General features: G+C 68.3%; 212 protein-coding genes, 7 tRNA genes, 3 pseudogenes and 1 riboswitch (2 of these 223 cut by a window edge). Of the genes and pseudogenes, 99 read left to right on the forward strand and 123 right to left on the reverse strand.

Annotated elements, in window-relative coordinates; all coding sequences use genetic code 11:
- From arfA to pdxH, 5 genes are all read right to left on the reverse strand, one after another.
- Window positions 1-33 carry the 5' portion of a channel-forming protein ArfA/OmpATb gene (arfA, locus tag AC5Y31_RS11495; RefSeq protein ID WP_499980458.1) on the reverse strand. 420 nt of this gene lie to the left of the window's left edge, so only the first 33 of its 453 coding nucleotides appear in the window; the start codon lies at window positions 31-33; its stop codon lies off the left edge, out of view.
- A complete protein-coding gene (locus AC5Y31_RS11500) occupies window positions 34-402 on the reverse strand; it encodes an FKBP-type peptidyl-prolyl cis-trans isomerase (protein WP_499980459.1) in 369 nt (122 codons plus the stop codon). It abuts the gene before it with no gap.
- Window positions 403-407: 5 nt separating this feature from the next.
- Window positions 408-1703 carry a citrate synthase gene (locus AC5Y31_RS11505; RefSeq protein ID WP_499980461.1) on the reverse strand — a complete coding sequence of 432 codons (1296 nt, stop codon included), beginning with the start codon at window positions 1701-1703 and terminating at the stop codon, window positions 408-410.
- 108 nt (window positions 1704-1811) lie between these two features.
- Window positions 1812-3083 carry an MFS transporter gene (locus AC5Y31_RS11510; protein ID WP_499980463.1) on the reverse strand — a complete coding sequence of 424 codons (1272 nt, stop codon included), beginning with the start codon at window positions 3081-3083 and terminating at the stop codon, window positions 1812-1814.
- Window positions 3084-3099: 16 nt separating this feature from the next.
- Entirely contained in the window at window positions 3100-3759 is a 660-nt protein-coding gene (gene pdxH / locus AC5Y31_RS11515) for a pyridoxamine 5'-phosphate oxidase (RefSeq protein ID WP_499980465.1), read from the reverse strand.
- 85 nt (window positions 3760-3844) lie between these two features.
- On the opposite strand from pdxH, the gene AC5Y31_RS11520 reads away from it, so the two are divergent.
- Window positions 3845-4966 carry a citrate synthase 2 gene (locus AC5Y31_RS11520; protein ID WP_499980467.1) on the forward strand — a complete coding sequence of 374 codons (1122 nt, stop codon included), beginning with the start codon at window positions 3845-3847 and terminating at the stop codon, window positions 4964-4966.
- A gap of 99 nt (window positions 4967-5065) precedes the next feature.
- On the opposite strand, the gene AC5Y31_RS11525 is transcribed toward AC5Y31_RS11520, so the two are convergent.
- Window positions 5066-6757 carry an FAD-dependent oxidoreductase gene (locus AC5Y31_RS11525; protein WP_499980468.1) on the reverse strand — a complete coding sequence of 564 codons (1692 nt, stop codon included), beginning with the start codon at window positions 6755-6757 and terminating at the stop codon, window positions 5066-5068.
- A 20-nt stretch (window positions 6758-6777) separates the two neighbouring features.
- Window positions 6778-7818 (reverse strand): AurF N-oxygenase family protein, encoded by a 1041-nt coding sequence (locus AC5Y31_RS11530; RefSeq protein ID WP_064856741.1) that lies wholly within the window; start codon window positions 7816-7818, stop codon window positions 6778-6780.
- A gap of 184 nt (window positions 7819-8002) precedes the next feature.
- On the opposite strand from AC5Y31_RS11530, the gene serC reads away from it, so the two are divergent.
- Complete coding sequence (gene serC, locus AC5Y31_RS11535) at window positions 8003-9121, forward strand: phosphoserine transaminase (protein ID WP_499980470.1); 1119 nt, start codon at window positions 8003-8005, stop codon at window positions 9119-9121.
- Between the two features lie 103 nt (window positions 9122-9224).
- Window positions 9225-10010 (forward strand): septation protein SepH, encoded by a 786-nt coding sequence (gene sepH / locus AC5Y31_RS11540; RefSeq protein ID WP_065023004.1) that lies wholly within the window; start codon window positions 9225-9227, stop codon window positions 10008-10010.
- Here sepH and AC5Y31_RS11545 read toward each other — a convergent pair.
- Both AC5Y31_RS11545 and AC5Y31_RS11550 read right to left on the reverse strand, forming a co-directional pair.
- The gene (locus tag AC5Y31_RS11545) at window positions 10001-10276 is read right to left on the reverse strand and encodes a DUF2537 domain-containing protein (protein WP_065023005.1); all 276 of its coding nucleotides are present in this window, start codon (window positions 10274-10276) and stop codon (window positions 10001-10003) included. The genes sepH and AC5Y31_RS11545 overlap by 10 nt on opposite strands.
- Complete coding sequence (locus tag AC5Y31_RS11550; RefSeq protein ID WP_499980472.1) at window positions 10273-11100, reverse strand: TrmH family RNA methyltransferase; 828 nt, start codon at window positions 11098-11100, stop codon at window positions 10273-10275. The genes AC5Y31_RS11545 and AC5Y31_RS11550 overlap by 4 nt, the downstream gene beginning before the upstream one ends.
- 39 nt (window positions 11101-11139) lie before the next feature.
- Between AC5Y31_RS11550 and AC5Y31_RS11555 the strand changes: the two genes are divergently transcribed.
- The 3 genes from AC5Y31_RS11555 to AC5Y31_RS11565 are packed head-to-tail and all read left to right on the forward strand — an operon-like array spanning window position 11140 to window position 12450.
- Entirely contained in the window at window positions 11140-11409 is a 270-nt protein-coding gene (locus AC5Y31_RS11555; RefSeq protein WP_065023007.1) for a DUF2530 domain-containing protein, read from the forward strand.
- Window positions 11410-11435: 26 nt separating this feature from the next.
- A complete protein-coding gene (locus AC5Y31_RS11560) occupies window positions 11436-11891 on the forward strand; it encodes an SRPBCC family protein (protein ID WP_065023008.1) in 456 nt (151 codons plus the stop codon).
- Window positions 11892-11946: 55 nt separating this feature from the next.
- Complete coding sequence (locus AC5Y31_RS11565; RefSeq protein WP_499980474.1) at window positions 11947-12450, forward strand: hypothetical protein; 504 nt, start codon at window positions 11947-11949, stop codon at window positions 12448-12450.
- On the opposite strand, the gene AC5Y31_RS11570 is transcribed toward AC5Y31_RS11565, so the two are convergent.
- On the reverse strand, window positions 12447-13385 hold the full coding sequence (locus AC5Y31_RS11570) for a DUF3027 domain-containing protein (protein ID WP_499980477.1): 939 nt from the start codon (window positions 13383-13385) through the stop codon (window positions 12447-12449). The genes AC5Y31_RS11565 and AC5Y31_RS11570 overlap by 4 nt on opposite strands.
- A 122-nt stretch (window positions 13386-13507) precedes the next feature.
- On the opposite strand from AC5Y31_RS11570, the gene AC5Y31_RS11575 reads away from it, so the two are divergent.
- Both AC5Y31_RS11575 and AC5Y31_RS11580 read left to right on the forward strand, forming a co-directional pair.
- The gene (locus tag AC5Y31_RS11575) at window positions 13508-15175 is read left to right on the forward strand and encodes an MFS transporter (protein ID WP_499980479.1); all 1668 of its coding nucleotides are present in this window, start codon (window positions 13508-13510) and stop codon (window positions 15173-15175) included.
- Window positions 15176-15182: 7 nt separating this feature from the next.
- On the forward strand, window positions 15183-15692 hold the full coding sequence (locus AC5Y31_RS11580; RefSeq protein ID WP_065023012.1) for a DUF2771 domain-containing protein: 510 nt from the start codon (window positions 15183-15185) through the stop codon (window positions 15690-15692).
- Here the strand turns inward: AC5Y31_RS11580 and AC5Y31_RS11585 are convergent.
- From AC5Y31_RS11585 to AC5Y31_RS11595, 3 genes are all read right to left on the reverse strand, one after another.
- Window positions 15677-16693: a glutathione S-transferase family protein gene (locus AC5Y31_RS11585; RefSeq protein WP_065023013.1), complete on the reverse strand. Its 1017-nt coding sequence runs from the start codon at window positions 16691-16693 to the stop codon at window positions 15677-15679. The two genes, AC5Y31_RS11580 and AC5Y31_RS11585, sit on opposite strands and share 16 nt — an antisense overlap.
- A gap of 35 nt (window positions 16694-16728) precedes the next feature.
- Window positions 16729-18669 carry an acyl-CoA dehydrogenase family protein gene (locus AC5Y31_RS11590; RefSeq protein ID WP_499980481.1) on the reverse strand — a complete coding sequence of 647 codons (1941 nt, stop codon included), beginning with the start codon at window positions 18667-18669 and terminating at the stop codon, window positions 16729-16731.
- Window positions 18670-18777: 108 nt separating this feature from the next.
- Entirely contained in the window at window positions 18778-19188 is a 411-nt protein-coding gene (locus AC5Y31_RS11595; protein ID WP_064856730.1) for a cold-shock protein, read from the reverse strand.
- Between the two features lie 215 nt (window positions 19189-19403).
- Here AC5Y31_RS11595 and moaA point away from each other — a divergent pair, with 215 nt between their 5' ends.
- The 3 genes from moaA to AC5Y31_RS11610 all read left to right on the forward strand — a co-directional run bounded on the left by moaA (window position 19404) and on the right by AC5Y31_RS11610 (window position 22414).
- Complete coding sequence (gene moaA, locus AC5Y31_RS11600; RefSeq protein ID WP_499980482.1) at window positions 19404-20540, forward strand: GTP 3',8-cyclase MoaA; 1137 nt, start codon at window positions 19404-19406, stop codon at window positions 20538-20540.
- A gap of 3 nt (window positions 20541-20543) precedes the next feature.
- Window positions 20544-20822, forward strand: coding sequence for a MoaD/ThiS family protein (locus AC5Y31_RS11605; RefSeq protein WP_499980484.1), 279 nt, complete (start codon window positions 20544-20546; stop codon window positions 20820-20822).
- Window positions 20823-21199: 377 nt separating this feature from the next.
- Window positions 21200-21415, forward strand: a riboswitch (cyclic di-AMP (ydaO/yuaA leader).
- Between the two features lie 9 nt (window positions 21416-21424).
- Window positions 21425-22414 (forward strand): transglycosylase family protein, encoded by a 990-nt coding sequence (locus AC5Y31_RS11610; RefSeq protein ID WP_499980485.1) that lies wholly within the window; start codon window positions 21425-21427, stop codon window positions 22412-22414.
- A gap of 54 nt (window positions 22415-22468) precedes the next feature.
- On the opposite strand, the gene AC5Y31_RS11615 is transcribed toward AC5Y31_RS11610, so the two are convergent.
- Genes AC5Y31_RS11615 through AC5Y31_RS11630 form a run of 4 tightly spaced genes read right to left on the reverse strand, consistent with a single transcriptional unit; the run spans window position 22469 to window position 24074 of the window.
- On the reverse strand, window positions 22469-22906 hold the full coding sequence (locus AC5Y31_RS11615) for a molybdenum cofactor biosynthesis protein MoaE (protein ID WP_499980486.1): 438 nt from the start codon (window positions 22904-22906) through the stop codon (window positions 22469-22471).
- A complete protein-coding gene (locus tag AC5Y31_RS11620; RefSeq protein WP_499980788.1) occupies window positions 22903-23361 on the reverse strand; it encodes a MogA/MoaB family molybdenum cofactor biosynthesis protein in 459 nt (152 codons plus the stop codon). The genes AC5Y31_RS11615 and AC5Y31_RS11620 overlap by 4 nt, the downstream gene beginning before the upstream one ends.
- A 29-nt stretch (window positions 23362-23390) precedes the next feature.
- Window positions 23391-23864, reverse strand: a complete 474-nt coding sequence (gene moaC, locus AC5Y31_RS11625; RefSeq protein WP_065023031.1) for a cyclic pyranopterin monophosphate synthase MoaC — start codon at window positions 23862-23864, stop codon at window positions 23391-23393.
- Window positions 23865-23876: 12 nt separating this feature from the next.
- Window positions 23877-24074 carry a hypothetical protein gene (locus AC5Y31_RS11630; RefSeq protein ID WP_301631309.1) on the reverse strand — a complete coding sequence of 66 codons (198 nt, stop codon included), beginning with the start codon at window positions 24072-24074 and terminating at the stop codon, window positions 23877-23879.
- 54 nt (window positions 24075-24128) lie between these two features.
- Here AC5Y31_RS11630 and AC5Y31_RS11635 point away from each other — a divergent pair, with 54 nt between their 5' ends.
- The 5 genes from AC5Y31_RS11635 to AC5Y31_RS11655 all read left to right on the forward strand — a co-directional run bounded on the left by AC5Y31_RS11635 (window position 24129) and on the right by AC5Y31_RS11655 (window position 30133).
- Complete coding sequence (locus AC5Y31_RS11635) at window positions 24129-26435, forward strand: helicase-associated domain-containing protein (protein ID WP_499980488.1); 2307 nt, start codon at window positions 24129-24131, stop codon at window positions 26433-26435.
- A 62-nt stretch (window positions 26436-26497) separates the two neighbouring features.
- Window positions 26498-27379 (forward strand): phytanoyl-CoA dioxygenase family protein, encoded by an 882-nt coding sequence (locus tag AC5Y31_RS11640; protein WP_499980489.1) that lies wholly within the window; start codon window positions 26498-26500, stop codon window positions 27377-27379.
- Between the two features lie 7 nt (window positions 27380-27386).
- On the forward strand, window positions 27387-29039 hold the full coding sequence (locus AC5Y31_RS11645; RefSeq protein ID WP_065023022.1) for a DNA repair helicase XPB: 1653 nt from the start codon (window positions 27387-27389) through the stop codon (window positions 29037-29039).
- Between the two features lie 57 nt (window positions 29040-29096).
- The gene (locus AC5Y31_RS11650) at window positions 29097-29522 is read left to right on the forward strand and encodes a pyridoxamine 5'-phosphate oxidase family protein (RefSeq protein WP_499980491.1); all 426 of its coding nucleotides are present in this window, start codon (window positions 29097-29099) and stop codon (window positions 29520-29522) included.
- Window positions 29523-29527: 5 nt separating this feature from the next.
- Entirely contained in the window at window positions 29528-30133 is a 606-nt protein-coding gene (locus tag AC5Y31_RS11655) for a class I SAM-dependent methyltransferase (RefSeq protein WP_499980493.1), read from the forward strand.
- Window positions 30134-30137: 4 nt separating this feature from the next.
- On the opposite strand, the gene AC5Y31_RS11660 is transcribed toward AC5Y31_RS11655, so the two are convergent.
- Genes AC5Y31_RS11660 through AC5Y31_RS11670 form a run of 3 tightly spaced genes read right to left on the reverse strand, consistent with a single transcriptional unit; the run spans window position 30138 to window position 33811 of the window.
- Window positions 30138-30425, reverse strand: coding sequence for a hypothetical protein (locus AC5Y31_RS11660; protein ID WP_499980494.1), 288 nt, complete (start codon window positions 30423-30425; stop codon window positions 30138-30140).
- A 14-nt stretch (window positions 30426-30439) separates the two neighbouring features.
- Window positions 30440-32584, reverse strand: a complete 2145-nt coding sequence (locus AC5Y31_RS11665) for a 3-hydroxyacyl-CoA dehydrogenase NAD-binding domain-containing protein (protein WP_499980495.1) — start codon at window positions 32582-32584, stop codon at window positions 30440-30442.
- Window positions 32585-32599: 15 nt separating this feature from the next.
- The gene (locus AC5Y31_RS11670; protein WP_065023431.1) at window positions 32600-33811 is read right to left on the reverse strand and encodes an acetyl-CoA C-acetyltransferase; all 1212 of its coding nucleotides are present in this window, start codon (window positions 33809-33811) and stop codon (window positions 32600-32602) included.
- Window positions 33812-34089: 278 nt separating this feature from the next.
- On the opposite strand from AC5Y31_RS11670, the gene AC5Y31_RS11675 reads away from it, so the two are divergent.
- A complete protein-coding gene (locus AC5Y31_RS11675) occupies window positions 34090-35283 on the forward strand; it encodes a pyridoxal phosphate-dependent aminotransferase (protein WP_499980496.1) in 1194 nt (397 codons plus the stop codon).
- On the opposite strand, the gene AC5Y31_RS11680 is transcribed toward AC5Y31_RS11675, so the two are convergent.
- Window positions 35270-35725: an SRPBCC family protein gene (locus tag AC5Y31_RS11680; protein ID WP_065023433.1), complete on the reverse strand. Its 456-nt coding sequence runs from the start codon at window positions 35723-35725 to the stop codon at window positions 35270-35272. The two genes, AC5Y31_RS11675 and AC5Y31_RS11680, sit on opposite strands and share 14 nt — an antisense overlap.
- A 54-nt stretch (window positions 35726-35779) precedes the next feature.
- A complete protein-coding gene (locus tag AC5Y31_RS11685) occupies window positions 35780-36223 on the reverse strand; it encodes an SRPBCC family protein (protein ID WP_499980498.1) in 444 nt (147 codons plus the stop codon).
- Here AC5Y31_RS11685 and AC5Y31_RS11690 point away from each other — a divergent pair.
- Entirely contained in the window at window positions 36222-36656 is a 435-nt protein-coding gene (locus tag AC5Y31_RS11690) for a DUF732 domain-containing protein (RefSeq protein ID WP_234787291.1), read from the forward strand. The two genes, AC5Y31_RS11685 and AC5Y31_RS11690, sit on opposite strands and share 2 nt — an antisense overlap.
- Before the next feature lie 4 nt (window positions 36657-36660).
- Here AC5Y31_RS11690 and AC5Y31_RS11695 read toward each other — a convergent pair whose 3' ends face one another.
- Both AC5Y31_RS11695 and AC5Y31_RS11700 read right to left on the reverse strand, forming a co-directional pair.
- Window positions 36661-37413, reverse strand: a complete 753-nt coding sequence (locus AC5Y31_RS11695) for a chymotrypsin family serine protease (protein ID WP_499980790.1) — start codon at window positions 37411-37413, stop codon at window positions 36661-36663.
- Window positions 37414-37486: 73 nt separating this feature from the next.
- Entirely contained in the window at window positions 37487-38407 is a 921-nt protein-coding gene (locus AC5Y31_RS11700) for an NADP-dependent oxidoreductase (RefSeq protein ID WP_499980501.1), read from the reverse strand.
- Window positions 38408-38514: 107 nt separating this feature from the next.
- Between AC5Y31_RS11700 and AC5Y31_RS11705 the strand changes: the two genes are divergently transcribed.
- Entirely contained in the window at window positions 38515-39402 is an 888-nt protein-coding gene (locus AC5Y31_RS11705; RefSeq protein WP_499980502.1) for a LysR substrate-binding domain-containing protein, read from the forward strand.
- Between the two features lie 42 nt (window positions 39403-39444).
- On the opposite strand, the gene AC5Y31_RS11710 is transcribed toward AC5Y31_RS11705, so the two are convergent.
- The 3 genes from AC5Y31_RS11710 to AC5Y31_RS11720 all read right to left on the reverse strand — a co-directional run bounded on the left by AC5Y31_RS11710 (window position 39445) and on the right by AC5Y31_RS11720 (window position 39727).
- A tRNA-Phe gene (locus AC5Y31_RS11710) sits at window positions 39445-39518 on the reverse strand.
- Between the two features lie 29 nt (window positions 39519-39547).
- Window positions 39548-39621, reverse strand: a tRNA-Asp gene (locus tag AC5Y31_RS11715).
- Window positions 39622-39654: 33 nt separating this feature from the next.
- Window positions 39655-39727, reverse strand: a tRNA-Glu gene (locus AC5Y31_RS11720).
- A 124-nt stretch (window positions 39728-39851) separates the two neighbouring features.
- Here AC5Y31_RS11720 and AC5Y31_RS11725 point away from each other — a divergent pair.
- Window positions 39852-39924 (forward strand) — tRNA-Lys (locus AC5Y31_RS11725).
- Window positions 39925-39993: 69 nt separating this feature from the next.
- On the opposite strand, the gene AC5Y31_RS11730 is transcribed toward AC5Y31_RS11725, so the two are convergent.
- The 4 genes from AC5Y31_RS11730 to AC5Y31_RS11745 are packed head-to-tail and all read right to left on the reverse strand — an operon-like array spanning window position 39994 to window position 44381.
- Entirely contained in the window at window positions 39994-40902 is a 909-nt protein-coding gene (locus AC5Y31_RS11730; RefSeq protein WP_065023437.1) for a class I SAM-dependent methyltransferase, read from the reverse strand.
- A gap of 46 nt (window positions 40903-40948) precedes the next feature.
- On the reverse strand, window positions 40949-42301 hold the full coding sequence (locus AC5Y31_RS11735) for an amidohydrolase family protein (protein ID WP_499980504.1): 1353 nt from the start codon (window positions 42299-42301) through the stop codon (window positions 40949-40951).
- Entirely contained in the window at window positions 42295-43437 is a 1143-nt protein-coding gene (locus tag AC5Y31_RS11740) for a CoA transferase (RefSeq protein WP_499980506.1), read from the reverse strand. The genes AC5Y31_RS11735 and AC5Y31_RS11740 overlap by 7 nt, the downstream gene beginning before the upstream one ends.
- Window positions 43434-44381, reverse strand: a complete 948-nt coding sequence (locus AC5Y31_RS11745) for an enoyl-CoA hydratase/isomerase family protein (RefSeq protein WP_499980508.1) — start codon at window positions 44379-44381, stop codon at window positions 43434-43436. The genes AC5Y31_RS11740 and AC5Y31_RS11745 overlap by 4 nt, the downstream gene beginning before the upstream one ends.
- Window positions 44382-44493: 112 nt before the next feature.
- Between AC5Y31_RS11745 and AC5Y31_RS11750 the strand changes: the two genes are divergently transcribed.
- Together AC5Y31_RS11750 and AC5Y31_RS11755 are read left to right on the forward strand one after the other, a co-directional pair.
- Window positions 44494-46008 carry a class I adenylate-forming enzyme family protein gene (locus AC5Y31_RS11750; RefSeq protein WP_499980509.1) on the forward strand — a complete coding sequence of 505 codons (1515 nt, stop codon included), beginning with the start codon at window positions 44494-44496 and terminating at the stop codon, window positions 46006-46008.
- Window positions 46005-46307: a hypothetical protein gene (locus AC5Y31_RS11755; RefSeq protein WP_065023442.1), complete on the forward strand. Its 303-nt coding sequence runs from the start codon at window positions 46005-46007 to the stop codon at window positions 46305-46307. Before AC5Y31_RS11750 ends, AC5Y31_RS11755 begins: the two co-directional genes overlap by 4 nt.
- Before the next feature lie 18 nt (window positions 46308-46325).
- Here AC5Y31_RS11755 and AC5Y31_RS11760 read toward each other — a convergent pair whose 3' ends face one another.
- The 17 genes from AC5Y31_RS11760 to AC5Y31_RS11840 form a co-directional block, all read right to left on the reverse strand.
- Window positions 46326-46832 carry a DoxX family protein gene (locus AC5Y31_RS11760; protein WP_499980511.1) on the reverse strand — a complete coding sequence of 169 codons (507 nt, stop codon included), beginning with the start codon at window positions 46830-46832 and terminating at the stop codon, window positions 46326-46328.
- Entirely contained in the window at window positions 46829-47512 is a 684-nt protein-coding gene (locus AC5Y31_RS11765; RefSeq protein WP_499980513.1) for a fatty-acid--CoA ligase, read from the reverse strand. Before AC5Y31_RS11765 ends, AC5Y31_RS11760 begins: the two co-directional genes overlap by 4 nt.
- Window positions 47513-47528: 16 nt before the next feature.
- The gene (locus AC5Y31_RS11770; protein WP_109470805.1) at window positions 47529-48056 is read right to left on the reverse strand and encodes a hypothetical protein; all 528 of its coding nucleotides are present in this window, start codon (window positions 48054-48056) and stop codon (window positions 47529-47531) included.
- The gene (locus tag AC5Y31_RS11775; RefSeq protein WP_109470804.1) at window positions 48053-48667 is read right to left on the reverse strand and encodes a TetR/AcrR family transcriptional regulator; all 615 of its coding nucleotides are present in this window, start codon (window positions 48665-48667) and stop codon (window positions 48053-48055) included. The genes AC5Y31_RS11770 and AC5Y31_RS11775 overlap by 4 nt, the downstream gene beginning before the upstream one ends.
- Before the next feature lie 93 nt (window positions 48668-48760).
- Window positions 48761-49909 (reverse strand): acyl-CoA dehydrogenase family protein, encoded by a 1149-nt coding sequence (locus AC5Y31_RS11780; protein WP_065025358.1) that lies wholly within the window; start codon window positions 49907-49909, stop codon window positions 48761-48763.
- Window positions 49910-49920: 11 nt separating this feature from the next.
- A complete protein-coding gene (locus tag AC5Y31_RS11785; protein WP_499980515.1) occupies window positions 49921-51069 on the reverse strand; it encodes a thiolase family protein in 1149 nt (382 codons plus the stop codon).
- 15 nt (window positions 51070-51084) lie between these two features.
- Window positions 51085-51876 (reverse strand): enoyl-CoA hydratase/isomerase family protein, encoded by a 792-nt coding sequence (locus tag AC5Y31_RS11790; protein ID WP_499980792.1) that lies wholly within the window; start codon window positions 51874-51876, stop codon window positions 51085-51087.
- Window positions 51873-53081, reverse strand: coding sequence for a CaiB/BaiF CoA transferase family protein (locus tag AC5Y31_RS11795; RefSeq protein WP_499980516.1), 1209 nt, complete (start codon window positions 53079-53081; stop codon window positions 51873-51875). Before AC5Y31_RS11795 ends, AC5Y31_RS11790 begins: the two co-directional genes overlap by 4 nt.
- Window positions 53081-53839 carry an SDR family NAD(P)-dependent oxidoreductase gene (locus tag AC5Y31_RS11800; RefSeq protein ID WP_499980517.1) on the reverse strand — a complete coding sequence of 253 codons (759 nt, stop codon included), beginning with the start codon at window positions 53837-53839 and terminating at the stop codon, window positions 53081-53083. Before AC5Y31_RS11800 ends, AC5Y31_RS11795 begins: the two co-directional genes overlap by 1 nt.
- Window positions 53839-55017 carry an acyl-CoA dehydrogenase family protein gene (locus AC5Y31_RS11805; RefSeq protein ID WP_499980518.1) on the reverse strand — a complete coding sequence of 393 codons (1179 nt, stop codon included), beginning with the start codon at window positions 55015-55017 and terminating at the stop codon, window positions 53839-53841. The genes AC5Y31_RS11800 and AC5Y31_RS11805 overlap by 1 nt, the downstream gene beginning before the upstream one ends.
- Before the next feature lie 68 nt (window positions 55018-55085).
- Window positions 55086-56792 (reverse strand): thiamine pyrophosphate-binding protein, encoded by a 1707-nt coding sequence (locus tag AC5Y31_RS11810; protein WP_499980519.1) that lies wholly within the window; start codon window positions 56790-56792, stop codon window positions 55086-55088.
- Between the two features lie 24 nt (window positions 56793-56816).
- On the reverse strand, window positions 56817-57827 hold the full coding sequence (locus tag AC5Y31_RS11815) for an acyl-CoA dehydrogenase family protein (protein ID WP_499980520.1): 1011 nt from the start codon (window positions 57825-57827) through the stop codon (window positions 56817-56819).
- A complete protein-coding gene (locus AC5Y31_RS11820; protein WP_499980521.1) occupies window positions 57824-58987 on the reverse strand; it encodes an acyl-CoA dehydrogenase family protein in 1164 nt (387 codons plus the stop codon). Before AC5Y31_RS11820 ends, AC5Y31_RS11815 begins: the two co-directional genes overlap by 4 nt.
- Window positions 58984-59766: an enoyl-CoA hydratase/isomerase family protein gene (locus AC5Y31_RS11825; RefSeq protein ID WP_065025350.1), complete on the reverse strand. Its 783-nt coding sequence runs from the start codon at window positions 59764-59766 to the stop codon at window positions 58984-58986. Before AC5Y31_RS11825 ends, AC5Y31_RS11820 begins: the two co-directional genes overlap by 4 nt.
- Window positions 59763-60680, reverse strand: coding sequence for an acyl-CoA dehydrogenase family protein (locus tag AC5Y31_RS11830; RefSeq protein WP_499980522.1), 918 nt, complete (start codon window positions 60678-60680; stop codon window positions 59763-59765). The genes AC5Y31_RS11825 and AC5Y31_RS11830 overlap by 4 nt, the downstream gene beginning before the upstream one ends.
- Entirely contained in the window at window positions 60677-61846 is a 1170-nt protein-coding gene (locus AC5Y31_RS11835; protein WP_499980523.1) for an acyl-CoA dehydrogenase family protein, read from the reverse strand. Before AC5Y31_RS11835 ends, AC5Y31_RS11830 begins: the two co-directional genes overlap by 4 nt.
- A complete protein-coding gene (locus tag AC5Y31_RS11840; RefSeq protein WP_499980525.1) occupies window positions 61843-63018 on the reverse strand; it encodes a CaiB/BaiF CoA transferase family protein in 1176 nt (391 codons plus the stop codon). Before AC5Y31_RS11840 ends, AC5Y31_RS11835 begins: the two co-directional genes overlap by 4 nt.
- A 136-nt stretch (window positions 63019-63154) precedes the next feature.
- On the opposite strand from AC5Y31_RS11840, the gene AC5Y31_RS11845 reads away from it, so the two are divergent.
- From AC5Y31_RS11845 to AC5Y31_RS11865, 5 genes are read left to right on the forward strand one after another with little or no spacing between them, the layout of a single operon-like run.
- Window positions 63155-64756: an SMP-30/gluconolactonase/LRE family protein gene (locus AC5Y31_RS11845; protein ID WP_499980526.1), complete on the forward strand. Its 1602-nt coding sequence runs from the start codon at window positions 63155-63157 to the stop codon at window positions 64754-64756.
- Window positions 64753-65490, forward strand: coding sequence for a GntR family transcriptional regulator (locus AC5Y31_RS11850; RefSeq protein WP_499980527.1), 738 nt, complete (start codon window positions 64753-64755; stop codon window positions 65488-65490). The genes AC5Y31_RS11845 and AC5Y31_RS11850 overlap by 4 nt, the downstream gene beginning before the upstream one ends.
- Complete coding sequence (locus tag AC5Y31_RS11855) at window positions 65487-67004, forward strand: AMP-binding protein (RefSeq protein WP_499980529.1); 1518 nt, start codon at window positions 65487-65489, stop codon at window positions 67002-67004. The genes AC5Y31_RS11850 and AC5Y31_RS11855 overlap by 4 nt, the downstream gene beginning before the upstream one ends.
- A gap of 2 nt (window positions 67005-67006) precedes the next feature.
- Window positions 67007-67780, forward strand: a complete 774-nt coding sequence (locus tag AC5Y31_RS11860; RefSeq protein ID WP_499980530.1) for an SDR family NAD(P)-dependent oxidoreductase — start codon at window positions 67007-67009, stop codon at window positions 67778-67780.
- Window positions 67777-69255, forward strand: coding sequence for an AMP-binding protein (locus AC5Y31_RS11865; RefSeq protein WP_499980531.1), 1479 nt, complete (start codon window positions 67777-67779; stop codon window positions 69253-69255). Before AC5Y31_RS11860 ends, AC5Y31_RS11865 begins: the two co-directional genes overlap by 4 nt.
- A gap of 6 nt (window positions 69256-69261) precedes the next feature.
- Here AC5Y31_RS11865 and AC5Y31_RS11870 read toward each other — a convergent pair whose 3' ends face one another.
- Window positions 69262-70044, reverse strand: coding sequence for an enoyl-CoA hydratase (locus AC5Y31_RS11870; protein WP_499980533.1), 783 nt, complete (start codon window positions 70042-70044; stop codon window positions 69262-69264).
- Between the two features lie 185 nt (window positions 70045-70229).
- On the opposite strand from AC5Y31_RS11870, the gene AC5Y31_RS11875 reads away from it, so the two are divergent.
- The 3 genes from AC5Y31_RS11875 to AC5Y31_RS11885 all read left to right on the forward strand — a co-directional run bounded on the left by AC5Y31_RS11875 (window position 70230) and on the right by AC5Y31_RS11885 (window position 72665).
- On the forward strand, window positions 70230-70880 hold the full coding sequence (locus AC5Y31_RS11875) for a TetR/AcrR family transcriptional regulator (protein WP_499980534.1): 651 nt from the start codon (window positions 70230-70232) through the stop codon (window positions 70878-70880).
- Between the two features lie 200 nt (window positions 70881-71080).
- Window positions 71081-71497 (forward strand): Zn-ribbon domain-containing OB-fold protein, encoded by a 417-nt coding sequence (locus AC5Y31_RS11880; RefSeq protein WP_065024675.1) that lies wholly within the window; start codon window positions 71081-71083, stop codon window positions 71495-71497.
- 13 nt (window positions 71498-71510) lie between these two features.
- Window positions 71511-72665: a thiolase family protein gene (locus AC5Y31_RS11885; RefSeq protein ID WP_065024676.1), complete on the forward strand. Its 1155-nt coding sequence runs from the start codon at window positions 71511-71513 to the stop codon at window positions 72663-72665.
- Window position 72666: 1 nt separating this feature from the next.
- Here AC5Y31_RS11885 and AC5Y31_RS11890 read toward each other — a convergent pair whose 3' ends face one another.
- The 8 genes from AC5Y31_RS11890 to AC5Y31_RS11925 all read right to left on the reverse strand — a co-directional run bounded on the left by AC5Y31_RS11890 (window position 72667) and on the right by AC5Y31_RS11925 (window position 80397).
- Window positions 72667-73692: a CaiB/BaiF CoA transferase family protein gene (locus tag AC5Y31_RS11890; protein WP_499980536.1), complete on the reverse strand. Its 1026-nt coding sequence runs from the start codon at window positions 73690-73692 to the stop codon at window positions 72667-72669.
- Window positions 73693-74646, reverse strand: coding sequence for an LLM class F420-dependent oxidoreductase (locus tag AC5Y31_RS11895; protein WP_301631374.1), 954 nt, complete (start codon window positions 74644-74646; stop codon window positions 73693-73695).
- 2 nt (window positions 74647-74648) lie between these two features.
- A complete protein-coding gene (locus tag AC5Y31_RS11900; protein ID WP_065024679.1) occupies window positions 74649-75074 on the reverse strand; it encodes a cobalamin B12-binding domain-containing protein in 426 nt (141 codons plus the stop codon).
- The gene (locus tag AC5Y31_RS11905; protein WP_065024680.1) at window positions 75074-76651 is read right to left on the reverse strand and encodes a methylmalonyl-CoA mutase family protein; all 1578 of its coding nucleotides are present in this window, start codon (window positions 76649-76651) and stop codon (window positions 75074-75076) included. Before AC5Y31_RS11905 ends, AC5Y31_RS11900 begins: the two co-directional genes overlap by 1 nt.
- Before the next feature lie 70 nt (window positions 76652-76721).
- Window positions 76722-77576, reverse strand: coding sequence for an MlaE family ABC transporter permease (locus AC5Y31_RS11910; RefSeq protein WP_499980538.1), 855 nt, complete (start codon window positions 77574-77576; stop codon window positions 76722-76724).
- Between the two features lie 3 nt (window positions 77577-77579).
- The gene (locus tag AC5Y31_RS11915; protein ID WP_207511673.1) at window positions 77580-78380 is read right to left on the reverse strand and encodes an MlaE family ABC transporter permease; all 801 of its coding nucleotides are present in this window, start codon (window positions 78378-78380) and stop codon (window positions 77580-77582) included.
- A gap of 132 nt (window positions 78381-78512) precedes the next feature.
- A complete protein-coding gene (locus AC5Y31_RS11920; protein WP_499980539.1) occupies window positions 78513-79331 on the reverse strand; it encodes an enoyl-CoA hydratase/isomerase family protein in 819 nt (272 codons plus the stop codon).
- Window positions 79321-80397, reverse strand: a complete 1077-nt coding sequence (locus AC5Y31_RS11925; RefSeq protein WP_499980540.1) for a phosphotransferase family protein — start codon at window positions 80395-80397, stop codon at window positions 79321-79323. Before AC5Y31_RS11925 ends, AC5Y31_RS11920 begins: the two co-directional genes overlap by 11 nt.
- A 94-nt stretch (window positions 80398-80491) precedes the next feature.
- Between AC5Y31_RS11925 and AC5Y31_RS11930 the strand changes: the two genes are divergently transcribed.
- Together AC5Y31_RS11930 and AC5Y31_RS11935 are read left to right on the forward strand one after the other, a co-directional pair.
- On the forward strand, window positions 80492-81988 hold the full coding sequence (locus AC5Y31_RS11930; RefSeq protein WP_499980541.1) for an acyl-CoA carboxylase subunit beta: 1497 nt from the start codon (window positions 80492-80494) through the stop codon (window positions 81986-81988).
- Window positions 81988-82377 carry a lipocalin-like domain-containing protein gene (locus AC5Y31_RS11935; RefSeq protein ID WP_499980543.1) on the forward strand — a complete coding sequence of 130 codons (390 nt, stop codon included), beginning with the start codon at window positions 81988-81990 and terminating at the stop codon, window positions 82375-82377. Before AC5Y31_RS11930 ends, AC5Y31_RS11935 begins: the two co-directional genes overlap by 1 nt.
- Here the strand turns inward: AC5Y31_RS11935 and AC5Y31_RS11940 are convergent.
- The 12 genes from AC5Y31_RS11940 to AC5Y31_RS11995 form a co-directional block, all read right to left on the reverse strand.
- A complete protein-coding gene (locus AC5Y31_RS11940; RefSeq protein ID WP_499980544.1) occupies window positions 82364-83332 on the reverse strand; it encodes an NADPH:quinone oxidoreductase family protein in 969 nt (322 codons plus the stop codon). The two genes, AC5Y31_RS11935 and AC5Y31_RS11940, sit on opposite strands and share 14 nt — an antisense overlap.
- On the reverse strand, window positions 83332-83925 hold the full coding sequence (locus AC5Y31_RS11945) for a TetR/AcrR family transcriptional regulator (protein ID WP_499980545.1): 594 nt from the start codon (window positions 83923-83925) through the stop codon (window positions 83332-83334). The genes AC5Y31_RS11940 and AC5Y31_RS11945 overlap by 1 nt, the downstream gene beginning before the upstream one ends.
- Window positions 83922-85220 carry an acyl-CoA dehydrogenase family protein gene (locus AC5Y31_RS11950; protein ID WP_499980547.1) on the reverse strand — a complete coding sequence of 433 codons (1299 nt, stop codon included), beginning with the start codon at window positions 85218-85220 and terminating at the stop codon, window positions 83922-83924. Before AC5Y31_RS11950 ends, AC5Y31_RS11945 begins: the two co-directional genes overlap by 4 nt.
- Window positions 85221-85292: 72 nt before the next feature.
- Entirely contained in the window at window positions 85293-86054 is a 762-nt protein-coding gene (locus AC5Y31_RS11955; RefSeq protein WP_065025337.1) for an SDR family NAD(P)-dependent oxidoreductase, read from the reverse strand.
- 1 nt (window position 86055) lies between these two features.
- On the reverse strand, window positions 86056-87108 hold the full coding sequence (locus AC5Y31_RS11960) for a phosphotransferase family protein (RefSeq protein WP_499980548.1): 1053 nt from the start codon (window positions 87106-87108) through the stop codon (window positions 86056-86058).
- A gap of 93 nt (window positions 87109-87201) precedes the next feature.
- Complete coding sequence (locus tag AC5Y31_RS11965) at window positions 87202-88380, reverse strand: NAD(P)/FAD-dependent oxidoreductase (protein WP_499980549.1); 1179 nt, start codon at window positions 88378-88380, stop codon at window positions 87202-87204.
- Between the two features lie 33 nt (window positions 88381-88413).
- Window positions 88414-89244, reverse strand: a complete 831-nt coding sequence (locus tag AC5Y31_RS11970; protein WP_234787440.1) for a mycofactocin-coupled SDR family oxidoreductase — start codon at window positions 89242-89244, stop codon at window positions 88414-88416.
- Window positions 89245-89367: 123 nt separating this feature from the next.
- Window positions 89368-90558: an elongation factor Tu gene (tuf, locus tag AC5Y31_RS11975; RefSeq protein ID WP_065025335.1), complete on the reverse strand. Its 1191-nt coding sequence runs from the start codon at window positions 90556-90558 to the stop codon at window positions 89368-89370.
- Between the two features lie 90 nt (window positions 90559-90648).
- A complete protein-coding gene (gene fusA / locus AC5Y31_RS11980) occupies window positions 90649-92751 on the reverse strand; it encodes an elongation factor G (RefSeq protein ID WP_065025334.1) in 2103 nt (700 codons plus the stop codon).
- A 72-nt stretch (window positions 92752-92823) separates the two neighbouring features.
- Window positions 92824-93294, reverse strand: coding sequence for a 30S ribosomal protein S7 (gene rpsG, locus AC5Y31_RS11985; protein ID WP_024441009.1), 471 nt, complete (start codon window positions 93292-93294; stop codon window positions 92824-92826).
- Window positions 93294-93668: a 30S ribosomal protein S12 gene (gene rpsL / locus AC5Y31_RS11990; protein WP_007767794.1), complete on the reverse strand. Its 375-nt coding sequence runs from the start codon at window positions 93666-93668 to the stop codon at window positions 93294-93296. The genes rpsG and rpsL overlap by 1 nt, the downstream gene beginning before the upstream one ends.
- A 253-nt stretch (window positions 93669-93921) precedes the next feature.
- Window positions 93922-94551, reverse strand: a complete 630-nt coding sequence (locus AC5Y31_RS11995; protein WP_065025333.1) for a TetR/AcrR family transcriptional regulator — start codon at window positions 94549-94551, stop codon at window positions 93922-93924.
- A gap of 142 nt (window positions 94552-94693) precedes the next feature.
- Between AC5Y31_RS11995 and AC5Y31_RS12000 the strand changes: the two genes are divergently transcribed.
- Both AC5Y31_RS12000 and AC5Y31_RS12005 read left to right on the forward strand, forming a co-directional pair.
- Window positions 94694-95059, forward strand: coding sequence for a DUF3060 domain-containing protein (locus tag AC5Y31_RS12000; RefSeq protein WP_065025332.1), 366 nt, complete (start codon window positions 94694-94696; stop codon window positions 95057-95059).
- On the forward strand, window positions 95056-95451 hold the full coding sequence (locus AC5Y31_RS12005; RefSeq protein ID WP_499980550.1) for a DUF3060 domain-containing protein: 396 nt from the start codon (window positions 95056-95058) through the stop codon (window positions 95449-95451). Before AC5Y31_RS12000 ends, AC5Y31_RS12005 begins: the two co-directional genes overlap by 4 nt.
- A 20-nt stretch (window positions 95452-95471) precedes the next feature.
- On the opposite strand, the gene AC5Y31_RS12010 is transcribed toward AC5Y31_RS12005, so the two are convergent.
- From AC5Y31_RS12010 to AC5Y31_RS12075, 14 genes and pseudogenes are all read right to left on the reverse strand, one after another.
- Window positions 95472-96236: a crotonase/enoyl-CoA hydratase family protein gene (locus AC5Y31_RS12010; protein ID WP_499980552.1), complete on the reverse strand. Its 765-nt coding sequence runs from the start codon at window positions 96234-96236 to the stop codon at window positions 95472-95474.
- Entirely contained in the window at window positions 96233-96970 is a 738-nt protein-coding gene (locus AC5Y31_RS12015) for a PaaX family transcriptional regulator C-terminal domain-containing protein (RefSeq protein WP_234787439.1), read from the reverse strand. The genes AC5Y31_RS12010 and AC5Y31_RS12015 overlap by 4 nt, the downstream gene beginning before the upstream one ends.
- 7 nt (window positions 96971-96977) lie before the next feature.
- Complete coding sequence (locus AC5Y31_RS12020; RefSeq protein ID WP_065025328.1) at window positions 96978-97913, reverse strand: crotonase/enoyl-CoA hydratase family protein; 936 nt, start codon at window positions 97911-97913, stop codon at window positions 96978-96980.
- Between the two features lie 41 nt (window positions 97914-97954).
- Window positions 97955-99595 (reverse strand): acyl-CoA dehydrogenase family protein, encoded by a 1641-nt coding sequence (locus AC5Y31_RS12025; protein WP_065025327.1) that lies wholly within the window; start codon window positions 99593-99595, stop codon window positions 97955-97957.
- 341 nt (window positions 99596-99936) lie between these two features.
- A complete protein-coding gene (locus tag AC5Y31_RS12030) occupies window positions 99937-100695 on the reverse strand; it encodes a deoxyribonuclease IV (protein WP_499980554.1) in 759 nt (252 codons plus the stop codon).
- Between the two features lie 67 nt (window positions 100696-100762).
- Window positions 100763-102253 carry a glutamate-cysteine ligase family protein gene (locus tag AC5Y31_RS12035; protein WP_499980556.1) on the reverse strand — a complete coding sequence of 497 codons (1491 nt, stop codon included), beginning with the start codon at window positions 102251-102253 and terminating at the stop codon, window positions 100763-100765.
- Between the two features lie 152 nt (window positions 102254-102405).
- A complete protein-coding gene (locus tag AC5Y31_RS12040; RefSeq protein ID WP_301631447.1) occupies window positions 102406-103284 on the reverse strand; it encodes a type IV toxin-antitoxin system AbiEi family antitoxin domain-containing protein in 879 nt (292 codons plus the stop codon).
- Between the two features lie 136 nt (window positions 103285-103420).
- A complete protein-coding gene (locus AC5Y31_RS12045; protein WP_301631449.1) occupies window positions 103421-107371 on the reverse strand; it encodes a DNA-directed RNA polymerase subunit beta' in 3951 nt (1316 codons plus the stop codon).
- Window positions 107372-107409: 38 nt separating this feature from the next.
- Window positions 107410-110946 carry a DNA-directed RNA polymerase subunit beta gene (gene rpoB, locus AC5Y31_RS12050; RefSeq protein WP_301631450.1) on the reverse strand — a complete coding sequence of 1179 codons (3537 nt, stop codon included), beginning with the start codon at window positions 110944-110946 and terminating at the stop codon, window positions 107410-107412.
- Window positions 110947-111342: 396 nt separating this feature from the next.
- The gene (locus tag AC5Y31_RS12055; RefSeq protein ID WP_065025321.1) at window positions 111343-112389 is read right to left on the reverse strand and encodes an ABC transporter ATP-binding protein; all 1047 of its coding nucleotides are present in this window, start codon (window positions 112387-112389) and stop codon (window positions 111343-111345) included.
- Window positions 112390-112484: 95 nt separating this feature from the next.
- Window positions 112485-112562, reverse strand: a pseudogene (locus tag AC5Y31_RS12060) (carotenoid oxygenase family protein); the annotation flags it as partial.
- 194 nt (window positions 112563-112756) lie between these two features.
- Window positions 112757-113146, reverse strand: coding sequence for a 50S ribosomal protein L7/L12 (rplL, locus tag AC5Y31_RS12065; RefSeq protein ID WP_064855594.1), 390 nt, complete (start codon window positions 113144-113146; stop codon window positions 112757-112759).
- A 52-nt stretch (window positions 113147-113198) separates the two neighbouring features.
- Window positions 113199-113816 (reverse strand): 50S ribosomal protein L10, encoded by a 618-nt coding sequence (rplJ, locus tag AC5Y31_RS12070; RefSeq protein WP_499980558.1) that lies wholly within the window; start codon window positions 113814-113816, stop codon window positions 113199-113201.
- Window positions 113817-114060: 244 nt separating this feature from the next.
- Complete coding sequence (locus AC5Y31_RS12075) at window positions 114061-114489, reverse strand: anthrone oxygenase family protein (protein WP_499980559.1); 429 nt, start codon at window positions 114487-114489, stop codon at window positions 114061-114063.
- A 71-nt stretch (window positions 114490-114560) separates the two neighbouring features.
- On the opposite strand from AC5Y31_RS12075, the gene AC5Y31_RS12080 reads away from it, so the two are divergent.
- The 3 genes from AC5Y31_RS12080 (at window position 114561) to AC5Y31_RS12090 (ending at window position 116534) form a co-directional block, all read left to right on the forward strand.
- The gene (locus AC5Y31_RS12080; protein ID WP_301631457.1) at window positions 114561-114884 is read left to right on the forward strand and encodes a winged helix-turn-helix transcriptional regulator; all 324 of its coding nucleotides are present in this window, start codon (window positions 114561-114563) and stop codon (window positions 114882-114884) included.
- 67 nt (window positions 114885-114951) lie between these two features.
- Window positions 114952-116040, forward strand: coding sequence for an NAD(P)H-dependent amine dehydrogenase family protein (locus tag AC5Y31_RS12085; RefSeq protein WP_499980561.1), 1089 nt, complete (start codon window positions 114952-114954; stop codon window positions 116038-116040).
- Complete coding sequence (locus AC5Y31_RS12090; protein WP_065025316.1) at window positions 116037-116534, forward strand: carboxymuconolactone decarboxylase family protein; 498 nt, start codon at window positions 116037-116039, stop codon at window positions 116532-116534. Before AC5Y31_RS12085 ends, AC5Y31_RS12090 begins: the two co-directional genes overlap by 4 nt.
- Window positions 116535-116540: 6 nt before the next feature.
- On the opposite strand, the gene AC5Y31_RS12095 is transcribed toward AC5Y31_RS12090, so the two are convergent.
- Complete coding sequence (locus AC5Y31_RS12095) at window positions 116541-117458, reverse strand: ROK family protein (RefSeq protein ID WP_499980562.1); 918 nt, start codon at window positions 117456-117458, stop codon at window positions 116541-116543.
- Entirely contained in the window at window positions 117455-121633 is a 4179-nt protein-coding gene (locus tag AC5Y31_RS12100) for a glycoside hydrolase family 38 N-terminal domain-containing protein (RefSeq protein WP_499980564.1), read from the reverse strand. The genes AC5Y31_RS12095 and AC5Y31_RS12100 overlap by 4 nt, the downstream gene beginning before the upstream one ends.
- A 102-nt stretch (window positions 121634-121735) precedes the next feature.
- Here AC5Y31_RS12100 and AC5Y31_RS12105 point away from each other — a divergent pair, with 102 nt between their 5' ends.
- The 7 genes from AC5Y31_RS12105 (at window position 121736) to AC5Y31_RS12135 (ending at window position 128138) form a co-directional block, all read left to right on the forward strand.
- Window positions 121736-122260, forward strand: a complete 525-nt coding sequence (locus AC5Y31_RS12105) for a DinB family protein (protein ID WP_499980565.1) — start codon at window positions 121736-121738, stop codon at window positions 122258-122260.
- Between the two features lie 2 nt (window positions 122261-122262).
- A complete protein-coding gene (locus tag AC5Y31_RS12110) occupies window positions 122263-122865 on the forward strand; it encodes a DinB family protein (protein WP_301631464.1) in 603 nt (200 codons plus the stop codon).
- A 50-nt stretch (window positions 122866-122915) separates the two neighbouring features.
- Complete coding sequence (locus tag AC5Y31_RS12115) at window positions 122916-124262, forward strand: ABC1 kinase family protein (RefSeq protein WP_499980566.1); 1347 nt, start codon at window positions 122916-122918, stop codon at window positions 124260-124262.
- 2 nt (window positions 124263-124264) lie between these two features.
- Window positions 124265-125170 carry an alpha/beta fold hydrolase gene (locus AC5Y31_RS12120; protein ID WP_499980568.1) on the forward strand — a complete coding sequence of 302 codons (906 nt, stop codon included), beginning with the start codon at window positions 124265-124267 and terminating at the stop codon, window positions 125168-125170.
- Between the two features lie 83 nt (window positions 125171-125253).
- On the forward strand, window positions 125254-126117 hold the full coding sequence (locus AC5Y31_RS12125; RefSeq protein WP_065025310.1) for a cyclopropane mycolic acid synthase family methyltransferase: 864 nt from the start codon (window positions 125254-125256) through the stop codon (window positions 126115-126117).
- 140 nt (window positions 126118-126257) lie between these two features.
- The gene (locus AC5Y31_RS12130) at window positions 126258-127121 is read left to right on the forward strand and encodes a cyclopropane mycolic acid synthase family methyltransferase (RefSeq protein ID WP_499980569.1); all 864 of its coding nucleotides are present in this window, start codon (window positions 126258-126260) and stop codon (window positions 127119-127121) included.
- A 129-nt stretch (window positions 127122-127250) separates the two neighbouring features.
- Window positions 127251-128138, forward strand: a complete 888-nt coding sequence (locus AC5Y31_RS12135; RefSeq protein ID WP_301631471.1) for a cyclopropane mycolic acid synthase family methyltransferase — start codon at window positions 127251-127253, stop codon at window positions 128136-128138.
- Window positions 128139-128206: 68 nt separating this feature from the next.
- Here AC5Y31_RS12135 and rplA read toward each other — a convergent pair whose 3' ends face one another.
- The 11 genes from rplA to AC5Y31_RS12190 form a co-directional block, all read right to left on the reverse strand.
- Window positions 128207-128914, reverse strand: a complete 708-nt coding sequence (gene rplA, locus AC5Y31_RS12140) for a 50S ribosomal protein L1 (protein ID WP_065025308.1) — start codon at window positions 128912-128914, stop codon at window positions 128207-128209.
- Between the two features lie 150 nt (window positions 128915-129064).
- Window positions 129065-129493, reverse strand: a complete 429-nt coding sequence (rplK, locus tag AC5Y31_RS12145; protein WP_065025307.1) for a 50S ribosomal protein L11 — start codon at window positions 129491-129493, stop codon at window positions 129065-129067.
- Window positions 129494-129519: 26 nt separating this feature from the next.
- On the reverse strand, window positions 129520-130314 hold the full coding sequence (nusG, locus tag AC5Y31_RS12150) for a transcription termination/antitermination protein NusG (RefSeq protein ID WP_499980571.1): 795 nt from the start codon (window positions 130312-130314) through the stop codon (window positions 129520-129522).
- A gap of 23 nt (window positions 130315-130337) precedes the next feature.
- Window positions 130338-130781: a preprotein translocase subunit SecE gene (gene secE / locus AC5Y31_RS12155; protein WP_301631473.1), complete on the reverse strand. Its 444-nt coding sequence runs from the start codon at window positions 130779-130781 to the stop codon at window positions 130338-130340.
- 87 nt (window positions 130782-130868) lie between these two features.
- Window positions 130869-130941: transfer RNA gene (locus AC5Y31_RS12160), tRNA-Trp, on the reverse strand.
- A gap of 237 nt (window positions 130942-131178) precedes the next feature.
- Window positions 131179-131679 (reverse strand): (3R)-hydroxyacyl-ACP dehydratase subunit HadC, encoded by a 501-nt coding sequence (gene hadC / locus AC5Y31_RS12165; RefSeq protein WP_065025304.1) that lies wholly within the window; start codon window positions 131677-131679, stop codon window positions 131179-131181.
- 11 nt (window positions 131680-131690) lie between these two features.
- Window positions 131691-132119 (reverse strand): (3R)-hydroxyacyl-ACP dehydratase subunit HadB, encoded by a 429-nt coding sequence (hadB, locus tag AC5Y31_RS12170; RefSeq protein WP_064855577.1) that lies wholly within the window; start codon window positions 132117-132119, stop codon window positions 131691-131693.
- Window positions 132106-132582 (reverse strand): (3R)-hydroxyacyl-ACP dehydratase subunit HadA, encoded by a 477-nt coding sequence (gene hadA / locus AC5Y31_RS12175; protein ID WP_499980573.1) that lies wholly within the window; start codon window positions 132580-132582, stop codon window positions 132106-132108. Before hadA ends, hadB begins: the two co-directional genes overlap by 14 nt.
- 12 nt (window positions 132583-132594) lie before the next feature.
- Window positions 132595-132762: a 50S ribosomal protein L33 gene (gene rpmG / locus AC5Y31_RS12180; protein ID WP_013827599.1), complete on the reverse strand. Its 168-nt coding sequence runs from the start codon at window positions 132760-132762 to the stop codon at window positions 132595-132597.
- Between the two features lie 43 nt (window positions 132763-132805).
- Window positions 132806-132879 (reverse strand) — tRNA-Met (locus tag AC5Y31_RS12185).
- 38 nt (window positions 132880-132917) lie between these two features.
- A tRNA-Thr gene (locus AC5Y31_RS12190) sits at window positions 132918-132990 on the reverse strand.
- A gap of 147 nt (window positions 132991-133137) precedes the next feature.
- Here AC5Y31_RS12190 and AC5Y31_RS12195 point away from each other — a divergent pair.
- Both AC5Y31_RS12195 and AC5Y31_RS12200 read left to right on the forward strand, forming a co-directional pair.
- Entirely contained in the window at window positions 133138-133854 is a 717-nt protein-coding gene (locus AC5Y31_RS12195) for an MBL fold metallo-hydrolase (protein ID WP_065025339.1), read from the forward strand.
- An 11-nt stretch (window positions 133855-133865) separates the two neighbouring features.
- Window positions 133866-134696, forward strand: a complete 831-nt coding sequence (locus tag AC5Y31_RS12200) for a DUF8453 domain-containing protein (RefSeq protein ID WP_065025302.1) — start codon at window positions 133866-133868, stop codon at window positions 134694-134696.
- A gap of 7 nt (window positions 134697-134703) precedes the next feature.
- On the opposite strand, the gene AC5Y31_RS12205 is transcribed toward AC5Y31_RS12200, so the two are convergent.
- From AC5Y31_RS12205 to AC5Y31_RS12215, 3 genes are read right to left on the reverse strand one after another with little or no spacing between them, the layout of a single operon-like run.
- Window positions 134704-135747, reverse strand: a complete 1044-nt coding sequence (locus tag AC5Y31_RS12205) for a patatin-like phospholipase family protein (RefSeq protein WP_499980574.1) — start codon at window positions 135745-135747, stop codon at window positions 134704-134706.
- Between the two features lie 10 nt (window positions 135748-135757).
- Entirely contained in the window at window positions 135758-136207 is a 450-nt protein-coding gene (gene cynS / locus AC5Y31_RS12210; protein WP_499980575.1) for a cyanase, read from the reverse strand.
- Between the two features lie 23 nt (window positions 136208-136230).
- A complete protein-coding gene (locus tag AC5Y31_RS12215; protein WP_499980577.1) occupies window positions 136231-136668 on the reverse strand; it encodes an SRPBCC family protein in 438 nt (145 codons plus the stop codon).
- A gap of 45 nt (window positions 136669-136713) precedes the next feature.
- On the opposite strand from AC5Y31_RS12215, the gene AC5Y31_RS12220 reads away from it, so the two are divergent.
- Genes AC5Y31_RS12220 through AC5Y31_RS12235 form a run of 4 tightly spaced genes read left to right on the forward strand, consistent with a single transcriptional unit; the run spans window position 136714 to window position 139191 of the window.
- Window positions 136714-137220 (forward strand): redoxin family protein, encoded by a 507-nt coding sequence (locus AC5Y31_RS12220; protein ID WP_499980578.1) that lies wholly within the window; start codon window positions 136714-136716, stop codon window positions 137218-137220.
- Window positions 137217-138056, forward strand: a complete 840-nt coding sequence (locus tag AC5Y31_RS12225; RefSeq protein WP_499980579.1) for a cytochrome c biogenesis CcdA family protein — start codon at window positions 137217-137219, stop codon at window positions 138054-138056. The genes AC5Y31_RS12220 and AC5Y31_RS12225 overlap by 4 nt, the downstream gene beginning before the upstream one ends.
- A gap of 9 nt (window positions 138057-138065) precedes the next feature.
- Window positions 138066-138581, forward strand: a complete 516-nt coding sequence (locus AC5Y31_RS12230; RefSeq protein ID WP_499980580.1) for a hypothetical protein — start codon at window positions 138066-138068, stop codon at window positions 138579-138581.
- Window positions 138574-139191: an RES family NAD+ phosphorylase gene (locus AC5Y31_RS12235; RefSeq protein ID WP_499980582.1), complete on the forward strand. Its 618-nt coding sequence runs from the start codon at window positions 138574-138576 to the stop codon at window positions 139189-139191. The genes AC5Y31_RS12230 and AC5Y31_RS12235 overlap by 8 nt, the downstream gene beginning before the upstream one ends.
- A gap of 244 nt (window positions 139192-139435) precedes the next feature.
- Here AC5Y31_RS12235 and AC5Y31_RS12240 read toward each other — a convergent pair whose 3' ends face one another.
- The 3 genes from AC5Y31_RS12240 to dsbE form a co-directional block, all read right to left on the reverse strand.
- Window positions 139436-140560, reverse strand: a complete 1125-nt coding sequence (locus tag AC5Y31_RS12240) for a 6-phosphofructokinase (RefSeq protein ID WP_499980583.1) — start codon at window positions 140558-140560, stop codon at window positions 139436-139438.
- Between the two features lie 126 nt (window positions 140561-140686).
- A complete protein-coding gene (locus tag AC5Y31_RS12245) occupies window positions 140687-141553 on the reverse strand; it encodes a cytochrome c biogenesis CcdA family protein (protein WP_499980584.1) in 867 nt (288 codons plus the stop codon).
- The gene (dsbE, locus tag AC5Y31_RS12250; RefSeq protein WP_499980586.1) at window positions 141554-142039 is read right to left on the reverse strand and encodes a disulfide bond-forming protein DsbE; all 486 of its coding nucleotides are present in this window, start codon (window positions 142037-142039) and stop codon (window positions 141554-141556) included.
- Window positions 142040-142111: 72 nt separating this feature from the next.
- On the opposite strand from dsbE, the gene recC reads away from it, so the two are divergent.
- The 7 genes from recC (at window position 142112) to AC5Y31_RS12285 (ending at window position 152449) form a co-directional block, all read left to right on the forward strand.
- Complete coding sequence (gene recC, locus AC5Y31_RS12255; protein WP_499980588.1) at window positions 142112-145381, forward strand: exodeoxyribonuclease V subunit gamma; 3270 nt, start codon at window positions 142112-142114, stop codon at window positions 145379-145381.
- A complete protein-coding gene (recB, locus tag AC5Y31_RS12260) occupies window positions 145378-148680 on the forward strand; it encodes an exodeoxyribonuclease V subunit beta (protein ID WP_499980590.1) in 3303 nt (1100 codons plus the stop codon). The genes recC and recB overlap by 4 nt, the downstream gene beginning before the upstream one ends.
- Window positions 148677-150419: an exodeoxyribonuclease V subunit alpha gene (gene recD / locus AC5Y31_RS12265; protein ID WP_499980591.1), complete on the forward strand. Its 1743-nt coding sequence runs from the start codon at window positions 148677-148679 to the stop codon at window positions 150417-150419. The genes recB and recD overlap by 4 nt, the downstream gene beginning before the upstream one ends.
- Before the next feature lie 39 nt (window positions 150420-150458).
- Complete coding sequence (locus tag AC5Y31_RS12270) at window positions 150459-150731, forward strand: type II toxin-antitoxin system Phd/YefM family antitoxin (RefSeq protein WP_499980593.1); 273 nt, start codon at window positions 150459-150461, stop codon at window positions 150729-150731.
- Window positions 150731-151129, forward strand: coding sequence for a type II toxin-antitoxin system VapC family toxin (locus AC5Y31_RS12275; protein WP_499980594.1), 399 nt, complete (start codon window positions 150731-150733; stop codon window positions 151127-151129). The genes AC5Y31_RS12270 and AC5Y31_RS12275 overlap by 1 nt, the downstream gene beginning before the upstream one ends.
- A gap of 41 nt (window positions 151130-151170) precedes the next feature.
- Window positions 151171-151479: a hypothetical protein gene (locus AC5Y31_RS12280; protein WP_499980595.1), complete on the forward strand. Its 309-nt coding sequence runs from the start codon at window positions 151171-151173 to the stop codon at window positions 151477-151479.
- Between the two features lie 94 nt (window positions 151480-151573).
- A complete protein-coding gene (locus AC5Y31_RS12285; protein WP_499980597.1) occupies window positions 151574-152449 on the forward strand; it encodes an NYN domain-containing protein in 876 nt (291 codons plus the stop codon).
- 6 nt (window positions 152450-152455) lie between these two features.
- Here the strand turns inward: AC5Y31_RS12285 and AC5Y31_RS12290 are convergent, their stop codons facing one another.
- Genes AC5Y31_RS12290 through AC5Y31_RS12300 form a run of 3 tightly spaced genes read right to left on the reverse strand, consistent with a single transcriptional unit; the run spans window position 152456 to window position 155392 of the window.
- Window positions 152456-154054 carry a peptide chain release factor 3 gene (locus tag AC5Y31_RS12290; RefSeq protein WP_499980599.1) on the reverse strand — a complete coding sequence of 533 codons (1599 nt, stop codon included), beginning with the start codon at window positions 154052-154054 and terminating at the stop codon, window positions 152456-152458.
- Window positions 154055-154088: 34 nt separating this feature from the next.
- Window positions 154089-154916, reverse strand: coding sequence for an SDR family NAD(P)-dependent oxidoreductase (locus AC5Y31_RS12295; protein ID WP_499980601.1), 828 nt, complete (start codon window positions 154914-154916; stop codon window positions 154089-154091).
- The gene (locus tag AC5Y31_RS12300; protein WP_499980603.1) at window positions 154913-155392 is read right to left on the reverse strand and encodes a nuclear transport factor 2 family protein; all 480 of its coding nucleotides are present in this window, start codon (window positions 155390-155392) and stop codon (window positions 154913-154915) included. The genes AC5Y31_RS12295 and AC5Y31_RS12300 overlap by 4 nt, the downstream gene beginning before the upstream one ends.
- Before the next feature lie 68 nt (window positions 155393-155460).
- On the opposite strand from AC5Y31_RS12300, the gene AC5Y31_RS12305 reads away from it, so the two are divergent.
- Entirely contained in the window at window positions 155461-155703 is a 243-nt protein-coding gene (locus tag AC5Y31_RS12305; RefSeq protein ID WP_499980604.1) for a hypothetical protein, read from the forward strand.
- 12 nt (window positions 155704-155715) lie between these two features.
- Here AC5Y31_RS12305 and AC5Y31_RS12310 read toward each other — a convergent pair whose 3' ends face one another.
- The 7 genes and pseudogenes from AC5Y31_RS12310 to AC5Y31_RS12340 form a co-directional block, all read right to left on the reverse strand.
- On the reverse strand, window positions 155716-156150 hold the full coding sequence (locus AC5Y31_RS12310) for a type II toxin-antitoxin system VapC family toxin (protein WP_499980606.1): 435 nt from the start codon (window positions 156148-156150) through the stop codon (window positions 155716-155718).
- Window positions 156147-156443: a FitA-like ribbon-helix-helix domain-containing protein gene (locus AC5Y31_RS12315; RefSeq protein WP_499980607.1), complete on the reverse strand. Its 297-nt coding sequence runs from the start codon at window positions 156441-156443 to the stop codon at window positions 156147-156149. The genes AC5Y31_RS12310 and AC5Y31_RS12315 overlap by 4 nt, the downstream gene beginning before the upstream one ends.
- 71 nt (window positions 156444-156514) lie before the next feature.
- On the reverse strand, window positions 156515-158158 hold the full coding sequence (locus AC5Y31_RS12320) for a nuclease-related domain-containing DEAD/DEAH box helicase (protein ID WP_499980609.1): 1644 nt from the start codon (window positions 158156-158158) through the stop codon (window positions 156515-156517).
- Between the two features lie 51 nt (window positions 158159-158209).
- Window positions 158210-158344: a hypothetical protein gene (locus AC5Y31_RS12325; RefSeq protein WP_499980611.1), complete on the reverse strand. Its 135-nt coding sequence runs from the start codon at window positions 158342-158344 to the stop codon at window positions 158210-158212.
- Between the two features lie 93 nt (window positions 158345-158437).
- Entirely contained in the window at window positions 158438-159745 is a 1308-nt protein-coding gene (locus AC5Y31_RS12330) for a cytochrome P450 (RefSeq protein WP_499980613.1), read from the reverse strand.
- Window positions 159746-159837: 92 nt separating this feature from the next.
- A pseudogene (locus tag AC5Y31_RS12335) lies at window positions 159838-160083 on the reverse strand (type II toxin-antitoxin system VapB family antitoxin).
- Window positions 160084-160188: 105 nt separating this feature from the next.
- Complete coding sequence (locus tag AC5Y31_RS12340) at window positions 160189-161166, reverse strand: metallophosphoesterase (RefSeq protein ID WP_499980615.1); 978 nt, start codon at window positions 161164-161166, stop codon at window positions 160189-160191.
- 122 nt (window positions 161167-161288) lie between these two features.
- Here AC5Y31_RS12340 and AC5Y31_RS12345 point away from each other — a divergent pair, with 122 nt between their 5' ends.
- The 3 genes and pseudogenes from AC5Y31_RS12345 to AC5Y31_RS12355 all read left to right on the forward strand — a co-directional run.
- On the forward strand, window positions 161289-161447 hold the full coding sequence (locus AC5Y31_RS12345) for a hypothetical protein (protein ID WP_499980617.1): 159 nt from the start codon (window positions 161289-161291) through the stop codon (window positions 161445-161447).
- A gap of 41 nt (window positions 161448-161488) precedes the next feature.
- A complete protein-coding gene (locus AC5Y31_RS12350) occupies window positions 161489-163498 on the forward strand; it encodes an SEC-C domain-containing protein (protein ID WP_499980619.1) in 2010 nt (669 codons plus the stop codon).
- Between the two features lie 148 nt (window positions 163499-163646).
- A pseudogene (locus AC5Y31_RS12355) lies at window positions 163647-163859 on the forward strand (hypothetical protein); the annotation flags it as partial.
- Between the two features lie 18 nt (window positions 163860-163877).
- Here the strand turns inward: AC5Y31_RS12355 and AC5Y31_RS12360 are convergent.
- From AC5Y31_RS12360 to AC5Y31_RS12375, 4 genes are all read right to left on the reverse strand, one after another.
- Entirely contained in the window at window positions 163878-164858 is a 981-nt protein-coding gene (locus AC5Y31_RS12360; RefSeq protein WP_499980620.1) for a hypothetical protein, read from the reverse strand.
- A 110-nt stretch (window positions 164859-164968) separates the two neighbouring features.
- Window positions 164969-165298: a DUF5615 family PIN-like protein gene (locus AC5Y31_RS12365; RefSeq protein WP_499980622.1), complete on the reverse strand. Its 330-nt coding sequence runs from the start codon at window positions 165296-165298 to the stop codon at window positions 164969-164971.
- Window positions 165299-165301: 3 nt separating this feature from the next.
- Window positions 165302-165526 carry a DUF433 domain-containing protein gene (locus AC5Y31_RS12370; RefSeq protein ID WP_499980624.1) on the reverse strand — a complete coding sequence of 75 codons (225 nt, stop codon included), beginning with the start codon at window positions 165524-165526 and terminating at the stop codon, window positions 165302-165304.
- A 115-nt stretch (window positions 165527-165641) separates the two neighbouring features.
- Window positions 165642-166577, reverse strand: a complete 936-nt coding sequence (locus AC5Y31_RS12375) for an ARPP-1 family domain-containing protein (RefSeq protein WP_499980626.1) — start codon at window positions 166575-166577, stop codon at window positions 165642-165644.
- Window positions 166578-166691: 114 nt separating this feature from the next.
- Between AC5Y31_RS12375 and AC5Y31_RS12380 the strand changes: the two genes are divergently transcribed.
- From AC5Y31_RS12380 to AC5Y31_RS12445, 14 genes are all read left to right on the forward strand, one after another.
- Window positions 166692-167501: an A1S_2505 family phage non-structural protein gene (locus tag AC5Y31_RS12380; RefSeq protein ID WP_499980627.1), complete on the forward strand. Its 810-nt coding sequence runs from the start codon at window positions 166692-166694 to the stop codon at window positions 167499-167501.
- A gap of 283 nt (window positions 167502-167784) precedes the next feature.
- On the forward strand, window positions 167785-168975 hold the full coding sequence (locus AC5Y31_RS12385; protein ID WP_499980628.1) for a hypothetical protein: 1191 nt from the start codon (window positions 167785-167787) through the stop codon (window positions 168973-168975).
- A gap of 74 nt (window positions 168976-169049) precedes the next feature.
- Entirely contained in the window at window positions 169050-170267 is a 1218-nt protein-coding gene (locus AC5Y31_RS12390) for a hypothetical protein (RefSeq protein ID WP_499980629.1), read from the forward strand.
- A 209-nt stretch (window positions 170268-170476) separates the two neighbouring features.
- Window positions 170477-174748, forward strand: a complete 4272-nt coding sequence (gene pglW / locus AC5Y31_RS12395; RefSeq protein ID WP_499980630.1) for a BREX system serine/threonine kinase PglW — start codon at window positions 170477-170479, stop codon at window positions 174746-174748.
- 42 nt (window positions 174749-174790) lie between these two features.
- Entirely contained in the window at window positions 174791-175963 is a 1173-nt protein-coding gene (locus tag AC5Y31_RS12400) for a DUF8462 domain-containing protein (RefSeq protein ID WP_499980632.1), read from the forward strand.
- 211 nt (window positions 175964-176174) lie between these two features.
- Complete coding sequence (pglX, locus tag AC5Y31_RS12405; protein ID WP_499980634.1) at window positions 176175-179756, forward strand: BREX-2 system adenine-specific DNA-methyltransferase PglX; 3582 nt, start codon at window positions 176175-176177, stop codon at window positions 179754-179756.
- Window positions 179753-183436, forward strand: coding sequence for a DUF6079 family protein (locus tag AC5Y31_RS12410; RefSeq protein WP_499980636.1), 3684 nt, complete (start codon window positions 179753-179755; stop codon window positions 183434-183436). Before pglX ends, AC5Y31_RS12410 begins: the two co-directional genes overlap by 4 nt.
- The gene (pglZ, locus tag AC5Y31_RS12415; protein WP_499980639.1) at window positions 183433-186096 is read left to right on the forward strand and encodes a BREX-2 system phosphatase PglZ; all 2664 of its coding nucleotides are present in this window, start codon (window positions 183433-183435) and stop codon (window positions 186094-186096) included. The genes AC5Y31_RS12410 and pglZ overlap by 4 nt, the downstream gene beginning before the upstream one ends.
- Window positions 186093-187370, forward strand: a complete 1278-nt coding sequence (gene brxD / locus AC5Y31_RS12420) for a BREX system ATP-binding protein BrxD (RefSeq protein ID WP_499980640.1) — start codon at window positions 186093-186095, stop codon at window positions 187368-187370. Before pglZ ends, brxD begins: the two co-directional genes overlap by 4 nt.
- Window positions 187370-189460 carry a DEAD/DEAH box helicase gene (locus tag AC5Y31_RS12425; protein ID WP_499980642.1) on the forward strand — a complete coding sequence of 697 codons (2091 nt, stop codon included), beginning with the start codon at window positions 187370-187372 and terminating at the stop codon, window positions 189458-189460. Before brxD ends, AC5Y31_RS12425 begins: the two co-directional genes overlap by 1 nt.
- Window position 189461: 1 nt before the next feature.
- Entirely contained in the window at window positions 189462-191558 is a 2097-nt protein-coding gene (locus AC5Y31_RS12430; protein WP_499980643.1) for an McrB family protein, read from the forward strand.
- A gap of 2 nt (window positions 191559-191560) precedes the next feature.
- Window positions 191561-192922: an McrC family protein gene (locus AC5Y31_RS12435; RefSeq protein ID WP_499980644.1), complete on the forward strand. Its 1362-nt coding sequence runs from the start codon at window positions 191561-191563 to the stop codon at window positions 192920-192922.
- A complete protein-coding gene (locus tag AC5Y31_RS12440) occupies window positions 192919-193371 on the forward strand; it encodes a hypothetical protein (RefSeq protein ID WP_499980645.1) in 453 nt (150 codons plus the stop codon). The genes AC5Y31_RS12435 and AC5Y31_RS12440 overlap by 4 nt, the downstream gene beginning before the upstream one ends.
- Window positions 193372-193517: 146 nt before the next feature.
- Window positions 193518-193721, forward strand: coding sequence for a hypothetical protein (locus AC5Y31_RS12445; protein WP_499980646.1), 204 nt, complete (start codon window positions 193518-193520; stop codon window positions 193719-193721).
- Window positions 193722-193906: 185 nt separating this feature from the next.
- Here AC5Y31_RS12445 and proA read toward each other — a convergent pair whose 3' ends face one another.
- Entirely contained in the window at window positions 193907-199843 is a 5937-nt protein-coding gene (proA, locus tag AC5Y31_RS12450; RefSeq protein ID WP_499980648.1) for an anti-phage protein ProA, read from the reverse strand.
- A 204-nt stretch (window positions 199844-200047) separates the two neighbouring features.
- Here proA and AC5Y31_RS12455 point away from each other — a divergent pair, with 204 nt between their 5' ends.
- From AC5Y31_RS12455 to AC5Y31_RS12535, 17 genes are all read left to right on the forward strand, one after another.
- Complete coding sequence (locus tag AC5Y31_RS12455) at window positions 200048-201319, forward strand: hypothetical protein (RefSeq protein ID WP_499980650.1); 1272 nt, start codon at window positions 200048-200050, stop codon at window positions 201317-201319.
- A 5-nt stretch (window positions 201320-201324) separates the two neighbouring features.
- Window positions 201325-202314 carry a restriction endonuclease gene (locus tag AC5Y31_RS12460; RefSeq protein ID WP_499980794.1) on the forward strand — a complete coding sequence of 330 codons (990 nt, stop codon included), beginning with the start codon at window positions 201325-201327 and terminating at the stop codon, window positions 202312-202314.
- A gap of 355 nt (window positions 202315-202669) precedes the next feature.
- Window positions 202670-202849: a DUF6131 family protein gene (locus tag AC5Y31_RS12465; protein WP_499980652.1), complete on the forward strand. Its 180-nt coding sequence runs from the start codon at window positions 202670-202672 to the stop codon at window positions 202847-202849.
- Between the two features lie 38 nt (window positions 202850-202887).
- A complete protein-coding gene (locus AC5Y31_RS12470) occupies window positions 202888-203265 on the forward strand; it encodes a hypothetical protein (RefSeq protein WP_499980654.1) in 378 nt (125 codons plus the stop codon).
- Window positions 203266-203322: 57 nt separating this feature from the next.
- Window positions 203323-204741, forward strand: coding sequence for an SDR family NAD(P)-dependent oxidoreductase (locus AC5Y31_RS12475; protein ID WP_499980656.1), 1419 nt, complete (start codon window positions 203323-203325; stop codon window positions 204739-204741).
- A 45-nt stretch (window positions 204742-204786) separates the two neighbouring features.
- Window positions 204787-205818 carry a hypothetical protein gene (locus tag AC5Y31_RS12480; protein WP_499980658.1) on the forward strand — a complete coding sequence of 344 codons (1032 nt, stop codon included), beginning with the start codon at window positions 204787-204789 and terminating at the stop codon, window positions 205816-205818.
- Window positions 205819-205900: 82 nt separating this feature from the next.
- On the forward strand, window positions 205901-206428 hold the full coding sequence (locus AC5Y31_RS12485; protein ID WP_499980659.1) for a hypothetical protein: 528 nt from the start codon (window positions 205901-205903) through the stop codon (window positions 206426-206428).
- Complete coding sequence (locus AC5Y31_RS12490) at window positions 206425-207063, forward strand: RES family NAD+ phosphorylase (protein WP_499980660.1); 639 nt, start codon at window positions 206425-206427, stop codon at window positions 207061-207063. Before AC5Y31_RS12485 ends, AC5Y31_RS12490 begins: the two co-directional genes overlap by 4 nt.
- A gap of 31 nt (window positions 207064-207094) precedes the next feature.
- Window positions 207095-207874, forward strand: coding sequence for a S1 family peptidase (locus tag AC5Y31_RS12495; protein ID WP_499980661.1), 780 nt, complete (start codon window positions 207095-207097; stop codon window positions 207872-207874).
- Between the two features lie 145 nt (window positions 207875-208019).
- Window positions 208020-208295: a sigma factor-like helix-turn-helix DNA-binding protein gene (locus AC5Y31_RS12500; protein WP_499980664.1), complete on the forward strand. Its 276-nt coding sequence runs from the start codon at window positions 208020-208022 to the stop codon at window positions 208293-208295.
- Entirely contained in the window at window positions 208292-209890 is a 1599-nt protein-coding gene (locus AC5Y31_RS12505) for a carotenoid oxygenase family protein (RefSeq protein ID WP_499980667.1), read from the forward strand. Before AC5Y31_RS12500 ends, AC5Y31_RS12505 begins: the two co-directional genes overlap by 4 nt.
- A gap of 118 nt (window positions 209891-210008) precedes the next feature.
- A complete protein-coding gene (locus AC5Y31_RS12510; protein WP_499980796.1) occupies window positions 210009-210500 on the forward strand; it encodes a sigma-70 family RNA polymerase sigma factor in 492 nt (163 codons plus the stop codon).
- Window positions 210497-211192, forward strand: coding sequence for an anti-sigma factor family protein (locus AC5Y31_RS12515; protein WP_499980669.1), 696 nt, complete (start codon window positions 210497-210499; stop codon window positions 211190-211192). Before AC5Y31_RS12510 ends, AC5Y31_RS12515 begins: the two co-directional genes overlap by 4 nt.
- Window positions 211193-211196: 4 nt before the next feature.
- A complete protein-coding gene (locus AC5Y31_RS12520; RefSeq protein ID WP_499980671.1) occupies window positions 211197-212939 on the forward strand; it encodes a thiamine pyrophosphate-binding protein in 1743 nt (580 codons plus the stop codon).
- Window positions 212917-213564 (forward strand): SRPBCC family protein, encoded by a 648-nt coding sequence (locus tag AC5Y31_RS12525; protein WP_499980673.1) that lies wholly within the window; start codon window positions 212917-212919, stop codon window positions 213562-213564. The genes AC5Y31_RS12520 and AC5Y31_RS12525 overlap by 23 nt, the downstream gene beginning before the upstream one ends.
- Window positions 213565-213571: 7 nt before the next feature.
- Complete coding sequence (locus AC5Y31_RS12530) at window positions 213572-214594, forward strand: 3-oxoacyl-ACP synthase III family protein (protein WP_499980675.1); 1023 nt, start codon at window positions 213572-213574, stop codon at window positions 214592-214594.
- Complete coding sequence (locus AC5Y31_RS12535; protein ID WP_499980677.1) at window positions 214591-215691, forward strand: pyridoxal phosphate-dependent aminotransferase; 1101 nt, start codon at window positions 214591-214593, stop codon at window positions 215689-215691. The genes AC5Y31_RS12530 and AC5Y31_RS12535 overlap by 4 nt, the downstream gene beginning before the upstream one ends.
- Here AC5Y31_RS12535 and AC5Y31_RS12540 read toward each other — a convergent pair.
- From AC5Y31_RS12540 to AC5Y31_RS12550, 3 genes are read right to left on the reverse strand one after another with little or no spacing between them, the layout of a single operon-like run.
- On the reverse strand, window positions 215576-216592 hold the full coding sequence (locus tag AC5Y31_RS12540) for an NAD(P)/FAD-dependent oxidoreductase (protein ID WP_499980679.1): 1017 nt from the start codon (window positions 216590-216592) through the stop codon (window positions 215576-215578). The genes AC5Y31_RS12535 and AC5Y31_RS12540 overlap by 116 nt on opposite strands.
- Complete coding sequence (locus AC5Y31_RS12545) at window positions 216589-217089, reverse strand: isoprenylcysteine carboxyl methyltransferase family protein (RefSeq protein ID WP_499980681.1); 501 nt, start codon at window positions 217087-217089, stop codon at window positions 216589-216591. The genes AC5Y31_RS12540 and AC5Y31_RS12545 overlap by 4 nt, the downstream gene beginning before the upstream one ends.
- A gap of 2 nt (window positions 217090-217091) precedes the next feature.
- Window positions 217092-218144: a type III polyketide synthase gene (locus AC5Y31_RS12550; protein WP_499980682.1), complete on the reverse strand. Its 1053-nt coding sequence runs from the start codon at window positions 218142-218144 to the stop codon at window positions 217092-217094.
- Window positions 218145-218484: 340 nt separating this feature from the next.
- Between AC5Y31_RS12550 and AC5Y31_RS12555 the strand changes: the two genes are divergently transcribed.
- Both AC5Y31_RS12555 and AC5Y31_RS12560 read left to right on the forward strand, forming a co-directional pair.
- Entirely contained in the window at window positions 218485-220788 is a 2304-nt protein-coding gene (locus AC5Y31_RS12555) for an MMPL family transporter (protein WP_499980684.1), read from the forward strand.
- A 33-nt stretch (window positions 220789-220821) separates the two neighbouring features.
- A complete protein-coding gene (locus AC5Y31_RS12560; protein WP_065025636.1) occupies window positions 220822-221670 on the forward strand; it encodes a class I SAM-dependent methyltransferase in 849 nt (282 codons plus the stop codon).
- Between the two features lie 6 nt (window positions 221671-221676).
- On the opposite strand, the gene AC5Y31_RS12565 is transcribed toward AC5Y31_RS12560, so the two are convergent.
- Complete coding sequence (locus AC5Y31_RS12565; RefSeq protein WP_499980685.1) at window positions 221677-223110, reverse strand: protein adenylyltransferase SelO; 1434 nt, start codon at window positions 223108-223110, stop codon at window positions 221677-221679.
- Between the two features lie 270 nt (window positions 223111-223380).
- On the opposite strand from AC5Y31_RS12565, the gene AC5Y31_RS12570 reads away from it, so the two are divergent.
- From AC5Y31_RS12570 to AC5Y31_RS12590, 5 genes are all read left to right on the forward strand, one after another.
- Window positions 223381-223536, forward strand: coding sequence for a hypothetical protein (locus AC5Y31_RS12570; protein ID WP_499980686.1), 156 nt, complete (start codon window positions 223381-223383; stop codon window positions 223534-223536).
- Window positions 223537-223539: 3 nt separating this feature from the next.
- Window positions 223540-223884 carry a DNA-binding protein gene (locus tag AC5Y31_RS12575; RefSeq protein ID WP_499980687.1) on the forward strand — a complete coding sequence of 115 codons (345 nt, stop codon included), beginning with the start codon at window positions 223540-223542 and terminating at the stop codon, window positions 223882-223884.
- Window positions 223885-224092: 208 nt separating this feature from the next.
- On the forward strand, window positions 224093-225322 hold the full coding sequence (locus AC5Y31_RS12580) for a DUF4226 domain-containing protein (RefSeq protein ID WP_499980688.1): 1230 nt from the start codon (window positions 224093-224095) through the stop codon (window positions 225320-225322).
- A 225-nt stretch (window positions 225323-225547) separates the two neighbouring features.
- A complete protein-coding gene (locus AC5Y31_RS12585; RefSeq protein ID WP_499980690.1) occupies window positions 225548-225805 on the forward strand; it encodes a hypothetical protein in 258 nt (85 codons plus the stop codon).
- Window positions 225802-226101, forward strand: a complete 300-nt coding sequence (locus AC5Y31_RS12590; RefSeq protein ID WP_499980691.1) for a hypothetical protein — start codon at window positions 225802-225804, stop codon at window positions 226099-226101. Before AC5Y31_RS12585 ends, AC5Y31_RS12590 begins: the two co-directional genes overlap by 4 nt.
- Here AC5Y31_RS12590 and AC5Y31_RS12595 read toward each other — a convergent pair.
- Window positions 226076-226849: a hypothetical protein gene (locus AC5Y31_RS12595; RefSeq protein WP_499980693.1), complete on the reverse strand. Its 774-nt coding sequence runs from the start codon at window positions 226847-226849 to the stop codon at window positions 226076-226078. The genes AC5Y31_RS12590 and AC5Y31_RS12595 overlap by 26 nt on opposite strands.
- Window positions 226850-226952: 103 nt before the next feature.
- Window positions 226953-227050, reverse strand: the final stretch of a protein-coding gene (locus tag AC5Y31_RS12600) for a hypothetical protein (protein WP_499980694.1). It continues 196 nt past the right edge of the window; 98 of the gene's 294 nt are visible here — the last part of the coding sequence; the start codon falls outside the window, past its right edge — the gene reads right to left on this strand; its stop codon occupies window positions 226953-226955.

Raw genomic sequence — 227050 nt, forward strand, 5'->3', positions numbered from 1 at the left:
AATCAGCGCCGCCGTGATCAGCCGGGCGCGCACTCAGCGGGTGCCGAGCAGATCGATCACGAAGACCAGGGTCTTGCCGGCCAGTTGATGTCCGGTGCCGGCCGGGCCGTAGGCCAGCTCAGGCGGGATGACCAATTGGCGTCGTCCGCCCACCTTCATCCCGGGGATGCCGTCCTGCCAACCCGCGATGAGCCCGTCGAGCGGAAACTCCAGGGACTCGCCCCGGTTCCACGAGCTGTCGAACTCCGCGCCGGTGTCGTAGTCCACACCCAGGTAGTGCACGTTGACCAGAGCGCCGGGCGCGGCCGCCGGGCCCTCTCCGACGACGATGTCCTCGATGACGAGTTCGGTGGGGGCTGGACCGCTCGGCACGGTGATCTGGGGCTTGCCCGGGTTCGTCACGGCGGTTACCGCCCGCCGATGGTGACGTAGTCGCGCTCGGTGTAGCCGGTGTAGACCTGACGCGGCCGGCCGATCTTGGAGTCGCCCTCGTCGTGCATCTCGCGCCAGTGCGCGATCCAGCCGGGCAACCGGCCCAGCGCGAACAGCACGGTGAACATCCGGGCCGGGAAGCCGATCGCCCGGTAGATCAGACCGGTGTAGAAGTCGACGTTCGGGTAGAGCTTGCGCTCGACGAAGTAGTCGTCGGTCAGGGCGGCCTCTTCGAGGTCCTTGGCGATGCCGAGCAGTTCGTCGTCGCCGCCGAGCTTGCCGAGGATCTTGTCGGCCTGCTCCTTGACGATGCGCGCCCGCGGGTCGTAGTTCTTGTAGACCCGGTGGCCGAAGCCCATCAGCTTGACGCCGTCTTCGCGGTTCTTGACCTTCTTGACGAAGTCGCCGACGTTGCCGTGTTGGTCGCGGATCTGCTCCAGCATCTCCAGCACCGCCTGGTTCGCCCCGCCGTGCAGCGGGCCCCACAGCGCGTTGATGCCACCGGAGATCGAGGTGAACAGGTTGGCGCGCGACGAGCCGACCAGCCGCACCGTCGACGTCGAGCAGTTCTGCTCGTGGTCGGCGTGCAGGATGAACAGCATGTCCAGGGCGCGGACCACCTCGGGGTCGACCTCGTAGGGCTCGGCCGGCAGCCCGAAGGTCATCCGGAGGAAGTTCTCCACCAGGGAAAGCGAGTTGTCCGGGTACAGGAACGGCTGCCCCTCGGACTTCTTGTAGGCGTAGGCGGCGATGGTGGGCAGTTTGCCCAGCAGCCGGATGGTCGAGACCTCGACCTGCTCGTTGTCGGAGGGGTCCAGCGAGTCCTGGTAGTAGGCCGAGAGCGCGTTGACCACGCTGGACAGCACCGGCATCGGGTGGGCGTTGCGCGGGAAGCCGTCGAAGAACCGCTTGAGGTCCTCGTGCAGCATGGTGTGCCGCTGGATCCGGCCGGTGAAGGTCGCCAGCTGTTCGGCGGTGGGCAGTTCGCCGTAGATCAGCAGGTAGCTGACCTCGATGAAGGTGGACTTCTCGGCGAGCTGCTCGATCGGGTAGCCGCGGTAGCGCAGGATTCCCGCGTCGCCGTCGATGTAGGTGATGGCGCTCTTGACGGGCGCGGTGTTGGCGTAGCCGTTGTCGAACGTGGTGTAGCCGGTCTTGGCGAGCAGCGAACCGATGGCCAGGCTGTCGGAGCCCTCGGTGGCCTGGACGATCGGCAGCTCCAGCTCGCCGCCCGGGTACTTCAGGGTGGCGGATTCTTCGGTTGCGGCCACAAGGAACCCCTTTGCGCTATTCGGCTAACCAGTCGATCGGGCGTGTATAGGAAAAGGTAGTCGGTTCGGGGCCGACGCGCCCGCCCGGGGCCGAGTATCGCGGAACCGTCATCGCGGCACTGCCGGTCCCGGCCGGCGGTAGCCGAGGAAAGCCGGCGCCACGAGGGCGGCGAGCAGCACTCCGACGATCACCAGCGCCCCACCGCCGGCCGCCGCGGCGGCCGTTCCCACCACCGCACCGGCCGCCCCGTGCACGGCGTCGGCGAGGCGTGGTCCTCCGGCGACGATCACCGTGAACACTCCCTGCAGCCGGCCCCGCATCTCGTCGGAGGCGACCTGCTGCAGCATCGTCGAACGGAACGCCGCCGACACCATGTCCGCGGCGCCGCCGACCGCCAGGAACGCCAGCGCCGCCCACAGCACTCGTCCGGTATGGCCGTCGGCGCGCGCCACCGCCAGCCCGAAGCCGGCCATCGCCGCACCCCAGACCACGATCGAGATGACGATCGCCAGGCCCTGGCGGTCGATCCGCGGCAGCCATCCGGAGAACACGCCACCGGCCACCGCCCCGACCGCCATCGCCGCGGCCAGCAGCGCCATCGTGGTGCCGCCCTCGACCGGCCCGCCGAAGTCCGCGGCGGCGATCTGCGGGAACAGCGCCCGCGGCATGCCCAGCACCATCGCGATGAGGTCCACCACGAACGACATCAGCACCACGGTGTTGCCGGCCAGATAGCGAAATCCGTCCAGCACCGCCGCCACCCCGAAACGCGAGCCGTCGGTTGATCCGGCGGGCGGCATGGGTGCCAGCCGAAAGGTCGCCCAGATGGGGAAGATGCAGGTCAGCGCATCGATCAGGTAGAGGGTGGACAGGTCTACCCAGCCGAGCAGCAGGCCGGCCAACAGCGGCCCGACGATGGCCCCGAACTGCATCACGGTCATGTTCAGCGAATTGGCCGCGGGCAGGTCACCGCCTGCGACCATGCGCGGAATCGCCGCGGAACGGGTGGGCGAGTTGATCGCGTAGAAGGCCTGCTGCACGGCCAGCAGGCACAGCACCAGCCAGACCCCGCCGCCGAGCACCGCCTGCACCCACAGCAGCAGCGAGGCCAACCCCAACCCGCAGGAGGCGATGATCAGCAGTGTTCGGCGGTCCATCGCGTCGGCCCAGGCGCCGCCGAGCAGCCCGAAGACCACCAGCGGTACCAGCGCGAACAGACCCGCCAACCCGACGTAGGCCGAGCTGCCGGTGAGCGCGTAGATCTGGACCGGGACCGCGAAGATGGTCAGGTTCGCCCCGATGACGGTGGGGATCCCGGCCACCCACAGCCGGCGAAAGTCGGGGCTGCGCAGCGGCGTGGTGTCGGCGAACAGCCTCACCGGAGCCGACCCGGGCTCAGGGCTGTAGGCGCTCGATGCGCCCGCCGCTCACCCGAATCCTGTTGTGCAGCCGGCCTTCCCGGCCCTGCCAGAACTCCACCACCTCCGGCGCGATGACATATCCGGCCCAGGTGGGCGCGACCGGAACCTGTTCGGCGTCGGCGAATCGCGCGGTGACCTCGACGAGCTGCTCGAGCAACGCCGCGCGCGAGGCGATCGGCTGGGACTGCTGCGATGCCCAGTAACCCAGCTGCGACGCCCGGGGCCGGTGCGCCCAGTACTCGGCGGGGATCGCGGCGTCGGTCTTGGCGACCCGGCCGCGGATGTGGACCTGGCGGCCCAACTGATACCAGGGAAACGTCGCCGACGCGTACGGTGTGGCGGCCAGCTGGGCGGCCTTGGCCGAACCGTCGTCGGTGAAGAAGGTGACGCCATTCTGGTCGAGGTTCTTGCACAGCACCGAACGGCTGACCGGTCTGCCGTCCTCGACGGTGGCCAGCACCATGGCGTTGGGCTCGGGGACGCCGGCGCGTTCGGCGTCGCCGATCCAGTTGCGCAGCAAAACCTCCCAGCCGTCCTCGAGCCAGTCCACGTCGAGGTCGCCGCTGTTGTCCTTCTCCCGGTATTCCACTCGCATCGCCGCCAGGTGCTCGTTGTCGGGGCCTGTCTCGTGCACCGCACAACGCTACGCCGTTGCGCATCCCGGCCGTCATTACCGACCGGTAGCAACTGCCGGGTCTGCGAGTGGGAGAATCGGAGGCATGACTGCTGCAGTCCCGGACAACTTCGTCGCCGGCCTGGAAGGCACGGTGGCCTTCACCACCGAGATCGCTGAACCGGACAAGGACGGCGGCGCGCTGCGCTACCGCGGTGTCGACATCGAGGACCTGGCTTCGCGCGTCAGCTTCGGCGACGTGTGGGCCCTGCTGGTCGATGGCGACTTCAATCGCCCGCTGGCCCCCGCCGAGGCGCAGGAACTGTCGGTGCGCACCGGTGATGTGCGAGTCGATGCCCAGGCCGCGGTGGCGATGCTGGCGCCGCAGTGGGGCTTCAAGCCGCTGCTGGACACCGACGACGCCACCGCCCGTGACCAGTTGGCGCGCGCGGCGGTGATGGTGCTGTCCTACGTCGCGCAGTCGGCGCGCGGCTCGCAGGCGCCGGTGCCGCAGTCGGAGATCGACGGCTGCGCCACCATCACCGAGCGGTTCATGACCCGCTGGCGCGGCGAACCCGACCCCCGCCACGTCGAAGCGATCGACGCCTACTGGGTATCGGCGGCCGAGCACGGGATGAACGCCTCCACGTTCACCGCCCGGGTGATCGCCTCCACCGGTGCCGACGTCGGCGCGGCGCTGTCCGGTGCGATCGGCGCGATGAGCGGCCCGCTGCACGGCGGTGCCCCGGCCCGGGTGATCCCGATGATCGCCGAGGTCGAGGACTCCGGCGACGCCCGCGCGGTGGTCAAGGGCATCCTGGATCGCGGCGAGAAGCTGATGGGCTTCGGCCACCGGGTGTACCGCGCCGAGGACCCGCGCGCCCGGGTGCTGCGCGCCACCGCCAAGCGGCTGGCCGCGCCCCGCTACGAGGTGGCCGCGGCCCTGGAGCAGGCGGCACTCGCCGAGCTGCGGGAGCGCCGTCCGGACCGGGCCATCGAGACCAACGTCGAGTTCTGGGCGGCGGTGATCCTGGACTTCGCCGAGGTGCCTCCGGCGATGATGCCGGCGATGTTCACCTGCGGCCGCACCGCGGGCTGGTGCGCCCACATCATGGAGCAGAAGCGGCTGGGCAAGCTGGTGCGCCCGTCGGCGATCTATGTGGGGCCCGGCCCGCGCAGCGCGGATTCGGTTGCCGGCTGGGATCGGCTTTCACACCCCGTGGGCTGATCCGTTGTCGCACTTGCGCCGAACGTGTCACCACCGCGAAATTCTGCGCGTTTTTTCGCAGTGAGTACACGCTCGGCGCGAGGGCCAAGGCATCACTGATCAGCGGCGCCGCAGCGCTCCCAGCAGGTTCTGCAGCAGCGGCACGTCGGAGTAATCCTCCACCTCGTCGAGCATGTCGGGAACCCGGGTGAACTTCACCCGCGGCCGGTCCTGCGCTTCGCCGCGGGCGATCTCGGAGGAGTCGATGGCCTTCCAGCCGGCGGCGTCGATCACCTCGGGCTGACGGGCGTGCACCATCCGCGCCACCGACCGCGGCCCGCCGATCGGCTCGCTGAGCTCCCCGGCGTTGTAGTCGGCGACCAGGGCTTGAATGGTCTTGAGCGAGTCGGATTTGTTGGTGCCGATGAAGCCGTTGGTCCCGCGCTTGATCCACCCGGACACGTACGCTCCTGCAACCGGCTGCCCGGTTGCCGGGTCGACGACGCGACCGCCCTCGTTCGGCACCACACCGGCGGCGTCGTCGAACGGCAGGTCGGCGATCGGGGTGCCGTGGTAGCCGATCGAGGTCAGCAGCAGCCCGGCATCGAGCCGGCGGACTTCGTCGGTACCGGTCACCGTGAATTCCACTGCCGTGGCACGGTTTTCGCCGATCACCCGGGCCGGGGTCAGCTGGTAGGCGAACCGGATGCGCGGTTTGGTGATCGGCGCTGAGGTGTCACCCAGCTTGGTCAGGATCTCCAGTTTCTGCCGGGTGAAATCATCGCGCACGGTCGCCAGGTCGTTGCGCACCCGGGCATGGTCCTCGGCATCGAGCACCACCTCGGCGGTCTGGGTCAGGCCGACCAGTTCGGGCAGGGTGAACGCGGAGTCGATCGGCCCGCGCCGGGCCGCGATCACCACTTCCTGCACGCGGGACTCGCGCAGCACCGCCAGGGCATGATCGGCGATGTCGGTGCCGGCCAGCGTGTCGGGGTCACAGGTCAGGATGCGGGCCACATCGAGTGCCACGTTGCCGTTGCCGACGATCACCACGCGCTCGTGGCTCAGATCGACCGGCAGATCGACGAAGTCGGGGTGCCCGTTGTACCAGCCGACCAGCTCGGTGGCGGTGCCGGTGCCGGCCAAGTCCATGCCGTCGACCTTTAACCGGCGGTCATGCAGCGCGCCGGAGGCGTAGAGCACGGCGTGGTGGTACTGAAGCAGGTCGGCATGGCTCAGGTGCTTGCCGACCTCGACATTGAGGAAGAAGTTGAAGCCCCGCCGCCGGGAGATCTCGTCGAACAAGCGGGTGACCAGCTTGGTGTGCTGGTGGTCCGGGGCCACCCCGGCACGCACCAGCCCGTAGGGGGTGGGCAGCTTCTCGAACACGTTGACCAGCACACCGGGCTGGGTCAGCAGCTCGTCGGCGGCATACATGGCCGCCGGACCCGAGCCGACGATGGCCACCGTCAGCGGATGCCTGCCGCGCTGGTGCACTTCGGCTGCCGGCAGGATCGGCGCCAGCTTGGACGTCGGCGGCAGCTTCACCCCCTCGGGCCGCTTGGGGTAGTAGGACTTGTTGATCTCGATGAACGGCAGCTGCTCGGGCGGCAGCGCGGTGTCCGGGTAGATCGCGCCGACCGGGCAGGCCCGCACGCAGGCGCCGCAGTCCACGCAGGCGTCCGGGTCGATGTAGAGCATCTCCGTGGTGGCGAAGTCCGGTTCATCCGGGCTGGGATGAATGCAGTAGACCGGGCAGGCGAAGACGCAGGACGCGTCGTTACAGCATGCCTGGCTGATGACGTGCGGCATGAGGCGGCGGACTCGCTGGCTTAGGCGACGCGCGACAGGTGCGCGCGCTGCGGCTGGGCCCGGAAGCGCGACGGCGCCCCGTTGATCCGGCACATCCGCCACACCAGCTTGGCGACCGGGTTCATCAGCCCGGTGTCGTGGCAGAGCATCCGCACATCGGCGAACATGTCCGACAGCATCCGGCGGGCGTCGGCGGACCCGAAGAACACGTCCTTGCGCACCGAGCGGGGAATGTCGAACTCCTGCCAGAACGCCTTCGGCGGAACGACGATCGCCGAGCACAGGATCCGCATGGTGACCGGCACGAACAGCGACAGCCAGAACCGCTTGCGGCGCGGCAGGGTCGGCACCCGCTTGTTGAGGTATTCGTGCGCGAACGAGATGTGCCGCGCCTCTTCGGCGACGTGGATCGCCATCACCTTCTCCATGATCGGGTGCAGCGTCTTGCCCTCGCGCAGGATGTCCTTCTGAATGTGGTCGATGGGCTCCTCGCCGGCGAGGATGCCGAACCAGAACGGGATCGGCAACGGGCCGGCAACCAGCGGAATGAACGCCGCCAGCCACTTGAGGAACCGCGGCATACCGGGCACGTCGGCGCCGATGTGGTTCACCATCTCCTGGAACATCAGGGTGTGGTTGCACTCCTCGACCGACTCGTGCAGGCAGTAGCGGTACTCCGGTGAGCCGTTGGGCACCCAGAACGCGTAGTTGAGCAGGCCGCGGATCAGGATGGACTCGAAGTGCAGGCCGACCTTGGCCACGTTGGCCTGGCGCCACATGCCGATCTTGATCTGCAGGTCCTCGGGCTGCGCCTGGTACCAGGCGTGCTTGCCCAGCGGATCGGTGGCCGGCAGGATCCACCTCGGGTCATTCTCGAACACCTTGAATTCCGGGCTGTCCCAGTCGATGTCGAGGTAAGGGTTGAAGTGCCGCCGCACCGAGCCTTCCGACAGGGTGTTGAGCATGTCGACGTAGGCAGTGTCGTCGGACACTTCCATGTTGGCCCGCCACCGCCGCACGATGCCGGTTCGGGCCGGTTTCTGAGCCGTTTTCTGAGCCATCGGAGACACCCCCACTGACGTTTACATTTGGGCTTGTTATGTACAACGGTACCGCAGGTATCGCCTACCCGTCCAGACCTTCAGCCGCCTTGTGGTCGTGACAGGTGTCGAGTGTCTCATGTGATTTCGGTCACGATAAACCTGCCGTGCGGGTGGCCGCCCGGCGCTGTCTACGCTAGAGACCATGGCTGAGCAGCTCACGATCCCGGACAACATCAAGCCCGCCGACGGACGGTTCGGTTGTGGGCCCTCCAAGGTCCGGCCGGAGCAGTTGAACGCGCTGGTCACCACGGCAGCGCCGCTGTTCGGCACCTCACACCGCCAGGCGCCGGTCAAAGACCTCGTCGGCCGGGTCCGCACCGGGGTCCGCGAGCTGTTCTCGGTGCCCGACGGCTACGAGGTGGTGCTGGGCAACGGCGGCTCCACCGCGTTCTGGGACGCCGCGGCGTTCGGCCTGGTCGACAAGCGCTCCCTGCACCTGACCTATGGCGAGTTCAGCGCGAAGTTCGCCTCGGCGGTGGCCAAGAACCCCTTCGTCGGCGACCCGATCATCATCAAGGCCGAGCCCGGCAGCGCCCCGGAGCCGGCCTCCGACCCGTCCGTCGACGTCATCGCGTGGGCGCACAACGAGACCTCGACCGGGGTGGCGGTGCCGGTGCGCCGGCCCGACGGCGCCGGTGACGCCCTGGTGCTGATCGATGCGACGTCGGGCGCCGGGGGCCTGCCGGTCGACATCACCGAGACCGACGCCTATTACTTCGCCCCGCAGAAGAACTTCGCCTCCGACGGTGGGCTGTGGCTGGCGATCATGAGCCCGGCCGCGCTGGCTCGTATCGAGGCGATCGCCGCGTCGGGCCGCTGGGTGCCGGAGTTCCTGTCCCTGCCGATTGCGGTGGACAACAGCTCCAAGAACCAGACCTACAACACCCCGGCGATCGCCACCTTGGCGTTGATGGCCGAGCAGCTGGACTGGATGTTGGGCAACGGCGGGCTGGACTGGGCGGTCAAGCGCACCGCGGATTCGTCGCAGCGGCTGTACTCCTGGGCGCAGGAGCGGCCGTTCACCACACCGTTCGTCGCCGAACCGGCGCTGCGGTCACAGGTGGTGGGCACCATCGACTTCGTCGACGAGGTGGACGCCGCCGCGGTGGCCAAGGTGCTGCGGGCCAACGGCATCGTCGACACCGAGCCCTACCGCAAACTGGGCCGCAATCAGCTGCGGATCGCGATGTTCCCGGCGGTCGAGCCCGACGACGTCAGCGCACTGACGCAGTGCGTGGACTGGGTCGTCGAGCGACTGTAGAGCGCGACTGTAATCAACTCGTTATAAGGCCAGCGTGTCACCGCGGCCGCGGTCGGTTGCTGCACTAGAGTCCGCAGCTAACGGGCCTTCGCGAGGAGAAGTCATGAAGGAATTGACAGTCGTAGGTCTCGACGTCGACGGCAAACACGTCATCTGCGAGAGCGTCTGCGGTGAGGACGAACGCGCCGACATGTTCCGGCTGCGCATCGACGACCGGCTGCGGTCCGCGGTGCGCGGCGAGGGCAATCGTGTCGGGCAGACCCAGATCGATCTGGGAGGAATCATGCTGCGTCCGAAGGACATCCAATCCCGTATCCGTGCCGGCGCGTCGGTCGAGCAGGTGGCCGCCGCGGCCGGCGTGGACGTCTCCCGAGTGGAGCGGTTCGCCCACCCGGTGCTGCTGGAGCGGTCGCGCGCCGCGGAGCTGGCGGCCGCCGCGCACCCGGTGCTGGCCGACGGGCCGGCCGTGGCGACGCTGCTCGAGGTGGTCAGCAGTGCGCTGATGGGGCGCGGCCTCAACCCCGATCACAGCAGTTGGGACGCGTGGCGCAACGACGACGGACGCTGGACGGTGCAGCTGGCCTGGAAGGCGGGCCGCTCCGACAACGTCGCGCACTTCCGGTTCGCCCCGGGCGCGCACGGCGGCACGGTGACAGCCGTCGACGACTCGGCGATGGAGCTGATCGACCCGGACTTCGACCGTCCACTGCGGCCGGTGGCCACGGTCGCCGAATTGGCCTTCGAGGAGCCGGCCGCCCCGCCGGTGGCGGAAGAGGAGCCGGTCCGCCAGCGCTCGACGGCCCGGTCCCGTCGCAGCAAGCCGTCGGTCCCCGGTTGGGAGGACGTACTGCTCGGGGTGCGCTCAACCGGCTCGACCGGTCAGCGCTGAGCGACCAGCACCACCAGCACGAGCCACGCTCCAACCACGCCGATTGCGGCGCCCAGCGCCAACCACCGCAACACCGGGGCACGCCGCCAACCCCAGATCGTGGGCGCCAGCCCGCCCACCGCGATCAGGTTGAGCCCGACCGCCACCGCGGGGTGCACCCGGGTCAATCCCAGGCTCAGCACCGCGATAGCGGTTCCCGAGACTGCCGCGACGAACGCCGCCACGGTCAAACCCGTTGCCCACGGCGTGGTTTGGGTGGAACTCATTCCGGCAGCCTAGTGCGCTCGTAGAACGCCAGCGCGGCCGCCGTCGCGACGTTGAGGGAGTCGGTGCCCCGCGACATCGGGATGCGCACCCGAACATCGCTGGCACGCATGGCCTGCTGCGATAGACCCGGTCCTTCGGCGCCGACCAGCACGGCCACCGGCTCGCCGCGCACCTTCGCCATCGCCGTCGACAGCGTCTCGGCCCGCGGGTCCGGGGTCATGGCCAGCAGGCGAAACCCGCTCTGCCGCAGCATCGCCAGATCGGCCGGCCAGTCCGCCGACCGGGCGAACGGCACCAGCAGGGCGTGCCCCATCGACACGCGCACCGCACGCCGGTACAGCGGGTCGGCGCAGCCACTGCCGAACACCACCGCGTCGACGCCCAGGCCGGCGCCGTTGCGGAAGATCGACCCCAGGTTCTCGTGGTCGTTCACACCCTCGAGCACCGCGATGGTCCGGGCGCCGGCGACCAGATCGGCCACCGTCGGTTCGGCCACTCGTGAGGCCGCGGCCAGCACACCGCGGTTGAGGTGAAAACCCACCACCTCGGCCATCACCTCGGCCGACACCCGGTAGTAGGGCACTCCGGGGACGCCGGCGAGGTCCGGCGCCAACTCCGTGAGCCGGCGATCGGTGCCCAGCAACGCCCGAGGCGCGAAGCGCGAGGCCAGCATCCGCTGCACCACCAGCACCCCTTCGGCGATCACCAGTCCCCTGCCGGTGGGCAGGTCCGGGCGGCGGTCGATGCTGTTCAGGTCGCGGAAATCGTCCAGCCGAGAATCGGCGGGGTCGGTGATATCGACGACGTCGATGACCCTGGCCACTGGCCGAACATTACCGGCGAGGCGCTAACGTCAACGGCGATGACCCCCCAGCTGCCGCCTGAGCCCTCCCCCGAGCCGCCACCGCTGCCGGCCGCGCTGCTGCGCGTCTGGCCGGTGATCGGCGCCGGGGTCGCCGGCTTCGGCTGCGCGACCGTCGCGGCGTTCGCGGTACCGGCCCTCCAGACCTGGCGGCCGGTCAGCGTGGCCGGGTTGGGCGTCGGCGTGCTGGGCACCACGATCTTTCTGTTGCAGCGCGGCGCGGCACGGCGCGGCGCGCGCGGCGCCCAATCCGGGCTGGAACACGAATAAAGTTGCTCGATCCAAGGAGGAATGAGATGGCAGCCCCACTGTTGCAGGCAGAGATCGACATCAAGGCACCGGTCACCGAGGTATGGAACCTGATCTCCGACTTCCGGCGGATGCCGGAGTGGAGCCCGCAGTGCCGGTGGATGAAACCGCTGGGTGCGGTTCGTTCGGGCACCCGCACCCTCAACTTCAACCGGCGCGGCCGGCTCTACTGGCCCACCAGCTCCGTCATCACCGAGTACGTCCCGGATCGCAAGCTGGCCTTCCGGGTCACCGAGAACCACAGCGTGTGGAGCTATGAGCTCGAGCCGACCGCCGAGGGCACCCGGGTCACCGAGAGCCGCCGCGCCGACGACGGAATCACCTCGGTATCCACGTTTTTGACGAACAAGTTCATGGGCGGGGTCGAGAACTTCGAGCAGGAGTTGATCGCGGGCATGAACGCCTCATTGGCGCGAATCAAGGCAGCCGCCGAACACCGCTGACGCGTCCCGCAAGTGCGGTAATGTCCTTCGTCACCGTCGAAAGTGGGAGGGAGCCATGGAGGCAACGCAGTTCGGCCCTCGAATGCTGAGCGGCATCGCAGCGACCGCGGTACTGCTGGCCGCCGGCCTGGCGCCGGTGGCAGCGGCACCGGAGATCGTCACGCATGCGGCCGCCGAGGTGGCCGCGGTCTCCACCGAGGTGGCGTTGACCGGCAGCGCGCTGGTCGACGGCATCGACGGCATCCTCGCCGACGTGGCCGCCTTCGATGCACCGGGCACCGCCGATGCATTCGATATCGCCGGTCTGTTCAATGCGGAATTGGCTGCCGCCCAAGGGTTCTTCAACAGCCTGTTCGGCCTGCCCGGGACGTTGTTCAACGACGTCCAGAACGTCATCACCAGCCTGGCCAACCTCGACTTCGGGATGGCCTTCAGCGAGGCGGTCGACATCCCGCGGGACATCATCAACTATGTGCTTGGCCTGCCGGGGCTGGTGCTCAACACCATCTACACCATGGCCGTGGTGCTCCCGGGCGAGTACCTGTTCAACTTCGGTTAGGGAGTATCCGGCTCTTCCGGTTCGGCGGGGGCTTCGACGGCCGGTGTTTCAGCGGCAGTATCGATTTCGACGGCAGTGTCGGTCTCGGCCGGGGCTTCGGCCACCACTTCAGCCGGTTCGGCCGGGGCTTCGGCCACCTCTTCAGCCGGTTCGGCCGCGGTGATCTCGGCGGGGGCAGCGCTCTCGACGATCTCCAGCACGCCGTCGTCGTAGGGGTCGTGGGCCGGGGAACCGGTACCCGCCGGTGCCGGGGTGTCACTGTGGGCGCCACAGCCGTACTCGGCGTCGACCACCCGGCCGTCGGCGGACATCTCGTTGCCGCAAGCCCCGAACGCCGTGCCGAGCACGCCGGCCAGCGGCAGGTAGAAGCCGCAGTCCCGGCAGACCCGTTTGGTCGAGCGCGCCATCGCCGACTCCGGACCGTAGTCGCCGTCATGCCAGCGCTGGGCCGCCTCGGCGCGGCCCAGCGGGCTCATCAGCCAACGCCGGCTCAGACCGATCTCGCCGGCCACCTCGTCGAGCTCCGGGTCACCGCTGGAGGTGTAGCCCGGGACCAATCGCGGGTCGTCGGCGGGCGGTGCGAGCAGGTCCCCCGGACCCAGGTCACCGGGCCGGACCCGCTGGTCCCACGGCACCCACTCCGGCGCCAACAGGGCCGTGGGCCCGGGGACCAGCACCACCTCGCTGATGGTGGAGTGCGCGGAGCCCGGGATGGCCGCGACCACGACGGCCCACTGCCAGCCCTGATAGCCCGGAAGCAGCGCGGCGAACCGGTGGGTGGCGGCGGTGGCGTCCTCGTAGTCGACGCCCAGGTGCTCACCGACGGTGTCGGCACCGCTGAACTCGGCGACGGCCACACGGGCCTGGTCGACGGCCTCAGCCAGCACCGCGGGTACGGCGATGGTCGCGGTGTCTGATTCTGCGCTGGGTCGCATCACGCGGGTCCTTTTCTCACTCAATGACGTCCCTATACTGCCGCAGCGCGGTCCGCTCAGCCACACGCAGGCACGATCGCGGCCTGCGCGGCGAGGCGATCGGAATAGGGAAGAATCGAACCGTGTCTGCACGGCGGCGTGATCTACCCGACCCGGGCCGGCGCCGTCGTCCTGGCTCCGGACCCGGAAACGGCTCGGCCGCCGAGCATCCCGGCATGGCCAACTACCCCAGTGACCAGCGGCAGCGCACGCCGATGCCCAGCGCCAACCGCTACCTGCCGCCGCTGCGCGACCACAGCGAGGCGCCCCGCCGGCACAGCCCGCCCGAGGACGCCGGCACCGCTGACCGCGTCACGGTGACCCGGGCGGCCGCAGCCCGCAGCCGCGAAATGGGCTACCGGATGTACGGGCTGGTGCAACGGGCCGCCACCGCCGACGGCGCCGACAAGTCCGGGCTGACCGCGCTGACCTGGCCGGTGGTCGCCAACTTCGCGGTGGACGCGGCGATGGCCGTAGCGCTGGCCAACACCTTGTTCTTCGCCGCGGCCACCGGGGAGAGCAAGGGCCGGGTGGCACTGTATCTGCTGGTGACCATCGCCCCGTTCGCGGTGGTCGCGCCCTTGATCGGGCCGGCCCTGGACCGCATCCAGCACGGCCGGCGCGCGGCGCTCGCCTTGTCGTTCGCGCTGCGCACCGTGCTGGCTCTGGTGCTGATCGCCAACTACGACGGCGCCGCCGGCACCTTCGGCTCCTGGGTGCTCTACCCGTGCGCGCTGGCCATGATGGTGTTCTCGAAGTCGTTCACGGTGCTGCGCAGCGCGGTGACGCCGCGGGTGATGCCGCCCTCGATCGACCTGGTGCGGGTCAATTCCCGATTGACGATGTTCGGTCTACTGGGCGGAACGATTGTCGGCGGCGGCATCGCCGCGGGCGCCGAATACATCTTCACCCGGCTGCTTCACCAGCCCGGGGCGCTGTTCGTGGTCGTCGCGGTCTCGGTGGCCGGGGCGGGCCTGGCGATGCGGATCCCGCGGTGGGTCGAGGTGACCACCGGCGAGATCCCGACCACGCTGAGTTACCGCTCGAACGAGCGTCGCCGCAGCTGGCCCGAACACATCAAACGGGCCGGCGGGGCGCTGAGCCAACCGCTGCGTCAACCGCTGGGCCGCAACATCATCGCCGCGGTGTGGGGTAACTGCACGATCAAGGCCATGGTGGGTTTCCTGTTTTTGTACCCGGCGTTCGTGGCCAAGCAGCACGACGCCAACGGCTGGGTGCAGCTGGGCATTCTCGGGCTGATCGGCGCCGCCGCCGGGCTGGGTAACTTCGCCGGCAACTTCACCAGCGCCCGACTGCAACTGGGCCGGCCCGCGGTGCTGGTGGTGCGCTGCACCATGGCGGTGACCGCCGTCGCGCTGGCGGCGGCGGTGGCCGGAACCCTGGTGATGGCCGCCATCGCCGCCCTGGTCACCTCCGGCGCCAGCGCGGTCGCGAAGGCGTCGCTGGACGCCGCGCTGCAGGACGACCTGCCCGAGGAGTCGCGGGCGTCGGCGTTCGGCCGCACCGAATCGACCCTGCAACTGGCCTGGGTGCTCGGCGGTGCGCTGGGGGTGCTGGTATACACCGACCTGTGGGTGGGCTTCACCGCGATCACCGCGCTGCTGATCCCGGGGCTGGCCCAGACCATCCTTTCCTTCCACGGCGACTCGTTGATCCCCGGTTTGGGGGGCAACCGTCCGGTGCTGATCGAGCACGACGGCGCCCGCCACGACCCGGTGAGACAGGGGTGATGAACAGGTGAAACGCTCGACGGCCGTGCTGGTAGCGGTGCTGGTGGTGGCGGCATCGGCGCTCGCCGGGTTCGGCACCTGGTGGTTCACCCGCGGCAGCGAGCCGGCACCGCCGCAGATCAGCGCCTACTCCAACGGGCGCCTCACCCATGCCGGGCCCTACCTGTACTGCGATGTACTCGACCTCGACGAGTGCTTCGTGACCGAGGCGAAGGGCACGCTGGCGGTCGACGAGCGCCATCCGGTCCAGCTCTCGGTGGACAGCGTGATCAGCCGGGCGCCGTGGCGGCTGCTGCGGCTCTACGACGACCCGGGCGACGCCACCGGTGAGATGTATTCGCCGGGCAGCACCCTGGCGGTCACCGTCCCTACCGTCGATCCGCAACGCGGCCCGCTACGCGGTCTGGTGGTGCAGCTGCTCACGCTGGTCGTGGACCGGGACACCGACGAGACCTTCGCGGTGCCGCACGCCGAATGGGCGGTGGGCCTGCAGTGGGCCGCTCATTCGCTCGGCTGAGCTCCGTGGCCGGCGGTCACCCGCTCGGCGTCCGGGACCGGCCCCGGCGGGGTCCCGTCACCGAATGGCCTGCCGCCCAGCGCCTCTCGCCCATGCGGTGAAAGCCAGTTGGCCAGGTCCGGGCCGTCGGGAACGATCCCGGAGGGATTGATGTCGGCGTGCACGATGTAGTAGTGCCGCTTGATCTGGACGAAGTCGATGGTGTCGCCGAACCCGGGTGTCTGGAACAGGTCTCGCGCGTAGGCCCACAGCACCGGCATCTCGGACAGCTTCTGCCGGTTGCATTTGAAGTGCCCGTGATAGACCGGATCGAACCGCGCCAGGGTGGTGAACAGCCGCACGTCGGCCTCGGTGATGGTGTCGCCCACCAGGTAGCGCTGATCCGCCAGTCGTTCGCTGAGCCAGTCGAGTGCGGTGAACAACCGGTCGTAGGCGGCGCTGTAGGCGTCCTGGCTGCCGGCGAAGCCACACCGGTAGACGCCGTTGTTGATCTCGGTGTAGATCCGCCGTGCCACCTCGTCGATCTCGGCGCGTAGCGGTTCGGGATACAGCTGCGGGGCGCCGTCGCGGTGGTAGGCCGTCCACTGCGTGGAGAAGTCCAGGGTGATCTGGGCGAAGTCGTTGGTGACCACCGCACCGGTGGGCACGTCGACGACCGCCGGCACGGTGATGCCCTTGGGGTAGTCGGCAAAGCGCTTGAAGTAGGCGTCCTGCAACCGCGGGATCTTCAGCACCGGGTCGATGCCGCCCGGGTCGAGGTCGAAGGTCCAGCTGCGCTGATCGTGGGTGGGACCGCAAAACCCTATGGAGAGAACGTCTTCCAGACCGAGCAGTCGTCGCACGATGATGGTGCGGTTGGCCCACGGGCAGGCCCGCGCGACGATCAGCCGGTAGCGGCCGGGCTCGACGGGGTACCCGTCGCGGCCGTCGGCGGTGATCCGGGTGGTGATGTAGTCGGTGTCGCGCTTGAAATCGCCACCGGTAGCAACGTAGGAGGCCATGGTTACCAGCGTGCCACGGTCGTGCAGAGCTGAGCTCAGCTTTGCTGCACAGCAGAGTCGGCCCCGAAGCGCCGGGCCAGATTGGGTTCGTCGGAGGCACCCGGCTCCCAGTGCGCGATCCACGGTCCGGTGCCTTCCGACGGATCGAGGATGCCGTCCTCGAGCCAGGTATAGCGGTCCTCGAGCACCGCGTGGGCCAGCGCGACGTCGGTGTCGTCGGTGTTGGTCCACAACGCGGCGAACAGCGCCTCGACCCGCAGGCGCGACTGCTGACAGAACGCGTCGGCCAGCTGGTAGGCCTGCTGCCCTTCGGCGGCATCAGCCACCCGTTGCGCCTCCGCGTGCACGCAGACCGCCGCCATCGCGAACAGCTCCGCCCCGATGTCGACGACGCGGCCCAAAAAGCCCTGCTTCTTCTCCAAGCCGGCCTGCCAGCGCGCCATGCCGTAGAACGTGTTGCGCGCCAGCTTGCGCGAATGCCGTTCGACAAAGCGCAGATGCGCCGCCAACCGGCCGAACTCATGGTAACCGGTGGGACGCTGACCTTCGCCGAAAACCAATTGCGGCAACCACTTTGAGTAGAAGCCGCTGGCTCCGGCGGCCGATTGGGCCTTTTGCCGCAGACCGGCTTTGGGGTTGGCGAGCTCGCCGGCGGCGCTCAGGTGTGGGTCGACGGCCTCGCGTGCGATCAGCAGCCGCATGATCTCGCTGGATCCCTCGAAGATGCGGTTGATCCGCAGGTCGCGCACCAGTTGTTCCACCGGTACCGCACGCTCCCCGCGGGCGGCGAGCGACTCCGCGGACTCATAACCGCGGCCCCCGCGAATCTGCAGCAACTCGTCGGCGATGACACAGGCCATCTCGCTGGACCACAGCTTGGCCAGCGCCGCCTCGATCCGGATGTCATTGCGGCCTTCGTCGGCCATCTGACCGGACAGCTCCAACACCGCCTCCAGCGCGTAACCGGTGGCGGCGATGAACGCGATCTTTTTGGCCACGGCCTCGTGCTCGCCGACCGGCTTGCCCCACTGGACCCGCTCCCGCGACCACTCCCGGGCGATCTTCAGCGACCACTTCGCCGATCCGGTCGCCATCGCAGGGATCGCCAGGCGCCCGGCGTTGAGGGTGGTCAAGGCGATCTTCAGGCCATCGCCCTCGCGCCCGATCAGGTTCTCGGCGGGCACCCGGACCGCATTCAGCCGGGTCAGCCCGTTCTCGATCCCGCGCAACCCCATGAACGCGTTGCGGCGTTCGACGGTGATCCCGGGTGAGTCGGCTTCCACCACGAAGGCGCTGACCCCGCCGCGGTGCCCGTCGGCCTTGGGCACGCGGGCCATCACCACCAACAGGTCGGCGACGACGCCGTTGGTGGTCCAGAGCTTCACACCCTCCAGTTCGTAGGCGGCGCCGTCCTCGATCGGTGTCGCGGTCGAGGCCAGCCGGGCCGGGTCGGATCCGACGTCGGGCTCGGTCAGCAGGAACGCCGACACCGCTCCGGCCGCACACCGCGGCAGGAACTTCTTCTTCTGTTCCTCAGTGCCGGCCAGTTTGAGCGGTTCGGGCACCCCGATCGACTGATGCGCGCTCAGCAGCGCCCCCAGGCTGGCGTGCACGCTGGACACCATCACCAGCGCCCGGTTGTAGGCGACCTGCGTCATCCCCAGACCGCCATACTCGCCCGGGATCTTCAGCCCGAAACAGCCGAGCTCCGCCAGACCCTTGACGTATTCGTCCGGAATCCGGGCGTCGCGTTCGATGACAGCGCCATCGACGGTTTCAAGGAACTCCCGCAGCCTGCCCAGGAATTCCTCGGTGCGCGCGGCATCGTCATCAGACGGCCGGGGAAACGGGTGAATCAGCTCAAGCGGGAAACGCCCCAAAAACAGCCCCTTGGCGAAGGACGGTTTGTCCCAACCACTTTCGCGGGATTCCTCCGCGACAGCCCTGGCTTGCTCCTCGGTGACCTGCTGTGCCATCGGACACCTCCCGGTTTGACAGCGCTCGTCGTCGAGCGATTACCAACCGGTGTTCCCCGATCAGGCCGGCCGCTACACCTCGGCGCGGGCCTTGGCCGCGGGCCTTGGCTAGGCGTCGAGCTCGCGCGCCACGGCCTTGACCACCTCGGAGATCTGCCGGGCGGTCTTGCGGTCGGGGTATTTGCCCTTGCGCAGTTCGGGCTGCACCGTGCCTTCCAGCAGGGTGATCATGTCCTCGACCATGCCGTGCAGCTCGTCGGGGCTGTGCTTGTGTTCGGCCGGCGCCGCCTCCCGGCGGCTGCGGGTCAGGCTCGGCGGCGGATCGATCAGCGTGACGGTCAGCGCCTGCGGTCCGCGACGGCCGGCGGCCACGCCGAACTCCACCCGCTGGCCCGCCTTGAGACCCTCCACGCCGTCCGGCAGGGCCGAGGCGCGGACGTAGACGTCCTCGCCCTCCTCCTGGGACAGGAAGCCGAAGCCCTTCGCGGCGTCGTACCACTTCACCTTGCCGGTCGGCACTGGTCTCACCTGCTTGTCTTGGACGATCACGCACTCGGGGGACATAAAGGAAGCGTCCCGCCTGCGCAGGACGCGTCGGCTGCCGATCTTACTCGGACCACGCCCGCATGAGCACCCCGGTTTACTCGGTAAGCTGGTGGCGCCGCTGGAGAGGACGTGCGTCAGACGCCGAACGGGTTCTGGTCGCCCTCCGGCCAACCGAATCGGATACGCACATGACGTTGAGGCAACGGGATCTGCAGACTCCACCGCCGCAGGTGGACGCCGCCGGCGCGGACGACAAGAACGTCGCCCGGCAAGCCTTCGATGAAGCCGTGCAGCGAGCCATCGCCCAACAGATGCCGACCTCTGGCCCGCTGGTCGATACGTTCGGCCGAGTGCACACCGATCTGCGGATCTCCCTGACCGACCGGTGCAACCTGCGCTGCACCTACTGCATGCCGGCCGAAGGCCTGGACTGGATTCCCAGCCAGCACCTCCTGCAGGACGACGAGCTGATCCGGCTGATGCGGATCGGCGTCACCCGGCTGGGCATCACCGACATCCGGTTCACCGGCGGCGAGCCGTTGCTGGCCCGCCATCTCGAGGACGTGGTGGCCGCCGCGGCGAGCCTGCAGCCGCGTCCCGAGATCGCGCTGACCACCAACGGCCTGGGGCTGGCCCGGCGCGCCGGCGCCCTGGTGGCTGCCGGGCTGGACCGGATCAACGTGTCGCTGGACACCGTCGACCGCGCCCACTTCGCCGAGATCACCCGGCGGGATCGGCTGCCCGACGTGCTCGACGGCCTGGACGCCGCCGCGCAGGCCGGCATGAAGCCGATCAAGGTCAACGCGGTGCTCGCGCCCAAGGTCGCCGGCGAGGACATCGTCAACCTGCTGCGCTTCTGCCTGCAGCACGGCTACCAGCTGCGGGTCATCGAGATGATGCCGCTGGACGCCGACCACAACTGGAACCGCGACGCCGGCCTAGGTGTCGAGCAACTGCTGGAGATGGTGCAGGCCCAGTTCGCGCTGCGACCCGACCCGAAGCCGCGCGGTTCCGCACCGGCCGAGGTGTGGCTGGTGGACGAGGGCCCGGATCACCCGGCCGGCACCTTCGGGATCATCGCCTCGGTGTCCCGCCCGTTCTGCGGTGACTGCGACCGGACCCGGCTGACCGCCGACGGCCAGATCCGCAACTGCCTCTTCGCCGCCGAGGAATCCGATCTACGGGCGCTGTTGCGGGACGGCTCCGACGACGACGCCATCGAGCAGGCATGGCGAGCCGCCATGTGGACCAAGAAGGCCGGCCATGGCATCAACGATCCGGATTTCATTCAGCCGGATCGCCCGATGAGTGCGATAGGTGGTTGACCCATGACGCAGCAGATCGACAGCCTCACCGCCGTTGCGGTGACCGTCCGCTACTTCGCCGCGGCGCGAGCGGCCGCCGGCGTCGAATCGGAGACCATTCAGGTGCCGGCCGGCGCCGGCGTGGCCGCGCTCGCCGAGACGCTCGCGCGCGGAAATGAGCGGCTGGCGACGGTGCTGGGACGCTGCTCCTACCTGCGTGACGGGGTCGCGGTGCGCGACCAGGCGGCGGCGCTTCGGCCCGGCGAGACCATCGACGTACTGCCGCCGTTCGCCGGCGGTTAGCGAGCCTCGACGAAGGAGAGGCGAAGCTGGACCGCCGCAATGAATTCGGCGGTTAGCGAGCCTCGACGAAGGAGAGGCGAAGCTGGACCGCCGCAATGAATTCGGCGGTTAGCGAGCCTCGACGAAGGAGAGGCGAAGCTGGACCGCCGCATCAAACCCGGCGGATGACATGATTTACGTCACATAACGAATTGATCACGGACTGACAACGGCTTGGTAGCGCATGCTCTGACCTGCGCTGATGTGGCCGATTCCTGGTGTTTTGAGAAGAACCAGCAGTGAAAACACCCGGGCGCGCCAAGCGTGACGATGCCAGTAAGACCGGTTACGGTACATCTCCGGGTGCATCGAAAATCTTCCGGTCGATCCACCTTTCCTCTCCCGTAGCGCCGAACTCCATCCAACGGGCGGGGAAACCGACAAATACCTGATGGATGGAGGCGGGGGACCCGACCGGTCCGCCGCGAGCGGACCTGGGGCCACCCTCGGCCCCTTGGGGTGAAGCCGTAGCACGCACCACGGTGCGTTAACGCCGGGCAGTTGTGCTGGCCCGAACCCGACGCTGACCTCGCAGGCGTAGACAGAGAGGAATTCACCACCGTATGAGTGGACGGCATCGCAAGCCCACCCAGTCGAACGTCAACATCGCCAAAATCGCCTTCACCGGTGCCGTGATCGGTGGCGGCAGCCTCGCCCTCGCCGGGCACGCCGCCGCGGCCACCGATGACGAATGGGACCACGTCGCCCGATGCGAATCCGGTAACAACTGGGGCATCAACACCGGCAACGGCTACCAGGGCGGCCTGCAGTTCTCGCCGAGCACCTGGAGCAGCAACGGCGGCGGCAAGTACGCCCCGTCGGCGCACCTGGCCAGCCGCGAGCAGCAGATCGCCATCGCCGAGAACGTACTGGCGCGCCAGGGGCGCGGAGCGTGGCCGGTCTGCGGCCGCGGCCTGTCCGGTGCGTCGCAGCGCGAGGTTCCCCCGGCTCCGGCCGACGCGCCCATCGACAACCCGGAGATCAATGGCCAGACCGTGGCCATGGACAACCCGATGGCCCCGCCGCCTGCTCCCGAGCCGGCACCGTGGTGGGCTCCGCCGGCCCCCGAGGCCCCGGCACCCGTCGAGGAGGGCGCCGCACCGGCGGCCCCGGTCGGCTGGATGCCGCCCGCTCCGGAGGCTCCCGCCCCCGAGGCCCCGGCCCCTGAGGCTCCCCCGATCGCCGAGGACCTGCCGCCGGCTCCCGAAGCACCGGCTCCCGAGGCACCGGCTCCCGAGGCACCGGCCCCCGAGGCACCGGCCCCCGAGGCTCCGGCTCCCGAGGCGCCCGCCCCGGTTGCCGAGGATGTCCCGCCGCCGGCTCCCGAGGCACCCTGGTGGATGCCGCAACCGCCCGATGCTCCCGCTCCCGAGGCACCTGCTCCCGAGGCGCCCGCGTCCGGCGACGAGGCAGCCCCGGCCCCCGAGGGTGAGAAGGCGCAGGCCGTCTCGGTCGGCTTCCATCAGCAGCTGTGGCAGGCCATCCGGTCGGAGAATGTCAGCGGCAACGACGCGCTGGCCGCGTTCGCGCAGCAGCCCGCGCGCGTCGTCTAGGACCACACGAAAAGAGGGGGCCGGTTCGCCGGCCCCCTCTTTCGTTTCTATGTCTTAGGCCGAGCCGACCCATTCCTCGGTGCCGTCGGCGAAGAACTGGTGCTTCCAGACCGGCAGCCGCTCCTTGATGGTGTCGACCAGCAGCGCGCACGCCTCGAAGGCCTCCCGGCGGTGATCGGCGGCCACGGCGGCCACCAGCGCGGCATCACCGATGTGCAGGGCGCCGACCCGGTGGCTGGCCGCCAGCGCGCGGACCCCGGGGGACTGTTGGGCGATCTCTGCCAGCACCTCGGCCAGCACCTGTTCCGCCGTCGGGTGCCCGGAGTACTCCAGTCGGGTCACCTGCCGGCCGTGGTCGTGGTCGCGGATCATGCCGACGAAGCCGACAATCGCACCCGCGGCCCGATGACCGACCAGCTCCTCGTGTTCGGTCAGCAGGATGGGCTCTTCGGTGACCGCCGCCCGCAGCACCAGCGCGCCGGTGGCCGTCATCGTTCGTGGTCTCCGCCGGCGAGCTGATCCAGGGCGTGATCCAAGACGTCAGCGAGCACCCCGAGCCCGTCGCGCACTCCGCCGGTCGAGCCGGGCAGGTTGACGATCAGCGTCCGCCCGGCCACACCGCACATGCCCCGGGACAGCACCGACGTCGGGACCTTCGGTAGGCCGGAGCGGCGGATGGCGTCGGACAGTCCGGGAATCTCGTAGTCGAGCACCGCGGCCGTCTGCGCCGGGGTGTCGTCAGTCGGCGAGATTCCGGTGCCCCCGGAGGTGATGACCAGGTCCACGGGCGCTGCCACCGCGGCCCGCAACGCCGCGCCGACGGCTTCACCGTCGGAGACGACTTCGGGCTGCGCCGGCGCGAAGCCGCGCTGCGCCAGCCAGTCGGCGATGACCGGCCCGGTGCGGTCGTTGTACACCCCGGCCGAGGCGCGGGTGGAGGCGATGATGACGTGGGCGGTGCGGGCGCGTGCGGCGGTCACCGGCGCTCCCAGGCTCCGGTGCGCCCGCCCTCTTTGGCCAACACCCGGATGTCGCCGATGACCGCGGCGCGGTCGACGGCCTTGATCATGTCGTAGAGGGTCAGGGCCGCCACGCTGACCGCGGTGAGCGCCTCCATCTCCACCCCGGTGCGGTCGGTGGTGCGTACCGAGGCGGTGATGTCGATCTGGGATTCGCCGATGGTGAAGTCGACGTCGACGCCGGTGAGCGCCAGCTGGTGGCAGAGCGGGACCAGATCGCTGGTGCGCTTGGCGGCCATGATGCCGGCCACCCGCGCGGTCGCCAGCGCATCGCCCTTGGGCAGCCCGCCGGCCGAGATCAGCTGCACCACTTCCGCGGTGGTGCGCAGCACTCCGGCGGCGACGGCGGTGCGCTTGGTGGCCGCCTTGGCGGTGACGTCGACCATGTGGGCCGCACCGCGTTCGTCGAGGTGGGAGAGCGGCCCGGCCATGGTGGTCACCGCCTACCGGTTGACGACGGTGACCGGATGCAGGTAGGGCAGCTTCTCGGACGCGAGGGGGAAGACCAGGTCCCCGAACGGTGATAGCGCCCCGGCCCGGTCGGTGCGCAGCTCGCTCACTGCCGGTTCGCCGTCGGTCTCGGGCCACCCGTTGTCGACGTACCGGTTCTTGTTGTCCTGTTTCGCAGCCACGGCTCCCATTCTGACAGGTCGCGATCGGCGTCGCTCACCGGTTGGGCCTTACGCTGGTCGTCGATGACCGAACACGCGCGGGGTGTGCCGCTGGGATCGTGGCTGGCCGACCTGCCCGACGAGGGTCTGATCCGGCTACTGGAGCTGCGGCCCGACCTCGCCCAACCGCCGCCGGGCAGCATCGCCGCCCTGGCCGCGCGGGCGCAGGCCCGCCAGTCGGTCCGGGCGGCCACCGACGAGCTGGACTTCCTGCGGCTCGCCGTGATCGACGCCCTGCTGGTGCTGGATGCCGACGCCGCCGCGGTACCGGTGGCCGATCTGCTGACGCTGATCGGTGAGCGCGCACCCGCTGAGGCGGTGCACGAGGCGATAGCCGACCTGATCGAACGGGCGCTGTGCTGGGGTTCGCATCAGCCCCCCGACGGTGTGCTGCGGGTGGCCGCCGAGGCCGGGGCCGGCTTGCCGTGGCACCCGGGCCAGGTCACCCAGGAGGATCCGGCGACCGAACACATCGCCGGGGCCATCGCCGATCTGGACGGCCCGCAGCGCGACCTGCTGGACAAGCTGCTGGCGGGCTCCCCGATCGGCCGCACCCGCGACGCCGGCCCCGGCGCGCCGCCGGAGCATCCGGTGCCGCGGCTGCTGGCGGCGGGGCTGTTGCGCCGCATCGACGACGAAACGGTGATCCTGCCGCGCCTGGTCGGCCAGGTGCTGCGCGGTGAGCAGCCCTGCCCGACCGCCCTGCGCGCCCCCGACCCGGTGGTGTCGCAGACCACGGCCGCCGATGTCGACGCGGCCGCCGCGGGCGCGGTGATCGACCTGCTGCGCGAACTCGACGTGCTGCTCACCAGCCTGGGCGATACGCCGGTGCCGGAGCTGCGCACCGGCGGGCTGGGTGTCCGCGAGGTCAAGCGGCTGGCCAAGACGACCGGCGTCGACGAGACCCGGCTGGGCCTGCTGCTCGAGGTGGCCGCCACCGCCCGGCTGATCGCCTCCGACTATCCCGACCCCACCACCGTCGACCAGCGGGAGTGGCCCGACGCGGACGGGCCGTACTGGGCGCCGACGGTGCTGGCCGACCGGTTCGCCGAGCGACCGACCGCCGAGCGCTGGCAGCTGCTGGCCGCCACCTGGCTGGAGCTGCCGGCCCGGCCGGGACTGATCGGCAGCCGCGGCGCGGACGGCAAACCGCGGGCGGCGCTGTCCACGCCGCTGTTCTCCACCGCCGCCCCACTGGATCGCCGGCTGCTGCTGGGCATGCTCGCTGAACTGCCCGTCGGTGCCGGCGCCGACGCCGTCTCCGCATCCCAGGCTTTGATCTGGCGGCGGCCGCGCTGGGCCAATCGGCTGCAGCCCGGGCCGGTGGGCGAGCTGCTCGACGAGGCGCACGCCCTGGGCGTGCTGGGCCGCGGCGCCATCAGCTCCCCGGGGCGGGCGTTGCTGGCCGGCTTGTCCAATGGCGCAGCCGAGCCCGCCGCCCTCGCGGCCGTGTCGGCCATGACCAAGGCGCTTCCCGAGCCGATCGACCATTTCCTGGTGCAAGCCGACCTGACCGTGGTGGTGCCCGGACCGCTGAAGCGCGAGCTGGCCGAAGAGTTGGGCGTGGTGGCCACCGTGGAATCGGCCGGGGCGGCGATGGTCTACCGGGTCTCCGAACAGACCATCCGGGCCGCTCTGGACGTCGGCCGCACCGGCGCCGGATTGCACGCGTTCTTCGGAAAGCACTCGAAGACCCCGGTGCCGCAAGGGCTCACCTACTTGATCGACGACGTCGCGCGCCGGCACGGGCAGCTGCGGATCGGGATGGCGGCGTCCTTCGTGCGCTGCGAGGATCCGGCCCTGCTGGCTCAGGCGGCCGCGGTTCCGGCCGCCGAGGCGCTCGGTCTGCGGGTGTTGGCCCCGACGGTGGCGGTGGCCCAGGCCCCGATCGCCGACGTGCTGGCGGCGTTGCGCGACGCCGGTTTCGCCCCGGCCGCCGAAGATGCCAGCGGAACGATCGTCGACATCCGCCCCCGCGGGGTGCGGGTGCCGACGCCGGCCGAGCGCCGCGGCCACCGGCCGGTCGCCGGGCCCAGTGGCGAGAGCTTGACCTCGCTGGTGCGGGTGCTGCGCACGGTGACCTCGGCGCCGTTCGACAACATCCGGTTGGAGCCGGTGACCGCGATGATCCTGCTGAAGCGCGCCGCCAGCGAGGGGTCCACGGTGCTGATCGGCTACGTCGACGCCGCCGGGGTGGCCACCCAGCGGGAGGTCTCCCCCGTGCTGGTCCGCGGCGGCCAGTTGGTGGCATTCGACTCGACCTCGGGCCAGATGCGCGAGTTCACCATCCACCGCATCACGACCATCTCGGCCGCCGACGGGAATCAGTAGGCCACGCTTCCCGACGGTGGCTCGTAGCATGGTCTACGGGCTCATCGAAGGGACCACCCATCGTGACCGTCGATCGCGAACAGCCGCTGGGCTACGCCGACCTGCGCGGTGATCTGGCCGGCCGCTACCACCCCACGCCCACCGGCGGCGCCCAGGTCGACGAGGAGCTGGTCGACGCCGACCTCGCCGCCCTCGACCGCGACGGCTACCTCATCTGGGAAGGACTGCTCGACGGCGACGAATGCGCCGCGATCCGCGCCGAGGTAAGCCCGCTGCTGGGCCACACCGGACGGAATTCCTTCGAAGGCAATCGCACTCAGCGCGCCTACGGTCTGCTGAACAAGACCCGGCTGTGCGACCGGCTCGTCGAGCATCCGCGGGTGCTGGCGGTCCTCGACCGGCTGCTGCTGCCCAACTATCTGCTGTCGATCCTGCAGGCCATCAACATCCAGCCAGGCGAATCGGCGCAGCTGCTGCATGTCGACGACGGGTTCTATCCCGTTCCGAGGCCGCACCCGCCGCTGGGAGCGGCAACCATCTGGGCGATCGACGACTTCACCGAAGACAACGGCGCCACCGTCGTGCTGCCGGGCAGCCAGCGCTGGGGCCGCCGCGAACCGGGCGACGCCGACGTGCGCAGGCCGGTGGTGATGCCCGCCGGCTCCTGCGTGTTCTTCGTCTCGACGCTGTGGCACGGCGGCGGCGCCAACCACTCGACCGGGGCACGGCTGGCCGTCACCGCGCAGTACTGCCAACCGTGGCTGCGCCCGATGGAGGCGTTCACCCTATCGGTGCCGCCGGCCACGGCCCGGGGGCTCTCCGACGACATCAAACGGATGCTCGGCTACAGCATCCATCCACCTTTTGTGGGCGCGGTCGACGGTATGCATCCGTTGCGGCTGCTCGAACAGGGCGGCGCGGCCGTGTCGGTGCGCCCCGGATAATGGGCGCATGAGCACCGACGGGCCGTTGATCGTCCAATCCGACAAGACCGTGTTGCTCGAGGTCGACCATGAGCAGGCTGGCGCAGCGCGTGCTGCGATCGCGCCGTTCGCCGAATTGGAACGCGCCCCCGAGCACATCCACACCTACCGCATCACCCCGCTGGCGTTGTGGAACGCCCGCGCGGCCGGTCACGACGCCGAACAGGTGGTCGACGCCCTGGTCACCCACTCCCGCTACGCGGTGCCCCAGCCGCTGCTGGTCGACATCGTCGACACCATGGCCCGCTACGGGCGCCTGCAGCTGGTGAAGAGCCCGGTGCACGGCCTGACCCTGGTCAGCCTGGATCGTGCGGTGCTCGAGGAGGTGCTGCGAAACAAGAAGATCACCCCGATGCTCGGCGCCCGCATCGACGACGACACCGTGGTGGTGCATCCCAGCGAGCGCGGCCGAGTCAAGCAGATGCTGCTCAAAATCGGTTGGCCCGCGGAGGATCTGGCCGGCTACGTCGACGGCGAGGCGCATCCGATCGCGCTGGAGCAGGACGGCTGGGCGCTGCGCGACTACCAGGAGATGGCCGCCGACTCGTTCTGGTCGGGCGGCTCGGGGGTGGTGGTGCTGCCCTGCGGTGCCGGCAAAACGCTGGTGGGCGCCGCGGCGATGGCCAAAGCCGGTGCTACCACGCTGATCCTGGTCACCAACACCGTCGCCGGCCGGCAGTGGAAACGCGAGCTGATCGCGCGCACCTCGCTGACCGAAGAGGAGATCGGCGAATACTCCGGGGAGCGCAAGGAGATCCGGCCGGTCACCATCGCCACCTATCAGGTGATCACCCGGCGCACCAAGGGCGAATACCGGCACCTGGAGTTGTTCGACAGTCGCGACTGGGGGCTGATCATCTACGACGAGGTGCACCTGCTGCCCGCGCCGGTGTTCCGGATGACCGCCGATCTGCAGTCGCGCCGCCGCCTCGGGTTGACCGCCACCCTGATCCGCGAGGACGGCCGCGAAGGCGACGTGTTTTCCCTGATCGGGCCGAAACGCTACGACGCCCCGTGGAAGGACATCGAGGCCCAAGGCTGGATCGCCCCGGCCGAATGCATCGAGGTGCGGGTCACCATGACCGAGAGCGAGCGGATGACCTACGCCGTCGCCGAACCCGAGGAGCGCTACAAGCTGTGCTCGACGGTGCACTCCAAGATCGCGGTGGTGCGCTCGATCCTCAAGCAGCATCCCGGCGAGCAGACCCTGGTGATCGGCGCCTATCTCGACCAGCTGGAGGAACTGGGCGAGCAGCTGGACGCCCCGGTCATCCAGGGCTCGACGCGCACCGCCGAACGGGAGAAGCTGTTCGACGCTTTCCGCCGCGGTGAAATCTCCACGCTGGTGGTGTCCAAGGTCGCCAACTTCTCCATCGACCTGCCGGAGGCCTCGGTGGCCGTGCAGGTCTCGGGCACCTTCGGCTCTCGCCAGGAGGAGGCCCAGCGGCTCGGCCGGCTGCTGCGCCCCAAAGCTGCCGGCGGCGGCGCGATTTTCTATTCGGTGGTGGCCCGCGACAGTCTGGACGCCGAATACGCGGCGCACCGGCAGCGGTTTCTGGCCGAGCAGGGCTACGGCTACATCATCCGCGACGCCGACGACCTGCTCGGCCCGGCGATCTGACGCGACCCGCGCGCAAGCTATCCGCGCGCGGCGGGGCATGGCGGTTAGCCTCGAAACATGGCGTTATCCAAGGACGAACGCGAACAGTTTCTGGCCGAGCCACACATCGCAGCGCTGTCGGTGAGTGCGGGAGACGGCCGTGGCCCACTGACGGTGCCGATCTGGTATCAGTACGAACCGGGCGGCGAGCCCTGGGTCCTCACCGGCGTCGAGTCACGCAAGAGGCGGCTCATCGAGGCCGCCGGCTGTTTTTCGCTCATGGTGGAGCGGACGGAGCCGACCGTCCGCTATGTCGCCGTCGACGGTGCCGTCAGCCGCATCGAGCCCGGCACCGACGACCATCACGCCGAGCTGGCCCACCGCTACCTTCCCCACGACCGGGCCGAGAAGTTCCTCGAGTTCGCACGGACCGAACTGGGCGAGTACGTGGCCATTCATCTGCGCCCCCAGCACTGGCTCTCCGCTGACATGGGAGCCATCTAGACGCTATGGGGGCCAGGAGGCTGCTGTTCCGGGCCATGTACCGGCTGGGGTTCACCCCCTGGGATGGCCACGCCCTGGCCCGCGGACTGCGCAATCTGGTCGAGATCGACGCCAGCGTGGCGTTGTCCCCGGGCACCGCACTGGATCTCGGCTGCGGCACCGGAGACAACTCGATCTACCTGGCGCAGAACGGATGGCAAGTCACCGGCGTCGACTTCGCCCCACGGGCGTTGCGCACCGCGCGGGTCAAAGCCCAGGCCGGCAAGGTGTCGGTGCGGTTCGTCTGCGCCGACATCGGCCAACTCGCCGCAGCCGGTCTCGGCGACGACTTCGACCTGGTGACCGACAGCGGTTGCCTGCACGGGATGAACGACCACGATCGGGAGGTCTACGCCCGGCAGGTCAATGCGGTGACCGGACCCGACTCGCGGCTGCTGATCGTCGCATTCACTCCGGGCGCACTGTTCGGCGTCCGCGGCATCGACCAGGCCGAGATCGTCCGGCTCTTCGCCCCGGAGTGGGAACTGGTCAGCGCCGGCGATGAGCCGAACTATCTGCCCGCCAACGGCGGCCAGCCGGTGCGCCATTACCTGTTGGCGCGCCGGCCCTGACCGGTTAGGCCCCGCAGGCGCTGGGCAGCAACATCATCAGCGGCCACAGCAACACCCCGGCCACCGTCGCCACCTCGTAGATGCTGTTGGGCGGTATGCCGAACTGCTGCTCGGCCCGGGTCTGCAGCAGTTCCACGCCGTCGGGGCGCAGGAACAGGCACACCACCCCGATGATCGCGTACACCAAACCCAGCCACAGCGCCGTTTCCAGCAGTTTGGCGATGCTCACGTTCACCCGGTAGTCCAACAGACGCGAAATCCCCCGAAGCCACTCGGGTTCGGGGGATTGCACGCCTGTGAGCCTAGCTAAAGGAGCGAGGACGGCGGGGTGAACCGGTCGCCGTATTTGGCGGCCAGTTCCTTGGCCCGCGCCACGAAGGCCTCCTTGCCCACGCCGTGCGGGCCTTCGTAGCCGACGATGAACTGGTGGGTGCCGCCGGTCCACGGCGGGAACCCGATGCCCATGATCGCGCCGATGTTGGCGTCGGCGGTCGAGGTCAGCACACCCTCGTCGAGGCACTTCTGGGTCTCCAGCGCCTCGGCGAACAGCATCCGGTCGATCATGTCCTGCAGCGGCGGGGTGGAACTGCCGGAGTTGAACGTCTCCCGCAGCCCCGACCACAGACCGGTGCGCTTACCGTCGACGTACTCGTAGAAGCCGGCGCCCTTGAGACGCGACGGACGGCCGAGCTCGATCATCTTCTCGACGACCGTCTCGTTCATCTGCTTCTCGTAGGTGCCGCCGGCCGCCTCGATGCCCTCGCGGGTGGCGACGGCGATCTTGTGCATCAGCTCCAGGTTCAGCTCGTCGGAGAGCTGCAGCGGTGCCGCCGGGTAGCCGGCCTGCAGTCCGGCCTGCTCGATGCTGGCCGGCTCCACGCCCTCACCGAGCATCATCAGCGCCTCATTGATGAAGGTGCCGATCACGCGGGAGGTGTAGAAGCCGCGGCTGTCGTTGACCACGATCGGGGTCTTCTTGATCGCCAGCACGTAGTCGAACACCCGGGCCAGCGCCTCGTCGGAGGTCTTCTCGCCGCGGATGATCTCCACCAGCGGCATCTTGTCGACCGGCGAGAAGAAGTGGATGCCGATGAAGTCCTCCTGGCGCTTCACGCCGGTCGCCAGACCGGTGATCGGCAACGTGGAGGTGTTCGACCCTAGCAGCGCGTTGGGCTCGACGATGTCCTCGATCTCCTGGAACACCTTGTGCTTGAGGTCCTGGCTCTCGAACACCGCCTCGATCACGAAGTCGACACCCTTGAGGTCAGCCGGGTCGCCGGTCGGAGTGATCTTGTCCAGCAGCGCCTTTGAGCGCTCCTCGGTGGTGCGGCCGCGCTCCAGAGCCTTGGCTTCCAGCTTCTCCGAGTAGCCCTTGCCCTTCTGCGCCGCCTCCAGGCTGACGTCCTTGAGCACCACGTCGTAACCGGCCTTGGCCGACACGTAGGCGATGCCCGCGCCCATCATCCCGGCACCGAGCACACCGATCTTCTTGATCGGGGTCTGGCCGATGCCGTCGGGCCGGCTGCCGCCGCCGTTGATGTGCTGCAGATCCAGGAAGAACGCCTGGATCATGTTCTTGGCGACCTGGCCGGTGACCAGCGAGGTGAAGTACCGGCTCTCGATGCGGCTGGCGGTGTCGAAGTCCACCGCCGCGCCCTCGACCGCGGCCGAGAGGATGGCCCGCGGCGCGGGCATCGGTGCACCCTTGAGCTGCTTGCGCAGCAGGGCCGGGAACGACGGCAGGATCGCCGCCAGCGACGGCGTCGACGGGGTGCCGCCGGGAATCTTGTAGCCCTTGACATCCCACGGCTGGGTGTGGGCGTCGGGGTTGGCCTTGATCCAGGCCTTGGCGGCCGGCACCAGCTCTTCGACGGTCGGCAGCACCTCGTCGACCAGGCCGATCTCCTTGGCCTTGGCCGGCTTGAACCGGGTGCCCTGGGCCAGCACGTTCATGAACGCGTTCTGGATGCCCAGCATGCGCACCGTGCGGGTGACACCGCCACCGCCGGGCAGCAGGCCCAGGGTGACCTCGGGCAGGCCGAGCTGGCTGCCCTTGGCGTCGGCGGCGATCCGGTGGTGGCAGGCCAGCGCGATCTCCAGGCCGCCGCCCAGCGCCGCACCGTTGATGGCGGCGACGACCGGCTTGCCCAGGGTCTCCAGCGCGCGCAGGTCGGCCTTGATGTTCTCCACCTGGTCGAACGCCTGCTGGGCGTTGTCCGGGCCGACGTTGATCATCGCCTTGAGGTCGCCGCCGGCGAAGAAGGTCTTCTTCGCGCTGGTGATGACCACACCGGTGATCGAATCCTTCTCCGCCACAAGGCGTTGCACCGCGTTGTGCATGGATTGGCTGTAGTGCTCGTTCATCACGTTGGCCGACCCGGTCGGGTCGTCCAGGGTCAGCGTGACGATGCCGTCAGCGTCCTTGTCCCAGTTGATGGTGTTCTCTGCCATTTTTGAAAAACCCTCTCAGACGCGCTCGATGATGGTGGCGACGCCCATGCCACCGCCGATGCAGAGTGTGATCAGAGCGCGGCGGGCACCCCGGCGCTCCAGTTCGTCGACCATGGTGCCGGTGATCATCGCGCCGGTGGCGCCCAGCGGGTGGCCCATGGCGATGGCGCCACCGTTGACGTTGAGCTTCTCGTCCGGGATGTTCAGGTCCTTCTGGAACTTCAGCACCACGGAGGCGAAGGCCTCGTTGAGCTCGAACAGGTCGATGTCATCGACGGTCATGCCGGCGCGGTCGAGCACCCGCTGGGTGGCGGGGGTCGGGCCGGTGAGCATGATGACCGGGTCGGCGCCGGACGTGGCCGCGGCCACGATGCGGGCCCGCGGGGTCAGCCCCTGCTCCTTGCCGGCTTTCTCGCTGCCGATCAGCACCAGCGCGGCGCCGTCGACAATCCCGGAGCTGTTGCCGCCGGTGTGGACGTGGTTGATCTTCTCGACGAAGTGGTATTTCTGCAGCGCCACGTCGTCGAAGCCGCCCATCGCGCCGATCCCGTCGAACGCGGTCTTGAGCTTGCCCAGGCCCTCCAGGGTGGTGTCGGGCCGCATGTGCTCGTCGTGGTCAAGCACGACCAGGCCGTTCTGGTCGCGGACCGGGACCACCGACTTGGCGAAGTAGCCGCCCGACCAGGCCGCGGCGGCCTTCTCCTGGCTGCGCAGCGCGTAGCGGTCGACGTCGTCGCGGGAGAAGCCCTCGATGGTGGCGATCAGGTCGGCGCCGATGCCCTGCGGCACGAAGCCGATCTGGTAGTTGGTGTTGGGGTCGCTGGCCCAGGCGCCGCCGTCGGAGCCCATCGGGACCCGGCTCATCGACTCCACGCCACCGGCGAGCACCAGGTCGTCGAACCCGGCCTTGACCTTGGCGGCGGCGGTGTTGATGGCCTCCAGGCCGGAGGCGCAGAACCGGTTGAGCTGGACGCCGCCGGTGGTCTCGGGCATGCCGGCGGCCAGCATCGCGGTGCGGGCGATGTCACCGCCCTGGTCGCCGACCGGCGACACCACGCCGAAGACGGCGTCGCTGATCTGGTTGACGTCCAGATCCGGGTAGCGGGTGCGCAGCTCGTTGACCAGGCCGACCGCCAGGCTGACCGGCTTGATCTCGTTCAGCGCCCCGTTTTTCTGCTTGCCGCGCGGGGTGCGAATGGCCTCGTAGATGAAGGCTTCTTCGGACATGACTGGAGTTCCTCTCCGGTATTGGGTGTTCTTCGATTGCGTCCTGCTGGGCAGCGTAGACCTCTGGTTCTCACCCTAACAGGGCTGCCTATCAACCGGATGGTTGGGCAAAGTCCCTGGCCTTCCCGCGGCCCGAAACCGACGTTTTGCAGACAAAGTGCGAGAACATCCCTGCACAACGTCGGTCTCGGCGCTGGAGCGAGTAACCGGTCCCGATTTCACCCCCGGGACGGGCGGGGCAGGCCGGGGATGCTCGACACGCTTTAGGCTCGATATCCATGACGGTGTCGCGGCTGCAGCCCTATGCCACCACGATCTTCGCCGAGATGTCGGCGTTGGCCGCGCGGATCGGCGCGGTCAACCTCGGGCAGGGGTTTCCCGACGAGGATGGGCCCACGTCGATGCTGGACGCCGCCCGCGCGGCGATCGCCGTCGGCGTCAATCAGTACCCGCCCGGTCTCGGCGTCCCCGCCCTGCGCGAAGCGATCGCTCGTCAGCGCAGCCGGCACTTCGGCATGGATTACGACCCGGAGACCGAAGTGCTGGTGACGGTCGGGGCCACCGAGGCCATCGCCGCCGCGGTGCTCGGGCTGGTCGAGCCGGGCTCCGAGGTGTTGCTGATCGAGCCGTTCTACGACTCCTATTCGCCGGTGGTCGCCATGGCCGGGGCGCGGCGGGTCAGCGTGTCGCTGGTTCCCGACGGCCGCGGCTTCGCCCTTGACACCGACGCGCTGCGGCGCGCCATCACTCCGGCGACCCGCGCGCTGATCGTCAACTCCCCGCACAACCCGACCGGCACGGTGTTCACCGAGTCCGAGCTCGCGGCGATCGCCCGGATCGCGGTGGAGGCCGATCTGCTGGTGATCGCCGACGAGGTCTACGAGCACCTGGTCTTTGCCGGACGCACTCACCTGCCGCTGGCCGGGTTCGAAGGCATGGCGCAGCGCACCGTCACCATCTCCAGTGCGGCGAAGATGTTCAACTGCACCGGCTGGAAGATCGGTTGGGCCTGCGGGCCGGCGGACCTACTGGCCGGGGTACGGGCCGCCAAGCAGTACCTGAGCTATGTCGGCGGGGCGCCGTTCCAACCGGCGGTGGCGTTAGCACTCGACGCCGAGGACGCCTGGGTCTCGGCACTGCGCACCACCATGCAGACCCGCCGGGACCTGTTGAGCGATGGACTCCGCCAGGTCGGTTTCGAGGTGCACGACAGTTTCGGCACCTATTTCCTGTGCGCCGACCCGCGACCGCTGGGCTACGACGACAGCACCGCGTTCTGCGCCGAACTGCCGCATCGGGCCGGGGTGGCGGCGATCCCGCTGTCGGCGTTCTGTGTACCGGCGGCCGAAGCGACCGCCCCTGAGGTGTGGAATCACTTGGTGCGGTTCACGTTTGTCAAACCGGAGAACACCCTCGACGAGGCGATCCGGCGACTGGCGGTGCTGCGGGACGGGCCGGTCACGGCTCGGTAGGCGTCGCGCCGTCGCCCATCACCCGCTCACGCAGCCGCTCGGTGGCGGTGGCCAACACCACCTTGCTGGCGCGCCGGACCAGAAACGCCGGAATCGGCCCCGACGGTTCCACGGTGATGTCGAAGCGCACCCGGGTGCTGTCCGGACCTTCCCGGGTCAAGGTGTACTCGACGTGCTGGGCGCGTTGCTGCGCCGTTGCTTTGGCATCCCAGACCATCCAGTCCGGGCCCCAGTGATACTCCAGAATCTCCTTGTCCACCAAGCCCAGAACCTTGATGGTGGCGCGGACGTGGTGGGGGCGGCCGTCCTCGTAGGTGTCGAGGATTTCCACCCGCTTGTGCACCGGCGACCACGACACCAAGTCAGCGACGTCGGCCAGCGCGTCGAGAATTTTCTCCGGCGGCGCCTCAATCACAATTTCCCGCGATGCTCGAACAGCCACTGCCCCGAGCCTAGTCGGGCGACCAGCGCCCGGCAGCGTTTCCCCGAACCGAAGTCAGCGACCCTTTTTGATCTTGAGCACTTGTGACCGCAGACCGTCGGTGGCGGTTTTCATGCCGCCCTTGAGGGTGCTTTTGAGCAGGAACCCCGGGATCGGAATCGACGGGTCGACGCTTAAGTCGAAGCGGACTTTGGTCTTGTCGCCCTGTGGCGTCAGGGTGTACTTGGCGTCCTGCGCCTTGAGTTGGCCGGCCGACACCAGCGTCCAGCCGACGCTCTCGGCGGTCCAGGTGTATTCGACGACCTGCTCGTCGGTGAGACCGGCGGCCTTGATCCGCAGCCGTACCCGGCGCGGACGGCCGTTGTCGTAGGTGTCGAGTACCTCGGCGCTCTGGTACTGCGGGGACCAGGAGGGCACGTTCTCGATGTCGGCGAGGACATCGAAGATCTCCTCGGGGCCGGCTTCGATGACCACTTCGCGGGAATCCTTGACTGCCATGGCTGGCAACGATAGCCAGCCCTGCGGTGGCGCGCGGGGATTTGCGCCGCACGAAGCGGTCGCGCTCCCGGCCGGCGGTGGCACGATGGAGTTCATGCATGTGACCCCGCGCATCGCCGCACCCCTGCTGGCCGCCGTGGCATCGGCATTGGCCGTCGCGCCCGCCGCGCACGCCGACGACGCCAGCTATCTGGCGCAGGTCAACGCCTCGCCGGTGGCCATCCCGATCGCCGATGACGTCAAGGTCAGCTCGGGCCACTACGTCTGTGCTTTGTTGCGGATGTATGGCCACACCGGGACCTACCGGTCCGGGCTCTCGCCGGGGGACGTGGTGCGCCAGCTGACCAACACCTTCCACTACAGTCCCGAAGCCGCCGACGTCCAGATCGCCGCCGCGCAGTCCGAACTCTGCCCGGAGACGTTGCGGCCGTGAGCTTTTAACCGAGACCGAACCCGACGCCCGGACCACCCTTGGCGTTGACGTCGGCGAGGACCTCCTTGAACATCACGATCCCCGGCCCCGACTGGTCCGGCGGGGCGACCGGGGTGGAGCCGTCGCGGACCATGCCGACGATCAGATTGTCGATGGTGATCGGTGACCCGTCATCCCCGGGTTGCCACCACTCCTCAGCGGTGGTGTTCACGCCATCGGGCCCGGTGTCGTAGCAATTCAGGCCGGTGCCCCGGCCGAGCTTGCATGCCTGCTTGGCGGCGGCCGGTTCCGGCACGGCAGGTTCGGGCGCGGCGGGTTCCGGGCCGGCGGGTTCCGGGCTGGCGGCTTCGGGGGCGGCGGGTTCCGGGCCGGCGGGCTCCGGGTTAGCGGGTTGGGGCTCCGGGGGCCCGATACCGAAGATTCCGAAGCCTTCGTAGTCGGCGATCGGCTTTACCCTGACCGGATCGAACTCGATCACCGCGTAGCCCACCGCATCGTCGGCGGCCACCACCGTGCCCACGATCCCGCGCTCTTCGGCGCCCTCGGCGACGACTTCAGAACCCGGTCCGCCGCAGTGGGCTGAGGTGAAACCGATCAGCCGACCGTCGCTGTCGTGGCCCATGGCGGTCAGCGTGCACAGCGTGTCGTCGTGGAGCACGATCGCAGCACCGCCGCCGAGCAGAATCTGGTCACCGGCCGCGGCGCCGGCCGGCAGTCCGATGGCTGCGATCACGGCGGTAACGACGACCGCCAACATCGACCGGAGATCCACAGCGGCTCAGTCTAGGGTCCGACCGCTAGCGAACCGCGCCCGAAACGCTGTCGGCGGCCTATGGGGCCGCGACGCAGATGATGGTTTGTCCCGGACGCCGATATGCCGGGTCGAACGCCTTGAGCCCGTCCGCGAGCGGAAGCACTGTCCCGACGTTCGGGGTCAGCCGGCCGTCGCGGACCCGGCGCTCCAAGGCGGCCAGCTGGTTGCGGTCGGGTTCGACGACGAAAAAGACCGCCCGCGCTTTGTCCGGATGTACCCGCGGCGGTTCGGCGATGGTGACGAGCGTCCCCCCGGCACGCACCAATGGGGCTGAGCGATCAAGGATCTCGCCGCCGACCACGTCGAACACCACGTCGACTTCACCGACGTCTTCGAGTCGGTCCGCCTGCAGGTCCAGGAAGGCGTCGGCGTTGTTCCCCAACACGGCGTCCCGCTGTCCAGCTCGCCCACTTCCGATCACCCGAGCGCCGGCATCGTGGGCGAGTTGCACCGCGATCGACCCAACGGCCCCGGCAGCGCCATGGATCAGCACCGTCTGCCCGGGCTGGAGGCCGGCGTGGTCGAACAGACCCTGCCACGCCGTCAAACCGGAGATCGGCAGTGCCGCCGCAACCGTATGGTCGATACCGGCCGAGAGCGGGGCCAGGTTGCGGGCCTCTACCGCAACGTATTCCGCCAGCGTCCCGTTGCGGGCCCAGTCGGTGATACCGAAGACGCGTTGACCGACCGTCACACCCGTTGTCCCATAACCTAATTCGGCGACAACACCGGAGACTTCATGGCCGGGAATGGTCGGCGTGCGGTCGCGTCCGGCTCGGTCGGTCCACGTTGCGGGCCAGTCCAGCTCCCCCGGCGTGAACGCGGCCGCATGCACCTGGACGACGACGTCGTTCTCGGCGGCATGCGGATAGGGCATGTCGGCCAGGGACAGACCCGACGTCCCGGCCGAGCGGTCTTGCACGACGATCGCCTGCATCGTTCCTCGTCTCGACTGGATGGGCACCTCCATCACACCCGCTCCGGGTCATCGAGTCCAACGAATGCTTTTGATACTTTCCATCTCCATCATTGATACAAAGAGTTATGGAACTGCGCCAGCTTGAACACTTCGTTGCCGTGGCCGGCGAACTGAGCTTCTCCCGCGCCGCCCACCGCGCTCACGTCGTGCAATCCGCGCTCTCCACGTCGGTCGGCAAGCTGGAGAAGGAACTCGGCGTCGAACTATTCGACCGGTCCCGCCAGAAGATCAAGCTCACCCCCGCCGGCGAACTGTTCCGCGAGCAGGCCAGCCAAGTTCTGCACACCGCCCGGGTCGCCAAAGACTCCGTCAGCGACTTCCGGGGCCAACTCACCGGAACCGTCGACCTCGGCGCGCTCATCACCTCCGGTGCGCTGGACGTCCCCCAGGTGCTCGGACAGTTCCACCGGGACTATCCCTTTGTTCAGATCCGGTTGCGACAGAGCCAAACCGGTTCCAGCGCGTATCTGTCGGAGATCGCCGACGGATCACTCGACCTGGCGCTGGTGTCGGCCCCCGACCGCTTCCCGGAGCGCGTTCAGATGCGCCTGCTGCGCCAGGAGCCCATGGTCTTCGTCTGCCGCGCCGACCATCCACTCGCGGCAAGAAACCGCGTCGCCATCACCGAACTCACCGGCGAGGATCTCATCGGGTTCCCACCGCAGTTCGGACTCCGGCGCATTGTCGACGACACGTTCACTGCCGCAGGCGTCAGCGCGCATACACCGCACGAAGTGGCGCTGGAGTACTCGATCGCCGCCGATTTGGTGCGGCATGGCATCGGCACCATTTTCATGCCCGCCAGCGAGGCGGCGCACTGTCCCGACCTGCGGGCGCTGGCCGTGCGGCCCGCGGTGATCTGGAAGATCTATCTCGCCTCCGCCGCGCAGTCCAAGCTCGGGCCGGCGACGGCCAAGCTGGCCGAGATGCTGCTCACGCTGGCTGCTGACTGACAGAAACGAGAAAACCCGCCGCAATGGGCGGGTGCTCTGAAGTGGCCAGGGCCGGGATCGAACCGGCGACCTTCCGCTTTTCAGGCGGACGCTCGTACCAACTGAGCTACCTGGCCGGAAGGCACGTGTGCCTCGCCGTATAAAGCGACCCTGACGGGACTTGAACCCGCGACCTCCGCCGTGACAGGGCGGCGCGCTAACCAACTGCGCCACAGGGCCTTGCTGTTCGCTCCGTAGTCACTACGGTGCGAGTACCCCCTACGGGATTCGAACCCGCGCTACCGCCTTGAAAGGGCGGCGTCCTAGGCCGCTAGACGAAGGGGGCCAGAACCGAATCTCTCCGGGGGCTCGCAACGTGGTCACGTTGGGAGCTTCGCTAGCTTAGGGCACGGCGGGTCCAATCCTCAAACGCGGGCTCGATCGGGGAGGCAGTATCCTGTTCCGGCACGGCCCCTATAGCTCAGTTGGTAGAGCTACGGACTTTTAATCCGCAGGTCGCAGGTTCGAGCCCTGCTGGGGGCACCTCATCGACGGCGCCGGCGCGGCGTCGCCGCCGCACCACCGGATCCGCCGCTGTGATGCTTTTCATACCTACGAGCCGGGCAGTGCGGCGCTCAGATAGGTCAGATCGCCGAACGCCACCGCCAGCGGATCGTCGCCGTACTCCAGGCCGGCCTCGGCGTAGAGCTCGGTGACCTGCCGGCCCGACACCGTCCAGCCCGCCGCCGTCAGGTAGTCGACGATGTGGTTGCGCTCGCCGTGGTAGATCAGCTCGCCGATCTCGACCTCGCAGCCGATGGATTGCAGCTTCTCCCGGTGCTCGCGCCACTCCGGGCCGGAGAACACCGTGGTGTCCTGAATGAATTCGCAGGCCAGCCGGCTGCCCGGCGCACTGAGCCCGGTGATGGTGTCGAACAGGGCGTCCTGATCGTCCGGCTGCAGGTAGACCAGCAGGCCCTCGGCGCTCCACACGGTGGGAGCCTGCGGGTCGAAGCCAGCGGCCCGCAGCGCGGCCGGCCAGTCGTCGCGCAGGTCGATGGCCACCGTGCGGCGCTCGGTGGTCGGCTCGGCGCCCAGACCGGCCAGGGTGGTGGTCTTGAAGTCGATGACCTGCGGCAGATCGACCTCGTAAACCACGGTGCCGGCCGGCCAGGCCAGCCGGTAGGCGCGGGCGTCGAGCCCGGCGGCCAGGATGACGGCCTGGCGGATGCCGCCCTGGGTGGCGGACTCGAAGTGCTCGTCGAAGAAGCGGGTGCGCACGCCCATGCCGTGGCCCATCCGGACCGGATCGAAGTCGTCGCCTTCGGGGAACGCGATGTCGCCGTCCACCATGCGGGTGAAGAAGTCGATGCCGACCGCACGCACCAGCGGCGCCGCGAACGGGTCGTTGATCAGTTTGTCCGGGCCGGTGGTGGCCAACGCGCGCTGCGCCGCCACCATGGTCGCGGTCGCTCCCACACTGCTGGCCAGATCCCAGCTGTCACTGTCCGAACGCGTCATCAACCGTTCCTTCCGAGTTCTCCATCAACCAAACTATCTAGCCAGGCTACCGACTGTCGCTGTGCTGGGACACTACGCCGCCGGCGACGACGGTCACCGCGACCAGGTCGGCGTCGAGCGCGGCCAGCGCCTCGGCCGGACCGGCGGCCAGCAGGCACAGGTCGCCGGGTTCGTCGGGCGCGATCCGGCGCGGTACCGCGGGCCGGTCGGCGCGGCCGGTGAACATCGCCAGTGCGGCGTGCGCCGATACCCGCTCGGCTGCGCCCAGCACCGCCCCGCTCGGCGTGCTCCGGTGCACCGCCGCGCGCATGGCCGCCCAGGGATCGCCGTCACCGAAGGGGGTGTCGGTCGACAGCGCCACCGCAATTCCGTTGTCCCGCAACGACGCCAACCGCCACAGCTCGTGCTGGCGGTCGGGCTCGATGGCGGCCAGGTAGTCATCGCCGCGTTCGGCGACGAAGTTGGGCTGGGTGATCACGGTGATGCCGAGCGCGGCGAGGTCGGCCAGCCGATCATCGGGCACCACCGCCGCGTGTTCGATGCGATCATCGCGATGTACCCCGGCGGACTGCCAGGCCGCGATCGCCACGGTCAGCTGCGCATCGGTGACGCAGTGCAACGCCACGCCGTGGTCGCGAATGTGGTTGTCGCACAGTGTTTCCGCCAATGCGTCCAGGTCCAGGCGAGCATCGTCGAGGATGACCTTGGTCGGCCCGAGGGTGACCCCGGGCCCGACAGCAGTTCCGGCGGGCGCCAGGCAGTGCAGGCGTTGCAGCAGCTCGCCGTCGCGGCGCGCCGCGGCGAACGCGGCGAGATCGGCCTCGCCGTGGCCGGGGGTGGCCTCGGTGATGCCCGTGACGCCGCGGGCGGCCAGTCGGCGGCTCAATGCCGTCAGCGACGGCTCGCGTTGCGGCAGCCGCGGCGCCGGGTCGCCGTGGGCGCGCAGCAGCCGGCCGTCCGCGTGGTCGGCCATCCCGATCCGGGCCAGGCCGGCGGAGTTGAGCACCCACAGCGCCCCGCTGCGGTGCGCCACCCGCACCGGAGTCTCGGGGCAAAACCGGTCCAGCAGTGCGGCATTGAGCTCTCCGGCGACCGATTCGTGGTAGCCATACCCGCGCACCCAGCCGTCGGGATCAGCGGTCGCGCTCCGCAGGGCGGCGGCCAGGTCATCGACGGTGCGCACCCGCGGGGGCCCCAGACAGACCGAATCCAGCGCCGCGGCCGCCGAGCGCAGATGCAGGTGGTGATCGTGCAGCCCCGGAATCAGCGTGGCGTGGGCCGCGTCGAGCACGTCTTCGCCGCGGCGCGCGTCCAGCCGGGGCGCGACTCCGGCGATGGTGTCGCCGAGGCGGACATCGACCACCGATCCGTCCAGCAGCACCGCGCGCTGGATCAGCACCGTGACACCATCTCGCCGACCCGTGCGTTGTCGGCCCCCAGCCGCGGGCCGGCGGCCTCGAGGCGCGGGCGCCCAGGCGGCGACGCCGGGTGCTCACCGCCGCGATGCAGCGGCAGCGTGGCGTAGCTCGCGGCGACGGCGGCCAGCGAGAAGGTGATGACCTCGCCGCCGCCGCGGGCCAGCGCGTCGAGCACCGCGACGGTCGCCTCGATGCCGGTCAGCGGATCGGCGATGGCGTCGCCGCAGAACACCGGGTCGCCGGCGGCGTCGAAGCCCACCAGCCCGCCGGCGACCGCGGCGTCGTCACCGAAGCCGGGGAACCCGTCATGGCCGGTGATCTGCAGCCACACCCGCCCGGGCCGGCCCGCCACGTCGAGTGGCCCCAGCCCGCGGCGGGCCAGCGCGGCGGGACGCGAGCCTTCCAACACCACATCGGCGGCCGCCAGCAACCGCGTCAGAAACGCCGTGTCGCGATCGAAATCGATGGCGCACGAGAGCTTCCCGGCGTTCATCCAGTCGAAGAACGCGCGGTCCCCGGAACGGGTTCCGTCCGGGCGGGACGGGCTTTCCACCTTGACCACCGTGGCGCCGGCCTGCGCCAGCAGCTGCCCGCACAGCGGCCCGGCCCACAGCGAGGTCAGGTCGACGACCAGGGCACCCCGCGGTTCGCGGCCCGGCCCCGACGGCCCGACCCGGCGGACCAGCGGCGCCGCGGCAGCGGCCTCGCCCAGCACGGCGGCGGGTAGATCGAGCAACCGGGCACGCCCGACGACGTCGGTCACCGGTTTATCGGCCGCCCACGCCGCGATGGCCGCCCACGGCTCGCCGGGGCGCTCGGTTTCGATCAGGGCGGGCACGGCGTCGATGTCGTCGGGACGCGACAACGTGATCGCCCACCAGCCATCTGCCGCCGTCAGCAGCCGGGACGCTCCCCCGGCCGAGCAGCGACCGCCGCGACTCCAGCCCCGCAGCCCGGCACGCCCGGCCAGCAGGGTCGCGGCATCAGCGTCCAGGCCCAGCCGATCAACGGCCTCCCCCGCGCGCTGCAGCACCGCGGCGCGAGAGAAATCCGGCGGGCCGTCGGGCGCACCGGTCAGCCAAGCCAAACCGGATGCGCCCCAAGCCGCCTCCGTCATCGGGGCGTCGCGATCTCGTCCACCAGCCCCCAGCGCAGGGCGGTCGGCGCGTCGATGGTGCGTCCGGACAGCATCAGATAGCTGGTGCGCCACCGTCCGATGCGGCGGGTGATGCTGACGGTGCCGCCGGCGCCCGGTATCAGCCCGAGGTTCAGCTCCGGCAGGCCCAGCACCGTGTCGGGGTGCGCCCGCACCCGACCGCAGAAGGCGGCCATCTCCAGTCCGCTGCCCAGCACCTGGCCGTGGATGTCGGCGCGGCAGCGGTCGCCGAGCCGGGCGGTCAGCGCGTCCAGCGCCAGCGCGGGGCTGTAGCGGGTGCGGGCCAGGTGCGCGCTGGCCACATCGGTGAAGCCGCCGAACTCGGCGAGGTCGCCGCCGCTGCAGAAGGACCGCCCGGCCCCGCACAGCACCACCTCGTCGATCGAGGTGTCCGCGGCGGCTACCGCGAGCCCGTCGAGCAGCGCGGCCCGCATCGCGTTGGTGAAGGCGTTGTGCCGCTGCGGCCGGTTGAACCGCAGCCGCAGGGTGTCGCCGTCCCGATCGATGAGCACCGGGTCGCTGGTGTCGGGCGCGGTGGCCGGCCCCCGCTCGGCCAGCCAGCCGGCGAACTCCGGGCCGGCCTGCAGCACCGAGTAGGCCAGTGATTCGGTGACCACGCCGGCCCGAGCGGGCGCGGCCGGATCCACCGCGCGCAGCACGTCATCGCAGATCGCCGCCGTGTGCGGTCGGCGCCGGCACCGATCGGCGATGTCGGCCAGCGCCTCGGCCACCGATCCGACGGTGATCACCCGGCGATCGGCCACCTCGATCTCCGAGAGGGTGAAGCTGGCGCGCTCGAGCCAGTGCTCGGCGTGCGCGGTGTCGAACCGGACGCCGGTCGCGATGACGATCCCGGCGCCGGGCTCGGCGTCGGGTGTCGCCTCGAGGTCGACCACGCTGATCATGACGCACGTCAGCGTACCGATCGCCGGTGCTCGACCGGCTCCTGGCGGTAGCGGAACTATCAAAAAATGATAATGTCGTTCTCATTCACGACGCATTACGGGGAGCCGAGCGGTGAGCATTTCGTTGTTGCTGGAAATGGCGGTGTCCGCCGACCCGGACCGGGTCGCCGTCGTCTGCGAATCGACGCGCTACACCACCGCGGAGCTCAACGCCCTCGCTGACGCCGGGGCCGGCGTGATCAACGAGACCGGCGCGCGCAGTGTGGCCTACGTCGGGATGGGCGGCGACATGCTGCCGCTGCTGCTGTTCTCCGCGGCACGCGCCGGTCAGCCCTTCGCACCGCTGAACTACCGGCTCAGCGGGCAGGCGCTGCGCGAGCTGATCGCCCGGCTGCCGCAACCGCTGCTCGTGGTCGACAAGGAATACCTCGACCTGATCGGCGAGGCCGGCGACCTCGGTGTCGCCCAAATCGATTCAGCCACCTTCTGCGCCCGGGCCCGCACCACCACCCCGGCGGTGCAGTGGCCGGACCCCGACGACGTGGCGGTCGTGCTGTTCACCTCGGGCACCACCTCGGCGCCCAAAGCCGTTGAGCTAACTCACAACAACCTGACCAGTTACGTGACCGGCACGGTGGAGTTCGGCTCGGCAGAGCCCGAGCACGCCGCGCTGATCTGCGTTCCGCCGTATCACATCGCCGGTGTCGGAGCGGCGCTGAGCAACCTCTACGCCGGACGCAAGTCGGTCTATCTGCGCCGCTTCAGCGCCGCCGAGTGGATCCGGCTGGTCCGCACCGAGGCGGTGACCACCGCGACCGTGGTTCCGACCATGCTCGAGCGCATCGTCTCGGAGCTGGAAGCCCGCCCGACCCCGCTGCCCACCCTGCGCAACCTGGCCTACGGTGGCTCCAAAGTGGCCCTGCCGCTGGTGCGCCGCGCGCTGGACCTGCTGCCCGAGGTCGGCTTCGTCAACGCCTACGGGCTGACCGAGACCAGTTCGACGGTCGCGGTACTCACCCCCGAAGACCACCGCACGGCTTATGAGTCCACCGACGACGCCGTCCGCAAGCGGCTCGGGTCGGTCGGGCGTCCGGTTCCCGGGATCGAGGTCGTCATCCGCGACGACGACGGCCGGCCGGTTGGCACCGGCGTGCCCGGTGAGTTGTTCGTCCGCGGCGAGCAGGTCTCGGGCACCTACACCGGCATCGGGTCGGTGCTCGACGCCGACGGCTGGTTCGCGACCCGCGACCTCGCTGTGCTCGACGACGAGGGCTACCTGTTCATCGGCGGGCGCTCCGACGACACCATCATCCGCGGCGGCGAGAACATCGCGCCCGCCGAGATCGAGGACGTGCTGGTCGAGCACCCCGAGGTCCGCGAGGTCGCGGTGGTCGGCGCGCCGGATCCGGAGTGGGGCCAGATCATCGTCGCGTGCGTGGTTCCGGCGCCGGGTGCGTCACCCGACCCCGACGCGCTGCGCGAGTATGTTCGGGAACAGCTGCGCGGATCCCGCACGCCGGATCGGATCGTCTTCCGGCCGGAGTTGCCGACCACCCCGACCGGCAAGGTGCTGCGCCGGGAGATCGTGAACGAACTGCAAACAGTGAATGCCGAAGGGGCGCAATGATCAAGTCCGGTACCCGTCTGAAGAGTCAGGTGTGCGACACCCAGGTCATCGTGGTGAAGACCGCCGACAGCCTCGATGATCTGCGCGCCGGCGGCGCCCCGATGGTGCCCCTGGAGGACAGCGCCTCCGGCGGCGCGGCCCTGGACCCCGATTTCGCCGACGGCGCGGTGATGGGCAAGCGCTATGTCGACGACGCCGGCGCCGAGGTGCTGGTCACCAAGGCCGGCGCCGGGACGTTGAGCATCGGCACCGCGCCGATGGCCATCAAGGAAGCCAAGCCGCTGCCGGCCAGCGACTGACCGGCAGCGCCGACCCCCTCAGACCTGCTCTGGCACCGGCCGGAAGAACACCGCCAGCTGCGCGATCCCACCGGCCAGGCCCAGCCCGGCCGCGACCAGCAGGCCGGTCCACCCGTCGCACCAGTTCTGCCCGAACAGCAGGTGGTCCAGGCTGAGCGGGCCGGCGCCGAGCATGGCGATGCCGACCGCGACGACGGCCAGCACCAGGTTGTACTCCCAGCCGCTCTTGACGATGAAGAAGCCGTTGCCGCGGTGCACCGTCCAGGCCGCCACCAGCATCAGCGCGACGAAGCCGGCCGCGGGAATCGGCGTGAGCAGACCGGCGGCCAGCCCCAGTCCGGCGGCGATCTCGGTTCCGGCGGCCATGCGGGCGTGGAAGGTACCGGGCCGCATGCCGATGCTGTCGAACCAGCGTGCCGTGCCGGCGATCCGGCCCCCGGAGAAGATCTTGTTGTAGCCGTGCGCGGCCATGGTCAGGCCGAGGCAGAGCCGGACGATCAACAGTCCCACGTCGTAAGCGGTCATCGAATGGGTTCCCCTTCTGCTTGGTCTTCTTGGGTATCGGGCTGATCCGCAACGCGCATCAGGTGCTGAAGCCGGCCGACGAAGACCGGCGGGTAGACGCCGACGCCGGCCCGGGTGATCCAGTCGGCGGCGAATTCGGGTTGGCTGATCCACTGCGCGGCGCCGGCCTCGTCGTCCGCCTCCTGCAGCATGAACACCTCACGGGGATTGTCAAAAGCCTGGAATATCAGGATCTTCCGGATGCCCGCGGCGGCGAAATCCTTCGCGGTGGCGCGCACGTGGGCGATCAGCGCCTCGGCGTCGACGACTTCGGCCACCGCCGCGACCACCACGCCCGGCGCCTCAGGCGCCGGCTGCGGGTCGGCCAGTTCGATGCGCTCGGCGAGCGCCCCGGCGAAAACGGCCGGGATGTCGTCGACGCCGACGGCGTCGAACCAGCCCATGAAGGCCTCGTCGCGCAGCAGGTCGGTCACCGGCTGCGCGGCGCGGATCGACATCAGCGCCAGCACCCGGCCGGCATCGACCGACGAGGTGTAGACGAGGACATGGCGGGCACCCAGGTGTGCCAGGCTGCCGCGGTGGCGCTGCAACAGCGGCCAGACCCGGGCCGGATCGGGGACCCGATAGTCCGTCACCAACACCAGGGAGCGCGACAGCGACTCGGACACGTTCTCGGTCAAGGCGCGGCTGCGCCCGTCAACTGGCCGGGCTCAGGTCCGTCGCGACTGCCGCACACACCGCCGGCCCGCAGCGGAACGTCTCGATGTGTCCCGCTCCGGAGTCGGCCGGGTCGACACCGGCCGCCCGCAACGCCTGAGCCTTGAACGCGCGGGCCGCCGCGCTGAGCCGGTGCTGCCGGGCGTCGACGTCGCTGTGCAGTTCGGCGGGCACGGTTCCCCACAGCGTCACCTCGGTGCTGCTGTGTTCCAGCGCGTCGAGCACGCCCTGGCGCACCTGCGCATGCCCGTCGAACATCTCGGCACAGACGGCGATCGTCTGGGGGTGCGGCCACTGCTCCCACTGCTTGAGCACCGATGCCAGGTTCAGCACCCGGGCCCCGAGGATCTGCAGGGGGCGAGTGTCCTCCTTGTCGAGGATCATCACGGTGACGTCCCACCCCGCCGTCGCGCGGTCATAGAGCCAACCGCCGGCGGCCGTGACGACGTCGAGGACGCTGCGGCCGACGACGTCGAACCGGTAGCGCATGTCCGGGTCCCCGGTCACCGGTGGGCGTCCTTTACCGGCGGAGCGAAGTCGCGGGCCAGTGTTTCCGTGTACGCCGTGAACACCTCGTTCAGAGGTATTGAAGGGTCCAGAAGCCATGACATCTCCATTCCGTTGATAAAGGCGAGAATTTCCGCGGCCTTGATGCCCGCGTCGAAGTCGGAGCGGTAGCGGCCGGCGTCCTGGCCGCGCCGGATCAGGTCGGCGACGATGTCCACCGCGGCGCGGTACCGCTGGAGCATCCGGTCGTGCAGCGGCGCCTCAGGCAGCACGTTCTCGGCGAGCAGCACGGTGAACGTTCCGACCAGTTCGGGCGCCCGGGCGAACCGCTCGGCGACCCGCTGGATCTCCTCGATGAGGTCGCCGCTGCGGTCGGCGTGCGAGTCGTCGTCGGCGTCGCGGGCGTCGAGCACCGCGTGCAGCAGCTGTTCTTTGGAGGAGAAGTGGTGCAGCAGCCCGGCCGCGCTGACCCCGGCATTGCGGGCGATCTGCGCCAGTGAGGTGTTGCGCCAGCCGTTGCGCGCCAGCAGGTGTTCGGCCGCCAGCAGGATCCGCTGCCGGCGGTCCTCGCCCTTGGCGAGCAGTGTGGCGTACGGCCGTGGTGAGGTCACCGGGCTCCTTCGATCAACCAACCAAGTGAACACACAGTAGGTTGGTTAGGGTAGTTGTGACAAGGGTCTCATCGAAGAATTTTTTCGCCTGGCTTACAGGCCCAGCGACTTGGCGATGATCATCTTCATGACCTCGCTGGTACCGGCATAGATCCGGGCCACTCGGGCATCGGTGTAGAGCCGCGCGATCGGATACTCCATCATGTAGCCGTAGCCGCCGAACAGCTGCAGACACCGGTCGATCACCCGGGCCTGCATCTCGGTGCAGAACAGCTTCACCCGCGCGGCGTCGGCCGCCGACAGCTCGCCCTCGACGTGTTCGAGGACCGCTCGGTCCAGCATGCACTGGGCGGCCTCGATCTCGGTGGAGACCGCGGCCAGCTCGAACTTGGTGTTCTGGAACGACGCGACCGGGGAACCGAACACGTTGCGGTTCTTGACGTAGTCGATGGTGGCGGCCAGCGCCGAGCGGGACTGGGCGACCGACCCGACGGCGACGGTGAGCCGTTCCTGGGCCAGGTTGTGGCCCAGGTAGCTGAACGCCTCACCCTCCTCCCCCAGCCGGTTGGTCACCGGGACCCGGACGTCGGCGAAGGACAGCTCAGCGGTGTCTTGGACCTTGCAGCCCATCTTGTCCAGTTCGCGGCCCCGTTCGAATCCGGGCATGCCGTCCTCGACCACCAGCAGGGTCAGCCCGCGGCGACGGTTGTCGGGGTCGGTGGAGGTGCGCGCCACCACGATCACCAAGTCGGCCTGGATGCCTCCGGTGATGAACGTCTTGGCGCCGTTGAGGATGTAGTCGTCGCCGTCACGCACCGCGGTGGTGCGCATCCCGGCCAGATCCGACCCGGTGCCGGGCTCGGTCATCGCGATCGCGGTCAGCAGCGTGCCGGCCGCCAGCCCGGGAAACCAGCGCGCTCGCTGCTCGTCGCCTGCGTAGTGCAGGAAGTACGGCAGGATCACCTCGAGCTGGGTGCGCACCGTGGAGAGCGTCACCAAAGCGCGCGCCGCCTCCTCCTGCAGCACCACGTTGTAGCGGTAGTCGTCCGCGCCCCCGCCGCCGTACTCCTCGGGGATCGCCATGCCGAGCATCCCCAGCGAGCCCAGGTGTTCGAAGACCGCGCGCGGCATCCGGCCGGCCTTCTCCCACTGCGGATATTCGGGCACCACGTGCTTGTCGACGAAGTCGCGGGCCAGGGCCCGAAACGCCTCGTGGTCTTCGGTGAACAGAGTGCGCTGCATGCCCGGCGCCCCTAACCGATCAGCTCGACGATGGTGGCGTTGGCGGTTCCGCCGCCCTCGCACATGGTCTGCAGCCCGTAGCGAATCCCGTTGTCGCGCATGTGGTGAATCATCCGGATCATCAGCACCGCACCGGACGCGCCGAGCGGATGGCCCAGGGCGATTGCCCCGCCGACCGGGTTGAGCAGCTTCTCGTCGGCACCGGTCTCGGCCTGCCAGGCCAGCGGTACCGGCGCGAACGCCTCGTTGACCTCGAACACGCCGATGTCGTCCAGCCGCAGCCCGGCGCGCTTGAGCACCTTCTCGGTGGCCGGGATGGGTCCGGTGAGCATCAGCACCGGGTCGGCTCCGGTCACCGCGCCGGCGGTGTAGCGCACCAGCGGGGTCAGTCCGCGGCGGGCGGCCTCGTCCTCGCTCATCACCAAAAGCGCTGCGGCGCCGTCGGAGATCTGCGAGGAGTTGCCGGCGTGGATGACCCCGTCGTCGGCGAAAGCCGGCTTGAGCCCGGCCAGTCGCTCGACGGTGCTGCCCGGGCGCACGCCCTCATCGGAGTCGACGACGGTGCCGTCGCCGGTGGTCACCGCCACGATCTGCTCGTCGAACACACCGCTGCCGCGGGCGGCGGCCGCCCGCTGGTGCGACTGCACGGAATACTCGTCGAGGCGGGTGCGGGACAGCTCCCACCGCTCTGCGATCAGCTCGGCCGACACGCCCTGGTTGAAGGCGAAACCGTCATAGCGGGCAAGGGCTTTCGGCCCGTAGGGCTCGCCGGTGGCCCGGGCCGCGCCCAGCGGCACCCGGCTCATCACCTCGACGCCGCCGGCGACGACGACATCCTGTTGGCCCGACATCACCGCGTGTACGGCGAAGTCGAGCGCCTGCTGGCTGGAGCCACAGGCCCGGTTGACCGTGGTGCCCGGGATGGTCTCGGGCCAGCCCGCGGCCAGCACGGCGTAACGCCCGATATTGCTGGACTGGTCGCCGACCTGCGACACACAGCCCCACACCACGTCGTCGACGGCGTCGGGGTCGACACCGGTGCGCTGCATCAATTCGTTGAGCACCAGCGCGGACAGGTCCGCGGCGTGCATCCCGGCCAGCCCGCCGTTGCGCTTGCCGACCGGGGTGCGCACTGCCCCGACGATCACCGTTGGTCGCATCTGAACTACTCCGTTCTACTTCGCCGGCCAGCCGCCGGTGAAGCGCGGGGTGCGCTTCTCGGCGAATGCCGCATACGCTTCCGCGGCGTCGGTGCCCGCGAAATTGACTATCTGGGCGCGTGATTCGTTCATCAGGGCGGCCGGCAGGGTGGTGTCGGCCCCCTGGTTGAGCAGCGCCTTGCTCTGCGCCAGCGCCCGCGGCGGGCCGGCCGCCAACCGGTCGGCGAGGTCATCGACGAACCCGTCGATCTCCTCGGCCCCCACCACCCAGGTCACCAGGTTCAGCGCTTGGGCTTCGGCGGCGTCGATGGTCTCGGCCAGCAGCGCCAACCGCTTGGCCTGCTGCAGGCCGGCGATCTTGGGCAGCAACCACGACCCGCCCAGGTCGATCGACAGGCCCCGCTTCGAAAAGATCTGGCAGAACGTCGATTCCGGCGTCGCGACCACCAGGTCGCAGCCCAGGGCCAGGTTCCAGCCCGCCCCGACCGCCACCCCGGCCACTTTCGCGATGGTCGGCACCGACAGCTCGTGCAGGGCCAGCGCGACGTCGGTGAGGCGTTGCAGCTTCTCCACCGGGTGCACCTCGTCGGGGGTGCCGATGTCCGCACCCGAGCAGAACGCGCCGCCGGCGCCGGTGATGACCAGGGCGCGCAGGTCGCGGTCGTCGGCGGCGTCGCGCAGCGCATCGCGCAGCGCCCGCCACAGCTGCGGGCTGATCGCGTTCTTGCGGGCGGGCCGGTTCAGGGTCAGGGTGCGCACGCCGTCGCGATCGCTGCGCAGCAGTACCGGGTCGTCGGGGGACATCAGCTGCCAGCCTGCCCGATCGCCCCCTGACCGCGCAGCGCGGCGATGTCGGCGTCGGTGAAACCCAGCTCCCCCAGCACCGCCTCGGTGTGCTCGCCCAGCCCCGGCACCGCGCCCATCGGCGGTCGGTAGCCGGCGATCACCGGCGGCGGCAGCAACGACGGGATCGGTCCGGCGGGGGTGTCGATTGAGCGCCACCGGTCACGCTCGGCGAGCTGCGGGTGCGCCAATACGTCGCTGGGGGTGTTATAGCGGGCGTTGCCGATTCCGGCGGCATCGGCGGCATCCTGGATCTTGGCCAGGTCGTGGCGGGCGCACCAGTCCGCGATCGCCTCGTCCAGAATCGCCCGGTGCGCAACCCGGTCGGCGTTTCCGGCGAAGCGCGGATCGTCGGCCAGATCGTCGCGGCCCAGCAGTTCGCGGGCCAGCCGCTGCCACTCCCGGTCGTTGGTGGTGCCCAGCACCACGGTGTGCCCGTCGGCCGTCGGGTAGGCGCCGTAGGGCGCCACCGCCGGTGAGCTCATACCGAGCGGTTGCTGGTCGATTCCGGAGTGCCGCGCGTAGGTGAGGTGGTAGCCCATCATCTCGGCCATCGTGTCGAACAGGCTCACGGTGATCGACGGCGCCGGTGCGCTGCGATCTCGGCCGACCAGCAGCGCCATGATCGACAGGGCCGAGTACAGGCCGCTGGTCACGTCGGCCACCGGCGGGCCCGGTTTGGCCGGGGCGCCCGGGTTGCCGGTCACCGAGCACACCCCGGACTCGGCCTGCACCAGCAGGTCGTAGGCGCGCTTGTGCGACAACGGTCCCCCGCTGCCGTAGCCGTCGATCTCGACCGCTATCACGTTCGGGTGCCGGCGCGCCATGTCTTGAGGGGACAGACCCAGCCGAGCGGTGGCACCGGGTGCGAGGTTGGACACCAGCACGTCGGCGCGGTCGAGTAGCCGGTGCAGAATGTCGCGTCCCGCCTCGCTTTTCAGGTCGAGGGTGACCGACTCCTTGCCGCGGTTGACCCAGACGAAGTGGGCGGCCTGCCCATTGACGACGTCGTCGTAGTAGCGGGCGAAATCACCGCCGTCGGGGTTCTCCACCTTGATGACGCGGGCGCCGAAGTCGGCCAGTGCGCGGGTGCACATCGGTGCCGACACCGCCTGTTCCAGGGCCACCACGGTGACGCCGGCCAGCGGTGCGGCTGAGGGTTGGGGCATCACATCACCATGCCACCATCCACCGGCAGCACCTGCCCGGTGACATAGGAGGCGGCGTCGGAGGCCATGAAGACGAACGCGCCCGCGACCTCGCTGGGCTCGGCCCAGCGCTTCATCGGGATGCGGTTCATCATGTTGGCGGCGAATTTCTCGTTGGTGCGGATGGTCTCGGTCATCGGGGTGGCCGCCAGCGGCGCCAGCGCGTTGACGCAGATCCGCTTGGTGGCCAGCTCGCGGGCCAGCGACTTGGTGAAGCCGATCAGGGCGGCCTTGGCCGCCGAGTAGTTGACCTGCCCGAGGGTGCCGGTCAGCCCGGCGGCCGACGTCACGTTGACGATGCGCCCCGTGCCGTCGGTCGGAACGTAGGGCAGCATCGCCTGGGTGCAGTTGAACGCGCCGACGGTGTGCACGTCCAGCAGCAGCCGCATCGACTCGGCGCTGAGTTTCTCGAACATCGCCGGGCGGGTCACGCCGGCGTTGTTGATCAGGATGTGGATCTTTCCGTCGGCCAGCTCGGCGGCCTTGGCTGCGGCCGCGTCGGCGGAGTCCCGGTCGGCCACATCCAGCGTGGCTGAAGCGGCGCGTCCGCCGGACGCCGAAATCCGCTCGGCCACTTCAGCGGCCGCGTCGCCATCGATGTCGGTGACCAGCACCGCGGCTCCGGCTTCGGCCAGTGCGGTCGCGACCGCCGACCCGATGCCACCGGCCGCCCCGGTCACCACCGCGCTTCGGCCACGCAGGTCGAAGTAGCCGGCCATCAGTAACTCCTCGGCAGTCCGAGCACGTGCGAGCCGAGGAAGTTCAGGATCATCTCCTGGCTGACCGGTGCGATCTTCATCAGGCGGGACTCCCGGAAGAACCGGGAGATGTTGTATTCCTCCGAGTAGCCCATGCCGCCGTGGGTCTGCAGCGCGCGGTCGGCTGCCGCGAAACCGGCGTCGGCACACAGGTATTTGGCCATGTTGGCTTCCCGGCCGCAGGGCTTGCCGTTGTCGTAGAGCCAGGTGGCCTTGCGCAGGATCAGCTCGGCGGCGTCCAGCCGGGCCAGCGAGTCGGCGAGCGGGAACTGGATGCCCTGGTTCATGCCGATCGGCCGGTCGAACACCACGCGCTCGTTCGCGTACTTGACCGCGCGGTCCAGCGCGACCCGGCCGATGCCGAGGGCCTCGGCGGCAATCAGCATGCGCTCCGGGTTGAGCCCGTGCAGGATGTAGGAAAAGCCCTTGCCCTCTTCACCGATCCGGTGTTCGGCCGGTACTCGCAGGTCGTCGATGAAAACCTCGTTGGACGACACCGCGTTTCGGCCCATTTTGGTGATCGGCCGGATGTCGACGTGGTCGCGGTCGATGTCGGTGAGGAACAGGGTGAGGCCGTCGGTGGGTTTGGCTACCTCGTCTCGCGGGGTGGTGCGGGTCAGCAGCAGGATCTTCTCGGATTCAAGGGCTTTGGAGATCCAGACCTTGCGCCCGTTGACCACATAATCGCTGCCGGCACGCTTGGCGAAGGTGGTGATACGTGAGGTGTCGAGGCCCGCGGTGGGTTCGGTGACGCCGAAGCACACGTGCAGATCGCCGCTGACGATGCGGGGCAGGGTTTCGGCTTTCATCTCATCCGATCCGAAGACCACGACCGGCTGCATGCCGAAGATCGACAGGTGGATCGAGCTGGCGGCGTTCATGCCGCCGCCGGACCGGGCCACTTCCTCGGCCAGGATGGTGGCCTCGGTGATGCCCAGCCCGTGACCGCCGTACTCCTCGGGGATGGTCATGCCCAGCCAGCCGCCGCCGGCGATGGCGTCGTAGAACTCGCGCGGGAATTCGTGCGCCTGGTCCTTGGTCATCCAGTAGTGGTCGTCGAACTTCGCCGCCAGTTCGGCGACCGACTGCCGGATCAGCTGCTGGTCCTCGGTCAGCTCGAAGCTCATTCCGCCGGACATGATCTCCTCCAGCCCATCAGCACCCCTTGTGGACGTTCATTAGCCGGAAACGAGAATAGCATTCTCGTTTATTGGGTCCCTTCGGCGTACCAGGTGCGGAACTCGGCGTAGTTGGGCATCTCCTCCGAGTTGGCCTTGGGATCGATGCACACGTGGATCACCGCGGTGCCGCCGGCGGCGTAGGCCCGTTTGATCGCCGGTCCGATCTCCGCCTCGTCCTGCACGTATTCCCCGTGACAGCCCATGCCCTCGGCGATCTTGTCGAACCGGACGTCCTTGCTCCAATGCACCCCCGGCTGCGGCGAGGGTTGCTCGAAGGTCCGCTTGTACACCCCGACCTCCAGGCCCCACTGGTGATCGACCCCGACCACGCAGACCAGCGGCAGCCCCAGCCGGGCCGCGGTCTCCAGCTCGGCGATGTGGAACAGGAACGCCGAGTCACTGGTCAGCAGCATCACCGGGCGCTTGCCGCCTTCGGCGACCGAGGCGCCCACCGCATACGGCAGCCCGGTGCCGAGGTGGCCGAAGTTCTGGTTCCACATCACGTCGTGCGGCTTGGCCTGCGAATAGGTCCACTGGAAGATGACGGTGGCGCCGCCGTCGCGGACCATGATGCCGTCGGCGGGAAACGCCTTGGTGGCCTCGACCACGTAGCGCGCCGGATGCACCGGGGAACGCCCGGACGGCGCGGTCTCGGCCAGCTCGGCCAACTGCTCGGCGTCCTGGCGGATCCAGCGGTCCAGCTCGGCCGCCGGGGTACGCGGTGCGTCTTTCAGGGCTTCGACCAACTGCGGGACGATGCCCCGCAGGTCGCCCACCAGGGGCACGTCGATCGGCCGGTTCACCCCGATCGCCAGCGGGTCCTGCTCGACGTAGATCCACTTGCGGTCGGCATTCTTATCCGCCCAGTGCCGGGTGGTGCCGTAGTGCACCGGCTCGCCCAGTTCGGTGCCCAGGGCCACGCAGACGTCCGAGGCCGCCACCGCCTCGACCGCCGACTGGGAGAACCCGTAGGGGAAGGTGCGCTCTTCCAGGCCGGGAATGAACGCGGTGCCCCCGGAGGTCTGGATCACCGGGCAGGCCATCAGCTCGGCGAGCTCGGCGACCGCCGCCCCGCTGCGCGAGGTGTGCACCCCGTGGCCCACCAGCAGGATCGGGTTGGCCGCGTTACGGATGAGTTCGACGGCTTCGGCGAGCTCGGCGGCACCGGCCCGTTGATTGACCAGCCGGTAGCGGTGCGGCTCCGGCGGGCCGGCCACGTCGAGCTCTTCGAGGATGACGTGCGAGGGGTATTCGATGTAGGCCGGTCCGGGGGTGCCGGACATGGCGCGGCGGATGGCCTCGTGCACGATCTCATCGGTCTGGTCGGCGTACTCGATCGAGGCGCTGTACTTCACCGACGGCGCGAACAGCTCTTCCTGGCGGACGAATTGGATGCGTCCGCGCCGCACCCGCCGTTCGGTGATGCGGGCCCGCTGCCCGCCCAGGAACACCACCGGGGAGTTCTCCACCTTCGCGCACATCATCGCCCCGGCGATGTTGGCCACCCCCGGGCCCAGGGTGCCGATGCACAGCCCGGGCCGGCCGGTCATCCGCGACGCCGCTTCGGCCATGAAGCCGGCGCTCTCCTCGTGGTGCGGGGCCACCACCGACCAGCCGCGCTGTTCGGCCTCGACGAACATGTGCACGAAGTTGGGGTCGGGGATGCCGAACAGCGTGTTGACGCCCTCGGCCTCGAACAATTCCAGTATCCGGCGGTAAACGGGTACACCCACGATCGAAACTCCTTGTTCTGCTTGTTAATACCGTTGAGCGAGACGTTGACGGTGCGCTGCCGGTGACCCGAACAGCGATCGGTTGAAGACGGCGCGTTTGAGGTAGACGTGGATGCCGCTCTCCCACGTGTAGCCGATGCCGCCGTGCAGCTGCATGGCCTTGCCGACGACGTCGACGGCCGCCCCGCAGGTGTAGGACTTCGCCATGGCGACCGCGGCATCGGCGTCTTCGGGGCCGCCGGCCACCAGCGCGTCGACCGCGTCGCGCACCAGGGCGCGCGCCACCGCGATGTTGACCTGCATGTCGGCGCAGGCGTGCTTGACGGCCTGGAAGGATCCGATCGGACGGCCGAACTGCTGGCGCGTCTGCGCATAGGAAACCGTCGCGGCCAGCATCGCCTCGGCCAGGCCGAGGCTGTCGCAGGCCACCGCGAGTGCGGCCCGGTTGCGCACGTCCTGGATCCCGTGCGGGTCGGCGAATTTCAGCGGCTCGGGAACCTTGATGCGGTCGGCGGCCACGGTGGCCACCGCACGCGTCTCGTCGAGCACCGGTTGCGGTGTGACGGTGAGATCGTCGGCGACCACGATGACTTCGGTGCCGGTGTGATCGGTGGCCGGCACCAGCAGTCGGTCGGCGCCGTCGGCGTCCGGCACGAACTCGGCGCGCCCGGTCAGCCGTCGGTCGGCCGAGACGGTGAACGCTCCGTCGGCCACCGCCAGCCTTAGCCGGCCAACTGCGGCGTCGCCGAGCAGTTCGTCACGAACACCGCTGTGCCGCAGTGCGTTCAGCACACCGATAGACAGTACGGCGCCGCCCAGATAGTGCGTGGCCGCGGCGGCCCGGCCCAGTTCTTCGCAGAGCACCGCGACTTCGGCGAACGTCGCGCCGGCCCCGCCCAGCGCGTCGGCGACCTCGAGTCCGACCCACCCGGCGTCGACCAGCGTCGCCCATTCCGTATCCCGCTCCCGGGCCAGTACGTCGGCGGCGACCGCCCGCAGCTCGTCGTGCAGTTCGGTGAAATCCGTTGTCGTCATGGCACGCTCGGCTCTCGCGGCAGTCCCAGGCCGCGTTCTCCGATGATGGTGCGCTGGATCTCGCTGGAGCCGCCGGGAATGGTCCACTCCCAGGAGCCGATGAAGTCCAGCACCCACGATCCGGATTCCCAGCCGCCGGACAACGGTTTGGCCAGTGCGGTGTGCGCGGCCAGCCCACCGATCTCGGCGCCGAAATCGGTGAGGCGCTGCAGCAGTTCGCTGTAGAACAGCTTCACGATCGAGGCGTCGGCCGGCCCGGCCGTGCCGGCCTCGACGTCGCGCACCAACTGCCGGCACATCGCGCGCAGGCCGGTGATCTCGGTTTCCAGCTGCGCCAATTTGTCGGCGACCACCGGGTCGTCGGTCGGGGCGGCCTCGAGCAGCCAGCGGAAACCCGCGCAGCTCAGCCGCTCGGCCAGCTCGAGCATGGTCATGCCGCGTTCGGCGCCCAGGGTCGCCTGCGCCACCTGCCATCCGGCGTTCTCTTCGCCGATCAGGTTGGCCGCCGGGATCACCACGTCGTCGAGGAAGATCTCGCAGAAGTGCTGGTCGCCCACGGCGTTGCGGATCGGCCGCACCTGCACGCCGGGGCTGGCCATGTCCAGCAGGAAATACGAGATGCCCTTGCGCTTGGGTGCGTTCGGGTCGGTGCGGGCCAGCAGCAGGCACCACTGGGCGTGGCTGGCGCCGCTGGCCCACAGCTTCTGGCCATTAACCACGTAGCCGTCGCCCACCCGGCGCGCGGAGGTACGCAGCGACGCCAGGTCCGACCCGGCCTCGGGTTCGGAGAAGCCCTGCACCCAGATCTCGCCGTCGCAGATCGCCGGCAGATGCCGCCGGCGCTGCTCCTCGGTGCCGGCAGCCAGCAGGGTGGCCGCCGCGTGGTGGATGCCGACGAACGCCAGCACCAGCCGCGGCGCGTCGTGGGCCGCCAGCTCCTGGTACAGCACGGCCTGATCGGCGACCGACATGCCGCCGCCCCACTCTCGCGGCCAGTGCGGAACAGCGAACCCGGCGCTGTGCAGGGTGGCAAACCAGCTGCGCTGGAAGTCGACGAACTCCTGTTCTTCAACCTCGGTTTGGGTGCGACGCCAGTCCGCCGGGATGTTGTCGGCGCACCACTGGCGCACGTGGGCGCGGAAATCGGCAGCTTCGGTCATCGCCCGGCCGACCGCTTCTGGAAGGCCAGCAGACGCTGCCGGTGCTCGGGTGTCTTCATGGTGGCCACCTCGGCGGCGAACCCGGCCTGCAGCGGGCCGGCCAGCACCTGCGACAGATACATGTTGACCACCCGCTTGGTGCCCTGCAGCGCCTCCGGGGGCTGGGCGGCCAGCCGCTCGGCCAGCTGATGTGCCTGCGGCAACAGCTCTTCGGGTGCGAGGCGGCGGCTGGCCAGTCCGAGTTCCACGGCGGTGGCGGCGTCGATCCGGTCGCCGGTGTAGAGGTATTCGCGCGACCGCAGGATCGGGGTGAGCAACGGCCACAGTGCGGCGCCGCCGTCGCCGGCCACCAGTCCGACCGCGACGTGCGGGTCGGCGAAATAGGCTGCCTCCGAGATCAATACGATGTCGCAGAGCAGCGCCACGCTGCAGCCCAGTCCGACCGCGGGACCGTTGACCGCCGCGATGATCGGCAGCGGGAAGCGCAGCATCTCCTCGACGATCTGAGCGCCTTCCCGGATGCTCTCGTCGCGGGCGACGTCGTCGTCGAGGAACGTGGTGATCCAGTTCAGGTCACCGCCGGCAGAGAATGCCCGCCCGGCGCCGGTGAGCACCACCACCCGGGTCGCCTTGTCGGCGGCCAGCTGCCGCCACACGTTGGCCAGACCGGCGTGCAGCTCCGCGTTGACGCTGTTGAGCTCCTCTGGGCGGTTGATCGTCACGGTGCGCACCGGCCCGTCACCGGTCACCGTGATCTCGCGCGGCAGCTCGTATGTCATGAGTACAGGCCCGCCAATCCGGCGCGGCCGGTGCGACCGACCAGCCGCTCCCGGGTCGCCGAGAGACCCCATGGCAGCCGGCGCAGCGGCTGGCTGTAGCGCGACAACCAGGACAGCGCCGTCTCGTCGCAGAACCCGACCGCACCGTGCAGCTGATGGCAGACCCGGAACACCACCTCGGCGGCGTCCAGGGCCGCCGAGCGCAGCGCCAGGGCGTCGGCGACCGCGTCGGGGCGCCCGGTCGCGATGCTCCACAGCGCGTACTTGGCCAGCATGTCCAGCCCGCTGCGTTCCACCTCGGCGTCGGTCAGCTGGAACTGCACGCCCTGAAACTTGGCCAGCGGCTGGCCGAACTGTTCGCGCAGCCGCACATGGGCGATCGTCAGATCCAGTGCCCGATCCAGCATCCCCAGCAGCGTCCAACACGGCAGCACCAACCCCAGTGCCACATCATCGGCACCGTCGGCGTCGATCTCGGTCAGCGTCAGCTCGGCCACCAGGGCCGGCCCGGCATCAGACTGCGCCACCGCGGTGCTGCGCACTCCGGCCAGGGTGACCGCGGCCCAGCGCTTGGACAATCCGGCCACCGCGCCGGCCGGGGCCTGCTCGTCGACCACGATCAGCCCATCCACATCGAGATCAGCGGGTACAGCGAGACGTTCGGCCAGCGGGTAAGGCAGCGCCCAGTAGCCGGCGCTGCGGCACAGCGCGGCCGCGGCTTCGAGTTCGTCGGCATCGGCACGGGGCTTGAGGTCGAACGCGTCCAGCCCGTGCAGGATCGGGCCCACCAGCTGTTCGCGCCCGGCCGGGTCGGCGTCGGCGCGCATCACCAAATCGTCGCCACCGGCCGCTTCGAACGCCCGCAGCGCCGCGCGCCCGTATTCGGCGGCGCCGTCGCCGAGTTCGAGGATCATCGCGGCGCCGCCAGCAGGGCACGGGAGAGCAGGATGCGCTGCATCTCGATGCTTCCCGATGACACGGTGGCAGCCTGCGAGTAGCGCCAGTGGTCTTCGACCTCGGCGCGGAACCACTGCGCCTGCGCGCCGGCCGGCGCTTCGGCGGCGATCTCCATCAGCACCTCCGCGCTCTCCTGGTCCAGGCGGGTGACCGCGATCCGGTAGGCGGCGGCGTCCCCGGGCGCAACGCGTCCGCTGTCCTGCAGCGCCACAATGCGATACGCCATCAGCCGGGCGCGGCGGCAGTGGGTGAGCATCCGCACCCAGCGGGCCGCCAGCTCGCCGGGCAGCGTCTCCCAGCGCTGCCCGAGCGCGTCCGGGGCGGCGGCCAGCAGTCGTTCGCAGCGCGCATACCGGGCGATGCCCACCCGCTCGTAGGACATCACGTCCTGCACGACCGACCAGCCCGCATCGACGTCGCCGAGCACGTCGGCGTCGGTGACGCGCAGGTCGTCGAAGAACACCTCGTTGAGATGATGCGGGCCCATCATGGTGCCGATCGGCCGGACCTGGATCGCCGGGTTGTCCATCGGCACCAGGAAGATGGTCAGGCCCTGCTGCTTCTTGGTGGCCGCCCCGTCCCCCACTCGGGTGGTGCGGGCCAGCAGGAAGCACCACTGCGCCATGGTGGCGTAGGACGTCCAGATCTTCTGCCCGTTGATCAGCCAGCCGTCCCCATCCCGGCGGGCCGTGGTGCGCAGCGACGCCAGGTCCGAGCCGGCCTCGGGCTCGGAGAACCCCTGACACCAGATCACCTCGCCGGCCGCGATCGGCGGCAGATGTCGGCGCTGCTGCTCGGGTGTGCCGTGCCGCATGATGATGGGCCCGACCCAGTTCACCCCCATGTACTGCGCGCCACGCGGTTCGTGGTGCGCCCACATCTCCTCGCGCACCACGGTCTGCTCCCACACCGAGGCGTCCGCCCCGCCGAACTCCTTCGGCCAGGACAGGCACAGCAGGTCACGCTCGGCCAGCACCCGGCAGAACCGTTGTGCGGCAGCCAGATCGGCGGGATCGTCGGTGAACGCTCCCGGAAACCGCTCCGGCAGCTCCTGGCGGATCAGTTCGCGCAGCTGCCCGCGCAGCTCGCCGGCCCGGGTGCCCATGTCGAAGTCCAGCGTCATGAGGCGCCCTGCTCGAGGCCGAGTTCGGCGAGCACCGCCGCGGTGTGCGCCCCCAGCTCCGGCGCCGGGCCGGCGACCCGGCCCGGGGTTGCCGACAGCCAGGTGGGCACGCCGGGGAAACGCACCGGGCCGTTCGGGGTTTCCACGGTCTCGAACAAGCCGACCGTGTTGAGGTGCGGGTCGTCGAAGAGATCGCCGGGGGTGTTCAGCGGGGCGGCCGGAATCTCGAGTTCGCGCAACAACTTCAGCCACTGCGCGGTGGTGCGTTCCTTCATCGTTTCGGCCACCAGCCCGTAGATGGTGTCGATCCGCTGGGCCCGCTGCGCCAAGGTGGCGTATTGCTCAGAGGCCCAGGGCGGCTGCACCGCGTCGATGAAGGCGTTCCAGTGTTTGTCGTTGTAGATCAGCGCGGCGATCTGCCCGTCGCTGGTGTCGTAGGGCCGCCGGTTGGGCGCCACCGTGCGGGGGTAGACGGCCGGGCCCAGGGGCGGGTCGAACATCGCGCCGTTGGCGTGTTCGACGAGCATGAACGAGGCCATGGTCTCGAACATCGCGACCTCGACCTCCTGGCCCTGACCGGTGCGCTCCCGGTGGAACAGCGCCATCATCGTGGCGTACAGGGCGGTCAGCCCGGCGATCTTGTCGGCCATGATGGTGCCCACGTAGTCGGCCCGCCCGGTGAGTTGCTGCTGCACGGCGGGCAGCCCGCATTCGGCCTGGATGGTGTCGTCGTAGGCCGGGCGGTCGCCGTCCGGGCCGCGCCGGCCATAGCCGTAGCAGTTGGTGTAGACGATCCCCGGGTTGAGGGCGGCCACCGCGTGATAGTCGAGCCCCAGCTTCGCGATCGCCTTGGCCCGCATCGAGTGGATGAACACATCGGCGGTGGCGATCAGCGCGGCCATCGCCGCTTTGCCCTCGTCGGTGCGCAGATCCAGCACGATGCCGCGCTTGCCGCGATTGACGTTGACGAACACCCCGCTCATGTCCGGCGCCGGGCCCGCCGAGATGTAGCGGGTGGCGTCACCCTCGGGTGGCTCGACCTTGATGACGTCGGCGCCCATGTCGGCCATGATCTGCGTGCAGTACGGGCCCATCACCATCGTCGTCAGATCGATGACCCGGACCCCGCGCAGCGGACCACTCGCCGAGGCCTCCCCAGCACCATCCGCCATCAATTGTTCGGACAAAATACTCCGTTCTGCGTATTGCAGAACACTATTCCGCAGGGGTTATTTGCCCGTCAAGGGCGCGACGCCGATCGGCGCCAGCTATTGTCTGGACTAACGGCGCTTGATAACGTCCGGAGTCATGACGGATCCGCTCTCCCGTGACGGCCGCACCAGTCCGGCGATCGCAGCGGGCTGGCGCCTGGAGCGGATCACCGCCCCGAGCCGGCTGTTCGGCGCCAACGGCCTGCGGACCGGTCCGGACGGCCGGGTCTACGTCGCGCAGGTGACCGGCAGCCAGATCAGTGCACTCGACGTGGCCACCGGGGACCTGGTCGCGGTGAGCCCCCGCGGCGGGGACGTCGTCGCGCCCGACGACGTGGCCTTCGACGGCGCCGGAAACCTGTATGCCACCGAGGTGATGGACGCCCGCGTCAGTGTGCTCGACGCCTCGGGGCGCGGCCGGGTGCTGCGCGACGACCTGCCCTGCGCCAACGGGATCACCGTGCATCGCGACCGGCTGTTCGTCGGGGAATGCCGCGACGGCGGGCGCCTGATGGAGCTCGACCGGGCCACCGGCGCCCAGCGCGTCCTGGCCGAGAACCTGCCGTCCCCCAATGCCATGGAGTTCGGACCCGACGGGCTGCTGTACTTCCCGGTGATGACCGCCAACGAGATCTGGCGGATCGACCCGGACGCCGATAATGCCGCGCCGCAACGGGTTGCCGGCGAGCTGGGCGTGCCCGACTCGGTGAAGTTCGACGCGAAGGGCTTCATCGTCTCCACCCAGGCGGCCAGCGGGGCGGTGTTGCGCATCGACCCGCGCACCGGTGAGCGCACCGTGCTGGCGCAGCTGGCGCCCGGGCTGGACAACTGCACCTTCGTCGACGGCGCGCTGTTCGTCTCCAACTTCAGCGGCGAGATCACCCGGATCGCCGCCGGCGGCGACGTGTCCACGGCGCTGCCGGGCGGGCTGAACTGGCCGCTGGATCTCACCGTCGACGAGAACGGCACCCTCTACGTCGCCGACGGCACCTACTTCTACGCGGTCGGCCCGGGCGGGCAGCTGCAGACGCTCGGAATGCTGTTCACACCCGGCTATCCCGGCTTCATCCGCGGGGTGTCCGCGCTGGGTGCCGGCGAGTTCGTCGTCACCACCTCCGGCGGGCAGGTCAGCCGGTATGTGCCCGCCGAGTCACGCAGCGAGGTGCTTGCCGACGGCTTCGACCAGCTCTACGGGGTGGCCATCGGATCCGCCGGAGTGGTCGTCACCGAGTTCGGCACCGGCCGGGTACTGGGCGTGGACGCCGGAACCGTCGAGGTACTCGCTGCCGGGCTGGCGGGCCCGGTCGGAATCGCCCGTGCCGAGGACGGGACCTACCTGGTGGCCGAGTCCGGCGCGGGGCGGGTGGTGCGGGTCGGCGGCTCCGGCGTCGAGCCGGTGGTGGACGGATTGACCTGTCCGCAAGGCATTCTGGTGGCCGGCCGCCGGCTCTACATCGTCGACGCCGGCGCTCGCCGAGTTCTCGCCGTCGACCTCGGCACCGGGTCGCGGCAGGTGCTCGCCGACGGGCTGCCGGTCGGGCCGCCGCCGGGTGTGCAGCCCAAACCGCTCAAGGGCATGCCGCCGTTCTCCGGTCCGCAGGGCCCGTTCGCCGGGATCGCCCGCGGGCCCGACGGCACCCTGTTCGTCGCCGCCGATGGGGACGGCAGCGTGCTGGCTCTACACCCGGCCGGCCCGTGACCGACCACCGCTACCTGAAGGTCGCCCGGGTGCTGCGCAAGGAGATCGCCGACGGGGTGTATCCGATCGGCTCTCAGCTGCCCACCGAACACGAACTGTGCGAACGGTTCACCGTGAGCCGCTACACGGTCCGCGAGGCGCTGCGGCGGCTGCGCGAGGACAACCTGGTGGTGTCCCGGCCGCGGGCGGGCACCGTGGTGATTCCCCGCACCGCGACGAACTGCTACGCCCACGACGTGGTGTCGATCGACGATCTGGTCGCGTTCGCGGCCGGCTCCTCGTTCGAGATCGACTCCAATGCCATGATCACCATCGACGACGACACCGCCGCGCGCACCGGCCTGCCGGCGGGGAGTGACTGGCTGGCGGTGCGCGGCAATCGGCGAGCCGAGAACCAGACGGCGCCGATCTGCCGGACCGAGTACTACATCAACCGGGCCTTCGCCGGCGTCGGCCGCTTGCTGCAACGCCACTCCGGTCCGATCTTCCCGTTGATCGAGGATGTGTTCGGGGTCAGCATCGTCGAGGTGCGCCAGCACATCCGCGCGGTGATCATCAGCGAAGAACTCGCCGAGCAGCTGGCCGTCGAACCCGGCGCCGCCGCACTGCAGATGCAACGCAGCTACACCACCTCCGAGGGTGAGATCGCCCAGGTGACGGTGAACACCCATGCCGGCGACGACTACCGGTACTCGATGACGCTGCACCGGGTGACGGGACAGCCCGGCCCGTGACAACGCTGGGCGACACCCTCTCGGAAGCGGCCGCGCAGGCCCCCGACCGCGTGCTGCTCGTCGACGGCGAGACCCGGCTGACCTGCGGGGAGCTGCACACCCGGGCACGGGGACTGGCCGGTGCGATGACAGCGAAGATGCCGACCGGCAGCGTGGTGTCCTTCATGCTGCCCAACTGGCATGAGGCCGCCGTGGTCTATCTGGCCGCGACCCTGGCCGGGATGGTCGTCAACCCGATCCTGCCGTCGCTGCGCGAGGCGGAACTGTCGTTCATCCTCACCGACTCCGGCAGCCGAATGCTGTTCGCCCCGGAACGATTTCGTGGCCACGATTATGCGGGCATGCTGGCGCGGGTGACCGGTGCGATCGCCGAGCCGCCGGAGGTGGTGCTGGTACGCGCGGGCCACGACAACTTCCCGGGGCCGCTGGAGTGCGACACCGCGCTACCCCAGGTCGATCCCGATGCGGTCCGGCTGCTGCTGTACACCTCGGGCACCACCGGTCGCGCCAAAGGCGTGCTGCACAGTCATCGTTCGATCAATGCGCTGATCCGGCAGCTGGCCCAGCACTGGCTGATCGACCCCGGTGACCGCTTCCTGGTGCCGTCCCCGATCGCCCACATCGGCGGGTCGATCTACGCCTTCGAGGCCCCGCTGCTGCTGGAGACCACCGCCGTACTGATGGACACCTGGGACGCCGATGCGGCCGTGCAGCTCATGCTCGCCGAACGCTGCACGCACGTGGCCGGAGCGACACCGTTTCTCGCCCAGTTGCTGGCCGCCGCCCGGCGCGCCGACACCCGGCTACCCGATCTGAAGCTGTTCGTCTGCGGCGGCGCGTCGGTCCCGGCTTCGTTGATCCGGGAAGCGGCCGGCTATTTCGACCGTGCCGCCGTCACCCGGGTGTACGGGTCCAGCGAGGTTCCCGTCAGCACCGTGGGCGCGGTCGGCGCCGGCGAGCTTGGCTACGCCGCCGAGACCGACGGCCGGGCCGGGATCGCCGACATCAAGCTGGTCGCCCACCACGGTGCCCCGCCGGGTGAAGGCGAGATCTACGTCCGCGGCCCGCAGATGCTGGTGGGCTATCAGCATCCCGAGGACGACTGCTTCGACGCCGAGGGCTATTTCGCCACCGGCGATCTCGGCCGCTGGGTCGACGACGACTATCTGCTGGTCACCGGCCGGCTCAAGGACGTCATCATCCGCAACGGCGAGAACATCTCCGCGCGCGAAGTCGAAGACATCCTGGCCGGCCATCCCGGAATCGCCGAGATCGCGGTCGTCGGCATACCCGATACGCGCACCGGGGAACGGGCCTGTGCGGTGATCGTTCCGGCCGGCGACACCGGTCCCGGCGTCGCAGAGCTGCGCGCCATGCTGACCGCGCAGGGTGTCGCGGTGTTCAAGGCCCCCGAGCAGGTGGAGATCTGGGACGAACTGCCCAAGAACGACGCCGGCAAGGTCGTCAAGCAGCAGATCCGGGCCGTGCTGGCCCGAGCGAAGGCAGGTGAGTGAGCATGCAGGTGGCGATCGTGACGGGCGCCAGCAGTGGGATCGGATTCGGCTGCGCCACAAAGCTTGCCGCGGACGGTATGGCGGTGCTGGGAACCGGACGTGACGAACAGCGGCTGGCGGAGCTGGCGGCGGCGGCGCCGGACTCCGATCGCCTCGCCACCCTGGCCGTCGACCTGACCGCGCCCGACGCGCCCGCGCGAATCGTCGACGCCGCGCTGGCCCGCTGGGGCCGAGTGGACTTCCTGATCAACAATGCCGGTGTCGGCAGCCCCAAACCACTGCACGAAACCGACGACGAATCCCTCGACCACTTCCTGAACCTGATGCTGCGGGCACCGTTTCGACTGGCGCGCGACGTGCTGCCGCACCTGCGTCCCGGGTCGGCGATCATCAACGTCACCTCCACCTTCGCGGTGGTCGGCGGGTTGCGCGGCGGGGCATACTCCGCGGCCAAGGGCGGCCTGACCGCACTGACCACCCACATCGCCTGCCAGTACGGCGCACAGGGCATCCGGTGCAACGCGGTGGCGCCCGGGGTCACCGTGACGCCGATGGTCGAAAAACGGCTCGACGACCCGAGATTCCGCAAGATCAACACCGAGATGACGCCCTATCCGCGGCTGGGCCGGGTGGACGACATCGCCAACACCGTCGCCTTTTTGTGCTCGGAGGCGGGTGCGTTCATCAACGGCCAGACCATCGTGGTCGACGGCGGCTGGAGCTCGACCAAATATCTCTCGGACTTCGGGCTCAGCTCCGACTGGGTTCAGCCGTGAATCTGTTCACCTGTCTGGAGCAGGCCGCGGCCCGCTTCGGCGAGCACGGCGCGGTGTATCACGGTGTACGCCAACTGTATACCTGGCGAGAGCTGGCGGAGCGGGCGCGGCGCTTGGCGGCATCGCTGCGCGCGGCGGTGGCACCCGGTGCACGGATCGCGATCGCCAGCGAGAACCGGCCCGAGATCATCGAGCTGATGTTCGCCACCTGGGCCGCCGACTGCGCCGTCGTCCCGCTCAATTACAAGCTGCACCCGCGCGAGATGGCCCAGATCATCTCCGACGCCGGGGCGGCCTGGGTTTTCGCCTCCCCGAAGCTGGCACCCGAGCTGGCCGCCGCCGTCGGCGCGCCGGTCGAAACCATTGGCAGCGCCGTCTATCTGGAGCGATTCGATAGCGAGCCGGCCGCACCGCCCGACCCGGATCCGTCCCGGCTGGCGTGGCTGTTCTACACCAGTGGCACCACCGGACGCTCAAAGGGCGCGATGCTGACCCACCGCAATCTGATGGCGATGACGGTGGCGCACCTGGCCGACCTCGACGACCCCGACGCCGACTGCAGCCTGATCCACGGCGCCCCGATGTCGCACGGGTCGGGCCTGTACATCGCGCCCTACGTGCTGCGCGGGGCGCGGCAGGTGGTGCCGGCCTCCGGCTCGTTCGACGCCGACGAGTTCCTCGACCTGTGCGGGCATCACCACGGCGCCACCGCATTTCTGGCGCCGACGATGGTGGCGCGCCTGGTGCGCACCGGACGCGAGCGCCCGGCCCACCTGCGCACCCTCATCTACGGCGGCGGCCCGATGTACCTCGGGGACCTCAAGCGGGCGCTGACCGCGTTCGGGCCGGTGTTCGCCCAGCTCTACGGCCAGGGCGAGGCGCCGATGACCATCACCGGCCTGCACCGCGCCGACCACTCCGGGGCCGACGACGCGATCCTGGGCTCGGTCGGCTATCCCCGCTCCGGTGTCGAGGTGGCGGTGCTGCGCGACAACGGCACGCCCGCGCCGGCCGGTGAGGTCGGCGAGATCGTCTGCCGCGGCGACGTGGTGATGGCCGGCTATTGGAACAACCCGGACGCCACCGCCGAGGCCATCAAGGACGGCTGGCTGTTCACCGGCGACAAGGGTTCCTTCGACGATCGCGGCTACCTCACGTTGCGGGACCGTTCCAAGGACGTGGTGATCAGCGGTGGCAGCAACATCTATCCCCGCGAGGTCGAGGAGGCACTGTTGGCGCATCCCGGCGTCACCGAGGCCGGCGTGGTGGGCGCCCCGGATGCCGAGTGGGGCGAGATCGTGGTCGCCTTCATCGTGGGCGAGGCCTCCGCCGCCGAGCTGGATCATCATCTGCTGGAACGCATCGCCCGGTTCAAGCGCCCGAAACGCTACGAGTTCGTCGACGCGCTGCCCAAGAACAGCTACGGCAAGGTGCTCAAACGCCAGCTGCGTTCGCTGGCCCGTGATCGCAGGTGAAAACGCCTACTGCACCTTCGACTTCATGTCGTCGAGGTTCACCAGCACCGGCCACCCGCACACCGACAGCGCATTGCCGTGCCCCGTTTCGTGGATGTCGAACGCGGACTGAACCGCCGAGTAAAAGCCCTGCACATCCAGGGTCTGGTTGACCGCGCGTTTGGCCTGCCGCAGCGCGAACGACGGCATGGTGGCGATGTGCTCGGCGAGCCGGCGGGTCTCGGCATCCAGCTCCTCGCGTGGAACCACCTTGTTGACCATCCCGGTCTGCTCGACTTCCTGAGCGGTCATCGCGCGGCCGGTGAACAGGATCTCCTTGGCCTTGCGCGGACCCAATTCCCAGGTGTGGCCGTGGTATTCGACACCGCCGATGCCCATCAACACCACCGGGTCGGAGAACTGGGCATCGTCGGCGGCGATGATCAGATCGCACGGCCAGCACAGCATCAGCCCGCCGGAGATGCACCGGCCCTGCACCGCGGCGATCGACGGCTTGGGCACATTGCGCCACCGCAGGGTGTACTCCAGATAGCGCTTGCACTCGTGCTTGTAGATGAACTCCAGGGTGATCTTGTCCGGCACCGGACCGCCACCCTTGAGGTCGTGGCCGGCCGAGAAGTGTTTGCCGTTGGCCCGCAGCACGATGACCGCGACGTCGTCATCGTCGGCGGCGCGCGTCCAGGCCGCGTCGAGCTCGTCGAGCAACTCGGGGTTCTGGGCGTTGGCCGCCTCCGGCCGGTTCAGGGTGATCGTCGCGATCCGGTCGGCGACCTCGTAATCGATGTACATGGACGTCCTTACTCAGTTGCGGGATCGGTACCGCCCCCACAGTGCGAGAAGCTGCTTCTCCTCCTGGGAAAGTTACCATCTTCGAAGTCGGGACGGCAGCGCCCAGATCGGCGCCGTCGCTCTGGCGTCATTCTCCGGTAAGGTGCATGCGTGTTCTCCCAAAAAGGCAACCGTTGGAGCCGCTGGTGAACAACCCCGAAGAGGAGCCCGTCTGGAAGCAGCGGGCGGTCGAGCGGTCGATCAAGACCGCGCGACTGCGGGCCGCCCAGCGCGTTCAGCGATTCCTGGACGCCGCCCAGGCCATCATCATCGAAAAGGGCAGCACCGACTTCACCGTGCAGGAAGTCGTCGAGCGCTCACGGCAGTCGCTGCGCAGTTTCTACCTGCAGTTCAACGGCAAACATGAGCTGCTGCTGGCGCTGTTCGAGGACGCCCTGAGCCGCACCGCCGACCAGATCCGCGCCGCCACCGAGGACAAGGCCACGCCGATGGAGCAGCTGAAAGTGGCCGTCGAGTTGCTCTTCGAGCTGTCCCGGCCGGACCCCTCTGCCAAGCGTCCACTGTTCACCGACTTCGCGCCCCGGCTGCTGGTATCGCACCCCACCGAGGTCCGAATCGCCTTCACCCCGTTGCTGGGCCTGCTCACCGAGCTGATGGAGGCCGCCGACGAGGCCGGCGAGCTGCGGAAGGGAGTCAACGCCCGGCGCATGGCGGCGATGACCATGCAGACGGTCATGTTCGTGGCACAGTCCAGCGCCGAGTCCGACGACCCGGCGGCCCATCCCATCAGCGCCGACGAGGTCTGGGACTTCTGCGCCCACGGCCTGGCCGAATAAGTCGTTCCTTCCCGCGAGGGAGCGCGTTTGTCCGCGACACGCCGGGTGAAGGTGTGCATCTGCGCACCCCCACGCCCCTAACTCCAACCGCCGTACCGCGGCCACGCCCGAGCCCGGCTTCCCTCGCGGACGCTCATATGCTCTAATCGAGAATGTGATTTCCACTCCGTGTCTGCGCTCCTCTACGGCGGGTCCCGCCGATGCGTAAAGTCCTCGCTCCCGATGTCACCAACTGGCCCGACGAGAACCCGGCCCTGATCGGCAGTCAATGCGACGACTGCGAGGCGACGGTGTGGCCCCGCCAGGACCACTGCCCGCGCTGCAGCGGCCCGCGGGTGCGTGATCTGCTGCTGCCCCGCCAGGGGACGTTGGAGGCTTGGACGACCCAGGGCTTCGTGCCGAAGCTGCCCTATGCCGGCGGCGAGTCCGCCGAGGGCTTCGCCCCGTTCGGCGTCGGACTGGTGCGACTCGGCGATGTGGTCAAGGTTGAGGCCCGCCTGACCGAATCCGACCCCGCCAAGCTGAAATTCGGCATGGACGTCGAACTGACCATGGTGCCGTTCTACGTCGACGACGACGGGACCGAGATTCTCACCTGGGCCTTCCAGCCCGTCTAAGGAGACCTGGAAAATGACCGTAGCGAACAACGATGTGGCGATCATCGGCGTCGGGCTGCACCCGTTCGGCCGGTTCGATAAGTCGGCGATGCAGATGGGCGCCGAGGCGATCCACACCGCCCTGGCCGACGCCGGCGTCGAGTGGCGCGACATCCAGTTCGGCGTCGGCGGCAGCTACGAGATCTCCAACCCGGACGCGGTGACGCGACTGGTCGGGCTCACCGGAATCCCGTTCACCAACGTGTTCAACGCCTGCGCGACGGCCGCCACCGCCACGCAGGTCTGCGCCGACAACATCCGCTCCGGCAAGTACGACATCGGTATCGCGATCGGCATGGACAAGCACCCCCGCGGAGCGTTCACCGACGATCCGGCCAAGCTGGCACTGCCCGCCTGGTACGCCGAGAACGGGCAGTTCGTCACCACCAAGTTCTTCGGCATCAAGGCCAACCGCTACCTGCACGACCACGGCATCTCGCAAGCGACTCTGGCCAAGGTCGCCGCCAAGAACTTCCGCAACGGAGCGTTGAACCCGAATGCCTTCCGGCGCAAGCCGATGTCCGAGGACGCCATCCTCAATTCGACGGTGCTCAACTACCCGTTGACCCAGTACATGTTCTGCGCACCGGACGAGGGTGCCGCCGCGATCGTCATGTGCCGCGCGGAGATCGCCCACCGCTACACCGACAAGCCGGTGTATCTGAAGGCCACCGAGATCCGCACCCGAACCTTCGGCGCCTATGAGGTGCACGGGACATCGGCTCCGATCGAAGAAGACGTCGCGCCCACGGTGTATGCGGCGCGTGCCGCGTTCGAAATCGCCGGTGTGGCACCCGAAGACGTCGACGTGGTCCAACTGCAGGACACCGATGCCGGCGCCGAGGTGATCCACATGGCCGAGTGCGGCTTTTGCGCCGACGGCGACCAGGAGAAGTTGCTCGCCGACGGCGCCACCGAGATCTCCGGCTCGCTGCCGGTCAACACCGACGGCGGGCTGATCGCCAACGGCGAGCCGATCGGCGCGTCCGGGCTGCGTCAGCTGCACGAGCTGGTGCTGCAGTTGCGCGGCCAGGCCGGCGAGCGGCAGGTGCCGGGCGAGCCGAAGGTGGGGTTCGCGCAGGTCTACGGTGCGCCCGGGACGGCGTCGGCGACGATCGTCACGGTCTGAGCTACTCCCCCAGCGCCGGCGGCGGCCGGTAGGCCGGCTCATACCCGGCGACGCGAATCGGGCTGCCCACCAACCGGAAATCGCCGGCCGTGACGATCGCATGGGTGTATTCCTTGAGCGCTTCGGGCAGCGTGCGCACCGCGGCCGCCGGGATACCCAGCGGCCGCAAGCGCCGCTCCCAACCGACCGCGGTGTCGGAAGCCAGCGCGGCGGTGACCACGGCCAGTACCTCGTCGCGGCGGGCGACGCGCTCGGACATCGTGGCGAAACCATCGACACCGGCTTCGCCCGCGAAACTCTTCCAGAACCCGTCGTGGGTGACGAACAGCGCCAGATAGCCTTCTGCGGTGGGAAACAGCTGCGCCGGAACGTAATACGAGTGGGCGCCGTGCGGATGGCGTTGCGGCTCAACGCCGTCGTTGAGGTAGGCCGACGCACGGTAGTTCAGTTGCGACAGCATCACGTCGAGCAGTGACACCTCGACCTGACCGCCGCGGCCGCTGACGATCTGGGCCAGCAGGCCCAGGGCGGCCGCCATCCCGGTGGAGTTGTCGGCTGAGGAGTACCCCGGCAGCGTGGGCGGGCCGTCCGGGTCGCCGGTCATCGCGGCGACCCCGGTAGCCGCCTGGATCACGTAGTCGAAGGCCGGTTCGTCACCGCCGTCCAGCCCGAACCCGGTCAGCGCCACGCACACGATTCGCGGATTGAAACGCTGCAGCGCCTCATAGGTCAGGCCCAACCGCTTGATCACCGACGGTTTCATATTCACCAGCAGCGCATGGGATTCGGCGACCAGCTCCCCGAGCCGGGCCCGTCCGTCTGCCGACTGAAGGTCCAAACAGATGCTGCGCTTGTTGCGGTTGAGGCTCGCGAAGTAACTCGGGCCGACCTGACGGGAGATCTCCCCGCCCGGCGGCTCGATCTTGATGACCTCGGCGCCGAGGTCGGCCAGCAGCATGGTCGCGTACGGACCGGCCAGCATCACCCCCACTTCGAGGACGCGGATCCCCGACAGCGGTCCGTTCACTTAAATCTCCTTGGCGAGCTCGGCGATCACCTCGCGCGTGCGGCGCTTGGAGGCGATCAGCTCGTCACGGTTGTCACCGATCGGCAGCAGCCGCACCGACAGGTCGGTCACCCCGGCGTCGGCGAACTGCTTGAACCGCTTCAGGATCGATTCCTCATCACCGGCCGCGCACAGGTCGCCGACGTCGCGGGCCGAGCCGCGGTCGAGCAGCCGCTGGTAGTTGGGTGAGGTCTCGGCCTCGGCCAGGATCCGGTTGGCACGCTCCTTGGCGGCCTCGATCTCGGAGTTGGCGCACAAGGTGACCGGGATGCCGGCGACGATGCGCGGCGCGGGTTTGCCCGCTTCGGCGGCGGCCTTGTTGATCTTGGGCGCGATGTGCTCGGCGATCGCCTTCTCGTCGGCCATCCACAGCGAGGTGCCATCGGCGTGCTCGCCGGCGATCTGCAGCATCACCGGGCCCAGCGCGGCCACCAGCACCGGCATCTTCGGCTCGGCCCCAAGCGCGGTCGGGTTGTGCACGGTGAAGTTGTTGTTCTCCACGTCAACAGGGCCGGGTCCCGCCAGTGCCGCGTTGAGCACTTCCAGGTAGTCGCGGGTGTAGGCGGCCGGCTTGTCGTAGGGCAGGCCGAGCATGTCCCGGATGATCCAGTGGTGCGACGGCCCGACGCCCAGCGCCAGCCGGCCGCCGGAAATGGCGTTCACCGAAAGCGCTTGGCGGGCAAGGGCGATCGGATGCTGAGCCTGTAACGGCACCACCGCGGTGCCCAGCTCGATCCGGGTGCTGTGCGACGCCATCAGCGCCACCATGGTCAGCAAGTCGAAGTCGTCGGGCACCTGCGGCATCCACGCGGTGTCCAGCCCGGCCTCATCGGCCCACTCGATGTCGGCGATCAGCTTGGTGACCTTGCGCGCCATGTCGCCGCGCTCGGCCCCGATCATCACTCCCAGTCGCATGTTCAGTTCGCCTCCGCCTGGCTGATGACCTGCCGGACCCCGGTCACCAGGTCATCCAATGAGGTTCCGGTAGGAAAGACCGCCGCCGCGCCCAGCGACAACAGCTTCGCCACATCGGACTGCGGGATGGTCCCACCGACCACCACCGCGATGTCACCGCCGTCCGCGGCGCGCAGCGCCTCGACGATGCGGGCGGTCAACGCGACGTGGGCGCCGGACAAAATGCTCAGCCCGACCACCGCCACGTCCTCCTGCAGGGCGGTGGCGACGATGTCCTCGACCCGTTGCCGGATGCCGGTGTAGATGACCTCGAAGCCGGCGTCGCGCAGGGTCCGCGCGACGATCTTGGCGCCGCGGTCGTGGCCGTCCAGGCCGGGCTTGGCGACCAGGACCCGGGCCGGGACGGGGGAAGCGAGCGGAGAAGTCATCAGTACACCACCGGTTGCTGGAACTCGCCCCAGACCGACTTGAGCGCCGAAACCATCTCGCCCACTGTGCAGTAGGCGTTGGCGCAGTCGATCAGAGAATGCATCAGGTTGTCGTCGCCTTCGGCGGCGCGCGACAGCGCGGCCAGCTTGGCGGCGACGTCGCCGTCGTTGCGTTCGGCCTTGACCCGGGCCAGCCGCTTGAGCTGGACGTCGCGGCCCTCGGCGTCGAGTTCGTAGGTGGCGATCTCCGGTGCCGGCTCGTCGCTGGTGAACTTGTTGACGCCGACGACCGGCCGCTCGCCCGATTCGATCTCGTGATGGATCTTGAACGCCTCGTCGGCGATCAGGCCCTGTAGGTAGCCGTCCTCGATCGCGCGGACCATGCCGCCGTGGCGCTCCAGGTCGTCCATGATCTCGATGATGCGTTCCTCGGTGGCATCGGTGAGCGCCTCGACGAAGTAGGAGCCCCCGAGTGGATCGGCCACCCGGGTCACCCCGGTTTCGTAGGCCAGGATCTGCTGGGTGCGCAGCGCCAGCGTCGCGGATTCCTCGCTGGGCAGCGCGAACGGCTCATCCCAGGCGGCGGTGAACATCGACTGGACTCCGCCCAGTACCGCGGCCATCGACTCGTAGGCGACCCGCACCAGGTTGTTCTGGGCCTGGGGCGCGAACAGCGACGCCCCACCGGCGACGCAGCCGAACCGGAACATCGACGCCTTGTCGGCCTCGGCGCCGTAGCGCTCCCGCACGATGGTGGCCCAGCGGCGCCGTCCGGCCCGGTACTTGGCGACCTCTTCGAAGAAGTCGCCATGGGTGTAGAAGAAGAACGAGATCTGCGGGGCGAACTGATCAATGGTCATCCGCCCGCGCTCCACCACGGTGTCGCAGTAGGTGACACCGTCGGCGAGCGTGAACGCCATCTCCTGCACGGCGTTGGCGCCGGCGTCGCGAAAGTGCGCGCCGGCCACCGAGATCGCGTTGAACCGCGGCACCTCGGCGGCGCAGAACTCGATGGTGTCGGCGATCAGGCGCAGCGACGGCTCCGGCGGCCAGATCCAGGTGCCGCGGGAGGCGTACTCCTTGAGAATGTCGTTCTGGATCGTGCCGGTGAGCTTGGCCCGCGGCACGCCCTTGCGCTCGGCGGCGGCGACGTAGAACGCGAGCAGGATCGCGGCGGTCCCGTTGATGGTGAAGCTGGTGCTGATCTTGTCCAGCGGGATCGAGTCGAACAGGATCTCGGCGTCGGCGAGGGTGTCGACGGCCACCCCGACCCGGCCGACCTCCTCACCGACTTCGGGGTCGTCGGAGTCGTAGCCGCACTGGGTGGGTAGATCCAGCGCGACCGACAGGCCGGTGCCGCCCTGGTCCAGCAGGTACCGGTAGCGCCGGTTGGACTCCTCGGCGGTGCCGAACCCGGAGTACTGCCGGAAGGTCCACAGCCGGCCGCGGTAGCCGGACGCGAAGTTGCCCCGGGTGAACGGGTAGGTGCCCGGCGCGGCGGGTTCGTCGCGCCGGTCTTCCGGCCCGTACACCGGTTTGAGCGGTATTCCCGAGGAGGTCTGCACTGGGTCGTTCATCGATGGATACGGTACTTGCAAAAAATGAGAATGCCAATACCACTTAGGTCACAGGGCCTCGTCGCAGCGGCTATCCGGCCAGGTTGAAGTTGCCGCTCGCGCCGTAGACCGACAGCGAGACGAGCAGCGTCACCGAGACCACCACCACCAGCGAGGTGCGCACCGCGTTGCCCACCGCGACACCGACGCCGGCCGGACCGCCCGCGGCGAAGTAGCCGAAATAGGTGTGGATCAACAAGATGGTGACCGCCATGAGGAAGGCCTGCAGGAACGACCAGAGCAGATCGATCGGGTTCAGGAAGGTCCGGAAGTAGTGGTCGTACAGGCCGGCCGACTGCCCGAACAGAAAGACCGTGGTGAATCGGCTGGCGAGGAACGACAGGATCACCGCAATCGAGTACAGCGGGGTGATGGCGACCAGCCCGGCGACGATGCGGGTGCTGACCAGATAGGCGATCGGTCGGATCGCCATCGACTCCAGGGCGTCGATCTCCTCGTTGATGCGCATCGCGCCCAGCTGCGCGGTCACACCGGCACCGAAGGTGGCCGCCAACCCGATGCCGGCGACCACCGGCGCCGAGATGCGGACATTGATGAACGCCGCCAGGAACCCGGTCAGCGCCTCGATGCCGATGTTGCCCAGTGAGCTGTAGCCCTGGACCGCCAGGGTGCCGCCGGCGGCCAGGGTCAGGAACCCGACGATCACCACGGTGCCGCCGATCATCGCCAGGGTCCCGGTGCCCATGCTGATCTCGGCGATCAGCCGAACGACCTCCCGGCGGTAATGGGTGAACGCGAACGGCGCGGTGGCGATCGCCCGGCCGTAGAACAGCGTGTGATCACCGAGCCGGCCCAGCGCCGCGACGGGTCGCCGAAGCTGCCGGGCGACACCGGGATAGACGGCGGACAGAGCACGAAGCGCCACGGCTCAGCGCGCCGTCATCTTGATGCCGATCGCGGTGACGACCACGTTGACGACGAACAACGACATGAACGCGTACACCACGGTCTCGTTCACCGCGTTACCGACGGCCTTGGCGCCGCCGCCGGAGATCGTCAGGCCGCGGTAGCAGGCGACCATGCCCGCGATCAGGCCGAACAGCGCCGCTTTGATGCAGGAGATGATCAGCTCGGGCACCCCGGTCAAAAGCGTGATGCCCGCCGCGAACGCACCGGGGTTGACGTCCTGCACGAAGACCGAGAACACGTAGCCGCCGAGGATCCCGATGATCACCACCAGGCTGTTCAGCAGCAGCGCCACCAGCCCGGCCGCCAGCATGCGCGGTGTCACCAGCCGCTGCACCGGGTTGATGCCCAGCACCTCCATGGCGTCGATCTCTTCGCGGATCGTGCGGGAACCCAGGTCGGCGCACATCGCGGTGGCGCCGGCGCCGGCGACGATCAACACCGTCACCATCGGCCCGACCTGGGTGACCGCGCCGAACGCCGCACCGGCCCCGGACAGGTCCGCGGCTCCGAGCTCGCGCAGCAGGATGTTCAGGATGAAGCTGACCAGCACCGTGAAGGGGATCGCCACCAGCAGCGTGGGCGCCAGCGAGACCCGGGCGACGAACCAGGACTGCTCCAGGAATTCGCGGGCCTGAAAGGGACGCTGGAACATGAACTTGACCGCGTCGACCGTCATGCTGAACAGCCCGCCGACCGCCTGCATCGGCTCCGCCAAGCGCCCGATCGCCAACTGCGGGGACCGCGGAAGCAGATCCTTCATCCCCATAGCTGGTGGCTCCTTCGAGAAACACGCGCGACACGACGCGTGTGGATACTAACCGATTCGTGGTTAGTGCGATAGCCGCTTCTACTTTTCGTGCACACCCATTCTCATTTAAAGCAAATAGCTCATCTATAGTCGTCCGTCGGTCCTTAAGTCCGGGTGCACCCACGCCGGTGACCTGCGCTCTTTGAACGCCCGGAACCCTTCCACGGCCTCCGGCGCACCCAGGCTGGTGCTCATCCCGATCCGGTCGAACAGCCCGAGGTAGGCGTCCAGGCTCGACTTGACCACCGCCCGCGCGGCCGGTGCCGTCCGGCAGCACTGCGCCAGCACCTCGTGTGCGGCGTCGGCCAGTTCGTCGTGCGGGACCACCCGTGCCACCATGCCCCACTCCAGTGCTTCCTGCGCCCCGAACGTGCGGCCGGTGAACATCAGGTCGCGGGTCCGGACCGGCCCGACCACCCGTGCCAGCATCTGGCTGTAGTAGGTGTCGGCGATGCCGCGGAACAGCTCGGGCACCCGGAACGTCGCCCGGTCGCTGACCACGGCGACGTCGCTGCACAACGCGATCTGCAGGCCGCCGCCCTGACACAGTCCGTTGACCGCCGAGACGACCGGCTTCACCGAGCTGCGCAACGCGTCGAACGGGGTGACGTCCATGCCCAGCGCGGACCCGAAGGTGATCCAGTTGTCCGCCCCGCCGCCGCCCATGTCGCCGCCGGGGGCGAACACGTCGCCGGTGCCGGTGATCAACAGCCCGGCCAGGTCCGGATCCGAGTTGACCAGGCCCACCGCGTAGCGAATGCCGAAGTACATCGCGGGGGTCATCGCGTTGCGGGCTTCGGGGCGGTTCAGAGTGCAGACCGCGATCGGCCCCTCCCGCCGGAACTCGAGGAACGGGGTTCCGAGCCAGTCGCCCTCGGGCGGCCGCGGCGATTCAGCGTTCATGTGCACAGACCTCTCCCACCAGTTCCAGCGTGCCCAGGTCGCGGATCGCCGCACAGGCGCGCCGCAGCATGGTGACGAACATGTCGTCGCCGCGGTCGGTGCCGGTCGCGAAGACCAGCCCGAGCGCGCAGATCAGCGGAGCCTGCAGCACACCGAACCGGTAGTCCTGCCAACAGGTTTCCCGGTCATAGCCGGTCACACCGTAGTCCAGCAGCGCGCCGTGATACGCCGTGACCAGATCGGCTTCGATCGCCGAGCGCAGCTCGGGCACCAAGCTGGTGGCGGTGAAGAAGGCCAGGTCGCGGGCCGGCAGGCCGACGCCCAGGGTCTGCCAGTCGACCACCCAGACCTGTTCCCCATCCGGACTGAACAGCATGTTGTCCAGCCGGTAGTCGCCGTGGATCAGCGCGAACCGGCCCAGTGGCGCTGACACCCAGGGCGTGATCACGTCCAGCGCGGCCGTCAACGTCGCACAGTCGGCGTCGCCGAGTTGCGCGCCGAGCCGCTCGACGGTGGTGGCCGCACACATCCGGGCGATGTCGCCCATGCCCTTGGCGCCGGCCTCGTCCAACTGGGTCATCGCCAGCCCGGAAAACGTCAGCCACTGCTCGTCGCACCAGGTGGGCGCGTGCAGCCCGGCCAGCGCGGTCACCGCCAGCCGCGCCTGCCGCTCGTCACAGCCGGCGAGCTGGTCGCCTTGGGACGCGGGCGCCCGGTCGGCGAGCAGCAACGCGTACTCGGTTGCGTCGGCGTTGATTTCGCAGTGGAAGCACTCCGGTATCGGGATCCGGACGCGATCGGCGACCTCGGCGTAGAAGGCGCACTCACTGCGATAGCCCAGCACGACGCGATCGCGGACCGCATCGTCGCCGGCCGGAAGCTTGATCACGAAGGTGCCGGGCAGGCCGTCCCGATCGCCGGCGTAGGTCGCCGACACCCGGTAGGTGGCGCCGGTCTGACCGGTGCCGACCGGCGCGACGTCGACCGAGGACACCTCGGTGCCGAGGGCAGCCGAGAGCCACGTGCTGGTGACATCGTGCGGATGCCGCGGGATGCGGCGGTTCATCGGGGACGCTCCGGCGCAACGGAACTCATCGCTGCGATGCTCTGGGCGGCCATGCCGGGTGACGCTACAGTAAGAATTTCAGTATGGTCAACGGATGACGAACGCGCAGGGCTGGCAGGAGACGCTGGACGACCTGGACCGGCGGCGCCGGCACACCCAGGCGATGGGCGGCGCCGAGCGGGTGGCCAAGCATCACGGGAAGGGCAAGCTCGACGCGCGCGCCCGGATCGACCACCTGCTCGACCCCGCAACGTTCCGTGAGTTGGGCACCATGGTCGGCGGGGAGATCGCCGCCGACGGGATCGTGGTCGGCTCGGGGGAGATCAACGGCTCCCCGGTGATGGTGGGCGCCGAGGATTTCACCACGCTGGCCGGCAGCATCGGACCCGGCGGCAACGCCAAGCGCTACCGCATCGCCGAACTGGCGCTGCGCGACAAGATTCCGTTGGTGATGCTGTTGGAGGGCGCCGGGTTCCGTCCCACCGGTGAGCATTACGGGCGCACCCCGACCGACCTGCTGGCCCAGGCGCAGTGCTCGGGGAAGGTGCCGACCGTCGCCGCGGTGCTGGGCCCGTCGGCCGGGCACGGCGCCCTGGTCGGCCCGGTCTGCGACTTCCGGATCATGAGCCCGCACGGCGCGATCTTCACCGCCGGGCCGCCGGTGGTCAAAGAGTCCACGGGCGAAGCCATTTCCAAGGAGGACCTCGGCGGCCCCGAGGTCGCCCTGAGAAGCGGGGTGATCCACAACCTCGCCGCCGACGACGCCGCGGTGCTCGATGACATCCGCCGGTATCTGTCCTATTTCCCCTCCAGTGCCTGGTCGTACCCGCCGATGCTGCCCGCCGACCCGGCCGCCGAGCCGCGCCCGACGCCGGAGTTACTCGACATCGTCTCGCGCGACAACCGCCGGGTCTACGACATGCGCGCGGTTCTCGACGTCGTATTCGACCGGCCGGACTGGTTCGAGGTGCAGCCCCGATTCGGACCCGCGATCATCTGCGCGCTGGCCCATTTGGGCGGCCACCCGGTGGCGGTGGTGGCCAACCAGCCGCAGGTGCTGGCCGGCTCGATCGACGCCGACGCCGCGGACAAGGCCGCCCACTTCATCACGGTGGCCGATTCATTCCACTTGCCGATCGTGTTCCTGGCCGACAATCCGGGCATGCTGCCGGGCAGCCGCTCGGAGCGCAGCGGTGTGCTGCGGGCCGGCGCCCGGATGTTCGCCGCTCAGACCGCAGCTACCACCGTGAAGCTGCACCTGACGCTGCGCAAGGCCTACGGCTTCGGCTCCATGGTGATGTCGTTGCTCGGGTTCGACTCGCAGGTGGCGACATTCGCCTATCCGGGGGCGACGATGGGCGCGATGAGTGCGGCCGCACTCAGTGCCGCCTCGCACGCCGGGGAGGATCTGGCCGCCAAGCTGCGCGACACCGAGTTGCAGGCGTCGTATCACTCCGCCAAGCAGCTCGGTTTCGACGAGCTCATCGACCCGCGCGAGACCCGCGACGCGCTGTTGAGTGCCCTGCGGCGCGGGCTGCGCAGCCGGCAGGCGGCCGCCGAACCGGTCACTCGAACCGTCATCATGCCCTGATGACCACCTTGCGCGACGCACTCCTGGGCGGCTGGGAGCTGTTGTCAATGGAATCCCGCGACATCGCCACGCGGGCGGTGTCGCACCCCATGGGATCGGCGCCGCGCGGTCTGATCCTCTACACCGCCGACGGCTACATGTCCGCGCAACTGACCGGCAGCGCCGACGCGGCACTGCCCGCCTACATTGCCTACGGCGGCCGCTTCCGCGTCGACGAGGACACCGCGACCGTGCACCACGAGGTGAGCATGTCGATGCTGCCGGAGCTGCTGGCCTCCCCGCAGCTGCGACAGGCTCGCGTCGACGGCGATCGATTGACCCTGTCGGCAACGACCACCAACGACGGTGTGACGAGCCACAACACGCTGGTGTGGGTCAGACGTCGATGATCACCTTGCCCACCGCCTTGCGGTCGGCGACGTAGCGCAGGGCCGCCGCGGTGTCGGCGAGATCGAAGCGAGCACCGATATAGGGGCTGACCCGGCCGCTGGCGAACATTTCGGCGAGCTCGGCCAGGTCGCGCGCGTTCTCTTGCGGGTGGTCGTCGGCGAAGGTCCGGATCTCCATGCCCTGCACGGTGATGCCCTTGAGCATCACCAGGTTCAACGGGATCGCTGGGATCGCCCCCGCGGCATAGCCGAGGGTGATGAAGCGCCCGCCGCGGGCCAGGCTGCGCAGCGCCGGCTCGGCGTACGGTCCGCCGACCGGGTCGAGCACCGCCTGCGCCCCGTCGCCGGTGATCTCGCGGATCCGCGCCTTGAGGTCCTCCCGGTCGTAGTCGACCACGGCTTCGGCGCCGCGCTGCGTGCACACGGCGAGCTTCTCCGGGCTGGACGCGGCGGCCAGCACCCGCGCACCCAGCGCCACGCCCAGATCGACCGCCGCCAGACCGACGCCCCCGGCCGCGCCGAGTACCACCACCCAATCCCCTTGCGCAACTTGGGCGACCGAGCGCAGCGCGTGGTAGGCGGTGCGATAGGTGACGCCGAAGCCGGCCGCAGCGGCGTAGTCGATGCCGTCGGGTATGGCACTGACCGCCGTGGCGGGGACCAGCGCCTGCTCGGCGAATCCGCCCACGAACGAGGTGCCGACCACCCGGTCACCGACCGCGAACGGCACCCCCTCGCCGGCCTCGATCACGTCGCCGGCCAGTTCGCTGCCGGGCGTGAAGGGGGTCGGGATCTTCAGCTGATATTTGCCGTCGATCAGCAGCACGTCGGGGAAGTTGACCGCCGCCGCCCGCACCCGCACCACCAGCGTGCCGGGACCGGGCGTGGGATCCGGAAGCTCTTGGAGCACCAGGTCTTCCGGTGGCCCGTACTGTTGGCAGACGATCGCGCGCATCAAACTCCCAGTCCTCGTAGGCAGAACGCCACCAGATGGTCGACATCGGCCCGCTTCGGCTGGACGGTGCCACCCAGGTAGCGACGCATGGTGGCCAGCGTGCAGGTGAACACGGCGTCCGCGTCCCGCTCACTACCCCCCAGCGCCGCCACCGGCTCGGTGAGCAGATCGCGCAGCGGGCGCAGGACCTCGTCGTCGGAGACCCCGGCGGCGCTCAGCTGGGTGCTGGCCGCGCGGCTCAGACTCAACAGGTGCGGGTCGGACACCTGCGCCACCGTACCGCGTATCCAGCGCTGCACCTGACCGGCCGGCGTGGCCTCCTTGGCCAGCTGGTGCTGCAGATACGAGACGACGATCGCGACGCCGCGCTCCATCACCGCTCCGAAGAGTTCGTCTTTGCCGGTGAAGTAGCGGTAGAACGCCTTGTTCGACGAGCCGGCCTCGGCGACGATGTCGGAGACCCGCGGCTCGTCGGGCGCGACCCGCGCCAGCACCGTCACAGCGGCCGCCAGGATGCGCTCCACTTCGGCGGTGGCCTGCTGCTGGCGATCGTCGAGCGCACGGTGCACCGCGGCATCGACACGTGTGGTCATGGCACCGCGGGAATCCGGTCGACCAGATCGCCGTACTTGGCGCGGGCGGCCTCGATGCGGTTGTCCAGGAACTCGCTGGGCCACTCCGGGTCCTCGGCCTCATAGTCTTTGAGCAGCAGCCGGGCCAGGTTCACCTTGTGCGCCTCGGTGGGGCCGTCGGCCAACCCGAGCGCCACCCCGCCCAGCAGCACATTGGTCAGCGGCAACTGCTCGGTCAGGCCCATCGCGCCGTGAACCTGAATGGCGCGCAACCCGATCGACTTCAGGATCTGCGAGGCCAGGATCTTGCACACCCCGATCTCGGCGCGAGCCGCGTGCTCGCCGGCGGTGTCGATGAGCCAGGCGGCGTGCAGCACCGTCAACCGGAACGGGATCAGCTCGGCATAGGAGTCGGCGATGAACGCCTGAACCAGCTGCTTGTCGGCCAGTGAACTGCCCTGGGTGAAGCGGCTTTTGGCGCGCCGGGCCATCATGTCGATGGCGCGCTGCGCCACCCCGATCGAACGCATGGCGTGGTGCAGCCGCCCCCCGGCCAGCCGATTCTGCAGGATCAGGAAGCCCTGTCCCGGTTCTCCGAGGATCGCGTCCGCCGGCACCCGCACATCGTCGTAGCGCACCAGCGAATGCCCCGCCTCGTGCGGATGCGAGCCCACCAGGTGGTGGGTGGCTTCGATGACCAGACCCGGTGTGCCGGCCGGGATCAGGAAGGTCGACGCGCCTCGGTGCACCGGCACGTCCGGGTCGGTGATGGCCACCACGATGAAGAATGACGCCACCGAGGCGTTGGAGGAGAAGTACTTTCGCCCGGTGATCACCCACGCGTCATCTTGCTTGACGGCCCGGGTGGTGAACACCCGCGGGTCGGCGCCGCCCTGGGGTTCGGTCATCGAGAAGCAGGAGAAGATCTCCCCGGACAGCAACCCGGCCAGATATTTGTCCTTCTGGTCGGCGGTGCCGAAGCGGGCCAGGATCTCGGCGTTGCCGGTGTCGGGCGCCTGGGTGCCGAACACGATCGGCGCCCAGCTGGACCGGCCCAGGATCTCGTTGATCAGGGTCAGCTTGACCGCACCGAAGCCCTGCCCGCCGAGTTCGGGGCCCAGATGCGGCGCCCACAGCCCCTGCTCGCGCACTTGGTCTTTGAGGGGATCGACGATCCGGCGGCGCTGGTCGTCCAGCGGCAGGTACTCGCAGCCGGGGAACAGCACCTCGAGCGGTTCGACCTCGTCGTGCACGAACGTCCGGATCCAGTCCAGCTTCGCCTCGAACTCCGGTTCGGTGGAGAAATCCCAGGCCATGTCTCTACTCCTCGTCTGTCAGGTTCATTAGCGGCGACCCGCTGCACCCGGCTCCGCCGCGCTTGCGATCGCCTAGGGAATGCCGCCGTCAGCCCGCACGATCGAACCGGTGGTGTAGCTGGAGGCGTCCGACATCAAAAACAGTGCGGCGCCCACGATCTCCCGTGGCTCTCCGGCGCGCTGTAAGGCGAAGTGCGCGAAGGGGTTCGCGGCGTCGCCGAGGTTCCATGCCTTGGCGATATCGGTGAGAAACGGCCCGGGCATCAAGGTGTTGACCCGTACCGTCGGGCCGTAGGCTTGGGCCAGCGCCTCGGTCATCACGTTGAGGCCGGCCTTGGACGCCGCGTAGGGGATGAACGACGGGTGCGGGCGCAGCGAGCCGTGGGTGGAAACGTTGATGATCGAGCCCCGGCCCGCGGCCACCATCCGTTCGCCGATCAGCGCCGAGAGCCGAAACGGCCCTTTGAGGTTGAGGTTGACCACCGCGTCGAACATCTTCTCGGTGACGTCGGTCTGTTTGTCGTATACCGGGGACATACCCGCGTTGTTGACCAGCACGTCGACCCGGCCGAACCGCTCGTACGCCGCGTCGACCAAGCCGTCGAGCTGATCCCAGCGTCCCACGTGCACCGCGTACGGCAGTGCGCTGCGGCCGGTTTCGGCCTCGATCTGCGCGGCGGTGGCCTGGCAGGCGTCGAGTTTGCGGCTGGCGATCACCACGTCGGCGCCGCAGCGGGCGGCGGCCATGGCCATCTCCCGGCCCAATCCCCGGCTGCCGCCGGTGACGAGCACCACCCGGTCGGTCAGGTCGAACAGTCCGTCCGCGTACCCCATGTCAGCGAACCGACGGCAGGGAGCGGGCCAGTTCGGCGGCGCGGGCGATCAACTGCGGGATCATCGGACCCATTGCCGCCGCGATCGCCGGGTCGACTTGAGAGCTGGTCACCGATGCCGCGTAGGTCTTCTCCAGCACGATCCCCAGTTTCCAGTTGGCCAGCACCAGGTAGTAGTCGATGTTCTCGGTGGACAGTCCACTGACCTGCTCGTAGCGCTCCAGTAGCTCGGTGCGGGTCGGCATGCCTGCGAGGTCGGCGTAATAGCCTTGGGTGCGCGGGTTTTCGCCGTCATAGCCGAGCAACGCCCAGGCCAGGTCGAGCAGTGGATCGCCGATGGTGGTCATCTCCCAGTCGATGATCGCGACCAGTGTCGCCGGCGCACCGTGGGCGTACATCACGTTGGCGAACTGGTAGTCGCCGTGCATGATGCCCGGGGTGTAGTGCTCGGGACGGTTGCGCCGCAGCCAGTCCGACGCGTCATCCAGCCCGGGCAGCTCGCGCACCCGGTAGCTGTCCAAGAACGCCAGCCAGCGGTCGACCTGCCGCTCATGGAATCCGTCCGGGCGCCCGAACCCGTCGAGCCCGCGGGCGCGCCAGTCCACCCGGCCGAGGCGGGCGGCGCCCTCGACCAACTCGAAGGCCAGGCCGCGACGGGCGGTCAGGTCGGTGTCGAAGGGGGCCGGCCAGGCGTTGCCGGTGGAGTTCCAGCCGTCCACCTCGGCCATCACGTAGAACGGCATGCCGATCAGGTCGCCGTTGTCGTCGGCGGCGATCAGCTCCGCGTGCGGGACATCGGTTCCCGACAGCGCCCGCACCAGCCGGATCTCGCGGCGCAGCCCGTCGATCCGGGCGGCATCCGCCCGCGCGCCCGGCATCCGCAGCACCATGGTGGCCTCGCCGCGGCGCAGCCGGTAGAGGGTGTTCTGTGACCCGCCGGTCAGCGGTTCCAGCACCGGCGGCTCGCCCTGGCCGGGCGCTCCCGGTGCGCCGTCGGTGTCGAGCCAGCGCCCCAGCGCGCCGCTGTCGAGCCGGGAATCCTGCGCACTGTCCATGAGCCGCACCTTTCAATCTCCGTACGGAGAATACCGTTCTCCGCCGAAAATGGAAGGGCTACCGCATGCGCGGGGGCTTAACGGTGACCCGAGCTAGGGGTTGAGGACCTCGGCGATCGGGGCGCCGCTGGCGATCTTGCCGCGCGCCCCCATCACCTTGCCGGGCCGGCCGGCGCCGACGACACCGACCAGCACGCCGTCGCGCTCGTAGTAGGCCAGGAACTTGTGGCCGTCGTCTTCGACCAGGTGCACGGTGTCGGTGGCCTGCGGCTCGCCCAGGCACTGGATCTTGACGTCGTATTGGTCGCTCCAGAAGTACGGTGGCACCGCCACGTCGTGCAGGGATTCCCGGCCCAGCATCGTCGGGACCATGACCCGCACCTGGGTGACGACGTTGCTCCAGTGCTCCACCCGGATCTCGTGGCCGCCGCGGCCACGCCAGAACGCCACGTCGCCGACGGCCCACACATTGGGTGCGCTGGTGCGCCCGGTCAGGTCGCACAGCACTCCGTTGCCGAGCTCGACGCCGCAGCCCTCCAGCCACTCGGTGGCCGGCCGGGAGCCCACGCCGAGCACTACCAGGTCGGCGGCCAGCTCGGCACCGTCGGCCAGCACGACGGTCTCGACGTGGCCGGCGCCGCGGACTTCGGCGACCCCGACGCCGCTGCGGACGTCGACACCGTTGGCCCGGTGCAGCCGCGCCACCAGTTCGCCGATCTGCTCACCGAGCACGCCGGCCAGCGGGGCGGGTTGCGGCTCGACCAGCACGACATCCACCCCGAGCTTGCGCAGGCTGGCCGCCGCTTCGCAGCCGATGAAACCGGCGCCGATCACCACCGCGCGGCGGGCGGCGGCCGCGTCGCCGCGCAGCACCAGACTGTCTTCGAACGAACGGACCACCCGGATGCCGTTGACGTCGCCGAGGCTGGGAATGCGCCGCGGCACCAGCCCGGTGGCGATCACGAGCTGGTCATAGCCCAGGACGGTGCCGTCGGCCAGCGTCACGGTCTGCGCTGCGGTGTCGACTCCGCGGGCGCCGCAGCCCAGCCGCAGGTCGATGTCGCGTGAGGCGTAGAACTCCGGCGGTTCCAGGGTGCTGTCGTCGCGTTCACCGCGCAGCACATCTTTGGTCAGCGGCGGCCGGTCGTACGGCGGGCGGGTCTCGTCGGAGACGATGGTGATCGGCCCGGCATACTCCTCGCGCCGCAGTTCCTCGGCGGTGCGCACAGCCGCCAGACCGCCGCCGACGATGACGATCCCGTGTTCGGGCACGTCGATCCCCCTAGTGTGATCCCAGCAGAGCGCTCAGTATTTCAAAGCGCCCTTGTCGACCGGGATCTGCACACCTGTAAGGACACCGGAGCCCGCGCCGGCGAGCCAGACGACCACCTCGGCGACGTCTTCGGACGTCATGAAACCATTGGGGCGCAACGGCATCGGCGGGAAGGCGTGCAAAAAGTCGGGGTGTTCGCCGAAGATCTTGGCCATCACCTGCGGCTCGATCATCGGGGTGTCGACCGAGTAGGGGTGGATCGAGTTCACCCGGATACCGTGCTCGCCGACCTCCAGCGCCAGGGTGTTGGTCAGGGCTACCAGGCCGTACTTGGACGCCGCGTAGTGGCCGTTGCCGGGGGTGGCCTTCAACCCGGCCGAGGAACTGACGATCACGATCGAGCCGCCGTTGCCGGCCTCGATCATCGCCGGCACCGCCGCCCGGATGGTGCGCCACGTGCCGGTCAGGTTGACGTCGATGACGGTGTTCCACTGCTCGTCGGTGAGCTCCCACAGCCGGCCCCAGCTCAGCACTCCGGCGTTGGCCACCACGACGTCGAGCCGGCCGAACTGCTCGACCCCGTCGGAGACCAGGGCGCGCAGCGCGGCGTCGTCGCGCACGTCCACGGAACGGGCCAGCACCTTGCGGCCGTGCGCCTCGACCCCGGCGACCATCTCGGCCAGATCGTCGGGCGTGGCCGCCGGATAGGTGATCGCCTCCGACGCCGGTGCGCAGATGTCGCAGGCGATGATGTCGGCGCCCGCGGCCGCCAGCCGGATCGCATGCGCCCGGCCCTGGCCGCGCGCCGCGCCGGTGACCAGCGCCACCTTGCCCTGCAGATCGTGCTTCTCGTTCTGGCTCACGCGACGAGGCTAGCAGCTGAAACTGGAACCTGTTCTAGGTCCCCGCCACTTCTGCCCATCAGACGCGAAAGCCCCCTTTCCGCACCGGGAAAGGGGGCTTTCACGACTGCTCGCGCAGAGGAACTACTTGATGATCTTGGTGACCCGGCCGGCGCCGACGGTACGACCACCCTCACGGATGGCGAACCGCAGACCCTCGTCCATGGCGACGGGCTGGATCAGCTTCACGCTCATCTCGGTGTTGTCACCGGGCATCACCATCTCGGTGCCCTCCGGCAGGCTCACCACACCGGTCACGTCGGTGGTGCGGAAGTAGAACTGCGGACGGTAGTTGGTGAAGAACGGCGTGTGGCGACCGCCCTCGTCCTTGGACAGGATGTAGGCCTGGCCCTCGAACTCGGTGTGCGGGGTGGTGGTGCCGGGCTTGACCACAACCTGGCCACGCTCGACGTCCTCGCGCTTGATACCGCGGATCAGCAGACCGACGTTGTCACCGGCCTGGCCCTGGTCCAGCAGCTTGCGGAACATCTCCACACCGGTGACGGTGGTCTTGGTGGTGTCCGGACGGATGCCGACGATCTCGACTTCCTCGTTCACGTTGATCACGCCACGCTCGACACGACCGGTGACCACGGTGCCACGACCGGTGATGGTGAAGACGTCCTCAACCGGCATCAGGAACGGCTTGTCGGTGTCGCGGACGGGGTCCGGGATGGACTCGTCGACGGCCTCCATCAGGTCCTGAACGGACTTGACCCACTTCTCGTCGCCCTCGAGCGCCTTCAGAGCCGACACCCGGACCACCGGGGCCTCCTCGTCGAACTCCTGGGCGGCCAGCAGCTCGCGGACCTCCATCTCGACGAGCTCGAGGAGTTCCTCGTCGTCGACCATGTCGGACTTGTTCAGCGCCACCAGGATGTAGGGCACGCCGACCTGACGGGCCAGCAGCACGTGCTCGCGGGTCTGCGGCATCGGACCGTCGGTGGCCGCGACCACCAGGATCGCGCCGTCCATCTGGGCGGCACCGGTGATCATGTTCTTGATGTAGTCGGCGTGGCCCGGCGCGTCGACGTGGGCGTAGTGCCGCTTCTCAGTCTGGTACTCCACGTGGGAGATGTTGATCGTGATACCGCGCTGACGCTCCTCGGGAGCGTTGTCGATCTGGTCGAACGCACGCGACTCGTTCAGGTCCGGGTACTTGTCGTGCAGAACCTTGGTGATAGCCGCGGTCAGCGTGGTCTTGCCGTGGTCAACGTGACCGATGGTCCCGATGTTGACGTGCGGCTTCGTCCGCTCGAACTTCGCCTTCGCCACTTCTTGTCCTCCTGGACTTGTTGGTGCTGGGTTACAGCAGGATTGATCTTTTCTGGTTTGTGCCACCGTAGCGGCACGGGCGGGTGGTGCCTATTCGCCCGTCGCCTTGGCGATAATCTCCTTCGACACCTGCGCCGGCACTTCGGCGTAGGAGTCGAACACCATGGAGTAGTTCGCCCGGCCCTGGGTCTTCGACCGGAGGTCGCCGACGTAGCCGAACATCTCCGACAGCGGAACCTGCGCCTTGACGACACGCGCACCGCTGCGCTCCTCCATGGCCTGGATCTGACCACGGCGGGAGTTCAGGTCGCCGATCACATCGCCCATGTAGTCCTCGGGCGTGGTGACCTCGACGGCCATGATCGGTTCCAGGATCACCGGCTGCGCGGCAGCGGCAGCCTTCTTCAGCGCCTGCGAGCCGGCCACCTTGAAGGCCATCTCGGAGGAGTCGACATCGTGGTACTGACCGTCGGTCAGGGTGACCTTGAGGTTGACCAGCGGGTAGCCGGCCAGCACGCCGTACTGCATGGCGTCCTGGGCGCCGGCGTCCACCGCGGGGATGTACTCGCGGGGAACGCGGCCACCGGTGACCTTGTTCTCGAACTCGTAGGTCGCCCCGTCTTCGCCGGTGAACGGCTCGATGTCGATGAGAACCTTCGCGAACTGGCCCGAGCCACCCGTCTGCTTCTTGTGGGTGTACTCGACCTTCTCCACCTTGCGGCGGATGGTCTCCTTGTAGGCCACCTGCGGCTTGCCGACGTTGGCCTCGACCTTGAACTCGCGACGCATCCGGTCCACCAGGATGTCCAAGTGCAGCTCGCCCATCCCGCCGATCACGGTCTGGCCGGTCTCCTGGTCGAGGTGGACCTTGAAGGTCGGGTCCTCTTCGGCCAGCTTCTGGATCGCCAGGCTCAGCTTCTCCTGGTCGCTCTTGGTCTTGGGCTCGATGGCCACCTCGATGACCGGCGCCGGGAAGGTCATCGACTCCAGCACGATCTGGTTGGCCGGGTCGCACAGGGTGTCGCCGGTAGTGGTGTCCTTGAGGCCGATCATCGCGTAGATGTGGCCGGCGGAGGCCGAGTCGACCGGGTTCTCCTTGTTGGAGTGCATCTGGAACAGCTTGCCCAGCCGCTCCTTCTTGCCCTTGGTCGAGTTGATCACCTGGGTGCCGGACTCCACCTTGCCCGAGTACACCCGCACGTAGGTCAGCTTGCCGAAGAACGGGTGCACCGCGATCTTGAACGCCAGCGCCGAGAACGGCTCGTCGATGCTGGGCTTGCGGCTGATGACCTCGTCTTCCTTGCCGGGCACGTGGCCCTGCACGGACTCGACGTCCAGCGGCGACGGCAGGTAGTCGATCACCGCGTCCAGCATCGGCTGAACACCCTTGTTCTTGAACGCGCTGCCGCACAGCACCGGGTACAGCTCCGAGGAGACCGTCAGCTTGCGGATGCCGCTCTTGATCTCCTCGACCGAGAGCTCCTCGCCGCCGAGGTACTTCTCCAGCAGCGCCTCATCGGTCTCGGCGACGGCCTCCAGCAGCGCGGTCCGGTACTCCTCGGCCTTGTCGGCCAGATCGGCGGGGATGTCGACGGTTTCGTAGGTCTCGCCGAGTTTGGTCTCGCCGCGCCAGACCTTGGCCTTCATCTCGACCAGGTCGACGATGCCCTCGAAGTCATTCTCCGCGCCGATCGGCAGCTGGATGACCAGCGGGCGGGCGCCGAGGCGTTCCTCGATGGTGCGCACGGTGAAGTAGAAGTCCGCGCCCAGCTTGTCCATCTTGTTGACGAAGCAGATCCGCGGCACGTCGTACTTGTCGGCCTGCCGCCACACCTGCTCGGACTGCGGCTCGACGCCCTCCTTGCCGTCGAACACCGCGACGGCGCCATCGAGGACCCGCAAGGACCGCTCCACCTCGACGGTGAAGTCGACGTGGCCCGGGGTGTCGATGATGTTGATCTGGTTGTTGTTCCAGAAACAGGTCACCGCGGCCGAGGTGATGGTGATGCCGCGCTCCTGCTCCTGCTCCATCCAGTCAGTCGTCGAGGCGCCGTCGTGCGTCTCACCGATCTTGTAGTTGACACCGGTGTAGTACAGGATCCGCTCGGTCGTCGTCGTCTTACCGGCATCGATGTGCGCCATGATGCCGATGTTGCGGACCTTGTTCAGGTCGGTGAGCACGTCCTGTGCCACAGCAGTCTTCCCACTCTTTCGATTACGTCAATTGCTTTGTCGCGCTGGGGCCGGCGGGTTAGGCCGGCTGGATCACCAGCGGTAGTGCGCGAACGCCCGGTTCGCCTCGGCCATCTTGTGGGTGTCTTCCCGCCGCTTGACGGCGGCACCCAGGCCATTGCTGGCATCCAGGATCTCGTTGGCCAGGCGCTCGATCATGGTCTTCTCCCGGCGCGCCCGCGAGAAGCTCACCAGCCAGCGCAGCGCCAGCGTGGTGGAGCGCTCGGCACGCACCTCGACCGGAACCTGGTAGGTGGCGCCACCGACGCGGCGGCTGCGCACCTCGAGGGCCGGCTTGACGTTGTCCATCGCGCGCTTGAGCGTCACGACCGGGTCGGTGCCGGTCTTGTCCCGGGCCTGCTCCAAGGCGCCGTAGACGATGCGCTCAGCCAGCGACTTCTTGCCGTCCAACAGCACCTTGTTGACCAGCTGGGTGACCAGCTGCGACCCGTAAACCGGGTCGTTGACCAGCGGACGCTTGGGAGCGGGACCCTTGCGCGGCATCAGCTCTTCTCCTTCTTGGCGCCGTAGCGGCTGCGGGCCTGCTTGCGGTTCTTGACCCCCTGGGTGTCCAGCGAGCCGCGGATGATCTTGTAGCGCACACCCGGCAGGTCCTTCACCCGACCACCACGCACCAGCACCATTGAGTGCTCCTGCAGGTTGTGACCCTCACCCGGGATGTAGGCGGTCACCTCCACCTGGCTGGTCAGCTTGACGCGGGCCACCTTGCGAAGCGCCGAGTTCGGCTTCTTCGGGGTGGTGGTGTACACGCGGGTGCACACGCCACGACGCTGCGGGCTGCCCTTGAGGGCCGCGGTCTTGACCTTGGCGACCTTGTCGCGGCGGCCCTTGCGGACCAGCTGCTGAATGGTTGGCATCTACCGGCTTCCTGTATCGCTGTTCGAAACTCTGTAAATCCTGCGGTCTGTGCCCTTCCGCTACCCCGCGGTCGGGCGTGTCGCATGGGCCGCTGCGGATTCCTCCGCTGCATAATGGACATGCGAATTGGGCCAGGCGCGCGCGTTATGTCACCAAACGCGCCTCGGTGGCCAGGCACGAGCTACCACAATACCCGCCTGGACTCCGGCAGGTCAAAGCGCGTCGCCCCAGCCCTTTCGGGCCGCGCGGCCGCTACCCGGTTCGGCTCTCCATCGCCGACGCCAGCCGGCGCACCATGTCCGAGAAGATGGCGTCGGTGTCGACGTCATCCATCACTCCGGTCATCTCCAACAGCACGAATCCGTGCATCGCCGCCCAGAACTCCAGCGCCGCGTGAAACGCCCGATCACCGTCGAGCCCGTAGGACGACAGCACCTCGATCACCGGGGCGGCCGCGCGGGTGGCTGCGGCGGTGTACTCCGGGTCCTCCCCGCCCAGCGGCATCCGGGTGAACGCCGAATAGCGGCCCGGGTGGTGGTGGGCGTAGCTGCGGTAGGCCCCGGCCATCACCAGCACCGCGTCGTCGCGGGCGCGGCCCTGGCCGACCTGGGTCAGCATCTCGAGAATGTCGTCGATGACCCGCATCCGCATCGCGCGGCGCAGGTCACCCAGGCTGTGCACGTGGTTGTACAGCGACGGGCCCTTGGTGCCCAGCTGGGTGGCCAGCGCATTGATGGTCAGCGCGTCCCAGCCCTCGCGGTCCAGGAAGTTCAGTGCGGCGTTGACGATGACCTCCCGGCTCAGCTTGACCGGGCGCGCCCCCGATTTGCCGTTGGCACGCGAGCGACCGCCCGCCGACGGCAGGTCTGGTCGAGCTGACATGGCGGTTGCCCTTCGTAGCAGTGCGTGCCGGACAGATCAGCAAAGAACTCTAATCCACCGATATGTAGGGGAACCCGCGTACGGCCGAGCCGGCGCGACGTAAGCTTTGCCGAAATCGCGTCCGGCGAGAGGGGCACGGGAGATGAAATGGAGCGCGCTGGGAGCTGCGCTGCTGACCTTTGCGGCCGCTCCGCTGGCCGGCGCCCCGGACGCACAGGCCGTGCCCGGCGACATCCACATCTACGGGGTGCATGAGACGCGCACGCTGGACTGCCAGGGCGGCACCCTGTTCATCAACGGGGTCAACATCACCGTGCATGCCTTCGGGGACTGCTGGGCGGTGACCATGCAGGGCTCGCAGAACACCGTCATCGCCGAGAACATCATCAACGACGTCACCGTCTACGGCTACGACCAGACCGTCTACTACAAGAATGGCGACCCTTTCCTGTTCGACCGCGGACGTGAGCTGGGGATGACCAACCGGCTCGCCCGCGTACCGGCGTGACCCGCGATCACCGCCGAAGCCGCTGCTCGTTTTTCGGTGTTGTGCTGGTGGCGATGTGCGCCGGCGTGGCCGGTTGCGGCTCGGAGTCGCCTGAATCCGCCCGGGTCTCCAAGAGCTTTGACGAGACGATCAACTACCAATCGTTCGGGACGACGTCGGCGGTGGACTGCGCCGACGGCAAGTCGCTGACCGTGGCCGGATCCAACAACCGGCTGACGGTCCGGGGCCGCTGCGAAGCGGTGAACGTCGCCGGTGCCGACAACCGGATCACCGTAGAGCGGGTGGAGAAGTCGCTGACGGTCACCGGGCTCAACAACTCCATCACCTACCGCAGCGGCGAGCCGACGGTGGACGATCGCGGTTCGGGCAACACCATCGCCGATAAGCGCTAGGCTTTGGCGCCGGCCGCCGGTCAGGCTTTGGCGCCGTGCCGGCCGGCACCGCCGGCGAACCGGCCCGCCCCGTGCAGCGCCTCCTCGGCCACCCGCGACAGGCTGGCGAATTCCTGATCCATCGCGTGGGCTTCGGTCATCCCCCACTGTCGCAGCGCCGACAGCCGATCCGAGCGCAGGCAGCCCTGCGGCAGCTCGGCGAGTTCGCCGGCCAATTGCTCGGCCGCGGCGCGGGCCTGCCCGTTGGGCACCACTCGGTTGGCCAACCCGATCGCGTGCGCCTCATCGGCGTCCACGGCGCGGCCGGTGAGGATCATGTCCATGGCGCGGCTGTGGCCGATCAGCCGGGGCAACCGCACTGTGCCGCCGTCGATGAGCGGCACCCCCCAGCGCCGGCAGAACACCCCGAACACGGCATCGGCCTCGGCGACGCGCAGATCACACCACAGCGCCAACTCCAGGCCGCCGGCCACCGCATAGCCGCTCACCGCGGCGATCACCGGCTTGGACAGCGTCATTCGGGTCGGGCCCATCGGCCCCGGCCCGGTGCGGTGGGTCTGGTTGGCTTTCTCGGTGCCCAGGGCCTTGAGATCGGCTCCCGCACAGAAGGTTCCGTGATCCCCCCACAGCACCGCCACCGAGGCGGTGTCGTCGCGGTCGAAGTCGGCGAAGGCCTGATACAGCGCGGCCGCGGTCGGCCCGTCCACGGCGTTGCGGGCCTGCGGCCGGTTCAGGATCACCGTCGTCACCGCACCGCTGCGCTCCACCCGCACCGAGTCCGTCATGACGGCACCTCCATCGCTTGGTCCGCATCGCGCCGCGCCGCCACTTCGTCGACGAATTCCCGATAGCGACTGCGGATCCGATCGCCCGGCCAGTCCGGCGGCAGCAGTTCGGCCGGCAGCACCGGGTCGCGGCGCAGATGGCGGACCATGGCCGCGGCGACGGTGAAGCGGTCGGGCACGTCGGGAGCCTGAGCCATCGCGGTGAGCAGCTCGTTGCCGGTGTCCGCCCACCCGGCCAGATCCCACAGCTTGCCGGCCAGTTCGGCCGGCCGTTCGTCGCGCGCGGTGAGCAGCCGGGTATGGGAGGCCAGATCAGCGCCCAGCTCGGCGTCGATGTTGTCCGGCCGCATCCAAATCCCTTCGCGCAGTTCGGCGAATCGCCGCTCGGTGAGCCCGGAGCGCAAGGCGGCCCGGGTTCGCGCGTCGCAGCCGATGCTGGTGATCACCACCGCGAGCCAGTCGCCGCCCCAGTGCCGGGTGCGCGGATTCAGCGCCTCGTCCTGCCGGCGCTGACGTTGCAGCAGACGGTCGGAGAGCCCGTAGCCCTCAGTGGAGCGCACCAGCTCCCCGGCGGCGACCAGCCGGGTCAGCGCCACTCGCATCGCGGTTTCTTTGATGCCGAAACCTGCAGTGAGCCTGAGTAATTCAGCTGAGGTGGCCGAAGCGGGGTGAGCACCCAGCAGCACCGACAGCACCACCGAGCGGGCCGTCATGCGAACTGGGGTCTCAGCCATCTGACGCTTACACCCCGGATGCCTGTCGGCCATAGTCGCCGAACGGCTCGTCGCGGTGCCGCACCGCCTCGCGGAAGCCGTGCGCGCCCGCATCAGCGACGAACGCGTGCCCCTCCGGGGTGTGCCGCGCCACGCCGTCGAAGACGGTGCTGACCATCCGGCTGGTGGCCACCCCCTGTTGCAGCAGCGCAGTATTGAGCGCCAGCTTGGCCATGATCAGCTGGTTGACCGGCATGGCGGCGATGCGGGCCACCAGGCGTTCGGTGCGCTCGTCGAGATCGGCCGGATCGGGGGCCTCGATCGCCAGACCCCATTCGGCGGCTTGCGCGCCGGTGATGCAATCCCCGGTCAGCAGAAGGCGTTTGGCGCGCTGGTCGCCGAGCCGGTGTGCCCACAACCCGGCCGCCGGCACTCCCCATACCCGCATCGGCGGATAGCCGATCTTGGCGTCGGAGGCCGCGATCACCTGGTCGGCATGCAATGCGATGTCGGTACCACCGGCCACGCAGTAACCGTGGATCTTGACCACGGTCGGCTTGTCGGCGTGCATCAGCGAGGCGAAGCCCCGGACGAACCGGCTCATCATCTGGTAGTCGACCATCGGGTCCCAGGGCTGGTCCGGGCGATGATTTGTCGCCTGGACCTTGCCGTCGAGCACGCTGCCGCGGTAGTTCTCGCCGCCCGGTGACGACGACCCCTCGGCGTAGGCACCCAGATCGAAGCCCGCGCAGAATCCCTCGCCGCGGCCGGACACGAGGATCACGTGCACATTCGGGTCCAGGTCGGCGCGCTCCACCAGGGCCGACAACTCCAGTGGGGTGTCGGCGGTGATCGCGTTGCCCTTTTCCGGGCGGTTGAAGGTGATCCGGGCGATGCGATCGGTGACCTCGTAGGTCATCGTGCGCAGATTGTCGAATTCGACCGGGGCAATATGGTGCCGCATATGTCGCCTTTTCTGACCGTTTACGACCCTTGGAGACCCCGTTACGACCCTTTGACGACAGCGCGCTCGAGGATCGGCCCAAGGTCCAGGCCCGCGGGAAGCGTACCGAACGCCCCGCCCCACTGCCCGCCGAATCGGGTGGCCAGAAACGCCTCGGCGACGGCCGGGTGACCGTGCCGCACCAGCAGCGCCCCCTGTAGTGCCAGGCAGATGTCCTCGGCGATCTTGCGGGCCCGGTACTGCGCCGCGTCCACGTCGGCGAGGTCGCCCAGCTGCGCCTTGAGGGCAGCGACGTGGGCGTCGAGCCGGACGTCTTGCCCGGCGCTGTCGGCCAGCTCGTCGAAGAGCACCGCCACCGAGTCGGGCTGGGTGGCCAAGGCCCGCAGCGTATCCAGCGCGCTGACGTTGCCCGAACCCTCCCAGATGCCCATCAGCGGCGCCTCCCGGTAGAGGCGCGGCATCAAGGTGTCCTCGATGTAGCCGTTGCCGCCCAGGCATTCCATCGCCTCGGCGGCGTGTGGGGTGGCGCGCTTGCACACCCAGTACTTGGTGGCCGCCAGCCCGATCCGGCGCAGCAGCCCCTCCCGGTCGTCACCCTGGACCGCCTTGTCGGTGGCGCCGGCCATCCGCATGGTCACCATGGTGGCCGCTTCGGCCTCTACCGCCAGGTCGGCCAGCACGTTGCGCATCAGAGGTTGGTCGATCAGGTAGGCGCCGAACGCTTTTCGGTGCTGCGCGTGGTAGATGGCGCGGGCCAGCCCCATCCGCATGCTGGTGGCGCTGCCCAGCGCACAGTCCAGCCGGGTGAGGTTGACCATCTCGATGATGACCGAGACGCCGCGGCCCTCGTCGCCGACCAGCCACGCGGTGGCGCCGTCGTACTCGATCTCACTGGAGGCGTTGGCGTGGTTGCCGAGTTTGTCCTTGAGCCGCTGCAGCCGCATCCGGTTGCGGGTGCCATCCGGCAGCACCCGCGGCAGAAAGAAGCAACTCAGGCCACCGGGCGCCTGGGCCAGCACCAGGAACACGTCGCACATCGGCGCGGAGGTGAACCACTTGTGCCCGGTCAGCGTGTAGCTGCCATCAGCGTTGGGCACCGCCTGGGTGGTGCCGGCGCGCACATCGGAGCCGCCCTGCTTCTCGGTCATCGACATGCCCGCGGTGAGGCCCGCCTTGTCGGCCGGCACTTTCAGCTCGGGGTCATAGACCCGGCTGGTCAACAGCGGCTCGTAGGTTTTCGACAGTTCATCGTTGTAGCGCAGGGCCGGGACGACCGCGTACGTCATCGAGATCGGGCACATGTGGCCCGGTTCGGCGGTCCACACCCCGGTCTGGGCGGCCCGCACCACGTGGGCGCCCGGCCGCGGGTCGGCCCACGGCGCGGCGTGCAGGCCGTGCTCGATCGCTGTGCGCATCAGCTCGTGGTAGGCGGGGTCGTATTCCACTTCGTCGATGCGGTTGCCGACGACGTCGTGGGTGTGCAGGACCGGCCGGTTGCGATCGGCGAGCTCACCCCAGCGCTGGGTCTGCCGTGAGCCGGAGATGGCGCCGAGGCCGGTGACCTCGTCGACGCCCCACTGACCCCCCTCGCGGATCAGCGCCTCGAGGAGAACCGGCGATGAACCGGGGTTGTAGCCCTCCAGCGGAGGGACCTGGTTGGTGACGATATGCGTGTCGGCCATAGCGCAGTATTACAGTTTTCCGACGTACGCACAACGCATGTAACTGCACTTATGTTCGGAACAAAACGGCGGTCACGGCCCGAGGTCGGGAGGTTCCAGGCCGTGACCGCCGCGTCTATGGGCGCCGCGCTAGGGGCAGCTCATTTCCGCCGCAGCCGTTCAGTCATCGAAAACCCTCCCGGCGCAATGGACCTGCAAGCCGCCCTACTCGCGGAGCCATAGGAAATTAATAGCACACCACCAACCGCTTGTCATCTGCTTCACGGGAAAACAGACAGAACGGATTATTGGAGGCCGAATCGGGGAGGTGCGGTCTTCGTCCAGTGGTCAGCCGGTTTGGGTCAGCCGAGGCGCTCTTTCAGGAACGCGATGTCGGCCTTGCGGCCCTCGTCTGCGGTCTCGCAGATGACCGGGGCGCCGGCGGCCTTGACCACGGCGACCAGCAGCTCGGGATCGATCTGGCCGGTACCGAAGTTGGCGTGCCGATCCCGGCCGGAGCCGGCGGCGTCCCGCGAGTCGTTGCAGTGCACCAGGTCGATGCGGCCGGTGATGCCCTTGATCCGCTCCACCGCGTCGGCCAGCTTCTCTCCGGCAGCCCAGGTGTGGCAGGTGTCCAGGCAGAACCCCACCCCGGTGTCGCCGATGTGGTCCCACAGCTTGGCGATGGTGTCGAAACGCCGGGCCATCGCATACTCGCCACCGGCGGTGTTCTCCAGATACACCGGCACCGTCGTCTCCAGCCGGTCCAGCGCCTTGCGCCAGCGGACGAACCCGGCCTCCGGATCGTCGTCGTCGGCGCTGACGTTTCCGCCGTGCACGATCACCGCGGCCGCGCCGATGTCGGCGGCGGCATCGCAGGTCTGCTGCAGGACGGTGCGCGAGGGGATGCGCACCCGGTTGTTCGGCGAGGCCAGATTGATCAGGTAGGGCGCGTGCACATAGATCGGCAGCGCGGCCTGTCGCAGGCGCTCGGCGTCCTCCCGCGGTTTGGGGGGCTTCCAGCTCTGCGGGTTGCCGAGAAAGATCTGCACCGTGTCGGCGCCGTCCGCCTCCGCGGCGGCCAACGGATCAGCAGGGCGCACATGGGAACCGATCAACACGCCGGTGAGCTTAGTTCGGCGACGATCCGGGCGAGGGACGAGCCGGCTGAGGAGCCGGACAATCAGGCTAGTTGCCAGGTGTGGGCCAGTCCCAGGTGTGCACCGGCTGGTTGGTGTGCATGTGTGCGCAGTAGCGCCGCAGCATCTCCGCCAGGGCGTCCGGCCGGCTCATCCCCTGCGCCTGCAACGCCCGCACCGTCGCCACCTGCCAGCTGGCACCGTTGCGCCCGGAGTCGACCCGGCTCTCGATGATGCCCAGGTACCGGTCGGAGACTTCGGCGGCTACCCCCCACTCGTCCAGGCCCTGCCGGGCCATCGGAAGCAGCTCGCGCCGGGTCAGCTCTGGCACGCTGACCTCGCCCAGCTCGGGCCAGTACAGCCGGGCGTCCAGGCCGTGGCGGGCGGCAGCACGGAAGTTGCTGTGGGCGACGGCAAAACGCATCTGGGTCCACAGCGGCCGTCGGTCACGGGCCATCCTGCGCAACAGGCCGTAGTAGAAGACCGCGTTGGCCAGCATGTCGGCAACGGTCGGTCCGGACGGCAGCACCCGGTTCTCCACGCGCAGGTGCGGCCGTCCGTCGACGACGTCATAGACCGGCCGGTTCCACCGGTACACCGTGCCGTTGTGCAGGCGCAGCTCGGCCAGCTGCGGCGTGCGGCCCTGCGCCAGCTCGGCGGCCGGATCCTCCTCGGAGACCTCCGGCAGCAGCGACGGGAAATACCGCACGTTCTCCTCGAACAGATCGAAGATCGAGGTGATCCACCGCTCACCGAACCACACCCGCGGCCGGACGCCCTGGTTCTTCAGCTCGTCGGGGCGGGTGTCGGTGGACTGGGCGAACAGCTCGACCCGGGTCTCCGCCCACAGCCGGTGGCCGAAGAAGTACGGCGAATTGGCGCCCAGGGCCAGCTGCGGGCCGGCCAGTACCTGCGCGGCGTTCCAGTGGTCGGCGAACTGAGCCGGCGACACCTGAAGGTGCAGTTGCATGCTGGTGCACGCCGATTCCGGTGCGATGGTCGCCGCCTGCAGGCTCAGCGGCTCCGGGCCGTCGATGTCGATGGCGAGGTCTTCTCCGCGCGCAGCGAAGATCGAATCGTTGAGCGCCGCATACCTGGCCGACTCGCTCATCCAGTCACCGGTCAGGTGCTCGGGCATCAGCGTGGGCAGAATGCCGATCATCACGATGCGTGCGCCGTCGGCGTGGGCCTTGACCTCCGCGGCATTGAGGCTGGCGCGCACCTCGGCCTCCAGCTCCAGCCCGAGGCGCCCGGGCAGCGGTCGCGGCGGGACGTTGAATTCGATGTTGAAGGCGCCCAACTCGCGCTGATAAGCCGGATCGTCGATCGCGGCGAGCACGTCGGAATTGGCCATCACCGGCCGGTAATCACCGCCGACCAGGTTGGCCTCGATCTCCATGCCGGTCAGCGGCTGGTCGTCACAGTCGAAGCTGGACCGCGCCAGCATCGTCTCGAAGACGTCGAGGCACTGTTGGATCTTGCGCCGGTAGAGCTGACGCTGGGTGCGACTGTAGTCGGTGCGCTTGACCTCGTCCCCCATGCCAACGATGCAACCTGCTCGGCGCGGTGCCCGCAACCCGAGTGCCCGGCCCCCCACCCGCGAGCAGACGCGAAAGCCCCCATTTCGGGGTCCAAATGGGGGCTTTCGCTGGGGGCACCACCCGCTTGCGGGGGACTGCTCGCCGGAAGGGATCACGCGGCCAGGCGCTGATTCAAGTGAGCATTGATACGCGCCACCAGCCGTAGCGGATCTCGGCGAACATCGTTGACCGTCATGGGAACCGAGAGCCAGCCGCACTCCTGTAATCGGGCGATCTTCAAACGGTCATGCAACAACGCTTTGGGGCCCATGTGCCAGTCGATGCTGTCGTACTCTGCCGCCAAACGCGCCTCCGGCCAGGCGAAATCGACACGCCAGCGGTCACCCCAGCGGTCGACGATCTCGTATTGCAACTCAGGCATGGGCATGCCGGCGTCGATGAACACCAGGCGGGCCTCACTCTCCATTTCCGACTCGGCACGCCCATCGATGTAGGTAGCCAATTCGCGGACTTTGACGATCTGCCGACGCCCTTTCTGCTCCGAGATGACCTGGCGCAACTCCGGCGGCGTGCACGCCCCGATGCGCACTGCGGTGTCGAGGGTCGCCAGCGCGCGGGGCCTCCACAATGTTCGCGCCACCTCGATCGCCGTCCACGCCGGCGCGGTGGCGAGTCGTCCCCCTACCGTCCGCAGCGGGGCGCCAAGGCGCTGATGCACCATCACGTCGGGTGTGGGGCGCAGGCGGATGCCGGGGTCCAGGACGTGCAACCGGGGGTCCGCGTCGGTGTCGAAGCCGTACAGGGCTGCTGCGGTGCCTAAGCAGGCGACGATTCGGGTGCCGGTGGCAAGGTCCAGCGCGGCGAGCCGACCGAACACGTCGGGCTGGGCAGCGGCATAGACACCGCGACGCAACCGCACCACCCGGCCCGCCCGCACATGACAGGCCAGGGCTTTGCGGCTGATCACGTCAAGGAGTTGCCCGGTGGTGGCGACACCGCCGTTGGCGGCGAAGATCTCGTCGATCGACATCGCCCGAGGGTGGCGGAGTCGTGGCCGACGGGAAAGTCACCCCTGTGTATAACCGGTCACCCCCGCCCAGCAGACGCGAAAGCCCCCATTTCGGCCTCAAAATGGGGGCTTTCGCGTCTGCTCGCGCAGAAAAACGCTACCGGTAGTCGCTGTAGCCGTAGTCGTCCAGCGGCACCGCGGCACCGGTGGCCGCACCGAAGTCCGGGCTGTAGTACTGATCCTCGTAGGACGGGATCGTGTACGCAGCGGCCCGGGCCTCCTCGGTCGGCTGCACCGCGATGTTGCGGTACCGGTTGATCCCGGTACCGGCCGGGATCAGCTTGCCGATGATCACGTTCTCCTTCAGACCCTGCAGCTTGTCGCTGCGGCAGTTGATCGCCGCATCGGTCAGCACGCGGGTGGTCTCCTGGAACGACGCCGCGGAAAGCCACGAGTCGGTGGCCAGCGACGCCTTGGTGATACCCATCAGCACCGGACGGCCAGCCGCGGGCTCCAGCCCCTCGGCCACCACCCGCCGGTTCGCGGTCTCGAACTCGGCTCGCTCGGTCAGCGAACCGGGCAGGAACTCCGTGGCGCCCGAGTCGATGATGGTCACCCGGCGCAGCATCTGCCGGACGATCACCTCGATGTGCTTGTCGTGGATCGACACACCCTGGGCCCGGTAGACCTGCTGGACCTCGTTGACCAGGTGGATCTGCACCTCACGCGGGCCCTGCACACGCAGCACCTCGTGCGGGTCGGCCGAGCCCTCCATGAGCTGCTGGCCGACCTCGACGTGGTCGCCGTCGGACAGCAACCGCTCCGAGCCGTCCTCGTGCTTGAACACACGCAGCCGCTGACGCTTGGGCAGCTTGTCGTAGACCACTTCCTCGCCACCGTCGTCCGGCACGATGGTGATCTTGTAGAACTTCTCGCCCTCTTCGAGCTGCACCCGTCCGGCGACGTCGGCGATCGGCGCCTTGCCGCGCGGGATCCGCGCCTCGAACAGCTCCTGCACCCGCGGCAGACCACCGGTGATGTCCTCACCGACACCACCCTGGTGGAAGGTACGCATGGTCAGCTGGGTACCGGGCTCACCGATGGACTGGGCCGCGACGATGCCGACGGCCTCGCCGATGTCGACCAGCTTGCCGGTGGCCATCGACCGGCCATAGCAGGTCGCACACACGCCGGTGCCGGTGGCACAGGTCAGCACCGAACGCACCTTCACGCTGGTGATTCCGGCAGCCAGCAGCGCCTCGATCGACGGGTCGCCGAGGTCGTGGCCGCGCTCGATGACGACCTTGCCCTTCGCATCGGCCGCATCGACGGCCAACGTGCGGGCGTAGGCGGAGGTTTCGATGAACGCGTTGCGGATCAACGATCCGTCGGCGGCCACCTCGGCCAACTCCACCATGATCCCGCGCTCGGTGCCGCAGTCGTGCTCGCGCACGATCACGTCCTGCGACACGTCCACCAGACGACGGGTCAGGTAACCCGAGTCGGCGGTACGCAACGCGGTGTCCGCCAAGCCCTTTCGAGCACCGTGGGTGTTGATGAAGTACTCCAGCACCGTCAGGCCCTCACGGAAGGAGGACTTGATCGGCCGCGGGATGAACTCACCCTTGGGGTTGGTCACCAGGCCCTTCATGCCGGCCAGCGTCCGGGTCTGAGTGAAGTTACCCGTGGCACCGGAGTCGACGATGGTGATGATCGGGTTGTCCGACGGGTAGTGGTCACGCAGCGCCTGACCCACTTCCTCGGTGGCTTCCTTCCAGATCTCCACCAGCGCCTCGTTGCGCTCCTCGTGGTTGAGAGCGCCACGCTGGAACTGCTTTTCGACCTTGTCGGCGCGCTCCTCGTAGGAGTCCAGGATCTCCTTCTTGCGCGGCGGCACCAGCACGTCGGCCATCGAGACCGTGACCCCCGAACGGGTGGCCCAGTAGAAGCCGGCGTCCTTGAGCTTGTCCACGGTCTGGGCGACCACGATCATCGGGTAGCGCTCGGCCAGGTCGTTGATGATGACGGCCTGAACCTTCTTGTGCATCTGCTTGTTCACAAACGGATACCCGGTGGGCAGCAGCTCGTTGAACATCACCCGGCCCAGCGTGGTCTCGGCCATCCAGGCGTCGCCCGGCCGCCAGCCGTTGGCGCCGAACAGCTCGGTCTCGACCTCGGCCGGCGGCCGCAGCTGGTCCAGACGCACCTTGATCTTGGCCCGCACGGAAAGCGCACCGCGGTCGACGGCCATGATCGCCTCGGCCGGCGAGGAGTACACGCCGGACTCCGGGCGGTCCTTGGCGGCCGGGACGTATTCGCCTGCGTCACCTTCGATCTCGGTGGTCAGGTAGTACAGGCCGGTCACCATGTCCAGACGCGGCATGGCCAGCGGGCGACCCGAGGCCGGCGACAGGATGTTGTTGCTCGACAGCATCAGGATGCGGGCCTCGGCCTGCGCCTCGGCGCTCAGCGGCAGGTGCACCGCCATCTGGTCGCCGTCGAAGTCGGCGTTGAAGGCCTCACACACCAGCGGGTGCAGCTGGATGGCCTTGCCCTCCACCAGCTGCGGCTCGAAGGCCTGGATACCCAGGCGGTGCAGCGTGGGTGCCCGGTTGAGCAGCACCGGGTGCTCGGCGATGACCTCTTCGAGGACGTCCCACACCTGCGGGCGCTGCCGCTCCACCATCCGCTTGGCGCTCTTGATGTTCTGCGCGTGGTTCAGGTCGACCAGTCGCTTCATCACGAACGGCTTGAACAGCTCGAGTGCCATCAGCTTGGGCAGACCGCACTGGTGCAGCTTGAGCTGCGGACCGACCACGATGACCGAACGGCCCGAGTAGTCGACACGCTTGCCGAGCAGGTTCTGCCGGAACCGGCCCTGCTTGCCCTTGAGCAGATCGGAAAGCGACTTCAGCGGACGGTTGCCCGGGCCGGTGACCGGCCGGCCGCGACGGCCGTTGTCGAACAGCGCGTCGACGGACTCCTGCAGCATCCGCTTCTCGTTGTTGACGATGATCTCGGGCGCCCCGAGGTCGATCAGTCGCTTCAACCGGTTGTTGCGGTTGATGACCCGGCGGTACAGGTCGTTGAGGTCGGACGTGGCGAACCGGCCACCGTCGAGCTGCACCATCGGGCGCAGCTCCGGCGGGATCACCGGCACCGCGTCGAGCACCATGCCCATCGGGGAGTTGCCCGACTGCTGGAAGGCCGCCACCACCTTCAAACGCTTCAGGGCGCGAAGCTTCTTCTGCCCCTTGCCGTTCTTGATGGTGTCGCGCAGCGACTCGGCCTCGGCGTCGATGTCGAAGGTCTCGATCAGCTTCTGAATCGACTCGGCACCCATCGCACCGGTGAAGTACTCGCCGTAGCGGTCGACCAGCTCGCGGTAGACGGTCTCGTCGACGATCAGCTGCTTGGGAGCCAGCTTGACGAAGGTGTCCCAGATGTTGTCGAGCCGGTCCAGCTCACGCTGGGCCCGGTCGCGCAGCTGGCGCATCTCGCGCTCGCCGCCATCGCGAACCTTGCGCCGCACATCGGCTTTCGCACCCTCGGCCTCCAGCTCGGCCAGGTCGGCCTCCAGCTTCTGGGCGCGGGCCTCCAGGTCCGCGTCGCGCTGGTCCTCGACGCCCTTCTTCTCGACGACCATCTCGGCTTCCAGCGTGGACAGCTCGTTGTGGCGCATCTCGGTGTCGACCGCGGTGATGACGTAGGCCGCGAAGTAGATGATCTTCTCGAGGTCCTTGGGCGCCAGGTCGAGCAGGTAGCCCAACCGGGACGGCACGCCCTTGAAGTACCAGATGTGGGTGACCGGGGCGGCCAGTTCGATGTGGCCCATCCGCTCACGACGCACCTTGGCGCGAGTCACCTCGACGCCACAGCGCTCACAGATGATGCCCTTGAAGCGCACGCGCTTGTACTTGCCGCAGTAGCACTCCCAGTCGCGAGTCGGTCCGAAGATCTTCTCGCAGAACAGGCCGTCCTTCTCGGGCTTGAGCGTGCGGTAGTTGATCGTTTCCGGCTTCTTGACCTCACCGTAGGACCATTGCCGGATGTCCTCCGCGGTCGCCAGGCCGATGCGGAGCTCATCGAAGAAGTTGACGTCGAGCACGTAACTCCCTTTCCCCTTGCGGGTTTAGTAGCTAATAACTAAGCGAGGTCTTCCACCGAGGCGGATTCGTTGCGGGACAGGTTGATTCCCAGGTTGGCGGCTGCCCGCTCCAGGTCCTCGTCCTCGCCTTCGCGCAATTCGATCGCCGCGCCGTCCTTCGCCAGCACCTCGACGTTGAGGCACAGCGACTGCAGCTCTTTGAGCAGCACCTTGAACGACTCCGGGATACCCGGCTCGGGGATGTTCTCGCCCTTGACGATCGCCTCGTAGACCTTGACGCGGCCCACGGTGTCGTCGGACTTGATCGTCAGCAACTCCTGCAGCGTGTAGGCCGCACCGTAGGCCTGCATGGCCCAGCACTCCATCTCACCGAACCGCTGGCCACCGAACTGCGCCTTACCGCCCAGCGGCTGCTGGGTGATCATCGAGTACGGGCCGGTGGAGCGGGCGTGGATCTTGTCGTCCACCAGGTGGTGCAGCTTCATGATGTACATGTAGCCGACGGTCACCGGGTACGGGAACGGCTCACCGGAGCGGCCGTCGAACAGCCTCGCCTTGCCGTCGGCGTTGACCATGACCTCGCCGTCGCGGTTGGCCAGCGTCGAGGACAACAGACCCTGCAGCTCGTTCTCCTGCGCGCCGTCGAACACCGGGGTGGCGGTGCGGGTGTCCGGGCTGGCCGTGTACAGCTCCTCGGGGAGCTTGTCGGCCCAGTCCGGCACACCGGCAGCCACATCGATGTTCCAGCCGGTCTTGGCGATCCAGCCCAGGTGGGTCTCCAGGATCTGGCCGATGTTCATCCGTCGCGGCACACCGTGGGTGTTCAAGATGATGTCGACCGGGGTGCCGTCCGGCAGGAACGGCATGTCCTCGGCCGGCAGGATCTTGCCGATGACGCCCTTGTTGCCGTGGCGGCCGGCCAGCTTGTCACCGTCGGAGATCTTGCGCTTCTGCGCGACGTAGACGCGCACCAGCTCGTTGACCCCGGCGGGCAGCTCGTCGTCGTCCTCGCGGGAGAACACCCGGATGCCGATGACCTTGCCGGACTCGCCGTGCGGCACCTTCAGCGAGGTGTCGCGGACTTCACGGGCCTTCTCACCGAAGATCGCGCGCAGCAGCCGCTCCTCGGGCGTCAGCTCGGTCTCACCCTTGGGAGTGACCTTGCCGACCAGGATGTCGCCGTCGCGGACCTCGGCGCCGATGCGGACGATGCCGCGCTCGTCGAGGTCTGCCAGCACCTCATCGGAGACGTTGGGGATGTCCCGGGTGATCTCCTCGGCGCCCAGCTTGGTGTCGCGGGCGTCGATCTCGTGCTCCTCGATGTGAATCGAGGTCAGCGTGTCCTCCTCGACCAGCCTGTTGGACAGGATGATCGCGTCCTCGTAGTTGTGCCCCTCCCACGGCATGATCGCCACGAGCAGGTTCTTGCCCAGGGCCATCTCGCCGTTGTCGGTGCACGGGCCGTCCGCGATCACCTGGCCGACCTCAACCCGCTGGCCGGCGTCGACGATCGGACGCTGGTTGGCGCAGGTGCCGTGGTTGGACCGGTTGAACTTGCGCATCCGGTAGGTCTGCCGGGTGCCGTCATCGGCCATCACCGTGATGTAGTCGGCCGAGACCTCCTCGATGACGCCGGTCTTGTCGGCGACGATCACGTCACCGGCGTCGATCGCGGCGCGCAGCTCCATGCCGGTGCCCACCAGCGGCGCCTCGCTGCGCACCAGCGGAACCGCCTGACGCTGCATGTTGGCGCCCATCAGGGCACGGTTGGCGTCGTCGTGCTCGAGGAACGGAATCATGGCCGTGGCCACCGACACCATCTGGCGCGGCGAGACGTCCATGTAGTCGACCTCGGCCGACGACACGTACTCGACCTCGCCGCCCTTGCGGCGCACCAGAACTCGTTCCTCGGCGAACCGGCCGTCGTCCTCCAGCGGCGAGTTGGCCTGCGCCACGACGTGGCGGTCCTCCTCGTCGGCGGTCAGGTAGTGGATCTCGTCGCTGACGACACCGTCGACCACCTTGCGGTAGGGCGTCTCGATGAAGCCGAACGGGTTCACCCGCGCGTACACCGACAGCGACCCGATCAGACCGATGTTCGGGCCTTCCGGGGTCTCGATCGGACACATCCGGCCGTAGTGGCTCGGGTGCACGTCACGAACTTCCAGGCCGGCGCGCTCACGGGACAGACCACCGGGCCCCAGCGCCGACAGCCGGCGCTTGTGGGTCAGACCCGACAGCGGGTTGTTCTGGTCCATGAACTGGGAGAGCTGGCTGGTGCCGAAGAACTCCTTGATCGCGGCGACCACCGGGCGGATGTTGATCAGGGTCTGCGGCGTGATGGCCTCGACGTCCTGGGTGGTCATCCGCTCCCGGACCACGCGCTCCATCCGGGACAGCCCGACCCGGATCTGGTTCTGGATCAGCTCACCCACGGTGCGCAGCCGGCGGTTGCCGAAGTGGTCGATGTCGTCGACCTCGACGGGCACCTCGACGCCGCCGGGCACCGTCATGGTGCCCTGCTGGCCGTCCTGAGCGGCCTGGTGCAGCCGCACCAGGTACTCGATGGTGGCCACGATGTCCTCTTCGGTCAGCGTGGTGGGCGACGACTCGACGTCGGCGGGTGCGGCCGGCAGGCCCAGCTTCTTGTTGATCTTGTAGCGACCCACCCGGGCCAGGTCGTAGCGCTTCTCCTTGAAGAACAGGTTCTCCAGCAGGGTCTGCGCGGACTCCTTGGTGGGGGGCTCGCCCGGCCGCAGCTTGCGGTAGATGTCCAGCAACGCCTCGTCGGAGTTGGCGGCGTTGTCCTTCTCCAGCGTCGACATCATGATGTCGGAGAAGCCGAACCGCTCCCGGATCTGCTCGCTGGTCCAACCCAGCGCCTTGAGCAGCACGGTAACCGGCTGGCGGCGCTTGCGGTCGATACGAACGCCGACCAGGTCGCGCTTGTCGACGTCGAACTCCAGCCAGGCACCGCGGCCCGGGATCACCTTGACCGAGTGCAGCGTCTTCTCGGTGGACTTGTCGATGCTGGCGTCGAAGTACACGCCGGGCGAGCGCACCAACTGGGAGACGACGACACGCTCGGTGCCGTTGATGATGAAGGTGCCCTTCTCGGTCATCATCGGGAAGTCACCCATGAACACCGTCTGGCTCTTGATCTCACCGGTGTTGTTGTTGATGAACTCCGCGGTGACGAACAGCGGCGCGGCGTAGGTCATGTCCTTGTCGCGGCACTCCTCGACCGGCGCCTTGACCTCGTCGAACCGCGGGTCGGAGAACGACAGCGACATCGAGCCGGAGAAGTCCTCGATCGGCGAGAGTTCCTCGAGCACGTCTTCGAGGCCGCCCTTGGGCGTCGCGCCGGTCAGCTTGGCCACCTTTTCGCGCCATTCCGGAGCACCGATCAGCCACTGGAAGGAGTCGGTCTGCACGTCGAGCAGACCCGGAACCTCGAGCGGCTCGCGCAGCTTGGCGAAGGAGATCCGGTTGGGAGCTCCGGGCACGGAACTATTGGGGGAATTTTGGGTGGTAGTACCTGAAGCGTTCTTCTTGCTCTGGCGGGAGACTGCCAAGATGCATCCTTCCAGCACCTAATGCGGCCAGCGGGTCCCGGTTCTCACCAGACCCCGTTCGCTGCGGATATCGACCGTTGGTTCGGCTGGCGGACGCTCTGTCCGGTCTCACGCACAGCCAAACCACGACGTCACAAGCCCTAAACGAGCCAACGAACGCGACTCGGGCTGGTGCTGCGGGTTCGGGTGCGGGTAAGGGTGGGCAGGAGGAAGCCAGCGCAACGTCCAACAATAGCGCAGGCTGACGCAAACCTCAACCGCCGCGTCCCGGGACCCTATCGGTGCTGGCTGGCCTCCGCCGGAGCCCCGAGCACAAATGCTGGTGACCAGATTGGACCGTTTAGGTCCGTCCGTCAAGAGCTGACACGGTGCGGGTCGGCAGCCAGGGCCTCCGCCCTACTGGGTCCGGATCGACGCGGTGGGGGCCTCGTCGTCGGCCGGGTAGTCGCGCACCCCGTACTTGTGGGTGCCTTCGAGGTCGTCGCGGATGGCCGCCTGGGCGTTGGGGGGCAGGGTGTGCAGGATCTCGCGCACCCGGGCCTGACGGCGGGCCACCGCCTGACGCTCGGGCATACCGGGGCTGGCGACGATCTGCGGCGGCACCCCTTCGACGTCGTCGACGCCCCCGTCGGCGTGCCCGGCGTCGATCGCGGCCTGCTCGGCGGCCGCGGTCGCCTGGTCCTTCTCCTCCGACATGCCGATCGGGCCGATCCGGCGGCCGTTGAGGAACTGCTTGACCGCCGGCTCCTCACTGGTCAGCAGCACCTCACGCGGACCGAACATCACCAACTTCTTGCGGTAGAGCATCCCGATGTTGTCCGGCACGGTACGCACCACGTTGATGTTGTGCGTCACGATCAAGATGGTGGCGTCGATCTGGGCGTTGATGTCGATCAGCAACTGGCTCAGATACGCGGTGCGGACCGGGTCCAGACCCGAGTCCGGCTCGTCGACCAGAATGATCTTCGGGTCCAGCACCAGCGCGCGGGCCAGGCCGGCGCGCTTGCGCATACCACCGGAGATCTCACCGGGGAACTTGTAGCCGTCGTTGGGCATACCGACCAGGTCGAGCTTCTCCATGACGATGTCACGGATCTCGCTCTCGGACTTCTTGGTGTGCTCACGCAGTGGGAAGGCGGTGTTGTCGTAGATGTTCATCGACCCGAACAGCGCGCCGTCCTGGAACAGCACCCCGAACAGCGTGCGGATCTCGTAGAGCTCCTTGGCCGAGCACTGCAGGATGTCGGTGCCGTCGATCACGATGGAACCGCGCTCGGGCCGCAACAGCCCGATCAGCGACTTCAGGAAGACCGACTTGCCGGTACCCGAGGGCCCCAGCATGACGCTGACCTCTCCCTCCGGGATCGTCAATGAGACGTCTTCCCAGATCCGGGCTGATCCGAAGGACTTGGTCAAGCCCTCTACCTCGATGGCGACACCCATTAGTGAGGTCCTTCCGCAACTCTCGTCGTGCCACGTCTGCGCGTGTGGCTTGGGCCACTGTAGCGCACCGGTGCGCCCCGCAACGGCGGTCCGCCTCAGTGCGCCGATGTCCAGTTTCCGTGGAAGCCCATCGGCACCCGTTGCGGCAGGTGAACGGTGGCAACCGTCTCACAGCTGGCGGCGCCGAACATCAACTGCGGGTCGAGCGGCGCCGTGATGCTCGATCCGCTTTTTGTAGTCGTGCTTGTAACGGGCGCGTGGACAGGTCGGCCCGGGTGGCGCCGTCCCTGGCCGCGGTGGGCAGCCCGACCTGAATAGCGCAGACCCCCGGGAGCCTGGCGGCTTCCGGGGGTCTGGGCGGAAAAAACTACTTGAGGGTGACCGTCGCGCCGGCAGCCTCGAGCTTGGCCTTGGCCTCCTCGGCGGCCTCCTTGGCGACCTTCTCCAGCAGCGGCTTGGGAGCGCCGTCGACCAGGTCCTTGGCCTCCTTGAGGCCCAGGCCCGAGACGACCTCGCGGACCACCTTGATCACGCCGATCTTCTTCTCGCCGGCCGACTCCAGGATGACGTCGAACTCGGACTGCTCCTCGGCGGCCTCGGCGGCGGCCGGGGCGGCACCGCCGGCGGCGGCCACGGCGACCGGAGCCGCAGCGGTGACGTCGAAGGTCTCCTCGAACTGCTTCACGAACTCCGACAGCTCCAGCAGGGTCATCTCTTTGAAGACGTCAAGCAGCTCTTCGGTGGAAATTTTGGCCATGGTTTCGGTCCTTTCTGATTCCGGTTAGGAAGTTGGGTTGGTTTGTGTCTGGTTATTCGGTGGCGTCGGCCGCAGCTTCGGCGGTCTCGGCCGTAGCCTCGGCGGCAGGAGCCTCGGCCTCGGCGGGAGCCTCGGCGGCAGGAGCCGCAGCTGCCTCGGCGGGCTTCTTCTCCTGCAGCGCCGCTGCCAGGCGAGCCATCTGCGACGCCGGAGCGGCGAACAGTCCGGCAGCCTTGGACAGGTTGGCCTTCATGGCACCGGCCATCTTGGCCAGCAGCACCTCGCGCGACTCCAGGTCGGCGATGCGCTCTACCTCGGCGACGGTCAGCGCGCGACCGTCCATGTAGCCGCCCTTGATGACCAGCGCCTTGTGGTCCTTGGCGAACTTCTTGATGGCCTTGGCCGCGTCGACCGGCTCACCCTGGACGAACGCGATCGCCGTCGGGCCCGCGAAGAGCTCGTCGAGCCCCTCCACGCCGGCCTCGGCCGCGGCCAGTTTGACCAGGGTGTTCTTCGCCACCGCGTAGGTTGCCGAGCCGCCGAGCGAACGCCGCAGCTCCGCCAGGTTCGCAACCGTCAGACCGCGGTACTCGGTGATCACGGTGGCGGTCGAGCCGTTGAACTGCTCGACGATGTCCGCGACGGCGGCGGTCTTGTCAGCCCGCGCCATGCATACCTCCTCGGTGTCGCTGTCGTTGTCTCACGTTGTTCCACCCGGGAAATAACGAACGCCCCGACGCAGGATGCGGTCGGGGCGTCACAATGTGTGCCGGCGGAGCCGGTGCCTCGTCCTCCTGCGTGGGCCGCCGGGATGTTCCCGGACCTTCAACCGATTGCTCGGTGACCGACGGTCTTCGGTGGATCGCCACACACCATAGCGTGATGGGGGCCGATCAGCCAAAACGGACCCGGGCTCAGGCGTTCAGTGCGCCGGTCACCAGCACGACGAACAGCGCCGCCAGGATCGCCACCCGCAACCAGTGCAGCCGGTCCCAGCGCGCCACGAGCCGGGTGGACACCTCGCCGGCCGCGATGCGGTTGTTGATCGGCACCAAAACTGCCACCGACAGCAGCACGGCGACAGCCATCAGGCCCACCCCGGTACCGACCAGCCGGCGCTGCGAGTCCGCGACGACGGCGACCGCCACCAGCAATGCAAACGCGGCGAAATACCAGAACGGCATCAGCCGTCCCAGCATCCGGGCGCCGTCCGCGCGGGCGGCCCGGCGCGCGTCGTCGGGCAGCCGCCCCAGAATCGGGTTGAGGAACGCCGCCACCGCGAACTCCGCACCCACCAGGATTCCGGTCACCGATATCGCAAGAATCTCCACAATCTGCTTCACGACAGACGACTGTGATAGCTATGCTGACAAAAAACAAGGTACTGACAAATTGGTCAGCGTCAGGAGAGCTGGTGGCGGCATCAAAAAAAGTTGTCAGTGACTGCCCGATCGACGCCGCACTGTCGGTCGTCAACGGCCGCTGGAAAGGCACCATCCTGTGGCGGCTGACCGACGGGCCGATGCGCACCGCCGAGCTTCGGCGCAGCATCCCGGGCATCACCGAACGGATGCTCATCCGACATCTGCACGAACTCGTCGCCGACGGGATCATCGACCGCCACGACGCCGGCACCGTGCCGCCCTGTGTGCACTATTCGATCTCTGAGTACGGGCAGACGTTGGCCCCGGTGCTGGCCCAGCTGTGCGAGTGGGGCCGCGTCCACCTTTCGCGCTGACTCGACGCCCAGAGCGGGCACCGTCCACGGGCCCGTTAGCCAACCAATCGCTTGCTAGGCTCCTGTGATGAGCGACACCATCCCCACCCTCGTCTGGGGCACCGGGAACGTCGGACGGCTGGCCATCCGCGCCGTCGACGCCCACCCCGCACTCGAACTCGCCCACGTCATCGTCCACGACCCGGCCAAGGTGGGCCGCGACGCGGGCGACCTCGGTGGACTCGGCCGCACGGTCGGCGTCGCTGCCACCGACGACGTCGAAGCCGCCCTCGCCGCGGGCCCGCGCGCCGTCGTCTACGCCGCCTCCGGCGACATCCGCCCCGACGACGCCCTCGCCGACGTCTGCCGCGCGATCTGCGCCGGTGCCGCCGTCGTCACACCGTCCCTCTATCCCCTGTACGACCACCGAAGCGCCCCGCCCGAAGTGCGCGAACCCGTCGAGAAGGCCATCGCCGACGGCGGCGGATCGTTGTTCGTGTCCGGCATCGACCCCGGCTGGGGCAACGACATCCTGCCGCTGCTCGTCAGCGGGCTCGCCGCCCGTGTCGACGGGATCCGCTGCCAGGAGATCTTCGACTACACGACCTACGACCAGCCGGATTCCGTCCGCCACCTCGTCGGCATGGGGCACCCGCTCGACTACCAGCCGCCGATGCTGATGGCGACCGTCCCGTCGATGGTGTGGGGTGGGCAGGTCCGGCTGATCGCCCGCGCGCTGGGCGTCGAGTTGGACGACGTACGCGAGCACGTCGAACGCCGCACCCTCGACGCCACCGTCACGACCGCCGCGATGGGCGACTTCGAGGCGGGCACCCAGGGCGCCGTGCGGTTCGAGGTCCAGGGCATCGTCGACGGCGAGGCCCGCATCGTGATCGAACACGTCACCCGCATTGACCCGTCCTGCGCGCCCGACTGGCCGCAGCCACCGGCCGGCGAAGACGGCGCCCACCGCGTGATCATCGAAGGCAGCCCCCGGATAGAGGTGACCGTCGAGGCCACCGAGAACGGCAACCGCTCCGAGGGCGGCAACGCCACCGCGGTGGGCCGCATCGTCGGCGCCCTCGACTGGCTTGTCGCCGCCGACCCCGGCCTGTACGACGCTCTCGACGTCCCGCTGCGCTGGATCCCCGGCCGAACCTTCGGAGGCACGAAGTGAACATCGACATCCCCGAGGGCCAGGACGCCATCGAGTACGTCTGGGGCGCCCTGGTCCCCGGGATCGGCCCGGCGGCGGCGAACTTCTCCCTGGCTGTCTATGCCCATTCGACGCTGGGCCTGCGCGAGTTCGAGGCCGCGCGACTGCGCATCGCCCAGTTGAACGGCTGCCTGTTCTGCCAGGACTGGAGAACAGAACGCGACGGCGTCAAGGTGGAAGAGGAGTTCGCCGAAGCAGTAGAGCACTGGCGCACGACAGACCGCCTGGACGACAGAGCACGCCTGGCAGCGGAGTACGCGGAACGCTACGTCCTGGACCATCACGGCTTGGACGACGAGTTCTGGACCCGCTTCCAGGCCCACTACGACCAGCGTGAGGCCGTGGAACTGACGATGTCCCTGGGGGCCTGGCTGGCCTTCGGCCGATTGAACAGGGTCTTCGGCCTGGACGCGATCTGCGCCCTTCCCAGCCACGCCACAACGCAGACCGCCTAAGCAGAGTCAGACCAGGGTAGCCAGCGCGGCCGCCCCCACCAGGCCGGCGTCGCCGCCGAGTTCGGCGGGCACGACCTTCAGCCCAGTCAGGAAGTCCAGCCGGGCGTGCTCGGACAACGCCGCACGCAGCGGATCGAACAGCAGCGCACCGGATTTCGCGACTCCCCCGCCGATCACCACCAGGTCCAGGTCGCAGACCGCGGCCACCGAGGCGATCATCGCCGCCAGCGCATCGGTGCCGCGCCGGAATGCGCGCCGCGCCACCGGGTCACCGGCCTCGGCGGCCGCAGCGAGCGCCTTGGCGTCGGCCTCGGCGGTCTCCGGCGTCCAGCCGTTGGCCAGCGCCCAACGCACCATCGCCGGGCCGGAGGAGATGGTCTCCACACAGCCTCGGCCGCCGCAGCGGCACGGTTCGCCATCGGCGTCGACGACGACGTGCCCGACGTGCCCGGCGTTGCCGGTCCGGCCGTGAAAGGGCGCTCCGTCGAGCACGAGACCTCCGCCCACCCCGGTCGAGACCACCATGCCCAGCATCGATCGCGTCCCGCGCCCGGCCCCGTACCGGTGTTCGCCCAGCGCCATGCAGACGCCGTCGCCGCCCAACCGGACCGGCACTCCGGGCACCGCGGCGGCCACCCGGTCACGCAGGGCGAACCCGCGCCAGCCGGGGATGTTGATCGGGTTGACGGTCCCGGCGTTGACGTCGACCGGGCCGGCCGAGCCGATCCCGACCGCGCCGACCCGCCCGCCGGCTTTCGCCAGGACGTCGCCGAGCAGCTCGGCCACCACCGCCCACACCACCTCAGGGCCCTGGTCACCGCGGGTGGGCCGGGTGGCGGTGTAGCGCAGGGTTCCGTCGGCGCCGATGAGGCCGGCGGCGATCTTGGTGCCGCCGACGTCCAGCGCGAGGGTCGGGCCGCTCATCGGTCGACGCCGATCGGCTCGGCGGCCGCCACCGTCATCCGCACCGCCGGTGTGTACACCAGCCCGCCGGCCCCGCCGACCCGGACCAGCGCCCACCAGGTGCCGGGCCGCGCCCACACCGGTGGGCTCAGGGTGAACTCGACGTCGACGCTGCCGCGGGCCGGGACCAGCGCGCCGACCGCGGCGGGCCCGGCCCACTCCCAGGTCCCCCAGGGCGTGATCAGGTGCGCCTCCACGGCCAGGTCGGCGTGGGCGTCGGTGCCGACGATGACGCTCAGGCGCGCGGTTCGCCCGGCGGTCACCTCGATGTCGGACACGCCATCGACGTAGAGCAGCCGGTCGGGTCCCGGGTCCCCGACGCGGACCACCGCCACGTCTTCGACCGGTTGCCGCCAAGCCCGTGGCACGTCGCCGGTGAGGTCGAGCCGGGCGCGGATCGGGTAGAGCCCCGGCGGGGCAGCGGCCGGCACCGCCACCGCCACCGGGGTGCGGGTGTGCCGGCCCGGCTGCAGCCGCACCGGGTGCTCGCCGGGCGTGGCCGTCCAGCCGAGCGGGCACTGCCACGTCACCGCGCCGGCCAGTGTCGCGTCGACGCTGTCGCTGGCCACGCTGAGCTCGAAGGTGAGCTGCTCACCCGGATCCGCGTCCAGCCGGTGCGGATGCAGCGCCGGGATCGCCGGCAGACCACCCAGGGGCGCCGGCCCGCGATTGTGCAGCCAGTAGCGGGCGTACAGCGGCTGGGCGGCTTCCTGCTCGGCCGCCAGGCGAGCGCGGGCGGCACCCACGCATTCGAGGTCCAGCCGGGCGGTGACGGTGGCGATCTCGTAGCCGTGCAACAGGTTCGGGTCCGGGTGTTCCCGCGGCTGTTCCAGCAGATCGGCGCGGCCCAGCACGCTCACCGGGCCCAGGTCGCTGTGCAGCGTGACGGCGGCGCCGGCTCCGTGGGTCTCCACCAGGCGCAGCGTGACGGTGTTCGGGTCGACGGGCGCGGCGCTGCCCCGCGCTGTCGGGTTGCCGGCCGCCTTGAGCGCCTCCAGGCCGACACCGGCGGCCGGCTCGACGCGCAGCAGCGAGCCACTCGCCGGCAGTGTGCCGTCGCCGCCGGCCACCGGAACGGCCCGCAACGGGTCGGCGAATTCCGCGCTGCGCAAAGGGAATTCGGCCTGGCGCCAGTCGCCGTCGCCGGCCACCAGCGCGTAGTCGAAGGTGTGCGTCCAGTGCATCAGCTGGAAGGCGCTGCCGTCGGGCGCGGTGCGGCGCGGGCCGTCGGTCCAGGCCGCCGACGGCCAGCTGGTGCAGGACCGCATCAGCGCGGTGTGCAACGTGCCGGCGGAGTCGACGGCGAAGCTGGGGACACCGCGGTTGATCAGGGCGACGCTGCGCGCCTCGAACGGCTCCAGGTCAGCCGGGGTCTGCTGTTGCACGCTGATCTCGGCATCCGCCAGCTCCTCAGCCAGCCGGGCGATCTCGGCCACCAAGCCGTCTTCGCGGGCGGCGATCACCAGCACCGGCAGGGCGCGCGGGCCGGTCAGGTCGGCACCGGGCACCCAGACCTCGGTGAGGGGTTTCTCCGCCGGCACCCACACCCGGGCCCGGCCCTGCTCGGAGAGCTGCCGCTGCAGCTCGTCGGTGTAGGCCGGATCCGCGGCGTCCAGCACGGCCCGGGTGAAGGTGTTGCGGTCCGGCCCGCCCAGCGCGATGCGGCAATCCGGCAGGTTGGAGTCGACGGCGAGGTTGCCGTACCGGGGGCCGTCGGCCTGCGAACAGGTGGCGGTGACGCCGGCGCGCACCAGCGCGACCATCAACTCCCGCGGCGCCTCGAGTCCGTCGCAGCTGACGACTTCGGCCACCGACATCGCGCGGCTGCTGCTCCCGACGTTGATCCGGGCCGTGGCCGACAGCCCGAACCAGCGGTGGGCGGGGGTGTCGAGGGTGCGTGGGTACTGCGCGGTGTCCACCGAGCGTCCACTGGGCTCGTGCAGCAGACCGAAGCCGCGGCCGATGACGGCGTCGGCCACCTCGGCGACCGGTAGCGCGCCGGGCACCGGGCAGGGCCAGCGCAGCCGCAGCAGATGGTCGGCGCCGGTGAACTCGTCGACGGTGGTGCAGCAGTCGACCCGGTCCACGCCATGCCACAGCGTCAGCGTCTGGGTGTAGGCCAGCACGCCGCGGATCCGCCCCGAGACCACCAGCCGCTCCCCCAGCGGCCCGCGGTAGGCCTGCACGCTCACCTCGGTGGCAACCGCCGAGGTGAAGAGGTTGCCGCTGGGCACCAGATGCCAAGGGCCCTCACCGGATCGGGGGTGCTTGGGGTATTCGTCGTAGACGGCGAGCTGGTTGCCCAGGCCGCCTTCAGAGATCATTTCGCGGATCGCGCTCCCGCCCAGGCACAGCCACGAGGTGATGCCACCGCCGCGGTCCGGGTCGGCGCTCAGCCGGTGGTGCTCGTTGCCGATCGCGGTGCCCGGTAGCGGCTGCCAGCCCCGCGCCTCGTCGGCGGGAACCAGCCGGTAGGCCCGCCAGCCCAGCGAGGGCACTCGGGCCAGCCAGCTGACCGTGGTGCCGCCGTGTTCGACGTGGGCCGGCGATTCGATGCCCTCGCTGTCGACCACGCGTGCCCCCGCGGGCAGCGGTGTCTCCAGGTGCACGGTGACCAGATCGGTCCGGTCGGCGGCCACCGGGTTCCACACCACGGCTCCTTCGTCACCAGTCACCAAGCCCGAGAGCTCCGCCAGCGCGTCGTCGCGGGCGTCGACACCGAGCTGCCAGGCGTCGCGCCAGCCGGTCAGCAGATCCAGGTAGACCTGGTCGGCCTCCGAGCCGGTGATGGCGTCGTGGTGGGCGCCGTAGGACAGTTGCGCCCACGCCTTGGCCAGCGCCGCCTCCGGGTAGTCCGCCCCGGTCAGCGCCGCGGCGAACACCGCGAAGCGCTCCGCACCCAGGATCGCCCGTTCGGCGGCCCGGTTGGCCTGCTTGGTGTCGATGTAGGAGACGTGGCAGCCGGTGTAGATCGGGTTCATGTCGCGGGTCTGCGGCGACGGCGCCTCGTTGCGCTCCTGGAGTTCGGCGCGCACCGCGGCGAAGAACTCGCGTGGCAGGGCGCACACGAATTTCGGCCAGGTGTAGCGGGCGTTCCAGTCCCGGTGGATTTCGGTGATCCACCGGTTGGGCGGGGTGAAGTCGGTGCCCACCGGCAGCAGCACGTTGCGGGTGGCGGCGACCTTCTTCAGCTCGGTGAACAGCCCGTAGACCTCGTCCTCGGCGTCGGCCAGCGACTCACTCGCGTCCATCCACCAGCCGCCGGCGTAGTGCGCGGGCATGTAGTGCGTCAGCAGGCCGCGCCCCGACGGCGCGATCCATTCGAACTCGGATGCGAACTGCATGCGGCGCGGATCGCCGCCGCCCTCCATCGGACCCCACTGGTGGAACGGTCCGCGCGCCCACGCGCTGGAGCTCAGCCCGGCGTCGGCCACCAGTCCGGGAAACTGCGGGTCGTGGCCGAACACGTCGAGCTGCCAGGCCGTGCCGGGATCGGCACCCATGATGTCGCGCTGAAAACCGATGCCCGCCACCAGGTTCCGGATCGTCGTCTCGGCGTCGATGAGGTTGGTCGACGGTTCGTTGTAGGTGCCGCCCATCACCTCGACTCGGCCTTGGGCGATCAGCCGGCGCAGCTCGGCGCGGTCGGCCGGGTGGGTGTCCCAGTACGGCTTGAGGTAGTCGACTTCGGCCAGAACGAATTTGTACTCGGGGTGGTCTCGGGCCCAGTCCAGATGGCTGCGCACCAGGTTGACGCCGTTGGTCTGCCGGCACGCGCCCAGCGGGTTCTCGGTCCACACGCTGGTGTAGTTGGCCTGGGTGTTCCACCACACCGGGTCGTAGTGGAACTGCCCGACCATGAACATCGTCCAGCCGGGTTCGGCCACGGTGAACGTGAAATTCCGGCCGTTGACGCGCGCGGCCCGCTGCTGGCCGGGCATCGCGCCGTCGACGGTCACCGGCACCTCGACGACGCCGCTTCCCGGCTGCGCGACGGCCTGCCCGGCCAGACCGTCTCCCTCGATGCGCATCGGTGTCGGCGCCTCGGCGTCGCGGTAGCCCACCCGGACCAGCTGCAGCGGGGCGTCGGCCGGCCCGACGAACTTCCCGGTCGCTTCGGCGTCGAGGATCCGCATGACACAAACCTACGGACGCGCGCCTGCCGGGCGGAGCCTTTCGGCGGCCGGCTGTGTTCGGCGTGCGTGGGAATTGTCCGACCGGACTGGCAGGCTCGGGTCATGCCCGTCTGGAGTGACTTGCTGGCCGACCAACTCGACTGGCACTGGCAAAACCAGCTGCGCCCGCGGCTGGACGGCCTCACCGACGACGAGTACCTGTGGGAGCCGGTGGCCGGCTGCTGGTCTGTACGCCGCGACGGCATCGACTTTGGCGTCCCGGTGCCCGAGCCGGCGCCGTTCACCACCATCGCCTGGCGAATGGCGCACGTGATCGTCGGCGTGTTCGCCGTCCGCAACCACCACCACTTCGGCGGGCCGCCGGCCGATTACCAGACCTGGCCGTACGCGCTCGACGCCGCCACCGCACTGCGCCAGCTCGACGACGCCTATGCAGACTGGATCGCCGGGGTGCGTGGCCTCGATGAGTCCGAGTTGGCCCGGCCCATCGGCGCGGCCGAGGGGCCGTGGGCCGAGCGCACCATGGCGGAGCTGGTCTTGCATATCCACCGCGAAGCCATCCATCACGGAGCCGAAATCGCCTGCCTGCGCGATCTGTACGCGCACCGACTCGATCGAAAGGACTGACCATGCCCGGACTCGCCCCACCGGTGACCGACGAACGCCACGCGCTGCGCGAATTTGTGGCCTACCACCAAAGCGCCTACTTCGCGGTGGCCTACGGCCTGACCGATGAACAGGCCCGGGCCACCCCGACCGCTAGCGCCCTGTCGATCGGTGCGTTGATCAAACACGCCACCGGTCTGCAACACACCTGGATGTCCCGCGTCGCCGCCGCCCCGGCCGCACCGCCCGCGGACAGCCGGCCGGGCGAGGAGAGGGCCCGCGAATATCAGGACCAGTACGTACTGCGCCAGGACGAGACCCTGGCCGGGGCGCTGGAAGCGTTTGCTGCGCAAAACGCCGAGACGTTACACCTGTTGGAGTCCACCGACCTCGACGCCGCGGTGCCGGTGCCGCGCGACGCACCGTGGTTCCCCACCGACGTCGACGCGTGGACGGTGCGCTGGGTGTTCCACCACGTGATCAACGAGCTCGCCCGGCATGCCGGGCACGCCGACATCATCCGGGAAAGCATCGACGGCGCCACCATGTACGAACTGATCGCCGGGTTCGAGGGCGCCGAACCGACCGCATGGCTGACCCCCTGGCGGCCGGGCGCCAAGGCGTAAGACGGTGCGCTGGCGGAGAACTTCCGCCGCTGATTTGGCAGACTGCAGCAATGAGTTCGACCCCGCCTCGCCAGGTGGTCCGGCTCGACCGGGTGCCGTTGCCGGTCGAGGCCGCCCGCATCGGCGCGACCGGCTGGCAGCTCACTCGCGCCGTCACCCGGGTCTTCACCGGACTGCTCAAGCCCGGCCCGATCCAGCAGAAGGTGATCCGGGAGCTGCCGCAGACCTTCGCCGACCTGGGACCCACGTACGTCAAGTTCGGTCAGATCATCGCCTCGAGCCCCGGCGCGTTCGGCGAACCGTTGTCGCGGGAATTCCGCGGATTGCTGGACTCCGTACCGCCGGCCGACCCCGCCGCGGTGCACCAACTGTTCGTCGAGGAACTGGGCGCCGAACCGGCCGAGCTGTTCGCGCAGTTCGACGAGACCCCGGTCGCGTCGGCGTCCATCGCCCAGGTCCACTTCGCCACCCTGCACAGCGGCGAGGACGTCGTCGTCAAGATCCAGCGCCCGGGCATCCGCCGCCGGGTCGCCGCCGACCTGCAGATCCTCAAACGGTTCGCGCAGCTGGTCGAGCTGGCCAAGCTGGGCCGCCGACTGTCCGCCCAGGACGTCGTCGCCGACTTCTCCGACAACCTCGCCGAGGAACTGGACTTCCGCATCGAGGCACAGTCCATGCAGACCTGGGTGTCGCACCTGCACGCCTCACCGCTGGGCAAGAACATCAAAGTGCCCGACGTGCACTGGGACTTCACCAGCGAGCGGGTGCTGACGATGGAGCGGGTGTCGGGCATCCGCATTGACGACGCGCCCGCGATCCGCAAGGCCGGCTTCGACGGCGTGGAGCTGGTCAAGGCGCTGCTGTTCTCCACTTTCGAGGGCGGACTGCGGCACGGGTTGTTCCACGGCGACCTGCACGCGGGCAACCTGCTGGTCGACGACCAGGGCCGGGTGGTGTTCCTGGACTTCGGGATCATGGGCCGCATCGACCCGCGCACCCGCTGGCTGCTGCGTGAGCTGGTGTATGCGCTGCTGGTCAAGAAGGACCACGCCGCGGCCGGCAAGATCGTGGTGCTGATGGGCGCGGTCGGCACGATCAAACCCGAGGGCCAGGCCGCCCGGGATCTGGAGGCGTTCGCCACCCCGTTGACGATGAAGTCGCTGGGCGACATGTCGTATGCCGAGATCGGCAAGCAACTCGGCGCGCTGGCCGACGCCTACGACGTCAAGTTGCCGCGCGAGCTGGTGCTGATCGGCAAGCAGTTCCTGTACGTGGAGCGTTACATGAAGCTGCTGGCGCCGCGCTGGCAGATGATGTCGGACCCGCAGCTGACCGGCTACTTCGCCAACTTCATGGTCGACGTCAGCCGAGAGCACAAAGACGCACCGGAGGTATAGCCGTGGACGTTCGCAGCGGTACCGCCCGCTCCGGAGACCTGGACATCTTCTATGAGGACATGGGCGAGGTCGGCGACCCGCCGGTGCTGCTGGTGATGGGCCTGGGCGCCCAGCTGCTGCTGTGGCGCACCGGGTTCTGCGAGAAGCTGGTGGCCCAGGGCCTGCGGGTGATCCGCTACGACAACCGGGATGTCGGGTTGTCCACCAAACTGGGCCGCAAGCACGCCCGCGGCGCACTGGTGCCGCGGATGGCACGGTTCTGGCTGGGCAAGCCCGGTTCAGCCGTCTACACCCTGGAGGACATGGCCGACGACGCCGCCGCCCTGCTGGACCACCTGGGTATCGAGAAGGCCCACGTGGTCGGCGCCTCGATGGGCGGGATGATCGCGCAGGTGTTCGCGGCCCGGTTCGCCGACCGGACCCGGTCGCTGGCGGTGATCTTCTCCAGTAACAACCGGCGATTCCTGCCGCCGCCGGCGCCGCGCGCGCTGCTGGCACTGCTGTCCGGGCCGCCGCCGGACTCCCCGCGTGAGGTGATCATCGACAACGCGGTGCGGGCCAGCCGGATCATCGGCAGCCCCGGCTACCCGACACCGGAGGAGCAGTTGCGGGCCAACGTCACCGAGGCCTACGAACGCAGCTACTACCCGTGGGGCATCGCGCGGCAGTTCGGCGCCATCCTGGCCAGCGGCAGCCTGGCCGCCTACGACCGGCTGATCACCGCGCCGACGGTGGTCATCCACGGGCTGGCCGACAAGCTGATGCGCCCCTCGGGGGGCCGGGCGATCGCCAACGCCATCGACCGGGCCCGGCTGGTGCTGATCGAGGGCATGGGCCACGACCTGCCCGAGGAGCTGTGGGATCCGGTGATCAACGAGCTGACCACCACCTTTGCCGCCGGCCGGTAGCGGATTGTCAGCAGACTTACGGTAAACGGTAGGATGAGCGAGCCTCTACCTATTCCCCCACAAGATCGCGAGTAAACCGAGCTATGCCCACATTGGAGCCGAAGTACGAGGAACTGCAGTCTATCTACGACATCTCGAATGAGTTCTACGAGCTGTTCCTCGGCCCCACCATGGGCTACACCTGCGGGTTCTACCCCGATAAGGACACCACCTGCGACGAGGCGCAGATCGCCAAGTTCGACCTGGCGCTGGGCAAGCTGGGCCTGGAGCCGGGCATGACGCTGCTGGACATTGGATGCGGCTGGGGGGCCTGCATGCAGCGCGCGATCGAGAAGTACGACGTCAACGTCATCGGGCTCACCCTCAGCGGTGAGCAGCGCGAGTACGCGATCGACAAGCTGTCCAAGGTGGACACCAACCGCAGCGTCGAGGTGCGGCTGCAGGGCTGGGAGGAGTTCACCGACAAGGTGGACCGGATCGTGTCGATCGGCGCGTTCGAGCACTTCGGCCGTGACCGCTGGGCGGACTTCTTCCGCATCACCTATGACGCACTGCCCGAAGACGGGCGGATGCTGCTGCACACCATCACCGCGATCGCCGGCTCGGAGGACGCGCTGGCCAGAGGCCTGCCGCTGACGATGGATCTGGCCAAGTTCACCCTGTTCATCATGAAGGAGATCTTCCCCGGCGGGCAGCTTCCGTCGGCATGGTTGCCCCGCAAGTACGCCGCCGAGGCCGGCTTCACCTGCACCCGCGACGACGAGATCGGGCCGCACTACGCGCGCACCCTGGAGGACTGGGCCGCGATGCTGGCCGCCAACAAGGAGCGCGCGATCGAGGTGCAGGGCCAGGTGGCCTACGACCGCTTCGACAAATACCTCAACGGCTGCGTCAAGCTGTTCCGCGACGGCTACAACACCGTCCACCAGTACACGCTGCAAAAGTAGCGCTGAGCAGCCGGTTCACCGGCGAGAACACCTCCGCCGCCGCGCTCGGTGGCGGGGAGACGCGCCGAGTGCGCGTAGGATTCCGGAGGCGGCTTTTCGTGCTCGGGGGGAGCACACCGCCATCGGGGGGAGTCCTTGTCATGTCTTCAAAGCTGAATCCGCATTTCGCGGAGGTGCAGGCGCACTACGACCTATCGGATGAATTCTTCGAGCTGTTCCTGGACCCGACCAGAACCTATAGCTGCGCCTACTTCGAACGTGACGACATGACCCTGGAACAGGCCCAGCTCGCCAAGATCGACCTGTCGCTGGGCAAGCTGGGACTGCAGCCCGGCATGACGTTGCTCGACGTCGGTTGCGGCTGGGGTGCCACCCTGCGTCGCACCATCGAGCGATACGACGTCAACGTGATCGGGCTGACCTTGAGCCGCAATCAAGCCGCTCACGTGCAGCGCAGCTTCGATGCGCTGGACAGCCCGCGCGACCGGCGGGTGCTGCTGGCCGGCTGGGAGCAATTCGACGAACCGGTGGACCGGATCGTCTCGATCGGCGCGTTCGAACACTTCGGCTTCGAGCGCTACGACTCCTTCTTCGCGATGGCCCACCGGCTACTGCCGGCCGACGGCCGGATGCTGCTGCACACCATCACCACGCTGTCGGGCAACCAGTTCGCCGAGCGCGGCCTGCCGCTGACCATGGAGGCCGCCCGGTTCAGCAAGTTCATCATGAGCGAGATCTTCCCGGGCGGCCGGCTGCCGTCGATCGAGATGGTGCACGAGCACTCCGAACGAGCCGGTTTCGCCGTGGAACGGACCCAGTCGCTGCAGCTGCACTACGCCAGGACCCTGGACCTGTGGGCGCAGGCTCTGCAGGCTCACCACGACGAGGCGATCGCCGTCCAGTCCGACGAGGTCTACCAGCGCTACATGAGGTATCTGACCGGCTGCGCGGAGCGGTTCCGGCTTGGCTACATTGACGTCAACCAGTTCACCCTCGCCAAGTAGACATCCGGCCACCGATGCCGACCCGGGCACTATGCGCCCGCTATGATTCAACGGTTGACCGGCTTGGGCGACACACCACACACCGCGTCCGGTCACGGCGGGTTACATCAGGAAGGCAACCAGTCAAAGATGGCGGAGAAATCGACACGCACCGCGGGAATGCGTCCGAAGTTCGAAAACATCCAGGCTCACTACGACCTGTCCGATGACTTCTTCGCCCTGTTCCAGGACCCGAGCCGCACCTACAGTTGCGCGTACTTCGACCCGCCGGACCTGAACCTGGAGCAGGCGCAGATCGCCAAGCTCGACTTGAACCTGGACAAGCTGGACCTGCGGCCCGGAATGACGCTGCTCGACATCGGCTGCGGCTGGGGCGCGACCATGAAGCGCGCCGTCGAGAAGTACGACGTCAACGTGATCGGCCTGACCCTCTCGACGAACCAGCACGCCTACTCACAGAGCCTGCTCGACGAGATCGACACCGAACGGTCCCGCCGGGTGCTGCTGAAGGGCTGGGAAGAGTTCGACGAGCCGGTGGACCGGATCGTCTCCATCGAGGCGTTCGAGCACTTCGGCTTTGAGAACTACGACGACTTTTTCAAGACCTGTTACGACATCATGCCGGCCGACGGCCGGATGGCCATCCAGAGCAGCGTCAGCTTCCACCCCTATGACTTGAACGCCCGCGGCAAGAAGCTGACGTTCGAGACGGCGCGGTTCATCAAGTTCATCCTCACCGAGATCTTCCCGGGCGGTCGGCTGCCCACCACCGACATGATGGTGGCGCACGGCGAGAAGGCCGGTTTCACGGTGCCCGAAGCGATTTCGCTGCGCTCGCACTACATCAAGACGCTCAAGATCTGGGGCGACGCGCTGGAGGCCCGCCACGACGAGGCCGTCGCGATCCAGTCCGAAGAGGTCTACCAGCGCTACATGAAGTACCTGCGCGGCTGCGAGTACTACTTCACCGACGAGGCCCTGGACGTCAGCCTGGTCAGCTACGCCAAGAGCGCTTAACCGCCGAGCAGACGCGAAAGCCCCCAATTCCGTAAGGAAAAGGGGGCTTTCGCGTCTGCTCGCGAGGGTTACTCGGCCGCGAAGTTGCGGGTGACGGTCGGGTCCACCGGGATGCCGGGGCCGGTCGTCGTGGAGATGGTGACCTTCTTCAGGTAGCGCCCCTTGGACGACGACGGCTTGAGCCGCAGCACCTCGTCGAGCGCGGCACCGTAGTTCTCCGCCAGCTTGGTCTCCTCGAAGGAGGCCTTGCCGATCACGAAGTGCAGGTTGGCCTGCTTGTCCACCCGGAAGTTGATCTTGCCGCCCTTGATGTCCGAGACGGCCTTGGCGACGTCGGGGGTCACCGTGCCGGTCTTGGGGTTGGGCATCAGGCCGCGCGGGCCCAGCACGCGGGCGATGCGGCCCACCTTGGCCATCTGGTCGGGCGTGGCAATCGCGGCGTCGAAGTCGAGGAACCCGCCCTGGATCTTCTCGATCAGGTCGTCGCTGCCGACCACGTCGGCGCCGGCGGCGATGGCGGCGTCGGCCTTCTCGCCGACCGCGAACACCGCGACCCGGGCGGTCTTACCGGTGCCGTGCGGCAGGTTCACGGTGCCGCGGACCATCTGGTCGGCCTTGCGCGGGTCGACGCCGAGCCGGATGGCCACCTCGACGGTGGCGTCCTGCTTGGTCGAGGACGTCTCCTTGGCCAGCTTGGCGGCCTGCAGCGGGGTGTAGAAGTTGTCGCGGTCCACCTTCTCGGCGGCGGCGCGGAATGCCTTGCTGTTCTTGCTCATGGTTATCCAATCTCAGGTGGTTGGTTGTGGTTGACGGGCCGAAGCTGGCCCTCCCACTCGACTGTTTCTCGTCGAATAAGCCCTTCGCATTCCTACGCTGGGCCTCGTTCCTCGGCCCGCTTCGTCGTGCTCAGGTCTATTCGACGAAGATCATTCGACGGTGATGCCCATCGACCGAGCGGTGCCGGCGATGATCTTGGCTCCGGCCTCGATGTCGTTCGCGTTGAGGTCGGCCTTCTTGGTCTCGGCGATCTCGCGGACCTGGTCCCAGCTCACCTTGGCGACCTTGGTCTTGTGCGGCTCGGCCGAACCCTTGGCGATGCCGGCGGCCTTGAGCAGCAGCCGCGCCGCGGGCGGGGTCTTGAGCGCGAAGGTGAAGCTGCGGTCCTCGTAGACGGTGATCTCCACGGGGATGACGTTGCCGCGCTGGCTCTCCGTCGCGGCGTTGTACGCCTTGCAGAACTCCATGATGTTGACGCCGTGCTGACCGAGCGCGGGTCCGACCGGCGGCGCGGGGTTGGCCTGACCGGCTTCGATCTGAAGCTTGATCAGCCCGGCGACCTTCTTCTTCGGGGCCATGAGTTGGGGTGTTCCTTTCCTACGTACTAGATCTTGGAGACCTGGTTAAAGGTCAGCTCCACAGGCGTCTCGCGGCCGAAGATGGACACCAGCACCTTGAGCTTCTGTTGTTCGGCGTTGACCTCGCTGATCGAGGCGGGCAGCGTGGCGAACGGCCCATCCATGACGGTGACCGACTCGCCGACCTCGTAGTCGACCTCGATGACCGGCCGTTCCAGACCGCCCTCGTGGGCCGCCGCCGCAGTGCTGGCCGCACCGCGCGCCTGCTTCTTGGCCGCGCCCTGCGGCAGCAGGAACTTGACCACGTCGTCGAGCGGCAGCGAGGTCGGCCGGGAGGTGGCGCCGACGAACCCGGTGACGCCCGGGGTGTTGCGCACCGCGGACCAGGAGTCGTCGGTCAGGTCCATCCGCACCAGGATGTAGCCCGGCAGCACCTTGCGGTTGACCTGCTTGCGCTGGCCGTTCTTGATCTCGGTGACCTCTTCGGTGGGCACTTCCACCTGGAAGATGTAGTCGCCGACGTCCAGGTTCTGCACGCGGGTCTCGAGGTTGGCCTTCACCTTGTTCTCGTAGCCGGCGTAGGAGTGGATGACGTACCAATCGCCCGGCTTGGTGCGCAGCTCGGCCTTGAGCGCCACCGCGGGGTCGAGCTCCTCCGCGGGCTCAGCGTCGGCCGCCTCGGCGGCTTCCGGGGCCTCGGGGCTCTCGGGGGCCTCGACAGCCTCAGCCGTCTCTTCGGCCGGGGCCTCGGCAGGCACCTCGGTGGTCTCCGCCACGTCGACCGGCTCGCCCGCAGGCGTATCGCCGTCGAAGGTAGTCACGGTTGTCAGTCCTTCCTATAACTTCACTCGCCGAACACCAGCAGCACCAGCCGGGCGAATCCGTAGTCCGCACCGGCGACCAGAGCCACCATGAAGACCAGGAACGCCAGCACCACCGCGGTGTAGGTGACCATCTGCTTGCGGTTCGGCCAGATCACCTTGCGAAGTTCGCCGACGACCTGCTTGAGGTAGTTGAAGACGAAGAGGAACGGATTGCGCGACGGCCCGTCCGACTTCTTCTTGACCTTCTTGGCCTTCTTGGCCTCGTCCCCGCCCAGCTCGGTCGCGGTGGACTCCAGCTCGTCGACGCCATCGTCCGCGCCGCGCCGCCGGGAGCGCTTGCCGGTGGGCCGCAGCGGGTCGCCGACCTGCCTGTTCGCCACCGCCGTGCGACCGGGGCGGAGAGGAGAGTCGGCCTCGCTGTCGCCGTCGGCTGCGGCGTCGGGACGGTCGAGCTCGTCGGTCACCGCATGCTCCTTCGTTCTTCTCGCTTACGTATTGCCGTACCGCACCTAGGTGAGTTCCAGTGTCCACTGTCCACCATGGCACGTCAGCAGGGGCGACAGGACTTGAACCTGCAACCTGCGGTTTTGGAGACCGCTGCTCTGCCAGTTGAGCTACGCCCCTTCGCGGTTGGCAGACCAACCTGCGTTCCGGGATCTCACCTGTGCACCGTCTCCGGCCCACACAATTCGCGCGCTCCCCGTTCGCCTCACGGAAAGCGCGCTAGTGCTGGGAAAACCCCGAGGTCCGAGTGTACCTCGCCGCCCGGGCCAGTTACTAATCAGGCTGTTCGGCGAGGCTCGCCGGAGTCGGCCCGAAGGGACGGCGGAGGTGAGCGGAAGCCGGGACAGCCGCAACTAATCAGGCTGTTCGGACGACCTGACCGGATTCGGCGTCCCACTTCAGGCTCACCGAATCGTCGCCGTCGTGGCCCATCATCGTGGTGAACGCCTCCAGCACGACATCGCCGTCCTGGTCGGTCAAGATGTTGCGGGTCGTCACGATGTCGGCGCCGAACCGCTCGTTGACCGACGCGATCTCCATCCGCGCGTAAAGGACGTCGCCGGCCTTGATCGGTTTGCGGTAGGTGAACCCCTGGTCGACCTGGACCATCTGCATGGTGGTGTAGCCGGTGTCGACGTTGCGGAAGAAGTCGGACTGCACCAGCTTGGCCAGGATCGCCACGAAGGTCAGCGGGGCCAGCACCGAGTCGTAGCCCAGTTCGGCCGCCGCCGCCTCGTCATAGCAGGCGGGGTCCTCGGCCTTGATGGCCCGGGCGAACTCGCGGATCTTCTCGCGGCCCACCACGAACGGCTCCGGGTAGCGCCAGATCAGGCCCCGGATATCGGTTTTGATCGCCATCGTTGAATCCCCTAGGCGAGCTTCGCCGAGGCGACCGCCCGTCCGAAAATCTTCTTTCCGTCGGTGGTGGCGGTGAGCGCGATCGTCACCGACTTGGATTCGGGGTCCACAGACTTCACCCGGCCGCTGAAGACGATCTCGGCGCCCTTGCCGTCGTTGGGCACCGGCACCACGGCGGTGAAACGGACGTTGTACTCGGTCACCGCTCCCGGGTCACCCACCCACGCGGTGACGTAGCCGCCGCCGAGCCCCATGGTCAGCATGCCGTGGGCGATCGCGGTGTCCAGGCCCACCTGTTGGGCGATCTCGTCGTCCCAGTGGATCGGGTTCAGGTCGCCGGACACGCCGGCATAGTTGACCAGATCCTGCCTAGACAGCGGGATGACCCGCTCCGGCAGCTGATCGCCGACCTTGACCGAACTGAACTCACGCAACGCCATCGGTGAAACCCTTTTCTCCCTCGCCGGCGCGACCCGCCAACGTCGTATACGTCTCCTGCACGGTCTCGCCGACATCATTGGTGACCACCTGCCGGGTCACGATGATGTCGGTGCCGTGTGCGCGGCGAACCGATTCCACCGAGACGTCGCAGTACAGCCGGTCGCCTTCCTTGATCGGCTGGTGAAACTCCAGCTTCTGGTCGACCTGGACGATCTGGGCGTCATCGACGGTGACACCGGCGTGCTCGAAGAACGACGAAATCGCCTTGTGCCCGAACACCGAGATGTAGGTCAGCGGGGCCAGCAGGCCGTCGTAGCCGAGGCCGGCGGCCGCCCGCAGGTCGAAACTGGCCGGGTCCACGGCCTTGACCGCGCGAGCGTATTCGCGGATCTTCTCCCGCTCCACGTCATAGTGGTCGGGATAGCGGTAATGCGCCCCGGCGAGGCGCTCGGCCAACGACACGGTTCGCGCGACCTAGCGGGATTCGCGGTGAGACTGGTGCTTGCCGCAGTTGGGGCAGAACTTCTTCAGCTCCAGCCTGTCGGGGTCGTTGCGGCGATTCTTCTTGGTGATGTAGTTGCGGTGCTTGCACACCTCACAGGCCAAGGTGATCTTCGGCCGCACATCGGTGCTGGAGGCCACGTCAGCTGCCCTCTTTCATCTGTTGTTGCGCTGGTTCTCGTAGTAGCGATGGCCGGACTTGAACCGGCGACCTAACGATTATGAGTCGTTCGCTCTAACCAACTGAGCTACATCGCCGCGGGTAATACACCTGCCAGCAGGCCCGGCGTCCACCGAGCCCCCTAACGGAATCGAACCGTTGACCTTTTCCTTACCATGGAAACGCTCTGCCGACTGAGCTAAGGGGGCCTGACCCACGGCGGCCATCCGGCGCCGTGAGCCTGTAGAAGGTTACAACCTCGGCCACGAGGTCACCAAACCGCGGTGCCGACGGCGACGACCTGCCGCGCCCGGCTTCGCCGGGTTTGCGGTACCGGCTGCTTTAGGGTGGAGGGCGTGCCCGAATCCGACCGGCTGTATTTCCGCCAACTGCTCTCCGGACGCGATTTCGCGGTCGGGGACCCGATGGCCACCCAGATGCGCAATTTCGCGTACCTGATCGGCGACCGGCAGACCGGCGACGCCGTGGTGGTCGACCCGGCCTACGCCGCCGGTGACCTGCTCGACTCCATCGAGGCCGACGGTATGCGGCTGTCCGGCGTACTGGTGACCCATCACCACCCCGATCACGTGGGCGGGTCGATGATGGGATTCGAGCTCAAGGGCCTCGCCGAGCTGCTGGAGCGGACCAGCGTCCCGGTTCACGTGAACACCCATGAGGCACAGTGGGTTTCGCGGATCACCGGAATTCCGATGACGGACCTGACCGCCCATGAGCATGGCGACAAGGTCAGCATCGGCGACATCGAGATCGAGCTGCTGCACACCCCCGGGCACACTCCGGGCAGTCAGTGCTTCCTGCTCGACGGCCGCCTCGTCGCCGGCGACACGTTGTTCCTGGAGGGCTGCGGCCGCACCGACTTCCCCGGTGGCGACTCCGACGAGATGTACCGCAGTCTGCAGCAGCTGGCCGCCCTGCCGGGTGACCCGACGGTGTTTCCCGGGCACTGGTATTCGGCCGATCCGAGCGCTGCGCTCTCCGAGGTCAAGCGATCCAACTATGTATTCAGCGCCGGAAGCCTGGACCGGTGGCGCATGCTGATGGGCGGATGAGGGGATAGCCGATGGGATCAGTCGAGGACCGCTGGTACGACATCGCCCACGCGGGGCCGGAGACGTGGCTGGCATTCGCGGCGTGGCTGGCGATCGGGATCACCGTGCTGGCGCTGCTCTATCTGAACCGGCAACTTCAGCGCAACCGCCGCGCGGCCGCCGAGCAGACCCGCCCGCACGTGGCGATGTACATGGAGCCGCACGCCGCGGACTGGCACGTCATCGAGCTGGTGGTCCGCAACTTCGGCAAGACCGCCGCCTACGACATCCGGTTCTCGTTCGCCCAGCCGCCGACCGTGGCCCGCTACGAGACGGCTTCGGACGGCTACGCCGATGTGGTCGCCTTGCAGCTGCCCGAGGAGCTGACGGTGCTGGCGCCGAACCAGGAGTGGCGCACGGTGTGGGACTCGGCGATCGACCGGGCCGAGCTCGGTGAGGGCATCGAGTCGCGGTTCACCGGGACGGTCAGCTACTACGACACCCCCGACGAGCCCAAGGGGTGGTTCGGGCGCGGTAAGCGGACCCCCTACGAGAACAAGGTGACGCTGGACTGGGGCGACCTGCCGCCGGTGCGGCGCGTCGAGTTGATGACGACGCACGACCTGGCCAAGCGGGAGAAGCAGAAGCTGGAGCTGCTGCGCAGCCTGCTCAGCTACTTCCACTACGCCAGCAAGGAGACCCGCCCGGACGTGTTCCGCGGCGAGATCGAGCGGATCAACGGGGCGGCCCGCGAGATCCAGGACCGGCTGCGCGGCCGCGAGCAGCTCGAGGGCGCCGGCAACACCGACATCACCGTGCGGCTCGGCGACGCCAGCGCCGAGCTGGGCAAGCACCGGCACTGAGCTTGCGTCACTCGGCGCCGGGATAGTGCGCCACCCGGAACCGCTCCAGGTAGGCCGGCCAGTCCCAGCCCGCCAGGAACTTCTGCGTCGCGACGTAGCCGTTTTGGTAGAGCTCTTCGAGGCGCGAGCGGGAGATCCCGAAGTCCAGCACCCCCACGTCGGTCGGGCTGATCTTGATGGCGCGCACGCTGACCCACGGCTGGTTCAGATAGGTCTGGTCGTGGCCGACTAGCAGGGTGCTGATCAGGTTCTCCAGCAGCCGCGACTGCCCGAACATGCGCAGTGGCCGCAGGCCCGGAACCATGTCGCCGATATCGCCGCCGGACAGCTCCGGCACCACCGTCACCCCGAAGGTGGGCCACAGCGGCGCGCGGCCGTCGAGCCGGTCGAACGTGTAGATCGGGAAGTTCGACAGCACCCCACCGTCGACCAGCGTGGATTGCCGCCCGGCGGCGCTGGTCAGCGTCACCGGGCGGTAGAAGAACGGCACCGACATCGAGGCCCGCACCGCGTCGGCGACCGACTGCTCGTCGGGGTCGAGGCCGTAGACCCGCCGGTAGTCCCACGGCAGCCGGACCAGCTGCCCGGTCGTCACGTCGGTCACACTGACCACCGCCCGGTAGCGCCGCTCGGTCAGCAGGTTGTCGTCGTCGTAGGTCAGATCGCCCCAGGTGCGCACCCCCAGGTTGGCCAGCTCGCCGCGAATCCAGTCGTGCGCGACGTCGCCGCGGTACAGGCCGCTGTCGCGCAGGAATCCGAACGCCGCGCCCAGCAACGGGACCGGTACCTCGGTGTCGCGCCAGGTGGACAGCGGCACAGACAGCGCCAGTTCCTTGACCTGTTCCGCGGTCAGCTGATCGCCCTGGGCGGCCGCGGCCAGGATGGTGCCCACCACCGAACCGCCGGACACCCCGGAGATGCGCTGCACCGAGTAGCCGGCGTCCATCAGCGCCACCACCGCTCCGACCAGCCCGATGAACCGCACTCCCCCGCCGGACAGCACCAGGTCTGCGGTCAGCGGCGCGTTCTTCTGCGATCGACGAGTGGCCATCGGTCGGCACTCAGTCCGCGGAGTTCCACTCGTAGGGCAGGAATTTGCCGTCGAGGGTGATCACCACCCGATCACCGCCCGGGTGCGGTTTCTTGTCGATGTCCACGCTGAAATTGATCGCGCTCATGATGCCGTCCCCGAACTGCTCGTGGATCAGTTCCTTGATCGCGGGGCCGTAGACGCCCACCGCCTCGTAGAGCCGGTAGATGGTCGGGTCGGTGGGCGGCGTGGTGAGCCCGCCGCGCACCGGCACCGCGGCCAGTATCGGTACCACCGAACGATCCAAGCCGAGCAGATCGGCCAGGATCTCGCCCTGCTCGGCCGGGATGGGCTGCTGGCCCAGCAGCGCCGACGTGGTCCAGACGACCGGTTTCTTGATCGCGTCGGCCAGTTCCTGCCAGCTCAGGCCCTTGGCCAGCCGGGCGGCGACGATCTGCTCGGTGATCTCGCTTCGGTTCATGGCTTCCAGCATGCCCGTGTCGGTCAGCCTGCGAAATAGCGACGCAGGTTCTCCCACATGGCGGCATGCGAGCTGCCTCCGTCGCGCAGCACGGTGTTCATCAACAGCCGGGGTGCGCTGATGTCGACCTGCTCGTGCAGCCGGCTGCCGTCGCCGTGCGGGCGCACCGTCACCGTCGACCACATTTCGATGCCGGGCCGCTGCAAGGTGTGGCTGCGGATCTCGCCGGGGCCGTCGGTGCGCAGGTCCACCCGGCAGGTGAAGCGGATCGGGATGCCGTACAGGCGCATGCGGTGCGGGGCCAGGTAGCGGGTGGCGCCGTCGGTGCCGCCGGGGACGCGGCGCACGTCCACCAGCATCGGGTGCAGCGCTTCATAGTTGGTCAGGTCGGCCAGAAACGCCGTCACAATCTCCGGCGACGCCCCGACGTCGGCGGTGTGCTCCAGGCGTCCGCGGGCCATGTCAGCGACCTTAGCCCGGCCGGCACCGCTGGCATACTCGGCGGCATGCCCGCTCCCAAAGCCCCTGGACTGCGTCTGCTGATCGCCGTATTCGTGGCCGTGACGGCCCTGCTAGCTACGGGATGCGGTTCGCGGACCACGGCCGAGGGCACCCAGCTGGGCTTCACCGCCCAAACCCTGGACGGCCGGGCGTTCTCCGGTTCGAGCCTGCACGGCCGGCCGGCGGTGCTGTGGTTCTGGGCGCCGTGGTGTCCCACCTGCCAGAAGGACGCGCCGGTGGTGGCGCGGGTGGCCGCCGCGCATCCGGCGGTGACGTTCGTCGGGGTGGGCGCCCGCGATGAGCTGAGCGCGCTGCAGGACTTCGTCGCCAAATACGGCGTGGATTCCTTCACCGAGCTCAACGACGCCGACGCCGCGGTGTGGGCCCGGTTCGGGGTGACCCGTCAGCCCGCCTATGCCTTCGTCAGCCCGGACGGCGAAGTCGAGGTGGTGAAGGGCTCGCTGTCGGAAGCCGATCTGAGTGCGCGGGTGCAGGCGCTGACGCCGGCGTGATCGACACCGCCACCCTGAGTTTCGCTCTGGGCGCCGGGCTGGTCGCGGCGCTGAACCCGTGTGGCTTCGCGTTTCTGCCGGGTTATCTGGGTTTGGTGATCGCCGATAGCCGGGACACCTCGCGTCCGGTGGCGCTGGCCCGCGCCGGTGCGGCGACGGTGACGATGTCGGCGGGATTCCTGACGGTGTTCGGGATTTTCGGGCTGGCGGTGTCGCCGTTGATCGCCTCGGCGCAGAAGTATCTGCCGTTCGCCACCGTGGTCATCGGCGTGCTGCTGCTGGCGATGGGCGGCTGGCTGCTGGCCGGCCGGGATATCTCGGTGCTGCTGCCCAAGGCGGGCGGGACCCCGACGGCGCGGCTGGGGTCGATGTACGGCTACGGCGTGGGCTACGCGGTCGCGTCGTTGTCGTGCACGATCGCACCGTTTCTCGCGGTGATCAGCACGACCTTCCACCAGGGCTCGACGCTGGCCGGGGTGCTGGCGTTCGTCGCCTACGCCGCGGGCATGAGCATCACCGTCGGCGTCGCGGCGCTGGCGGTGGCGCTGGCCGGTTCGTCGGCGACGGCGGCGCTGCGCCGGGTGCTGCCGTATGTGGGCCGCATCGCCGGGGTGATCGTGCTGTTGACCGGGTTGTACGTCACCTACTACGGCTACTACGAGATCCGGTTGTACTTCTCCGGCGCCGACGCCGACGATCCGGTGATCCACGCGGCCGGCGCGGTGCAGTCCTGGCTGGCCGATCGGGTCGACGCGCTGGGCGTCTGGCCGCTGCTGGGAGCGGTCGCGGCACTGGTATCGGTTTCGATTGTTTCAATTAGGCGCACTCGCGGGTAGCATGGACGCATGCCCACCGCCGTCGCACCCATCGCCCGCCAGGTCGCCGAACGCGCCCGCACCGATGCCGGGTTCGCCCAGGTGCTCGACGCCCTGCTGGAGGCACCGACGGCGCCGCAGGGCACCTTGGAGCGTATCGCCGCCCACGCGCTGAACGACCAGCGTCGCGCCGCCCTGATCGACGACTTCGTCGCCGGGGCGCTGCCCACCCCGAAGGTTCAGACGCTGCTACGGCTGGGCACTCCGCAGGCGGTGCACCGGCTGCGCAGCCGCGGCAAGGTGATCGGCGCGGCCGTGGGCAACCAGACCTGGTTTCCGGCCTGGCAATTCGACGACGCCCGGCTGCGCGCCGACCTGCCCGAGATCCTGGAGTTGCTGGCCCGGTTCACCACCGATCCGCTGGCCGCCGACCGCATCATGCGGCTCACCCATGACGACTTGGGCGCTATCTCGATCGCCGAGGCACTGCGCCGCCCCGCCACCGCGGCGGACGCCCGGCGGATGCTGACCGCGCTCGGTGCCTGAGCTTCCCGCCGGCTACCGGGCGCCACTGCCCGACGCCCGGCCGACCGGGCTGCGCCGCCGCCGGATCACCTGCGGAACGCGGCTGTGGCGCCTGGACGCCGAGCACCCCTGCCGGTGGGCCTGGGACGGGTTCCCCGAACCGCGCTACCGCTTCGACCCGACGTCGGGAATGTTCCGCACCCGCTATGGGGCAACGGATCTGCTCGGGGCGTTCCGGGAGCGCTACCGGCTGACCGGGTTGATGATCCCGGCCGACCACGCCGACCACCACCTGGTGCGGCTGACCGCCGCCCGGCATCTGCGGGTGCTCGACTTGCGCACCGAACGCAACCTGGACGCGCTGGGCGTCGACGACCAGATCAGCACCGGTCAGCACGACGCGGTGTGGGCCACCTGTCAGCGGCTCGCCGACGCGGTGCGGCGTTGGTGGCCCGAGCCCGCGGAATGCCCGGACGCGATCGTCTACCGGTCGCGCACCACCCCGGAGACCTCGGTCAACTACGCGTTCTTCGCCGTCGAAGCGTTCGAGGTGGCGGCGTGGCCGCTGTCTGGGCGGCCCGAGGTGACAGCGGATCTGGTGCTGCGGCACGGGTTTACGATCGGATACTGAGCGCATCGTTTCCCGCCTGCCCCATCCGTCACCGGTCCGGAGGATAGGGGCGTGTGCCCGCCTTTGAGCGACACCGTCGATTATGTCAACCTGCGGTTGGCCCAGCGCCCGATTCCCGCCCCGCGCCCGATTCCCACCGCCCGTCCCCGCCCCGAGAAGCCGACATAACGTCGCTTGTCGCTCAAAGCCGGGCACACATCACATCCCCCACCCCGCCGGAAGATCACCGCCGCTGGCCTCGGGCTCAGCCCGCAGCGACGCTCTCATCACCGAACCGGATACCGATATCGCGCGCCGTCTGAATCGAATCACAGTCCGGCGGAACGGTTTTCTGCCGACTGGTGGCCTCGGCCAACGGCACATAGTCCACCGTCGGCGGGTTGAGCGCCACCATCACCCCGCTGTATCCCTCATCGAGGGCACGCACCGCGGCGGCCCCGAACCGCAGGCCCAGCAGCCGGTCCGCCGACGTCGGCGATCCGCCGCGCAGCAGGTGGCCGAGCACCACCGCCCGCGATTCGCGCCCGGTCAGCGCCTCGAGTTCGGCGGCCACCTTGGCGCCGATACCACCCAGGCGTTCGGCCTGACCCACCGATGTGGCCGCCACCGTGCGCGTGCCGCCCACCGGGGCGGCACCCTCGGCGACGCAGACCATCGAGTACGTCGAACCGCGTTGTGCGCGTTGGTTGATCAGCTCGGCGACCGGTTCCAGGCGGTAGGGAATCTCCGGGAGCAGGATGGCGTGCACCCCGGAGGCCATGCCGGCGTGCAGGGCGATCCAGCCGGAATAGCGGCCCATCACCTCCACCACGATGATCCGGCTGTGCGAGGTGGCGGTGGAGAACAGCCGGTCGATGCATTCGGAGGCGAACCCGACGGCGCTGTCGAAACCGAACGTCGAGGCGGTGCGGTCCAGGTCGTTGTCGATGGTCTTGGGCACCCCGACCAGCCGCAGCCCGGCCTGGTGCAGGTGATTGCCGATCGTCAGGGAGCCGTCGCCGCCGACGGTGACCAGCGCATCGATCCCGTGTTCGGCGAAACGCCCGAGCAGCTCCTCGGTGCGGTCGACCTCGACCCAGCTGCCGTCGGCCTGCTGCATGGGGTAGGCGATCGGGTTGCCGCGGTTGGTGCTGCCCAGAATGGTTCCGCCCTGGTGGATGATGCCGCGCACCCGTTCACGGGTCAGGTCGATCAGCCCGCCGTCGGCGTAGTGGTCGCCCAGCAGCATCCCGTTGAAGCCGTCGCGGATCCCGACGACATCCCAGCCGCGGTTGCGGGCGGCCAGGGTGGTGGCGTAGATGACCGCGTTGAGGCCGGGAGCATCGCCACCGCCGGTGCTGATCGCGATGCGTTTGATGCCAGGCGTCACGAAACCTCCTGCACAGGGTTTTTCGGGTCGATCAGGATCTTGGCGTGATGCGGTCGGAGCCAGGTGCCGCAGCGCAGCACCTCGAGTTGCGCACTGCTGCAGCTGACCGCTTTCACGCACACCAGCCTACGAGGCAGTCCCGTCGACGTCGGGGGTTTGTGGTGGCCGCGCTGTCATCGGCCGAGCACGCAGCAGCGCACCCAGCGCGACCACGGCCAGCACGGCCAGCCACGGCCACGCGCCCTGCTGGTGCACCCACCCGGCGAGCGTGCCCTGCACGCGCCCGACCGCGGCCAGCACCCGATCGTCCCCGCCGGCGCGCAGCTCGAACAACCGCACCTCGTAGAAGCCGTAATAGCCGACGTAGAGCCCGACGGCCACCAGCAGTGCACCGCTGATCCGACTGGTATAGCGCGTGATTCGGCGTAACCGGTCGATCAGCGCCGAACGAGCCAGCGCCACCGACATCGCCAACACCCCGACCAGCAACCCGAACCCTGCCGCATACGCCAGATAGGCCGTCACCCCGCCCAGGCCACCGCGCAGGGCCGCCCCGGTGACCGCCAGAAACGGGCCGATCGTGCAGCCCAACGACGCGCACGCGTAGCCCACCCCGTAGCCGAGCATCGACCCGATCCGGGCGGTCGGCGCCCACCGCCCGCCGCATGCGGCGACCGCGAGCCGGCGGCCCGCCAGCAGCCAAACACCAAGCGCCATCAGCACGATGCCGATCACCACCGTGGCATACGGCAGGAAACGCTGCACCCGCGCCGCCACCGTCACGGTCAGCAGCCCGAAGACACCGAACACGGCCAGAAAGCCAAGGGTCATCGCGGCGGTGGCCGCCAGCGCACGCCCCACCGCGCTCAACCCGCCGCCCCGCTCACCGCGCACCACCAACGCCAGATAGGCGGGCAGCAGCGCGAACCCACACGGATTCAGCGCCGCCACCAACCCTGCGGCGAACGCCAGCCCGGGCAGGTTGTGGTTCACCTACGTCAGCGCCGCGACCCGGTCGGACAGCTCCTGCTGTGACATCGCCGCAGTCGGGTTGTTCACGAATGTCGAGGTGCCATCGGAGCGCTCGAACACGTACGCCGGCTGCCACGGCACCCCGAATCGCGCCCAGATCGAGCCGTCGGCGTCGTTGAGGTTGGTGAAGTTCAGGTGGTACTTGGCCACGAAGTCCCGCATGGCCGCCGCATCGGCGCGCCCCGCCACCCCGACGAAGGTCACCCGAGGGTTGGCGGCCGCGACCTGGCTCACCGACGGCGCCTCGGCGTTGCAGAACGGGCAGCTCGGCCTCCAGAACCACAGCACGGCGGGTTTGCCCTGCAGGCTCGCACCGTTGAATGGGGTCCCGTCGACGGTGGTGGTGGTGAACTGCAGCCGCTCGTCGGCGGCCGTGGCGGCCGGTGGGCCGGCCAGCCCGACAGCCAGTGCGGCGACGGCGGCCAGTACCAGGGTGTAGATCCTCATGACAGGCACCACGAACCCGACCGGCCGATGGTTCAGCCCGAGCTGTCGGTGCCGCGGTTTATGGTGGCCGCGATGGGACTGCACCTGCACCGCGCCGAGCGCACCGACGTCCTCGCCGACCGCCTGGGCGCGCTGTTGGCGACGCCGCCGGCGGATCCGTTCGCCCAGGAGCTGGTGTTGGTGCCGGCGCGCGGGGTGGAACGCTGGCTCTCCCAGCGGCTGGCCCATGTGCTCGGCGCCGGGTCCGGGGGTGACGGGGTCTGCGCCGGGGTCCAGTTCCGAAACCCGATCTCGTTGATCGCCGAGATCACCGGCGCCGGCGACGACGATCCGTGGTCGCCGGATGCGATGAGCTGGCCATTGCTGTCGGTGATCGACGCCAGCCTGGATGAGCCCTGGTGTGCCACGCTGGCAACGCATTTGGGCCATTTCCACACCGGTGACGACGCGCAGGTGCGGTGCGGCCGGCGCTACGCGGTGGCGCGGCGACTGGCCGGGCTGTTCGCCTCCTACGCCCGCCAGCGCCCGCAGCTGCTCGCCGACTGGCTCGACGCGGCGCCGGGCGATCTGGACGCCGATTTGGCCTGGCAGCCGCCGCTGTGGCGGGCCCTGGTCGCCGCCGTGGGTATCGACCCTCCGCACGTCCGCCACCAGCAGACCCTGGCCCGGCTGCGCCAGGCGCCCGCCGAGACACTGCCACCGCGCCTGTCGCTGTTCGGCCACACCCGACTGGCGTGCACCGACATCGAACTGCTCGGTGCGCTGGCCACCCACCACGAGCTGCACTTGTGGCTGCCGCACCCCTCGGATCGGTTGTGGCAGGCGCTGAGCGGAGTGCACGGGGTGGTTCCGCGCAGCGAGGACACCAGCCGCACCGCGGCCGAGCACCCGCTGCTGCGCACGCTCGGGCGTGATCTGCGCGAGCTGCAACGCGGGCTACCGCAGCCGGATACCGACGAATACCTGTGCAGCTCACCGAATCCCGACACGCTGCTGGGTTGGCTGCAGTCGGATCTGGCGACCAACGCGATCCGACCCGAGGGGCGGGTGCTCGCCGAAACCGACCGGTCGGTGCAGGTGCACTCCTGCCACGGCCCGGCCCGGCAGGTCGACGTGCTGCGCGAAGTGCTGCTGGGCCTGCTGGCCGACGACCCGACGCTGCAGCCGCGCGACATCGTCGTGATGTGCCCGGATATCGAGGCCTACGCGCCGCTGATCGTCGCCGGCTTCGGGCTCGGCGAGCTGGCCGGGGAGAACCACCCGGCGCATCTGCTGCGGGTCCAGTTGGCCGACCGGGCGCCGGTGCAGACCAATCCGCTGCTGGGCGTGGCCGCCGCGCTGCTGGACGTCACCGACAGCCGGGTGACCGCCAGTGCCGTGCTCAACCTCGCGCAGGCGGCGCCGGTGCGGGCCCGGTTCGCGTTCACCGACGACGACCTGGAGGTCATCACCGGCTGGGTGCGCAGCGCCAACATCCGGTGGAGCTTCGATGCGGCGCACCGGGAACCGTACGGCCTGGCCAAAATTCAGCACAACACCTGGCGGTTCGGGCTGGATCGGATTTTGACCGGTGTCGCGATGTCCGATGACTCGCGGGCCTGGCTGGACACCGCGCTGCCGCTCGATGATGTGGGCAGCAATCAGGTGGAGCTGGCCGGGCGGCTGGCTGAGTTCGTCGACCGATTGCAGACCGCAGCTGACGCGCTCACCGGGGCGGCGCCGCTCAGCGAGTGGATCACCGCCCTGCTCGACGGGGTGGCCGCGCTGACCCGGGTCTCCGCCGACGACGGCTGGCAGGCCGGCCAGTTGCACCGGGAGTTCACCGACGTGCTGGCCCAGGCCGACGCGCGGGCCGACACCGAGCTGCGGTTGCCCGATGTGCGCGCGCTGCTCGCCGGGCGGCTGGCCGGCCGCCCGACCCGGGCGAACTTCCGCACCGGCGGGCTGACGGTGTGCACCCTGGTTCCGATGCGCTCGGTGCCGCACCGGGTGGTGTGCCTGGTCGGGCTGGACGACGGGGTCTTTCCCCGGGTCGCGCATGTCAACGGCGACGACGCCCTGGCCCGGCGGCCGCACACCGGCGAACACGACCCGCGCGCGCAAGACCGGCAGCTGCTACTGGATGCGGTGGGGGCGGCCACCGAGACACTGGTCATCACCTACACCGGCGCCGACGAACACTCCGGCAAGACCCAGCCGCCGGCGGTGCCGCTGGCCGAGCTGCTCGACGCGCTGGACGCCACCACCGGCGAGCCGGTACGGCACCGCGTCATCGTCGAACAACCGTTGCAGCCGTTCGACATTCGCAACGTCACGCCCGGGGCGCTGGGCCGTCCCGGCCCGTTCACCTTCGATCCGACCGCGCGCACCGCCGCCGAAGCCGCCGCCGGCAAACGCAGCGAACCCCCGGAGCAGTTCACCGCGATCCTGACGCCGCCGGCCGGCGATGTGGAACTGGCCGAGCTGCTGGCCTTCTTCAAAGACCCGGTCAAAGGCTTCTTCCGCGCGCTGGACTACACGCTGCCGTGGGAGGTCGACGGCGTCGAGGACGCCATGCCCGTTGAGATCGACGGCCTGGCCACCTGGGGCGTCGGCGACCGGATGCTCACCGACATGCTCAGCGGCATGCACCCCGACGACGCGGCCAACGCCGAGTGGCGCCGCGGCACGCTGCCACCGGGGCGGCTCGGGATGCGAACCGCCTGCGAGATCCGCGATCTGGCCCGCACCCTGGCCGAGGCCGCGATCGGCCACCGCCGCGGCGACCCGGCCGCCTACGACGTCGACGTCGATCTGGGCGGCGGGCGCCGGCTGTCCGGCACCGTCCCGGGGGTGTACGGCACCCGCACCGTGTCGGTCACCTATTCCAAACTGGCGGCCAAACACGTGCTGCAGGACTGGATTGCGCTGCAGGCGTTGGCCGCCCAGCATCCCGGCCAGAGATGGTCGGCGCTGTGCATCGGCCGCGGCGGGCGCACCCCGATCAGCCAGCGGCTGTTCGGCCCGGGAGCGGATCCGCGGGCGGTGCTGCGCCAGCTGGTGGCGATCTACGACGCCGGCCGCCGCGAACCGATCCCGCTGCCGCTGGCGACGTCGTGCGCCTGGGCGGAGGCTCGGCGCGACGGCGATGACCCGCTGTGGAAGACCCGCTTCGTCTGGGGCGGCACCTACGGCGATTGCACCGACAAGGCGGTCGCCAAGGTGTGGGGCGCTAACGCCCCGCTGAGCCGGCTGCTCGGTCCCCCGCGGCCCGGTGAGGAGATCGACGGGGAGGGCACCCGTTTGGGCGCACTGGCGGTGCGGCTGTGGGCACCGCTGCTGGCCGCGGAGGGACAGCCATGACGCGCAGCTTCGACCTGTTGGGGCCGCTGCCGGAAGCCGGCTCGACGGTGGTGCTGGAGGCCAGCGCGGGCACCGGCAAAACCTTCGCCCTGGCCGGTCTGACCACCCGCTACCTCGCCGACGGGCTGGCCCGCCCGGACGAGCTGCTGCTGATCACCTTCGGCCGGCTGGCCAGCCGCGAGCTGCGGGACCGGGTGCGCACCCTGGTCGCCGGGGCGCTGGCGGTGCTCGGCGGGGCGCGGGCCGCCGCCAACGACCTGGAGCGCTACCTGCTCGACGGCCCCGCCGACCTGCGCAGCGCCCGGCACGACCGGCTGCGGGATGCACTGGCCGATTTCGACGCCGCCACCATCGTCACCATCCACCAGTTCTGTTCGCTGGTACTGAAATCCCTCGGGGTGGCCGGTGACACCGACGAGACCCTGACGCTGCTGGAGAGCCTGGCCGATCTGGTCGGTGAGATCGTCGACGACCGCTACCTGGCGCACTTCGGTCACGCCGAGGGTCCCCCGCCGTTCAGCCGTGACGAGGCACTGGCCCTGGCCGCCAAGGTGGTCGAGGAGCCCGCCGCACAGCTGCGCCCGGCGAACCCCGACCCCGGCTCGGCGGCCGCCGCACGACTGGACTTCGCGAGAGAGGTGCTGGCCGAACTGGCGCACCGCAAACGCCGCCACGGCATCCTCGGCTACACCGACCTGCTCACCCTGCTGCGAGATGCGCTGCGGCGCAGTGATTCCGATGCGGCCGAGCGGATGCGCCGGCGCTGGCCGATCGTGATGGTCGACGAATTCCAGGACACCGACCCGGTGCAGTGGGAGGTGATCGACGCCGGCTTCCGCGGACATTCGACGCTGGTGTTGATCGGCGATCCCAAGCAGGCCATCTACGGTTTCCGCGGCGGCGACATCTACACCTACCTGGCCGCCGCCCGCAACGCCGACGACCATCGCACCCTCGACACCAACTGGCGCAGCGACTCCGACCTGGTCGACGCCCTGCAGGTGGTGCTGGGCGGGGTGCAGCTGGGCCATCCGGAGATCGTGGTGCCCGCCGTGCAGGCCCACCATCGCGGGCAGCGGCTGGCCGGGGCGCCGCACAACGCGCCGTTTCGGCTTCGAGTGGTCGACCGGCCCACCGTGGGCTGCTCGGCCGTCAAGGACATCCCGATACCCGCACTGCGCGAATATATCCCGGGTGATCTGGCCGCCGACGTCGCCGCCCTGCTCGGTTCGGCGGCGACCTACGACGGGCGACCGATCACCGCCGGGGATGTCGCGATCCTGGTCGAGCGGCACGAGGACGCCGCGCTGTGCCGGGACGCGTTGACCGCGCTGGACATTCCGGTGGTCTACACCGGCGATGCGGACGTGTTCGTCTCCCGTGCGGCCGCGGACTGGCTGTGCCTGCTGGAGGCGTTCGACGCCCCGCACCGCAGCGGCCTGGTGCGGGCCGCGGCGTGCACGATGTTCTTCGGCGAGACTGCCGAGACCCTGGCCGCCGGCGGGGACGACCTCACCGACCGGGTGGCGCAGACGCTGCGCGAGTGGATCGACCACGCCCGGTTGCGCGGCATCGCCGCGGTGTTCGAGGCGGCCAAACTGGCCGGGATGGGCCGGCGGGTGCTCAGCCAGCGCGGTGGCGAGCGGCAACTGACCGACTGCGCCCACATCGGGCAGCTGCTGCACGAGACCGCGCACGCCGACCGGCTCGGGCTGCCCGGCCTGCGCGATTGGCTGCGCAAACAGTGCGAGGACCGCACCAGCCGCGCCACCGAACGCAGTCGCCGGCTGGACAGCGATGCCGGGGCGGTGCAGATCATGACGGTGTTCGCCGCCAAGGGGCTGCAATTCCCGGTGGTGTACCTGCCGTTCTTGTTCAACCGGTTCATCGGCGATAAGGGCGACCTGCTCTATCACGAGCCGGCTGCCGACGGCTCCGAGACGCGCTGCCTGTATGTCGGAGGCGAGGACGGCCCGGATCGGGGTCGCGCCAACCAATTTCACCACGTCGAGGAGGCCCTGGATCACCTGCGCAACACCTACGTCGCGCTGACCCGCGCGCAGTCGCAGGTGGTGGCCTGGTGGGGCCCCAGCCGCGACGAGGCCAACAGCGGGCTGTCCCGGCTGCTGCGCGGCCGCTCGGTGGGCAGTGTCGAAGTGCCGATCGGCTGCGTGCCGAAGATCAGCGACGACGACGCATGGGCGGTGTTCCAGACGTGGCAGGACGCCGGCGGACCGGTGGCCGAGCACTCCGAGGTGGTGCAACCGACGCCGTTACCGAGGCCGGCGGCCCCGAAAGACTTGGCGGTACGGCACTTTCACCGATCCATCGACACCGGCTGGCGGCGCACCTCCTATTCGGCGCTGATCCGCGGCGCCCAGGCCGAAGCCGAAAGCGGGGTGCGCAGCGAGCCGGAGACCCACGCCCGCGACGACGAGTCCGAGGACGTCACCGTCACCGAGGCGGCCCCGCCCACCGGCGCGGAGGTGCGCTCCCCGATGGCGGATCTGCCCGGCGGCACGACGTTCGGGTCGCTGGTGCACGCGGTGCTGGAGACCGCCGACCCGTTCGCGGCGGACCTGGCCGCCGAGCTGGCCGCGCAGGTGCGCGACCACGAGCCGTGGTGGCCGATCGGTGTCGAGGCCGACGAGCTCGCCGCGGCCCTGGTGCCGATGCACGACACCTCGCTGGGGCCGCTAGCCGAAGGGGTGACGTTGCGCCAGATCGGGCTGCCGGACCGGTTGCGGGAGTTGGAGTTCGAGATCCCGCTGGCCGGCGGCGATGTCGCCGGTGCGGCGCCGCAGGTCCGGGTCGCCGACGTGGGCGCACTGCTGCGCGAACACCTGGCCCCCGGGGACCCGTTCGCGGTCTACGCCGACCGGCTGCTCTCCGACACGCTGGGTGGGCAGTCGCTGCGCGGCTACCTGTCCGGTTCGCTGGATGTGGTGCTGCGCCTGCCCGATCAGCGCTATCTGGTGGTCGACTACAAGACCAATCAGCTCGGTGAGACCGCCGCCGACTACAGCTTCGCGCGGATGACCGAGGCCATGCTGCACTCGGACTATCCGCTGCAGGCGCTGCTGTATACCGCGGTGCTGCACCGGTTCTTGCGGTGGCGCCAGCCGGGTTACGACCCGCAGCAGCACCTGGGCGGGGTGCTGTACCTGTTCGTGCGCGGCATGTGCGGGCCGGACACTCCGATTCTCGACGGGCATCCGGCCGGGGTGTTCAGCTGGCGCCCGCCGGCCGCACTGGTGATCGCGCTGTCCGATCTGCTGCATCAGGGGGTGACCGCGTGAGCATCGATGACCCGCTGTCGTGGCGGGTGGCGCGGTCGGCCACCGGCATCCTGCGGGAGTTCAACGACGCCGGCGTGCTGGAGGCGGCGGACGTGCATACCGCCCAACGGGTCTGCGCGCTGGGCGGCGAAGCCGACGCATCGGTGGCGCTGGCAGTCGCTTTGGCGGTGCGGGCGCTGCGCACCGGGTCGGTCTGCGTGGAGCTGGCCACCGTAGCGGCAAGCACCGAGCTGCCGGAGCTGGCCTGGCCGGAACCGGCGGCGTGGCTGGCCGCGGTGCGCGCCAACGCACTGGTCACCAAGCAGGTGCTGCGCCTGTACGCCGATCGACTGCTCTACCTGGACCGCTACTGGCGCGAGGAGGAGCAGGTCTGCGCTGATCTGCTGGCACTGTCCACCCCACACGCCGGGCCGGCCGAGCCGGCGGCGCTCGAGCGGCTGTTCCCGCCGGACTACCACGAACAGCGCAGCGCCGCCGAGATCGCGCTGACCCAGGCCGTCACCGTGCTCACCGGCGGGCCGGGCACCGGCAAGACCACCACGGTCGCCCGGCTGCTGGCGCTGCTGGCCGAGCAGGCCGAGGGGTCGGGCCGCCCGGGTCTGCGGATCGCGCTGGCCGCACCGACCGGCAAGGCCGCGGCCCGGCTGACCGAGGCGGTCGCCGGTCAGGTCGCGGATTTGGATCCGGTGGATCAGGCCCGGCTGGCCGGATTGCAGGCCCGCACGCTGCACGCGCTGCTGGGGTCGCGGCCGGGCAATTCGTCGCGGTTCAAGCACAATCGGGCCAACCGGCTGCCGCACGACGTGATCGTGGTCGATGAGACGTCGATGGTGTCGCTGACGTTGATGGCCCGGCTGCTCGAGGCGGTGCGCCCGACCGCCCGGCTGATCCTGGTGGGTGATTCCGACCAGTTGGCGTCGGTGGAGGCCGGGGCGGTGCTGGCCGACCTGGTGGAGGGGTTGGCGGCGCGGCCGGGCACCCGGGTGGCGACGTTGCGGACCGCGCACCGCTACAAGAAGCCGATCGGTGAGCTGGCGGCGGCGATCCGCGAGGGCGACGGTGACACCGTGATCGCGCTGCTGGGCTCCGATGATGAGCACCGGGAATGGATCGACGTGGCCGGCCCGGCCGCCCTGGCCGACAAGTTGGCGCAGATCGCGGTGCCGCACGCGCTGCGGGTGCGCCAGGCGGCGCTACTGGGTGACGCCGGTGAGGCGTTGCGCAATCTCGACGAGCACCGGCTGCTGTGTGCGCACCGCGACGGCCGGCACGGGGCGAACCACTGGAATCGTCAGGTGCGGCGCTGGGTATCCGAGCAGACCGGGGATCCGGCGTGGGCGGACTGGTATGCCGGGCGGCCGCTGCTGATCACCGCCAACGACTACGGACTGGGAGTGCGCAACGGCGACACCGGGGTGGTCACAGCGCGCGCCGATGGGCTGCGCGCGGTGATCGCCACCGCGGCGGGCCCGGTGGATTTCGCCACCGGCCGGCTCTCCGATGTGGAGAGCATGTATGCGATGACCATCCACAAGAGCCAGGGCAGTGAGGCCGACGTGGTGACGGTGCTGATGCCGCCGGTCGAGTCGCGCCTTTTGACCCGGGAGCTGTTCTATACCGCGGTGACCCGCGCCAAGCACAAGGTGCGGGTGGTCGGTTCCGAGGAGGAGATCCGTGCCGCGCTGGATCGGCGGGCGGTGCGGGCGTCGGGGCTGTCGTTGCGGCTGCGCGAGGCATGATTTCGATCGTGTACTACAAATTGGTAGTACAATACGAGGATGCCTGAGGTGCCCGTCCGTGAGCTGAACCAGAACACCGCCGGTGTACTGGCTCGGGTCAAGCGTGGCGAGCATCTTGAGATCACCGAGCGGGGCACGGTTGTCGCCCGGCTCGTCCCAGCCCAGGACAGTCCACTAGCCGAGATGATCAATGCTGGGCTACTTCAGCCGGCGACCGTCAGCGGGCCGGCGCCTCGCCCAACGGGTCCTATTCGTACCGATCACGAGGCCGGGGAACTGCTCCGCGAGATGCGGGACGACGAGCGCTACTGATGCTGTACCTGGACACGTCGGCTCTGGTAAAGCTCATCCGCCGTGAACCGGAAAGTGATGCACTCGCCGATTGGCTTGGCGCGCAAGAATCCACACCATGGGTCTCCTCAACATTGATCGAGGTGGAACTACCTCGCGCTATCCGACGGGCGGAGCCATCATTGCTGGCCGATGTCCCAGCCATGGTGGCACGGGTCTCCCGCTATGAGGTGAACGATGTGGTTCGAGCCGCCGCCGCGGCATATCCCGATCCGGCATTACGGTCCTTGGATGCCATTCATCTGGCCACCGGCCACGCGGTTTTCGGCGCCAGGTTGACGGCGTTTGTTGGTTATGACCAACGCTTGCTCGACGCCGCCGGCGCCCTCGGCCTGCCGACCGCTTCCCCGGGCCGGTAGACGCCCAAGACCTGTCACACCCCCGGATTACCGTCGTGACCATGGGAAAGCGCAAGCAGTCGAGCAGCGACGGAACGGGCTTCGCCATCCTGGTGTTCATCGGGCTGCTGTGGTGGCTGCGCTGGGTCATTCTGGCCGGTGCGGTGATCGCCCTGACGGTGGTCGTCGCCCGGTGGCGGATCCGCCGCTACGCCGCGCACCGCACCGCGGAACAAGCCCGCCTCCGCGAGATCCGCCATCGCGCCGAATTGCAGAATGCCCAGGTCCTGCGGGGTGATCCGCACGGGTTCTACGGGCAGTACCCGCTGCCCGACCGGGAGTTGATCCCGCGGTGGTACCGGCCCGGGTAGGCACGTCGCCGGCGGCCAACCATAGGGATCCTTGCCCGCCTTTGAGCGACAAGCCGCCACGGCTGAGGGTGGTGTGCGTGCCACACTGGCATCCATGACGGACTCCGGCGATACCCGGGTCGCGGTGTACCTCGACTTCGACAACATCGTGATCTCGCGCTACGACCAGGTGAACGGACGCAGCTCCTTTCAGAAGGACAAGGCCAAGGGCCTGACCAAGCATCCGGATCGGCTCGCGCGCGCCACAGTCGACGTCGGGGCGATCATCGACTTCGCGTCGTCGTTCGGGACGCTGGTGCTCACCCGCGCCTACGCCGACTGGTCGGCCGAGGTCAACACCGGCTACCGGGCGCAACTGGTGGGGCGCGCCGTCGATCTGGTGCAGTTGTTCCCGGCGGCCGCCTACGGCAAGAACGGCGCAGATATCCGGTTGGCCGTCGACGCGGTCGAGGACATGTTCCGGCTGCCGGATCTGACCCACGTGGTGATCGTGGCCGGCGACTCGGACTACATCCCGCTGGCACAACGCTGTAAACGCCTGGGCCGCTACGTCGTCGGGATCGGGGTGGCCGGGTCGACCAGCCGTGCACTGGCCGCGGCCTGCGACGACTTCGTCAGTTACGACGCACTGCCCGGCGTGCCGGTGTTCGAGCCCGCCCCGGCCGACCCCGACGCAGAACCGAAACGGCGCACCCGGCAGGCCACGAAGGAACCCGACGAGCCGCCGCCACCGGATCCGGTGGACACCGCCACCGCACTGCTCACCCGCGCGTTGCAGATCGGCCTGGAGAAGGACGATGTCGAGTGGCTGCACAACTCGGCAGTCAAGGCGCAGATGAAACGGATGGACCCGTCGTTCAGCGAGAAAGCCCTGGGCTACAAGTCATTCAGCGATTTCCTGCGGTCCTACTCGGACCTGGTGGAGCTCGACGAGAGTTCGACGACGCGGATGGTGCGGCTGCGCGAGTGAGGATAACTACCCTTCTGCGGCCACCAAGGACCGCAGCTGCACGTCGGGGTTGTCGCGCTGGAAACCCTGCAGCCGCCAGCTGTTGGAGAACAAGGCCAGGTGCACGCCGTCGGTGCGGGTCATGACTTCGGCCAACGACTGCCTGCCGACGAAGTCGACATCGCCCGGGTCCACAATCCGCGCGACCTGATACGGCAGCGGCTCCAGTGCGATCGGCGCACCGATCTCGGTGGCCATCCGGTGTGCCGCGACCTCGAACTGCATCGGGCCGACCGCGGCGAGCACCGGAGCCTGATCGCCGCGGCGATCCGAGCGCAGCACCTGCACGACGCCCTCCTGATCCAACTGCTCGATGCCGCGGCGGAACTGCTTGTGCTTGCTGGGATCGACATTGCGGGCCACCGAGAAGTGCTCGGGTGAGAAACTCGGGATCGGCGGATATTGCACGGGCACATCGCAATACAGGGTGTCGCCGGGGCGCAGGGCGGCGGCGTTGGCCAGCCCGATCACATCCCCGGGCCAGGCGGCGTCCAGCGTGGAGCGCTGCTGGCCGAACACCGACTGCGCGTACTTGGTGACAAAGGGCTTGCCGGTCGCGGCGTGCGTGAGGACATCGCCGCGTTCGAAGGTTCCCGAGTACACCCGCGCGAAGGCGATGCGATCACGATGCGCGGAGTCCATGCCGGCCTGCACCTTGAACACGAAGGCGCTGAACGGCGCGTCGGTGGGGCGCCGATTGCCGTCGACGTCGAGCGCCCCGCTGGGCGGCGGCGCCAGCTCGGTGAGTACGTCGAGCAGCTGGTTCACCCCGAAGTTCAGCGCCGCCGAGGTGAACAGCACCGGGGACGCCGTGCAGTCCAGGAACGCCTCGCGGTCGAAGTCGGAGCCGTCGGCGCTCAGCAGCTCGCACTCTTCGACCGCGGTATCCCAGTCCGCGCCGGCCGCCTCATGCGCATCGGCGGCGGCGATGTGCTCTTCGGGTGCCGCGGTGGCGCCACCAGCGGTCCGGGTGAACCGGATGAAGTTTCCCGAGCGGCGATCGAGTACCCCGTGGAAGTCCCCGGCGATGCCGACCGGCCAGGTCAACGGGGTGGGGCGCAGCCCGATCCGGGTGTGGATCTCGTCCATCAGTTCCAGGGCGTGCCGACCGGGGCGGTCCCACTTGTTGATGACGGTGATGATCGGGATCCGGCGGTGCCGGCATACCTGGAACAGCTTGAGGGTTTGGGGCTCAAGGCCTTTCGCGGCATCGATGAGCATGACCGCGGAGTCGACGGCGGTCAGCACCCGGTAGGTGTCTTCGGAGAAGTCGGCGTGACCGGGCGTGTCGAGCAGGTTGATGACGCAGTCCTGCCCCCGGGCGGTGCGGTAGGGGAACTGCAGGGCGGTCGAGGTGATGGAGATGCCCCGGGCTTTCTCCATCTCCATCCAGTCCGAGACGGTGGCGCGGCGACCGGATTTGCCGTGCACCGCGCCGGCTTCGGTGATCGCCTTGGCATGCAGCACCAGCGCCTCGGTCAAGGTCGATTTACCGGCGTCGGGATGGCTGATCACGGCGAAGGTTCTGCGGCGGCCCGCTTCGGAATCCAGGGCGTTGTCGGTCATGGCGCCAGCGAGTGTATTGGGGGTTGGTGCACGCTCAATACAGCGGCCCGCCGCCGAACAGGTTGCGGTGGGAGTCGGGCTGGTTGCCTTCGAGGTCGGTGACGCCGTAATCCAGCGCGGTCTCGGCGGTGACCAGGGTGTGTCCGCTGCGGGCCGCGATGTCCGGATCGTCGGCCAGCGCGGCGATGACGCGGCCGATGAACTCCGGCGTTTCGGCGTTGGCCAGCGGAAAGCCCTGGAAGTTGTCCAGGCCGCGATCCATGAAGCCCTGCATCACTTCGTTTTTCACCAGCCCGGGCCACAGTGACAGCGCGCTCACGCCGGTGCCGCCCAGCTCGACGGCCATGTCGGCGGCCATCTTGTCCAGCCCGGCCTTGGACATGCCGTAGAGCACCGAGTGCAGATGCCCGCGGGTGCCGAACGAGGAGATGTTGGCGATCAGGCCCGACCCGCGGGCCACCATCAGCTGCGCGGCGTGCACCGAGGCGACGTAATGGGCGCGCAGGCCCACGCCGATCAGGGTGTCCCAATCGCTCAGCGGGCGCTGCCAGAACTTCTCGGTGAACCCGGCGAACCCCTTCGGCGCTGCCCACACGTTGTTGACCAGCAGATCCAGCCGTCCGCCCTGCTCGTCGGCGATACGGGCGAACAGCGCGGCGATCTGGTCGTCGTCGCGGTGATCGCACGGCGCCGCGATGCCGCACCCGCCGCGCTCGGTGACGCTTCGGGCGGTCTCCTCCAGCGGGCCCTGGTGCCGCGCGGTGACGTAGACCGTCCAGCCCTGTGAGCCCAGGGCCAGCGCGATGCCCTTGCCGACGCTGCGGCTGGCGCCGGTGACCAGGGCGATGCGTGCGTCGCTCATCTGGAGGCCTCCACCACGGCGTCGCCGAGTGGGCGCACCATCGACCACAGCTGGCGGAAATGGGAGCGTGACATCTTCCAGTCCCCGTCCTCGATGACGTACTCGTCGTCGTACTCGCCGGTGAGCAGTCGCTCGGTGCGCTCAATCAGGTTGAGCTGGCGGAACTTCAGGGTCCAGCGTCCGGTTGCCCGGCCGGGGCCGGTGATGGTGATGTCGGGGTGCATCGCGTGGTGCATGTCCAAGATGACGTGTTTGCCGTCCACGGTGTGCAGCGCGATGCGGCGGAAGACCGCGGCCATCTGGTCGGCGTCGGTGAAACCGCCCAGCGGGCCGTAGTCGAGGTCGGCGCCCTTGGCGATGAAGCAGGCGCGGAAGGTGTCGGGATCCTTGGCGTCGCAGGCCCGGAGATAGCGGTGCTTGAGAGCCTTGATCGCCTCGACCTGTTCGAGGGCGGCCAGCCGGTCTTCGATGCTCACCGCTCGACCCTACGGTTTTGTCGGTGGGCGGTGCGATGGTGGGCGTAACCGAGCAGAAGGAGCCCGCGATGCGCACGATCTTGCTGGTGGCGTTCAGTCTGGGTCTGGTTTTTCCGGCGGTCGCCGCCGCCGAGGTCCCGCAGCCGCCGTGCGCGGCGTTCGACACCTGCCGCTATATGCCCAACCCCTGGTACGACGGTCCGCTGATGCCGACCTGGAATCTGCCGGGGGTCTACGGCGGCCGCACCACCCTGCCGGTGATGTGCGACCCGCAGACGTATTCGTGCCGGACGTATGTGCCGGGGACTTAGGTAGCGGCGGAGTCAGATCGCGACGAAGCCGAGCAGTTCGGCGACCCGACGTTGCGCCTGGTCGCGTGAGGCGAACCCCTTCTGCTCGCCGGGCTCCAGCAGCGGCGGGACCACGAGCGCGGCGACCGCCAAGTGCCACGCGTCATTCGCACGCAGTGCGTGCTGTCGCACCAGTTTGAGGGCGTCTTCCTCCACCTGCTCCTGCCGCGCCCCCAGCACGGCCACCTTCTCGACAAGGTCGGCATCCAGCGCGGCGAGCAGACCCTTTTCATCGGCACGGCCGGACCGTGCGGCGCGAACCAGCGCACCGGAGACTTCAATGCGGGTCCAGGTACCGGTCACGGTGGCGATCTCGGGATCGGCGAGCAAGTCAGTCGCCTGCTCATGACCGTCCTCGTCGGCAAGGTAGGCCCGCGCCAGAACCGATGAGTCCAGGTAGGCGATCACGGCCGTTCGCGCTCGTCGGCGAGTAGGCGGTCGAGCTGTTCTCCCAGGCCGCGGGTCGAAGCGATCGCGCGCTGCCGGCGGGCGGCGCTCATCGGCCGGGCAGGCATCGTTCGCAGTGCGCCCGAAGCCGCGGCGGCCGCCCGGAGTTTCGCTCGCCGGTCACCGGAGTCCGCCTCGGCAGCGGCGTCGAGGATCTCGGTGGCCAGCGCATTGAGGCTGCGGCCCTCGCGCGCCGCACGGGCCACCAGTCGTCGGTGCAGGTCTTCGGGTACCCGAAGAAGAAGCTGCTTCACATCCCCGATGATAGCAATAACCATGTCTTGATATCACTGTCATCGATTCACGCCGCGCCTGCCGCGCCTCGCTAGCCGATCCCCAGCTTGCGCGCCAGATCCGGCCCGCCCACCTGGGTGATGAAGTCCGGGTCGCCGCAGACCACGAGTTGATCTCGGGCCCGCGACATTCCGACGTAGAGCCGTTCTCTGGCCCGCTCGACCGGCCCGGCGGCATCGACCACCAGCACGACGGCGCGTCGCTCTAACCCCTTGAATCCCAGCACATGTCCGTAGAAGACCTGATCGGCGTCCCAGAAACTGTCCCAGTAGGCCTGATTGCCCTGTTCCTGGCGGGCGACCTGCTCGGGGTGGCGGCTACCGGTGGTCAACAGGGCCACGTCTTCGGGACGCCAGCCGTCATCGAGCAGCTTCTCGACCTGATCGTCGCCGGTCTCCGCCGCATCAGCCCGGCGGCACGGCACGAAGTGGACCTCGGGCCCGTCGGCGCCCAGGTAGCGGATCGGGTGATCCACCAGCGGCTGGAACGTGGTGGCGATCTGGCGGGTATTGCGCAGGTTGCGGTCCAGAACGAGCGGGACCAGCGGCACCGGCGGGGTGCCCTGCCGGTCGAACACCCGCTGGCCCTCATCGCTGAACACGAACAGCCCGCCCTCTTCGTCGTCGCGCAGTGACGCCAGCACCGGGTCCCACCAGGCGTCGGCGAAGTCCTGAGCTTCGTCGACCACCACCGCGTCGAACCGTTGCCCGTCGTCGAGGTTCTGCGCCAACTCGAGCATCTGCTGCGGCAGCCGCTCCTCCCAGAAGTGCACCGACTCCTCCGGGTGCGTGGGGCCGTCGGGTGCGCCCCATTCCACACCCAGGGAATGGAATTCGCCGACGTAGGCCGGCTTCTGGCGGCGCTGCCAGGTCTCGGTGATCCGCTTGAGGTAGGACGCAAGGCCGTGCGAATAGCACAGCAGCGCAACGCGTTTCCCCTCGGATGCCAGCCGGCGCGCCTGCTCCACCGCCAAATAGGTTTTGCCGCTGCCGGCGCTGCCGCGCACCTGCACCCGGTTGAGCAGCCGGATGGCCTCTAAGATCACGGCCTGCTGCTCCGTGAGGGCGTCGGCGGCGCTGTCGTTGGCCAGCGCGCGGGCGACCACGTCGCGCTGCGGTAGGCCCCGTCCGCCCAGGACGGCGCGGAACTGGTCGATGCCTTCGGCGCCCAGCAGCGGGCGATCCAGTTCCTGGCGGATCAGCACGCGACGCAGCCGGGATGCCAGCTGCGACAGATCGTTTCGGTCGATCACCTTCCAGCGCGGACAGTCGGCCAGCTCGAAGTCGTCGGGCAGTTCGGTGTGCGGCAAGGCCACGACGTGGTCCCAGCGCAGCCGGCCCTGTGTCCAGCGGGGGTCGTACTCGATGTAGTTGCGCAGCGCATAACAGGCCCCGCGGGCCTGGCGCACGGGTTCGATCCGGCACTTCTTGCCGCCGCGCATCTGACGCCACCCGGACCCGTCGTGCCAGACTTCGCCGCCTTTGACCTCGATGCAGATGATGCCGGCGCCCTCGATCGCGACGACGAAATCGATCTCGTGGTCTTTGAGGTGGTCGGTGACGCGCTGGCCCGCGACCACGATGTCACCGTCCTGCAGCTGCTCGATCAGTGCCTGGTAGACGTGGCGCTCGGAGGCGCTGGCGAACCGCGGGTTTTCAGGTAGTGAAACGGGCACGCCGATGAGCGTGCCACGTTCGGCGACTGAGGCTGCTGCAGTTGGGGCGAATCAGCAGGCCCGGCCGGCGAAGAACGCCGCCGATACCAGACCGACGCATAACGCGACCGTCGTCTGCCCCATCAGGCCGGCACCGACGGTGGCGGTGGCAGCGGTGACGCCCAGTCCGCTCAAGAAAGTCGTCATGGCCATCATCTCCTGTGGTCTAGATCACAACCGCTATTTTGTCGTGGTCTACACCACATCATACCTCTAAGGAAAATGCCAGCGGTGTCCCATTCACCGAAAAGGCGCCAAAATTTGATGCGGCTCGCCGACCTGCACGGTCAAGCCGGGGCGGGGCTGTAGCGCCGCGTATCCTCCGGAGCGTATCCGCTGGTCAAGAAGGTGCAGCCGCGTTTTGGTCAGCAGCCGGGCCAGCATCACCGTCAGCTCGGCGGTGGCGAATGCGGACCCGATGCAGCGATGCGTCCCGCCGCCGAACGGCAGGAACTCGTACGGGGCGGGCCGGCGATACCCCGGGGCGGCGGGGTTCCAGCGGCGCGGCTCGAAGCGCAGCGGATCGGCCCACACCTCGGGGAGCCGGTGGGTGACGTACGGGCTGAAGACCAGGGTGCGCCCGGCGCGGATGCGCCGGCCGTGAAACGACAGCTCGCGGGTGACCTTGCGCGCGGAGATCACCGCCGGCGGATAGAGCCGCAGCGTCTCGTGCACGACGCCGTTGAGGTAGGTCAGATTCTTCAGGCCGGCGGCGTCGGGGGTACGGCCGCCGGTGACGTCGCGGACCTCGGCGGCAGCGGTCTGCCACACCCCGGGGGTGCTCAGCAGCGCATAGACCGCCCATCCCATTGCCGCACTGGTGGTTTCGTAGCCGGCGGCGATCAACGAGACGATCTGGTCGCGGATCTCGTCGTCACGCAACGACTCGCCGCCCTCGGTGCGCCCGGCGATCAAGGTCGCCAACACGTTGTCATCGACGCTGGGATGGGTTCGGGCGCGCGCGACCTCGGTGTAGATCAGCTCGTCGAGGCGGGTTCGGGCGGCCATCGCGCGCCGCCAGGCCGGTGTCTTCAGCCGGGCTTCGGCCTTGAGCACCTGGGGCAGCCGGTGGGTCAGGTCCATCAGCGGCTGCAACTGTTCGCCCAGGTAGTCGGCGTGGCCGGCCATCGCCTGGCCGAACAGTGCTTCGATGGCGCTGCGCCGGATCGCCGAGCGCAGCTGCGCGAAGATATCGATCGTGTCGCCGGGTCGCCAGGTGTCGATGACGGCGTCGGCGTTGGCGGCCATGATCTGCAGGTAGCTGCCAACGTGCCGCTGGTGGAATGCCGGTTGGACCAAGCTGCGGCGGCGACGGTGATCGGCCCCGTCGCTGACGATCAGGGCGGTGGGCCCGTCGACGGGCACCAGCACCTGGAAGGCGTCCCACCAGTTGAAGGCATCGGAGTTGGCGAAGACGAACTTGTTGGCCTCGGCGCCGAACAGATAGACGTAGCCGTGGCGGCCGAGGCCGGCATCGACCATCGGGCCGCGACGCCGATGCAGCGCGGCCAGCGCGTCACCGGGTCGATAGCGCACGGGCTGGGCCATGTGCGCCTCAGGGTAGTGGGCTATTCGCCGGCGGCGGAGCAGATTCCGGTGTGGGCGAGGTCCGATGCCGTGGCCATCAGCGGTTCACGCGATCATCCCGACAATCCGCGCTCGTCGTAGAGCGGCGCACCGTGGTCCAGTTGTTTAATGTCGGGGCCAATCCGGGCCGCGGTCCGACGGCCGAAGGCGAGCAGCCGAGCGGCGAGGTCATCTGGTTACAGGCGGGCCAGCCGCTCCCGTACCGCGCTCGCGACGGCCTCCTTCGGGGATTCACCGGTTATTCGGGCGATCTCGGTGACCGCTTCCTGAACCGCCGGATCGTTGATGCGCAACGCCATGATTGGTACCCCTCTACCGCTGAAACTCGTGCTACGGCGGCGGGTAACGCACTACTTCGAGGATATGGCTACTTCGCAAACGGATATCGCCCGTGATATCGCCCGTCATCGGATCTGCACGTAGTTCCCGGGCCGGATCGTGTTCTCCCCCGACCAGCGGTAGGCGGTCAGCGTCCCGTCGGCTTTGACGGCGCTGAAGTCCACGCACGCGGTGCGCTCGGTGAAGTCCTCGCCGGCAACGGGCGAGCCCTGCCGCCAGTAATGGCCGTAGAACACCGGGATGTCGCCGGTGTAGACGAACGACCCGGTGCCGTCCAGCAGTGGCAGCTCTGGCAGCGGCGGATAAGGCTCACCCTCCAAGGTGGTATAGCTACTGCTCATTACCGCGACGTCGCGCAGGGTGCGCGCGCCGCTGTCCCACCAGCGCATGCGGGCTTTCTCGCGGTCGTTGTCGTCCTTGTCCTTGTACTTGAGCTGGCCGCGCTCGACCAGGCTGATCCCGGGGCCCTTGAGCAGGACCTCGATCGCCTCGTAGAGCTCGTGTGCCTTGTCGTGTGCCGCCGCCAGATGACGCGCATCTGCAAAGGGAGCGCTGGACTCGCAGTGCTTTTCCACCACCGCCATCGAATCCTCATGCCAGCAGGCATGCACGACGCGCAGCCCGCCCAGATCCAGCCACAGCGGCATGGTGGCGAACCACTCCAGGTAGTGGCGCTGTTGGTCGTCGGTGAGCTGGTCCAGGTACGCCTCGTGTTGCCCAGTGTGCTTGGCGTTGCGGTCTCGCAGGTATTTTCCGCTGCCGGACGGGTGTTCGTGGTGGTAGCCCAGCGCGTTGAACTCGTGGTTACCCATGACGATTCGCGCGCTGCCCGCATCCACCATCGCCTTGACGACCTGCAGCACCCGCAGCTGTCCGGGGCCGCGGTCGATGAGATCACCGACGAAGACCGCCTGGCGGCTCGGGTGGCGGTATGCCCCTGCGGTCATGTCGTAACCGAGTTCGGTCAGCAACGCCTCGAGCTCATCGGCGCAGCCGTGAACGTCGCCGATGATGTCGTAACCCTGCGGTGCGGATTTAGCCAACTGGGGCCTCCCATCTCCGTGTAGTCCGATTGTTTCAGTGGGTACCGACATCGGTGATCGCCTCGCCGTCGGCTGCGGATCGACCGACTTCCCAAACCACCGTCCCGGCGTACGCTGCCAACATGCAGCGGTTCGGGCAGATCGATGGGACGTTCGAACAAGTCGCTACGGGCTTCATGGAGATGCGATCCAAGTTCGACATGACCGCGGCCGGGCAGCAGCGCATCGTCGAGCTGATCGAGACGGTCATCGACGCGCAGGGCGGCAACGCCACAGACTAACGGCGCTGCGTCCCAGGACCGCCGACCTTAAGGTGTCAACCGTGACCGATTCCTCCGACGCGGTACCGACACTTGCGGCGATCCTGACCGAGCACGGACCGGCGTCCAAGGACGACATCGCCGACCGGCTGCACGAGGCCGGGGTCGCCGACCCGGACGCCGTCATCGACGAGTTGCTCGATGAGATCAGCTGCCCGGCCCGCCCGCTGCCCGATGGCCGGTGGGTGTGGTTACCGGCGCTGCTGGCCGGGCGCGTCTTCACCCACCGACTCACCGCCGAGGAGCTCGCTCACGACCTCCTGGCGGTCGGCCCGGACCTGGATCCGATCTCCGAACTGTGCCACGACGACTATTCCGAGCTCGCCGACGGCTCACCGGTGTCGCTGGCGGTGCCCGGGTACGACGACGAGCTGCTCGAGGAGCGCCGCATCCCGCTCGAGCTGGTCGACGAGCCCGGCGCCCTGCTGCTGAGCCCGGGCACGCTGGCCAACGCGGGGGTGGCCGCCGGCGATCTGCTCGGAATCCGGTTGACCGACACGGGAATTGCGCTGGAGCCGGTCACCGCGACCACGGATGCCACGCTCGGCAATCGGCTGGCTGCTCAGCTCGACGCGGATGAATCGCCGTCGCATTTCGCCTCGGTGGTGTGGGCGGCCTGCGCCGCGGACCCCGCACTGTTCACCACCCCGGCCGCCCCGCTCAGCGAGATCGCCGACGAGCACGGGCTGGCCCGCGACGGTGGCTGGCTGGCACCGGCCGGGTTCGACTTCGAGCGGTGGCGCTTCGACGGCAAGTGCGCGCGGCTGGCCGACCAGTACGGCCTGGAAGACGACGATGCCTTCGTGCTGACCACGCTGGTCGAGATTCATGGTCGGATGGCGCAGGTCCTCGACCTCGCAATAGACGCAGACGACGAGGGGGAGGCCGCCGTCGACGCGCCCGCCGGCCCCGGGCCCGTCGACGCGCAAAACGCGGAGGTGCTCGGCGAATTTGGTGCGGCACTGGCCAATCCGGTGCTGGCACTGTCCTTGATGGAGGAGGCAACCCGTGAGGGGCGGCGGGGTGCCGCCGCGCTGGGCATCCTCGCCGAGTCGCTGCAGCCCAAGGTGCCGCGCCCGGCGCGGGTGGCGACCCACTGGCTGCAGGCGATGGCGTGCGAGGGGCTCGGCGACGTCGCCGGGTGCGAACGCGAGCTGTTGGCCGCCGAATCCTTGGACCCGGACTGGCCACTGGCGTTGCTGACCCTGGCCCGGATCGCCTCCGATCGCGGCGACGCCGAGGCGGGTTTGGGGCTGCTGCGGCGCGCCGGCGTCGGACCGGATCACCCGCTGGTGCGTCTGCTGGAACAGCATCGGGCGCAGCCGCGTACCGACGTCGGCCGCAACGAGCCGTGCTGGTGCGGGTCGGGCCGCAAGTACAAGAAGTGCCACCTGGGCAATGAGCAGCTGTCGCTGACCGAGCGGGTGCGCTGGCTCTACGCCAAGGCCCACCAGCAGGTGCTCGGCGGCGAGTGGGGCGAGTTGTTGCTGCTGGCCGGCTACGAACGCATCCGTTACGTCGAGGATGAGATCGATGATCTGGTGGCGGCCGCCAAGACCGACCCGCTGGCGATCGACACCATGCTGTTCGAAGGCGGGGCGTTCGCCGAATTCCTGGAGTTGCGTGGCGAATTGCTGCCTGAGGACGAGCGGCAGCTCGCCGAGCAGTGGCTGGAAGTGCCGCGCTCGGTGTTCGAGGTACAGCAGGTCCGGCCCGGCCACGGCGTCACCGTGCGCGACGTGCGCACCGGCGAGGTTCTCGAGGTCAGCACGCGCGGCGGCGCGCCGCAGCCCGGGCAGCTGATCTGCTCGCGGGTGCTGCCGACCGGCGAGGGTTTCGCGTTCTTCGGCGGGATCGACCCGGTGGAGCCAGACGAACGGGATGAGCTGCTCGCACTGCTTGACGACGAGCCCGACCCAGTTGAGCTGGTGGAGTTTCTGAGTCGGCGATTCGCGCCGTCGGAGCTGGACGACGAGTTCGAGGATCCGTGGGGGACAGACTGCGCCGACTGACCTGCCGGCCCGAGACCGCGGCGGGCCACCGGGGCCGATGTGACCGCGGTTCGGGACTTCGCCGCGCCGACGACGGTAGTGCCCGACGTCCGCGCGGGTGACTTGCCGGCTTGGGCCACGCGCGTACGCTGCGAGCATGCAGGACGAGGGCGGGGCTGACCGCGACGTCGGGGAGCTTGGCGACGAGCTTCGGGACTTCCGCCGGGCCACGACCGCCAGTTTCAACGCGTTGCGCGAGGACATGGTCGACATGCGACAAGAGATACGGACCAAGTTCGACCTGACCGCCGCAGGGCAACAGCACATCGCCGAGCTGATCCAGCAGGTCATCGACAGGCAAGGCGGAGCAGCCCCGACCTGAGACGCTACGTGCGCGCGCTCACCGGGCACCGGGTGCCAGCTTCCTGATTCCCGCGAACGCCTTGTCGAGAAGCACGTCGTTGTCATCCATCTCCAGCAGGACCGGGTCCATCTCGATGGTGCCGCGCGCATAGGGCAGCACGTCGCGCAGCTCGGCGACGCGGGCCACGAACTCGTCGATGAACCGGCGGTAGCCCTCCAGCGGAACGTCCAGCACCCGAGCGCAGTCGCGCACGACGTCGACGTGGTCCACCGACGTATCTATGCTGCGGCAGTTTTCGGCCAGGCCCAGCAGCCGCTCGTGGAGATCCATCAGCCGGTGCGCCGCGTGCATGATGGCGTCGGCATCGGCGCTGCGCTCGTCGGTGGGGTCTCCGAACATCCGCCGGAAGGCTGGGCTGAGCATCAGGTCCTCGATCTGGCTGAGCAGCGCAGACATCTGCTCGAGGAGGCCGAATAGGTACTGCCCCAGCGCAAATCCGGTGTGCCTGCGGGTGCGTCCGGGTGGAGCGTAGCCGAGCTGCTGATCCCGCAGCCGCGGTTGCAGCACTGCGTACCGCTGCACCAGCACCGAGACGAAGACCGCGTACCGCCAGCAGGCCGGCCGTTCGGCCAGCAGCGCGGCCAGGCCGTCGGCCGTGTACGCCACGGCGGCAACGTCGGTCGGGTCACCGCTCTCGCCCAGGTCTGGTTCGTCGGCGATGCGGCGCATCAACTCGGCACCTTCGGCGCCATAGAAGCCCCTGCTGTCGCCACGCAACGCCCAGCGGTGCTGACGGTCGGCGCGGTCCCGGATCTCCGCGCGGCGCCGCGCGGCGATGCCCTGCTGTTCCGCGATCCACGGCGCCAGGACGTTGCCGGCGAACGCCACTGCGGCCAGGACGGCGATCGCGACGGCCCAGCCGGTCGATCCGGCCACCAGTGCGACGAACAGCGCGACGATGACAGGACCGGCACCGGACCGCAGCGCCGCGCGGGCCCGGGTTGCCAACGGGTTCATGGTGGGCAGGCTACGAGTGGGGTCTGACATTTCGTGCCCGCGAGCAACGGATGCGCCTGGTCGTAGGCGGCGACGTGGACGATGCGCTAGAAATCGCCATCGAGCACGGCTCAGCGCAGTTCGATCAGCCGATTCCCGGCAGCCGCCAGCTCGACGATGCGATCGATCAAAGGCTCGAACCATCCGAGCAATTCGTGGCGCCTGGTGTTGCCTACCCGGACCCACACGATGACCGGTGAAGCGTCACTTAACGTGAGCATGTCGTAGAAGTCCTCGTCCTTTGTGACGAGTGCGGCATCATGGCCGAGCGCATAATCCCAAAGGGCTCGATCTGCCGCGCCGCCCAACCCAATGTCGTAAACGTGCTCGGCGATGTGGCCGTGATCCATCAGCATGCGCGCGAGCGCCGGCGGCAGCTGCGCGTCGATCAGGAACCGCACCGGCTATGACGTGGTGAGGATCGTATGGTCGGCTTGCGCTGCGGCATACCGCAGGCACGCCTTGACATCTTCGGCAGTCACGTACGGATAGTCCGTCACGATCTCCTGCTCGGACGCCCCGGCTGCAAGTAACGCCAGTACGTCGGCGACGCGCATGCGGGTGCCGCGAATCACCGGACGGCCGTGGGCAATTTCCGGGTCGATGGTGATGCGCTCAAACGTTGCCATGGACCAAGGGTACTGCGGTCGATCCAGTAGGGCGTTTGCTGAGTGGACGAGATCCGCACCGGGGAGGCGATGGCGCCGCGGTGCGCGACTTCGACGAAGCGATCCGCGTTGCGGCTTACGCGCCCGCGAGCAACGGGTGCACCTGGTCGTAGGCGGCGAGGTGGACGATGCGCCAAAAGACGCCATCGATCGAGCGGTCCGGTTCCGGCATGGCGATCCCGCTGAGATGCAGCGAATGCCGATCGGCCGCGAGCGACAGTACGGAGGGCGACTCGCGGCCCACGTTGAGGTGCGCGCACTCGACCTTGACGGCGAAGTCGCGGGCCTGCTGACTGGGCGTCGGCGCCTCCGGCGCGCTGTCGGCATCGAAGCGAGCCGCCTCGAGGATGCCGGTCCAGCGCTTGGCGAGCGCGGTGGGTGTTGCCAGCAGCTCCATTCCGAGCACCCGGCCGCCGATGCCGATGATCACGCCGCGCTGGCCGGCCAGCGGCTTGGCCGGAAGCGGCCGCTCGGTGCGCCGACTGCGTTCGCGGGCAACACGATCGAGGTGGTCGGCGAAGGAACTAGTAGCCGTCCGCACGCTCGTTTCGTAGCGGGAGGCGATCCCATGCCAGACCTCGTGCTGGGGATCCTCGCCGCGGCCATAGGCGCGGTCACGGGCGGCGCGAAGGGAGGTGGAGACGCGGCGGCCGGCGGCACGGTGGCCGCGGTTGCCGCCGGACTCCCAGCGGCCCTGTTCTACGCAGAGCGCCGCAAGGTTCGTGGCCTCGTGCGGGCCGAGGATGGTCGAGCGGGCGATCATCCGGGTCTGCCAGCCGCCTTCGAGCAGATCGCCTTCGAGAAGAACGACCGGTTTGGCGCCGGCGTTGACCGCGGCCAGGGAATTCACTTGCCCGCCGCGGTCGTGCTCGCCGACCTCCAGGGCGCCCAGGTCCCACTCGAGGCCGATAGCGGCGCCGTCTGCCCAGACAGGGAAGAGCGTCAACGCGCCGTACTGGGTGCCCCTGCCGACGTGCAGAAGGGGAAGGGACGGGTTCGTCGTTGCAGTCATCGTGCTCCTATGCCAGTTGCATACCTTTGACAACGCTTTAAGCTCAGCCTCTGATGACGCCATGCGCGCAACTAGCCTTTTGCCACTGGCATAATCCCTGGTATTTTGGGCGCCATGACGGAAGGGACCCGGCCAGGCGCCCCGCGCGGGAACTCTCCCCGCCGAGGCGACGCCGGGGTCGGCGAGCGGATCAGGCGTCGGCGCGAAGAGCTCGGCATGGACCGCAACGCGCTCGCCGAGGCGGCCGGCATCTCCTACCCCTACCTTTCGCAGCTCGAGACGGGCTACCGCAACGCCTCGCACCCCAAGCAGCTCGCCATCGCCAGCTCGCTCGGCGTCGGCCTCGATGACCTGTTCGCGACCGAGGAGCTTCGTGACTCGTTACCGAGCAGCAAACCGGATGCCGCGCCCGCTACACCGGGCCTATCCGCGTCGGCGCGCCCGACGCTGGGCGAGGTCGTCGCCGTCGCGGTGGACGCGATCGAGTACTTGCCGCGCGGGGTGCGCCTGGATGCGCTCAATCAGATCCAGCGCCGCGTCATGGACTCCTTGACCAGCAGTCGTATCGAGCGGCTGGCGCCCAACGAGGTGTTCGTCTTCGGCTCCAATGCGCACGGATTGCACGACGGCGGGGCCGCCCGCGACGCTTTCCAGAAGTTCGGCGCCGTCTGGGGCGAGGGTCACGGCCACCACGGCCAGTCCTACGCCATCGACACCATGAGCGGCTTCCCCACCCTCGCCGCCGAAGTGGACACCTTTCTGAGCTATGCGCGTGCCCACCCCGAGTTGCGCTTCCAAGTCACCCCGATCGGCACTGGCATCGCCGGCTACCGCGCCGACCAGATCGCACCGCTGTTCGCCGACAGGCCCGAAAACGTAGTGTTGCCTTCGGAGTTCAGCGCGCGGCTGGACGACGAGTCCTGACATCCATGTCACGACTTGACCCCAATTGAGTTTGAGATGATCTACACGACCGCACATGCGGCCTGCATCTCGGGAGCCTCGAGCGCCAACGAACCTCGGGACCGACTCCAGCGGCCGCTGCAGGCGAGATAGGAGACGCAATGGACGACGACGCACCGGTCACACCCGATATCGGTACCGCGGTCGGTGACGTGGTGGAGTGACTGCCGGAGCATCATACGGAAGGCACGCCCGCTTAGATCCATAGCTTTTAATCATTCCTCCTGACAACGGAAGGCTACTCATGGATGAACCTGCGACGGGCGATCGCGTCCTTGTAAATGCGATTCATGATTCTCGGATTGACTGTTACTCCGTCATGACCCAGATGTCGGTCGGCGACTATCTCAAGGTCGTGGCGAAGGCGCTTGCCAGCCAGGGGGGAATCGAAGGACAACGCGCTGTCCTGGGCACGACAACGGCGCGTCGGATACGCGACCGTATGGTTTCCGACCTTACTAAGGGCACAGTGCTTCCGCCCATTGTTATCGGTCTCGTTGTCGACGGCCCGACGTTCGAGAACATGCCACCTTCGGACTATGACACCCTCCAGACGATCTTGATGAGCATCCCCGGTGAAGACGTTTCGATCATCGACGGAATGCAGCGCACCGCCGCCCTGCGCGCGGCAAGCGAAAAAGACGAGTCAGTATTCAGCCGGCCGATGCGAGTCGAGTTCTGGTTGACAAGGAGTGTTCGCGCCCTGATCTATCGCATGCTCGTGCTCAATACAGGCCAGGTGCCTTGGACACTCGATCGACAGATCGCTGTGGTGTTCGCGTCGATGCTCGAAGAACTCCGGGAGCGAGTCCCGACGATTGAGAAACTGATCACCCCGGATGATCCGGGGCGCAGGGTCGGCCCCGCTCAGTTGAGGTTTGACTCGATCGTCGAGATGTACATGGCGTTCTCCCTGCGGAAGACAACGGTAGACACCAAGGAGCAGGTCTCGGACGAGTTCTCGCGCCTGGACTTCGTCGAGAATCTGGATGATGCCAACTTCCAGGATCAGTTCTACGAGGTACTCGGCATGCTGGTGGATCTGGACAAGTCCTTCTCCCGCGCCACGTCGACGGATGAGCCCGGGCTAAGCGGGCGCCAAGTGTTCGACAGGCAACCCGCACGTATCGGCTTCGCTGTCGCGCTCGGGATTAAGATCCTCGGCCGTCCGGGTGAGGATCGCGATTCTGAGGAAAAGGCCTCCGCCCTGAAACTGCTGAAGTCCGAGCACAAGGCGTTCCTCACCAAACTTGACAGGCTGGATGATCAAGGCCTTCGCGACTTCCTTCGCCTCGATGTCCTTGAGGAAGTTCTCGATAGGCGTGTCGGTCAGGTCGGACGTTACGAACGCGGAGTCTTTCAAGAAGCCTTCAAAGTGCTCGTCGATGAGCACTTCGACGTGACCTCGATGGAGATATGCTGGCGGGCGGCATAGTTGTGTCACGGAGCGCCAATGACACCGCGGCCGCGATCTTCGGACGGCTTAGTACGTACGCAGCTGACCGCGGAATGTCGGTCCCAGATGGCGAACGCTACATCTTCCTCGACGAGGCAGAGTACGACACTCTCGTTACGTCCAAGCGCATCGCACACTTGAAGTTCGGACGAAACCAGGCCGCCGCTCTGATCGAGACGGCGAACGGCGAGGTGTTGGTTTTTGCCGGGTTCGACGCTGACGAGCTGGCCACGTCCGACTATATTCGAGAGGCCGAGCTGTCCCCCGGACTCGCAGTCGCGATGCTGGCTGATCTTGAGGTAGATCCCTCCGCTAGTCCCGCGTTGATCCTTGACGTCGTTGGAGCGGGGAGCAAGAATGACGTCGAATATCAGGGCCACGATCTCGCTGATGTGCTAAAGCTCTATCCAACGATGCGCATGGCGGATGTCGACGACGATGTGGGCGGTGTACCGAATTTCTACGCCAACGTTCTAGCGATCTGCGCGAAACAAGGTGCGCATGGCAACGGTTGGATCGAACTCCCCCTCGCCGAAGAGCTGACGTTGCTCGCGGAGCAACGGGTCGTCGGTCTTCCGTACGAGTTCCTGACCCGAGCAGTGCTGGACCTTAACCCATCGAGCCTCTTCCTGGCCTTGTACCGATGTTTAGAGGCCACCTACGCGTACAGTAAGGCCACCGCGTTGGCGCGCGCTCTTGAGATAGACGGGTCCTGGATTGAGGTTGCGCGGGCCCTGGGGGACACGCTCAGCTGGTACCCGCGCCACGATCAATCGCTGGCGGCAGTGCTCACCTTGCCGACGGTAAGTTCGGGTGACCTCGAAGCCGTGGCTCTCGCGCTCGGCCATGACTCGAGTGATGACGCTGTGGCAACTCACGTTGCCGCAGGGGTGCGGGACCTACGGAACAGCCTCGTGCACTACGGCCCCACGACCCGGCAGGTAGATATCCCGGGCAATGACTGGAACGGGTTGTGCAGCCCGCTAGCACGAATCGTGGCCAATGTCTTCGCGCATGCGTATGCAACTCCAGCGATAGCCGAGTCTCAACAAGACAAACCACACACCCGCTCCGTTGTCAGCGGCTGCACGACCACGAATCCCGTGTCCACTCCCCGGGATCAACGCAGCCACATCGACAGCAACCCGCCAGGGCCCCCGTGGAGTAGGTCGGGATTGCCGACGCCCTCGCGACGGCGCCGCTTGCTCCGAGTCGGGACCATAATCTGTTCGCGTTGGACCCGCAGCACGCGTTCGCATAGGCGGCGGTAGCGCGAGCCTTTCGATTCCTGTCGCCCTACCTGATTCACGATCGCCGACTGCGGGCGGCTGGCGCTGATCGTCGGCGACGCCGCGATTGCTGCAAGTCCCCGCTCTTGTCACCCCCAGCACCACCCGGACCCCGCCCATCCCCAACCACACCCGCCCCCGACTCAGTAAGTTGTACGGCAACCCCCTGCGAGCAAAGGAGCAGCGCCCCGGTGAAGGACGGCCGCTGGGTCACGATCGCCGATTCGCAGTTCAGCCACGAAAAGCAGGGCTTGGACGCGGTCAAGCAGGCGCTGCCCGACGCTGCGCCGTTCCGGGCTTGGGCGAACTTCGAGTTCCGTGATAGCCGCGGCCGCTGGCATGAGGTCGATCTGCTGGTGCTGGCCCGCGACACTCTGTACCTGATCGAGCTCAAGTACTACAGCGGCATCCTGCGCGGCAACGACCACGTCTGGCAACGGGCCAACAACCGCGCCGAGGATTCCCCGCTGCTGCTGGCCCGGCGCAAGGCCCAGTATTTCGCGTCGCTGCTCAAGGATGCGATGTACCAAACCGGCGGCGCCGAGGCCCGAAGCCGCGTCCCCTACGTGCAGGAGCTGGTCTTCCTGCACCACCCGCAGTTCCGATGCGGACTGCCGGAAAACTCGGCAATCAACCTCTACGGACTCGATGGCCACCGAAAGACCACCGGGCTCCCCGGCATCTCCACCCGCCTGCTTGCCCCGGCCAAACACGACCCGATTACCGAGCACAACAGCCAGCTGATCGCCGGGCTGATGCGAAAGATCGGCCTGGCACCGCGCCGCCAACGGGAGGTGGGCTCCTGGATCATCGAAGAGCAACCGCTGGCCGACGGCGACGGCTGGCAGGACTGGCCGGCGTTTCACCATGCCAGCTCCGCTCCGGCCCGCATCCGCTTCTACACCCTGGGCCCTGCCACCCCGTCAGCTGAGCAGCGTTCCCGCACCCAGGCCGTCACCCACGAGTTTCAGCTGCTCAACCGGCTGCACCGGGACGGACTGCAGACCCCCACCGACCTGGTCAACGATCCCGAGTTGGGCATCGGCCTGGTGTTCCCGCAACCCAAGGGCGACACCGCGCTGGATCTGTGGCTCGCCGACCACAAGGACAGCCTCACCCTCGAAGGCCAGCTGGATCTGATCGAAGACATCGCCGACGTGCTGCACTACGCCCACCGCAACCGGGTGGTGCATCGCGGCCTCAATCCGCGCTCCATCACGATCCGGGACCGCGGTAGCAAAATCGAGCCGCAGGTCACCGACTGGGACAGCGCCGGGGTGCTGCCCGCCAACCCCGACACTGCGGTCAGCCGGCTGTCGTCGGGGTCGTTGACGTTGATGGCCGCCGCCCCCAGCGACTCCGCCCGACTGTTCGCCGCCCCCGAGGGGCAGCGCCCGACCGATCCGGCCCGCATCGACGTATTCGGGTTGGGCGCACTGGCGTTCTTCATCCTCACCGGCGGTAAAGCGCCGGCCACCGAGCGCGGTGCGCTGCTCGACCGGCTACGCCGCGACCGCGGCCTGGACCTGGCCGCGGAGTTGCCGCAAATCCGCACCTCGCTTCGTCAGCTGGTTCTCGACGCCACCGTGCCCAGCCCGGCCGAACGCATCGCCGACGTCGCCGAATTCCTCGACCGGCTGGCCGACGTGCGCGACGACGTGCTGGGCAAGGCCACCGAGACCGACCCGCTGGAAGCGGGCCCGGGGGCGGAGCTTGCCGGCGGTCACTTCACCTACCAGCGTCGCCTGGGTGCCGGCTCGACGGCGGTGGGCATTCTGGTCACCGATCACAAGGCGGGCGACGCCCCCCGGGTGCTCAAGGTCGCCAAGGATCCGGAGGCTGCCGAGCGCCTGCACGCCGAAGCCCAGATCCTGGGGCGGCTCCAAAACGACGAGCGGATTGTCACCCTGCACGGAATGCAGGACGTCGGCGGGCGCACGGCGCTGCTGCTGCAATACGTGGGGCGCAACACGCTGGCCGAAGAACTCAACGCCAAGGGCCGGCTCTCGCTTGACGTGCTGCAGCGCTGGGGCACCGATCTGCTCACCGCGCTGGCCGCCCTGGAACGCGACGGGGTTGTCCATCGTGACATCAAGCCGTCGAATCTTGGTGTCTACCAGCCGAATAACCGCACCGATTCGCATTTGATGATGTTTGACTTCTCGATGGCCGGGGTCGAGGCGACGAACATCGAGGCCGGCACACCGCCGTATCTGGACCCGTTCCTGGGCACCGGCGCTCGCCGCCAGTACGACACCGCCGCGGAACGCTACGGCGCCGCGGTGGTGCTCTACGAGATGGCTACCGGCGCCACCCCGCAGTACGGCCCGGATCGCAACGCCAACCCGGCCACCGTCGATGACGACGTCACCGTGGATCCGACCGCATTCGACCCTGCGGTGGCGAAGAATCTCGTCGCGTTCTTCGCCGCGGCACTGTCCCGCGATGTTGCGAAACGTCCCGACACCGCCGAAGACATGCTGCGCACCTGGACCCAGGTGTTCACCGCACTGGACACCGCGGCCACGGAAACCTCGACCGAAGACAGTGACACGGCCGCCGAGAAAGCCGAGGCCACCACCGGACTGGCCGCGGCGGGCCTGAGCCCTCGTGCGGTGTCGGCGTTGGAGACCGCGCAAGTCGCCACGGTCGCAGAACTGCTCGCGCTGGATGCCACCCGACTCAACCGGCTGGTTGCCCGCGAAGCCAAGGACACCCGCAAGGAGATCACCACCCGCTACCGGGGCTGGGTGAAAAAGCTGGGCAAGCAGCAACGCAGCGCACCGTCCGGGGAGCTGCTTGGCCTCGACGATGCGGTGGCGTTGCTGATGTCGGCGGTATCGGGCCAGCGCGCCTCGACCCGACGGGATGCCGCCGAGCTGATCCTCGGCCTGGCGCCGGGATTGGATGCCTTCGCCAGCAGCACCGAGTTGGCCGCAAAGCTCGGCAAGGCCACCCAGCGCGGCCCGCAACTGCTCAAAGAGCTGCAAGAGGATTGGGCGCAAAACGCTCACACGCGTGAGCTGTTGGATGCGATCACCGACGCCGCCAAACAGGTGGTCACCGATTTCGGTGGGGTGGCCGCGATCAGCACGCTGATCGATGAGATCCGGGCACGGCTTCCCGAGCCCGGTGCCGCATCCGTGGGGAGCAGCGCCCGGCAACGCGCCGAGCGGGCCGCCGGTGGTCTGCTGCGGGTTGCGCTCGACCGCCTTGCCGAGCACGAAATGCTGGCCGGGGAGAAGCAATTCCTCCGCCGTCGCCACGGCCGCCGGTTGGCGCTGCTGGCCACCGACGAGCTGCTGCTCGCGGCCGCCGAATCGGCGGCCAAGCGCGCCGAGGATCTGGTGTCGGCCGACCCGGATGCGGTCATTCCCGCGGCGACCGCGGCCCGCGAACTGGGTGCCGCCTTCACCACCGGCTACCGGACGGTCAGCAACACCGACACCCCCGTCGCAGTGCCCAGCGATCTGCGGCTAGTGCGGCTAGCGGCCGCGGTAACGAAACACGCCGGGGTCTCCGGGCGCGGTGAGTTGCACAACCTGAACATGGCGCCGGCAACGGCGGTGACGGTGGCACTGCGTGGGCTGGCACAGACCGAGACACTGTCGCCATCGCAGATCCGCTCCCGGGTGACCGCCCGATTCCCGCAACTGGACAAGGTGCCGACGAGACCCCAGCTGGATGCACTGCTGGACCGCACCGGCCTGCAACTGACCTGGGACGAGGCCAAGCAGGCCTACCGGTTCGCCGACCCCGAACCGACCAGTGCCACCAGCATCCACACGCGCCAGCCCACCCGCATACCACACCCGGTAGCGACAACGGCAGACGAGCCGGCCACCGTGCAACGTGCGAATCTGGTTGCCACGCTGCGCCGTTCGATCGACGAATGTGGCTTCGTTGCGATCGGGGTGCCGATCCCGCCAGATCGCCCCGGTGAACATGAGCGGGTGGCCCACGAGCTGGCCGATAGCTACAACGGGCAGCTGATCGACATCACCACCGCGCTGATCACTGCGATGCACGAGCTGGCCACTGCCCAGAGGGTGCCGTGGGACAAAGTGCGCGGCGCTGATGCTGCCACCGCCAGCCCACTCGACGCCCGCGGCCTGCGGGCAGTGATTGATCGGGTGGTTCCGCAGTTGTCGGCGCAGCTGCACGCGGCGGTATTCGACGGTGAACGCAGCAGCGTCCCGCTGATCTTGACCGAGGTGTCGCCGCTGGCCCGCTACGGCCATCTTGACGTGTTAGCGAAGCTCAGCGATCTCGCCGCGCCACGAAGGCGGCCGGTGTGGGTGATCCTGCCGCAGTTGCGCGGCCAGACCGGGGCACTGGTGGACCGCAAACCGATTCAGCTGGGTTCACCGAGTGGGCAGTTCGTGATCTGGGTGTCGGCGCCGGATCTGGTGGCTGCCGGCCCGTCGGCACAGGCCCTGCCGGGCCAACCAGACAATTTATAGAGACTTATACATCGTCGATATATAAAGTGGTATAAACGCCCTATGCAGCCGAGCCCGTACACCCCCGGCCAGGTTGCCACCATCCTCCCGGGTCGCAACGCCCAGATCGAAGCGATGCGCGAGCGGCTCGGTTACGTCAGCCAGTTCCACCGCCTTGCCGGTCGCATCCGCGTCGACGTCGGCCCTCGCGGCGTAGGCAAAACCAGCCTCCTGCGGATCATGCAGGCCGACGCCGAGGCAGCCGGCTTCCAGAGCGTGTGGGTCACCGCAGGCGACGGTCCGCTCCTCGCCGCGCTCACCGATGAGTTCCAGCGACTGGCGACGAACTGGATCGATCGGGCCGGCGAAACCGTGCGGGCTGCGTTGAAGACACTCCGGGTCTCCATCGCCGGGATCTCGCTGAGCGCCGGCGCGGACGACGGTGCCGGCGCGACACCGCGGACAAGCGCCGGACGGGCACTGCAAGATGTCATCGTTCCGGTAGGCAGGGAGGTGGCTAAGCAGCACGCGGGGCTGGCACTCTTCATCGATGAAATCCAATCGGCCGACTCCGACGGACTGCGAGCATTGGGATACGCCTGGCAGCATCTGCAATCAGAAGCAGCTGACCTTCCCGCCGTGGCGTTCACCGCCGGGCTGAGCCACTCGCAAGATGTCATCACCCAGGCCGTCAGTTTCGGTGAACGGTTCGACTACAACCATCTCGGTGGCCTCGACGAGACCGCGGCACGATCCGCACTCACCGCACCCGCCAGCGACCGCGGCGTGCAGTGGGACGACGACGCACTGGACGCGGCACTCGGCAAAGGCCAGGGCTACCCGTACTTCATCCAACTCATCGGCGAGCAGATGTGGCAGGCAGCCAGCTACCCCGACCCAGGCGCTGCACTGACCGTCGAACACTTCCAACGGGCCGCAAGGGAGTTCGACACCTCCCAGCACGATTTCTTCCGGGCGCGCTGGATGAAGGCGTCTGGCCGCGAAGCCGAGCTGCTCACCGCCGTAGCGTCGCTGGGTGATGGACCGCAGCGGCGGATGGACGTCGCCCGTGTCCTGGGCGTTCCCACCAGCGCGATCAGCATGGCCCGAAGTTCGTTGATGGACAAGGGGTTGATCGAGACCGTTAAACATGGCTACTTGAGTTTCACTGCGCCCGGCTTCGCCGAATTTATCCGCGGACAAACCGGACTCAACCCTGGGGTGGACTCCGCTTGAGTAGGTTGATCATTTCCCAGCGACGAAGGAGCAGCACACCGGTGAACGACCACCCCTGGGGCAGAACCACAGTCGCACCGTTCCCCCACCAACGCCGGCCCCTGCACGCTGCGTGCCGGCTTCCGCGCATCGCCACCCAGGCCAGGCCGGTCACGGTGTGGTCGCCGCCTGAGGGCCTGCTACCTGCTGCCGGGCTGGAAGGTGCACGCTGATGGGTTGGGCAGCTTCGGATCTGGTGGGTGCGCTGCGCCGACAGGTGCTCGATCTGGAGGCTGATTTGCGTGCCCGGGTCGACGGTGCCGATCACGACGGCAAACAGGCCGGGGTGTTTGATGCGTGGCGCACTGACTACGACGCGGCGGTGGCCGCTGAGCGCAGCGCCGCATCCTGGCAGGCGTGGCGGGATGACCGCATCACCCAGGCTGCGGTGGCCTGGGTGTTGTTGACGGTGTTCGCCCGCTATTGCGAAGACAACGCCCTGGTTTCCCGGCGTTGGATCTCCGGTGCCAACGCCGACGAACACGCCCAGGCCCTCGACACCCGCCGCGCCTACTTCCAGGATCATCCCGAGCACACCGATCGAGAATGGCTGCACCAGATCATCGAGCACTTCGGGAAATTCGCCGCAACGGCTGGGCTAGTCGATAAGTACTCTCCGCTGCACCTGGTGACACCCTCCGGCGATGCCGCACGGGCGCTGCTGGAGTTCTGGTGGCAGCAAGACGACGACGGGGCACCGCTGTACGGGTTCGCCGGGGTAGACACCCGATTCCTGGGTGATGCGTATCAGAACCTGTCCGAGTACGCGAAGAAAACCTATGCGCTGCTGCAAACCCCGGAATTCGTCGAGGAATTCATCCTCGATCAAACCATGGAACCAGCGCTTGCCGATCGGCCGCTGGACGACTTCACCGTCATCGATCCCACCTGCGGATCGGGACACTTCCTACTCGGAGCGTTTCACCGGCTACATGAGCGTTGGCAGCGCCACGCGCCCGGGATCGGCGCCCGCGAGTTGGTGGCCAAGGCTCTCGATGGGGTGTACGGGGTGGACATCAACCCGTTCGCGGTAGCGATCGCCCGGTTCCGGCTGCTGGTCGCCGCGCTGCACGCCGCGGGGGACACCAGTATCGAGCAGAAGATCGGCTACCAGCCGCACCTGGCCGCCGGGGACAGTTTGTTGTGGGGGGCCGCCAGCCAGGTGCTTGACGACGACATGCTTGCGCTCGGTCATAAGGTGCAGGCGGACAGCACCGAAGACGCCGCTGCGCTGACCGCGATTCTGCGCCGTGAACACGATGTGGTAATCGGGAACCCGCCTTACATCACGGTCAAAGACGCTGCACTGAACGCGACCTATCGGCAGCTGTACAGTACCTGCCATCGCAAGTACGCGCTGACGGTGCCGTTCATGGAGTTGTTCTTCCGGCTTGCTCATCCCGCTGGGCAGGAGCGGCCTGCTGGGTGGGTTGGTCAGATCACTTCTAACTCGTTCATGAAACGCGAATTTGGATCAAAACTGATCGAAAAATTCTTGCCGACGGTCGATCTCCGTGTGGTCATCGACACCTCGGGCGCTTACATCCCGGGGCATGGCACCCCGACCGTCATCATCATTGGACGCCACCAAAGCCCATCGACGGAAGCCATCCGCGCGTTCTTGGGCATTCGGGGTGAACCCGGAAGGCCCGACGACCCGGCTAAGGGACTGGTGTGGTTGAGCATTACCCAGCACACAAATCAGCCCGGCTACGAAGATGCTTACATCAGTGTTGCGGATCTGCCACGTTCCGGATTCCGTAACCACCCCTGGAGCCTCAGCGGTGGCGGTGCAGTTGAATTGCTTCAACACATTAACGCCGTCGGCACTACGACACTGGACGACGGGGCATTTCGCATCGGCGTATTCGGCATCATGGGGGCTGACGATGCATTTATAGCACCATTTCGCGTACTGCACACGGAAGGGAAACTCGACTCGGGCTTCCGACAACTCGTTCAGGGCGAGGACATTCGTGACTTCCGAATTCATCCCGGCTACGCGACGTTCTTCCCTTACGACGACAGCCACAGCCTGTTGCCGCTCGACCGTTTCCCGGCAGCGGCAACGGAACTCTGGTCAACGCGAACTGAGCTTGGCAATCGGGCCACTTTTTCAAAAGGGACGTATTTCAGTGATGGACGCCCTTGGTACGAGTGGCACCAACTGCCAGTAGACGAGGGCGCCTCCTCCCTCTCCATCACCTTCGCGTTCGTCGCAACGCACAACCACTTCGTGTTGGATCGCGGAGGGAAGGTCTTCAAGCAGTCGGCCCCGGTGATCAAGCTGCCGGCGGGGGCGTCGGTGGAGGATCATCTGCGGCTGCTGGGGGTGTTGAACTCATCGGTGGCCTGCTTCTGGCTCAAACAGAACAGCCACAACAAGGGTGAGGGCGGCGGTGCGCGCGTCGAAGCCGGATACGCCGCACGCGGCGAACCGTGGCGTGAGAGCTACGAGTTCACCGGCACAACCCTGAAAGACTTCCCGCTGTCTGCGACGACCCCTATCAAACACGGCCAGATGCTCGACGACCTGGCTCACGACCTGCAACAGGAATCGCCGGCCGAAGTCGCACAGCGCGAGGTGCCCACCGCCGCATCCCTGGACGCCGCACGCAGCGAATCCGCACGCCTACGCGGTTTGATGATCGCCCACCAGGAGGAGCTCGACTGGGAGTATTACCGCAGCTACGGCCTGATCGACCAGGACCTCACCTACGCCGGCGACCTTCCCGAAATCGCGCTCGGTGAACGCGCTTTCGAAATCGCTCTGGCGCGTCGCATGCAGGATGGTGCAGAGTCCACTTGGTTCGTCCACCCACTGCAATCATCAACACCGCTGACCGAAATCCCCGACCACCTTCCCGCCGCCTACCACGACCTGCTGCAGCGCCGCCTGGACCTGATCGAAGACAATCCGCACATCCGGCTACTGGAACGCCCCGAGTACAAGCGGCGCTGGGCGACCGAACCCTGGGAAAAGCAGGTCGAGTCCGCGCTGCGCGGCTGGCTGCTGGACAGCATCGAAGATCGGGCACTGTGGTTTGACCGGGACGGCCGCCCCCAGGTTCAGTCGGTAGCCCAGCTGGCCGACATTCTGGATCGAGACGAGGATTTCCGGAAAACGCTGCGGCTGTGGGGCAATGACCACAACATCGCCACCGGTAAGGCCCTGGCAAAACTGCTGGCCGATGAGGCGGTCCCGTTTCTGGCTGCCTACCGCTACAAACCATCCGGCCTAGACAAGCGCGCAGCCTGGGAGGACACCTGGGCACTGCAGCGCCGCGAGGACGCCGGCGAAAAACTCGACAAACCCATCCCGGTCCCCCCGAAATACAAGCCGGCCGACTTCGTCAAGACCTCGTACTGGTCGCATCGGGGCAAGCTCGACGTGCCCAAGGAACGCTTCATCTGCTACCCCGCCGCTGGGCGGGACTCCGATGCCACCGAGCTGCTGGGCTGGGCCGGATGGGATCACGCCCAACAATCCCTGGCACTAGCCGGGGTGATCAGCATGCGCATCGACGAAGGGTGGGACACGCCGAAACTGGTGCCGCTGCTGGCCGGGCTGAACGAGTTGCTGCCGTGGGTACGGCAGTGGCACGGCGAAATCGACCCGGACTACGGCGAATCCGTCGCCGACGCGGTCACCGATGAGCTCACCGCACGGCTGTCCGAACTGCACCTGACCGTCACGGACCTGACCGGCTGGCGACCCGAACCGGCTCGCCGCGGACGAAGGAAAACCACATGAGCACCCTGCTGCGTGATGTCATCGACATCCCCGAGCGGGTCGGCGCCGACGACTACGTGCTGCGGCTCACCGACTCCACCGACGATGACGCCCACATCCGCGCCACCGTCGACGAGTATGTGCTCACCGACTCGCTGACCAAAAACTTCGAGACCGCCATCGACCTGGTTGCCGATGCGCTGAACCGGAACACGTCGCGGGCGGCGTATCTGACCGGGTCGTTCGGCTCCGGTAAAAGCCACTTCATGGCCGTGCTCTACGCGCTGCTCGGTAACCATCCTGCCGTGCGGGAGCCGAAGTTTCAGGAGCTAACCGGCCGCTACGACGGGCAGCTGGCAGGAAAGAACATCCTGCGGCTCACCTATCACTTGCTGGGGGCGAAAAGCCTAGAGCAGGCGATCTTGAGCGGCTATGTCGCACAAATCAAACGGCTGCACCACGATGCACCGCTGCCCGCCGTACACGTCTCCGACGCATTACTCGATGACGCGGAGAACTTGCGTACCCGCATGGGCGACGGCGAGTTTTTCGCCGGCCTCGGCGGCGGCTCCGGTGGCGGTGGCGGCGGGTGGGGTGAGCTGCTGGGCGGCGGCTGGGATTTGCCCCGCTATCAGGCCGCACACAGCGCGCCGCCCGAAGATGCCGAGCGGCGCGAACTGGTTTCCGCACTCGTCGGCAGCTACTTCACGTCGTTCACCGAGACCGCCGACTACATCGACTTGGATCGCGGGCTGGTGGTGATCTCCGAGCACGCCAAGGAGCTCGGCTACGACGCGGTGGTGCTGTTCCTCGACGAGCTGGTGCTGTGGCTGGCGTTTTCGATGCGCGACACCGAGTTTTTCGCCCGCGAATCGCAGAAGATCACCAAACTCGTCGAATCTACCGGCCGGCAGCGCGCAATTCCGTTGCTGTCGTTTGTGTCCCGGCAGATGGATCTGCGGAAGTGGTTTGCCGATGCCGGCGCCTCCGGTGCCGAGCAGGACGCGCTGGATCGGGCATTTCAATACCAGCAGGGCCGGTTTGCCGAGATCGCGCTGGGTGACAACAACCTCGCGCAGGTCGCCCACGCGCGGCTGCTCAAGCCCAAGGATGCGGCCGCCCAGGCGATTCTGGATCAGGCGTTCGCTGATCTGACGCGCCGACCCGAGGTGTGGGATGTGCTGCGCGACAGCCTTAACGCCGACGAGCAGCATCGCGGCGCATCCGAGGCCGAATTCAAGCTGACCTACCCGTTCTCCCCGGTGCTGGTGTCCACGCTGCGCAACCTGTCGTCGGTGATGCAGCGGGAACGCACCGCCCTGAAGGTGATGCAGCGGATTCTGGTGGATCGCCGCGACACGCTCACCGTCGATGATCTGATCCCGGTCGGGGACGCATTCGACTACATCGTCGAAGGTGGCGAACCCATCGATCCGCACGCCGGTGCGATGTTCAAAGCCGCCGACGAGTTGTACCGTAACCGACTGCTGCCGTCGCTGCTGGAGAAGCATTCGGTCAGCCGCGACCAACTGGCCACCGACCCAACTTCGGTGCCGGCAGGCTTCCGCGGCCAGCAACGGGTCGCCAAAACCCTGCTGCTGTCGGCGATCGCCCCCAATGTGCCGGCGCTGCGCGACATCACCGCGCCCCGGCTGGCCGCGCTCAACCACGGCTCGATCAAGGCGATGGTGGCCGGCGGTGAGGCACGCGTCGTGCTCGGGGCGGTGCGGGAATGGTCCAAGGCTGTGCCGGAGATCAGTGTCTCCGACGGCGCAAACCCGGCAATTCGGGTGCAGCTGGCCGACGTCGACTACCGGTCGATCCTGGACCGGGTGCGCGGCGAGGACAACGCCGGCAAGCGAAGAGTGCTGCTGCGCAGACTGGTCCACGAGGCACTCGGGGTGACCGACGGCCGCGACGATCTCACCGGAGCGGTGACCCGCACCGTCATCTGGCGGGGATCGCGCCGCGAGGTCGACGTGGTGTTCGGCAACGTCCGCGATCCGGCATCGCTGCCCGAGCAGTCATTCGATGCCCGGCCCGGCACGTGGCGGGTGGTGGTCGACTACCCATTCGACGAGGCCGGGTACACCAGCGCCGATGACGTCAACCGGCTCGACCGACTGTTGACCAGCGGGGATCGACACACCGTGGTGTGGTTGCCACATTTTTTCACCGACACCGCTATCGAGGAATTGGCCCTGTTGGTGAAGCTGGACTGGCTGTTCTCCGGTAGCGGCGATCGGTGGACGGATAACTCCGATCACCTGTCTGCCACCGACCGGGCGCAGGCCCGCGGGATTCTGGAGAACCAGCGCAGCGGGACCATGACCAGCTTCCGGAATCTGTTGAAGCAGGCCTACGGGATCGAACCGGCCGATCCGAAGCTCATCACCGCCGATTCGATGCAGTTCGACGTGCTGACGTCGCTGAGCCGCGATTTCGATCCGGCGCTGCCGCCGGCAGCCAGCCTGGAAGATGCTTTCCTCAAGATGATCGATCAGGCGTTCTCGGCGATCTATCCGGCTCATCCGCAATTTGAGCCGGCCGCGGATGAGGTGACTGCTCGAAACTTCGAGACGTTGCGTGATTACGTCGAACAGGCCAGCACCCACCGGGATGGCCGGGTGCCCACCAGTCCCGCCGACCGCAAAGTGGTGCGTCGCACCACCGGTCCGCTGCGGGTCGGCAAGGCCACCGAGGACCACTATCTGTTCGGTGAAGACTCGTTCGCCTACTGGGCCGGCGAACTCGATCGTGCCGCCGCGGCGGCCGATCCGGTGACCGTCGGGGCGCTGCAAAGCCACATCGAGGCGCTGACTCCGTCATGGGGTCTGCGTCCGGAGGCCCGCGACCTGGTCATCAGCGCATGGGCACTGCTGCGGAAAAGGGCTTGGTTTGAAGCCGGAACCGCCGCCGCCGCACCGGCGTTGGGGCGGCTGCGACCGAACATCGAACTGCGCGCCGAGGAACTGCCCGAGCAGCAAGCCTGGGATGCTGCCCGGCCCAACGCCGCCAAGCTGTTCGGCTACACCATCGCCCGCACCTATCTGACCGGTGCCAACGTCGCTGAATTCGCCACCCAGGTACGGACCGTGGCCAATGCGAGCATCAGTGATCTGGGACATCTGATCTCGGAGCTCGATGCCGCCCACCAGCGGCTGGATATTGCTTCCGGCGACAACGATCGACTGGCGGTGGCTCGCGCCCTGCACACCTTCGTCCAGACGCTATATGCCACTACCGGCAATGTCGCGGTCATCAACGCGATGGCTGATCTGGTGCTGCCGGCCGCGGCAGAGACCGCCGGGCAGATCCGCAATGACGCTGCCGCTGATACCCGGGCACTGCGTAATTTCAAGTGGCCGCTGCTGCAGAAACTCAAAGTCGGCACCGAACGTGCGGGTGAGGCTGGGGATGCCGCGCGGGCGATCTGGAAAGCGTTGCAGGACGCTGTCGCGATCCCGGGTCGCAGTTTGAGTGATGGGCTAGCTTCCGGGGAGAACAAGCTGGTGTCGTGGCTGGTCGATGACGAGCCGACTCCCCCACCGCCGCCACCACCTCCACCACCACCTCCGCCGGGTGCATCAGGCGATGTCGTCCTACGGGCTGCGACCGACCTATCCGCCCTGGAACAAGCACTGTCTGACTTGGTGATCGAACCGGGCCAGCAGATTCACGTCCATTGGCGGGTGGAGTGAGCGCGCTAGTTGCCACCGAGCCGATCATTCGGGCTCGGCTGAAGAAGGCCTCGCGCAAGCAGTATCGCCACGGGGTGCTTGGCCTGCGGGCCCAGCCGACGTGGGATCGGGACGGCTTCGAGTTCGAGGGCACCCCGGTGCGCGTGGTCGCCTGCCCATCGGTGCTGTCACTGTGGGAGGCGATCGCCGCCCGCAACCCGGATGAGTGGACGGTAGTGCTCACCAGCGTCGACGATGACGACCTCGGCGACACCGTGTTGGCGCATCTGCTTGATGGCCGACTTATCACTCCAGACCCGTGGGATGCGTTGCGCAGCAATTTATTTGCCACCACTATCGAGCCCGCACTGTATCGGTCGGCCAACGACCGGTCGGTCGCCAACGGACTGCTGTCGGTGTTATCGGGTGTCGACGCTCCCCCAGCACCGGGTGGGGTGCTGACGTTGGATCACGTCATGTCGGTGCTCTCACGCACGGTGTTGGAGATTGTCAAAGACAACGCGGTCGAAATCGACACCCTGGCCATTTTGGAATGGAGCCGTTCACAGCAGGCGCTCGACGGCTTGGCCCGCTTGGCAGAATCCGGCGGCTCCGATCTCGTTTCGGCGGTTTATCGGTGGCTCGCGAGTCGGGCCGGGCGACTGGCCGCGCCGTTGACCGCATTATTGGCGGCCAATCGGGTTGGTGATTTGGTTCCGCTCGGTGTCGTCGCGGGACTGTTTGGCACTAACACCGCCAATTCCTTGGGACTGGGCCGGTTCCTGGAACGCTTTGACCTAGGGGACCTCAGTCGCGACGATCTGAAGGCCTGGCATTCCAGCGCCCGCGGGCTGGTCACCAGCTCGTTGAACTCCTCACAGCAGCAGGCCGTGTTGGATGCGGCAGCTGACATCGTCACCAGTCTCGACATCGCCGATGCTGCGGCTTCTTCAGATCTCCTGTCGCAGGGTATGCACGCTCGCCTCGATGCCCTCGCCGATGCGTTGACTGCTGCGATACCCACTCCCCTGCCGGAGCGCCTCGATGCCGCACTGGTTTCGGCGGCCGCGCTGCGACTCATCGAAGACCGCTGGAGCGAAGTGCAGCAGCACTTCCTGGCCCGGCGACCCGAGCGGCCTGCCACGGTCGAGGCGTGCGAGGGCGCCGTGCGGTTGGCACGCTGGCTGGCCACCGCCAACCCTCCGGTTAATGGTTTGGCCGCCGCGGCCGACGGCTATGTGCGCTCGGGCTCCTGGGTCGACACAGCACTGGTCAAGGCGCGCCGGGGCGCGACCAGTCCGGTCGTGGCCGCCGCGCTTCGCGCGGTGATCGACGCCGCGTTGGCTCGACGCGCCCAAGATGACCGCACCTTCGCTGCCGCAATGGCCGATGCGCCTACCCCGCCGGTAGCAGTCGTTGAAGCGGTACTGCCGGAGCGAGTGGTGCCCATTGCCAAACACGCACCGAGCCTGCTGATCGTCGTCGACGCCCTGTCGTTGGCGGCGACCAATGATCTGGTGGCGGCCGCGGCCCATGACGGGTGGATCGAGGTTTCGACTGCGGCCGATGCCCGTCGGTCTTTCGCGCTGGCGGTGTTACCCACGCTGACCCAGCGCAGCCGTTGTTCACTGCTCTGCGGCGAACTTCGCGAAGGTGCCGACAATGTCGAGCGATCCGGGTTCCTGACGCTGATCAAGAACGCAGGCCTGCAAGCCACCGGCGGTGTGCCCGATCCGATTTTCCACAAGGCGGCCCTCGACGCGATCCCAGCCGGCGCGTCACTGGCCACCGATGTGCGTAACGCCATCGCCGATACCGAACGCCAACCGCTAGTCGCGGTGGTGCTCAACTACGTTGACGACACCTTGCACCACACCGATCCTGGTGGCACAGACTGGACCCTGAAGACCATCACGCATCTGCGGGCTGTGCTCGACGCAGCCAAAAACGCGGGCCGTGCGGTAATCATCACCTCCGATCACGGTCACATCATCGAATACAGCACCAGCGCCAAAGCCCCCCGCGACAACACCTACGGGCAACGCGCCCACGCCGACTTCAACGCAATCGACCCCGATTGGGAGGTCATCGTCGAAGGTCCGCGCGTGCTCACCAAAGACCACCGCGTGGTGCTCGCCGTCGATGAATCCCTGCGCTACGGGACCCGCAACGCGGGTTACCACGGCGGCGGCACTCCCGCTGAAGCACTGGTTCCCGTTGTGGTGCTGGTTGCGGGCCGGGTTCCGGACTGGGCCAATCCCGTCGTGGGCGGCGAACCACCGTGGTGGCATGCCGGCACAGCGCTACCCCCGGCTGTCGTCACCACGGTGCGGGAGCCCGAGCTCAGCCTGTTCGACACTGCCCCGGACGAGCCGGCGAGCACGCTGCCGGATCGGGTCATCGCCAGCCGCGTATTCGCATCCCAACGCAAGCTGGCCGGCCGCATCGTGGTCACCGATGCCCAAATCAAGTCACTGCTGTCGACGCTGCTGGGTGCTCACGAACTCACCGCAGCGCAGGCGGCCACCGCCCTTGCGGTTCCCGCCGGAAGCGTCAATGGGGCGCTGCTGCAAGTGAAGCGGGTTCTCGACGTAGAGGGCTACGAGGTGCTGACATCCCGCGATGGTGTGGTCAAGCTGGACCTCGCGGCGCTCAAGGAACAGTTCGGGGTGAGTGAGTGACCGCGGTGTCCGCGCGGCGCCGCCGCGAGATCCTCGATGCGCTTCGCCGCGGTACCGTCCCATCCAACGGGCTCGATCAGCTGGCCGTCGGGCTGGGCCGGTTCGAAGCCGAGATGGACAGCGAACTCGACGTGGTGGCCGCCGGCGGCGCAGTATTCAAAGCGGTGCGTGGCGAATACGGGTCGGGTAAAACATTTTTCGCGCGCTGGTTGGCTGACCGGGCAATGAAGAAGGGCTTCGCAGTCGCCGAGGTACAGATCAACGAAATCGACACCCCACTACACAAACTCGAAACGGTCTACCGCCGCAGCACCGAATCGCTGCGCACCGCCTCGATCCAGCCCAGCGCGCTGCGCCCGATCCTCGATGCCTGGCTGTTCACTATCGACCACGACGCCGCCGAGCAGGGTCCGGATGTCGACGCACTGCTGGAGCGTCGGCTCGCCGATGTCGCCACTCAGGCACCGGTGTTTCCGTTAGCGATCCGTGCCTACCGACGCTTCGTAGCGGACGGCGATCACGACGGCGCCGACGCCCTGGTGGCGTGGCTGGGCGGGCAGCCGCATGTCGCCGCCGCGGTCAAACGCCGGGCCGGGATCAAGGGCGATCTCGACCACTACCTGGCGATGGGTTTCCTGCGTGGACTGCTGGCGATCCTGGCTGACGCCGGCAACCCGGGGCTACTGCTCGTGCTTGACGAGGTGGAAACGCTGCAGCGCGTTCGCAGCGATGCCCGCGCTAAGGCCTTGAATGCGCTGCGACAGTTGATCGATGAGGTGCATGACGGGCATTTTCCTGGGCTGTATCTGTTGATAACCGGCACACCGGCGTTCTTCGAAGGCCGCCAGGGCATTTCGCTGCTACCGCCGTTAGCCGACCGGCTGCACACCGAGTTCAGCAAAGATCCGCGTTTCGACAATCCGCGGGCACCGCAGTTGCGGCTGACCGGCTTCGATCAGGCCCGGCTGGTCGAGCTGGGTGGCCGGGTGCGGGACTTGTATGTCTCGGGCTTGGCTGACCCGGATCGGGTTCGAGCAGTCGCCGACGATGCGTTCCTGGGACGGTTCGCCGCAGCAGTCGCCGGTGAGCTGGGCGGCAAGGTTGGGATCGCACCGCGACTGTTTCTGCGGAAACTGGTCGACGTGCTCGACAAGGTCGACCAGTTCCCCGACTTCGACCCCTACACCGACTATGAGGTGACCATCTCCCCCACCGAGCTCTCCGCTGCCGAACGCGCGGAGCTGACCGCCGGTGACGTGCCGCTCGATCTGTGATGGACGCATTCGACGCACTACATCCGGGCGTGCAGTACCACCTGGCGAACACGCTGCGATGGAACGGGCTTCGCCCCACCCAGGCCGCGGCCGTCGAACCGATCCTGGCTGGACGAGACACCCTAGTGCTCGCCCCGACCGCTGGCGGCAAGACCGAGGCAGCGGCGTTCCCCTTGCTCACTCGGATGGCCGACGAGGACTGGCAGGGCGTCTCCGTGCTCTACGTCTGCCCGCTGCGGGCACTGCTGAACAACCTGCAGCCGCGACTGCACGGCTACGCCCAGTGGTTAGGTCGCGCGGCGTCGGTCTGGCACGGTGACGTCAGCCAGCCGCAGCGGCAGCGCATCTTGACCGAACGGCCCGACATTCTGCTGACCACACCGGAGTCGCTGGAGTCGATGCTGGTGTCGACCAAGGTCGATCCAAGAATTCTCTTTGACGGGTTGCGGGCGGTGGTGGTCGATGAAATCCACGCCTTCGCCGGGGATGACCGAGGTTGGCATCTGCTCGCGGTGTTGGAGCGGCTGTCGAGGATCGCAGGTCACAGGTTGCAGCGGATTGGGTTGTCGGCGACCGTCGGCAACCCAGATGAGTTGTTGGCATGGTTGCAGGGCAGCTTCCGGGACAGGTCTCATCAGGTGGTTGCACCTACCGTAGCTGCGCCGGCTGCCCCCGAGATCACCGTGGACTACGTCGGTTCTATCGACAACGCCGCCACCGTAATCGCCGCACTGCACCACGGTGAGAAACGGTTGGTCTTCGTCGATAGCCGCCGTCAAGCCGAAGAACTCGGCGCCGGGCTGCGGGAACGCGGCATCGAAACCTACCTGTCGCACTCCTCGTTGTCGGCGGCCGAGCGGCGCCGCTCCGAGGCTGCCTTCGCCGAAGCCCGTGACACCGTCATCGTCGCCACCTCCACCCTGGAACTCGGCGTGGACGTCGGCGACCTAGATCGGGTCATTCAGATCGGCTCACCACGCACCGTGGCGTCGTTCTTGCAGCGGCTGGGCCGCACCGGTCGGCGTGCCGGGTCCTCTCGTAACTGCCTGTTCTTGTGCGTCGATGACGAGCAGGTGTTGCTTACCGCCGGGATGCTGCATCGGTGGGCTTCCGGCTGGGTGGAACCGATTGAGCCCCCGCCACATCCACGGCACATCGCTGCACAGCAGTTGCTGGCGCTTTGCCTACAACAGCACCGGGTTGGCGCCGATGAATGGTTGCAGTGGTGGGGTGATCTGCCGGTGTTCGATGATTGCGCTCCGCAGATCGTCGAATTTTTGGTTGCCGAAGGCTATTTCGATCAGGATGGCCCGTTCCTGCAGATCGGGCCGGAAGCCGAGCGGCAGTTTGGGCGACGTTACTTCTCCGATCTGACCGCGGTGTTCACTGCGCCGCCAGAGTTTCTGGTGTTGGCCGGCCGCATCGAGGTAGGCACCATCGGCACTGAGTTGCTCACCGACAAGGTAGAGGGGCCGCGGGTGCTGCTGCTGGGTGGGCGGTCCTGGCAAGTGACCCACGTGGACTGGGAGCGGCGCCGGTGCTTTGTCGAAGCTGCCGATGGCGGCGGCCGCGCCAAATGGTCTGGTGCCAGCGGTGGGTTGTCCTACGACATCACCCGGGGGATGCGCGAGGTGGTGTTAGGTGCGGACCCCGCTGGCGTCGTGTTTACCGACCGTGCTCGCGGCGTGCTGTCCGCGCTTCGTGCGAGCTACGGCGACAATGTTGCATCGGATCGGTTGATCGTCCGTATGCCTGATGACTCGGCTGGACGTTGGTGGACCTGGGCTGGTACTGCCGCTAACCGAACGTTGCAGGCGTCATTGCGTGGCGTGGTTGATCTCCGGCAGCGCCTCGATGAGAAGTCGATTCGACTGCTTCCCGGGGTTACCGTCTCGGAGTTCTCGGACGCTCTTGTCAGTGTCCAGTGGCAAGATCCGGACGTGGATGTGAATGCGCTGCGCGGGCTGAAGTTTTCGTCGGCATTGCCGAGGGATCTTGCCGCGCACACGCTGGGCTCCCGGCTGGGTGACGAACCGCATGCGCGGAGCACAGCAGCAGACAAACTGTCGATAACCAGAGGAGCAGGCTGACATGGTCGAACCCGCCGCACGCGAAAGCATCATCACGGCGCTGAACTCCTGGGACCGCGATGCCGTCGCGACTCGGGTAACCGAAGCCGAGCAACTCCGCGCTCAGTTCGTGGAGCGCTTTCCACTCGACGGATGGTCAAACCTCGCGCTAAAGGACTACGCGCTCGGGCAGGGCAGCCAGGACAACGTCTCCTACTGGATGGAATACAAGACCACACCGATCGGCAGCATCAAAGGCGGCTCGGCCCACAAGCACCTTATTTTCAAGGCAAAAGACGGGTCATGGTCGTTCCCCAAGGATTACGCATCGGCAGATCAGGCGTGGGCGGCCATCCGAAGCGGCTTTTCTGAGATGCTTACCGCCGCATCAGACGGGAACTTCGACAGTGCGGACGATGTCACCGCACTCCTCAGTGCCCCTGCACTGCGCACCAAGTTGCTCTACATGTATTTCCCCAATGATCTGCTGCCAGTGTCCAGCAAAGATGATATCGACCATTTTCTGCGATCACTCGGTGAGCAGAAGTTGGCCTCGACCACAGTGCGGGCCAACCAGCAACTTCTCCACGAACTCCATGCCGTCCCAGAGCTTTCCGGACTATCAAGCCAAGAACTCGGCTTCTTCCTCTACCACTGGGCCAACCCACGTCCGTCACAGCGCATCGTGAAGATCGCCCCCGGTGAGTTGGCGAAGTACTGGCAGGACTGCGTCAACAACGGCTACATCTGCGTGGGTTGGGACGATGTCGGGGATCTGACCCAGTATGACACCAAAGATGCGTTCCGGGAAGTGTTCCGAAAACTCCACCCCTACAAAGGCTCTGAGTCTGCGGTTAGCCGCAAAGCCAACGAACTCTGGACTCTTCGCGAGCTGCAAGACGGCGACACCATCATCGCCAACCGCGGTACCGGCGAAGTGCTGGCAGTGGGCAGGGTCAACGACGTTGGCTATGTGTGGGACGACGAGCGGAATGAGTACAAACACACGGTCGGTGTCGACTGGGATACCTCGAAGGCCAGGCAGATCGAGCCGGTCAAGGCGTGGGCTACCACAACCGTGTCGAAGGTGTCAGCGGCCGTCTTCCGCCAGTTGTTCGGGACGGCGCCGACCGGGAAACCTAGTGCGGCTGACCAGAGCTATGTCGACTTGGAGAATTCCTTGAAACGACGTGGGCAGGTCATTCTTTGCGGCCCGCCCGGTACCGGAAAAACCTACATGGCCAAGCGTGCCGCGGTATGGCTGCTTGACGGCGGCAGCGGAAGCCAAGACGCCAACGCCCTCCTTGCCGACGACGACGCACTATCGGCCCGTGACAGAGCGTTGAGTAGACCTCCCGCCGATACAGAAAAGGCCGCCAGGCTGACACGTGTGACCTTCCACCCGTCATATACCTACGAGGACTTCCTCGAAGGCTTCCGGCCACGTGAATCCGACAGCGGCACCATGCAATTGGAATTGACCGACGGGATTTTCAAGCGGGTCTGCGCTACCGCTCACAACGATCCGACCCACACCTACGTGGTCTTGATTGACGAGATCAACCGCGGCAACATCCCGAAGATTTTCGGAGAGTTGATCACGCTCATCGAGAAGGACAAGCGAGGTCTCACCGTTCAGCTGCCACAAAGCGGTGACCCGTTTTCCGTGCCCGAGAATGTACACATCATCGGCACCATGAACACCGCGGACCGCAGCATCCACTTGCTGGACACCGCGCTCCGTCGACGGTTTCAGTTCATCGAACTGCTGCCCGAGAGTGAAAAACTCGAAGGTCAGCTCGTGGGCGGCCTCGATCTTGGCGCGTTCCTGGATGGGCTCAATGACCTGGTGCGGGACAGATTTGGCCGTGACAAGCAGATCGGCCATGCGCTGTTCTATCAGGACGGCAAGATCATCGAAACGCCCGAGGCCTTCGCGGCAGTGTTCCGCTACGAGCTGCTGCCGTTACTGCAGGAGTACCTGTACAACGATTACCACGCGCTGGGCGACATGCTCGGTTCGGTGATCGATACCAAGGCCGAGCGGGCAGCCGACATCGACCCGGATGGGTTGTGCGCCGAACTGGCCAACAAATTCGGTAGCAGCGCCTCAGCCTGATCATGATCGAGACAATCGAGCTCGGCGAGTACGAAACAAAAAGTGCTCGGGCTCAGCCAACTACGGACGACGAGCGACTAGCCGAAAGACTGTCGGCCCACGGCGACGCCCCGGCGCGGCTCGATGTACGGTGGCTCGCCAGCAACCGAGTTGAAATCACGGCATCGTCCTGGGTTGGTGTCGTGCGGTTCTCGGAGCTAAAGATTCGCGTCGTACCCAAGCTGGCTGGCGGGGCACTGCGCGTCCTGCAGATGATCGAATACGCAGACGGCGTCAGTTTGCTCACGCACCTGCCGCGTGACCAACAGCTGCCGGCCGACGGCAATGACTTGTTCGAACTCATTGTGATGGCACTGGTTCATGCGACCAGGTCCCTGATCCGCGATGGACTCATCCGCGACTACCGTCCGATCGACGACACCCTGACCGTCATGCGAGGCCGACTGCGGATGCGCGATCAGTTGCTCCGCCGCTACGGCAGTTTCCACCGGCTCGAATGCCACTTCGACGAGTACGACGGCGACATTCCGGAAAACCAGCTGCTGGCCGCTGCGCTCACTGCCGCTGCGGCGTGTGTTCAGAACTACGGGCTTCGTACCGACGCCCGCAACTTGGCCGCTCAGCTCGCCGACATCTGCGAGCCGCCCACCCGCGACCCGGACTGGTATTTCCAGCGGATCCACTACGGCCGCCGTAACGAGCGCTACCGGCCTGCTCACCAACTTGCCGGCCTGGTACTGAGCGGCCTCGCCCTTAACGACCTGGCCAGTCCCAGCTCTCAACGCGTCACGGCATTCATGCTGAACATGAACACACTTTTCGAACGCTTCGTTACCCGCCTGGTCGCCAACTCTCTTTACGGCAGTCGCCTCCACGTCGCCGCTCAGTCCAGCTTCGGGTCCGTCATCATCGATGAGGCGACCGGCGACACCTACAGTGAGGTCCGCCCGGACTTGGTTGTCATCGACACCGAATCCGGCGATAGAACTCCTGTCGACATCAAGTACAAGCTCTACGACGCCAAGAAACTCGGAACCGCCGACATCTATCAACTGTTCACGTACGCATACGCAATCGGCAGTGGTGAATACCCGAGGCAGGCCGGACTGATCTACGCCTCAATGACGAACACCACCGGGCCGGCGCTGAGGGTCAAGGCGGCAGCAGGGGCGACAGGTGCCCGGATTTGCGCGTTTGGGATTGATGTCCCGAGAATCCTCGACGCACTGAAAGAGGACGGCTACGAATCAGCGCACTCGACTGTACTCTTTATGGTCGAGCGACTGACCGACCTCACGCGCGCTAGCGTACCGACGCAATGCCCAGAGGCCACAACCGAATTGGTAAATGAGGAGGCTACATGACCACACCCCTTTCTGCTTGGATCTGTGACGCGTGCGGTAGCGACATCATCGATCCCGGCAAGGCGCTGGTCATCTGGCGTGTGGATGATGACGACCGCGGGCATGATTTCCGAATCGTCCACAAGAGCATGGAAGGGCGCAGCTGCGATCCGACCGCAGCTGCCGGCTTCCGGCAGAGCACCGAACTTTCGAGCTTCTTGGGCGCCGACGGTTTGGCCTATGCGTTGTCCCTGCTCAGCCTCGGTCCAATTAAGGGCAAGGCCCCCGTCCAGGTCGGCGACTTCGACGGATTTGTCGACTTGGTCCGACGTACTCAAACACCCTGGTACGAGGAGGCACGCCCGTTTTGGCGAACGGAGCACACGCAGCACTGGCTGGCAGACGCCAACCAGGTATACCCATACCTACCTAATGTCCTGGAGCGGATCGCGAAGCAGGAACTCGGGTAAGCCACGACGGACTGGGTCCATGAACAAGTGCGGGCTGCCCCACCTCGGAGTTCGAAGTACCTCCTACCTGAACGAAAACGGCGGCACCTCAGGTTGCGCAGCCCGGCCGTCGCGAACTCCGCGCACGGGAGTCTTGTCTTCGTGCCATGGTCACCGACGTCGCGGCCGCCGGCCGCGAACTGCTCATCCTCGAACAGGACGATTCCCTGTTGAGATGGGATCGACAGCGACTGGTCGAGATCACCCACGATGTCGGATGCCGCGATACTCTGCGCTACGAGTACCGCCGAGCGGAGCATGAACTGCTGCTGGCTATCCCCCGACGCGATTGCGTGGTGCTGGGCGCGTGATCGGCTGTGGCGCAACCGCATTCAACTGGTCGTGACGCAAGTCCCGGTGATCGTGATCTGACCCTTGCACAGCGCGAAGCCCGGCTCACCGACCGTCCGGACGGCTACCGGGCTCACTTCCTGAAGCTCAACGCAACAGGCTTCACCCAGTGTAACGGATCATCCGGTTGGACGTCGGCCATCGGTCACGCCAGCGGCTCCGGCTTTCTGATCAGGCCGGCGCCAGACTCCACCAACACCCCCGTCTCCACCGCCCTCTCCAACGCCTCCCCCAGCCTTCCCTCAATCCCCGCCGTCATCCGCTTACCACCGAACAGCCCCAGCGCTTCGCGCTTCAACTCCTCGGCCTCGATCCCCCCGGTCTGCCCGGCGACCACCAGCAGGGCGTTGCCGATCTCGATCAGACTCACTTCGTCGAGCGGGCGCACAACACCGTCGGCCGGGCAGCGCACCACCCGCCAGATCTCCGGGTCGACATCGACGGGCCAGTAGAAGCCCTCCCGGTCCGCGCGTCGCCGATAGTGCGAGGGCACCAGTTGGCGGATAGCCTTGCGGCGGCTCTCCGCGACCCGGTTCAGCCCGAACGCCCCGGCGACCAGCTTGGCGAGCCGGTCGGGGTGGATCGGCCCCTCGGCCGCGATCACCGCTTCAATGACGGTGCGCGCCTTCTGCTTTGCGTGCTGCATCGCAATGTCGTCCAGCACGCTGACATCGCCGGCCGGCGAGGACTCCCATTCGGCGAAGGTCTGCAGCATCGGGTGCCGCCTGGGTGCCGGCGCAACAAACGAAACAGGCGCCGAGCGCAGCGGCGCCAACTCCCGTGGCTCCTCCACCACCGGCTCGGGCACCGAAACCACCGGGGCGACTGGCTCCGGGACTACCTCAACCGGCGCCGCCTTGCGTTCCCGCGCCTCGTTCACCGCCCGCCGCAACCTCGCCACGGTCGCACCCCAGTCCTGCAACCATTCCGGCAGCCACACCCGCTCCACCGCCGGCCAGCCCAGCAGTCCGCTCAACACATCGACCGGCAAGCCATCGCGGTCGGCCACCGTCCTACGTGAATACCAGCTCGGCCCATCCAGCAGCACCGCCACCAGCGGCACATCGGGCGCGGAAGGATCGGAGATCACCAGGTCGACCCGAAACTCCGATAACCCGACGTCGGCGACCACCGGCAAGCCGGAAGACCGCAAGGCGGCAGCAATATCGTCGCGGTGGTAGTCGAACACCGGTTGGCGCCGGCCACCCCCGCTCAACGCATCGACCCCGCGGGCGGCCATCTCCAGGTAAGCCTTCAAATGCTTCGTGCCGACCTGGCTGGTCTCCTCGGCGCGCAGCGCCGCCGGGTCGAAGCTGGCGTACAGCACCACTTCCCGGCGGGCCCGGGTGATCGCGACATTCAACCGCCGCTCCCCGCCCGGCCGGGACAGCGGCCCGAAGTTCAGCGGCACCACACCTTTGTCGTTGGCGCTGAACGCCACCGAGAACAAGATGGTGTCGCGCTCGTCGCCCTGGACGTTCTCCAGGTTCTTCACGAACAGCCCGTCGGGCTCGTCGAGCGCGGCCACCAGCCGGTCGTCACCGGCGTCGCGCAGCAGGTTCTCGATGAAGTCGCGCTGCTGGGCGTTGAACGTGATCACCCCCAGCGACGGCGCCACAGAAGGCGACGCCGCAAACCGCGCTCGGATATCAGCGACGATCCGCTGCGCCTCGACGGCGTTGGTGCGCAGCGTTTTTCCCTTGCCGGAGCGCTCGAAGGTCCCGTCGACCCGCACCAGCGACACCCCGTGCCCGGAGCCACCGGCTTGCGGCGCCGGGAAGGAGGCCAGCCGGCCTTCGTAGTAGTGCTGGTTGGAGAACACGATCAGCGCCTCGTCTTGGCTGCGGTAATGCCAGGACAGCCATTGCCGCGGCACCTGGGATTGCACGCATTCGGTGAGAATCGACTCCTCGTCGACCACGTTGTCGGGCGCATAATCGTCCTCGTCGTCGGCGGCGCCGACTTCGGCGAAGCTGGTCGGCGGCATCTGCTTGCTGTCGCCGACCACCACCACCGACCTGGATCGGCCCATCGCGCCGACCGCGTCGGCCACCCGCACCTGGGAAGCCTCGTCGAACACCACGATGTCGAACAGCCCGGGCTTGGCCGGGAAGAACCGGGCCACCGAATCCGGGCTCATCAGGGTGCACGGCATGATCGCGGTGATCAGCTCACCGAAGTTGTCCAGCAGCGCCCGGATGCTCATGCCGCCGCGTTTGCGCTCGAGTTGCTTGCGCAGCCCGCCGACTTGCCCGCTCGCCGAGAACGCGTCGAACCGGCGCTCGCCCAGCAGCGCGGCCGGAATGGCCCGCGGCAACTCCTCGCGGATGGCGCGGGTGGCATCGGTGAACCGCTGGATGGTCTTGCCGTGAGCGGCCACGTCAAAGCCGGCCAGCGCATTGGCATCCAGGCGTTCGGTGACCGACACGGCCGCTACCCCGCGCTCGAAGCCTCGCGCGGTGTCCTCGGGTAGTACCCGCCCGGTCAGGATCGCCGTCCGTGCCGCGGTCATGCCGGCCGCCCGCAGCGGCTCCACATGGCCTAACAGACCTACCCAACTCTCCAGTGCCGCAGCGTTGTTCAGCCGTCGCGCACTGCGGCCGGCCCACCAGCGATCGAAGAACGCACCGTCGGCCCAATCCCGCTGGGCATCCAGCGTCACCCCGGTGGCCTGGCCGAGCCCGCTCCAGGCGGTCCCGAGCCGATCCAGCGGCTCGGCCAGCGCCCCGACGGGGGTGCTTGTGTAGAAGTCGCGCAGGTCGGCGACGTGCGGGCCGGCGGCGCTCAGAGCCGCCGCCAACCAGACCAGCCAGTCCAGGCCGACCCGCAGCTGCGCGGCGGTCTCGGGAATCAGCGGGTTCCAGTCGCCGTCGAGCAGGGTGACCGGCAGCCGGGACACCCGCCGGCGCAGATCGCTGACCAGCGCGTGGGTTTCGGCCATCGCCGCAGTACCGGTCGACAGACCCTTGAGGTCGATGCTCGCCTCGTCGACGACCAGCACGTCGGCCAGTTGCGCCAGCACCGCGCGGCGGCGTTTCTTGCGCCCGAAGAACCCCGACTCATCGGCGGCCAGCGCGGCGGCGTGGATCGCCGGCATGCCCAGGTCCATCGCCTGCGGGCCGGCGGTGTCCAGCCAGCCCGGGCGCTGCGCCGACAACCCGGCCACCAACTGCCCCAGCGCGACCAGTTCGGCAGCCCAAGCGGGCGTGTTCAAGGCGTCGATACCGGCCAGCGGATACCGCGGCGCGCCCGCCAGCCGTGCCCACTCCGACAGCGCGGCCGGCGCACCGGCCCGGTCGAGCTGCGCCAGCCCCACCCCGTGAGGCTGCCCGTCCGCAAGCAACGCGGCCAGTGCAGCATCGAATTCGACTGCGGCCCGGTAAGTTCCGGCGGTATCAGCCGGGACGGCATCCAGGAATCCCCACGGGTGATCGGCGCCGGGTCGGGCCAGTTCGGCCACCGCCGGCAGCGCCCGCAGCAACTCCCCGATCTGCGTCATCGTCGCCGGGCTCGCCGCGGCGACCAGTTCGCGCGGCACCTCCAGGGCGGCGACGTCCTGGTCGGCGGCGAGCTCTTTGGAGCGCGCGGTGTAGGCCGACAGCCCGGCGGCGTTTTCGGCGTGCAGCCGCTCGGCGTAGCGGGCCAACGTGGTGCGCGCCGCCGCGGCGATCTGTTGGTTGGTGCGCAGCCGTTCGCTGTCGGCGGTGACCCGCAGTTCCAGTGCGGTCTTGATCTGTTCGCGCACCGCGGCCGGGCGAGCGGATTTGTCGTGCAGGTTCAGCGACAGCTCACCCAGCCCGACGGCGTCCAGCCGCTTTTTGACCACGTCGAGGGCGGCCTTCTTCTCCGCGACGAACAGCACCTTGCGTCCGGAGGCCATGGCGTGGGCCAGCAGGTTGGTGATGGTCTGCGATTTGCCCGTTCCCGGCGGGCCTTCCAGCACGAAGGTGCGTCCGGTGACCGCTTCGGCGATCGCCTGCAGCTGCGAGGAGTCCGCCGGCACCGGCATGTGGGGCCGCAGTTCGTTCAGGTCGACACCATCAGGTGCCGGCACCGGGTCGGTGTAGGCGGCCAGCGGGGTGTCGATCAGGTGGCGGACCAGACTGTTGTCGGCCAGCGCCGCCCACGATTCGTCGAGGTCCTTCCAGAGCGGGAATTTCGCGAACTGCAGGATCGCCAACTGCGCGCTTTGCTCGACGCGGAACGGCAGGCCGGCGGTGTTGATCGCCCGACGTACGGCGTCGAACGTGCCGGCCAGGTCGATGCCGGAGGCGTCCTCGGCGGGGTTGGCCAGCTCGGGGATCTCCAAACCGAAACTGACCCGCAGCTTTTCGATCAGGCAGTAGTTCGGGGTGGACACGCCGGCCTCGTCGATGGACAGCACGTAGCGGTCACCGCGGTTGGTGGTGGACAGGTTCACCGGGACCAGCACCACCGGGGAGCGCAACTCGCGATCACCGAAGCGCCAGTTGAGCATCCCGAACGCCAGGTAGAGATTGTTGGCGCCGGTCTCCTGCGTGATGGTCTTGGCTTTGTAGGCCAGGTTGCGTAGCCGGGATTTGTAGGCCGCGGCGGTGACGTCGAGGTAGGCGCTGTGTTTGTCGGCCAGCAGCAGCGTGCGCTCATCCTCGGGCAGCTCACGGCCGTAGCGGATGCCTCGCGCCGCATCGACCTGGCTGACTTCGTCGGAGGCGAGCAGCTTGATGCGGGCGCCGGCGTTGATGTCGTCTTCGAAGCGGGCCAGCGCCGGGCCGGGTATCGCCAGCGCGAAGCCGGCCCGCTCGGTGTAGTTGATCAGCCGGTTACGCAGGCTCAAGTCCAGCAGCGCGTTCTTCCACTGCCGCACCCGTTCCGGCACGGCCGCTTGCGGCGTCTGTTGGACCGTCTCGGGGCGCACGTACGGGGCGATCGTCGGGCCGACGCCCGGCTGGTATTCGGTGACGGTGATGTTGCCGTCCCGGTCGGTGGCGTGGCTGGGCAGCGGGTAGATCCGGGCGGCGCGGGCCTGGCGAATGTCGGTGATGCCGAGGATGTTCGACAGATCCGCAGACAGGTGCTTGGCTCGCGGGGTGGCGGTCGCGGCGCTGAAGTCGGCGGCTTGCGCCCCACCGGTGAGCATGGTGGTTTCCACGAGTCTGATCTGATCCAGGTCGACTAGGTTCACCACGTCGATGGCCTCGGTGGTCGACACAGTGGGCAGTGCGGAGTCCATTCGCCAATAGCCGAGGAACGCATGCCCATGGACCACCCAGATCGTCGAGTTGATCCCGGCCTGCTCCAGCACGGCGGCCATCGTCAGGGTGGTGTCCAGACAGGTGCCGAGCCGGCCCTCGAGCACCTCCGCGGGTGTGCGGACCTTCTGCCCCTCCAAACCCCAGCTGGCCGGCGGTTCGGCGTAGCGCACGTCGCTGTCGCGGATGGTCTCGAACACCGCCTGGGCGATAGCGTCAACCCGGGCCGGGTCATCGCTTTGGTACCCGTTGAGCGCCGAGTTTCCGGTGAGCGCCTGCAGCCGGTCGGAGACCTTGAGCATCAGTGCGTTGACGGCGGCGGCGTTGGGTTGGACGTGGGCTGCCAGCATCTCCAGGGCCAGCTGCAGCGGGCGGGCCTTCCATTGGTTGCCGGCCAGGATCGTGACGTCCTTTTCGGCCTCGGCGCGCACGGCGCCGTGGGCGTCGCGCAGCACGGCGCGGATGGTGCCCGGCCGCGGCTCGTCGACGGCGAGCATCGAGGCCGGGTCGAGCAGCAGGGCGACCTCGCGCAGGATGGTGGGCGCGTGGGCGGCCAGATCCAGGTGAATCTCTTTTGGGCCGCCGTGTGAGCCGTCGGCGCTCATGACTTCGAGGTGGATTACCGCGCCGCGGAGTTCGTCGCCGGCGTTGTCGACGGCGATGTGGTCGATCACCGGGATGCGGCAGTGCGCCATCGGGTAGCTCAGGTCGGAGACCGCGTGGATCTCGATGCGGGGCGATGCGACCGGTGCTGGGGCTTCGGCGAGCGGTCCAGCGCCGGCTAGCTCCGGCTTGGCGTGCCTGCCATAGGGCACCTGATTCGGCTGTGGGCTGTGGTCGGCATCGGTCACCGCGGGCTCCTAAGGCAAGGCGTCACCGACGACGCCGGTGTCGCATTGCCGAGCAGCTTAGAGGGAGGTGCCGACAGGGGCTCGACAGCCTTACATGCGCGTCAGCGGCCTAGATGTTCCGGCCGGCATTTCGCGACCCGACCGGACTTCCCGTGTCCCCGGCCCTACGTACACTCAGCGAAAACCCACTCCCGGAGGTTCCCCGTGACTGACGACGACGTCGCCGGCCTGCCCGCCACTGTCACTCCCGGCGAGGTCGTCGTGATGGAGCAACCGGAGGGCTTGCTTGTCGGCGGCGACCCGGAGGCCGTGGAGGCCTACTTGGAGCGGCTGCGCGAATCTGCCGGTAAGGCGGTCCAGGTCGCCGGTCTCGACAAGGCGGCACTGACCAACGCCGCCGGATTGGGCGTTGGTGTCGCCGCAGTGCTGCAGCAGGCCGGGAAGTTCGTGCAACTGCATCCGGACAGCCTGGCAGCGATCCAGCGCGGCAACCTGATTCCGGGAACCGACGGTTTCTTCCGAATGATGACCCGCGGCGCCGACAGCAAGTTCACCGAGCAACTGCAGTGGCGGCCTGCGATGTTGGACCCGCAGCAGTTGGCGTCGCTGCAGATGATCGGGGTGCAGGTCGCACTCAAGGCCGCTATCGCCGACGTCAGCGACTCGATCCACCGAGTGGAGAGCAAGGTCGGAGCCATCCTTCAGTTGGCTCAGGCCGACCGTGCCGGGGACGTCCTCGCTGACAATCTCACCATCACCCGGCAACTGTCCTACCTGGAGAAAAACGGATCGCTGCCTGACGCTTACTGGGATGCCATCGCAGGCTTAGGTCCGTCTCTGAACGCCACTACTGAGCGGCTGCGCAACCATGCCCGGCGTGTTCTGGAAACCTTGGACCCGACGTTGTCGATACAGGACCGGGCGAACAGGATGCGGGCCGCCATCGCCGACAGTTTCATTGGCGAGACGTTGAGTCTGCTTGTGGTGGCCGAGGAGTCCCTGTACAAGTGGCAGCGGCTGCGCCTGGCCCGGGTCGAGGCCACCGAGCCGAACCATCTGCCGCAGGTACTCGAGCACACCCGTGAACTACTGGCCTACCAGCTGGCCGAGGACGGCAAGCTCTATCAGAAGGCACACGAGGTGGTCGATGCGATCGCAAAAACCGAGGCGCTCGACGGCTTTCGGTTCTGGGCGGTAGATCAACTTGCCGCCGACCGCGACGCCCTGCGAACTGAGCTGGACAACTTCGCCAGCGCGCGCCACCACCAGGTCGACGGCTGGAAGGACATGGAGACCCCGGGCGTCCGTGAGGCCGTCGATGCCGCGGTGGAGATAGCCAAGCCCGTCGCCGAAAAAGCCATTGCGGCTGCCGGTCGGGGACTGTCCAACATCCGGGGCTTCATGACGCAGCGGTTCAACCAGCAGACACCGGTGGTCAACGACGCACCGCCGACAAGGCCGGAGGCCGATCGGTGACCGCGATGTGGATGGTGCGCAGCGACGGCGGCCTGCGCTATGACGATTTCCGCGACCGCAGCGCAGCCGGCATCGGGTTTCGGCCGATCGCCGCGCTCGCCAAGCCCGGCGTCGACCGCAAAACGCTGGCAAAGGCCTACCGGGAGGCAGAGCCGGGTATCAAAGAAAAGGCGGCGGTGGTCAGCGCCGCGCAGGTGTACCGGTTCGTCAACGAAGTCGCCACCAACGACTGGGTAATCACCTATTCGCCGGACAACCGCACCTACCTGGTCGGTGCCGTTACCGGACCGGCGGAGCTCCACGAGGATTGGGCCGATCAGGGTATGGGCTTGGCCCGGTCCATCACCTGGCAGACCGTCGAGTTGAACCGCGACGACCTGAGCCCGGCGGCGAAGAACAGCCTGGGCTCAACGCTGACGGTCTTTCAACTTCCGGAGGCGGTGCGCACCGAGGTATTGAGCCTGCTACACGGCACCGCGGCACCGCCCCCGGTAGACGACGGCGTCGAGCCAGACGATCCGCTGCGTGACTTCCCTGCATTGGCGTTCGAGCAGATCAAGGACCGGGTCAACGCCCTGGACTGGTCGCAGATGCAGGACCTGGTGGCCGGGATTCTGCGGGCGATGGGCTACAAGACCCAAGTCTCCCCGCCCGGATCGGATCTGGGTCGCGACATTCTGGCCTCGCCGGACGGTTTCGGCTTCGAACGGCCCCGGATCGTCGTCGAGGTCAAACACCGCAAGGGACAGATGGGAAGCAAGGACATTCGCGGATTCCTAGGCGGTCGACACCCCGAGGACCGCGGTCTCTACGTGAGTACTGGCGGTTTCACCAAGGACGCCCGCTATGAGGCCGACCGCTCGACGGTGCCGCTGGCACTGTGGACGCTGCAGGAGTTGACCAAGGCACTAGTCGACAACTACGAAAAGGCCGACGCGACGACTCGTAGCTTGATCACGCTGCGACCGCTGTACGTGCCGGTCGAAGTCGGCTGACAGGCCACCAGGCCCGCGCTGAACCCTCGACAGCAAGTTCCTACAAACGGATGGCCATTGGGCCGCACCTCGCCTCAAGTTGTCGCTCATAGCCGGGCACAACACCCACACCCTTCCCCCGGTGACGCATGGGGCAGATGGGATTCATCCAGCACAGTGACGTGCTCGGACCGGGGCGAGTTTTACGCTCATCGCCGTCGCCATCATCCCCAGCAAAAAGTGACGCCACTGCCGAAGCCGCCGATGTGTTTCACGGCACGGACCGCGCGTCACCTGGGTTTATGCGCAGCGGAAACCGGGAATGCTGCGAACCAACGCTTATTAGCCCCTCTTCCACAGAAAGCGGGGTAACGCCATGATTGCCCTCGGAGTGCTCCTCATCATTCTCGGCCTTGTTTTGCCCGCTCTCATACCGACCTTCGCCTACGCCCACCTCATGGTGGTGGTCGGGGCCATTCTCCTCATCGTCGGCCTCGTGCTGAAGCTGGCCGGACGGATGGGCAGCCCGGTGGGCGGTCGACGTCATTACTACTGACCGCCGACTCATCTGCCCGCAACGCAAAGGAAACCGCAATGAGTAACAGCACCATCATTCTCATCGTTGTCGTCGCGATCGTGGCCGTCCTGGTCCTGATCGCTTTGGCCTTCATCGGACGCAACAAGCGCACCGAGCGGCGTCGCCGCCAGGCCGGGGAGATCCGCGAAAAAGCCGCCGAGCAGGCTCACGAGGTGGGACAGCGCGAAGCCCACGCCGAGCAGATCGCGGCCAAGAGCCGCGCCATGCGAGCCGAATCCGAAGCGCTAGCAGCACAAGCGGAGAACCTGGAACACCAGGCGCACCAACACCGCAGTGATGCGGCCACCGCGCGCAGCGAATTGGACTCCGAATACCAACGCGCCGACAAGCTCGATCCCGGCGCACCCACGTCCGACACCCCACCGACCCGGTAACCGGGCCGGAACGGGCGTGATCGGCATCGCCGATCACGCCCCGTACCCTTACCAGGCGTGACCGGCATCGACCCGCAGAATCTCGCCACCTGCCTGCAGGTCCTCGCCCAGGTCGACGCGCTGCCACCCGAGCACCCCGACGCCGTCACCGTCCGCCGCGCCACCGCGCGGATGTTCAAGGCGCTCAAGAAGGAGCGCCGAACCGCCCGGCGCGACGCGGTGGCCGCCGCCGACAAGGCCGTCATCGCCGCCACCGCCACCGGCGCCCCGGGCCGCATCGACGACGAGACCCAAGGCATCCCACTGGTATCGGCCACCAAGGGCGCATCGGCGGGCACCCTGATCCGCTCGCGGCCGTGCTACATCTGCAAAACCCACTACACGCAGGTCGACGCGTTCTATCACCAGCTGTGCCCGGACTGCGCCACCCTGAGCCGGGCCAAACGTGACGCCCGCACCGACCTGACCGGCCGCCGCGCCCTGCTCACCGGCGGGCGCGCCAAAATCGGCATGTACATCGCGCTGCGCCTGCTGCGCGACGGCGCCCACACCACCATCACCACCCGCTTCCCCAACGATGCGGTGCGCCGCTTCGCCGCGATGCCCGATCATGCCGACTGGCTGCACCGCCTACGGGTGGTGGGCATCGACCTGCGCGACCCCGCCCAGGTCGTTGCGCTGGCCGACACGGTGGCCGACCAGGGCCCGCTGGACATCCTGATCAACAACGCCGCGCAGACGGTGCGCCGCGCCCCCGGCTCGTATGCCGCCCTGGTTGAGGCCGAGCGCACCCCGGCAGCCGAGCTCGTCGACGTCATCACGTTCGACCACGTAAGCGACGCGCACCCGGCCGCGCTGGCCGGCAGCCTCGCCGAACACCAGCAGGCGCACGCGCTGACCGAACTGGCCCTGACCGCCCGCAGCGCCTCCCCGGCCCGCATCGCCGCCGGCACCGCGATCGACGCCGGCGGGCTGCTGCCCGACACCGCCGCGACCAACAGCTGGACCCAACGGGTGCACGAGGTCGACGCCCTGGAGCTGCTCGAGGTGCAACTGTGCAACCAGACCGCACCGTTCATCCTGGTCAGTCGGCTGCGCCCGGCGATGGCGGCATCGGCGGCCCGTCGTAAATATGTGGTGAACGTGTCGGCCATGGAGGGCCAATTCAGCCGCCGCTACAAGGGCGCCGGGCATCCGCACACCAACATGGCCAAAGCCGCGCTGAACATGCTCACCCGCACCAGCGCCGCGGAGATGCTCGAGACCGACGGGATCCTGATGACCGCGGTGGACACCGGCTGGATCACCGACGAGCGTCCGCACCCCACCAAGCTGCGGTTGGCCGAGGAGGGGTTTCACGCGCCGCTGGATCTGGTCGACGGCGCCGCCCGGGTGTATGACCCGATCGTGCGCGGGGAGGCCGGCGAGGATCTGTTCGGGTGTTTCCTCAAGGATTACGCGCCGAGCAATTGGTAGCGCAGCCGGAAACATTCGTCGTACCCCTGACATAGCGTTCGGACTGTGAAACCCGCCGCGCGACCGCCGGACTCCGGGCCGATCTGGGGCTTGCTCTTCTGGTTGTTGGTACTGGGGCTGGTCATCAAGTTCGTCTGGTGGATCGCCGCGGCCGCGGTGATCGCCGCGCTGTTCTTCGTCATTCGGGCGATCGTCCGGAAAGTCCACGACCGGCAGCAATCCGCCGCGCGACTCGACGCAGACGTCGCCCGCCGCGCCGACGATCAGCACAACTGGGCGCTCCTCGGCGACAGCATGGGTGTCTACGGCCCCGACGGTGACGCGCTCATGCGGTCGATCGCCCCGCCACTGCGCCTACCTCGCCCACCGCTGGCCGACGACCCTCCTGTGGCCACCGTCGCGTACGGCAAAAAGACCCTCGACACGCTGCTGGCCGACCGGCCGCGCGGCTGGCACTTGGCGGTGTTCTGCTCGGTGCTGGTGCAGCGGCGGGCGGCGGTGAAGTGGCGGCTGGACGACCTGACCCGGACCTTCCCGCCACCGAACAAGAGGCGCCTGCGCGGCCGCGCGCGGGTGGGAAAGCTGGTGGCGGGCTGCTTCAACGAACTGTGCGAGCTCACCACGGAAGTCAACGAGTTCATGCTGACGCCGGCGTTCCTGGGCATGTTCGGTGATCCCGCCGACGAGGCCACCGCCGATGCCGACGCGATTCTGCAGGCGGCGCACCGGGTGATGGATTCTTACGACCGGTTCCTCGAGCTGGCCGAGCGCTGCTACTACCGCACCGCCGACGGGCGATACGGCGACCTGATCTACCGCTGCCGGGACCTGACGGATATCCCGCTGCGCAACTACCACCGCTTCATCGACGACTTCGTCACGCTGGTCGACGGACTGCCGGAGTTACTGCACTTCGCCGATGCCAGCGTTCCCGGCGGCGTCGTCGAGGCCGGGCCGGTCACGCTGAACCTAGAGCTCGACCATCAGCTCGTCGAGCAGATAGTCCGACGGCTCAGGTCGCTGCACCGCGCCGAGCGTTTCGCCCAGCTCACCGGCCGGTTGTTCGATCCGTATTAAGTTGACAAGCTTGACGCTATGAACTTGACGCAGTTGACGTAGCATGGATGACGAGCCCAACCGTAACGGGAGGTGACCCGCGATGAGCGATCTTGCCGCCTTTGAGCAACAAGTGATGCGGCTGGTCAGCCAGAAGGTGCACGCACGGCTGACGAAGGCCGGTGAAGCGCAGCTCAGCCCGGACGCCTTCGGCGACCCCGAACGCGTCGCGGACGCCATGGTCGCCGCCCTGCCCCTCGGGCACGTTTTCGACGACATCTCGGGACCGTTCTACGACACCAGCGGCTTGATCCGCTGGTTGGGCATCTCGCGCCAAGCCCTGCACCAGAAGGTGGCCCGGCACGCAGTGCTGGCCTGCCCGCTCGACGACGGAGGCGTCGTCTATCCGACCTGGCAATTCTTCGCTCACGGCGCAACCATCCCGTCGATGGCCGAAGTGCTCAACTGCCTGGCGGCCGGTACCGATGACCCCTGGATGATCGCGTTGTGGATGCGTGCACCCAGCGACCATCTCGCCGGCGCCTCCCCCAGTGACTGGCTGCGCAGCGGCGGTGACCCCGAGCGGGTGCTGGCCATGGCCCGCCAGACAGTGTCGGGCTGGGCCGCGTGAGTGGTTCGCGTCAACGCCTCGCACTCGGCTCACCGCCGGCCGATCTCTCCGGCTTCCCTCGCTCACGCCTGCTGCCCACCGCGATCTTGCACCGCGCCCACACCGTCGGGAACCCGCCCTGGTGGTTTTCCTCGGACCTATCGGGACGCTTCGATCTGATCCGGCCCAACGGGACGTGTTATCTGGCCGCCGACCTTGGCACCGCGCTGCGGGAACGGTTCGGACACGACCTGATCCGACAGGGGGTGGTCACCTTCCAGGCGGCCGCTCGCACGCAAGTATCGACCCTGAAGGTTCCGTCCCAGCGCTGGCTGGCGAACACCTGCACGACGGCAGCGGCAGCCTTCGGGATGACCCGCGAGATCGGGACCTGCCCGTCGTACGACATCCCGCAGTTGTGGGCAGCGGCCTGGTTCGCCGGCGGCCGGCACAGCGGTATCCGCTACCAGACCCGATTCAGCACTGGCGCAAAGCCCAACGCGGTGGCGCTGTTCGGCACTGCCGGGCAACATGATAGGCGCACCGACCCCAATCCGGTTCCCGGGGTCCAGGCGTGCGCACAAGTCGGCGTCGCCGTGGCTCACCGGCCCACCCGCCGCCAGATACGCATCGTCGCGCCGCCGGCGCCGCAATGAAACCGCCCGCCTCGTGCCGGGAGCACAGCTGATGGCTGCCTCCGGAAAACGTCCCCTCAGCGCCCTGATCACCCGGGTGGCTATCGCGGTCGTCGTCGCAGCGGTCATGGTGGCCACGATCTGGGTCAACCACACCCACCCGGTGCGCCACCCCATCCTCATGCCGACCGCCAAGGCCCTCGGTCCCGGGATCGGCATCAACGTCACCCCGGCCGACGGCTCCGACAACATCAGCTGCACCGCCGGGTTCCTGGTGCGCACCAAAGACGACCAGCCCGGGCTGCTATCGGCCGGGCACTGCAACAAACCCGGCGGGCCCGGGAAGGTGGCCGTGCACCACGGCGGCCTCTACAAATATCCGGTGGTCGGCACCTTCACCGAAAGCGTCTACGACGGCAACGACTGGAACGACTACGACATCGCGCTGATCACCCTGGACCATCCCGGCAAGATCCCGCTGACCGCGGAGATCGACGGACACCCGGTGACCGGCCTGGCCGAGAACGTCCAAATCGGCGATCTGCTTTGCCATTTCGGGATCCGCAGCGGCGGCGCGATATGCGGGCCGGTGGTCGCCAGCGAGGAGAACAAGGTCCGGTTCACCGCCACCGGCATCTGCGGCGACTCCGGCGGCCCGGTGTACCGCATCCAGCCCGACGGCAGCGCCGAAGCGGTCGGGATCTTCACCGCGGTGTCCAACGGGGATTACTCCGAGCCCAAATGCGACGGACCGCACGAGTACTCCGTCGCGCAGACGATCAAGCCGTGGCTCGCGGCGTGGGAGCTGACGCTGGTCACCGCGACGCCGTAGAAACTAGCGGCACGGTCAAAGACTGAGCTGCCCCTACCGCCGCCAGCCCGCGCGGCCCACACTGGGAACACGGATCGCGACGCGGCGGGAACCAGCTCTGAACCGAACCCCCCGCTGCCTCGTGTCACTTCCGGGAGGCTGGTCTATGGATCTCGGCGAAGCCAGCAACAGATGGACACCCGACCGCGGGCAGGCCGCGGCCGCACTGCCGCATGACTCGGCCCGCACCCTGGTCACCGACGCCTTGGCGCAGCTGTCCTCCGACAACCGGGTGCTGCTCGGTCGCGCCTACTACCACGGCTGGACCACCGGACAGATCGCCGCCGACTTGGGTATCGCCGAAGCCAGCGTGAAAACACAGTTGCACTACGCGCTGCGCACACTCCAGCAGACCCTGCGAAGCATGGGGGTGGCGCCATGACGGCCTCGCGCCACGACTACGCCATGTGGGACGCCGCCTACGTGCTGGGTGCCCTGTCGGAGTCCGACCATCTCGAATTCGAGCTACACCTCGACGATTGCCCGTCCTGCCGGGATGCTGTGGCCGAACTGTCCGGGATGCCGGCGCTGCTGTCGCTGGTGACCCAAGAGGACCTCGCCGGCGACCAACTGAGCGGCGGTCCCCGATCCGCGGTACAGGTCTACAACGGCTCGGACCGCGCGGAATCGAGCGCACCGGTAGCGGTGTTGCAGCCGCCGGAGACGGTCTTCCCGGTCTTCCGCACCGGCAACTACGCGCCGGTCGCCGACGAACTCACCGCGCTCGACCTGCCCGTGGAGGGCCACATCCCGGCGGAGTTGAACGGCTGGTACCTGCGCAACGGACCCAACCCGCGTGCGGCGGGCGGGCATTGGTGCACCGGCGACGGCATGGTGCACGGGGTCCGGCTGGAGAACGGCCGGGCGGCCTGGTACCGCAACCGGTGGGTGCGCACCGAGAGCTTCGAGCAGCCGCTGGCGCTGTTCAACCCCGACGGCAGCCGCAATCTGCATTCCAGTGTGGCCAACACCCACGTGATCCGGCATGCCGGCAAGACCCTGGCGCTGATGGAATCTTCACTGCCGTATGAGATCACCAACGACCTGAAGACGTTGGGGGTCTACGACTTTGCCGGCAAGCTGGCCGATTCCATGGCCGCGCACCCCAAGATCTGTCCCGCCACCGGCGAACTGCACTTCTTCGGCCACGGCGACATCCTCGATCCGCACGTCAACTACTACCGGGCCAACGCCGACGGCGACCTGATTATCCGCCGTCCGATCGACGTGCCCGGAATGACGCTGATGCACGACTTCGCGCTCACCGCCGAGCATGTCGTCTTCCTGGATCTGCCGCTGGTGTTCAACCTGGCGATCGCACTCACCGGACGCTACGAACGTGACCTGCCTTATCGCTGGGATGACGACTACGGCGCCCGATTGGGGGTGCTGCGCCGCGATGACCCCTACGGCCCGGTGCGCTGGTTCGACATCAACCCCTGCTACGTCTTCCATCTCGCCAACGCTTTCGACACGCCCTCGGGTGATGCGATCGTGCTGCAAGCGGCCCGCTACCCGGAGATGTGGCGCCACAACAGCGATTTCGAAACCGACGCCACGCTGTGGCGCTGGACGATCCATCTGGATTCCGGTGTCGTCGACGAGGTCCAGCTCGATGACCGCGACATCGAGTTCCCCCGCGTCGATGATCGGTTGGTCGGCGCCGACGCCCGCTACGCCGTCACGGTCGCCCAGGACAGCCTGGTCCGTTACGACCTGGCGCGCGGCGACGCGCAGGTGCATCGGTTCGGCATCAACGGCCTGTCCGGCGCACCCAGTGAGGCGGTGTTCGCGCCGTCACCGGGGCAGGCCGATGAATCGGCCGGCTGGTATCTGACCTACGTCTATGACCCGGTGCGCAACGGCAGCGACCTGGTGATCATCGACGCCGCCGACTTCGACGCCAAACCGGCCGCCCGGGTGGGGCTGCCCCGGCGCGTTCCGCACGGATTCCACGGCAACTGGATCCCCGACTGATCGTTTCGGGCACGCGGTGCCGCGCATGAACCCGACGGGCGCGCACCCCGTGTCACTAGGCAGGAGGTGATCGCCCGTGCCTCGAGTCGGTAACCCGCCGGACCATGAAGCCGCGTTGATGAAGACGCTCTACGACGAGCACGCGGCGGTGTTGTGGCGGTACGCGCTGCGCCTGACCGGCGACCGGAGCCGCGCCGAGGACGTCGTCCAGGAGACGCTGCTGCGCGCCTGGCAGCACCCAGAAGTCATCGGCGACCCCGAGCGGTCGCCGCGGGCCTGGCTGTGCACCGTCGCGCGCAACCTGATCATCGATGAACGGCGCAGCGCCCAGTACCGCAACGTCGTCGCCTTGTTCGACGAGTCGGCCCCACCCGAGCAACCCACGCGGGACGAAGTGGACACCGCCCTGGACCGGATGTTGATCGCCGAAGCCATGACCCAACTATCGAAGGAGCACCAGGCCGTGATCGAGCGGTCCTACTATCGTGGCTGGACCACCGGACAGGTCGCCGAAGACCTCGGGGTCGCCGAGGGAACGGTGAAATCACGCCTGCACTACGCGGTGCGGGCACTGCGACTGGCCTTGCAGGAGATGGGGGTGACACGATGACCGCGTTTTCGAGGCCGGAGCACCCGTACGCGATGTGGGATGCCGCCTACGTGCTGGGTTCGCTGTCCGCCGCCGACCGTCGTGAGTTCGAGGACCACCTGAGCGGCTGCCCGGCATGCCGGGACGCGGTCGCCGAGATCAGCGGCGTGCCCGCCCTGCTCTCCCAGCTCGAGCACGCCACCGTGGCCGAGATCGCCGACGACACCGCGGCACCACAGCCATCGGCAGAGCTGCTGCCGTCGCTGCTGAGCACGGTGCGCCGACGACGCCGCCGTACCCGGCTGATGACCTGGGCGGCAACCAGTGCCGCTGCCGCCGTCCTGGGGATCGGTGTCCTGGTCGGAGTCGGTGGCTCCCCCTCGACGACGCCGCCGGCGCAGCAAGCCGCGCTGCCGATGGCGCAGGTGGGCACCACCGCGCTGGCCTCGACCGTCGCGGTCAGCAGCCAGCCCTGGGGCAGCATCATCGACTTGAGCTGCGTCTGCCTGGCTCCGGTGACCGCGCACCACGACACCCTGGCGCTGGTGATCGTCGACCGCGACGGCACCCAGACCCGACTGGCGACCTGGGTGGCCCAGCCCGGCCACACCGCCACACCGGCCGGCAGCATCTCCACGCCCAGCGACCAAATCGCCTCGGTACAAGTGGTTTCCGCCGACAACGGCAAAGTTCTGCTGGAACGCGCAATGTGAACCAATGCCGGTCACCCGCCGTGTCACTGGCATGTCCAGGAACTACTCAGCAGTCGACCACATCGTGGCCCAGCTGCCAGCAGCGGGAGTGCGACACATCTTCGGCGTCGACGGCGCGAACATCGAAGACCTTTACGACGCGGCGTATTTCCGCACCGACATCACGGCGGTGCTGGCCAAGCACGAATTCGGGGCAGCCGCCATGGCCGATGGATACAGCCGCAGCGGCGCCGGTCTCGGTGTGGTCGCCGCGACATCGGGCGGCGGCGCGCTGAACCTGATTCCGGGACTGGGGGAATCATTGGCCAGCCGGGTCCCGGTGTTGGCGCTGGTCGGCCAGGCCCCACGCGCGATGGACGGCCGCGGCAGCTTTCAGGACACCAGCGGCCGCAACGGCGCACTGGACGCCGAAGCGTTGTTCGCCGGCGTATCGATCTTCTGCGAACGGGTGCTCGACCCCGACGACATCGTCTCGGCATTGCCGCGCGCCATCGCCGCAGCCCGTCGCGGCGGGCCGGCGGTGCTGTTGTTGCCCAAGGACGTTCAGCAAGGGACCGTCACGATCGGCGCCTGCCTGCGCAACGGTGTACGCCGTCCTGAGCCGCCGCCGGTGGGTAGCCCGCAGCCGATCCTGCACGCGCTGCGCGACGCCCATGGCCCGGTCACGATCATCGCGGGCGAACAGGTGGCCCGCGACGACGCCCGCACCGAGCTCGAGGAACTGCGCGCGCTGCTGCGGGCGCGGGTGGTGTGTGTTCCCGACGCCAAGGATGTGGCCGGCACACCGGGTTTGGGTTCGTCGTCGGCGCTGGGCGTCTCCGGAGTGATGGGCAACCCCTCGGTTGCCGACGCGGTGGCGGCCAGTGCGCTGTGCCTGGTGGTGGGCACCCGGCTGTCGCAGACCGCGCGTGCCGGTCTTGATGCAGCACTGGCCGGCGTCCGCACCGTGTCGATGGGTTCGGCGCCGCCGTATCTGCCGTGCACACACGTGCAGACCGCCGATCTGCGGGCGATGCTGCGAATGCTCTGCCGGGCGCTGGCGGGACCCGGGCGCCCGCGGTGGCTGCGGGTGCCCGACACCGTGTCACGCACCGAGTTGCGGCCGCCGTACTACTCCGGGCCGGGAGTGCGCTACCGCGACACGATGCGACTACTCGACCATGAACTGCCCGACGGTGTCGACATCGTCGTCGACGCCGGCAACACCGGCGCTGCGGCCGTTCACTACCTTGCGCCGCGCTGTGACGGCCGCTTCCTGGTTGCCCTGGGTATGGGCGGGATGGGCTACAGCTTCGGCGCCGGCATCGGCACGGCGTTCGCTCGCGGCCGGCGCACCGTGGTGATCGCCGGCGACGGCGCATTCTTCATGCACGGCATGGAGATCCACACCGCCGTGCAATACCGGCTCCCGGTGCTGTTCGTGTTGCTCAACAACAACGCGCACGGCATGTGCGTGACCCGCGAGCGGCTGTTCTACCACGGCTGGCACAGCTACAACCGTTACACCCCCAGCCACCTCGGCGCCGGCCTGGCGTCGATGTTGCCCGGCCTCAACGCCATCGAGACCGCCGACGCCGAAGGATTCGGCGCCGCGTTGCGCACCGCGCTGGCCCACAACGGGCCGTCGGTGATCAGCGTCGACTGCGCCGCCGACGAGATCCCGCCGTTCGCACCGTTCCTGTCCGCCGGCGTTTCCGCACCGACATGTAGGGAGGACCACCGCTATGTCGCTTCCAGCGCTCGCTGATATCAGCGAGCCCATCGACGGACTGATCCGGGTAGAGACCAGCCCCCGCAAGGTGGCCACCCCGATCATCATGGAGATGATGCGGTCGGTCTACCCGCACGACGTGGTCTTCGGCGACTACTGCACCGTGAACGACTACATCGACTGCCCGCCCGACGAACTGTTCGACTACCTGGCCGACACCCGCTGCCTCGAAGAGTGGACCTACAGTCTGCGGGGCTTCACCCCCACCGAGGAACCCGGCCTGTGGCTCGCCTACGACCGGCTCGGTTCGGAGACCCGCATCTACACCCGCACCGTCGCCGAAAGCCGCTCGCGCACCGTGGACTACCACTGTGCGTGGGATCAGGGCCACCACCTGTGGATGATCTATCTGCTGCGGGTCGTCGACGCCCAGGTGGTGCTGAACAAGCCCGGATCGGTGGTGCTGTGGACCAACTGTCACCACCCGTTCTACGACCACAACCCTTATCCGGAGACCGCACCACCGCAGCGCCCGGTCTGGGTCGGTGACTTCTGGGACATGTTCAGCGCCGGCCATCTGCTGGAACTGAAGAACCTGAAGGCGATTGCGGAGTACCGCCACCACAACGGCCTGCCCATCACACCGTCCTGGATGAGATGAGCCGATCATGGGCCACCCCGCCATCAGCTTGACCGACGTCTCCAGTTACGTTCCCGGCAAACCGATTACCGCGCAGTATTACGCGCAGTTCGCCGAATCCGACGAGCTACGCGACAACGTGATGTTCCGGGCGCCGGTGTTCCGCCACCACGTCGGCGCCGGCGAGTCCGCGGCCGACATGATCGAGCAGGCGGCACAGGGCCTGATCGACCGGCACGGCCGCGACGTCATCGAAGGCGTCGACGTCTTGATCACTCACACCCAGTTGCCCGACATCCCGTTCTGCGGCGCGGGCGGTGCTATCGCCCATCGGTTGGGTATGCGGCCGTCGTCGGTGCTGGATCTGCACAACGGCGGATGTGCCGCGTTCGTGTTGGGACTCAACGTCGCCCGCCAATTGCTGACCGCCGGTGCGGGGCGCACCGCGTTGATCGCGATCGCCCAGAACGCCGCCGGCCAGGTCTTCGACCAGCCCGCCGTTCGAGGCAAGTCGCAGGCGTCGGTACCCGGTGACGGTGCGGCGGTCGGCCTGGTCACACTGACCGATCACTCGCCGATTCTCGACGTCGAGTGCCGCACCTACGGGCAGTACGCCGGGGACATGACCTACACCATCGACCCGCCCCGCAAGTGGTGGCAACCCGGGCCCGGCTCCGGCTATATCGGCTTCACCGAAGACAAGATCACCAAGGTGATGGCACGCGGCAACCGGCAGGTACCCGAGGTCGCGCTGACGGTCTGCCACCGACTCGGCCTGTCCGCTGCCGATATCGCCCTGCTGGTCACCAATCAGCCCAACCGGGTGTTCTTGCGCAATTGGCGCGAAGCACTCGAACTGCCCGAATCACGGCACTTCGACACCTTCGACGCGTGCGGCAACATGTTCGGCGCCGGTATCCCGATCAACCTGGATCGCGCCATCACCGCGCAGCGACTCCACCCGGGCGAGGTGGTGGTGATGGCCGGGTTTGCGCACGCCGGCGACTTCGCCGGCGCCGCGGCGATCCGGTGGGGCGGACGGGCCCCATGACGTCGGCCGTCGATCCGTGTGCACTGGCACTCAATGAGAATCCGTTCCCGCCGCTGCCGGCGGTACGCGCGGCACTGATGCACGCCGTGGGGGCGGCCAACCGCTATCCGGATTTCCTGCCGACCCGGTTGCGCCGGCTGGTGGCCGACCACGCCGGCGTGCCCGAGGAGAGCGTGGTACCGGGGCCTGGCGCATCCGGGCTGGCCATCCAGGTGCTGCACGCGATGACGCACCCGGGTGATCGGATTGTGCTGAGCCAGCCAACTTTCGACGGCTACCCGATCTTCGCCCGGATCGCGCGGCTGACGACGGTCGACATCCCGCTGGACCGATATGGCCGTCATGACCTGCCCGCGATGGCCCGCGCCGCCGCCGACGCGCGCGTCGTGGTCTTGTGCCGGCCGCACAATCCGACCGGGACGCTAGAGCCCGTCGCCGACGTCGAGCGGTTCCTGACGAGCATCCCCGGCGACACCATCGTGTTGCTCGACGAGGCCTACATCGAATTCGTTGCGCCCCATCAGCGCATCGACGCCGCCGGCCTCATCCAGCAGTTCCCGAATGTGGTTGTGCTGCGGACCTTCTCCAAAGCCTACGGACTGGCCGCACTGCGGATCGGCTACGGCATCGCGGCGCCGGTGCCGGCGGACGCGCTGTGGGCCATGCAGATGCCGTTCGGCGTCCCCACCAGCTGCATGGTGGCGGTGGCGGCTTCCTATGCTGCCGAAGCGCAGCTGCAGCAACGCATCGAGCAGATCACCGCCGAACGCCAGTACCTGCGGGCGCGGCTGCAGGCCGCCGGCGTCTACTGCACCGACTCGCATGCGAACTTCGTGTACCTGCCCGCTGCCGGTCGGCCGTGGCGTGAGATCTTCGCCGGCACCGGACTGCGGGCTCGGCACTACCCCGACGGCGCGGTGCGCATCACGGTGGGCACTCGCGCCTCGACCCGGTTGGTGGTGTCTGCGGTCGAGCGGATGCTCAGTGCGCCAGCAGATGCACCGCGCGTTCGAACACTCCCGGCAGCAGCTCACAGGCCGGGATCAAGGCCCGCCGGGTCGGCTGCGGAGCGCTGGCCAATACCAGCGCTCGGGTGATCAGTCGATAGCGCCGTGTGATCGCCGGCCAGGCCCGCTCGTAGGCCCCGGGATTGTCGTCGAGGATCGCGGCGATGGCGGCAGCGGCCTGCTTGACGGCCAGGCTGATGCCCTCACCGGTCAGCGCATCCTCGTAACCGGCGGCGTCACCGACCAGCAGCACCCGGCCTTCGACCCGGCGTGAAACCACTTGGCGCATCGGGCCGCAACCGCGTGCCGGCCCGCGTTGGGCGCCGGCGACGCGGGCTGCCAACTGCGGGAACCAGTCGAGTTCGGGGCGCTGCGGCGACAGGATCGCCACACCCACCAGATCCGGTTCCACCGGCGTCACATACGCCTCACCCCACCGGGACCAGTGCACCTCGACGAACTCCGACCAGGCCGGAATCCGGTAGTGCCATCGCACCCCGTAGCGCCGCGGCGTGCCGGCCACGGCCGGGATCCCGACGGTGCGGCGCACCGTGGAGTGCAGCCCGTCGGCGGCGATCAACCAGTTGGCCCTGATCCCGCCCGCCGTCACGCCGTGGGCATCCTGGTCGACGGCGCCGACCCGCTTGCAGACCCAGTCGACGTCGTGCTGCTTGGCCTGGTCGGCCAGCGCGGCATGCAGGGTGGTGCGGCGCACCCCGCGCCCGGGCCCGTCGCGGAAAGGCGCTTCGACCCGACGCTGCTCGTCCAGGTAGGCGATGCCCCGCAACGGCGTACCCGCCGGGTCCACCCCCAGCGACGCCAGAGCGGCCAGCCCGCCCGGCATCAGACCCTCACCGCAGGCCTTGTCGATCGGGTTGTCGCGCGGCTCGGCGACGACTACCGAAAGGCCTTGCTGCCGCGCGTATAACGCGGAAGCGAGGCCCGCTGGTCCGCCGCCGACGACCAGAAGGTCGACATCGATGGTGCTCACCGGTACCCCAGGGCGGCGTTCTCCACCCGGATACGCACCCGCAACACCGCCGCGTTGGCGAGGGTGAACCCGATCGCGGTCACCCAGGCGGTGTGCACGAGCGGCAGCGCGAACCCCTCGACCACCACTGCCACATAGTTGGGATGATGCAACCATCGATACGGTCCGCGGCGGACCAGCGGAGCTTGCGGCATCACGATCACCAGCGTGTTCCATCGCCGGCCGAGTGTCGCGATGCACCACCACCGAAGCCCTTGGCTGGCCAGCGTCAACGTGAACATCGGCCAGCCCAGCACCGGAATGAAGGGCCGGTGCAACAGCCCCACCTCGACCACGCAGTTGAGCAGCAGCGCCGCATGGATGCTGACCATCACCGGATAATGACGATGCCCGAATTCGGTGCCGCCGTTGGCGAATGCCCAGCGGGCGTTGCGGCGGGCCACCGCCAGTTCGGCCAGTCGTTCTACGCCGACGGCCAGGATCAGCAGGTAGTACATGGTTACCAACTCATCAGCACGAGTTCGGCGGAGAACCCCGGTCCCATCGCGATCATCAGGCCGATCGATCCCGGTGTCGGCGGGTCGGCCTCGGTGTCGTGCAGGATGTCGAGCACCGAAACGGATGACAAGTTACCGTGCTCGCGCAACGACTTTCGGGTGCGATCGAGTGCGTCCGGGGGCAGATCCAACACGGCTTCGACCGCGTCGATCACCTTCGGGCCGGCGGCATGCACGATCCACGTCGAGATGTCGTCGGTCACCAATCCATGATCGGCCAGGAAGTCGCGGACGTCGTCACCGAGGTATTTCTCGACGACGGTGGCGATTTCGACGGACAACACGATGCGGAAGCCGTCACTGCCGATGTCCCAGCCCAAGATCTCCTCGGTGTCGGGATAGGTGCGACTTCGCGTCGCCAGCACCTTCGGTCCAGTAGGCGCTCGGCCGGGCCCGGTCGCGATGACCGCGCCGGCACCGTCACCGAACAGGCTGGACGCCACCAGGTTTCCGATCGAATGATCCTGGCGTTGCACGGTCAACGAGCACAGCTCGACCGCCAGCAGCACCGCCACATCACTCGGGAAGGCGCGCAGGTAGTCATGCACCCGGGCCAGGCCGGCGGCACCGGCGACACAGCCCAGGCCGAACATCGGGATGCGTTTGACGTCGGCGCGCAGTCCCATCCGCGTCACCAGCCGCCCTTCCAGGGAGGGAACGGCCAGCCCGGTCACCGTCGTCGAAAACACCACGTCGACATCGGAAGCGGTGAGTCCGGCCTGATCCAGGGCCGACTGCAGCGCACGTTCGCTCAGGTCGAGCGCGATGTCGAGGTAGGCGTCGTTGGCTTCGGTGAAACCACTGAGCTTGGGGTAGCGCGTCAACGGCAGTGCCAGCTGGCGTTTGGCGACGCCGCTGCTGGCGGCGAACCGCGCGAACTCCGGTCCGGCGAAGTCGGACAGGGCCGCCATCACCTGGGCCTGGCTGTGCCGGTGGGACGGGAATTCAACGGCCACAGCGGCCACTGTCGGGGTATTGATAGCGGTGTTGTCCATGTCGAGGTCACGGAGTCACCGGGGCCGCGGTTCAAGCCTGGCCGGTAAACGTTGTGTTGATCGGTCGCATCGATCCACGGCCGCGGTGATGTGGTGTGTGCCCGGCTCTGAGCGACAAACTGTTGCGACAATGCCGAGTTGGCGGAAGTTGTCGCTGAGAGGCGGGCAAAGATCCTGCCGTCCTCGGGCGCGGCGGCTCAAGGCCGCCGGGCAGGGTTGATTCCGGCGGTAGGCTGAACGAATTAACGCGGTGAACCTCGCAGAACCCTGACTCGTGTCAAGGCCGGTGGGGGTGCCAGCGGCACCTCTCGTCGACCATTTCGGCGGAAGGTAGCTAGACGTGCTGCACCGGATGGCTTTGCTGGCCCTCGCCGCTCCGCGACGTGTGCTCGCGCTGGCCTTCCTGGTGATGATCGCCGCGGCCGTCTTCGGCGTCCCGGTGGCCGACAAACTGTCCGCGGGCGGCTTCCAGGACCCCAACTCCGAGTCCGCCCAGGCCACCCGGTTGCTGACCGACCGATTCGGCCAGAGCGAGCAGCAGCTGCTGATCCTGATCAGCGCCCCCGACGGTGCCAACAGCGAGCCGGCCCGCGCCGTCGGCACCGACATCGCCGGGAAGCTGCAACAGTCCCCGTTCGTCTACAACGTCACCTCACCGTGGACCGGGCCGCCGTCGGCCACCTCCCGGCTGATCAACACCGACGGCTCCTCCGGTGTGATCGTGGCCAACCTCCGGGGCGGTGAGAACGACGCCCAGAAGTACGCCCGCACCCTGGCCGATCAGGTGGCGCACGACCGCGACGGGGTCAGCGTCCGCGCCGGCGGCGGCGCGATGGTCTACGCGCAGATCAACCACCAGAACCAGCACGACCTGCTGCTGATGGAGTCGATCGCGATCCCACTGAGCTTTCTCGTGCTGGTATGGGTGTTCGGCGGCCTGCTCGCAGCGGCGCTGCCGGTCGCGCTGGGTGGGCTGGCGATCGTCGGGTCGATGGCGGTGTTGCGGTTGATCACGCTGGCCACCGACGTCTCGATCTTCGCGCTGAATCTCACCACCGCGATGGGCCTGGCCCTTGCGATCGACTACACGCTGCTGATCATCAACCGCTACCGCGACGAGCTGGCCGACGGTGCGGCCCCCGATCGGGCGCTGATCGCGACCATGAGCACCGCCGGGCGCACCGTGCTGTTCTCGGCGAGCACGGTCGCGTTGTCGATGGTGGTCATGGCGTTGTTCCCGATGTACTTCCTGAAGTCGTTCGCCTACGCCGGAGTGGCGACGGTGAGCTTCGTTGCGCTCGCGGCGATCGTGGTCACCCCGGCGGCGATCGCATTCCTGGGACCCCGACTCGACGCGCTGGACGTGCGCCGGCCCGCACGCCGGCTGCTGCGCCGCCCGGCACCCACCGCGCGGTCCATCGAGCTGGGTTTCTGGTACCGGGCAACGAAATTCGTGACCCGTGGCGCGGTGCCGATCGGTCTGGCGGTGGTCGCGCTCCTGGTGGCCGTGGGGCTGCCCTTCTTCGGGGTGAAATGGGGCTTCCCCGATGACCGGGTGCTGCCGACGTCGGCGTCGGCGCACCAGGTCGGTGACGCGCTGCGCAACGACTTCGCCGATGACTCCGACCGGGCGGTGCCGATCGTCCTGCCCGACATCCGCGGCATACCGGCCGACGAGCTCAACCGCTACGCCGCCGATCTGTCCCGGGTCCCCGACGTGTCGTCGGTATCGGCCCCCACCGGCACCTTCGTCGGCGGCGCTCGGGTGGGCGAGCCGGCCGCGGCGACCGGGATCGCCCAGGACAGTGCGTTTTTCACGGTCGCCAGCGAAGCACCGCTGTTCTCGCAGCGGTCCGAGACCCAGCTCGACAACCTGCATCAGGTCCCCGGCCCGGGCGATCGGCCGGTGCAGCTGGCCGGGCTGGCGCAGATCAACCGCGACAGCGTGCAGGCCATCACCGACCGGTTGCCGTTGGTGCTGGGGCTGATCGCCGCCATCACGTTCGTGCTGCTGTTCCTGCTCACCGGCAGTGTGGTACTGCCGGCCAAGGCCCTGATCCTCAACGTCTTGTCGCTGGTCGCCGCGTTCGGGGCATTGGTATGGATATTTCAGGACGGCCATCTCGGTGCGTTCGGCACAACACCGACCGGGACGTTGGTGGCCAACGTGCCGGTATTGTTGTTCTGCATCGCGTTCGGGCTGTCGATGGACTACGAGGTGTTCCTGGTGTCCCGGATCCGGGAGTACTGGCTGGCGTCGGGTCAAACTCGCGCCGACAACGACGAGAGCGTGTCGCTAGGCGTGGCCCGGACCGCTCGGGTGATCACCGCCGCGGCGCTGGTGATGTCGATCTCGTTCGCCGCATTGATCGCCGCGCAGGTGTCGTTCATGCGGATGCTCGGCCTCGGCCTGACCCTGGCCGTGTTGGTGGATGCCACGCTGGTCCGGATGGTGCTGGTGCCCGCATTCATGCATGTGATGGGCCGGTGGAACTGGTGGGCGCCCAAACCCCTGGCGTGGGTGGCGCAACGGTTCGAGCTCAGCGAAAACGGTTCCGCGGGCAGGCATGCCGCGCCGCCGGGTTTCGCCACCCGCACCTCCGGGCGCCACGAGCTGCATCACGTCCCGCAGGACGTCCGATAGCCCCGCGCCCCGGCGACGCCTACGCTGTCGGTCATGGCCAACGAGGAACAGCAGCAGGCGTGGGCGGCGCAGGGCATCGACTGGGTAGACCATGCGGCGATCTTCGAGGCGGTATTGGCGCCGTTCGCCGACGCGGTGCTGCAGGCCGCCGACATCGGCCGCGGTGCGCGGGTGCTCGACATCGGTTGCGGCTCAGGGACTCTGTTGCATCGGGCGGCAGCGCTGGGGGCCGTCCCGTTCGGCGTCGACATCTCCGAGCCGATGGTGCAGGCGGCACGCCGCCGGGTGCCGGGGGCCACGGTCGCGCTCGGTGACGCCCAGACGCTCGCCCTGCGGCCGGCCACCGGCGAGGCATTCGACCGGATCATCTCGCGATTCGGGGTGATGTTCTTCGAGGACCCGGTGGCCGCGTTCGCCAACATCCGCAACGCTGCCGCGCCGGGAGCCCAGCTGACGTTCGTGTGCTGGCGAGAAGGCGACAACCCGATGTTCACCCTGGGTGTCGACATTCTCGCGGATCGACTTGAAACACCGCCTGCCGCTGCCGATCCCGACGCACCCGGACCGCTTGCCTTCGGCAACGCCGAGCGGGTGCGAGCCATTCTGGCCGACGCCGGCTGGCGCGACGTTGATGTGGCGGCCTTCGACGGGGTCTGCGACTTCGGTATCGACGGCAGCGACGGCGTCGAGGAGCGCCTGAGCCTGATCCTGGCCAATACCACCGGGCGGCAGGCCCGCGCCGAGCTACCGGAGCGGCTGGGCGCGGACGGCTGGGCCGCTGTCATCGAGGAACTGCGCGACGAACTGCGCCGGCGCCGGGTCGACGGTGTGGTGAAATTCCCGGGCCGCACCTGGGTGGTCACCGCGGTCAATCCGGGCTGAGCACCGTCACGTCCCGCAGAACGTCCGGTAATCCCCGAACTCCGGCGGCGCCGGCGCGGCGTAGGCCTCCAACCCGTCGCGTTCCCGGTACGGCTCGGCGAGCACCTCGAGCAGCTTCTGCACCGGGGCGAGGTCGCCGCGCATCCCGGCGGTCAGCGCCTGCTCCACCAGGTGGTTGCGCGGGATGTAGACCGGGTTGACCCGGTCCATCGCGTCCACATCCGGATCCAGTGAACGCCAGTGCGCGAGCCAGTCGTCAAAGACCTTGCCCGGCAAGGACTCTTCTCCTCGGCCGGCCTTGCTCAACGCCCGGAAGAACGAGGTGTAGTCGACGGTGTTGTCCTTGAGCAGCGCGAGCGCTTGATCGATCAGCGCGGCGGCCTCCACGCTGCCGGTCAGCCCGAACTTCTCCAGCATCCCGGCCGACCAGTAGCCGTGATAGCGCGGCATGAATCCTTCCAGGGTCTCTACCGCTACGTTGAGGGCCTTATCTTCGACGTCGTCGAACAGCGGCAGCAGCGTCTCGGCGAAGCGGGCCAGGTTCCACTGCGCGACCAGTGGCTGGTTGCCGTAGGCGTAGCGCCCGGCATAGTCGATGGAGCTGAACACCGTGGCCGGGTCGTAGGCCTCCATGAACGCGCACGGCCCGTAATCGATGGTCTCCCCGGAGATCGTCATGTTGTCGGTGTTCATCACCCCGTGCACGAACCCGACCAGCATCCACTGCGCCACCAGCGACGCCTGGGCCTCGACCACCGCCTGAAACAGGGCCAGGTAAGGGTTTTCGGCTTGCGCGGCCTCCGGGTGGTGGCGGGTGATGGCGTGCTCGGCCAGCCGGCGCAGCAGCCCGAGGTCACCGCTGGCGCGGGCCTGCTGGGCGACGAGCTGGAAGCTGCCCACCCGCAGGTGGCCGGCGGCTACCCGGGCCAGCACCGCCCCGGGCAGCATGCCCTCGCGCTGCACGTCGCGCCCGGTGGCCACCACCGACAGCGAGCGGGTGGTCGGGATTCCCAGGGCGTGCATGGCCTCGCTGATCAGGTACTCGCGCAGCATCGGGCCGACCACCGCCAGGCCGTCGCCGCCGCGGGCGAACGAGGTGCGCCCGGAGCCCTTGAGGGCCAGGTCGCGGTGGTGACCGTCGTTGTCGATGAGTTCGCCCAGCAGCAGCGCCCGGCCGTCGCCGAGCAGCGGAACGTAGTTGCCGAACTGGTGTCCGGCGTAGGCCTGCGCCACCGGGGTCGCGTCGTCGGGAACCTCGGTGCCGGTCAGCAGCCCGGTGCCCGCCGGGCTGCGCAGCCACTGCGGGTCGAGTTTCAGGTCGGTGGCCAGCGCCTCGTTGAGCACCAGCAGTTTTGGCTCCGGCGGCGTTTCGGCCTGCCAGCGCACCGACAGCTCCGGGAATTCGCGGGCGAACTCGGCGGTCAGGTCCGGGGGTGACACCTGACCAGCCTACGGGTCGCGCGGCTGTCGCCGCCGTGGCGAGCCGGAGAGGGCGTCGGTCTTCACATCCGCCACATCTGTACCCGGAGAGTTGGTATGTGTGATGTCGGAAAACGATAGCGCTGGTGATATCAGGGGCCCTGACGCCTCCGCACTGCCGTCGAGTTCCCGCCGTGAGCAGTGGCCAGGTAGCCCGCAAGCACCTAAACTTGTCGAATATGTATTCGATTACTCGGGAAATGTCAGACGTGCCGCTGATACTCGCAAGGTATGGCACGCATCAAGCTGACGGCGGCGGTCCATCGGCGCATTTCAAGACGAGAGTTGCTGGCTGCGCTTCGCCACGCCGGTCTGCCGCTGCTCATCGATCGCCATCGCGCCTACTTCACGGGTGTCGATAGCCGGGGCTACCGAAGGAACATCTGAACCATGGCCCGCAAGCTCGACCCCAGCAAGATCAAGTTCGACGAGAACACTGTCGTCGAAGAGATCGACCTCGACAAGGAGGTTGTCTACGTCGGAGGTGAACGCCTTACCGAGCAACGCGCTCAGGAAATGGCAGCCGAAGTACTGGCCAAGGCGGCCGCGCTGAACCTGCGCCCCGGTGGTAAGTCACTCTCCGGCAACGGCAAGCACTCCCCGGTGGTGCAGGTCCGGGTCTCTGAGCGCACCCGCGATCGATTGCGGTCGATCGCCAAGTCCCGCGGCATGAGCGTGTCGAAGCTGTCGCGCAGGGTGCTGGACGAATTCGTCGAACGCCAGTCCGCGGACTGACCCTCCCTCCAGCCATCGCCGGGTCAGGGCACAGTTCCCGGAACCGGTGGTCGGCGCTCTTCGTGGACAAGCATCGTGGTCTCCAGCAGGATCATCCACGGCGTCCGCGCAGTACGTCCAACTCCTGCACACGGCATTCACACCCACCACATGCGTACCGCCACGGGGTGAATACCCCAGCGGGCGCCGCTGCGTTAGCCTCCCGAATATGCCAGCGGAGACCGGCGCCCACGCCGACGCGGCGCGCGCCCGCGAGGCCGTCCTCGCGCGGCGCCTGCATGCCTCCGCGGCCACCGACCGGGCCTTCGCCGCCACGCTGCACGACGCCTACCGGACGGCGCTGGCCGGCCGCAAGCGATTGGACGCCATCGAAGCCGAGATCCGCGGTGTCCTGGCCGATCAGCGTGCGCTGGCGTTGGACACCCCGGCGGCCGCCCGCCAGTTCCAGCGGTTCCTGACCGCCAAGACCCGCGACATTCTCACCGTCATCACCGACGCCGCCGCCGACAGCGCGCAGAAGGCAGCCCTGCTGCGATCACTCGGCGGTGGGTATGCAGTCGACAAACCGCACCGACCGGAGATCCAGGCCGTCGACCACACCGTCAAACGGTCCCCGGCCTCGGGCGACGAGCGTCGGCAGAACCAGATCGACGCCTTCCGCGAGGTCTGCGGCCGCGATCCGGTGTCGGCCTCCGACTGGACGACAGCCGCGGCACTGGACTCGCACACCTACGACCCGAAGTTTCAGGGCGTGGAGTCCGAGGTGCGGGTGGCCCGGATCGAGCCGGTGCCCGGGCAGGGGGTGGTCCGTGCGTCGCAGTGGATCCCGCAGCGCGATGTCACCAGCTTTCCACCCTGGAAGCGCGACTTCGGCAACGACCGCGGCCCCGATGCGAACTTCGATCCGGAGAACACCAAGGTCACCACCTACATCGACTACGACAACGGGATCGTGGTGATGCGGCAGAACCCGTCGGTCGAGCTCAACGGGAGCGGCGGTCCCGGGAGGGTGAAAGTCGGTGTCCCGCAGGGCAGTGTCGCGCAGGCGCCGGATGGCTCAGTGCGGATCAAGTACGACGCCGGTAACCCGATGGCACCGGGTATCGCGACCGACGCCCACGGACCGCTGCGCGACAATCGGGTCAGCGTCAACGGCGATCTGGTGTTCACGCCCGGGCACGGCGGTGTCTATGTGGACGGGACACGGACGAACTATCCATCGCTGGAGATCTATCAGGACCTGCCGAACGGCAGCACCCACACCGTGCTGGTCGACCCGGCCCGGTCGGGACGTAGTCTCGGCCCAGCTCTGAATCTGCCTGCCCACCATGAGATCGGACTCGGTAGCGCCGCCTTCGCACCCTTCTGCGACGGGACGGCGATCGAATTCGGCCCACGATATTCGCCGCCGTCGGTACCAAGTACCAACCAACGGTAACGACGGAGCGCTGCCCTGATCACCGAAAGGAGCCGGTGAATGCCGCGCTGTTCCGGTTGCTGCCGTCGGAAGCGGCGGTGTGATGACAGCACGTCAGATGTCCATGGTCGACGCCCCACAGAAAGGCGGTAGCGCATGCTCCGCACCACGCTGTCTCGAATCCGTCTGCAGGACGACGCCGTCTGGAGGACCGCAACTCGCTCAGCGCCCGTCACTGTTCAAGCCGTGTTGGCGACGGCGGTCGGTGTCGGTTGGCTGCTGGGACGAATACCGGCCAGTGATACGACGGTTCGTCTCCTGCTGGCGACCGCCGCAGCCATCACGGCGGTGTTGTCGGCGCTGATCGGTGGGGCGATGTTGCGTGCCGAATCGTCGGCCTGCCGCGGCGTGGGTCTGGGGATCGCCGGCTCGGGCATCGCCGTCTTGGCCGGCGGCTTGACGTATGCGCTGATTTTCTTGCCGATCGTGGACCCTGCATCATGAGCGCCCCGACGCCGGCAGCTCGCTACGGCCCGCGCGGTTTCGTCGCTGCGCTGGCAACCATCGCTATCGTCGAAACCGCTACCTGGGCCTGGTTTCCGTTCTTGATCGCGAACCTGTTCTTCTTCGTGGTAGCAACGGTGATCGTGGTGCCGGCAGCATTGTTTATGCGTGAAATGCCAGGAGAGATCGGCCAAATCGGACGCGGCATACTCATCGGCTATCTCGCCACTCCCCTGACTATCGCCCTGACCGTCATCCCGACCTTCGTGGTCACCCAGCTACTGCATCTGGCCTGAAGTCACCGGCGCGGCCCGGATCGTCGTACTTGCCGGTGAGCAGCTTGGACACCGTGGCCGGCTTCCAGTGCCGGCCGGTCGGCGTGCGCTGCCCCGCCGAATTCAGCACCCGCGCGGTGGCGGCCTGGGTGACACCGCAGCCGTACACCAGCCAGCTCGCGTAGAACCTGAGCAGCCGCCTGCGCTGTGGCCACGGCACTGTCGGCGGCGGCAGCACCGGCGGCAGCGAGTGTGCCGGTGCAGCACCGCGGTCCGGCAGCCTCCGCACCGCAGGAGTGGCAGCGGTTTTGGCCAGCACCAGCTCGATCTCCCGGCTCAGACTCTTGACCCCGGCCGCCGCCAGCGCCGCGCGGTCGAGTTCGTCGACGGCCTGGACCTCCAGCCGCAGCGCCTGGTCGATCTCGCTGATTCCGCCGTCGGTGGGCACCCGAAAAAGCTCCCGGTAGACCAGCAGGTTCAGACCGTGGCGCTGTAGCACCAGGCTGAGCCGTCGCAGGTGCTGCTCGCGCAGGAAGTCCGGGCCCGGGAATGGCACCCAGATGTCGATCCGGCCGCCGATAGCACGGCTCAGTGCGTCGACGACGGCCTCGACCTGGGTCAGGTCGTGTTCCCGGGCGGCCGCCCCGTCGTCGAATCCGAAGGTGTCGACGACGGTGTAGCCCCGCTCACCGGCGTCGGAGGCCAGGTCGCCGCGATGGGCCGCGGTGTCACGGTCTCCGAGCAGAATGACCGGTGTGGAGTGCGGCATCGATACCTCCCGATTTATCAAGCCCCCGTGGGGAAGTGCTGGTGAAAGGAATGTATCGGCGACCACCGACAAGTTCTGGCTGCCGGCAACCGGGCGTAGCGGCTCACTCCTCCCGCTCCCCGGCGTTCCACTCGCGCGCGGCGGCACGCAACTCGGCGCGCAACGCAGAGCGACGGCGCTGCGGGCGGTGATGCCAGTGGC

The sequence above is a fragment of the Mycobacterium sp. NGS18 genome (genome assembly GCF_059813185.1).

What these genes read in the sequence shown, in the direction of transcription:
- AC5Y31_RS11730 (WP_065023437.1), bottom strand. Translation starts at nt 40,902, where the DNA reads ATGACGCGTTCGGACAGTGACAGCTGGGATCTGGCCAGCAGTGTGGGA.
- AC5Y31_RS12470 (WP_499980654.1), top strand. Translation starts at nt 202,888, where the DNA reads ATGAGTAACAGCACCATCATTCTCATCGTTGTCGTCGCGATCGTGGCC.
- rplJ (WP_499980558.1), bottom strand. Translation starts at nt 113,816, where the DNA reads ATGGCGCGGGCTGACAAGACCGCCGCCGTCGCGGACATCGTCGAGCAG.
- AC5Y31_RS12095 (WP_499980562.1), bottom strand. Translation starts at nt 117,458, where the DNA reads ATGAGCGGCCCGACCCTCGCGCTGGACGTCGGCGGCACCAAGATCGCC.
- AC5Y31_RS12425 (WP_499980642.1), top strand. Translation starts at nt 187,370, where the DNA reads ATGGACGCATTCGACGCACTACATCCGGGCGTGCAGTACCACCTGGCG.
- AC5Y31_RS11830 (WP_499980522.1), bottom strand. Translation starts at nt 60,680, where the DNA reads ATGATCCTCGAACTCGGCGACGGCGCCGCCGAATACGGGCGCGCGGCG.
- AC5Y31_RS12465 (WP_499980652.1), top strand. Translation starts at nt 202,670, where the DNA reads ATGATTGCCCTCGGAGTGCTCCTCATCATTCTCGGCCTTGTTTTGCCC.
- AC5Y31_RS11740 (WP_499980506.1), bottom strand. Translation starts at nt 43,437, where the DNA reads ATGACGGAGGCGGCTTGGGGCGCATCCGGTTTGGCTTGGCTGACCGGT.
- AC5Y31_RS11685 (WP_499980498.1), bottom strand. Translation starts at nt 36,223, where the DNA reads ATGGCAGTCAAGGATTCCCGCGAAGTGGTCATCGAAGCCGGCCCCGAG.
- AC5Y31_RS12040 (WP_301631447.1), bottom strand. Translation starts at nt 103,284, where the DNA reads ATGTCGATCGACGAGATCTTCGCCGCCAACGGCGGTGTCGCCACCACC.
- AC5Y31_RS12000 (WP_065025332.1), top strand. Translation starts at nt 94,694, where the DNA reads ATGAAATGGAGCGCGCTGGGAGCTGCGCTGCTGACCTTTGCGGCCGCT.
- recC (WP_499980588.1), top strand. Translation starts at nt 142,112, where the DNA reads ATGGGACTGCACCTGCACCGCGCCGAGCGCACCGACGTCCTCGCCGAC.
- AC5Y31_RS12055 (WP_065025321.1), bottom strand. Translation starts at nt 112,389, where the DNA reads ATGGGTGTCGCCATCGAGGTAGAGGGCTTGACCAAGTCCTTCGGATCA.
- AC5Y31_RS12560 (WP_065025636.1), top strand. Translation starts at nt 220,822, where the DNA reads ATGGCCAACGAGGAACAGCAGCAGGCGTGGGCGGCGCAGGGCATCGAC.
- AC5Y31_RS12375 (WP_499980626.1), bottom strand. Translation starts at nt 166,577, where the DNA reads ATGACTGCAACGACGAACCCGTCCCTTCCCCTTCTGCACGTCGGCAGG.
- AC5Y31_RS11925 (WP_499980540.1), bottom strand. Translation starts at nt 80,397, where the DNA reads ATGAACCGCCGCATCCCGCGGCATCCGCACGATGTCACCAGCACGTGG.
- AC5Y31_RS11570 (WP_499980477.1), bottom strand. Translation starts at nt 13,385, where the DNA reads ATGCGACCCAGCGCAGAATCAGACACCGCGACCATCGCCGTACCCGCG.
- AC5Y31_RS11695 (WP_499980790.1), bottom strand. Translation starts at nt 37,413, where the DNA reads ATGTTGGCGGTCGTCGTTACCGCCGTGATCGCAGCCATCGGACTGCCG.
- AC5Y31_RS12545 (WP_499980681.1), bottom strand. Translation starts at nt 217,089, where the DNA reads ATGTACTACCTGCTGATCCTGGCCGTCGGCGTAGAACGACTGGCCGAA.
- AC5Y31_RS11645 (WP_065023022.1), top strand. Translation starts at nt 27,387, where the DNA reads ATGAGCACCGACGGGCCGTTGATCGTCCAATCCGACAAGACCGTGTTG.
- AC5Y31_RS11635 (WP_499980488.1), top strand. Translation starts at nt 24,129, where the DNA reads ATGACCGAACACGCGCGGGGTGTGCCGCTGGGATCGTGGCTGGCCGAC.
- AC5Y31_RS12515 (WP_499980669.1), top strand. Translation starts at nt 210,497, where the DNA reads ATGACCGCGTTTTCGAGGCCGGAGCACCCGTACGCGATGTGGGATGCC.
- AC5Y31_RS12390 (WP_499980629.1), top strand. Translation starts at nt 169,050, where the DNA reads ATGTCGGTCCCAGATGGCGAACGCTACATCTTCCTCGACGAGGCAGAG.
- AC5Y31_RS12570 (WP_499980686.1), top strand. Translation starts at nt 223,381, where the DNA reads ATGGCACGCATCAAGCTGACGGCGGCGGTCCATCGGCGCATTTCAAGA.
- AC5Y31_RS12505 (WP_499980667.1), top strand. Translation starts at nt 208,292, where the DNA reads ATGACGGCCTCGCGCCACGACTACGCCATGTGGGACGCCGCCTACGTG.
- AC5Y31_RS11760 (WP_499980511.1), bottom strand. Translation starts at nt 46,832, where the DNA reads ATGACCGCTTACGACGTGGGACTGTTGATCGTCCGGCTCTGCCTCGGC.
- AC5Y31_RS12500 (WP_499980664.1), top strand. Translation starts at nt 208,020, where the DNA reads ATGGATCTCGGCGAAGCCAGCAACAGATGGACACCCGACCGCGGGCAG.
- hadC (WP_065025304.1), bottom strand. Translation starts at nt 131,679, where the DNA reads ATGGCGATCAAAACCGATATCCGGGGCCTGATCTGGCGCTACCCGGAG.
- AC5Y31_RS12530 (WP_499980675.1), top strand. Translation starts at nt 213,572, where the DNA reads ATGGGCCACCCCGCCATCAGCTTGACCGACGTCTCCAGTTACGTTCCC.
- AC5Y31_RS11885 (WP_065024676.1), top strand. Translation starts at nt 71,511, where the DNA reads ATGACCGTAGCGAACAACGATGTGGCGATCATCGGCGTCGGGCTGCAC.
- recB (WP_499980590.1), top strand. Translation starts at nt 145,378, where the DNA reads ATGACGCGCAGCTTCGACCTGTTGGGGCCGCTGCCGGAAGCCGGCTCG.
- AC5Y31_RS11800 (WP_499980517.1), bottom strand. Translation starts at nt 53,839, where the DNA reads ATGGCCGGCTACTTCGACCTGCGTGGCCGAAGCGCGGTGGTGACCGGG.
- AC5Y31_RS11655 (WP_499980493.1), top strand. Translation starts at nt 29,528, where the DNA reads ATGGGGGCCAGGAGGCTGCTGTTCCGGGCCATGTACCGGCTGGGGTTC.
- AC5Y31_RS11935 (WP_499980543.1), top strand. Translation starts at nt 81,988, where the DNA reads ATGACCACCTTGCGCGACGCACTCCTGGGCGGCTGGGAGCTGTTGTCA.
- AC5Y31_RS12020 (WP_065025328.1), bottom strand. Translation starts at nt 97,913, where the DNA reads ATGCGGCACCATATTGCCCCGGTCGAATTCGACAATCTGCGCACGATG.
- moaC (WP_065023031.1), bottom strand. Translation starts at nt 23,864, where the DNA reads ATGGCCGGGCCGCTCTCCCACCTCGACGAACGCGGTGCGGCCCACATG.
- rpsL (WP_007767794.1), bottom strand. Translation starts at nt 93,668, where the DNA reads ATGCCAACCATTCAGCAGCTGGTCCGCAAGGGCCGCCGCGACAAGGTC.
- serC (WP_499980470.1), top strand. Translation starts at nt 8,003, where the DNA reads ATGGCTGAGCAGCTCACGATCCCGGACAACATCAAGCCCGCCGACGGA.
- AC5Y31_RS11815 (WP_499980520.1), bottom strand. Translation starts at nt 57,827, where the DNA reads ATGACGACAACGGATTTCACCGAACTGCACGACGAGCTGCGGGCGGTC.
- AC5Y31_RS12025 (WP_065025327.1), bottom strand. Translation starts at nt 99,595, where the DNA reads ATGGCCGACACGCATATCGTCACCAACCAGGTCCCTCCGCTGGAGGGC.
- AC5Y31_RS12525 (WP_499980673.1), top strand. Translation starts at nt 212,917, where the DNA reads ATGTCGCTTCCAGCGCTCGCTGATATCAGCGAGCCCATCGACGGACTG.
- AC5Y31_RS12380 (WP_499980627.1), top strand. Translation starts at nt 166,692, where the DNA reads ATGACGGAAGGGACCCGGCCAGGCGCCCCGCGCGGGAACTCTCCCCGC.
- AC5Y31_RS12360 (WP_499980620.1), bottom strand. Translation starts at nt 164,858, where the DNA reads ATGAACCCGTTGGCAACCCGGGCCCGCGCGGCGCTGCGGTCCGGTGCC.
- rplK (WP_065025307.1), bottom strand. Translation starts at nt 129,493, where the DNA reads ATGGCCCCGAAGAAGAAGGTCGCCGGGCTGATCAAGCTTCAGATCGAA.
- AC5Y31_RS11915 (WP_207511673.1), bottom strand. Translation starts at nt 78,380, where the DNA reads ATGAAGGATCTGCTTCCGCGGTCCCCGCAGTTGGCGATCGGGCGCTTG.
- AC5Y31_RS11930 (WP_499980541.1), top strand. Translation starts at nt 80,492, where the DNA reads ATGACGAACGCGCAGGGCTGGCAGGAGACGCTGGACGACCTGGACCGG.
- AC5Y31_RS12370 (WP_499980624.1), bottom strand. Translation starts at nt 165,526, where the DNA reads ATGGCAACGTTTGAGCGCATCACCATCGACCCGGAAATTGCCCACGGC.
- AC5Y31_RS11650 (WP_499980491.1), top strand. Translation starts at nt 29,097, where the DNA reads ATGGCGTTATCCAAGGACGAACGCGAACAGTTTCTGGCCGAGCCACAC.
- AC5Y31_RS11700 (WP_499980501.1), bottom strand. Translation starts at nt 38,407, where the DNA reads ATGCAGGCGATCGTCGTGCAAGACCGCTCGGCCGGGACGTCGGGTCTG.
- AC5Y31_RS11880 (WP_065024675.1), top strand. Translation starts at nt 71,081, where the DNA reads ATGCGTAAAGTCCTCGCTCCCGATGTCACCAACTGGCCCGACGAGAAC.
- AC5Y31_RS11605 (WP_499980484.1), top strand. Translation starts at nt 20,544, where the DNA reads ATGACGCAGCAGATCGACAGCCTCACCGCCGTTGCGGTGACCGTCCGC.
- AC5Y31_RS12205 (WP_499980574.1), bottom strand. Translation starts at nt 135,747, where the DNA reads ATGGCCACTCGTCGATCGCAGAAGAACGCGCCGCTGACCGCAGACCTG.
- AC5Y31_RS11825 (WP_065025350.1), bottom strand. Translation starts at nt 59,766, where the DNA reads ATGACATACGAGCTGCCGCGCGAGATCACGGTGACCGGTGACGGGCCG.
- AC5Y31_RS12230 (WP_499980580.1), top strand. Translation starts at nt 138,066, where the DNA reads ATGCCCACCGCCGTCGCACCCATCGCCCGCCAGGTCGCCGAACGCGCC.
- AC5Y31_RS12520 (WP_499980671.1), top strand. Translation starts at nt 211,197, where the DNA reads ATGCCGGTCACCCGCCGTGTCACTGGCATGTCCAGGAACTACTCAGCA.
- AC5Y31_RS12445 (WP_499980646.1), top strand. Translation starts at nt 193,518, where the DNA reads ATGGTCACCGACGTCGCGGCCGCCGGCCGCGAACTGCTCATCCTCGAA.
- AC5Y31_RS12550 (WP_499980682.1), bottom strand. Translation starts at nt 218,144, where the DNA reads ATGGACAACACCGCTATCAATACCCCGACAGTGGCCGCTGTGGCCGTT.
- AC5Y31_RS12135 (WP_301631471.1), top strand. Translation starts at nt 127,251, where the DNA reads ATGGCGGAGAAATCGACACGCACCGCGGGAATGCGTCCGAAGTTCGAA.
- AC5Y31_RS11705 (WP_499980502.1), top strand. Translation starts at nt 38,515, where the DNA reads ATGGAACTGCGCCAGCTTGAACACTTCGTTGCCGTGGCCGGCGAACTG.
- AC5Y31_RS11630 (WP_301631309.1), bottom strand. Translation starts at nt 24,074, where the DNA reads ATGGGAGCCGTGGCTGCGAAACAGGACAACAAGAACCGGTACGTCGAC.
- AC5Y31_RS12280 (WP_499980595.1), top strand. Translation starts at nt 151,171, where the DNA reads ATGGGAAAGCGCAAGCAGTCGAGCAGCGACGGAACGGGCTTCGCCATC.
- AC5Y31_RS12130 (WP_499980569.1), top strand. Translation starts at nt 126,258, where the DNA reads ATGTCTTCAAAGCTGAATCCGCATTTCGCGGAGGTGCAGGCGCACTAC.
- AC5Y31_RS12510 (WP_499980796.1), top strand. Translation starts at nt 210,009, where the DNA reads ATGAAGACGCTCTACGACGAGCACGCGGCGGTGTTGTGGCGGTACGCG.
- AC5Y31_RS12110 (WP_301631464.1), top strand. Translation starts at nt 122,263, where the DNA reads ATGCCCGGACTCGCCCCACCGGTGACCGACGAACGCCACGCGCTGCGC.
- AC5Y31_RS12115 (WP_499980566.1), top strand. Translation starts at nt 122,916, where the DNA reads ATGAGTTCGACCCCGCCTCGCCAGGTGGTCCGGCTCGACCGGGTGCCG.
- moaA (WP_499980482.1), top strand. Translation starts at nt 19,404, where the DNA reads ATGACGTTGAGGCAACGGGATCTGCAGACTCCACCGCCGCAGGTGGAC.
- AC5Y31_RS11670 (WP_065023431.1), bottom strand. Translation starts at nt 33,811, where the DNA reads ATGTCCGAAGAAGCCTTCATCTACGAGGCCATTCGCACCCCGCGCGGC.
- AC5Y31_RS12125 (WP_065025310.1), top strand. Translation starts at nt 125,254, where the DNA reads ATGCCCACATTGGAGCCGAAGTACGAGGAACTGCAGTCTATCTACGAC.
- rpsG (WP_024441009.1), bottom strand. Translation starts at nt 93,294, where the DNA reads ATGCCGCGCAAGGGTCCCGCTCCCAAGCGTCCGCTGGTCAACGACCCG.
- AC5Y31_RS11900 (WP_065024679.1), bottom strand. Translation starts at nt 75,074, where the DNA reads ATGACTTCTCCGCTCGCTTCCCCCGTCCCGGCCCGGGTCCTGGTCGCC.
- AC5Y31_RS12010 (WP_499980552.1), bottom strand. Translation starts at nt 96,236, where the DNA reads ATGACGGACTCGGTGCGGGTGGAGCGCAGCGGTGCGGTGACGACGGTG.
- AC5Y31_RS11895 (WP_301631374.1), bottom strand. Translation starts at nt 74,646, where the DNA reads ATGCGACTGGGAGTGATGATCGGGGCCGAGCGCGGCGACATGGCGCGC.
- AC5Y31_RS11545 (WP_065023005.1), bottom strand. Translation starts at nt 10,276, where the DNA reads ATGAGTTCCACCCAAACCACGCCGTGGGCAACGGGTTTGACCGTGGCG.
- AC5Y31_RS12035 (WP_499980556.1), bottom strand. Translation starts at nt 102,253, where the DNA reads ATGGGGGACGAGGTCAAGCGCACCGACTACAGTCGCACCCAGCGTCAG.
- AC5Y31_RS11785 (WP_499980515.1), bottom strand. Translation starts at nt 51,069, where the DNA reads ATGCGACCAACGGTGATCGTCGGGGCAGTGCGCACCCCGGTCGGCAAG.
- AC5Y31_RS11820 (WP_499980521.1), bottom strand. Translation starts at nt 58,987, where the DNA reads ATGACCGAAGCTGCCGATTTCCGCGCCCACGTGCGCCAGTGGTGCGCC.
- dsbE (WP_499980586.1), bottom strand. Translation starts at nt 142,039, where the DNA reads ATGAGGATCTACACCCTGGTACTGGCCGCCGTCGCCGCACTGGCTGTC.
- AC5Y31_RS12290 (WP_499980599.1), bottom strand. Translation starts at nt 154,054, where the DNA reads ATGACCGACAACGCCCTGGATTCCGAAGCGGGCCGCCGCAGAACCTTC.
- AC5Y31_RS12085 (WP_499980561.1), top strand. Translation starts at nt 114,952, where the DNA reads ATGAGCGACACCATCCCCACCCTCGTCTGGGGCACCGGGAACGTCGGA.
- AC5Y31_RS11780 (WP_065025358.1), bottom strand. Translation starts at nt 49,909, where the DNA reads ATGCAGCGCACTCTGTTCACCGAAGACCACGAGGCGTTTCGGGCCCTG.
- AC5Y31_RS12495 (WP_499980661.1), top strand. Translation starts at nt 207,095, where the DNA reads ATGGCTGCCTCCGGAAAACGTCCCCTCAGCGCCCTGATCACCCGGGTG.
- AC5Y31_RS11835 (WP_499980523.1), bottom strand. Translation starts at nt 61,846, where the DNA reads ATGACGCTGGACTTCGACATGGGCACCCGGGCCGGCGAGCTGCGCGGG.
- AC5Y31_RS12485 (WP_499980659.1), top strand. Translation starts at nt 205,901, where the DNA reads ATGAGCGATCTTGCCGCCTTTGAGCAACAAGTGATGCGGCTGGTCAGC.
- AC5Y31_RS12305 (WP_499980604.1), top strand. Translation starts at nt 155,461, where the DNA reads ATGCGCACGATCTTGCTGGTGGCGTTCAGTCTGGGTCTGGTTTTTCCG.
- AC5Y31_RS11615 (WP_499980486.1), bottom strand. Translation starts at nt 22,906, where the DNA reads ATGACGGCCACCGGCGCGCTGGTGCTGCGGGCGGCGGTCACCGAAGAG.
- AC5Y31_RS12410 (WP_499980636.1), top strand. Translation starts at nt 179,753, where the DNA reads ATGAGCACCCTGCTGCGTGATGTCATCGACATCCCCGAGCGGGTCGGC.
- AC5Y31_RS11665 (WP_499980495.1), bottom strand. Translation starts at nt 32,584, where the DNA reads ATGGCAGAGAACACCATCAACTGGGACAAGGACGCTGACGGCATCGTC.
- AC5Y31_RS11745 (WP_499980508.1), bottom strand. Translation starts at nt 44,381, where the DNA reads ATGATCAGCGTGGTCGACCTCGAGGCGACACCCGACGCCGAGCCCGGC.
- AC5Y31_RS11585 (WP_065023013.1), bottom strand. Translation starts at nt 16,693, where the DNA reads ATGGCCTCCTACGTTGCTACCGGTGGCGATTTCAAGCGCGACACCGAC.
- AC5Y31_RS11870 (WP_499980533.1), bottom strand. Translation starts at nt 70,044, where the DNA reads ATGTACATCGATTACGAGGTCGCCGACCGGATCGCGACGATCACCCTG.
- AC5Y31_RS12440 (WP_499980645.1), top strand. Translation starts at nt 192,919, where the DNA reads ATGACCACACCCCTTTCTGCTTGGATCTGTGACGCGTGCGGTAGCGAC.
- AC5Y31_RS12580 (WP_499980688.1), top strand. Translation starts at nt 224,093, where the DNA reads ATGCCAGCGGAGACCGGCGCCCACGCCGACGCGGCGCGCGCCCGCGAG.
- AC5Y31_RS12435 (WP_499980644.1), top strand. Translation starts at nt 191,561, where the DNA reads ATGATCGAGACAATCGAGCTCGGCGAGTACGAAACAAAAAGTGCTCGG.
- hadB (WP_064855577.1), bottom strand. Translation starts at nt 132,119, where the DNA reads ATGGCGTTGCGTGAGTTCAGTTCGGTCAAGGTCGGCGATCAGCTGCCG.
- AC5Y31_RS11905 (WP_065024680.1), bottom strand. Translation starts at nt 76,651, where the DNA reads ATGAACGACCCAGTGCAGACCTCCTCGGGAATACCGCTCAAACCGGTG.
- AC5Y31_RS12330 (WP_499980613.1), bottom strand. Translation starts at nt 159,745, where the DNA reads ATGGCCCAGCCCGTGCGCTATCGACCCGGTGACGCGCTGGCCGCGCTG.
- AC5Y31_RS11560 (WP_065023008.1), top strand. Translation starts at nt 11,436, where the DNA reads ATGGCAGCCCCACTGTTGCAGGCAGAGATCGACATCAAGGCACCGGTC.
- AC5Y31_RS11805 (WP_499980518.1), bottom strand. Translation starts at nt 55,017, where the DNA reads ATGTCCGGCGGAATGAGCTTCGAGCTGACCGAGGACCAGCAGCTGATC.
- AC5Y31_RS11530 (WP_064856741.1), bottom strand. Translation starts at nt 7,818, where the DNA reads ATGGCTCAGAAAACGGCTCAGAAACCGGCCCGAACCGGCATCGTGCGG.
- AC5Y31_RS12220 (WP_499980578.1), top strand. Translation starts at nt 136,714, where the DNA reads ATGCCCGCTCCCAAAGCCCCTGGACTGCGTCTGCTGATCGCCGTATTC.
- AC5Y31_RS12460 (WP_499980794.1), top strand. Translation starts at nt 201,325, where the DNA reads ATGTGGATGGTGCGCAGCGACGGCGGCCTGCGCTATGACGATTTCCGC.
- AC5Y31_RS12400 (WP_499980632.1), top strand. Translation starts at nt 174,791, where the DNA reads ATGCAGCCGAGCCCGTACACCCCCGGCCAGGTTGCCACCATCCTCCCG.
- AC5Y31_RS11690 (WP_234787291.1), top strand. Translation starts at nt 36,222, where the DNA reads ATGGCTGGCAACGATAGCCAGCCCTGCGGTGGCGCGCGGGGATTTGCG.
- AC5Y31_RS12215 (WP_499980577.1), bottom strand. Translation starts at nt 136,668, where the DNA reads ATGGCCCGCGGACGCCTGGAGCACACCGCCGACGTCGGGGCGTCGCCG.
- AC5Y31_RS12275 (WP_499980594.1), top strand. Translation starts at nt 150,731, where the DNA reads ATGCTGTACCTGGACACGTCGGCTCTGGTAAAGCTCATCCGCCGTGAA.
- AC5Y31_RS12100 (WP_499980564.1), bottom strand. Translation starts at nt 121,633, where the DNA reads ATGCGGATCCTCGACGCCGAAGCGACCGGGAAGTTCGTCGGGCCGGCC.
- AC5Y31_RS11920 (WP_499980539.1), bottom strand. Translation starts at nt 79,331, where the DNA reads ATGAACGCTGAATCGCCGCGGCCGCCCGAGGGCGACTGGCTCGGAACC.
- AC5Y31_RS11840 (WP_499980525.1), bottom strand. Translation starts at nt 63,018, where the DNA reads ATGGCGGATGGTGCTGGGGAGGCCTCGGCGAGTGGTCCGCTGCGCGGG.
- AC5Y31_RS12270 (WP_499980593.1), top strand. Translation starts at nt 150,459, where the DNA reads ATGCCTGAGGTGCCCGTCCGTGAGCTGAACCAGAACACCGCCGGTGTA.
- AC5Y31_RS11590 (WP_499980481.1), bottom strand. Translation starts at nt 18,669, where the DNA reads ATGGCACAGCAGGTCACCGAGGAGCAAGCCAGGGCTGTCGCGGAGGAA.
- cynS (WP_499980575.1), bottom strand. Translation starts at nt 136,207, where the DNA reads ATGAACCGAAGCGAGATCACCGAGCAGATCGTCGCCGCCCGGCTGGCC.
- AC5Y31_RS11755 (WP_065023442.1), top strand. Translation starts at nt 46,005, where the DNA reads ATGATCAAGTCCGGTACCCGTCTGAAGAGTCAGGTGTGCGACACCCAG.
- AC5Y31_RS11525 (WP_499980468.1), bottom strand. Translation starts at nt 6,757, where the DNA reads ATGCCGCACGTCATCAGCCAGGCATGCTGTAACGACGCGTCCTGCGTC.
- AC5Y31_RS11960 (WP_499980548.1), bottom strand. Translation starts at nt 87,108, where the DNA reads ATGGACAGTGCGCAGGATTCCCGGCTCGACAGCGGCGCGCTGGGGCGC.
- AC5Y31_RS11565 (WP_499980474.1), top strand. Translation starts at nt 11,947, where the DNA reads ATGGAGGCAACGCAGTTCGGCCCTCGAATGCTGAGCGGCATCGCAGCG.
- AC5Y31_RS12285 (WP_499980597.1), top strand. Translation starts at nt 151,574, where the DNA reads ATGACGGACTCCGGCGATACCCGGGTCGCGGTGTACCTCGACTTCGAC.
- AC5Y31_RS12575 (WP_499980687.1), top strand. Translation starts at nt 223,540, where the DNA reads ATGGCCCGCAAGCTCGACCCCAGCAAGATCAAGTTCGACGAGAACACT.
- AC5Y31_RS12105 (WP_499980565.1), top strand. Translation starts at nt 121,736, where the DNA reads ATGCCCGTCTGGAGTGACTTGCTGGCCGACCAACTCGACTGGCACTGG.
- AC5Y31_RS11610 (WP_499980485.1), top strand. Translation starts at nt 21,425, where the DNA reads ATGAGTGGACGGCATCGCAAGCCCACCCAGTCGAACGTCAACATCGCC.
- AC5Y31_RS11945 (WP_499980545.1), bottom strand. Translation starts at nt 83,925, where the DNA reads ATGACCACACGTGTCGATGCCGCGGTGCACCGTGCGCTCGACGATCGC.
- AC5Y31_RS11955 (WP_065025337.1), bottom strand. Translation starts at nt 86,054, where the DNA reads ATGGGGTACGCGGACGGACTGTTCGACCTGACCGACCGGGTGGTGCTC.
- AC5Y31_RS12295 (WP_499980601.1), bottom strand. Translation starts at nt 154,916, where the DNA reads ATGAGCGACGCACGCATCGCCCTGGTCACCGGCGCCAGCCGCAGCGTC.
- AC5Y31_RS11795 (WP_499980516.1), bottom strand. Translation starts at nt 53,081, where the DNA reads ATGCCCCAACCCTCAGCCGCACCGCTGGCCGGCGTCACCGTGGTGGCC.
- AC5Y31_RS11845 (WP_499980526.1), top strand. Translation starts at nt 63,155, where the DNA reads ATGACGGATCCGCTCTCCCGTGACGGCCGCACCAGTCCGGCGATCGCA.
- AC5Y31_RS12345 (WP_499980617.1), top strand. Translation starts at nt 161,289, where the DNA reads ATGCAGCGGTTCGGGCAGATCGATGGGACGTTCGAACAAGTCGCTACG.
- pglX (WP_499980634.1), top strand. Translation starts at nt 176,175, where the DNA reads ATGGGTTGGGCAGCTTCGGATCTGGTGGGTGCGCTGCGCCGACAGGTG.
- AC5Y31_RS12325 (WP_499980611.1), bottom strand. Translation starts at nt 158,344, where the DNA reads ATGACGACTTTCTTGAGCGGACTGGGCGTCACCGCTGCCACCGCCACC.
- AC5Y31_RS11520 (WP_499980467.1), top strand. Translation starts at nt 3,845, where the DNA reads ATGACTGCTGCAGTCCCGGACAACTTCGTCGCCGGCCTGGAAGGCACG.
- AC5Y31_RS12535 (WP_499980677.1), top strand. Translation starts at nt 214,591, where the DNA reads ATGACGTCGGCCGTCGATCCGTGTGCACTGGCACTCAATGAGAATCCG.
- AC5Y31_RS11555 (WP_065023007.1), top strand. Translation starts at nt 11,140, where the DNA reads ATGACCCCCCAGCTGCCGCCTGAGCCCTCCCCCGAGCCGCCACCGCTG.
- AC5Y31_RS12200 (WP_065025302.1), top strand. Translation starts at nt 133,866, where the DNA reads ATGGGATCAGTCGAGGACCGCTGGTACGACATCGCCCACGCGGGGCCG.
- AC5Y31_RS12015 (WP_234787439.1), bottom strand. Translation starts at nt 96,970, where the DNA reads ATGGCTGAGACCCCAGTTCGCATGACGGCCCGCTCGGTGGTGCTGTCG.
- AC5Y31_RS11675 (WP_499980496.1), top strand. Translation starts at nt 34,090, where the DNA reads ATGACGGTGTCGCGGCTGCAGCCCTATGCCACCACGATCTTCGCCGAG.
- AC5Y31_RS11995 (WP_065025333.1), bottom strand. Translation starts at nt 94,551, where the DNA reads ATGTCAGCTCGACCAGACCTGCCGTCGGCGGGCGGTCGCTCGCGTGCC.
- rplA (WP_065025308.1), bottom strand. Translation starts at nt 128,914, where the DNA reads ATGAGCAAGAACAGCAAGGCATTCCGCGCCGCCGCCGAGAAGGTGGAC.
- AC5Y31_RS12595 (WP_499980693.1), bottom strand. Translation starts at nt 226,849, where the DNA reads ATGCCGCACTCCACACCGGTCATTCTGCTCGGAGACCGTGACACCGCG.
- AC5Y31_RS12590 (WP_499980691.1), top strand. Translation starts at nt 225,802, where the DNA reads ATGAGCGCCCCGACGCCGGCAGCTCGCTACGGCCCGCGCGGTTTCGTC.
- AC5Y31_RS11860 (WP_499980530.1), top strand. Translation starts at nt 67,007, where the DNA reads ATGCAGGTGGCGATCGTGACGGGCGCCAGCAGTGGGATCGGATTCGGC.
- sepH (WP_065023004.1), top strand. Translation starts at nt 9,225, where the DNA reads ATGAAGGAATTGACAGTCGTAGGTCTCGACGTCGACGGCAAACACGTC.
- AC5Y31_RS11950 (WP_499980547.1), bottom strand. Translation starts at nt 85,220, where the DNA reads ATGGCCTGGGATTTCTCCACCGAACCGGAGTTCGAGGCGAAGCTGGAC.
- rplL (WP_064855594.1), bottom strand. Translation starts at nt 113,146, where the DNA reads ATGGCCAAAATTTCCACCGAAGAGCTGCTTGACGTCTTCAAAGAGATG.
- AC5Y31_RS12385 (WP_499980628.1), top strand. Translation starts at nt 167,785, where the DNA reads ATGGATGAACCTGCGACGGGCGATCGCGTCCTTGTAAATGCGATTCAT.
- AC5Y31_RS12430 (WP_499980643.1), top strand. Translation starts at nt 189,462, where the DNA reads ATGGTCGAACCCGCCGCACGCGAAAGCATCATCACGGCGCTGAACTCC.
- AC5Y31_RS11940 (WP_499980544.1), bottom strand. Translation starts at nt 83,332, where the DNA reads ATGCGCGCGATCGTCTGCCAACAGTACGGGCCACCGGAAGACCTGGTG.